This is a genomic window from Microbacterium luteolum, from assembly GCF_039533965.1.
Taxonomy (GTDB): Bacteria; Actinomycetota; Actinomycetes; order Actinomycetales; family Microbacteriaceae; genus Microbacterium; species Microbacterium luteolum.
In genome coordinates this window covers 55980-285592 of the sequence record NZ_BAAAUN010000001.1, presented here as the reverse complement: position 1 = coordinate 285592, position 229613 = coordinate 55980, and the positions used below count along the sequence as shown (strand labels likewise).

Genomic DNA, 229613 nt, shown 5'->3' with positions numbered 1-229613 from the left:
AACTTCTCGGTCGTCCGCCCCGCTGACGCGAACGAGACGTCCGTCACGTGGCTCGAGATCCTCCGCCGTCAGGCCGGCCCGACCGGCATCGCCCTGACCCGCCAGAACATCCCGGTGTTCGAGCGCGGCGACGGCGCAGCATCCGGTGACGAGTTCGCCGCCGCCTCCGGCGCGGTCAAGGGCGCGTACGTGCTCGCCGAGGCGCCGAACGGCACGCCGGACGTCATCATCATCGCCACCGGGTCCGAGGTGCAGCTGGCCGTGAACGCCCGCGAGGCACTCGCCGCCGAGGGCGTGAACGTGCGCGTCGTCTCCGCTCCGTCGCTGGAGTGGTTCGACGAGCAGGACGAGGCGTACCGCGAGAGCGTGCTCCCGGCGGCCGTCACCGCCCGTGTCTCCGTCGAGGCGGGCTCCGTGCTCAGCTGGCGCGGGATCGTCGGCGACCGCGGTCGCTCGATCGGCATCGACCACTTCGGCGCCTCCGCCGATTACAAGACCCTCTTCGAGAAGTTCGGCATCACCACCGAGGCCGTCATCGCGGCCGCACGCGAGACCATCGCCGCAAACAGCACCAAGGAGAACGCATGAGCACCCCCACCGCAGAGCTCGCCGCCGCAGGTGTCAGCATCTGGCTCGACGACCTGTCGCGCACCCGCATCTCCTCCGGCAACCTCGCCGAGCTGATCGAGTCCCGCAACGTCGTGGGCGTCACGACGAACCCGACGATCTTCGCGAACGCGATCACCGACAAGAGCAACACCTCGTACGACGCTCAGGTCACCGAGCTCGCCGCGTCCGGAGCCACGGCCGAGGAGGCCGTCTTCGCCGCCACGACGCAGGATGTCGCCGCCGCGCTCGACGTGTTCCGTCCCGTCTGGGAGAAGTCCGGCCACGTCGACGGTCGCGTGTCGATCGAGGTCTCCCCCGATCTCGCTCACGACACCGCGGGCACCGTGGCTCAGGCCAAGGAGCTGTGGGCCAAGATCGACCGGCCGAACCTGCTGGTCAAGATCCCCGCCACGAAGGCCGGGCTGCCCGCGATCGCCGAGGCCATCGGCGCCGGCATCAGCGTCAACGTCACGCTGATCTTCAGCCTGGAGCGCTACGCGGCGGTCATCGACGCCTACCTCACCGGGCTCGAGACGGCCAAGGCCGCCGGGATCGACCTCTCGACGATCCACTCGGTCGCGTCGTTCTTCGTCTCGCGCGTCGACACCGAGACCGACAAGCGTCTCTCCGCGATCGGAACGGATGCCGCTGAGGCGCTGAAGAGCAAGGCAGGACTCGCCAACGCGCGCCTGGCCTACGAGCTGTTCGAGCAGACCTTCGCGGGCGACCGCGCCAAGGCTCTCCTCGACGCCGGCGCGAACCCGCAGCGCCCGCTGTGGGCGTCGACCGGTGTCAAGGACCCCGCTCTCCCCGACACGCTGTACGTCACCGAGCTGGTCGCCCAGGGCGTCGTCAACACGATGCCCGAGAAGACGCTCGAGGCGACGTTCGACCACGGCGTCGTCACCGGCGACACGATCACCGGCGGCTACGACGAGGCCCGCGCGGTCTTCGCCGGGCTCGCCGAGGTCGGCATCGACTTCGACGACGTCACCCAGGTGCTCGAGGATGAGGGCGTCGCGAAGTTCATCGACTCCTGGCACGACCTGCTCAGCCAGGTCGCCGAGGGCCTGGAGGCCCAGCGATGACCTTCTCCATCCACACGTCGGGCGCTCCTCGCGCCGCGATCGACGAGACGGTTCCCGGCCTCGTCCACGACCTCGTGGCCTCGCGCATCACGAACGGCGATCCGACGCTCTGGGGCGCCGCTGCCGAGGCCGAGGCGGCCGTCCGGCTCGGCTGGGTCGAGGCCGTCTCGATCTCCCGCCCGTTGGTCGCCGAGATCACGGCTCTCCGATCCGAGCTGCACGCCAAGGGCGTCACGCGCGTCGTTCTCGCCGGCATGGGCGGTTCCTCGCTCGCGCCCGAGGTCATCGCGCAGACGGCCGGCGTGCCGCTGACGATCCTCGACTCGACCGCACCCGGCCAGGTGCTCGCGGCCCTCGACGAGGGACTCGCCGACACCGCGCTGGTCGTGTCGTCCAAGTCCGGCTCCACGGTCGAGACGGACTCGCAGCGTCGCACCTTCGAGGCGGCGTTCCGCGATCTGGGCATCGACCCCACCGAGCGCATCGTCGTCGTGACCGACCCGGGCTCTCCGCTCGACGTCTCGGCACGCGAAGCCGGCTACCGCGTCTTCAACGCCGACCCCAACGTCGGCGGACGCTACTCGGCTCTCACGGCCTTCGGCCTCGTTCCGTCGGGCCTGGCCGGCGTGGACATCGACGAACTGCTGAACGAGGCCGAGGCCTCGCTGCTCGAGGTCGCCGTGGACTCTGCCGAGAACCCGGCGCTCCGCCTCGGGGCGGCGATCGCCGCGACCACTCCGCGCCGCGACAAGCTCGGCCTGATCACCGACGGGACCCACATCAACGGGCTCCCCGACTGGATCGAGCAGCTCATCGCGGAGTCCACCGGCAAGGACGGCACCGGCATCCTCCCGGTCGTCCTGCTCCCGGTCTCCCCCGAGCTCGACTCGAAGCCCGCCGACCTGCAGATCGTCCGTCTGGTCGACGACGCCAACGAGTTCCACCTGCACGAGCGTCACCCGGGCGAGATCCTCGTGAGCGGCACGCTCGGCGCACAGCTCATCGTCTGGGAGTACGCCACGGCGATCGCGGGGCACCTGCTCCGCATCAACCCGTTCGACCAGCCCGACGTGGAGTCGGCCAAGATCGCCGCACGCGGCCTGCTCGATGCGCGTCCGGAGCCCACCGCCCCGGCGTTCACCGAGAACGGCGTCGAGGTGCGGGTGTCCGACCCGGCTCTCGCCGCATCCGGCACGGTCGAGGGCGTGCTCGACGCACTCTGGGCGCAGCTCCCGGCCGACGGATACGTGTCCATCCAGGCGTACGTCAACCGTCTCGAGGTCCCGCAGCTCCAGGGTCTGCGCGAGCTCGTGGCCGCCGACTCCGGCCGGCCGACGACGTTCGGATGGGGACCGCGGTTCCTGCACTCGACCGGCCAGTACCACAAGGGCGGACCGGCCCAGGGCGTGTTCCTGCAGATCCTCGAGCGCACCGATGTCGATCTCGAGATTCCGGACCGTCCGTTCACGTTCGGTCAGCTCATCCAGGCGCAGGCCGCCGGCGACGCGGGCGTGCTCGCGGAGCACGGGCGCCCCGTCGTCTCGCTGACGATCACCGAGTCCTCCGACGACGTGCTCGCCCTCTTCGAAGCCGCACAGAAGTAGACAGCAGGAGAATCCCCCACCGATGTCTGTTCCCATCTCGCGCGGGCACAACCCGCTGCGTGACCCCGATGATCGTCGCCTCAACCGGATCGCGGGGCCCAGCGCCCTCGTGATCTTCGGGGTCACCGGCGATCTGTCACGCAAGAAGCTCATGCCCGCCGTCTACGACCTGGCCAACCGCGGCCTCCTGCCGCCCGGGTTCGCCCTCGTGGGCTTCGCCCGACGCGACTGGGAGGACCAGGACTTCGCCCAGGTCGTCTACGACGCCGTCAAGCAGCATGCGCGCACGCCGTTCCGCGAGGAGACCTGGACGCAGCTGCTGCAGGGCATCCGGTTCGTCTCGGGAGAGTTCGACAATCCCGACTCGTTCCGCAAGCTCCGCGAGACGGTAGAGAAGCTCGACGTGGAACGCGGCACGATGGGCAACCACGCCTACTACCTGTCGATCCCGCCGAAGGACTTCCCCCTCGTCGCGAAGCAGCTGAAGGAGTCCGGACTCGTCGGGGAGGACGCCGACGACGACGAGAACTGGCGCCGCGTCGTCATCGAGAAGCCGTTCGGACACGACCTCGAGTCCGCGCGCGCCCTCAATGCCGCACTCGAGGTGGCGTTCCCCGCCGACTCGATCTTCCGCATCGACCACTACCTCGGCAAGGAGACGGTGCAGAACATCCTGGCGCTGCGCTTCGCCAACGAGCTGTACGAGCCGATCTGGAACCGCAACTACGTCGACCACGTGCAGATCACGATGGCCGAGGACATCGGCGTCGGCGGACGCGCCGGCTACTACGACGGCATCGGCGCGGCCCGAGACGTGATCCAGAACCACCTGCTGCAGCTCCTGGCGCTCACCGCGATGGAAGAGCCGATCAGCCTCTCGGCCGAGCACCTGCGGGCCGAGAAGGAGAAGGTGCTCGCTGCCGTCCACGTGCCGGAGGATCTCTCCCAGGCGACCGCGCGCGGCCAGTACGCGGGCGGATGGCAGGGTGGCGAGCAGGTCACCGGCTTCCTCGACGAGGACGGGATGAACCCGGAGTCGACGACCGAGACCTACGCGGCGATCAAGCTCGAGATCGACACGCGGCGCTGGTCCGGAGTGCCGTTCTACCTGCGCACCGGCAAGCGACTCGGCCGCCGGGTCACCGAGATCGCCGTGGTGTTCAACCGCGCACCGCAGCACCTCTTCGGGCGGGGCAATGCCTCCGAGCTCGGACAGAACGCCCTGGTCATCCGTGTGCAGCCCGATGAGGGCGTCACGATCCGCTTCGGCTCGAAGGTGCCGGGCAGCGGATCGAACGTGCGCGACGTCACGATGGACTTCGGATACGGCCATGCCTTCACCGAAGCCAGCCCCGAGGCCTATGAGCGCCTGATCCTCGACGTCCTGCTGGGCGATCCGCCGCTGTTCCCGCGGCACGAGGAGGTCGAGCTCTCCTGGAAGATCCTCGACCCGGTGGAGAAGTACTGGGCAGCCGTCGGCGGCCCGGTCGAGCAGTACGCGCCAGGCTCGTGGGGACCGGCATCCGCCGACGACCTGCTGGCCCGCGACGGACGAGTCTGGAGACGCCCGTGATCATCGACCTTCCCGACACGACCGTCAGCCAGGTCGCGAAGCAGCTCGTCAAGGTGCGTGAAGACGGCGGCGCCGTCGCCCTCGGGCGCGTGCTCACGCTGGTCATCTCGGCGCGCAACGGCGTCGCAGAGGCAGCGATCGACGCGGCCAACGATGCCTCCCGCGAGCACCCGATGCGCGTGATCGTGCTCACCACCGGCGAGGGAGAGTCCCGTCTCGACGCGCAGATCCGCGTCGGCGGCGACGCCGGAGCCAGTGAGGTCGTGGTGCTCCGCGCCTTCGGAGACGCCGCCAGCAACGAGGAGAGCCTGCTCACGGGCCTTCTGCTGCCGGACGCCCCCGTGGTCGCCTGGTGGCCCGAGGAGGCGCCGGAGTCCCCCGCGACGTCGCCGCTCGGGCGCATCGCGCAGCGCCGGATCACCGACGCCGCGACCGCTCCGGATGTGCGCGATCGGCTCGCGCTGCTCGGCCGCACGCACGCTCCGGGCGACACCGACCTCGCGTGGACCCGCCTGACGCACTGGCGCGAACAGCTCGCTGCCGTGCTCGACCAGCCCCCGTACGAATCGATCACGGATGTCGAGGTCCGCGGAGCGGCAGCCTCGCCGTCCACGGCGCTGCTCGCGGCCTGGTTGCAGATGGCGCTGGAGGTGCCGGTGCGCTGGTCCTACGAGGAACCCGATCACTGGCAGGAGGGGATCAAGTCGGTGCGCCTCACACGCGAATCCGGCGACATCCTGCTCGAGCGTCCGATACCGGGCGTCGCGGTCCTGACGCAGCCCGATCAGCCGAACCACGATCTGCACCTGCCGCGTCGCACGCTGCGGGAGTGCCTCGCGGAGGAGCTGCGACGGCTCGACCCGGATGTCCTGTACGGTCGAGTGATCACCGAGGGCTGGGAGAAGCTGGGTCCGCCTGAGACGGGAGAGTGAAGTCGATGCAGGTTTCGTCCGCAGAGAAGCGGGTCGTGGTCGAGGCCACGCCTGCCGCCGTCGCCTCCCGGGTCGCCGACCGTTTCCTCGCACGCGTCCGTGCGCGCACGCGGAACGGTCGGATCGCTCACATCGCCCTGACCGGCGGTTCGATGGGCGGAGCGGTGCTGCGCACGGCTGCGGAGGATCCTCGCGTGTCGGAGATCGACTGGTCGCTGGTCCACTTCTGGTGGGGCGACGAGCGCTTCGTTCCCCGTGACGACCCCGACCGCAACTCCCTGCAGTCGCGTCGCGCGCTGCTCGACCACATCCCGGTGCCCTCGGAGAACGTGCACGAGGTCGCGGGCCCCGACAGCGGGCTCACCCTCGACGAGTCCGCCGCGGCATATGCGGCCGATCTCGCGCGGTACAGCACGGACGAGCATCCCTGGCCGTCGTTCGCCGTCTGCTTCCTGGGCGTCGGACCCGACGGACACATCGCCTCCCTGTTCCCGGATCGCGACGAGGTCACGGTGACGGACGCCGCGGCTCTGCCCGTGCGCAACTCGCCGAAGCCTCCGCCCGAGCGGGTGACGCTCACGCGACCCGTCCTGAACTCGTCCAAGCGCGTCTGGCTCGTCCTGACCGGAGCCGACAAGGCGTCCGCCCTCGGACTGGCGCTGGCCGGCGCGAGCTACACGAGCGTCCCGGCTGCCGGGGCGAAGGGCCGCAAGCGCACGGTGTTCTTCGTCGACGAGGCGGCGGCCGCAGAGGTCTCCCCCGACCTCATCGACCAGGCCTACTGAGGCCCCTCCACCGCGACGGTTTCGCGGCGTCGACGCGCTCGGCTAGGGAGCGTCGGGCCGGGTCTGATCCGTCTGCGGCCAGGCATCCGACCGGCTCGACGGCTCCGTCGTGCCGGGATCTGAGGCGGGCTGCGACGGATCGCTGCCCCGCACGATCGGCAGTTCCTGGCTCTCGCTCAGCACCTGCGGGTGGTATCGGGCGAGATTGACGACGCCCCAGACCGCGATGGCCCCGGCGACGCCGAAGATGATGAACACCCACCACGGCGCGGCCGCGGCCTCGCCGAGCACGATCATGCCGATCAGGACAGCGATGAGCGGGTCCACGACCGTGAGGCCGGCGATGACGAGGTCCGGCGGCCCCGAGCTGTAGGCGGTCTGCACGAAGTACGCGCCGACCGACGCTGCCGCGAGGAGCGCGACCACGCAGATGGCGGTGATCCATTCGAACTGGCCCGCTTCGATGCGCTTGATGACGACCTTCGCGAGAGTGGCGACGAAGCCGTAGAGGATGCCGGCGCCGATCACATAGAACAGCGCGCGCATACGGTGACGGAGGACGAGCCAGCACGCCCCCAGCACGATGATCACGACGAGGAGGAGGGCGAGGATCACGAACAGTTCGCGCTCGGTGACCTCCTTCTCGGTGGCGTAGATGGCCGCGAAGAAGACGAAGAGGAAGATGCCGCCGACGCAGAAGATGATCGCCGTGAGCGACTTCCGGGTCGGCGAATGGCCGGAGATGCGCGCGTTCAGGAGGGTCGTGATCACGAGCGCGATCGCACCGAGCGGCTGCACCACGATGAGCGGAGCCTTGACGAGCGCCGCGAGCTGACACACGATCGCGAGTCCGAGCATGAGCGTGCCGAGGATCCACGACGGGCGGGTCAGGAGCGCCTTGATCTGGCCGCCGGTGAGTCCGGTGGTGCCGTCGGAGCCGCTCAGACGCTCGACCTTCTCGACGCCGCGATGCTGGTACTGCGCACCGAGGGACATGAACACCGCACCGGCGAGGGCCAGCGGGATTCCGAGCAGAAGTCCGGGGTTCTGGAAGGCGCCGACGAGCTGTTCGCCGACCTCTTCGGCCGTATTCGTCCACACCCCAGCGCTCACACTACGACCCTACCTGGCACTTCCCGCCCAGTAGGGTTGTGACGTGGCTGTACTTCCGATTCGCATCATGGGCGACCCCGTGCTTCACTCCCCCGCATCCGCCGTCGAGGAGATCACGGACGAGATCCGCACACTCGTCGCCGACATGTTCGAGACGATGGATACCGCGCCCGGAGTCGGACTCGCCGCACCGCAGGTCGGCGTTCCGTTGCGCATCTACACCTACGCGTATGTGGACGATGACGATCAGCCCTGGCGCGGCGTGCTCATCAACCCCGTGCTCTGGATCGCACCGATCGAGCCGGGCGACCCCGACCCCGATCTGGAGTCGGAGGGATGCCTCTCCTTCCCCGGGGAGCGATTCCCCCTCCGTCGTTCCGAGCGTGTGCACCTGACAGCGACCGATCTGGACGGGCAGCCCGTCACGATCGACGTCGACGGCTGGCGTGCACGGATCATGCAGCACGAGTTCGACCATCTCGACGGCATCCTCTACGTCGACCGTCTCTCCGACGGAGACTGGAAGACCGTTCAGAAGATCGCGCGCAAGCGCGGCTGGGGGCGCCCAGGAGCCAGCTGGATGCCGGGCGTCGACGACCTCGAGGGCTGAGCCCGCTCCCAGCCGGATCACAGGGTCTGTGGAGTTGCGTCATAGACTCCGCGGCGGCTAGCGTGAGTTCGCGCGACCGAAATTTCGGCATGCCCGCGCATCAAGAGGCTCTGTGGAGGGGACACAATCATGATGAAACTGCGCAATCGACGCGCTCTGATGCTCGCAGGAACCGCGGTGGCGCTCTCCATCGCCCTGAGCGGCTGCAGCGCCATCAACAGCATTCTCGGGAGCGGCTCCGGCGACGCCGACCGCGACGAGGAGACCGGACAGGTCACCGAGAGCTCGAACATCGACGTCTTCGCTCTGAAGGTCGGGGACTGCAAGATGTCCAGCGCGACGGGTCTCATCGAGGCCGTCGACGTCGTGCCGTGCGGAGAGCCGCATGATGAAGAGGTCTACCACGAGTTCTCGATGGAGGACGGCGAGTTCTCCGAAGAGGCCGTCGACGCGGCGACCGAAGGCTGCATCGGCGATGCCTTCACCACGTTCGTCGGCGTCATCTGGGACGAGTCGACCCTCGACGTCTACCCGATCACCCCGACCAAGGAGACCTGGGACCAGCTCAACGACCGCGTGATCCAGTGCGTGATCTCCGACCCGGCGGGCCCGGTCACCGGCAGCCTCGCAGGCGCCGCACGCTGATCTGAAAGCAGTCGGCTGTCCGAGCGACATCCGGAGAGGGCCTCGCCGTTCGGCGGGGCCCTCTCTGCGTCAGGAGGCGGCCGGGCGTGCGCGCAGGTGGATGCGCTTGCCGTCTTTGCTGAAGATGGACACGATCTCGGCCGGACCCGGACCCGCGGCCGACAGCCAATGCGGAACCCGGGTGTCGAACTCCGCCGCCTCGCCAGGCCCGAGCGTCACGTCCTGATCGCCCAGCACCAGTCGCAGACGGCCCGAGATCACGTAGAGCCATTCCTGACCGTCGTGCACTTTCGGCTGCGGCACGGCGGTGATGCCGACGGGGCGGGCGGGGAAGGTGACCTTGTAGGTCTGCACAGGGCTCGACGCCGGCGAGAGCGATTCGTAGCGGATGCCCTCGACCTCCCTGGTCGTCCGCGACACCCGGGGGTCGGGAACGGCGCGCGGCACGATGTCGTCGAGGCCGAGGCCGAGTGCACGCGCGATCGGCACGAGCAGCTCGAGGTTCGGCGCCCGCTTGCCTGCCTCCAGGCGCGACAGAGTGCTCGGAGAGATGTCCGTCAGCGCGGAGAGGTCCGCAAGAGTCATGCTGCGCTTCTCCCGCCAGCTCTTGAGGCGAGGGCCGATGAGGGACAGGGAATCGTCGGGCACGTCGTCTCCCTTTGCTGATTCGGCACGGATAGTTGCCGAAAGCGTATCAGGCTCGGATGCTGAGAACATGACCGACGCCACTACTCCCCCCACCGTCCCCGCCCATCCCTCCGAGTCCTCGACGGCTCCCATCTCGGACGAGCGCTGGGACGTCATCATCATCGGCGGAGGTGCAGCCGGCCTGAGTGCCGCGCTCGTCCTCGCTCGAGCCCGGCGCCGAGTGCTGGTGCTCGACGCTCAGGAGCCGCGCAACCGGTTCGCGCCTCACATGCACGGCGTGCTGAGCCGGGACGGCTACTCTCCGCTCGACCTGGTCGCCGACGGCTACCGCGAGGTGCGCGCCGTCGACGGCGTGATCGTCGACGCCCGCGTCGCCACGACCCGCACGATCGCCGACGGGTTCGAGGTCGTCACCGAGGCCGGTGCACGTGCGACCGCCCGGCGCCTCATCGTCGCGACCGGAGCGCGCGACCTGCTGCCCGAGATCCCCGGACTGGCCGACCAGTGGGGTCGGGGCGTCGTCGCCTGCCCGTACTGCGACGGATACGAAGCCCGAGAGCGTGCGATCGGCGTGCTGGCGACCTCGGTGGCCGGCCTGCACAAGGCGCACATGCTGCGGTCCTACTCGGAGGACATCACGGTGTTCACCGGGCTCATCGACGGCCTCCCCGACGAGGAGCGGCTCGTCCTCGAAGCGCGCGGGATGCGTGTGGAGACCCGTGCCGTCACCCGTGTGGTCGCCTCCTCCGGCGAGCTCACCGCCCTCGGCCTGGATGACGGCTCGACGATCCCCGTCGACGTCGTGTTCGCCGAACCGGCTCTGGTCGCGCTCGATGAGCCGCTGCGCCAGCTCGGAGCCGAGCGCGTCGACACGCCGATGGGGCCGTGGACCGACGTCGACGCGCTCGGACGAACGAGTGTCGACGGCGTCTGGGCCGTGGGCAATGCAGCGAATCCGGGCGCACTCGTTCCGATCGCCGCCGGTTCCGGCGCCGCCGCGGCCCTCGCACTGAACGGGGAGTTCGTGGCGCTGGACGTCGCCGCTGCCGCCGAGCGGGTCGCGCGGGTCGCATCATGAGTGACGCCGGGCACTCCGTCGATCCGGTGACGGACCCTGCGGAGTTCTGGGAAGCGCGCTATCGAAGCACCCGCGGCGAGCACGGGAGAGTGTGGAGCGGTCAGGTGAACGCGGCCGTGGAACGCGAGGTCGCGGGTCTCACTCCCGGCACGGCTCTCGACCTGGGCTGCGGCGAAGGGGGCGACGCGCTGTGGCTCGCTGCGAACGGATGGACCGTGACGGCGATCGACATCTCCGCAGCCGCGCTCGACGTCGGCAGGGCGGAGGCGCAGCGTGCGGGGCTCGCCGACCGGATCCACTGGGTCCGCGGCGATCTCTCGACGTGGGAGCCGACCTCCGCGTTCGATCTCGTGACCTCGGCGTTCCTGCACTCCCCGGTCGAGCTGCCGCGCGACGAGGTGCTGCGGCGCGCGGCATCCGCTGTGGCGCCCGGCGGGCGGCTCCTCGTCGTGGGACACGGAGCAGCCCCACCAGGTTCGAAGCTCAGCCACCACGACCACGACGGGCCGCCGCTGCCGACCACCGACGAGGTGCTCGAGTCGCTCGCCCTGACCGACGAGTGGATCACGGAGACCCGGGCGATGGTGGAGAGGACCGCGATCTGGCGCGACGGCTCGACGGTGACGCTCGTCGATGCCGTGCTGCGCGTGAGGCGGTCCGGCCCACGCGCATAGGGTGCGCGTCATCGCTGCATGGTCGCCGCCTCGACTATGGAACGAGGATTCCGCGCAGGCCGATGCCTGCGCGGAGCTCCTCGAAGGCGATCTCCGCCTCGGCGAGCGGGCGCGTCGTACCCACGAGATCGCCGAGCGGCAGGCGGCCGTCGAGGAACAGACGCGCGAGGCGCGGGATGTCGACAGCACCGACGCTCGAACCGTAGTTGCATCCCAGCAGACTCTTGCCCTGGTCGGCGAGGTCGAAGGCGTCGATCCCCACCTTGGCATCGATCGGCGGCATGCCGACCACCACGGCGGCACCGCCCGAACGCACCATCGCCGGGAGCTGCTCGATGAGAGCGGGGCGGCCGACGGCCTCGAAGGCGTAGTCCGCGCCACCGAGGTGCTCCTGACACCACGCCGGGACATCGACCGTCGCACCGTCGAGTGTCGCGGTCGCTCCGAAATGCGCGGCCGCCGCGCGACGCTCCGCTGACAGGTCGACGGCGATGATCGCTCCCGCCCCCGCGAGACGCAGGCCCATGATGATCGCGAGCCCGACTCCCCCGCAACCGACCACCACGGCCGTGTCACCGGGCCGGACGCCGGCCGTGTTCACCGCGGCACCGACCCCGGTCGTGACCGCGCAGCCGAGCAGCGCGCCGACGTCGAACGGCAGTTCCTGCGGCACCTTGATCGCCGCTGTCCGTGGCACGACCACGTTCTTCGTGAACGCGCCCAAGCCCAGGAACGGCCACACCGGCTCACCATCCTCCTCGAAAGCCGTGCCGCCGTCCGGCAGCACGTTCTCCACCGCACGAGTGCCGGTGCACAGCCATGCTCTGCCGGCGGCGCAGCGCTCGCAGCGACCGCACGGGGCGAACCAGGAGAGGACGACGTGGTCGCCCCGCTCCAGGTCCACGCCGGCGCCGACGGCGGTCACGACGCCGGCAGCCTCGTGTCCGAGCACGAGCGGGCGATCCTCCGGCCAGTCGCCGTTCAGGATATGGAGATCGGAGTGGCAGACGCCGGCGGCACGGATCTCGACGGCGACCTCGCCCGCGCGCGGAGCCCGGACGGCGACCTCTCGGACGCGCATGCCGGATCCCGGCTCGAACACGACGGCGGGGTTCGTGACGGTCATCGTCCGGTCCCCTTCTCCGTCCGGTCGCCTCGCTGGGCTGCGGCCGCCGCGACCTGGACCTCGAGGTGCGGCTTGCGCACCACGAGATACCCGATGCCGATCAGGATGAGCGCACTGAACACGACGATCACCGCCCATACCTGCACCCACGTGCCGGATGCCGGGGCGAGCTCCGCCCTGGGCCACGCGACGTTGACGACCTCGAACGCGAGCCACGCCACCGCGAGGATGTTGATGATCAAGCCGAAGCGTCCCGGAGCGAACGAGCCACGGCTCGGATCCCAGCGTCCGTTCAGGCGTGCCCACAGCGCGACCACGGCGACGATCAGGAAGACGATGTAGAAGCCACCAGAGCCGAACGAGATCAGCGTGGCTGCCGCATTGCCGTTCAGGCCCAGCAGCAGGCCGAGTCCCGCGAGCACCGCTGTGGTGATGAGCGCGACGTGCGGGATCTCCTTTTTGCCGATCCGCGAAAGCGGCGTGGAGAACGGGATCTGGCGGTCGCGGGCGAAGCTGTACACCATGCGGCCGATGTAGGTCTGGATCGAGACCGCGCAGGCGAAGAAGGCGATGAGGACGACGACGATGAACGGCTTCTCCGTCCAGGCGCCGAAGGCCTCGGTGACGGAGGCCAGCACGGGGTCGCCGACCTCGCCGGTCACGGCACGAGCCGGGTCCCGCAGCGAGAGGGTGACCGCCGTACCGCTCAACAGCACCGTGATGCCGACGAAGAGGAAGGAGAGCAGCATCGCCCGAGGCACCGTACGACGCGGTTCATGCGCTTCCTCGGCGACCTGCGTCGTCGCGTCAAAGCCGAGGAACGCCCAGCCGGCCACCGCGAGACAGGTGAGCAACCCCGCGAGCGTCGATCCGCCGGAGTTCTCCTCCGCTCCCAGGGTCTGCACGAGCATCCCGATGTCGTTGTGGAGGAAGAAGACGAGCAGCAGCACGCTGACCACGATCGAGGCGACGCCCTCGGCGATGATCCCGGCGCTCAGGAAGTGCTTGACCGGGTTCACGCCGAGCAGGTTGATACCGAGAGCGACCACGAGGAAGACCGCGCCGTAGAGCACGAGGCCTCCGGCGCTCTCCGAGGCGTCGCCGACGAGCGCCTTCATCCAGATCCCGCCCAGGTAGGCGACCGTCGAGAGCGATGCGATGGCCGCCGCGAGGTAGATCCACCCGGTCATCCAGCCGAGCTTCGGACCGGCGAGGCGCCGCACCCACTGGTAGACGCCTCCCGTCATCGGGAACTGGGACGAGAGCTGCGCATAGACGGTCGCCACCAGCAGTTGGCCGATGAACGCGATCAGCACGGCCCAGATCCAGACGGGACCCGAGAACACGAATCCGAGCTGGATGACGGCGTAGATCCCGACGACCGGTGAGATCGTCGCGAAGCCGAGGGCGAAGACCGCCCAGGGCGAGAGAGCGCGCTTGAGCTCTTGCTTGTAGCCGTAGTCTGCGAGCTCGTTCTCATCGTGGCCGAGCTCTGCGGTTCGCCCGGATGATCGAGAGGAGGGGGTGGACATATCGGGGTGCCTTTCGCCATTGAGAGATCGGTCGGATCGTCATCGATCAGTCGATCGGGACCCGGAGGTCCTCGTCGTGCCGAACAGTCAGTCGTCTTCTTCCGGCTGTCGACCTGCTCGCTCAAGGACGACAGTAGGGCGGGTTCAGCGGGAACTGAAGCGAAAACCGAGCCGGATCTCACTGACTGTGCGTATTCGCCGCAATTCAATGCAGAATGAGAGACTCAACGTGCACCGAGGAGCCTGATCCTCGCGATGTGTACGCCCGTGCTTGACGAATCTGGAGGCCGAGATGGAGCATCGGGACCCGCTGACCACGCAGGTGCTCGCCGCGCTGCGCGAGGATGGACGGGCGAGCTACACCCGCATCGCGCAGTCGCTCGGCGTGACTCGGCGACGCATCACCCAGATCGTGGAACGCGCCGTCGAACGCCATGAGGTCGTGTTCACGGTATCCGTGAGCCCGGATCTGCTGGCGCTGCAGCGGTTCGCCTACACGCAGCTCCGGCTCGACGGGCCGGTCGCTCCGGTGCGCGAGGCCCTCATCGCGATGCCCGAGACCACGTTCGTCGCCGACATCAGCGGCGAGGCACCGATCGACGCGGAGATCCGAGTGGGTGCCGATCCGCATCTGAGGCGCACTCTCGATCGCATCCGCTGTCTCCCGGGAGTGCGCGACATGCAGACACACCTCTACGAGAGCATCGAGATCAACCTCTACTCCCCGCTCCGCACCGGTCGCACGGCGTTCCGCCTCGACGCCGTCGACCGGGCGATCGTGCGTCGGCTGCAGATCGACGGCCGCGCATCGTTCCTCGAGCTCGCAGAAGCAGCGGGCATCTCCCCCAGCGGCGCGCGGCTCCGGCTGAACCGCCTCGTGCGTCACGACGCCGTGAAGGTCGTCGGGATCCCGGTGCGACATGACAGCCCCGATCTCCTCACCCTCGGCGTCGGCATCCGAGTCCGCGGAGAGCTGGCCGCCGCGCTGGAAGAGGTGCGCCGTCTCTCGCCGGAGTTCCTCGCGATCACGATCGGCGAATACGAGCTCATCGCCACCCTCTCCGCCCAGTCGGTCGACGGACTCCTCGAACTCGCCGACCAGCTGCGTGCCAGCTCGCAGATCACGGGGATGCGTACCTGGACCAACCTGCGGACCGTCAAGGAGGAGTACGGCCGGGGCGACCGTCTCGCCGACGACTGAGGCCACGCGACGAGAAGCGCCGCTCCCCTGCGCTATTCTCGCTGAGCATGTATGACGAGCAGAGGAGCCCCTCCGTGTTCACCGGCCTGAGCGCCTTCCCTCTCACTCCCCTGCGCGACGATGCCTTCGACGAAGCCGCGTACGCGCGCCTCGTCGAGCGGCTCGTCAGCGCCGGCGTCGACTCGATCACAGCGCTCGGCTCGACCGGCTCCTACCTCTACCTCGACCGCGAGGAGCGCCGGCGCGTCGCCCGCGCTACCGTGACGCTCGCGGGAGACGTTCCGGTGATGGTCGGCATCGGCGCGCTGCGCACCTCTCAGGCGCAGCGGCTCGCCGATGATGCGCAGGATGCCGGCGCGAGTGCCGTGCTGCTCGCGCCGGTCACGTACCAGGCACTGAGCCCCGACGAGGTGTTCACTCTGTTCGAGGACGTCACGGCCGGGCTCTCGGTGCCGCTCGTCGTCTACGACAACCCGCGCACGACGCACGTCGCGCTCACCGATGAGCTCCACGCGCAGATCGCTGCCCTGCCGAATGTGGCATCCATCAAGATCCCCGGCGTCCCATCGGATCCCCGGGATGCAGCCGCGCGAGTGCAGGCGCTGCGCGAGCGCATCCCCGGCACGGTGTCGATCGGCGTGTCGGGCGATTGGCTCGCGGCAACGGGCATGAACGCCGGGTGCGACGCCTGGTACTCGGTCATCGGCGGCACGCTCCCCGACCCGGCACTCACCATCACCCGAGCCGCCCAGGCCGGCGACCACGCCGCGGCTACCGCGGAATCAGCCCGCCTCCAGCCGTTGTGGGATCTGTTCCTGGAACACGGCGGCTACCGCGTCACCGCCGCCATCGCCGAGCACCTGCAGCTCGTCGCCCCGGACTGCCTTCCGCGCCCGGTGCTCGGGCTGGGTGCGGCAGCGCGCGGACGAGTCGCAGAGGTCGTCGACCAGCTGGGACTGCGGGGCTGAGGGCTCCGAGCCGGACGAGTCCTCAGCGGCCGTCGGCGAGGCATTCCGCGAAGGCTCGCCGCACGATCTCTCGTGCCTCCTCGGGTACGAGCGGCTCGTCTGCGAGCTCGGCTATCGGGACCCATCCGGGCCGATACCGGTTGTCCTCGCTCTCCGCGAGGGCTTCCGGCCCACCCAGAACCGGCTCTCCGGGCACTGCCGCCATGAGCAGGTAATGCGCCCTTCGGTCGTCGTGATCGACAGTGGCGAGCTTGCCGGTCACGGTCGCGACGAGCCCGGTCTCCTCGGCCAGTTCGCGTACTGCTGCCTGGTCGGGGGTTTCGCCGGGCTCGATGCCGCCGCCCGGGAGCACGGTGTACTGCCGGCCGCCGTGGAGTCTCCTCATCAGCAGCACGCGGGAGCCGTCGAAGCACACGCAGACAGCGCGTTCCTTGGGGTTCATGGCATCCTCCCTCGCGCGCGGGTCCGTTTCTCCCACGCTACGGTAGGCCGCCTCTCGCAACCGGCCATCGGGTTGCATGGCTCGAGACGCGTGACGCCGGAAACGGCGAAACCCCGCCCGGAGGGGCGGGGTTTCAGGGGATTGCTCCCCGGCTTGGACTCGAACCAAGAACCTGCCGGTTAACAGCCGGCTGCTCTGCCAATTGAGCTACCGAGGAATGTGCTCCGCTGAGCGGGCAACTCGACAAGCTTAGCAAACTCCGGGCCCCACTCGTGACACCGGGGCGGGGTCGACGCAGCTCGGGCGTGTCGTGTTCAGTGCCGCGAATCGGACTCGGCGTTCGGGACCCAGAGCAGGTCCTTGCCGACGCCGCGAGCGACCACGTGACCGCCCCGGAGCATGAGCGTCTCGGCGTTCAGCTCGCGGATGAACGCGGCGTCATTGGTCACGAGGAGCGCCGCCATCGACTCTTCCTTCCGGCGACGGGTGATCGCGTCGAACACCACCGGTCGCACCTCCAGATCGAGGTTCGCGAGCACCTCGTCGGCGATGAGCACCTTCGGCTCCAGGATGAACGACCGGGCGATCGCCACGCGCTGACGCATACCGGCGCTCAGCTCGTACGGGAACTTGGCTGCGGTGCCGAGCGGAAGGTGCAACTCGTCGAGCAGCGTCGCGACACGGATAGACAGCGCCTTCGTGTTGACCCGGCGCTCTCGGATCAGGATCGGCTCGGCGATCACCTCGTTGACGGTCAGACGAGGCGGGAGGTCGGCACCCGCGCCCTGCGGGACGAAGCCGGTGCGGTACGTGAGGATGCGGTGCTTCCGTCCGGGCCGGCGCACGTCGACACCGCAGACGGTGGCGCTGCCGCCCACGACGCGCACTGACGGGTCGGTGGACCCCGCGAGGGCGGCGACCAGGGTGGATTTTCCCGACCCCGTCGGACCCGCGACACAGATGAGCTCGCCTGGAGCGAGAGAGAACGTCACGCCATCGACGGCGCGGGTGGGCGTGCCGTGCCCGATCCGGTCGATCACCAGATCCGAGCAATCGATCGCGTTCTGGGATTCGGGCCTGCGGGACATGACTCCATCCTGCCCTCTGCGGACCTGCTGGCCGCGTTACGACTCGGCGAACCTCTGACGCTCTGCGTCGATGTCGCGCAGACGCATACGCAGGGCGCGACCGCCGTCGGACTCCGCGGGGACCCGCTGCACCGCGCCGAGCAGCTCCTGCTTGTCGCGCTCCAACTGACGGAGGATGAGACGACGGGCGAGATCGGTCGTCGAGGCGACGGCGCCCTCCTCGTTCCTGGCGGGGAACGGCGTCATCAGCAGCTCGCCGGCCAGCGACCGGTACGGCTCCCGCACGCCGTTGACGGCGTCCGTCACCCAGCCCGCCCTCGTGCGGTCGGGAGCGGATGCCACTGCCTCGCGCACGGCATCGAGCCCGGGTGTCCGGAACGGCGCGCCGAGGGCGCGGTTCAGGAGGGTCTGGTCGACCTGGTGTCCGTACTGCAGGGCCCCCATCAGAGCATCGCGCTCGACCGCGACGTCGGCCGTCCGGGGCAGGCTCGCGAGAGTGACGGGGGCGACGGCGGCGATACCGGTCGCCGGATCGGCCTGCGTCGTCTCGCGCCGTGCCGCGGGCTGCTGCGAGGCCCCACGCGCGGCGCGTTCCACCTCGCTGTGCACCTCGGTGGGATCCATCCCGAGACGCCGGGCCAGCACGCGCTCGTACCCGGGGCGCAGCAGCCGGTCCCTGATCTCGGCGACGATGGGCGAGGCCGCACGAAGTGCACCCACACGCCCCTCGACCGTGGAGAGGTCGAAGCCGCCGAGCTTCCGGTCCATCGCGAACTCGAACATCGGCACCTTGGCGTCCATGAGCGCGCGCACCGCGGCATCCCCGCGCTGCAGACGCAGATCGCACGGATCGAGGCTGTCCGGCGCGACCGCTACGAAGGTCTGCGCGTTGAACCGGTCGTCCTCGGTGAACGCACGCAGCGCCGCCTTCTGTCCGGCTTCATCGCCGTCGAACGTGAAGACGACCTCGCCCGAGGCGTTGTCGTCTCCCATCACCCGGCGCAGCACCTTGATGTGCTCGGTGCCGAACGCGGTGCCGCAGGTCGCGATCGCCGTCGTCAGCCCCGCGAGATGGCAGGCCATGACGTCGGTGTACCCCTCGACCACGACGACTCGGCGAGGGTCTCCGCGGGAGATGTCGCGCTTGGCGAGGTCGAGCCCGTAAAGCACCTGCGCCTTCTTGTAGATCGGCGTCTCCGGCGTGTTGAGGTACTTCGGGCCCTGGTCGTCGTCGAAGAGCTTGCGCGCGCCGAAGCCGATCGTCTGCCCCGAGACATCGCGGATCGGCCACACCAGGCGTCCGCGGAACCGGTCGTAGACGCCGCGCTGTCCGGTCGAGACCAGGCCGGCGGTGGCGAGCTCCTCACGGGTGAAGCCCTGCGCGGTGAGCGCCTTGAGCATCCCGTCCCAGCCGCGCGGAGCGAAGCCGACACCGAAATGCGCGGCGGCCCCGGAATCGAATCCGCGCTCGCCCAGGAACCGCCGCCCGGCCTCGGCGTCGGGAGAGAGCAGCTGTGCGCGGAAGAACTCCGCCGCGGCCGTGTTCGCCGCGTAGAGGCGGCTGCGTCCGCTGGTCTCGGGCGCCGCTCCCCCGTCTTCGTAGTGCAGCGTGTAGCCGATGCGACCGGCGAGACGCTCGACCGCCTCCGAGAAGCTGACGTGGTCCATCTCGCGGAGGAACGAGTACACGTCCCCCGACTCGCCGCAGCCGAAGCAGTGGTAGTAGCCCACCTGCTGCCGCACGTGGAAGCTCGGGCTCTTCTCGTCGTGGAACGGGCACAGCCCCTTGAGGGATCCGACTCCGGCCGACTTCAGCGCCACGCGCTCGCCGACGATGTCGGCGATGTTCGTGCGCGCCTTGACCTCGTCGACGTCGGCCTGCCGGATGCGGGGCATCAGCCCACCCCTTCGGCGACGGGCCGCCTCTCGGCGTGCGCGCCTGCCCTCGCACGGGCGTGCCGCGGCGTCCAGATGCCGACCTCGGCGGGGTCGATCTCGCCCACCAGACGGTTGTGCCAGTCGATCGCGCTCTGATCGGTGAGGCTCGCGATCTGGTCGACCACGACCCGTGCGCGCTCGGCATCGTCGACCGCGGCGACGAAGTCCGCCGCGAACGCGGGCTCGAGCACGTCGGCCCCCGCCGACCAGAGTGCATCGGTCGACCACAGCGAGTCGGCGAGCCTCTTCAGCACACGCCGCTGCTCCTTGTAGACGCCCTTGCGCGCATCGATCGTGACGATCGCCTGTCCCATGATGCCCTTGAGCACCGCGATCTCCGCCTCCACGACACGGGGCACGACGACGTGGGCGTTGTAACGCACGAGATTGCTGCCGCCATACGCGTCGCGGGTGGCCGAGACGGAGGCACGCGCGAAGCGCCCGATCAGATCGCTGGTCAGGTTCTTCAGACGGGCGAGGGCCTGACGCGACCGGTCGAAGGACGGGAGCCACATCGACTGCGACGCCAGCCGGTAGAGGGCGTCGGCGAGCTCGTCACGGGTGAAGTCGTAGCCGACCCACTGCTGGATGCGGCCGACGAGGGCATCGTGACCGCGCGGATCCGCGAGCTGGGCGACGTCGACGTAGCCGTTGACGATCGCGTCCTCGAAGTCATGCACGGAGTACGCGATGTCGTCGGAGAGATCCATGATCTCGGCCTCGATGCAGCGGAGGCGCCCGGGGGCGCCTTCGCGCATCCACCGGAACACGGCCTCGTCCTCGGGGTAGACGCCGAACTTGAGTCGACCGCCCGGATCGGGGACCGGGCTGTCGACGGTCCAGGGGTACTTGCACGTCGCGTCGAGACTCGCCCGCGTGAGGTTGAGTCCGACCGAGTGGTCGTCGTCGTCGAGGACCTTGGCTTCGAGCCGCGTCAGGATGCGCAACGACTGGGCGTTGCCCTCGAACCCGCCGATGTTCTCGGCCCACTCGTTGAGCGCGCGCTCGCCGTTGTGGCCGAACGGCGGATGGCCGAGGTCGTGGCTCAGGCAGGCCGTGTCGACGACGTCGGCCGAGACGCCGAGGGCCGTGGCGAGCTCGCGACCGACCTGCGCGACCTCGAGCGAGTGCGTCAGGCGGTTGCGCGCGAAGTCGGCTGTGCTCGCGGGGCTCAGGACCTGCGTCTTCGCGGCGAGGCGGCGCAGCGCCGCCGAGTGCAGCACACGGGCGCGGTCGCGGGCGAAATCGTCGCGCTCGGAGCGGTGCGTCTCCGCGAAGAAGCGCTCGGCGTCACGGGAGTCGTAACCGTCGGTCCGCGCACCGGCCTGAGTGTCAGCCACCACTGTTCTCGATCTCCGCTCCACGCATCATCTCGGAGGCCGACGACTCGATCTCCCGCGACTCCAGCCACTTGTCCGGCAGGGCCGTCCGCTTCGGATGGCCGGAGCGTCCGCGCTGGCCCTCCGCATCGGCACCCGGGTACGGTGCGGTGTGATCGAGCCGGCCGAGCAGGTCGTCGATCTCCGCGAGGCTGGATGCGGTGGCGAGTCCGGTGCGGATGTCTCCGCCGACCGGATAGCCCTTGAAGTACCAGGAGACGTGCTTGCGGATGTCACGGCATCCGCGGTCCTCCTCGTCGAAGAACTCGACGAGGAGCTGAGCGTGCCGGCGGAAGGCGTTCGCGACGAAGCCGAGCGTTGCATCGACCGGGTGCGATTCTGCGCCGAAGGCGGCGGCCAGTTCGCCGAAGAGCCAGGGGCGGCCGAGGCAGCCGCGGCCGACGACGACGCCATCGCAGTCCGTCTGCTCCATCATGCGCACCGCGTCGTCGGCCGACCAGATGTCGCCGTTCCCGAGCACCGGAATGCTCGTGACCGCCTGCTTGAGTTCGCCGATCGCGTTCCAGTCGGCGTGCCCCGAGTAGAACTCGCTCGCCGTGCGGGCATGGAGCGCGACGGCTGCGGCGCCGGCGTCTTCGGCGGCGCGTCCGGCCTCGAGGAAGGTCAGGTGGTCGCGGTCGATGCCCTTGCGCATCTTCACCGTCAACGGGATGGAACCGGCGGCCTTGACGGCCTGGTCGACGATGTCGGCGAACAGCTTCGACTTCCATGGGAGCGCCGCTCCCCCGCCGCGGCGCGTGACCTTCGGCACCGGGCATCCGAAATTCAGGTCGATGTGGTCGGCGTGATCCTCGGCGACGATGATCCGCACGGCCTCGGCGATGGTCCCGGGATCGACGCCGTAGAGCTGGATCGATCGCGGGGTCTCGGACTCGTGGTGCCGGATCAGGCGCATCGTGGTCTCGTTGCGCTCGACGAGCGCCCTCGACGTGATCATCTCGCTGACGTAGAGCCCCGCACCGTACTCGCGGCACAGACGACGGAATGCGGTGTTGGTGATGCCCGCCATGGGCGCGAGGACGACCGGCACGTCGAGGTCGATCGGACCGATGCGAAGCGGGCGGGCGGGGGCGGTGGCGAGAGTCATGTCCCCTCCATTCTCCCAGACGCGGAGCCGGTGCGGATGCGGCGACCTAAGCTGTGAATATGACCGATTCTGCGCTCCGTTCGATCCCGTTCACCGACGCCCAGGGCAACGAGAAGACGCTCGACGACCTCGGTGCCGACGTGGTGCTCGTGGTGAACGTCGCCTCCAAGTGCGGCCTCACCCCGCAGTACGAGCAGCTCGAGGAGCTGCAGCGCCTCTACGGTGACCGCGGCTTCAGCGTCGTGGGCTTCCCGTGCAACCAGTTCTTCGGTCAGGAGCCGGGTTCCGTCGACGAGATCCTCGAGTTCTGCTCGACGACCTATGGTGTCTCGTTCCCGGTGAACGACAAGGTGAAAGTGAACGGCAAGAACGCCTCCGAGCTCTACAAGGCTCTCAAGGAGGCCCCGGATGCCGGCGGCAAGGCGGGCCGCGTCGAGTGGAACTTCGAGAAGTTCCTCGTGCTGCCGGACGGCGAGGTTCTGCGCTTCCGCCCGAAGCAGAAGCCGGACGCCCCCGAGATCGTCAGCGCGATCGAAGCGGCCCTGACCCGCTAGACCGCCGCGGGCTCGGTCTCGTCCTCGGTCTCTCCGCGCTTCGCCCAGAGATCGCGGAGGACGTTCTCGAACGCCTCGGGAGGCTGAGCGCCGGAGATGCCGTACTGGCCGTCGATGACGAAGAACGGCACGCCCTGGATGCCGTAGGCCTGCGCCTGCGCCTGGTCCTGACGGACGGCGGGGAGGTAGGTCTCGCTCTCGAGAGCCTGCCGCGCGCCATCGGCGTCGAGACCGACCTCGACCGCGAGAGCGACGAGGTCGTCGATGCGGCCGACGTGCTTGCCCTCGGTGAAGTACGCCGACATCAGGCGCTCCTCCATCGCGTGCTGAAGGCCCTCGGCCTTCGCGAAGTGGAGCAGCTCGTGCGCCTTGACGGTGTTGGTGTGCTGCAGGAGGTCGAAGCGGTACTCGAGGCCCGCGTTCGCCGCGACGCCGGTGACGTTCGACAGCATCTGCTCGACCTGTGCCCGCGGCATCCCCTTGTGGCCGGCCAGGAAGTCGATCTCATCGCCGTCGAAGTCGACGGGGGTGTCGGGCGAGAGCTCGAAGGAGTGGAAGGTGACGGTGACCTCCGGGGCGTCCTCGTCGGCGGAGACGGCTTCGAGGCCCTTCTCCAGATTGCGCTTGCCGATGTAGCACCATGGGCAGGCGATGTCGGACCAGATGTCGATCGAGATGGGTTCGCTCACACCTTCATCCAACCGCATGGTTCTGTGAGCTATTCCGGGACATGCTCAGGTCCAGGGCGACGAATCCCCGCGATCGATAGGATTTCCGGATGCTCTCCGCCGACGATCCGCTACCGCTCAGACCGGAGCGAGTACTGATCGCCGGAGTATCCGGGTCGGGAAAGACGACGCTCGCCGGCCGCATCGGTGACGCATGGGGACTGCAGCACGTCGAGATCGACGCGCTGTTCCATGGGCCGAACTGGACACCGCGACCGGAGTTCCTCGACGACGTGCGCGCGTTCGCGGCCGAGGACCGCTGGGTGACGGAGTGGCAGTACACGAGCAAGGGCACCGACGAGATCCTGACGCCCCGTGCCCAGCTGGCGGTCTGGCTCGACTATCCCTACCGCGTGGTGCGTGCGCGGCTGATCCGTCGGACTCTCGCCCGCGGCATCCTGCGGCGAGAACTGTGGAACGGCAACCGCGAGAAGGGGCCGTGGAACCTGCTCAATCGCGATCCCGAGCAGAACATCCTCCGGTGGCAGACGAAGACGCTTCGCACGTGGGAGGAGCGGATGCCGACGATCTCGGAGCGTTTCCCGCACCTCACGATCGTGCGCCTGCGGCATCCTCGCGAGACCGAGAAGTGGCTCCGCGCTCAGGCCGACGCGTCGGGCGCGTCGACGGCTCCCCCGAAGCGACGGTCGCGCGACAGGTAGATGCCGATCGCCCGCCACAGCTCCTCGCGGGAGAAGTCGGGCCACAGCGTGTCGAGGAACACCATCTCGGCATACGCCGATTCCCACAGCAGGAAGTTCGAGGTGCGCTGCTCCCCCGAACTCCGCACGAAGAGGTCGACGTCGGGCATGTCGGGCACATAGAGGTGGCGGCGGATCATCTTCTCGCTGATCGCGTTCGGCTTCACCCTCCCCGCGGCGACATCAGCGGCGATCGAGCGCATCGCGTCGACGAGCTCGATCCGTCCGCCGTAATTGACGCACATGGTGAGCGTGAGCACGTCGTTGTCGCGCGTGAGCTGCTCGGCGTACTGCAGCTCCTTGATGACGCTGCCCCACAGCCGCGGCTTCCGTCCGGCCCAGCGCACCCGCACGCCCCACTCGTTCAGCTGGTCGCGTCGGCGGTGCAGCACATCGCGGTTGTATCCCATCAGGAAGCGCACCTCCTCGGGAGAGCGCGCCCAGTTCTCGGTGGAGAACGCGTACACGGACAGGTGCTTCACTCCAGCCTGGATCGCACCGGCGACGACGTCGAGGAGCACCTCCTCGCCGGCCTTGTGTCCTTCGACGCGGTTCAGGCCGCGGCGGTTCGCCCAGCGGCCGTTGCCGTCCATGACGATCGCGACGTGCTCGGGCACCGCAGGGAACGCTGGCGGGTGCACACCCGTCCAGTCGAGAGGGCGATAAGCCACGGCATCCTTGTGCGTGTAGGGCTTGGGAGTCACCGTGCTCCTTCTCCTCGGATGTCGGAAACGTGCGAGAGCGAGCGGATGCCGCGCTCCAGGTGCCACTGGGCGTAGGCGCCGACCAGTCCGGCCGCGGCAGCCGACTCGGCAGGAGACGCCGCGTCGATGAACTCCCAGTCGCCTCGGATCAGCGCGCGGAGCAGTTCGAGCGTGCGTTCGGCGATGCGGGGGCTCCCGGCCGGCGCATCGTTCACGCACACGAGTCCGCCCAGCTGAGCGACGAAGGTGCTGTGCGGTCCGGGCGCCGCGCATCGGGCGCAGTCGTCGAGCGAGGGCGCCCATCCCGACAGGGACATGACGCGTAGAAGGTAGGAGTCCAGGATGCTGCGCGGCACGTGCTCGCCCCGCGAGAGCGCGCGCAGGCCGCCGACGAGGAGCAGATACTGCTCGGGCGTCGCCTCGGAATCACTCAGCCGGTCGGCGGTCTCGACCATCGCGTTGGCCGAGGTGAAGCGGTCGTAGTGCGCGGCGATGTCGGTGCCGTACGAGCCCAGCGACTCCGCCTGCTGCACGATGTCGAGCGAGCGACCCTGGTAGAGCTGCACGTCGGCGACCATGAAGGGCTCCAGCCGCGAGCCGAACTTCGACGAGGTGCGGCGCACGCCCTTCGCCACCGCCCGCACCTTGCCGTGCCGACGCGACAGCATGGTGACGATGCGATCCGCCTCGCCCAGCTTGTGGGTGCGCAGGATCACCACTTCGTCTCGGTAGGTGGGCACCCTTCGATTATCCTCCGTGCGCGAGAATGGGAGCGTGACCGAACCGCTCTTCACCATTCCGCTGTGGGCGGACCTCCTCGGTGTCGGCCTCGGCGGGGTGCAGGGCGCACTTTTCGCCTCCGGGTTCCAGGGGCAGCGGCGCCTCGACTGGCTGGGCGTGGCGATCATCGGCATCATGATCGGCATGGGCGGCGGTCTGATCCGCGACATCCTGCTCGGTCAGACGCCGGCGACTCTGCAGAATCAGTGGTATCTCGTCACGGCCACCGGAGCAGCGCTCTTCGGGATGCTCCTCGCGGGGCTCTTCAGCCGCCTGAACACCGTGATCGTCGTGCTCGATGCGGTCGTCATCGGAATGTTCGGCGCTTTCGGGACGAGCAAGGCTCTGGCCTTCGGGATTCCGGAGGTTCCCGCCGTCTTCATCGGCGTCTGCGCCGCGGTCGGCGGCAGCGTGCTGCGCGACATGCTGATGGGTCTTCCGACCGCGATCATGCACGTGGGTTCGCTGTACGCCGTCGCCGCCGGCGCCGGGTGCGCGTTCATCGTGATCGCGAACGGCTTCGGCATGTCGATCACACTCGCCGCGATCATCGGCATCGTGGTGACCGCCGTGATCCGTGTGCTCGCGGTGAGCTTCGACGTCTCGCTCCCGGAGCAGCGACGCATCTATCGCCGCAAGGTCGCCGCCGAGACCGGCGCCATCCCGATCGTGAAGCCGCGCGACTGAGCGGAGGCCCGGCGAGCCGCCCACCCCTCCCCGCGGGATTGACACACCTCACGTCGGAATCGCCTCGGCCTTCCGACATCACGTGCCAACCTCGCGGTGGGACGGGACTCGCAGTTGGCACCTCTCGACGGAATCGGAGGTGCATTCCGGCAAGAGGTGCCAACCACGGGCACCCGTGGGCGACGGGGTCAGACGGCGGCCAGCTCCTGCTGACGCGTGCGGATCGAGCGGTTCACGCCCGACACGATCGCCTTGAGCGATGCGGTCGAGATGTCGCCGTCGATTCCGACGCCCCACAGCCGCTGGTCCCCGACCTGCAGTTCGACGTAGGCCGCAGCCTGCGCGTCGCCGCCCGCACTGAGAGCGTGCTCGACGTAGTCGTAGACCGTGATGTCGAAGCCCTGCGCACGCAGCACCTCGACGAACGCGGCCACGGGTCCGTTGCCGGAACCCGCGACGGCCAACTGCTGCTCGTCGTCGCGCAGCACGACGTCGAGCACGACCTCGCCCGACATGTCGCTGCGGGTCTGCGTCGCGAGCAGCTCGAAGCGGCCCCACTTGGCGGCGGAGTCGTCGGCAGGCAGGTACTCGTCGTTGAAGATCGACCAGATCTGGTCGGACGTGACCTCGCCGCCTTCGGCATCCGTCTTGGCCTGAACCACGCCGGAGAACTCGATCTGCAGCTTGCGCGGCAGGTCGATCGCGTGATCCGACTTCAGCAGGTACGCGACGCCGCCCTTGCCGGACTGCGAGTTGACGCGGATGACGGCCTCGTACGAGCGGCCCAGGTCCTTCGGATCGACGGGCAGGTACGGCACGGCCCATTCGATGTCGTCGACCGTGACGCCCTCGGCCGCGGCGCGGACCTCCATGGCCTCGAAGCCCTTCTTGATCGCGTCCTGGTGCGAGCCGCTGAAGGCGGTGAAGACCAGGTCTCCGGCCCACGGGCTGCGCTCGGGCACCGGCAGCTGGTTGCAGTACTCGACCGTGCGCTTGACCTGGTCGATGTCGCTGAAGTCGATCTGCGGGTCGATGCCCTGCGTGAAGAGGTTGATGCCCAGCGCGACGATGTCGACGTTGCCGGTGCGCTCGCCGTTGCCGAAGAGGCAGCCTTCGATGCGGTCAGCCCCGGCCATGTAGCCGAGCTCGGCCGCCGCGATGGCCGTGCCACGGTCGTTGTGCGGGTGCAACGACAGGATGATGTTCTCGCGGTGGGCGAGGTGGCGGCTCATCCACTCGATCGAGTCGGCGTACACGTTCGGCGAGGCCATCTCGACGGTCGCGGGCAGGTTGATGATCACCTTGCGGTCGGGAGTCGGCTCGAAGACCTCGATGACCTGGTTGCAGATGTCGAGGGCGAACTCGAGCTCGGTGCCGGTGTAGCTCTCGGGCGAGTACTCGTAGTAGACCTTCGTGTCGGGGATGGTCTTCTCGAACTTCCGGCACAGGCGTGCGCCTTCCAGCGCGATGTCGATGATGCCCTGCTTGTCGGTGCGGAAGACGACCTCGCGCTGCAGCACGCTGGTCGAGTTGTACAGGTGCACGATGGCCTGCTTCGCACCGGCGATCGACTCGTAGGTGCGCTCGATCAGGTGCTCGCGCGCCTGCGTCAGCACCTGGATCGTCACGTCGTCCGGGATCAGGTTCTCTTCGATGAGCTGGCGGACGAAGTCGAAGTCGGTCTGGCTCGCCGACGGGAAACCGACCTCGATCTCCTTGTAGCCCATGCTGACGAGCAGCTCGAACATGACCCGCTTGCGCTCGGGCGACATCGGGTCGATCAGGGCCTGGTTGCCGTCACGGAGGTCGACCGCGCACCAGCGGGGCGCCTCGGTGATGCGAGCGTCGGGCCAGGTGCGGTCCGGCAGGTGGACGTTGATCTGCTCGTGGAACGGCCGGTACTTGTGGATCGGCATCGCTGAGGAGCGCTGAGTGTTCTGCATGATGGGCTTCTTCTCTTCGTCAAGATGTACGGGCCAACACAAGCGCCGCGACGAGGAAGGCCCTAGCTCTTAGGACTCGTCGCGGCAGCTAAGAAGAAGCAGACCGCCGAAAGGCATGCGGCAATGGTAGCAGGGAAGCTCCTGTCCCGTTCGACGGTCGTGAGACGATCGATGCGCAAGCGACACTGAGGAGTATGAGCACATCGCACCGTCGCCTCGCTCTCGCCGCGGCATCCGTCCTCGGGGTGTTCGCCCTCAGCGCCTGCGCAGGCGGGGCCGGCGACTCCCCCGCGCCGACGAACACCGCGATCCCGTCGGACAAGCGCCTCGAGAACGCCACGCCCGGCCTGCCGGAGGGCCGCGTGATCGGCGTCGGCACCGTCCTGGATGTCGCGGGCGACATGCAGCTGTGCCTGGGCGCGATCATGGAATCGTACCCGCCGCAGTGCACCGGCGTCCCGCTCGATGACTGGACGTGGGACGGCGTGGACGGCAGCGAGACCAGCGGTGAGACGACCTGGGGTGCCTATGCGGTCTACGGCACCTATGACGGGGAGCGTCTGACGAACACCGATCCGCCGATCATGCTGGCCCTGTTCGACCCGGTGGCTCCGGAGGATCCGACCGGCGGTGTGGAGGGCGCGACCGACGATGCCGAGCTCACCCGGATCCAAGACGACATCTCCGCACGCCTCGGACAGGACGCCCTCACCGTGGGCCCCGACCGCGGATACGTCTGGCTGCAGGTCGTGTGGGACGACGGCACGATCCAGGATGCTGCCGATGCCGAGTTCGGCGACGACGTGGTGATCGTGACCTCGTCGCTCCGCGAGATCGACTGACCGGTAAACCCGAATAGAGGCCTCAGGCGTCTGGGATCAACGCGAGCTTGCCGCCGGGGTGGCCGGTCGCGAGGAGGCGATGCGCCTCGGGTGCCTGGTCCAGCGCGAATGTTCGCGCCACGGGCACGACCAGGTCGCCGTTCTGCGCCAGAGCGATCAGTTCCGCGCGGACCTCGTCGCGGAACCGCGTACTGGCCGGCATCGACCCGGCGATGGCCAGGATGCCGTCGGCCCCGGCGCGGCCGAACGCGGCGATCGTGACGATGCGCCGGCGATCCGCGACGAGATCGAGCGAGACGTCCACGGCCTCATCCGTGCCGACGGCATCGAGCGCCGCAGCGATCGGCCCGCCGGCTGCGTCGCGCACCCGATCGGCGAGGCCGTCGCCGTAGCGCACGGGCACCCCTCCGAATCTGTGCACCTCGTCGAAGCGGTTCTCCCCCGCCGTCCCGATCACTCGGATACCGCGCAGCCGCGCCTGCTGCAGCACGCTCACACCGACAGCCCCCGAAGCGCCGTGCAGCAGGATCGTCTCTCCCGGCGCTGCGCCGGTGACCGCGAGCATCTCGGCCGCGGTCGTGCCGACGAGAAGGAGGTTGGAGGCCTCGGCGTGGGTGAGTGTCGTCGGCTTCGCGAACACCTTCTCGGCGGGCACCGTGAGTTGAGTCGAGTATCCGCCGCGCACGCGGAAGGCGACGACCTCGTCGCCCACGGATGCGGCGCCCGATCCGATCGCGGTGTTCGGGCCGATCGCGGTGAGTTCCCCGGATACCTCGTATCCGATCGCCGCCGGGAACTCGACCCCTGCCCGCGGGCCTGCGACATGCTTCGCATCGGCCGGATTCACGCCGGCGGCCCGCACGCGGATCGTGACCTCACCCTCGGCCGGCGCAGGCGGCTCGTACTCGACGAAGTCCCAGGTCTCCGGTGCGCCCGGGGTCCGTGCGATCCACTGCAGTGCCATGGTCACACGCTTCATTCGATGGTTCCTTCCGGGACATCCCACATCTCGTAGGAGATGATCGCTCCCGCGTCGAAGATCTCGTCCGCGATCAGCACGGTGCGTTCGACACCGACGATCCGGCCCGTCTCGCGCGAGATCAGGATGAGGTCGCTCGCTGCCCCGTCCGGGGACTGCACGCGGATGCCCGCCACCGGCCGACCGAGACGATCCGTGGAGGTGCCGAGTGCGACACCGTCGCCGGCCTCCTCCAGGAGCGAGAGAAGCTCGGCGTGCTGCGCGTTCGTCAGAGTCCACTGCTGGAGAACCGACGTGAACGCGCTCTCGACATCGAACGCTGTGGGATCGTCCGGCATGCCGAAAGCGCGGAGCATCGCGACCATGTCCTCACCGTCGTCGGCCGGCACGGTCGTCCAGGGCGTCGTGAAGTCGCCGGGTTCCATGATGAGGTCCGTGATGACCTCGCCGCTGCTCGTGACCTCGGCGGCACTGTTGGCCACGGCATCCGCGGGATCGTAGGGGACGCCTGCGATGATCGTCATCCGCCCGGAGCCGTCGGGCTCCCACGTCAGCGTCGAGAGCTTCGGCACGACCTTCGACTCCTTCTTGCCGACGTCGACCGCGAAACCCCATGACGCTGTCCGAACCGTTCGCTCCGCCGCGGAAGGACCGGCCGACGCGGCGAGAGCGGTATGCGCCTGCTCGACGACGTCGGCCACCGTGGCCTCGCCCTCGAAGTCCAGGGGCGCCGGCGTGCCCGCGACAGCGGCGACCTGGGGCGTGACCAGCGCGAAGGCGACGACCGCGGCGGTCGCGACCGCGACGAGCCCGGTCGCCCAGCCCAGAACGCGCACACGACGACGTTTCTTCGGGGCCGCCGTCGATCGGAGGATCCGATCGCGGGTCGCGATGGCGTTCGCGTCGGGAACGGCGTCGCGCGGGGTGCGTCCGGGATCCGCGTCACTCAAGGCCCTGTCGAGAACCGTGTCGTCAATCATCACCGGATGTCCCCCCCCTCCAGGCCGAGCTCCGTGCGCAGACGATCCTGCGCACGGCGAAGCGTTCTCCGCACCCTGGACTCAGAAGCGCGCAACAGCTCCGCGATCTCCCCCTCCGCGAGTCCGTCCCAGTACGTGAGCATGATGATACGCCGTTCCCTGGCGGTGAGGACCCCCACCGCCCGCACGACCTCGGCCTGCCCCACTCGTCCGGGAGGCGCGGGATCGCCGGTGACTCCCGCGTGCACCGCATCGAGCGCGGTGAGCAGCGTCAACGCACGCCCGGAACGCGCGCGCAGGCGACGCTCCGCCGCACGCAGCAGCCAGACCCGACCCATCGGTCGAGCAGGCTTCAGCCGTGACCAGGCGAGGAGGAACACCTCCGAGACGATCTCGGTCACCTCGGCGTCGTCATCGACGACGCACTCGATGTGGTGACGCACCGCCGCCCAATGATCGTCGAAGACGCGGGTGAAGACCTCGTTCCGCAGCGCTTCCGGGTCCGGGCTGCGGCCGTTCATGCCTGCGGGGTCGGCGGTCTGCCCGCCGCCCTCGACGTGGTGCCGGAACACATCTCAGAATCCGAGCCGGCCGAGCTGCTTCGGGTCGCGCTGCCACTCCTTGGCGACCTTGACGTGCAGACCCAGGAAGACCCGCGTGCCGAGGAGCTCCTCGATGCCCTTGCGCGCACGAGCTCCCACATCACTGAGCCGTTTGCCCTTGTGCCCGATGATGATGGCCTTCTGGCTGTCCCGCTCGACGACGATCGACGCGTGGACGTCGGTGAGGTCGGTGCCTTCCCGGGGCGCGATGTCGTCGATCACGACCGCGATCGAGTGCGGGAGCTCGTCCCGCACGCCGTCGAGGGCCGCCTCGCGGATCATCTCGGCGATGCGGTCCTCCTGCGACTCGTCCGTGGTCATGCCCTCGGGATACAGGGCCGGGCCCTTCGGCATGAGGCTCAGCACCTCGTCGGCCAGCACCTCGAGCTGGTCCCGCGTCAGCGCGGAGAGCGGGATGACGGCAGCCCAATCCTCGCGGAGGGCATCGACTTCCAAGAGCCTCTCGGTGATCTCGTCTCGGCCGGCGGCATCCGTCTTCGTGACGATGGCGATCTTCTTCGCCCGCGCATAGCCGTCGAGGGAGGCCGCGATGCGCCGATCGCCCGGGCCCACCTTCTCCGTCGCCGGCACGCAGAACCCGATCACGTCGACGTCGCCGAGCACCTGGTCGACGAGGTCGTTGAGGCGCTCGCCGAGCAGGGTGCGCGGCTTGTGGATCCCGGGGGTGTCCACGATGACGAGCTGACCCTCCGGGCGATTCACGATGCCGCGGATGGCACGGCGGGTGGTCTGCGGCTTCTCGCTGGTGATGGCGATCTTCTCGCCGACGAGCGCGTTCGTGAGCGTGGACTTGCCCACGTTCGGCCGGCCGACGAAGGTCACGAACCCGCTTCGGGTGTTCTCAGTCATCGTGTCGTTCTCCCTCGTCCTGCGAAGCGTCGGGCTCCGTTGCCGTGCGTTCCACGAAGACCGTGGCGATTCCTCGACCGCGGCCGCGCGATGCTCCGCCGGTCAGCGCGAGCCCCGAGACCGTCGCGGTCGCGCCGGGCTGCGGCACCTGGCCCAGGGCCTTTCCGAGCAGACCGCCGATCGAGTCGACGTCCTCGTCCTCGAGTTCGAGGCCGAAGAGATCGCCCACGTCCTCGAGCGAGAGCCGAGCGCTCACGCGGTACCGGCCATCACCGAGATCGACGAACTCCGCGGATACCTGATCGTACTCGTCGGAGATCTCTCCGACGAGCTCCTCGATGAGGTCCTCGAGTGTCACGAGCCCGGAGATGCCGCCGTGCTCGTCGATCACCAGGCACACGTGCACCGCGTCGCGCTTCATCTGCTGCAGGAGCGTCTCGGCGCGCATCGACTCGGGCACGAACGTGGCAGGGCGGGCGATGGGGCGGATGGATGCCGCGCGCCAGGCGCTGTCGTCGCGGTAGGCGAACTGCACCAGATCCTTCAGGTAGAGCACCCCGACGACGTCGTCGGCGTCGTCGTCCACCACCGGCATGCGCGACACGCCGCGGTTCAAGAACAGGGACATGGCCTCGTCAGTGGTCGCGGTGGCGTCGACGGTCACCATCTCGGTGCGCGGAACCATCACCGCACGGACGAACTGGTCGGTGAAGTCGAACACCGAGTGGATGAGGTCCCGGTCGTCCTCTTCGATGAGGTCGTTCGAGGCCGCCTCGTCGACCATGCTGAGCAGCTGGTCCTCGCTCGTGAAGGAGCTGCGCCCGGTGCCCGGGGTGACCCTGTTGCCGAGCACGACGAGCGCCTGAGCGAGAGGGCCGAGGAAGATGCGCAGCCCGCGCACGATCGACGCGGTACCGCGGATCATGCCCTCAGCGTGCTGGCGGCCGAACGACCGCGGGCTGGCGCCGACGAGGACGAACGTGATCGCAGTCATCAGCAGCGCGGCGGCGAGCATCGCCCACCAGTTGTTCTCGATCAGGATCGTGAATGCCACGGTCACGAGCACCGCAGCCGTGACCTCCGCCAGGACGCGGATGAACGCGACCGCGTTGACGTGCGCATCGAGGTCGGCGGCGATGCGGCCGAGGGCCTTCGCCCGCCGTCCTTCGGTCGCCATGTCGGCGAGGTTCGCGCGCGAGGCGACACCGTAGGCGGCATCGATCGCGGCCATCAGACCACCGAAAGCCACCAGGAGCACGGCGGCGATGAGCAGGAGGGTCGCTGTCATCGGCGGCGTTCGGCCGCGGCGAAGCCTTGGATGAGCTCCTTCTGCAGTCCGAACATCTCACGCTCCTCGTCGGGCTCGGCGTGGTCGAAGCCCAGGAGGTGGAGCAGGCCGTGGGTGGTGAGCAGGATGAGCTCGTCCATCAGTGTGTGACCGGCCGCCTGCGCCTGGGTCTCCGCGACCTGCGGGCACAGCACGATGTCGCCGAGCAGCCCCGGAGCGGTCGGACGATCTTCGGTCCCTGGACGCAGCTCGTCCATCGGGAAGCTCAGCACGTCGGTCGGACCCGGCTCGTCCATCCACTGCACATGGAGCGCCTCCATGGCACCCTCGTCGACGAGCACGATGGCCACCTCGGCGTCGGGGCTGACATGCAGCTGTGCGAGGTTGAAGTCGGTCAGCCGCTGGAGCACGGTCTCGTCGACGTCGATCGCCGACTCGTTGTTGATCTCGATCATGACTGTGCTCGTTTCATCAGGAGAGGCCTCGTTTCGGCATCCGGTCACGGGGTCCTGGGCGCTGCGCCCCTCGGCGCTCGGCGCGATTGGCGAACTCCGCCGCCTGCTCGCGTTCGAATCGCTGCGCCGTGCGCTTCTCGTCGTATTCGCTGTAAGCGTCGACGATGCGACCGACGAGGGAGTGACGCACCACGTCGGCGCTCGTGAGCCGCGAGAAGTGGATGTCGTCGATGCCGTCGAGCACGCGCGTGACGAGTCGGAGTCCCGAGGAGCCCTGCGGGAGGTCGACCTGGGTGATGTCGCCGGTGACGACCATCCGCGTGCCGAAGCCCAGGCGGGTGAGGAACATCTTCATCTGCTCCGGCGTGGTGTTCTGCGCCTCGTCGAGCACCACGAACGAGTCGTTCAGGGTGCGACCGCGCATGTATGCCAGCGGCGCGACCTCGATGGTTCCGGTGGCCATCAGCCGCGGCACGATCTCGGGGTCCATCATCTCGTTGAGCGCGTCGTACAGCGGTCGCAGGTACGGATCGATCTTGTCCGTGAGCGTGCCGGGGAGGAACCCGAGCCGCTCCCCCGCCTCAACTGCAGGACGGGTCAGGATGATGCGGGTGACCTCCTTGCGCTGCAGCGCCTGGACGGCCTTCGCCATCGCGAGATAGGTCTTGCCCGTTCCGGCGGGACCGATGCCGAACACGATCGTGTTCTCCTCGATCGCGTCGACGTACTCCTTCTGCCCGAGCGTCTTCGGCCGGATGACCTTGCCCCGCGTCGTGAGGATCGCCTCGCCGAGCACCTCGCTGGGACGCGGACCGCCCTCCTGCCTCAGCATCCGAGCCGAGTTCGAGACATCGCTCGGAGCCAGGTCGTGACCCGCCCTGGTCATCGCGAGCAGCTCGTCGACCAGGCTCTTGGCTCCGGCGACGGCCTCCCGCGAGCCGCTCAGGGTGATCTCGTTGCCTCGCACGAGGACCTGCACATCACGGTGCTCCTTCTCGAGCATGCGCAGTAACCGGTCCTGCGGACCGAGCAGCTGCACCATCGCGACGCCGTCGGCGTAGATCTTCTCGACCGACTCGGGCGGGACGCCGCCGAGGCTGCGTTCCTGCGGTTCGTGGTTGTCAGGCACCGACACTCTTCTCCGTCAGTCCGCCGGCCAGCACATGTGCGTGGACGTGGAAAACCGTCTGACCGGCGTTCGCGCCGGTGTTGAAGACGAGGCGGAAATCGCCGTCGTCCGTGTGCGTCGCCGCGAGTTCCTTCGCGAAGGCGATCATCTCGGCGAGCAGAGCCGGATCTCCGGCCGCGAGCTCGGCGACGTCGCGGTACTCCGCCGACTTCGGCACCACGAGAAGATGCACGGGCGCCTGGGGCGCGATGTCGCGCAGCGCGAAGACGCGATCGGTCTCACCGAGGATCTCCGCAGGGATCTCCCCGTTCAGAATGCGCGTGAAGATCGAGGGTTCCGTCATGGTGTCAAGTCTACTGACCGTCACGGACCGCGGTCCGTGGGTCCCGGCTCACCAGCGCCCGAGCGCGACCGACAGGAGGGCGATCGCCGCAGGACCCGCCGTCGAGGTGCGCAGCACCGTGTCGCCGAGGAGCACGCGCTCTGCACCGGCATCCGTCAGCAGGGCGAGCTCCTCGTCGGAGATCCCGCCCTCGGGACCGACCACCAGTACCAGGTCGCGCCCGTCCGGTTGAATCGCCGAGAGCCGGACCGATGCCGTCGGATCGAGCAGCAGCACGCGGTCGGTGCTCGCCCGCGCGGCGAGCTGCTTCGTGGTCACCGGTGCGGCGACCTCGGGGACCCAGGCGCGGTGCGCCTGTTTCGCCGCTTCCCGCACGATGGTCGCCCAGCGCTCCCGCCCCTTCGCGGCCTTGGGGCCTTCCCAGCGCGACACGCTGCGGCCGGCCTGCCACGGCAGGACCTCGTCGACGCCGAGCTCGCAGGCGGCCTGCACGGCGAGCTCGTCGCGATCGCCCTTCGCGAGGGCCTGCACGAGGACGATCCGCGGCGAGGGTGCCGGATGCTCGATCCTCTCCTCGATGCGCACGTCGACGAGCGACGGCGACACCTCTTCCGCGACACCGGCGAGCCACACACCGGCACCGTCGCCGACCGTGACGGCCTCGCCGACGCGGAGCCGGCGCACCACGGCCGCGTGCTTCGCCTCGGCGCCGGTCAGCGACACGACGTCTCCGACACGGGCGTCGGTCGACGACTCGACGAGGAAGTGCAGCGCCACGATCAGTGCCCGCGGAACCGGTCGCGGAGCTTGGAGAAGAGTCCCTGCTGGAACTGGGCGAGCTGCGGGCCGGGGGCCTTGGCCTTCTTCGCGAAGTCCTCGATCAGGGCGCGCTGCGCGGAGTCGAGCTTGGTCGGCGTCACGACCTGCACGCCGACACGGAGGTCTCCGCGCTGCGAACCGCGGAGCGGGGTGATGCCCCGACCCTTGATCGTCAGCACGTCACCGGACTGCACGCCGGGACGGATCTCGAGGTCGACCTCGCCGTCCAGTCCCTGGATCGAGGTCTCCGTGCCGAGGATCGCATCCGACATCGACACCTCGAGGGTCGCGAGCAGGTCATCGCCCTCGCGGCTGAAGGCCTGGTGCGCGTTCACGGACACCTCGACGTACAGGTCTCCGTTGGGGCCGCCGGCCTTGCCGACCTCGCCCGAGCCGGGGAGCTGCAGACGGAGTCCGGTCTCCACACCCGCCGGGATGTCCAGCGACACGGTGCGGCGCGAGCGCACGCGCCCCTGGCCGCCGCAGGTGCCGCACGGGAACGGGATCGTGGTGCCGTAGCCCTCGCAGGTACCGCACGGCTGAGAGGTGACGACGTTGCCGAGAAGGCTGCGCACCTGACGCTGCACGTGTCCCGAACCGCCGCAGATGTCGCAGGTCACGGGCGAGGTGCCCTCCTGGCAGCACGACCCCTGACAGGTCTCGCACAGCACTGCCGTGTCGACCTCGATGTCGCGGTGCGCACCGAAGACGACGTCGCCGAGGTCGAGCGTCACGCGCACGAGGGCGTCCTGACCCCGTTCGCGACGAGAACGCGGTCGTCCGCCGCGGCCGGCACCCTGTGCCGCGCCGAAGAACGTCTCGAAGATGTCCCCGAAACCGCCGAAGCCGCCGAAGTTGCCGGCTGCGCCGTCGCCCCCGCCCATGTCGTAGCGACGGCGCGAGTCGTCGTCGCTGAGCACGTCGTACGCGTGCGTGACGAGCTTGAACTTCTCTGCGGCCTCGTCGCCCGGGTTCACATCCGGGTGCAGCTGCCGCGCCAGGCGCCGATACGCCTTCTTGATCTCGTCGGTGGAAGCGTCTCGGGACACCCCGAGAACCTCATAGTGGTCCGCCACGATCGCCTTTCTGCGTGTGTCTCTCGTGACCGTCGCCTCAGCGACCGGCCTCGTCCTCGTCGAGCATCCGCGACAGGTAGCGGGCGACCGCCCGCGCCGCCGCGAGATTGCTCGGATAGTCCATGCGCGTCGGCCCCATCACACCGACCCTCGCCGTCCCGCTGGGGGCGGCGTAGTTGCTGGCGACGATCGACGCCTCGCCGAGACCGAACGGCTCGTTCTCGGTGCCGATGCTCGCGCCGAGCCCCTGCTCGTCGGTCACCATCTCGCCCATCAGCCGCAGCAGCGTGACCTGCTCCTCGATCGCCTCGAGGATCGGATGGATGCTGCCGCGGAAGTCCTGCTCCCGCCGCGCGAGCGTCGCGGCTCCCGCCATGACCAGACGCTCCTGACGGAACTCCCCCAGCTCCTCGATGACGACGGCGGCGAGCGTGCGCAGCGCGACGTCCTTCGTCTGGTCCTCGGCGGCGACGAGGTTCTGCAGCCGCTCGGCCGCATCGCTCACCGCCTGCCCCGTGATCAGGGCCGAGAGCCGCGCGCGCAGGACGGCGGTGTCGGCCTCGTCCACGTCGACGGGCAACGGCGTCAACCGCTGCGAGACGCCCCCCGCGTCGGTGACGAGGACGATCAGCACGCGATTCGGCGCGAGGGCCACGAGCTCGAGGTGCGTGATGTGCGCGCGAGCGAAGGACGGGTACTGCGCGAGCGCGACCTGCCCGGTCAGCTGCGTGAGCACCCGGACCGTGCGGATCATCAGATCGTCGAGGTCGGTGGGGCCCGTCAGGAACGACTCGATGGCGGTGCGCTGGGCGACGCTGAGCGGTCGCAGCTGCGCGAGATGGTCGACGAAGACGCGGTACCCCTTGTCGGTGGGCACCCGCCCCGAGGAGGTGTGCGGAGCGGTGATCAGCTCTTCGTCCTCGAGCAGCGCCATGTCGTTGCGGATGGTCGCCGCGGAGACGCCGAACGAGTAGCGATCGACGATGGAGCGGCTTCCGACGGGTTCGTGGGTCTCGACGTAGTCCTGCACGATCGCACGGAGAACCTGGAGTCCTCGCTCTGAGACCATCACCTTCCCCTTCCGCCGGCACTCGGACACTCGCTGGCACTCTGATGTTCCGAGTGCCAATCCTACCCCGCGCAGCCGAGTAAGCCCCGAAAGGCCACCCCTAAGATGGCGCTCATGACGACGACGCCGCCGACCGCGACCCTCTCCGGCGGCACCGTCCGCGGAACTCTCGAGACCGGCATCCGCCGCTTCCTCGGCATCCCCTACGCCGCCGCACCGTTCGGTGCGAACCGTTTCCGCGCCCCGCAGCCCGCGACGTCGTGGGACGGGGTGCGAGACGCCACCGAGTTCGGCCCCACCGCACCGCAGCTGCCGTACCCCGGTCCGATCGGCGAACTCCTCGGCAGCGTCCGCATCGAGGGCGACGACATCCTCACCGCGAACGTGTGGGCGCCGCAGGATGCCGCCGCCGCGCCGGTACTGCTGTGGATCCACGGCGGCGCGCTCGAACGCGGCACGGCGGCGCTCGGGCTGTACGACGGCATGCCCTTCGCACGCGCCGGGATCGTGTTCGTGTCGATCAACTACCGGTTGGGGTCCGAGGGCTTCTCGGTGCTCGACGGCGCTCCCCGCAACCTCGGTCTGGAGGATGCCGCGGCCGCCCTCGCCTGGGTCCACCGCGAGGTCGAGGCGTTCGGCGGCGACCCGGGGCAGATCACGGTGATGGGCGAATCGGCGGGAGGGGCGATCGTCGCGGGGCTCCTGGCGAAGGAGCAGTCCCGGACGCTCATCGCGCGCGCGATCATCGAATCCGGACCGCTCGAGGCGCAGGCGGCGCACAAGGCCGGCCGCATCTCCGTGCAGCTCGCGAAGCGACTCGGTGTCCGCCCGGAACGCGGGGCCTTCGCCGAGATCTCGCCCGACCGCCTGCTCGAGGCCAGGCGACAGCACGCCGCAGGATCCTCCCCGCTGGGCGGAGCACCCGGCTTCCAGTTCGCGATCGACGCGGAGAGCCTCCCGCGTTCCCCGCATGAGGTGCTGCCCGACGTCGACATCCCTCTGCTCATCGGCAGCAACACCGACGAGTACCGGCTGTGGTTCCCGCCGGCGGCCCTCGACGGCATCAGCGCGCTCAAGCTCCTCGCGGCCCGTCTCGCCCTGCGGATCCCGCGCGCCGCCGTGCAGGCGTACCGCGCGGAGTTCCCCGACGCGTCGACCGGCGAGATCTTCGGGCAGCTCGCGACCGACGTTCTCCTGCGCGCTCCGCTGACGCGTCTCGCTCGGAAGCGGACCGCGCCGACGTACGTGTATGAGTTCGCTTGGAACAGCCCGGTGCGCGACCTCCGAGCGGCGCACGCGCTCGAGCTCGGATTCGTGTTCGACCGGCTCGACGACCCCGAGGCGCAGCGCCTCGCCGGCCCGGACGCGCCACGTGAGCTCGCGGCGGAGATGCATGCGGCGTGGGTCGCGTTCGTGAAAACCGGCGACCCCGGGTGGCCGGTGCTCGGCACGGAGCGCCGGACCCGTGTGTTCGACACGACCAGCGCGACGGTTCCGCAACGGCGCACGACCGGATTGGACCTGCTGCCGACCTGAGTCAGTCGGTCAGCTCGCGCACCACCGCGTCGGCCATGAGCCGACCTCGGAGCGTCAGCTGGACGCGGCCCTTCACGGCCGCGACCGGATCGACCAGCCCGTCGGCGATGAGCCCGGCCACCCGCGTACGGTTCGCCGGGCTCACCTCGTCGATCGCGATCCCCTCCCGGATGCGGCTGAGCAGCAGGATCCGCTCCAGCAGGCGGGAATCCGCGTCGGGTCGCTCGGTGCCGGCGGCGGGAGATTCGGATGCTGCGAGCCGCTGAGCGTAGGCGGCGGGGTGCTTCACGTTCCACCAGCGGAGACCCGCGACATGGCTGTGCGCACCGGGCCCGAAGCCCCACCAGTCGCTCCCCCGCCAGTAGGCGAGGTTGTGCCGAGACCGATTCTGCTCTGCAGTCCGGCCGTGGGCGGCACACGCCCAGTTGCTCACCTCGTACCAGTCGAAGCCGGCGGCGGCGAGGCGCGCATCGGCGAGCTCGTACATGTCGGCCTGCAGGTCGTCGTCGGGCGTCGGAACCTCTCCCCGCCGGATCTGCCTGGCGAGCTTCGTGCCGTCCTCGATGATGAGGGCGTAGGCGGAGATGTGGTCCGAGTCGAGTTCGAGCGCGGCATCGATCGACGCCTCCCAGTCGGCGAGCGACTCGCCGGGCGCGCCGTAGATGAGGTCGACGCTGACCGCGAGGCCCGCGTCCTTCGCGGCGGCGACCGCCGTGCGCACGTTCTCCGGACGATGAGTGCGGTCGAGCGCGGCGAGCACGTGCGGCACCGCGGACTGCATGCCGATCGAGAGGCGGGTGACGCCGGAGGCCGCGAGAGTGCGCGCGACGTCCGGAGTCACCGTGTCGGGATTGGCCTCGACCGTGACCTCGGCACCTTCGACCAGACCGAAGGCGGATGCCGCGGCGTCCAGCATCCGCGCCAGATCACCCGCCGGGAGCAGCGTCGGCGTGCCGCCGCCGAAGAACACCGTGTCCATCGGTCGCAGGGCACCTGCTTGGCTCAGCACCTGATGGGCGAGGTCGATCTCTCCGATCAGCGTGGACGCGTAGTCCTCCTGCTTGGCACCTCGCAGCTCGCTCGACGTGTACGTGTTGAAGTCGCAGTATCCGCAGCGCACGCGGCAGAAGGGGACGTGCAGGTAGGCCGAGAACGGCACACCGAGGTCGATCGGAAGATCGTCGGGCAGCCTGCCGTCGGAGGGCGCAGGATCTCCGAGCGGGAGCGGTCCCGCCATCAGTGGTGTCTCGGCATCAGACGGGCGTCGCGTAGAGCGGCGAGATCGCGCGGAGGTAGCGGGCGAACAGCTCGCGCCGACGCCGCTTCACCAGGGCGGGGACGGTGCGGTAGAGCAGGGAGTTCGGTGCGTCGAAGGCCCGCACGGTGAACCACACCTCATCGTTGTCCTCGCGCCATTCCACGTCGAACGACTCCTCGCCGCTGACGACGGATCCGCCGACGGTGCCGAGCACGAACCCGATACGCCGGGTCTCCTCGGTGACCGAGATCACGCGGAGTTCGGAATCGGCGCGCATTCCGCCGATGCGCCCCTTCAGGTGGAGGGTCATGCCCGCGCCGACGAACGGCGTGCCCTCGGCGTCATAGCGAGGCTCGACGTCGTGCTTGCTGGGAGCGATCGGATTGCCCTCGGCGTCGAAGCTCACGCCGGCGTACGCCGGTCCCGGTGCAGGCCGGAGGTCGTCGACGGAGAGACCCGCGGCGCGCTGCGCCGTCCAGGAGAGAAGGGCTTCGCCGGCGGTCTGGAAGCGTTCGGCACCACTGCCGATCCGCCAGGAATCCTCTGCCGGGATGCTGCGCTCCGGCGGATACTGCATCAGATCGGGCGCGTGGGTCGCACCCACGGCCGCATAGTCCACCGTGTCGTCTCGGAAAGTCCCGCGCCGCATGAGTTCCAGCCTACTTCGGGTTCCCTGAGTGATCACCCCCCACGCGCCGCATACGGTCACATCCCTGTCCCCGTGACGCGCTCCCCCGGGCGCCTGAGCCTGTCGAAGGACCCATACCCCTGGGTCCCTGAGCCTGTCGAAGGGCCACGCGTTATCCACAACGCCGTCCGGGCACCCGGGCTGCGCGGCACGATGAGTCATGCCCCGGAAATACATTCTGAAATGCAATGACGGCACCTTCTACACGGGAAGCACGAACGGCGAACTCGAGTCGCGCGTCTGGCAGCACAACCATGACGATCAGTACGCTGCGAACTTCACGCGCAGACGCCGTCCGGTCGTCCTGGCTTATGCCGAGCAGTTCGACACCGTCGACGCGGCATCCCGCCGCGAGAAGCAGATCCAGGGCTGGAGCCGGGCGAAGAAGATCGCTCTGATCGAGCTGAGAGGTCACGACCTTCCTGCGCTGTCCCGGTCGCGAGGCAGCGACGCTTCGACAAGCTCAGCGCCCCAGGACGCGAACCCACGAGACGGCGACGCTTCGACAAGCTCAGCGCCCCAGGACGCGAACCCACGAGACGGCGACGCTTCGACAAGCTCAGCGACCCAGGACGCGAAGCGCCGAGGACAACCTCAGCCGGACGTGGGTCCCTGAGCCTGTCGAAGGGCCCGAAGCGCCGCATCAGCGGCGGCCTGCACGATGCGAACGTACTTCGCGTGCGTGCGGCGCTGCAGGAGCCGCACCGCCGGCGCCATCAGCATCCAGAGGAGAGTGGCCGGACGGGAGACGGACCGCGCGGTGAACACGCCGTGCTCGTCGATCAGGAAGGACTCCTCGCCGTAGATCGGATGCCCCGGCCTCGTCTCATAGCCGAACCCGCGGGCATCGGCCCACACCACCCTGATCGGCTCGACGAAGCGGATGCCGAGGAGGCGCTTCGCGAGCACCCCCTCCGCGCCGGGAACGGGTTCGCCGACCGGAACCTCGAACCCCGCACGCCGCTTGAACTCCCAGGACCGGACCAGCGCGGACACGGCTTCGACGGACTCCGGCGGTACGACCGTGGAGTGCTCCACGCCGCGCATCCCGCTCGGCACAGTGTCGAGCGGCCGACGTGTGAGGCCGCGCTCGTATGCCGGGAGCGGCATCCCTACTTCTTGTCCTTGCCGTCGACGTCACCCGAGAGTGCGGCGATGAACGCCTCCTGGGGGACCTCGACGCGACCGACCATCTTCATGCGCTTCTTGCCCTCCTTCTGCTTCTCGAGGAGCTTGCGCTTGCGGCTGATGTCACCGCCGTAGCACTTGGCGAGGACGTCCTTGCGGAGTGCACGGATGGTCTCACGCGCGATGACCCTGGCGCCGATGGCAGCCTGGATCGGCACCTCAAAGTTCTGACGAGGGATTAGTTTGCGCAGCCGCTCCGTCATGAGCGTGCCGTACGCGTACGCCTTCTCGCGGTGCACGATCGAGCTGAAGGCGTCGACCTTCTCACCCTGGAGCAGGATGTCGACCTTCACGAGGTCGGCCTCCTGCTGTCCGGAGGGCTCGTAGTCGAGGGAGGCGTAGCCCTGCGTCTTCGACTTGAGCTGATCGAAGAAGTCGAAGACGATCTCGCCGAGCGGCATGTTGTAGCGGAGCTCGACGCGTTCCTCGGAGAAGTACTCCATGCCGAGCAGCGTTCCGCGGCGCCCCTGGCACAGTTCCATGACCGTGCCGACGTAGTCCTTCGGCAGCAGGATCGCCGCCTTCACCATCGGCTCGGAGACGGATCCGATGCGTCCGTCCGGGTACTCGCTCGGGTTGGTGACCGTGACCGTCTCGCCGGTGTCGGAGGTGAGCACCTCGTAGATCACGCTGGGCGCGGTGGTGATGAGGTCGAGACCGAACTCGCGTTCGAGGCGCTCCGTGATGATCTCGAGGTGGAGAAGACCGAGGAATCCGCAGCGGAAGCCGAAGCCGAGCGCGACCGAGGTCTCGGGCTCGTACGCGAGCGAGGCGTCGGAGAGCTTGAGCTTGTCGAGCGCCTCGCGGAGCTCGGCGTAGTCGCTGCCGTCGATCGGGTAGACACCCGAGAAGACCATGGGCTTCGGATCGGTGTAGCCGGGAAGCGGCTTGTCCGACGGCCGACGCGCCGTGGTGACGGTGTCGCCGACCTTCGACAGACGCACGTCCTTCACACCGGTGATGAGGTACCCGACCTCGCCGACGCCCAGACCCTTGGTCGGTGTCGGTTCCGGGCTCGAGACGCCGACCTCCAGCGCCTCGTGGTTCGCGCCGGTCGACATCATCTGGAGGCGCTCGCGCGGCGCGAAGCTGCCGTCGATCATGCGCACGTAGGTGATGACTCCCCGGTACGCGTCGTACACCGAGTCGAAGATCATCGCGCGGGCAGGAGCATCGGCGTCGCCGACCGGTGCCGGGATCTCCTTCACGAGCCGGTCGAGCAGCTCCTCGACACCGACGCCGGTCTTGCCGGAGACGCGCAGGACGTCCTCGGGCTTGCCGCCGATGAGGGATGCCAGCTCCTTCGCGTACTTCTCCGGGTCGGCCGCGGGGAGGTCGATCTTGTTGAGGACAGGGATGATGTGAAGGTCGTTCTCCAGTGCCAGGTAAAGGTTCGCGAGCGTCTGGGCCTCGATGCCCTGCGCCGCGTCGACGAGGAGGATGGCACCCTCGCATGCCGCGAGCGATCGGGACACCTCGTAGGTGAAGTCGACGTGGCCAGGGGTGTCGATCATGTTGAGCGCGAAGGTCTCGCCCTCGATCTCCCACGGCATCCGCACCGCCTGGCTCTTGATCGTGATGCCGCGCTCGCGCTCGATGTCCATCCGGTCCAGGTACTGCGCGCGCATGTCACGGTCGGAGACCACCCCGGTGATCTGGAGCATGCGGTCGGCGAGAGTCGACTTGCCGTGATCGATGTGGGCGATGATGCAGAAATTGCGGATCTGCGCGGGCGGCGTCGCGGCAGGCTGAAGAGGAGTGAGGGCGCGTGGTGACATGTCCCGTCGATTCTACGGTCAGGGCAGGCCAATGCTCGATTCGCCCCAGGTGCTGATATTCTGCCGAGGTTGCCCGGGAGCAATCCGTGACACCGGATCCCGAGAGCGATAGGACTCCGTCACAGACCTCGTGCAGGGCGTCGCGTCGCGCAAAGAGGTGGATGGTGATTGAATGTCTACCCGGCTCAGCGTTGCGTCGGCGATCCCGCGCATCTCTGTAAAAGAGAAAGAATCATCACCTTGATCAAGTATCTCGTGCGCCGTGCACTCGGCTGGCTGCTCATGATCGTGGTCGCGACGAACATCACGTACTTCCTGGCGTGGGGGTTCCTCGACCCGCGCAGCAACTACGTGGGGCGTCGTCCGCCGCTGACCGAAGAGCAGATCGTCAATACGCTCGCTCCGCGCAACCTCAGCGACACCGTTCCGCTCATCGAACGGTGGTGGACCTGGCTCACCGGCATCCTCCTCCGCTGGGACTGGGGCGTCAGCCCCACGGGAGGCTCGGTCAACGAGCAGGTCGCGTACCGGATGTGGGTCAGCGCCGAGCTCGTCCTGGGTGCGACGATCCTCACGACCGTCCTCGGAATCGCGCTGGGCGTCTACACCGCCTCGCGTCAGTACAAGCTCGCCGACCGGATCGGTCAGGCGACCAGCATCATCACGATGAACATCCCGATCGTGGTCGCGGCATTCGCGATCGTGCTCCTCGCGATCGGTCTGAACGACGCCACCGGCGTCCGCATCTTCTACGTGACGGGCAACGCGAGCCGAGGTGTCGAAGGCTTCTTCCCCGTCCTCATAGACGTCCTCCAACATCTGACCTTGCCGACGATAGCTCTCGTGGTGATCGGCTACGCCGGCATCCACTTCCTGCAGCGGTCGCTCCTCCTCGACAACATCGGCGCCGACTACGTGCGCACGGCACGAGCCAAGGGGCTGACGAAGCAGCAGGCGATCCGCAAGCACGCCCTGCGCACCTCGCTGATCCCCGTCGCCACGCAGGTCGCCTTCACGATCCCCGCCATCTTCACCGGGGCGGTCCTCACCGAGACGATCTTCGCCTGGAACGGCATGGGCAAGTACTTCATCGAGACCATCACCAAGAACGACATCCACGGCACGGTCGCGGTCGCGGCCTTCGGTGCCGTGCTCACCGCGATCGGCGCCATCCTCGCCGATGTCGCCGTGGTGGTGCTCGATCCTCGAGTGAGAGTGAGCTGACATGACCTCGGAAATGATCGATCCCACCGTCGAAGCCTCGACGGCAGCTCCCGGCCCCGAGACGACGCGGGTCGCGACCCGGCGACTGTCCAAGTGGACCCTGTACTCCCGGCGTTACGCCCGCAACAAGGGTGCGGTCGCCGGCCTCATCATCTTCGCCCTGCTCGTCCTCTTCGCCATCATCGGACCGCTCATCGCGCGCTACGACCACGTCGAACTCGACTTCCTCGCTCTCAGCACCGGGCCCACGGCAGAGCACTGGTTCGGCACGAACAACGCCGGCAACGATCTGTTCGCCCAGGTGGCGGTCGGTCTGCAGCGCTCGCTGATGATCGCGGTGAGCGTGTCGGTCGGCGTGACGATCGTCTCGGCTCTCGTCGGAACCGCGGCCGCCTACTTCGGCGGGTGGACCGAGCGCATCACCCTGCTCGTCATCCACTTCATGATGGTGATCCCCTCGTTCCTCATCCTGGCGATGATCTCGAACAAGTCCGGCGGCGACTGGCGCGTCATCGCGCTCATCATGATCTTCGTGATCGGCTGGTACTTCCCCGCTCGCGTGATCTGGACGCTCGCTCTGTCTCTGCGCGAGCGCGAGTACGTGAGCGCCGCCCGCTACATGGGCGTTCGCGGCTTCCGCATCGTGCTGCGCCACCTGCTGCCGAACATCGGCTCGCTCCTCGTGATCAACTTCACCCTGGGCGTCGTCAACGCGGTCGTGGCCGAGACCGGCCTGTCGTTCCTCGGGTTCGGCGTCAAGATCCCCGACGTCTCCCTCGGCGCGCTGATCGGCGCCGGCTCGAGCTCGCTGATCACCTCGCCCTGGTTGTTCTACTTCCCCGCCGCCGCGCTCACCCTTCTCACCGTGTCGATGGCGCTCGTCGCCGACGGCCTGCGCGATGCCCTCGATCCCACGTCTGCGGCTGGAGGCCGAGCATGAGCAACGTACTCTCCGTCCGCGATCTCGCGGTCAGCTTCGCGTCAGAGGCGGGCCGCGTCGATGCGGTGCGCGGTGTGTCCTTCGATCTCGAGGCCGGCAGGACCCTCGGCATCGTCGGCGAGTCCGGGTCCGGCAAGTCGGTCACGTCCCTCGCGATCATGGGGCTCCTCGACGAGAACGCCAAGGTCACCGGGTCGATCATGTACGAGGGCAAGGAGCTTCTCGGCATGACCGACAAGCAGCTCTCCGTGATCCGCGGCAACGGCATGTCGATGGTCTTCCAGGATCCGCTGACATCCCTCACGCCGGTGTTCACCATCGGTGATCAGCTCATCGAGGCGCTGACCGTGCACCGGAGCCTGTCGAAGAAGGATGCCTGGAACCGCTCGGTCGAGCTGCTGAAGCTCGTCGGGATCACCGAGCCGGAGCGACGGATGAAGTCGTTCCCGCACGAGTTCTCCGGCGGCATGCGCCAGCGCGTCGTGATCGCCATCGCGATGGCGAACGATCCGAAGCTCATCATCTGCGACGAGCCCACGACCGCCCTCGACGTGACGATCCAGGCACAGATCCTCGACCTCATCGAGAAGGCCCAGCAGGAGACCGGCGCCGCGGTCATCATGATCACCCATGACATGGGTGTCGTCGCCCGCACCGCGGACGACGTCATGGTGATGTACGCCGGGAAGCCCGTCGAGCAGGCTCCCGTGCACGAGCTGTTCCACAAGACCCGGATGCCGTACTCGATCGGTCTGCTCGGAGCGATCCCGCGCGTCGACAAGGCGGAGAAGGAACCTCTCACACCGATCAAGGGCAACCCGCCGCTGCTCATCAACCTGCCCGATGCGTGCCCCTTCGCCGACCGCTGCCCCATCGTGATGGACGCGTGCCGCACGAGGGAGCCGGAACTCCTGCCGGTCGCGACCGGTTCCAGCGACCTCCACCGCGCCGCCTGCATCCGCGCCCACGAGATCGAGGACGGCGGCCTCCTCGGCGGCATCCCCGTGTACCCCGTCCGCGAGGTACCGGAGAGCCCGCTGGCGAAGCTTCCCCGCGAGGAGCGGCCCATCACGCTCGAGGTCAAGAACCTCACCAAGACGTTCCCTCTTCTCAAGGGCGCGTTCCTGAAGCGCAAGGTCGGCGAGGTGCACGCGATCAAGGGCGTCAGCTTCGATGTGCGCGAGGGCGAGACGATGGCGATCGTCGGCGAGTCCGGGAGCGGCAAGACGACGACGCTCCTGCAGATCATGGACATGGTCAAGCAGACCGACGGCGACATCGTCATCGCCGGCACGAGCGTGAACGACATCCACAGCCACAAAGTCGAGCGTCAGCTGCGCCGCGACATCCAGATCGTCTTCCAGGACCCGATGGGAGCGCTCGACCCGCGCATGACGGTCGCCGACATCATCTCGGAGCCGCTCTTCGCGATCGGGACCCCCAAGGAGGAGGCGCACCGCCGGGTCGACGAGCTGATGGACCTCGTCGGGCTGAATCCCGCGCACAGCGACCGCTTCCCGCAGGCGTTCTCCGGAGGACAGCGACAGCGCATCGGCATCGCCCGTGCCCTGTCGACCAACCCGAAGATCGTCGTCCTGGATGAGCCGGTGTCGGCACTCGACGTCTCGATCCAGGCGGGCGTGATCAACCTCCTCGACGAGCTGAAGGCGAAGCTGGGGCTGTCGTACCTGTTCGTCGCGCACGACCTGTCCGTCGTGCGGCACATCGCGGACCGCGTGGCGGTCATGTATCTCGGTGACTTCGTGGAGCACGGCGACGTCGACGACGTCTTCGAGAACCCGCAGCATCCGTACACGAAGGCGCTGCTCTCGGCCATCCCCGTTCCCGATCCCGACATCGAACGCACGCGCCAGCGCGTGGTTTTCGATGCCGAGACCATGAGCACCCGCGCCGTGACGGCCTGAGACACGACCACGAAAATCCGCGGAACGATGCTGTGGTCACCGTCCGATAACGGTTAGGCGGTATTCACTGTCGCCCGCTGTGGTTCGGAACAAGGCGAACTATTCTTCCCTTTATGAATCGCCGAAAGGCGGAAGGAGCACCATGAAGAACAAGAAGTTGTTGGGGGCCATCGCGATCAGCGGCGCCCTCGCACTCGCCCTCGCGGGTTGCGCGAGCGGCTCCGGGAACACCGGCGGCGGGGACAACGGCGGCGGCGAGACCGTCGAGACCAAGGCAGCGGACTACAACCCGCAGCCCCGCGAGAACCTGAAGGAGGGCGGCGAGGTCAACTTCGAGATCAACGAGGTCCCGGAGCAGCTCAACGCCTTCAACAGCGACGCCAGCGCCGACACGGCGCGCCTGTGGTACTACTACATGCCGCAGCTCCTCCTCGTCAGCCCGGAGGGTGAGGTCACGAAGAACGACGCGTACCTCGACGCCTACGAGATCGGCGAGGACGGTGGCAACACGACGCTGACCTTCACGTTCACGGACGAGGCCCACTTCAACGACGGCACCGACATGGACTGGACCGCCATCGACGCGACGTGGAAGGCGAACCGCTCGACCGAGGAGGGCTACAACCCGAACGCGACCGACGGCTACAAGCAGATCACGTCGGTCGAGGAGGGCGACTCCGTGAAGACCGCGGTCGTCACCTTCGACGGCATCTACGCATGGCCGTCCATGGCGTTCCTCACGGGTGGTGTCCTCAACCCGAAGCACGCTGATGTCGAGACCTTCAACAACGCCTACATCGGCAACCTCAACGCCGAGTGGGGTGCGGGTCCGTACACCGTCGACGAGTTCGACGCGAACGCGGGCTTCGTCTCGTTCAAGCCGAACCCCGAGTGGTGGGGCAACGCGCCGCTGCTCGACAAGGTGACCTTCACGGCGCTGGAAGACGACGCCGCGATCAACGCCTTCAAGAACGGCGAGATCGACCAGGTCGAGGCCGGCAGCCAGGAGCGCCTGGCCCAGGTCGAGGACGTCGACGGCGCTGTCGTCCGTCGCGCTCAGCAGACCGCCAAGACGGTCCTCATGGTCGACGGCGACAAGCCGCAGTTCGCAGACCTCGAGGTGCGCAAGGCGTTCTTCATGGGAATCAACATCGACCAGCAGAAGCAGATCGCCTGGAACGGCCTCGGCTACGAGGAAGAGGCGGCCGGCTCGCTGAACATGTACTCCTTCCAGGACGGGTGGTCCGACGCGTTCGGCGAAGCCGGTCTGAAGTACGACGTCGACGGCGCCAAGAAGCTCCTCGACGACGCAGGCTGGGTCGAGGGCGATGACGGCATCCGCGAGAAGGACGGCGTCAAGTTCACGGTCGTCTACCCGATCTTCAGCAACAGCCCCGTGCAGGAGGCGCTCGCGAAGTCGCTGCAGGCTCAGCAGAAGGAGATCGGCATCGATGTGCAGATCGAGGTCCGCGCGTCGGCTGACTTCTCCGACGACTTCACGTCGAAGAACTGGGACATCTTCGGTCTCCGCTTCACCGACTCCGACCCGTTCGGACCGGCGTGGATGTGCCAGATCTACTGCTCCGACAGCGGTCTGAACCTGTCCGCCACCGGCAACGCCGAGATGGACAAGGAGATCGCTGACGAGGTCGAGTCGCAGAAGGACGCCAAGAGCTGGACCGAGGCTGCCATGAAGCTCGAGCCGAAGCTGATCGAGAAGACCTGGGGCGTCATCCCGCTCTACAACGGTCCGTCGGTCTACGTGGCCCAGAAGGGTCTGGCGAACCTCACGCCGGAGCCGTACGTCGGACTGGACCTCTTCGGAGTCACTCCCGTCGAGAACCTCGGCTGGGAGAAGTAATTCCCCGGGGACACTGAGCTCGTCGAAGTGCCCCGGAGCGGGGTCGGTGGTTCATCCACCGGCCCCGCTTTCCTTATGCTGAACGCGTGAACGTCCAGATCGTCTTCGTGCACGGCATCCGCACCTCTGCGACCATGTGGCGCTCCCAGGTCGCGTATCTCGACGAGCATGGGTATTCGTCCACCGCCGTCGACCTCCCCGGTCACGGCTCGCGCATGCACGAGGACTTCACCCTCCACGAGGCACTGCACACGATCGATGCCGCGGTGCGCGCAGCGGCCGAGAAGGGTCCGGTGCTGCTCGTCGGGCATTCGATGGGCGGGCTGTTGTCCCTCACCTACGCGGGTGGCGCGCAGACGCCTCCGGTCGCCGGCCTGGTCGCGGCCGCCTGCACGTCGCTCCCCCGCGGCGCCGGGCTCTCCGCCTACCGTCTGCTCTTCCGCGCCGTCGATTCGCTCCCGGATCGCGGAATGTGGATCACCCGCCGCATGCTGGCCGCAACCATCCCCGCCGAGAACCGCGCCGACTTCGCCGCCGGCGGCTACGCCCTGGACACGCAGGATGCCGCGCTGCGCAGCCTCTCCACCCTCGACGTCGCGACGGCCGTCGAGCGGATCAGGATCCCGCTGTGGTTCGTGAACGGCCAGTACGACCAGCTGCGGGCGAACGAGCGCCTGTTCCAGCGCCTCGCCCCGCAGGCGGAGCTCATCGTCGTACCGCGGACGACGCATCTCGTGACGGCGATGCGGCCGCGCGTGTTCAACGCCGTGCTGGAGCTGGCTATCGCGACGATCGCCCAGGCCGACGCATCATGACCGCGCAGGCTGCCGTGCGAACGCGGTGAGGACACCGCCGACGAGCGACAGCACAGCGGCAGCCACGAACACGAGCCAGAACCCGCCGACGAGCGCGACGAGTCCGGCGCCCAGCACCGGACCGATCAGCTGACCCAGTGCCGCCGTGACGTTGACGATGCCGAGATCTCGTGCGTGGTCCTGCTCGTCGGGGAGCAGGTCGGCGGCGAACGCGAGCCCCACAGTCGAGAACGCGCCGTACCCGAGCCCCATCAGCGCGGCCGCGACCATCGTCATCTCGAAGGTGGGCACGAGTGCGATCGCGACGCCGGATGCCGCCTGGACGACGGTCGCAGCGACCGTGAGCGCACGACGGTTGCCGGTGCGGTCGGAGACGATGCCGGTGAGCACCGACGCGATCACCACGAACACCGTGTAGACGAGGATGAGCAGCAGCAGGTTGTCCTGCGCGGCCGCACTCGGCTGCCCGAGTCCGTGCAGCAGGAAGAACAGGAAGAGCGCCGTGCCGAGCGCGTTGCCGATGTTGGTCACCAGCCGGCCGGAAAGCATCCAGGCGAAGTCGCGATCACGGAGCGACGCGAGTGTCTTGCGCCCTGCGCCCTTCGGACGCATCTCTGCCGTCCCCGGAGGGTCGGGCAGCAGCAGAGCGGATGCCGTGCCGATCACCGCGATGATGCCGGCCAGCAGCAGGTATCCGGCGACGATGTCGAGGCCGAGGAGCACGACCAGGCCCACGCCCAGCACGATGCCGACGGCCTGACTCGAGCCGACCGCGGCGGCAGCCGCTCCGCGCTGCGTGGTCGGCAGCTGGTCCGCGATCAGCGCGGTGAAAGCCGCGGACGAGACGGCGACGCCGATCGAGACGCCCACCCATCCGGCACCGACCGCCCAGGGACCGCTCGCGAAGCTGGTGAGCACGAGGCATACCGCGGTGAGCCAGACTCCCCCGAGCGCCCAGGGCCGCCGGCGGTGTCGTCCGGCGGCGGCGCGATCGGAGAGCGCCCCTGCCAGGGGACCCGCCACGATGCCGGCGAGCCCGCCGATCCCGAGCACGAGCCCGGAGGAGACCACCCCGCGGATCCAGTCATCCTCGGGGGTATCGAGCTGGAGGGGCAGGAGAAGCTGCACCGGCGTCAGCTGCACGGTCCAGATGGCGAGCCACGCGAGCGTGAACAGGGACATCCATCGCGCGCCAGCCCTGGTCGCACCGCTCATCGTGTCTCCTCCTGGCGTGCTGCTGCGGAACGTGCGCTCGCGATGAGGTCGCGATACCAGTCGTACGATGCCTTCGGGGTGCGCTCCCCCGTCTCGAAATCGACGTGGACGAGGCCGAAGCGCTGCGTGTAGCCGTCCGCCCACTCCCAGTTGTCGAGGAGAGACCACACCGTGAACTCCTCGACGGGAACGCCGGCCGCGATCGCCTCTCCCACCGCGGCGATATGACCTGCGAGGTAGCCGATCCGGTCCGCATCCTCGACGCGTGCGGCGCGATCGGGCTCGGGGAACGAGGCGCCGTTCTCGCCGATGATGACGGGAGGGAGGTGCGGATGCCGCGTGTGCAGGTCGATCAGGAGATCGCGCAGCGCCTCCGGCATGATCGGCCACTCGGGTCCGAATCCGGTGACGGCGACGCCCGGTGTCGGCACGATGTCGAACGGGATGGGGCTCGACGCATCTGCGGCGGTGACGGTGGTCGGGTTGTAGAAGTTGATGCCGTAGAAGTCGATCGACGCCCGGATCGCTTCGAGATCGCCGTCCTGCACCGGCATGGCAGGAAGCCCCCAGGCCGCAAGGTCGGGATACCTGCCGGCCAGGAGCGGCTCGCTGAACACCCGGTTGTGGATCATGTCGTAGAGAGCTGCCGCACGACGGTCCTCTGCCGTGTCGTTCAGAGGAAGCACCCAGGTGTGGTTGTTCACCAGGCCGACCTGGGCGGAGCCGTGGGATCGGATGGCCTCGGCGGCGCGCGCGTGCGCGAGGAGCTGGTGGTGAACGGTCGGCAGGGCGTCGAACAGCAGCTGCTTCCCGGGGGCGAGCGCACCGACCGCATAGCCCTGCAGCGTGGTCATCGCCGGCTCGTTCAGCGTGTACCACTGGGCGATGCGATCGCCCAGTCGGTCGACCACGATCGCGGCGTAGTCGGCGAAGCGGTCGACCGTGTCACGACGGAGCCATCCGCCCTCGGCCTCGACGGCGCTGGGCATCTCCCAGTGATACAGAGTCGGAAAGGGATCGACACCGGCTTCCAGCAGGAGATCCACGAAGCGCGAGTAGTGGTCGAGGGCCGCGGTGTTCGCCGCTCCCCTGCCATCGGGCTGCACACGCGCCCACGGGATCGAGAAGCGGTAGCGATCGAGGCCGAGGCCGGCGGCGAGAGACACGTCCGCCTCCGGATGCCGATAGCTGTCGCACGCGGGATCGGCCGTGGAGCCGTCCTTGATCGCGCCGGGAGCCTCGAGGTAGTCGTCCCAGATCGATCGACCGCTGCCTTCAGCACCACGGACCCCTTCGATCTGGAAGGCGGATGTCGCAGCGGACCAGCGGAATCCCGCGGGCAGAGACGAGCGGGTGGGGACGGCGGTCATGTGGCTCCTCGACATCGGTGTCCGGATAAGGTTGATTCTGCACCCGGTACCAGCGTTTCCGCGACTCAGTACCGCTTCTTGCAGCCGTTTCGCGTGATCGAGTCCTCTGCTGATAGACTCGACTCTTGGCTTGCGTGTGGGTTCTTCCCATACGACCGCTGTGCAGCAGCCCTCTTCTGCTGCCAGCATTTCCCATCACTCCTGTACAGAAGGTTCCACACGTGGCAAACATCAAGTCGCAGATCAAGCGCAACAAGACCAACATCAAGGCGAACGAGCGCAACAAGGCCGTGAAGAGCGAGCTCAAGACGCTCATCCGCTCGACCAAGACCGCCGTCGCCGCCGGCGACAAGACCGCTGCCGAGGCCACCCTCAAGAAGGCCGCCGTCAAGCTCGACAAGGCCGTCAGCAAGGGCGTTCTGCACAAGAACCAGGCCGCGAACCGCAAGTCGGCTCTCGCCAAGCAGGTCTCCGCTCTCTGAGCGAACGCTTCTGCTCACTGAGCATCAGCTTCTGAATCAGCCCGCCTCACCGAGGCGGGCTTTTTCGTGCCCGCCCTATGCCCCGAAGGGCTCACGGGTGGCGATGACGGTCACCATGCGCTCGAGGGCGAAGATCGGATCGCGCGCGGCGCCCTTGACCTCGGCGTCGGCGCGCGCGGTCGCCTGGATCGCCATGCCGAGCGAGCGTTCGTTCCAGCCGGCCAGGTCGCGCCGTGCGCGATCGACCTGCCAGTCCTTCATGCCGAGGCGCTGAGCCAGCTGCCTGCTGGGTTCTCGATTGCCCGCCACCCGCGCCATGCCGCGGAGCTTCATGGCGAATGCCGCCACCATCGGCACGGGGTCGGCACCGGAGGACAGCGCATGACGCAGCGCGATCAGCGCCTCGCCGTAACGACCGGCGATCGCCGTGTCTGCGACGACGAACGCCGAGACCTCGACCCGACCGCCGTAGTACCGGGTGACGGTGTCTTCCGTGATGTCGCCCTCGACGTCGCCGATCAGCTGCTGGCACGCCGCGGCGAGTTCGGTGAGATCGTCGGCGAAGGCCGAGACGAGCGCTCGCAGTGCGGGCGGCGCGATGCGCTTCTTCGCCGAGCGGAACTCGCCCGCGGCGAAGTCGACCCTGTCGCTGTCGCGCTTGATCGCCGGAACCGCGATCTCGATACCGCCCCCGGTGCCGGAACGGAGCGCGTCGAGGAGCTTCTTGCCGCGGACGCTCGCCCCCGTGTGCCGCAACACGACCGTCGCACCCTCCTGAGGGTGGTCGAGGTACGACACCGCTTCCTGGATGAACGCGTCGGTGCACTTCTCGACGCCCGAGACGCGAACGAGCCGCGGCTCACCGAACAGGGACGGCGAGGTGAGCGACAGCAGGGTGCCGGGTTCGTAGTCGTCGGCCCGCACGTCGCTGACCTCGAGTGATGGATCCTCAGCACGCAGGTAGTCGCGCACGCCCGCGATCGCGCGCTCGGCGCAGATCTCCTCCGGACCGGAAACGAGGACCAGCGGTGCCGGATGCGGCTCGCGCCACGACACCTGCGGGATCTTCCCCGCTTTGGCGCCGCCACGGGAAGGAGGACGCGAAGCTGCCATGGATCCAGACTACCGGTGGCCACGGACGCGGCGACGGCGCGGTCCCGGCGCCCCGGTGCTCCGCCCTCGACTATTCGAAGCGGATGGTGTTGCGGAGCTCGCCGATGCCGTCGACCGCGGTCGTCACGACGTCGCCGTCACGAAGCCAGCGCGGATCATCCATGCCGAGGGCGACGCCGCCGGGCGTGCCGGTGAGCACGATGTCGCCGGGACGCAGGACGGTGATCTGAGAGACGTAGGCGACCAGATCCGCCGCATCGAAGACGAGCTCCGCGGTGTCACCGTCCTGCATGATCACGCCGTTGACCGCGCAGGTGATGCGCAGACCGTCCTTCGGCTCGATCTCGTCGGCCGTCACCAGCCACGGACCCAGCGGATTCGTCGCGTCGAACGCCTTGCCCTGCAGCCACTGCAGCGTGCGCTGCTGCCAGTCGCGCATCGACACGTCGTTCGCGACCGCGTAGCCGAGGATCGCCGCACTGGCCTGTTCCCGGTCGGCGCGGTGCACCTCCGCCCCGATGACGACCGCGAGCTCGGCCTCCCAGTCGACGCGGTCGGTGTCGTGCACGATGATCTCGTCGAACGGGCCGGTGAGAGTGTCGGCGAACTTGGCGAAGAGTGTCGGGAACTCCGGGACAGGGCGCCCGGTCTCGACGATGTGGTCGCGGTAGTTGAGTCCGCAGCAGAAGATCTTCGCCGGACGCGGCACCGGGGTGGCGAAGGCACCCTCTTCGACGGCCGATCTGGCGGGATCCCGCAGCGCCTCATCGGCGCGCTCTCGCCAGTCCGGCGCAGAGAACAGCCGCTGAGCGTCCGTCTCCTCGAGCAGGACCCAGCCCGCGTCGTCGCCGACGGCGGCGCGCGTGCCGTCGCCGTGGCGCACGGTGGCAAGCCTCATCCGTTCGCCTCGTCGCCGATGTGCGCGACCCCCTGGATCTCGATCAGTGCCTCCGCCTGCCAGAGCCTGGTCACGCCGATGCCGGCCATAGCCGGATACTCGGTGCCGGCCAGCTGGCGCCAGACCCGTCCGATCTCACGGCCGTTGCGCTGGTAGTCCTCGACATCGGTGAGGTAGATAGTGACATCGACGAGGTCGCTGGGACGCCCGCCGGCGGCATCCAGCGTGGTCAGGACGTTCGAGAACGCCTGCGCGAACTGCTCGACGATCCCGCCGGGCACGATCGCGCCGGTGGCATCCATGGCCGTCTGGCCGCCGAGGTAGACGAACTCCCCGGCGCGCACGCCGTGGGCGAAGCCGCTCGGCTTGATCAGGGCGGGCGGGTTGATGATCTGTCTGGTCATGTCGGTTCTCTCCTGGGTCCGTCGTCGTGTCGTGTCGCGCCTCAGCGCGCGAGGGTCTCGGTTCGCGCCGGCGTCCAGCGCCGGTGTGCGGTCGCCTCAACCCCGCCCTGCGCGTCCCGCACCAGCGAGAGCCGTGGTCGCACCGCATCGGTGCGGGCGCTCGGCGGCTTGCGCGATCCCGCGCGGAACGGATCGACCCAGTCTGCTCCCGCACCGCGGTAGCCCTGGTCGGCCGCAGCGTGAAGGGTCCATTGGGGATCCCACAGGTGCGTACGGCCCAGCGCCACCATGTCGGCGCGTCCGGCGAGCAGGATCGAGTTCACATCGTCGTAGCTCGACACCGCGCCCACCGCGATCACCGTGACGCCGGCCGCCGCGGCGACCCGGTTCCTGATCGCGTCCGCGAAGGGCGTCTGGTAGCTGCGGCCGAACTGCGGCCGCTCGTCCTTCGAGATCTGGCCGGAGGAGACGTCGATGCCATCGGCTCCGTGCTCGATGAATGCTCGGGCGATCTCCACGGCCTCGTCGATCGTGTTGCCGCCTTCGATCCAATCGACCGCCGACAGACGCACGGTGAGCGGGCGCTCCACCGGCCACGCGGCGCGCATGGCATCGAACACCTCGAGGGGATAGCGGAGCCGGTTCTCGAGGCTGCCGCCGTACTCATCCGTGCGCTGGTTCGAGACGGGCGAGAGGAAAGACGAGATCAGGTAGCCATGCGCGGCGTGCAGCTCCGCGAGGTCGAAACCCGCTTCCGCCGCACGCCGGGTCGCGGCGACGAACTCGTCGCGCACCCGTTCCATCGTGGCGCGGTCGATCTGCCGAGGTACCTGGTTGACCGGTCCGTAGGCGAGGGCCGACGGTGCGATGACCTCCCAGTTGTCCGCATCGAGCTGCCGGTCCATGCCCTCCCACATCCGCTTGGTGGATCCCTTGCGGCCGGAGTGCCCGATCTGCACGCCGACCTTCGCCGTGGACTGCTCGTGCGCGTAGGAGACGATCCGCCGCCACGCCTCCGTCTGCTCGTCGGTGTAGAGCCCGGCGCAGCCGGGTGTGATCCGGCCCTCGGCCGAGACGCAGACCATCTCCGTCATCACCAGGCCCGCTCCACCCATGGCCTTCGAGCCGAGATGCACGAGGTGGAAGTCTCCCGGCACCCCGTCGACGGACGAGTACATGTCCATCGGCGACACGACGATGCGGTTCTTCAGCTCCAGACGTCCGATCCGATGGGGACGGAACATCGCCGGCTCATCCGGCTCCCTGGCAGGAAGTGCCGCGCCCTGCACGATGTCCGCGGCGAACGCCGGATCGCGCACGGCGAGGTTCTCGAGCGTGATGCGGCGGCTGCGGGTGAGCAGGTTGAACGAGAACTGCAGCGGATCCTGATCCGCGTACTGGCCGATCTGCTCGAACCACTCCAGCGATGCCTGCGCGGCGCGCTGGGTCGATGCGACGACGGGCCGCCGCTCCGTCTCGTATGCGGCGAGCGAGTCGCTCAACGAGGTGTGCTCGTGGAGGCAGGCGGCCAGCGCCAGGGCATCCTCCATCGCGAGCTTCGTGCCGGAACCGATCGAGAAGTGCGCGGTGTGCGCAGCGTCCCCGAGGATCACGAGGTTCTGGTGATGCCAGTGCTCGTTGCGGACGGTGGTGAAGTTCAGCCACTTCGAGTTGTTCGTGAGGACCTCGTGCCCGTCGAGCACGTCGGCGAAGAACTCGCGGATCTTCTCGACCGAGTACATGTCGCTGACCCCAGGGGGGAAGATCTCGCCCTCGGTCGCGTCGAAGCCCGCCGCGCGCCAGACGTCCTCGTGCATCTCGATCAGGAACGTGCTGCCCTGATCGGAGTACGGGTACCCATGGAGCTGCATGACGCCGTGCGGGGTCCGCAGCACGGCGAAGGTGAAGGCCTCGAACACACGATCGGTGCCCAGCCACATGTACTTCGACACCCGCCGATCCAGATCCGGACCGAGCTCGTGGGCGAACTGCCCTCGCACCCGCGAGTTCACGCCGTCGGCTGCCAGCACGAGGTCGTGGGTGCCCATCAACTCCGCCGCATCCGGCGCCTCCGTGCGGAACCGGATGTCGACGCCGAGTTCGAGGCACCGCTGCTGCAGGAGCTGCAGCAGCTCCTTGCGGCCCATCGCGGCGAAGCCCTGGCCGCCGATGGTGTGGGTGCGACCTCCGAAAAGGATGTCGATGTCGGTCCATCGCGCGAACTGCTCGCCCATCCGCTGCGCGATCACGGGATCGGCGTTCTCGATGCCGCCGAGGGTCTCGTCGCTGAACACGACGCCGAAGCCGAACGTGTCATCCGGAGCGTTGCGCTCCCAGACGGTGATGTCATGATCGGGGTTCAGCTGCTTCATGAGTGCGGAGAAGTAGAGGCCTCCTGGCCCTCCTCCGATGACGGCGACACGCATGTCAGGCTCCTTGGCTGATCAGGGCGGCGGCAGCGGCTTCGGCCGCTGCGCGCTCGCGAAGGATGAAGTGCTGGATCTTCCCGCTGGGATTCCGCGGCAGCTCGTCGACGTAGTCGATGCGGCGCGGGCATTTGTAGATCGCCAGCCGCTCCTTGACCACACCGAGGATCGCCGTGGTGAGGTCATCGCTCGGGTCGACGCCGGCACGAGGGACGACGAAGGCGTTGACGACGCTCCCCCGTTCGGGGTCCGGTCGTCCGACGACCGCGCACTCGAGCACGTCGGGGTGCGCCGCGACGGCCTCCTCGACCTCGGGTGCACCGACGTTGTAGCCGGCGGTGATGATCATCGAGTCGTTCCGCGCATGGAAGGTGAAGTAGCCCTCCTCGTCCATCACGAAGGTGTCGCCGGTGATGTTCCAGCCGTTCTGGACGTAGTTGGTCTGCCGCTCGTCCTGCAGGTACCGGCATCCGGTCGGTCCGATCACCGCGAGGCGGCCGGCCACACCGAGACCGAGCGGCTGTCCCTCCTCATCGAGGACGGCGGCGCGGTAGCCGGGGACCGCGCGCCCCGTGGCACCGGGGCGGATGTCGTCGCCCGCAGCCGAGATGAACACGTGCAGCATCTCGGTGGAGCCGATCCCGTCCACCAGACGCAGCCCGCTCGCAGCCTCCACCGCCTCGAAGGTCTCGCGCGACAGGTGCTCCCCGGCGGAGACGCCGACGCGCAGCCTGCGCAGCTGGTCGGCCAGCCCCTCGTTGAGCACCGCTCGATATCCGGTCGGCGCGGTGTACAGCACCGTGATGCCGAGCGGCTCGATCAGCTTCGCGAGCTCGATCGGCGTCGCCCGTTCGAGGATGACGGCCGCTCCCCCGCTGCGAAGCGGGAAGACGACGGCGCCGCCGAGCCCGAAGGTGAAGGCGAGCGGTGCCGTCGTGGCGCTCACGTCGTCCTCTGTGAGGCGCAGAACGTGCTCGGCGAACGTGTCGGCATTGGCGAGGATGTCGCGGTGGAAGTGCATCGTGATCTTCGGTGCGCCCGTCGTGCCGCTGGTGGCACCGAGGAGTGCGACATCGTCGGCCGCCGTGTCGATCGCCGTGAACACGCCGTCCTTGGTGTCGCAGGCGGCAGCCAGGGCGTCGACCGCTCCCCCGGCCACGATCAGACCGCCGGCCGGCACCAGCTCGTCGAGCGCATCGGCGACGTCGTCGAGGCAGCGGCCGTCCACCACCGCGACGCGCGGGCTCACCCGGCCGAAGATGTTCCGCACCTCGTTCGACTTCCAGGCGATCATCGTGGTGACGACGACGGCTCCGGCCTTGAGCGCACCCAGCCAGCACGCGACCGCCCACGGCCCGTTGTGCAGTCGCAGCGCGACGCGATTGCCCGGCAGGACGCCGTAGTCCTCGGTCAGCACCTGCGCGAACTGGTTCGCGCGGCGCTGCAGCTCGCCGTAGCTCCACCGGTCGCCGTCACCGACGATGATGGCGTCGCGATCGGGACCGAAACGCTCGACGGCGCGGTCGACGAGCTCGACAGCGGCGTTCAGCCGCTCGGGGTACTGCACGCCGGACAGAGTGAACTCGAGGGTCGGCCACAGATCGGACGGTGGCAGCGAGTCGCGCGTGAACGTGTCGATGTGGGCAGAGGGGGAGAGCTTCATTGCCGGTCCCTTCGGATGGTGGTTCGAGTGTTCGAGAGTTTCAGTGCGGTCGGCCGGGACGGATCATGCCCTCCTGAGCCACCGTGGCGATGAGGCGGCCTCCGCGATCGAAGAACCGGCCGATCCCGAGGCCACGGCCGTCGGAGATCCCCGCGCTCTCCTGCGCGTAGAGAAGCCAATCGTCCGCTCGGGCAGGCGCGTGGAACCACATGGCGTGGTCGAGGCTCGCGGTCACCAGTCCGTCGGAGCGCCACGGCAGTCCGAGGACCCGCAGGACGGGCTCGAGGATCGTGTAGTCGCAGACGTAGGCGATCGCGACCTGATGGATGACAGGGTCGTCTTCCAGACGCTCGAACGCACGGACCCAGACGGCCTGATGGGCGATGCGCTCGCCCTCGATGTGCACGTAGACCGGACCGGGCACGTGTCTCATATCGAAGCTGCGTCCGTGCGACCAGTACTCGACGTCGGGTCCTTCGAGGTCTGCCAGCGCGTCGGCCGCGCTCGGCAGGCTCTCCGGGTCGGCGACCTCCGGCATCACCGGGCCGTGCTCCGGGAAGGGCTCCGGCACGTGGAAGGATGCCGTCGCGAGATAGACGAGCGTGCCGTGCTGGTGAGCACGGACGTGCCGGGTGGAGAAGCTCCGGCCGTCGCGAAGCGTCTCGACCTCGTACGTCACCGGCTCCGAGGTGTCGACGCCGCGGAGGAACGTGCTGTGCACGGAGTGCAGCATCCGATCGCCGTCGACCGTGCGGATGGCTGCGAGGGCACCCTGCGCCACGGAGTCGCCGCCGTAGGCCTTCGGCCAAGGCACCGGCTGCGCCTGTGCGGTGAACGCCCGATCGGCGTGCTGGGGTGCGCACTCGGTCAGCGCGATCGCGCGGTGGAAGGCGGCGGAGGAGCTCATGCGCGCCGGAAGCCCTCGAGGACGGAGTCGTCGACCTCGTCGAGGTTCACCACGATGTTGTCCGGCGTGCGGGTCGTCAGCCAGACCAGCTCCTCGGTCGTCGACATGTTCGCCTCGACATGCGGCATGAACGGCGGCACGAAGACCCAATCCCCCGCCGTCATGTCCAGGTACTCCTGGTAGTCCGCGCCGAAGTAGATGCGGGCCGTTCCGCGGAGCACGAAGCCGCCCGTCTCGGCTTCTCCGTGGTGGTGAGGGAGCGATCGGTATCCGGGCTCGTTGGAGACCTGACCGAACCAGATCTTCGTGGCCTCGGTGTGCTGCGGACCGACGCCGGATACGCGGACGCATCCACCCGATGACATCGTCTGGGTGTCCTCCTGGCCGCTGCGGGTCACCTGCGGAACCTTGTCCCAGCGCAGTTCGTTCTCGGTCATGGAAGAGCTCCTTCGCTCGTGTCTGAGGGCGCGGCATCGTCGCGTGTCGAGCACATCCTGATCCCGACCCAAGAAGTGTCACATACGTGACTATCGTCACGCAAGTGCAATATGGGAACATCTGCGCGCACGCCGAGAACCCCGGAGCGGCGGCCGCATCCAGGGTCGGCGAGGGCCGGGATCAGTTCATGACGGAAGCTACGAAGCGCTCGGCAGCCGGCTCCAGCCTCCGATGCAGAGCGCCGAACAGCTGCTCCGCTTCGAGTCCGATCCAGCGCTCGGGAAGCAGCGCCAGGGGAATCCCCGGGTCGAGATAGGCGAGCCGGCGCCACTGGGTGATCGCGCCGACGTGCGCCGCGAAAGCATCGCGATCCGCTCTCTCTCCCGTCAGCGCAGGGCGGAACGCCTGGAGGAAGCCGCCGTACATCGGCTCCAGGGCGGGCAGATCCCACCACCGCCGCACCGCCTGCGTGAGGTCTTCCTCCGAGACGCGCGAGCCGACGAAGAGCTCGACGTAGCCATGGAGGCCGGCGCGTGCCAGCGCGATGCGGGTCTCGTCCGCGATCGCCCCGGGAGCGATCCACAGGCCACCGCTGACCTGCCCGAAGCCGAGCCGCTGCAGGAGCTTGCGCAGTTGATGGCGGAGGGGGCGCTCCCGCTCCGGCACGCTGAACGATGCGAGCAGCCACGGGTCCGACGGCTGCGCGCGGCGCTCCTCGAAGATCCGGTGGTCGCCGGCCGCGAACACCGCCTCGAGCGATTCGGCGACCCGGTAGGCGGCTCCACCGCCGGAGCGGATGCTGACCAGCACCCCCCGTTGCTTGAGACGCGACACAGCGGAGCGCACGGCGGAGGCGTCCACTCCGAGCGCCGCCATCATCTCGATGAGATCGGCGATCTGGATCACCCCGCCGTGCGCGCGCACGTAGCGGCCGAAGACGGTCACGATCAGGTGCTGAGGTCGCACCGTCGTCCCGGAACCGATCCCGACCGTGTCGTCGAGATCGGCGGTGGGGACGTCTGCGCTCATGACGTAGGAGCCTAGCGCGACTCGCCGCGACGCTCTCGCCCGGCCCCCGCAACGTCACCGGTCAAGCGCCGTCACGACGTGAAGGACCACATCCGTCCCCTTCCGCAGATCGTCGAAATCGGACCATTCCTCCGGCACATGGCTTCGCCCGGCGCGGCTGGGGACGAACACCATTCCGACGTCGGTGATCTGGGCGATGAACATCGAGTCGTGCCCGGCCCCGCTCGTGATGTCGCGATGGGTGAAGCCGAGTTCGGACGCCGCGTCGCGCACGCGATCCACGACCACCGGAGACAGACCGACAGGGCTGAGCGCGAAGAACCCGTTCACCGCGGCCTCGACTCCGGCCGCGGCGGCGACTTCTGCCACCATCGCCTCGATCCTGTCGACCAGGAGCCGGATCGACTCCTCGTGGGGCGATCGCAGATCGAGCGTGAACTCGACGCCTCCGGGAACCTGGTTGAGCCCACCAGGGGTCACCGTGAGGTGGCCGACGGTCGCCACCGTGCCGTCCGCGATCTCGTTGACGAACCGATTGATCTCTCGCACCATGAGCGCCGCCGGCACCAGCGCGTCCTGCCGCAGGTGCATGGGGGTCGTCCCGGCGTGGTCGCTCCTGCCCTCCACCGTGATCCGGAAGGCGCGGACACCGACGATCCCCGTCACGACGCCGATCTCCACCTTCTCCTGCTCGAGGATCGGCCCCTGCTCGATGTGCAACTCGATGAAGGCGCGAAGGTCATCCCTCGTACGGGCCGCCGTCCGCAGCTCACCCGGTTCCAGCCCGAAGGCCGTGGCCGCCTCGCGCACCGTCACGCCGTCTTCGTCCACCAGGGTGTCCAGATCGGCGTCGGACACGAGCCCCGCGATCGCGCGACCGCCCAGCATGCCGCTGCTGAAGCGGGTGCCCTCCTCTTCGACGATCGCGATGACCTCGAGAGGATGACGGTTCACATATCCGCTCTCCTGCAGCACCCTCGCAGCCTCGAGCGCGCACACCACGCCCGCGGTGCCGTCGAACATCCCGCCGTTGCGGACCGAGTCGAAGTGCGAGCCGAAGGCGATCGCCGGCAGAGCGGGGTCGCTCCCCTCACGCCGACCGATGATGTTGCCGAGAGCGTCCTCTTGGACGCTCAGCCCCGTCCGCTGCATGGCGGCTACGATCACCTCTCGCGCGGCAGCGTGCTCCGGAGTGTACGTGAGACGTGTCACGCCGGGCCCTTCGACCGAGAAGCGGGAGAGAGTCCAGAGCTCCTCCTCGATGCGATCGGCCCGCGCCTGCTGCAGCGTCACGACGACACCTCGCTGTCGCGCCGGGTCACGAACTGCCCGAACCCCTGGTCGACGAGGATCTCTCCGTCCTGGGCGACGACTGTTCCACGGATCATCGTGAGGACGGGCGCGCCGGTGACCGGCCGTCCATCGAACGGACTGTAGTGCAGGAGCGAGCGGAACTGCGAAGCATCCACCTTCCTGTCCTCGATCTCGAGATCGAGGATGAGGAGATCGGCGTCCGAGCCGACCTGGAGCGTGCCCTTCTGCGGATAGATCCCGAAGAGCTTCGCCGGGTTCTCGCACATCACCTCGACCAGTCGCTCCAGCGAGACGCGGCCCTTGTTGACGCCGTTGGTCAGCATCATCGGCAGCGACGTCTCCAGTCCCAGCGCACCGTTGCTGGCCGTCCAGATGTCGTCCCAGCCGCCCTCCTTGTTCTCGACGGGGTGCCCACCGTGATCCGATCCGAGCGTGTCGATGTACCCCTTCTCGAGCTGCTCCCAGAGGACGGCGTTCAGCTCGGCCGAACGGACCGGCGGGGCGATCTTCATGTACGGGCCGACCTTCTCGGCGTCATCCATTGTGAGGTTGAGGTACTGAGGGCCTGACTCGCAGTGCACGTCCTGACCCTCCGACTGCGCCTTGTGGATCAACTCCACGCCGCCGGGGTTGCTCACGTGAACGACGATGAGTCGGCAGCCCGCCTCCTTCTGCAGGAGCAGCGCGCGCTGGATCGCCTCGTTCTCCTGGAAGACCGGCTGGGACGCCTCATACGCCGCCAGGTCCTTGCGCCCGGCCGCCTTGAGCTGCTTCTGCAGCGTCTGGATGAGCATCTCGTTCTCGGCGTGCACCACGATCACCGAGCCGCAGGCCGCGATCTCCTGGAAGATCTCGAACAGCTGTCCGTCGTCGACGGCGTCGAACATCCCGGGAACGGAGGCCGCCATCATCGACTTGAAGCCCACGGCGCCGGCATCATGCATCTTCCGGATCTCGCTCAGGTTTCCGGGCACTCCGCCGCCGTACAGCGCGAAGTCGACCTTGAGTCGCTGCTCTCCCTGCTTCTTCTTCTCGAGGAAGGCCTCCAGGGTGGTCGTGGGCGGGAACGTGATCGGCATCTCGATGATGGTGGTCACACCGCCGACGGCCGCCGACTCGGAATCGAGTTCGAACCGCCCGTAGACCTCCTTCAGATCCATGTCGATGATGTGCACGTGTTCATCGACCACACCGGGCATCACGAACCTGCCTGCGGCATCGATGGTCCGGGCCGCTTCGGCCTCGAGGGGCTCCTCGCTGATGGCGGCGATCCGGCCGTCCTTCACGAGGATGTCGGCTTCGATGATGCCCTGACTGGAAACCACTCGACAGTTCTTCACAATGACGTCGAACATGACATCGCTCCTTCTCGTTAGAGGTACTGCTTCTCGGTGGGTGCTTGATAGGTGTTGGCCTTGCTGGTGCGGTACCCCAGGGCGACGAGGCTCTCCGCGACGCGGCAGGCTGCCTCGACCGCGTCGATCACGGGGACGCCGAGCTCTTCGCTCAGCTGTCTGGCGAATCCGGCCATGCCCGCGCAGCCGAGCACGATCGACTCCGCGCCGTCCTCGCGCACCGCCTCACCTGCCACGCGCCGGAGGGTCTCGAACGCCGCTGCCTCGTCTTCGTGGAATGCGAGCACTCCGAGATCCGGAAGCTTGAGTGAGGCGAGTCGATCCGTTGCCCCCGCCCGGTGCACCAGCTCGTGCAGATGCTTGCGCACGCGCGGGAGGATGCTCACGATGGAGAAGCTCGCGGCGACGAAGCTCGTCATCTGGATCGCCGCCTCGGCGATTCCGACCACGGGCCTGTCGGTGAGCTCCCTGACGGCGTCGAGACCTGGATCGCCGAAACAGGCGATGACGTAGGCGTCCGGTCGGTCTTCGCGCTCCGCGCGGCGGACCTCTTCGACGAGGTGATACGTGGCCAGCACCTCGTCGTAACTGCCCTCGATGACCGTGGGGCCCTTCGACGGATTGACCGCGGTGATGGTGGTTCCCGGTGACACCACACTTCGCGCCGCCTCGGCCACCGCATCGGTGAGATCCACCGAGCTGTTGGGATTGATGACATGGATTCTCATCGCTGGTTCTGCTCCTTCGTGTTCGCAGTCGCTGATTCGTCCGCCGGCGCCACAGGGCCGATCGGTCGCAGGTAGTCCTCGTTCTGGTTCTCGAATTCGGAGAACAGCGGGAAGGTCTTCGCCACCCATCGCATCGCCGGGATGTGCAGCAGAAGGGCGGCGATCAGGCCGGTCACGAACATCAGGTCAGGAGTGAGGAACGACACCGCCAGCGCGGCCGCGTAGACCGCGAGTGCGACCCAGTTGACCCCTCGCCAGTACGTGTAGATGCCCTTGGTCTGATACAGGTCATGCAGGCTGATGCGGCGACGGCGCACGAGGAAGTAGTCGCTGATCATGATCCCCGCGAGCGGGCCGAGAGCACTCGAGAGCAGGTTCAGGAAGGTGTTGAGCACGCCGGCGAACTGCCACGGCATCATCAGCAGGCCGACGACCGCCGAGACGATCACACCGGTCTTGAACGTGAACACCCGCGGGAACGTGCTGCACAGCGTGTACGCCGGCGAGAGGAGGTTCGCTGCGGGGTTGGTCGACCAGGTGGCGAGCAGCACGAAGACCTGGAAGAGGATCGCCATCGGGATCGACACGCCGCCGACCACCTCGGTGATGGCGATGACCGGGTTCCACTCCCCCACCAGCACCATCGAGGCGGCGCCGATGAATCCGAAGATGATGGATGCCGGCACCATGCCGAGCCACTGCGCCGTGGCGTATCGCGCGTCGGCCTTCGTCTGACCTTCTCGCGACGCGTTCGGGTCGACCTTGCACTCCTTCACGATGTCGTGGATGCTCACCACGACGGCGATCCAGCCGCCGACGAAGATCATGATCGCGGTCGAGAACGGCATGCCAGGGTTCTCGCCGCCCATCGACATGACCTCGCCGAGGCTCACGTCGGCGCCGTCGAGCATCAGGTACACCATGTACACGCCCATCGCGAGGAGCACCGGCGAGGCGAAGACGTTCATCCAGCGGATGAAGGTGATCCCGTAGAAAGTCGTCACGACCTGGATCGCGCCGAAGATGACGATCCACAGCGGCAGGTTCGTGAATCCGGTGAGGAGACGAGTGATCTCATCGAGTGCCAGCGCGCCCAGCCACGTCTGGAAACCGAACCAGAACAGCGAGAGCAGGGCCTTGAGCGTGATCGGGATCAGCGATCCACGGATGCCGAAAGGCATCCGCGCGGCGACCGTGAAGTTGATGCCCCAGCGGATCGCCGCGCTCTGGGTGAAGAAGAGCAGGATCACTGCGATCGTGCATCCTGCGGCGATGGCGACGATCACCTGCCAGACCTGGAAGCTGCTCGTCATCTGTCCCGCGGCGATGAAGATCGCCACCTGGATCGCCATGGCGAACCAGATGGCCGCGAGGGAGAACGGTCCGACGGAGCGCTCGGCGTATCGAGTGGGTGCATTGGATGGGTTCAGGAGGCTGCGAGCCTCTTCGATGGGTGTCGTCGACATTGACGTTTCTCCTCGCACAAGGGATGAGTGGGCCGTGAGACTCACCGGCGTTCCGCCACTCCACCACCCGTGCCCACCTCGCCGCGACGTACACAGCAGCCAACCTGCGCCGAATTCTTGTACACGGCGGATATGTGCGGACGAGCACCTACCGCCATATCGTTCCGGGAATGGGATGGCGCAGAGACGCGACCGCCCCGTCCCCCGAAGGACAATCCGATGAAGGACTTCTCATGCGTGTAATGGTTGATCAGGTCAAATGCACAGGCCACGGGATCTGCGAGGAGCTCGCCCCCGATGTCTTCGAGATCGATGACGACGGCATCGCCCAGGTCATGATCGCCGAGGTGCACGGCGCCTCTCTGGAAGATGTGAAGGCCGCGTGCGTCCGGTGCCCGACGCAGGCGATCACCCTCCTGGAGATCGGCTCGCCGTCGTCTGCTGAGAAGGCGTAGGCGCGGCGATGAACGCCAGCGCGAGTGCCGTCGAAGTCCAGGGCGCGAGCTTCATCCCCGACGAGCAGCGATCCGGTCGGCCGCGGGACCTCTTCTTCATGTTCCTCTCGGCCAACGTCACCCAGCTCTACGTGGTCATCGGCGCGACGATCATGCTCTTCGGGCTCGAAGTGTGGCAGGCCGTCGTCGTCATCCTCCTGTCGAACACCCTGATGTTCCTGATGGGGTGGTTCGCCACACTCGGCGCTGCCGGTGGAGTGCCGACCTCGATCATCACCCGGGCCATCTTCGGTCTACGCGGGAATCGGATCTTCGGCGCCGGCGTCGTCGTCGTCCTGTCCGCCATGGTGACGACCGTGAATCTGGTCATCGGCACCCAGGGCGGCCTGGTGATCGCCGAGCGACTCGGCATCGCGCAGGGTCCCGCGACGACGGCCGTCGTGTGCGGGCTGATCGTGCTCACATCCGTGGGACTGGCCATCTACGGCTACAACATGATGGTCCGCACCAGTGGTGTCCTGACCATCATCATCGCCGCAGCCTTCGTCCTGCTGGCCTTCTTCGTCGTGCAGAAGGTCGATCTCGCGGCCTTTGTACCGGTCCCGACGGATCAGCCGGTGATCGGCTTCATCATCGCCCTGACGCTGTGCATCGCGATGCCGCTCTCCTGGGGCAGCGCCGCCGACTTCGCGCGGCAGATCCCGAGCACGGCACGACGCACCCCGATCGTCCTCGCGGTCGGTCTCGGCGGCATGATCCCCCTGGTCGGCCTCGAGCTGATCGGCGTGCTCGCCGCGACCGCGACCGATATGACCGACCCGATCGCCGGTCTCGTGGGACTCGTTCCGGACTGGTTCGGAACCGTCCTCGTCGTGGTCATCGTGATCGGCTCGATCATGAACACGGTCATGACGATCTACGGCGGGAGCTTCGGCATCCAGGCCGCGGGTGTTCCGGTGAACAGGGTGACCGCGGTGATCGCACTCGGCCTCACGGCCGCCGCCGCCACGGTCTACGTGCTCTTCCTCGCCGACGACTTCCTGGGCATCCTCCAGCTCGGACTGACCTGCCTCGGCTCGATCGCCGCACCCCTGACGGCGATCCTCCTCATCGACAGCATCCGCCGTCGCGGTCGCTACGACGGCCGAGCCCTGTCTGTCACCTCCCCGGACAGCCCGTTCTGGTACCGCGGGGGCTTCCGGATCTCCGGCATCGTCGCTCTGCTCGTCGGATCGGTCATCGCCCTCCTCTCCCTGAACGGGGCGTCCTACCAGGGCCCCATCTCGCGGTGGCTCGGCGGCGTCGACATGTCCATCCTCTTCGGAGGGCTCGTGACCGCCGTCCTGTTCGTGATCCTGTCCCGTGTCCTCGATCGTCCTGCTCTCACGTCCGCCGACCTCCCGATCCTCTCCACTGAAAGGACCATGCCATGAGCACGACGCTCGACTTCGCAGATCCCGCCCTCTACGAGAACCCGGTCCCGGTGTTCAACGCGATGCGGGAAGAGAACCCGGTCCACTGGTCGGATGCCGCCGGCAGCTGGATCATCAGTCGCCACGCCGACGTCGTGAGCGTGCTCAACAACCTCGAAGAGGCCCACGCGAGCCTCTACAAGATCAACGACTACGCGCAGCAGTGCCCGTTCGGCAAAGGCACTGCGATCGCTCGAGGCATCGAGGGCGCGCTCGTGACGACGGACCTGCCTGACCATCCCCGCCTGCGACGCCACACGGCACCGCTCCTGACGCCCCGCGCGGTCGAGCGCGACTATGCCGACATCGTGGAGAAGACGGTCATCAGCCTCCTGGACGACCTCGAAGCCGACACCGAGTTCGACGTCCTCGACTCGATCTCCGTGCCGCTGCCGCTCGCGGTGGTCACGAAGCTGATCGGGTACGAGCCCGAGGACGCGCTGCAGCTTAACCACTGGGCCATCGACCTGACCCGTTCACTCGAGCCGCATCTCGAGAGCATCGACCTGGAGCTCAGCGACGCCGCCGCCCAGAACCTGGAGGACCACCTCCGCGACGCTCTGCGAACGTTCGGACCGACCGCCGAGCCCGGCACGGTCCTGTACAAGCTGCATCGGGGCCTGGAGGAGGGAACGCTGCTGTCCGAGCAGGAGGCCGTGATCCGCCTCGAAGAGCTCGTCTCCGCCGGCACGGAGACGACCACCACCATCATTCCGGCGGCGTTCGAGGCGATGACGCAGTTCCCGCACGTCTGGGAAGAGCTGAAGGCAGACCCCGAGCTCATTCCGGGCGCTGCCGAGGAGTTCCTCCGTTTCGCATCGCCCTCGCCGTTCACCGCACGAGTCGCGATCAGCGATATCGTGCTGGGCGATCAGGCCATCAAGGCCGGCGAGTCCATCCAGCTCGCCATCCTCGCTGCGAACCGCGATCCTCGCGTCTTCACCGATCCTGACGTGCTCGACATCCATCGGTCGCCGAATCCGCACATCACATTCGGCGGCGGGATCCACGCGTGCCTCGGACAGCATCTCGCCCGTCTCGAGATGCGCACCCTGCTGAAGCACGCCGTCAGCCGCTGGGACTCCTTCGAGGTCGCGACCGATCGCGTCGTCCGCCGTGACCGCATCGGCGTCTGGGGATATTCCGCGTTCCCCATGACCGTGCGAGATCGAGTCGGCTGATGGAGACGCCGATCGTTGCTCCCGAGTCTGTCGAAGAACCTGCTCCGCCGCTGATCATCATCGGCGCCGGCCTGGCCGGTCTCCGTGCGGCAGAAGGCGCGAGGCAGGCAGGCTACTCCGGAGCGCTGATGATGATCGGCGACGAGGAACATCCGCCCTACGACCGTCCGCCTCTGTCGAAGGACTTCATCACGGAGTCGGCACCGCCGGAGGTGCTGCTGCGCGATGTGGACGAGCTCACGCGCGAACTCGACATCGACCTGCGGCTCGGCCGATCCGCCGAGGAGCTCGACGTCGCGGGCAGGCGCGTCCGTGTGGGCGGGGAATGGCTGAGTTACTCCTCGATCATTCTGGCCGTCGGCCACCGATCCCGGAGCTTCCGCACGGAGCGGCAGGAGCAGAGCCTGTACCCGCTGCGCACGATGGCCGACGCGCTGCGGCTGCGGGAGCGCCTCGATGCGGGAGCAGGACGCCTGGCGATCCTCGGGGCCGGATTCATCGGATCCGAGCTCGCCAGTTCGGCACGGAGCCGCGGCGTGGATGTGACCCTTCTCAGCGCGACGCCGAGACCGCTGGAGGGTGCGCTCGGCACGCAGGCTGCCGATGCCCTCGTCCGCATGCATCGCGCGCACGGTGTCGATGTTCGGCTCGGATGCACCATCACCGAGGTCGGCGCATCATCCATCGTGCTCTCCGACGGGTCGGAGGTCGCCGCCGACGTCGTCGCCTACGGCATCGGCGGTGAGCCGGCGACCGAATGGCTGGCAGGCTCCGGGGTCGAGCTCGATCCGGGCGGAATCGTGTGCGACGAGTTCCTCCGCGCGGCGCCGCACGTGTACGCGGCCGGGGACATCGTCTCCTGGCCCAGCGAGCTCTTCGAACGCCGGCTGAGAAGTCCGCACTGGACCCCGGCTGCCGAGCAGGGCGCGTGTGCCGGCCGCAACGCCGTCACCGACGCGCAGGAACCGTTCGACACGGTTCCGTATTACTGGTCGGATGTCTACGGCAAGCGGCTGCAGTTCGTCGGTGTGGCATCCGGCGAGGAGATGGTCGTCGTGCACGACGACCTCCCGGACGGCGGGTTCCTGGCACTCGCCCGCTCGGGCGACCGGATCTCCGCCGCGTGCGGAATCGCCATGCGTCGGGCCATCGTCGCCGCTCGACGGCACATCCGGCAGGGGACTTCCTGGAGCGACGCCGTCGAGGAGCTGGTGTCGGATCCACGCTCCGCGCTCGTCGCGACCAGGTAGAACGGCTGATGCGCCTCGCCCCCCGGCGAGGCGCATCAGTCTGTGAGCAGTTCGCTCAGGAATCCATCGGCCTGGCGTTCGGGAGCCGGTGCACGCCCTTCGCGGTCAGGGCGAGCCAGAGCTCGACCCGTGTATCGAGCTGGTCGAGCGGCTGGCCGATGAGCTGTTCGACTTTGCGGAGTCGAGCGCGCACCGTGTGCCGGTGGACGCGCAGGCGCTCCGCCGCAGGATCGATCTGACAGTTGGCGGTCAGCCAGGCCTCGACCGTCGCCACCAGCGCGCCGCTCGGGTCGGCCTGGGTGAGCGGCGCGAGCACCGCATCGCTGAACGTCTGCGCCATCTCGAGGTCGGTCGCGTTCGTGAGCCAGTCCTGCGTGAATCCGCGTCGGTAGGCGACCGGACGCCCGAGCGTGCGACTGGTGACCAGCGCCGCCATCGCCTGCGCCCGCGAGGAGGCGAGCGTCCCGGGCGTCATCAATGATCCGATCCCCGCGGCCGATGCGGGGGCGAAACGGCGGATGTCCTCCTCGATGTCGGCGTCGCTCGCGACGATGGCCTCCACGGGCCCGCCCTCCGTGTGCCGGATGAGCCCGCCCCGGATGGTCAGTGAGAGATCTGCGACCAGGTCCGTGGGAGATCCGTCGCCGGGATCGACGGCGATGCATCGGAACTCCGCGCCGGTCAGCCCTGCGGCGCGGAGCAGCGCCTCGGCCTCGCTCTCCGACTCGGCGATGAGGATTCGCTGGAAGTCCCGCGCTCGCTGCTGTCTGTCCGGTTCGCTCGTCAGCCATCGTCGCTCCAGCTCGAGCGCGAGGATCGAGATCAGCGCGGTGGTCGCCACCGGGATGAGCGGACCCGCGTTGCCGATGAGCATCGCGAACGCACGCAGCCTGGTCGTTCCGACCGGCTGCACCTCGACGGGTTGGCCGTCGATCGTCGTCTTCAGCGCCCCGCGCACGCCTTTCGGAGCCAGCACGGCCGCGAGTTCGCGCAGCGTCTCCTCCTCGGGATGGGTTCCCTCCGAGGGATCACTGGCCACGATCTGCACACCGAGGGGGTCGGTGACGACGACGCCGACGCCGGTCGCCGCGGTCCAGGTCGCGACGATCCCCTCCAGTCCGCCTCCGGATGCCGCACTGAACGTCAGCGACTTGTGCAGTTCGACGAGGCGCTCCAGAGCGTGCCGCTCGTCGAGGACGATCGCCGCGTACACCGCGTTCGTGATCGAGATGAAGGGCACTTCCTCGGGGATGCCGAGCAGAGGAAGGTCCTCTGCCAACGCCGCCTCGATGAGGAGCGGCGGCACCGACCGGTGCGGGAGCCGGTGCCCGAGACCGAGCGCGAGAACGACCGCACCGCCCGCTTTGACGTCGCGGACGTAGGCGGCGCAGTCGTCCGGCGTGATCGGAAGCTGCACACCGACGGTCATCAGGATCTCGCCGCCTGCCAGCCATTCGCCGGGACGAAGCAGTTCTGACACGTGCGCACCCGTGACCACCGGATCCGCGTCGCGGTTCCAGTACTCGACACGGATGTCCAGCTCCGGGTCCGCGATGAGCTCGCCGAGGGTGAGAGGCATGGCAGCAGAATACCTCCCTGGCGTACAGGGGAACGCCCCGATGTATATTCACGAGCGCGTGAGGACGGTCACGGGTCCCGTTCCGTCCAGACCTGCAGCCGGCCATCGCGGATACCGAGCAGGATGCGCCCCTGGGTATCGGTACGAAGGAGATGTGCGCCGGTTGCGCCGAGAAGGTCGAGCGTCTCCTCCCGCGGGTGGCCGTAGTCGTTGTCGGCTCCGGCGCTGAAGATCGCCGCCGTCGCCTGCGCCGCGTCGTACAGTCCGGCATCCTGATCCGCGCTGCCGTGATGCGCGACCTTCACCACGGTGTATGCGCCGAGCCGCACCGAGCGCATCAGCATGCGTTGCGGCTCAGCCGAGAGGTCTCCGAGGAACAGGGAGCGGGGCACCTCTCCGCCGGCGAAGTCGATCACCACGCTCGCGTCGTTGCCGGGCGGGAAGGCCGCAGAGTCCCGCAGCGGCCACAGCACTCGCCAGGCCGCTGACCCCAGGACGCCCCGCAGGCCCGCCGACGCCGGTGCGAGGCGCGCCCCGGCGGCTGCCAGGTCGTCGATGAGCCGCTGATCGGCAGGTTCTGCCGTGGGGCCGTGCAGCACGGTGCCGACCTTCCCTTCGACGGCAGCCGTGCCGCCGACGTGGTCGAGGTCGAAGTGCGACAGCACGAGCAGGTCGATGCGCTGGACGCCGAGCGACGCCAGGCACTCGGAAAGCGGTCCCGGCTCCGGACCCGTGTCGATCAGCGCCACCTGGCCGGCGGATCGCACGAGGAGCGCATCGCCCTGCCCCACGTCGCACGCGGCGATCGACCAGCCGTCGGGTGCCGTGGATGTGGCGAGCGGGCCGGACAGGACGAGATGCGCTCCGGCGAGGGAGAGCACCACGATGAGGACGCCCGCTGCACCCTGTCGAGCCAGCACGATCGCCCGCGCGATCCGCGGAGAAGAGGTGCCGCGCCGACCGATCAGCACGGCAGCCAGCGAGGCGCTGACCAGAAGCACCAGCAGCGCGCTGGCGATCCCCGCCGGGAGCAGGAGCTGAGCGATCGGCAGCTGCGCCGTGGTCGACGCCGTCGTCGCGATCCACGCTGCCGGCAGCCAGGCAGACGCCGTCAAGAGGTCCGCGAGGGGTGGAATCGGTGCGGCGAGGCACGCGAGCAGTCCGATCACCGTCGCGACGGGGGCGGCCGGCGCCGCGAGAAGGTTGGCGGCGATCCCGATGAGCGACTGCTGCTCGGCGAACAGGGCGATGATGGGTCCGCAGGCGAGCTGGGCAGCGAGCGGCACCGCGATCGCCAGCGCCACGGGGCCGGGCATCCATCGCGTCATCCCCCGGCTCAGTGGCGGTGCCAGCAGGATCAGCGCGCCGGAGGCCACGACCGACAGCGCGAAACCGGGAGTCGCTGCCAGCCACGGGTCGGCGAGCAGGATCACGACGGCGCAGAGCGAGAGCATGCCGGCGCCCGCGCTCGGTCGGCCGAGCAGCACGGTCAGCATCGCGACACCGGCCATCACGGCAGCGCGGATGACGCTCGGCTCCGGCGTGACGAGCACCACGAACCCCGCCAATGCCGTCGCGGCCAGCACGACGCGCAGCATCCGTCCTCCGCCGCACAGGGCGGTCAGCCAGAACACGGCACCGACCACGATCGCGCAGTTCGCGCCGCTGACGGCCGTGAGGTGGCTGAGCCCGCTCGTACGCATGTCGTCGGTCAACGCGTCGGTCACGGCACGGGTGTCGCCCACGGCGAGTCCGGGAAGGAGCCCTGCGCCCGGGTCGGGCAGGCGGAGTGAGCGTTCGATGAAGGCCAGCCGCAGCGCCGCCGCCGCACCGAACACGCCCGATGCTGGCGCGATCACTTCGGCGTCGCCGCCGAAGAGGACCAGGGCCGAGCGCTCCCCCGCATCGGTCGCGGCCGCCTCGCCGGTGACGCGTATGCGCGCTCCGAGATCGAACCCGTCGGCCGGGTCGATGCCGATTCGCACGGGCGCCGACAGCGGCGCCGTCTTCCCCGGTGGCCCGACGCCGACCGACACGGCCTCGAACCAGAGTCGTCCGTCCTGACCGACCGACGCCGAGGACGTCACGTCGGCGAGCACCTCCACCACACGGCCGTCCCACTCTGCGATGCGGTCGCGCGCGGGTGACGCGAACCCCGCAGACATCGCGACCGCGGCACCGGCGGCCAGAGCCACCACGAGCAGTCCGCCACCGTCGATGCGCCGGCCATGACCACGTCGGCGCCAGACGAGCACGCAGAGAAAAGAGACGGCTGCGACACCGCCGATCGCCGCACTCCCCCATGCGACCCCCGGGACGAGCACGCAGAAGAGAGCCACGCACCACACCGCCGCCGCGAGCGGCAGCAGACGCAGATCGCGGGACCTCATACGCGCACGGCCTCGCGGATGCCGGCCAGCAGCTTCTCGCCGATCCCGGGCACCGCGAGCAGGTCGTCCACCGACGCGAAGCGCCCGTTCTCGTCGCGCCACGTGATGATCCGCTCCGCGAGTGCCGGGCCGATGCGCGGAAGCGTCTCCAGCGCCGCCTGGTCGGCCGTGTTCAGATCGATGCGGTCGTCGCCCGGCGCAGTGGCGCCCGATGCGTCCGCGGTCGCGCCCACCGTGGGCACGATGATCTGCTCGCCGTCCGCGAGGACGCGAGCGAGATTCACCGCCGTCAGGTCGGCATCATCGGTCGTTCCCCCCGCTGCCGCGACGGCGTCCACGAGCCGCGCATCGAGGTCGAGCACGTAGAGTCCCGGACGCGCGACGGCTCCCAGCACGTGCACGTAGAGCTCGCCGGTCGGGCCCGGCGTGGCGCCGGCTTCTGACAGCGGCAGGGAATCCACCGGCGCCGCCTGGCCACGCAGGATGCCGAACCCGACCGCTGCCGAGAGCACGACGAGCGCGAGAACCACACCGGCGCCGATGCTCAGCCGCAGACGACGTCGCGGCGCAGGCGGGGGCGGCTCTGGAGGCATCCCGCCACGCTAGGCCGACGCGGACACCCGACAGAGCCCGGAAACCACGCACCGGGGACAACCCCTCAGGATCGCCCCCGGTGGAGGAACGGCTCTAGCCCTTGACGACGAAGCTGACGATCTTCGGCGCGCGCACGACGACCTTCACGATCTCGCGGTCGCCGATCGACCGGATCACACGCTCGTCGGCCCGCGCGAGCGACTCGAGCTCGGCCTCGCCGATCCGCGCCGACACCTCGAGCTGCGCGCGCACCTTCCCGCCCACCTGCACGACGGCCGTGATCGTGTCCTCCACGAGCAGTGCAGGATCGGCCGAACGCCACGTCACCAGGCCGACAGACGGCTCATGGCCGAGCATCTCCCACATCTCCTCCGCGGTGTGCGGGGCGATGAGGTCGAGCATCACGGCGATGGTCTCCGCGGCCTCGCGCACGGCGGGGTCGGTGGCACCGGCGACGCCGTCGATCGTCTTGCGCGTGATGTTGACGAGCTCCATCAGGCGTGCCACGAGCACGTTGAACTTCGTCTGCTCGACCAGCGCCGGCGCCTCGGCCAGCAGCTTGTGGGTGGCACGACGCAGGGCGGCATCGCCACCGGCGAACACCACGTCCACCGGGCTGTCGACCTCGCCCGCGATCCGCAGAGCACGCGCCAGGAACTTCTGCGCACCGGTCGTCGAGACGTCGGCCCAGTCCTTGTCGTCCTCCACCGGCCCGGCGAACGCGAGTCCGACGCGGAGCGCGTCCGCTCCGTAGGCGTCGAGCTCCTCCTCGAAGAGCACGAGGTTGCCCTTGCTCTTCGACATCTTGGCGCCGTCGAGCAGCACCATGCCCTGGTTGATGAGGTTCGAGAACGGCTCGGTGAAGTCGATCAGCCCCATGTCGAACAGCACCTTGGTGATGAAGCGCGCGTACAGCAGGTGCAGGATCGCGTGCTCGACACCGCCGATGTACGAGTCGACCGGTGCCCAGCGCGCCGCCTGAGCAGGGTCGAACGCGACGGTGCCGCTGTTCGGCGACAGGAAGCGCAGGAAGTACCAGGAGCTGTCGACGAAGGTGTCCATGGTGTCGGGGTCGCGCAGCACCGGGTCACCGGTCTCGGGGTCGACCGTCTGCACCCAGCTCTCGGCCGCACCGAGCGGCGACGAGCCCTTGGGCTTCAGGTCGAGGCCTTCGACGCTCGGCAGCTTCACCGGCAGCTGGTCCTCGGAGACCGGGATGATCCGGCCGTCCTCGGCATGCAGCATCGGGATCGGGGTGCCCCAGAAGCGCTGGCGCGAGATCAGCCAGTCGCGCAGACGGTAGTTCTTGGCCGCACGCCCGGTGCCCGATGCCTCCAGCTGCTCGATCGCGCGGGCGATCGCGTTGCGCTTGGACAGACCGTTCAGCGCGCCTGAGTTGATCATGCGCCCCTCGCCGGTCAGGGCGATGCCGGTGGACGCGGGGTTCTGCTCGTCGAGTGCGGCGCCGGTGTCGATCGGCACGCCCTCCTCATCGACCTCGATGACCGGCATCGCCCCGGTGACAGGCGCCGTGGTGTCGACGACGACCTTGACAGGCAGGTCGAACGCGCGGGCGAAGTCCAGGTCGCGCTGATCGTGCGCCGGCACGGCCATGACCGCGCCGTGACCGTAGTCGGCCAGCACGTAGTCGGCCGCCCAGACCGGCAGCTTCTCGCCGTTGACCGGGTTGATCGCGTAGCGCTCCAGGAACACACCGGTCTTCGGGCGGTCCGTGGACTGCCGATCGATGTCGGTCTCCTTCTGCACCTGCTCCAGATAGGTGCGGAACCGCTCCTGCACCTCGACGGGGGCACCGACGGCGAGCTCGGACGCCAGATCCGAGTCGGGCGCCACGACGAAGAACGTCGCACCGTGCAGCGTGTCGGGGCGCGTCGAGAAGACCGTGACGGGCTCGTCGCGTCCTTCGATGCGGAAGTCGACGTCGGCTCCGATCGAGCGGCCGATCCAGTTGCGCTGCATCTGCAGCACCTTGTGCGGCCAGAACCCCTCGAGCTGATTCAGGTCATCGAGCAGGCGGTCGGCGTAGTCGGTGATCTTGAAGTACCACTGGGTCAGCTTCTTCTTCACGACCTCGTACCCGCAGCGCTCGCAGCGGCCGTCGACGACCTGCTCGTTCGCCAACACGGTCTGGTCGTTGGGGCACCAGTTGACGGCGCTCTTCTTGCGATAGGCCAGTCCGCGCTCGTGCAGCTTCAGGAACAGCCACTGGTTCCAGCGGTAGTACTCCGGGTCGGAGGTGTGCAGCACGCGCGACCAGTCGAACGAGACGCCGTACGACTGGAAGGCCGCCTTCTGCTGGGCGATGTTCGTGTACGTCCACTCGCGAGGGTCGGCCCCCTGGCGGATCGCGGCGTTCTCGGCGGGCAGACCGAACGAGTCCCAGCCGATCGGGTTGAGCACGTTGTGCCCGCGGTGGCGCCAGAAGCGCGCGACGATGTCGGAGTAGAGGTAGTTCTCTGCGTGCCCCATGTGCAGGTCGCCCGAGGGGTACGGGAACATCGCCAGCACGTACCGCCGCGGGCGCTTGTCGTCATCGCCGCCCGTGAGGAAGGTCTCGTTCTCCGCCCAGTACTTCTGCCATTTGCTCTGGATGGCGTGCGCCGACGGGGTCCCCTCGTCGGCGGGACCGAAGGACAGGTTCTCAGACAACGAACGCACGACCAATCTGCAGGGAAAAACGGGATCAGTTCAGGATATCGGAACCCCAGAGGGCGGGCATTTCCGCGCCGAGCGCGGCCAGGGGGGCACGCGCCTTGGTCGCGACCTCGGCGACCTCCGCCGCGGCGACCGACCCCCAGGTGATTCCGCCCCCGGCGCCGATCACGGCCTCGTCCGCGTCGATCACGATGCTCCGGATGACCATCGCGAGGTCGACAGCGCCGTCGACGCCGACATACCCGAAGCATCCGGCGTACACGCCCCTCGGGCCGCCCTCCAACTCGTGCAGCCGTGTCATGGCCGAGAGCTTCGGCGCTCCCGTCATGCTCCCGGCCGGGAATGTCGCCTCGAGCAGCGCGCCGACGGTGGTGCCCTCCGCCGCCGTGCCGCTCACGGTGCTCACGAGCTGGTGCACCGCGGGATAGCTCTCCACGGTCCACAGGCCGTCGACCCGGATCGTTCCCGGAACGCACACCCGAGAGAGGTCGTTGCGCATCAGGTCAACGATCATCACGTTCTCGGCGCGCTCCTTGACGTTCACCGCGAGCTCGGCAGCGAGCGCGGCATCCGTCTGCGGGTCTGCGCTGCGCGGACGCGTCCCCTTGATGGGACGGGAGCGGATGACGCCTCCCCCGGCGTGCAGGAACTGCTCGGGACTCGCACTCAGCAGTGCGCGCCCTCCGATGCGGACGAACCCGCCGTGATGCGCGGGCGTGGCCGCGCGCAACCGTTCGTAGACCGCGACGGCGTCATGCGCCCCCGGTACGGTGAAGCGCGTCGTGAGGCACAGCTGATAGGCGATGCCCGCACGGATGAGTCCGCGGCAGCGTTCGATCAGGGCGGCGTACTCCTGGGGATCGTGTCGCGCCTCGGCGACCCGGGGAGCGCTGTCCGCCTCGCCGCCGGGTTCTCCGGCCGGACGAGCGGATGCCGCCGCGACGGCGACCGCCCACGTCTCGGCATCCGCCTCCGCGCTGAGCGTCCAGGTGCGGCCGGCCGCGTGATCGAAGGCGACGACGCGCGTGGCGCGCAACCAGGAGGATGCCGACTCGTCCGCACTGTCGGACACCGGCGCTCCCGCTGCCCTCGCCCCGCTCTCGTAATCACGCCAGCCGACCCATCCACCGGCGAACGGCGGACGCCCGTCATCCGCAGGCACCACGTCGAGGCGCACGTCGTCGGGGAGTGACGACGGCTCCCCCGTGCCGACGAAGCTCCAGCCCTCGGTCGCTGCCGCACCGGCATCGAGCCAGAACACGTCGGCTGCCTGCGCCTCCAGCATCCGGAACACGCGCGCCGGGTCCACCCACCCGGGCAGCTCTCGGGGACTCAGGCGTTCGCGCACCTGTCCAGCCTAGGACCGGCCTGCTCCCGTATCCTCATGAGGTGGACGACCTCCTGCTCTGGCTCCTCGACACCGTGCAGTCGATCGATCCGGTCACGCGCACCCTCGTCGCCGGGCTCGCCGTCATGCTGGAGACGAGCATCCTGATCGGACTCATCGTCCCGGGCGACACGATCGTGATCATCGCGTCGATCGGCGTCGCCAGCCCTCTGGAAGGCATCGCGATGGGCGTCGCGGTCGTCATCGGCGCCCTCATCGGCGAGAGCATCGGCTTCTTCCTGGGCCGCTGGCTCGGGCCGCACATCCGCTCGTCGTGGCTGGGACGGCGGATCGGCGAGAAGAACTGGGTGCGCGCCGAGAACTACCTGGCGCGCCGCGGCGGCATTGCCATCTTCCTGTCCCGGTTCCTGCCGGTGCTGCACTCGCTCGTCCCGCTCACCGTCGGCATGAGCGAGTACCCGTACCGCCGCTTCCTCGCCTGGACGGCACCCGCGTGCGTCATCTGGGCCACCGCGTACGTCAGCGTCTCGTCCTTGGCGGCCGGGAGCTTCCGGGAACTCGTCGACCGCGTGCACTTCGCCGGGTACATCTTCGTCGGCATCATCGCGCTGTTCCTCGTGCTCGCCTTCCTGGGGAAGAAGCTGCTGCAGCGTCTGGAATCCCGTCACCTGAACTCGGAGGACGCGGAGACCGACGCCGACGTGAAAGACTGAGGCAATGGCTTCCGCACCCCCGGCGCCCCGGATCCACTGGTTCGCGCGACTCGAACACCGCCTCCACGTCTGGCGTGAGGGCCGCGCGCGACGCCGTGGACGGGTCGCGACGATCCTGCCGTTCCCCGGTTACGGCGGACCGGGTTGGGTGCGCGTCGTCGGCCGTGTGCTGATCGTTCCTCCGCAGCGCCGCACACGCGACGGCGAACCCGCGAGTGTGCGCGGATGGCGCAGCTTCGTCGGAATCCCGGTGAGCTTCGCTGCGGTCACCGTCGATGTCGGCGGCTCGACGCACCAGGTGGTCGCCGACCGCGGAGGCGTCGTCGACACCGTCATCCACGCGGATCTCGAGCCAGGGTGGCAGACCTTCACGATCTCGGTCGAGGGACAGGAGCCCGTCGAGGCCCGCGCCTTCATCGTCGCCGCGAGCACCACTTTCGGGGTGCTGTCCGATGTCGACGACACCGTGATGGTGACTGCCCTCCCGCGCCCGTTCATCGCCTTCTGGAACTCCTTCGTCCTCGACGAGCATGCGCGCCTCCCCGTCCCCGGCATGGCCGTGCTCCTCGACCAGCTGCTGCGTCAGCACCCCGGCGCCCCGATGGTCTACCTGTCGACCGGCGCGTGGAACGTCGCCCCCACTCTGTGGCGCTTCCTCAGTCGCCACCTGTTCCCGGCCGGATCCATGCTCCTCACCGACTGGGGCCCCACGCACGACCGCTGGTTCCGCAGCGGACGCGAGCACAAGCTCACCAACCTCCGTCGGCTCGCCTCCGAGTTCCCTCATGTGAAGTGGCTGTTGATCGGCGACGACGGTCAGCACGACGAGTCCATCTACACGCAGTTCATGGAGGAGCATCCCGAGTCCGTGGCGGGCGTCGCTATCCGTCGCCTGCTCCCCGCCGAAGCCGTTCTCGCCGGTGGTCGTGCCGAGTCGGAGCCGCACGCCGCGGATTCCGCTCCCTGGGTCAGTGCCGAAGACGGCGCAGGGCTCCGCGATCAGCTCGGCGAGGCCGGCATCCTGCACTGACATGGCGGTGGCACGCGAGGAGTGGCTGGTGCGCGAGAGCGCCCACCAGGAGCGGGCCGACGCCCTGACGGCCGCGCATCGCGACCGCGCCGCGCGCGGCGAGAAGCATCCGGTGTGGGACTTCCTCTTCACCTATTACGCCTATAAGCCCGCACAGCTGCGGCGATGGCACCCGGGGGCCGGCATCGAGCTGGCGGATGCCCCCGAGCGCGCCTCCTGGCGCTGGTACTCCCCCGGCTCGACGATGGACTCCGTGGTGCCAGACGCCCAGGCCTTCGCTGCCGAGAAGCAGGAGCTCGCCGACCTCATCGAGCGGATGCTGCGCCGCACGGCCTCGCGCCCCGGCCAGTTCGGATGCTTCGGCCTGCATGAGTGGGCGATGGTGTACCGTGCCGACGAGCACCGGCATCCGGTGCCGCTGCGGCTCGGACAGGCAGGCACCGACGCGGTCGTCGAGAATCATGACCTGCGCTGCACGCACTTCGACGCCTTCCGCTTCTTCACGCCCGACGCCGTGCCGCGCAATCGCACCTCTCTGTCGCGCGATGAGCAGCCGCTGTTCGAGCAGCCGGGCTGCCTGCACGCCGGGATGGACCTGTACAAGTGGGCGATGAAGCTCGGACCGCTGATCCCGGGTGAGCTGCTGCTCGACACGTTCGAGCTCGCGCGCGACATCCGCCTGCTCGACATGGAGGCCGCGCCGTACGACCTCTCGGCCTGGGGCATCGTGCCCGTGCCGATCGAGACCGTCGAGGGGAAGAGCGAGTACGTGCGCCGTCAGCGCGAGTTCGCGGACCGCGGCATCGCCCTGCGATCCGCGCTGCTCGCGGCCTGGCTCGGGGAGAGCACGGCCGAAGCGGCCTGAGGCTCAGTCGACCGGCTCGCAGTCCGAGCACACCGACCACTGCGCGGTCGCTGCGGACAGAGCGAGCCGAAGCGTTATCACGCGCGTGGCCGCCTCGGCCAGGCGTTCGGCCGGGAGCGAGCCGGCGTCGACCGCGGCAGCGATACCCGCGGCCATCTGTCCCGCCGTCTGCGCATCGGACCCGGCGATCATCAGCACGAGGTCGTTGCCTGCGGCGACGGCGGCCACCCCGTTGGCCACCGGATCCGCGTACGCGGGATCCCCGGACGACAGCAGCATGCCGAGATCATCAGTCACCGCGACCCCCTCGAATCCGAGCTCATCTCGCGCGATCTCGTGCCACGTCGCCGACAGCGAGGCGGGCGCCGGATCGACGGACGTGTAGGACAGGTGGCCGAACATGAGCAGCGACGCGCCCGCGTCGATGCCGGCGGCGAAGGGCAGAGCCTCCGTCGCACGCCATTCCTCCAGCCCCATCGGAGTGCTCGGGATCGCACTGTGCGAATCCCCCGGCGCAGCCCCGTGGCCCGGGAAGTGCTTGAGCGTCGAGCCGACGAACTGCTCCTGGGCCGTCGTGGCCGCGGCGACCCGATCGGCTGCCGTCGTCGCATCGGTGCCGAGCGAGCGCCCGTAGCTGAAGGATGCTGTGTCGGCCGTGAAGTCCGCGACCGTTCCGAAGTTCACCGTGATGCCGGCACGGGCGACGAGCGAGCCGCGGGCGGCGAAGGCGGCAGCGGCCTCGTCGACCGGACGATCCTTCAGTGTCGTCGAGGCGGCGAAGTCGTCGCCGTTCAGCCGCGAGACGAGGCCGCCCTCCTGGTCGACGGCGATCAACGGCGGAAGGGCCGGATCGACGGTGAGCGCAGCCGTGAGGCTCTGGAGCTCGGCCTCGGTCCCCGGGATGTTGGCACCCATCAGGATGAAGCCCCCGAGTCCGGACTCCATGTAGGAGTGGAGGGCACCGGCATCCGTCTCCGGCACGTGTCCCATGACGATGCTCGCGGCCTGCTCCGCCACCGTCATCCGGGCGACGAGCTCTTCGGCGCGATCGCTCGGTCCGGATGGCACCGCGGCGGCTGCCGGCTCAGGGGCGCCCGTCGTGGATGTCGCCGACGCAGCCGATCCGACGCACAGCGTCGCGACGGCGATCCCCACGAGGGCGGTGGTCGCCCAACCGCGGCGTCGACGCATCCCGGTGCCCTTCCCGCTGTCTCTTCCCTGCGGCGTGATCAGCAGGCGAGCGCCTCGGCGATGGGAAGCGCGGTCTGCTCGCCGCCGTTGCCGAAACGCAGGGTGCGCCCGATCGTGCAGGGTTCGACGAGCGAGGCGGCGATCACGGCCGCGACGTCGGCGCGGGACACCTCTCCGCGACCCTCGGGGTCGATCAGGATGCGCCCCGTGGGGTCATCGAGGGTGAGCGTTCCGGGAGCGAGGATCGTGCCTTCCAGCCCGGTGCCGCGCAGGTGCTCGTCGGCTGCCCACTTGGCATCGGCGTAGGCGAAGAACGAGTCTCCCTCGGGAACGCCGTGATCGGCCGTCGAACCGATCCAGGACACCATGACGTAGCGGCGCACCCCTGCGAGCTCCGCCGCATCCATCGATCGTTCCGCGGCATCCCGGTCGACGGCGTAGGTGCGCTGCGGGTCTCCCCCGCCTGCACCGGCCGACCAGACGACGGCGTCGTGACCGCGGATGATCTCGGCGAGAGCCTCGACGTCCATGGTCTCGATGTCGGCCACCAGCGCGCTGGCGCCGCCCGCCTCGACATCGCCGGCGTGGTCGGGGTTGCGGATGACTCCGGTGACTTCGTCACCTCGCTCGACGAGGAGGGGCGCGAGGAGCAGGGCGATGCGGCCGTGGCCGCCGAACACGATGATGCGCGACATGCTCCTCACCCTACGCTCCGGGTGCGACCTCGGGGCCGGGGTCAGCGCGGAGTCTGCGTGCTGTCGATCACGAACGCCTGCGGGTGCGATGCCAGATACCGCACCGCCACGGGCGAACCGCTCGGCAGGTAGCTGTCACGGTCCGGGTAGACCGCCGGGGTGAAGAAGTTGCTCTCGAGCGTGTACTCGACGCCCTCGGCCGTGGTGAAGGTCACCCAGTCGCCGTCCATCGTCGCCGTGGTCGGGCGGCCGTTGTCGTGGATGTACGCGCGCGTCACCGGAACACCCGTGAGGCTCAGGATGCCGATCACCAGGGATCCCAGCATGACGAACGCCAGGATGCGGAAGAAGACGCGAAGGATGCGTCCGCCGACCTGTCCGCGTGCCTGCTCCTCCGGACGAAGAAGGCCCTCGCGCGCGCGGATGGCGCGGAGCTCGCCGCCGGGCGAGGCGGCGCGCACCGACATCGCGAACAGGCCGAGGATCGAGAAGCCCGCGACGAAGACCATCGCGTAGCCGTGCGCCGCCGGGAAGTTCAGCAGCCACATCAGCGTGTCCAGGGGGTTCATCGCCCGACCTCCTTCTCGATCGTGATCGCGACCGTCTGCGGATCCTCCCGACGGTAGAACGCCCAGATCGGCGCGCCGACCTGCAGGTGGGAGATCGCCTGCGGGTAGACGAAGACGGTGGTGTCGGCCTCCCATGTCGCCGCGCCGTCCGGAGCCATCAGCACCCTCAGGGCGAGCTCGCTCTGCCCCTCGCGGCGGCGGCCCGTCGGACGGACCTCGAGGACGGATGCCGGGACCGAGATGCCGGTGGTCCGCGCCCGCACCTGACTCGGATCGATCAGCCCGCGGTCGATGCGCCACTGCAGGAGTGCGTCCCGGACGGCCGGCTCGGAGGGATCGGCGAGCTCGACGGTGTCCTGATCCGTCAGGCTGTAGCGCACGGAAAGCGGCTGGCCGACCTGCAGAGCAGCGGCATCGGTGGCCTCCACCAGCATCCGCAGCTGCCCGATGAAGTCGTCTCCGGCGGACGGCGTCACCCGGACGAAGACGTCGTACTGCGGCACGTCGTTGATGGTCAGCCCGGTGCGGGAGACCTCCACGATCGAGCCCACGCCGATCTGCTGCTCGCCTCGCGGGCTCTTGCGACCGCTGAAGCCGAGGAACACCCCGCCGAAGGTCAGCAGCAGCCCCCAGGCGACGCCGATGAAGATCGGCCCGCCCAGCGTGTCCTCGCCGGAGAACGGGAGGATCGAATGGCGCTGGTCGACGCCGAAGAGGCCCTCGCCCACCCAGATGAGGAGCCAGACCGAGAGCAGCAGCCAGACGACCAGGAACACGATGCGAAGCATGCCCTCAGCGTAGCGACGGGGTGCGCTGCCTACCGAACACAGGTTTCGCATCGATGGCGCGCCGTCAGCCGGCGGGCACAGGAGTCTCTGCGAGGCGCAGCATCCGCTGCACGCCCTTCGCCGCCGAGCGTCCTGCACGGTTCGCACCGATCGTGCTCGCGGACGGACCGTATCCGACCATCTGGATCCGACGATCGGCGACCGCGGTCGTCCCCCGGCCGTTCCGATCGAGCTGGATGCCACCTGCGGCGCTGCGGAGGTGGAGGGGGGCGAGATGCGCGGTCGCCGGACGGAAACCGGTCGCCCACAGGATCACGTCGACGCGTTCGAACGAGCCATCCGCCCAGCGCACGCCGTCGGCCTCGATCCGCTCGAACATCGGGCGGCGGTCGGCGTAGGCGCCGAGCCGCTCCGCCTCGCGCTCCTGCGGACGGAGCATGAGACCGGTGACGCTGACGACGCTCTGCGGAGGGAGCCCGGCCGCGACGCGCTGCTCGACGAGCGCGACCGCCGCAGCACCAGCCTCCGGGGAGAAGTCGTCCGTGCGCCAGACGGGTTCGCGGCGGGTGACCCACAGCGTCTCGGTGAGAGGGGCGAGGGCGCCGAGGAACTGCACGGCAGACGCTCCTCCCCCGACCACCAGCACGCGCTTGCCGAGGAAGTGCGCGGGACCGGGGTAGTCGACCGTATGCAGCTGCTCCCCGACGAAGGTCTCCATGCCGGGGACGTGCGGGAGGAACGGATGCGTCCACGTGCCCGTCGCGTTCACGAGGGTGCGGGTGGTCCACTCCCTCTCCCCGGCGCGCACGACGAGAAGACCGTCGCGATCCTGGACGCGATCGACCTTCACCGGCCGGATCACCGGCAGCGCATGCTTCTGCTCGTAGGCGTCGAAGTACGCCGGCACCGCGACGTTCGCGCGCTCGTCGTCACGCGGGGGAGCGACGTCGTCGGGGAGCTCCGCGACTCCGTGCACGTCGCGCATGGTCAGCGCGTCCCAGCGGTGCTGCCACGCTCCCCCGGGGCGGTCGCCCGAGTCCAGGAGGACGTGCGAGATCCCGAGGCGGGACAGGTGGAACGACGACGAGAGGCCGGCCTGCCCTGCACCGATCACGAGGCTGTCGAGGATGCTCACGATGAATCGAACGTCCTCGAGCACGCTGTTGTTCCGCACCCGGGACGACGCGCCCGGGACCCCCGCTCCGATTGGTGCTCGCGCGGATTCGTGTAGTACTCTTTTCAAGTTGCTCCGGGAACTTCGGAGCGGCGTTCTGGGCCTGTGGCGCAGCTGGTAGCGCACCTGCATGGCATGCAGGGGGTCGGGGGTTCGAGTCCCCCCAGGTCCACAACGAAAGCCCCCGAGGTTCATCCTCGGGGGCTTTTCCCGTCCTAGCGCGCGGTTCCGCCGCGGTCAACCCGCTCCGTCGCGCGACCGCGCGGGTCGTACTGTGTCCGCATCCAGATCTACCACGCGAAAGGATGCGATCATGTCCAACCCGATCCCGCCCGTCGTCCCCTTCCCGGATGACGACAGCCCCGACGGCGTTCCGACGAAGGAGGTCGACGGCGAGCAGGTGCCCGACACCGACATCGACGATGCGCTGGTCGACAGCGCCGAGGCCGACCGCGTTGCGGCCGGCGTCGACGAAGAGGCTGACGACGACGCGACCTAGGCCTCGACCTCGGTCCCGCCCGCCGAGGCGACCTGCGCGCGCCACCAGGGCGTCTCGATGAAGCCGCGCTTCATGAAGACGAGCTCCATCGAGGCGTTCCAGCCGCGCACGCCCTTCAGGTGCGCGATCGTCCCGGTGAGGAAGTCGTGCAGCGTCTCGGTGCTCGGGAGGATGATCTCGCAGTAGAGGGAGTTCTCCTCGAGGGCTGCCGCGAGGAAGCGGACGGATACGTGCTGCGCGAGGGTCTGCGCGACCGATGCGATCCTCGACGGCTCCACGCGCAGGATCAGTAGCGTCTCGGCGCTCATCCCCAGAGCGGATGCCGGGACCATCGTGACAGTCGTGAGGCAGCCGCCGTTGCGCATGCGCTCGTAGCGACGGCGCACGCTGCTCTCGTTCATGTCGAGCTTCGCACCGATCGACAGGAACGATGCGCGGCCGTTGTGCCGGAGCTCCTCGACGATCGCGCGGTCCGCATCATCGAAATGCGTCGGATCGCAGGTGTTCGGCGCCGGCATGTAGGACTTCGGGTCGCTCGTGGCCTCGGCGTGCGCGTCGTACAGCTGACGCCCCCAGTCGAAGCTCACCTTGTAGGTGTGCACCACCAGATCGCTGCGCCATCGCTCGACCCCGGGGATCCCCTGGAGATCGGTGAGCACGTGGGCGTACGTCGCCGAGTCACCGGGGATCACGACCTCGGCGAACACGTCGAACTTGCCCGTCACGAGGGTGACGAATCGCACGTACGGCGATCCGATCAGCTTCTGCGCGACGGCGAGCTGCGACCCGGGCGTGCAGTTGATCCGCACGAAGAACGTCTCCACGTGCCCCTCGCTGCCGAGCGTCGGAACGATCCCGACCTGCACCACGCCCTCGGACAGCAGCTGCTGACCGCGTCGGGTGACGGTGGAGACGGATGCTCCGGCGAACTCGGCGATCGACGTCCAGCTCGCTCGCCCGTCCTGCTGCAGGGCGACGACGATGCGACGGTCGAGATCGCTGAACTCGCGGCCGATGTGAATACTGCTCATCGTGTCAGCGGCGGGTACACCCGGTGCAGGAACGTGCGCACGGTCTCGGTCCACGCCTCTGCCTCCTCGATCTGCGGGGAGTGACCCGACTTCTCGAACACGACCATCTCGGAGTCCGGGATGAGGTCGGCGATCACCTGGCTACACGATACTGGCGTGATCCAGTCGGTCCGGCCCACGGTGATGAGTGTCGGCACCGCGATCTCGGGAAGACGCGGCTTCAGGTCGTAGTTCGGGAGGTTCACCGAGAATGCGTAGTTGTGGGCGCGGTACCGGTACGGCGTCGCCTGGACCTTCCGCTCGACGGCATCCGGGTCGTACACGAAGTCGTACAGGGGCAGGATCTCGCGCCAGCAGTCCTTCAGGTCCTCATCGTCGCGGACCTGGCCAACGTCGATGCGATCGAACTTCTCCATGTCGATCGCCACGCGGTCGGAGGCCAGGGCGTTCTCGCGGGCGAGGTGCGCGTTGGAGTTGTCGGCCGACGTGTCCCGCAGCACGATCGCCGCGACGCGGTCCGGGTAGCGCAGCGCGTACTCCATCGTCATGAATCCGCCGTACGATCCGCCGGCCATGACGATCTTCTCGGCTCCGATCCACTCACGCAGACCGTCGATGTCGGCGGCCCACTGCTCGTGGCTGTACGTTCCCTCCCCCTCGCTCTGCCCGCTCCCCCTGGCGTCGAAGACCACGACGCGGTACTCGTCGGCGAGACGGCCGAAGCTCGCGCGCGGCTCTGCCCGAGATCCGAGTCCGGGGGCGCCGTGATGCGTGATGATGACCGGAGCACCCTCAGGACCGAGCACCTCGACCGCCAGATGGTTGCCGTTGATCTCGACCCATTCGTAGGCGCTCGTCGCGGCGGCGAACTCCGGGGAAACCGGCGGGGTGGATGTCATGTCGTCCTCTTTCTCGAGATCGGATGCGTCAGAGCGCGATGGTGCAGTCGTCGAGACCGCGGGGGAAGGTCGTGAGCGCCTCAGCGCCGTCGTCTGTCACGAGCATGCTGTCGCTGATGCGGTAGCCCGCGTGGCCCGGCACGTAGATGCCGGGTTCGTTCGACACGACCATGCCCGCCTCGAGCACGGTGGCGTCGCCGTCCTCCAGCCACGGCGCCTCATGCATGCCGAGGCCGATGCCGTGCCCCTGACGGTGGCGGATGAACTCGCCGAGTCCCGCCTCGCGGATCACATCGAGGCAGAGGCGGTTGGCCTCGCGGCATTCGAGCCCCGCCCGGATCGTCTCGCGGCCGAGCTGCTGGGCGGCACGGATCGTGTCGTGATAGCGGCGCTGGTCGGGGGTCGGCTCCCCCAGCACGAACGTGCGCTCGCCCTCGATGAAGCGTCCGCCGACCGCGCAACCGAGCGAGAGCATGAAGGTGTCTCCCGCTTTCAGCCGGTTGACGGAGGGCAGACCGTGGGGGAAAGCGGAGTTCGCCCCGGAGTAGACCAGTCCGCCCGCGAGCAGCGAGGCGACGACCACGTTGCGGTGCTCCGCGTACATCAGGGCGGTGCCCGTCGACGTCACGTGACGCTCGAGCTCGGCCTCGGTGGGCAGGTCGCCGCCGGCGGCGACCGCGTCGGAGACGAGCTGCACGCCCGCGTCCAGCATCCGATCGGTGATGCGCGCCGCCTCGCGGTGCAGGGCGACCTCCTCGGGGAACTTCACGTAGCGGGCTCGGGTGAGAAGGTCGGACCCGACGAGCTCCGCACCGCTCATCGCGGCCCGCGCGGCAGCGAGGCGCTCGTAGGGCATGGTCGAGGCGAAGCCGACCCGGCCCCTCGGCGCCACTGCTGTCGCGAGCACCGCGAACGGCGACACGATACCGGGGAACTCGAAGAACGCCACCAGTTCGGCGCGCGCCGACTGCGACTGTGCGTACTCCCGCTCGAGCTCCGGCAGGAGCATCACGACCCGCCCGCCGGCCTCGATCCAGATCGCCACCGGCCGCTCCGACGGGTGGTGGAAGAACCCGGTGAGATAGGCGATGTCCTCCGGGTGGTCGGTCAGGAAGGCGTCGAAGCCCTCCTCCGCCATACGATCGCGCACACGGGCCTGCACCCGGTCGAAGAACGCGGGGTCGAGACGCTGGTCGAACACGGTCATGTCGGCCTCCTAGCGGGCGAGATGGCGCGGGTTGCGCGCGTCGTTGTACGCGATCGACAGGAGCGTCGCCGAGAGCACGAGGACCAGGATCGCGATGGACGGGAAGAGCGTCAACCACCACGCGCTCACCATCGCACCCGCCTGCTGCGCCTCGTAGAGGATGCGCCCCCACGACCACGTGGTCGGATCCCCCAGACCGAGGAAGGCGAGGCCCGCGGCGGAGAGCACGGCGCGCGACGCCGTCACCACGACCGAAACGACCACCACCGGGGTGACCGCAGGGAGGACGTGCCGCGAGATGATCCACAGCGGCGATGTCGTCATGAGCCGCGACGCGTCGACGTACGGCAGACCGACCACCGTGAGCGCCTGAGAGCGCACGAGGCGCGTGACCTCGGGCCAGGAGAACGCCGCGACGACGAAGATGATCGTCGAGGTGCTGGGACCCACGAGCGCGGCGATCAGGATCATGAGCGGCAGCACGGGCAGCGAGAGCGTCATGTCGACGATCACGCTGATGATGCTGTCGAGCTTGCGGAAATAGGCGCCGATCACCGCTATGATCGTGCCGAACACGATCGCGATCACCGATGCTGCGACCGCGACGAGCACGCTCTGCTGTGTGCCCCAGATGACCTCGGCGAACACGTCGCGACCGAGCGCGTCGGTCCCGAACCAGTGGTCGCCGCTCGGTGGCCGCAGCACGTCGGGTCCGTAACTGGCCGGATACGGTGCGATCAGCGGCGCCGCGAGCGCGACGATCACGAGCAGGATCAGCAGCCCGAGCGAGATCATTCCGAGCGGGTCGCGACGGAACGCCCGCCAGGTGTGCGCACCGGCGCGCTCGCTGCCGACAGCGGCTGGCTCGCTGGGAGCGAGGGGAACGGAGGAAGGGAGCGGCGCGGTCATGAGGTCTTCACTCTCGGGTCCAGGTAGCCGTAGATGATGTCGGTGGCGGTGTTCGCGACCACGACCGTGGTGGCGAGCATCAGGAAGGCACCCTGCAGCACCGGGAAGTCGAGTTGCGTGACCGCTTCGTAGATGCCACGGCCGATGCCCGGGTAGGCGAACACCGTCTCGGTGAGCACCGCCCCGCCGACGAGGAAGCCGAGCTGCAGGCCGATCAGGGTGGTCGTCGGCAGCAGGGCGTTGCGGAGCGCGTGCTTCCAGAGGATGCGCCGGCCGCGCAGCCCGTTGGCCTTGGCGAGGAGGATGTAGTCCTCGCCGAGCGTCTCGATGAGCGTCGAGCGCATGGTGAGCACGTAGGAGCCGACCTGGATCAGCATGAGCGAGACGGCCGGGAGCACGAGGTGCTGGGCGACGCTGAGGTACCACTCGAGACCGTAGGTGTTGTTCGTGTACGCGCCGCCGATCGGGAACCAGCCGAGGTTCAGCCCGAAGACGAACAGGAGCAGGATCGCCACGCTCGGAACGAACAGGGACTGTCCCGTGACCCCGACGATCTGCACCGCCCGGTCGATGAATCGTCCCTTGTGCGAGGCGGCCGCGACTCCGAGCGGGATGCCGATGATGATCGTCAGCGCCAGAGCCGTGAGCGTCAGCAGCAGCGTCCAGGGCAGCCGCTGCAGGAGCACGTCGAGCACAGGGATCGACTGCGTGAACGAGATCCCGAGGTTCCCCTGGACCAGCTGCCACATGTAGAGGCCGTACTGCACGATCAGGGGCTGGTCGAGCCCGTACTGCTCGAGGATGGTCGCCCGGATGTCGTCCGTCATGTTCGGGCTCGCCAGCGCGAGCGCCGGGTCACCGGGAAGCAGCCGCAGGAGCAGGAACGTCACGGTCACGGCGAACCAGATCGTGAGCAGACCTCGACCTGCGCGACGGAGAATGAACGATGCTCGGGACACCCGGGCGACCTTCCTCGAGATTTCAGTGGTTATTCGACCGGGTGCGCGCTCGCGAGCGAGAGCGGGTTCACGATCGAGAGCAGCTCGCTCGGCTTCGAGATGAAGCCGGCCCATTCATCGCTGGCGGCGAAGAACAGGTTCTGCGTGTACATGATGTTGTCGTAGACCTGCTCGTGCACGATCTTGTTCGCGTCGCGCATGATCGAGATCTTCTCGTCCTCGTCGAAGGTGACCATGCCCTCCTCGATCAGGGCGTTCAGCTCGGGGTCGTCGACGTGCGTGTAGTTGATCGCTCCACCCGGCAGGTACGACAGGGCGAAGTTCGTCACCGGGTCGTCCATGATGGCGAAGTTGCCCGCATAGATGTCGTAATCCCCTTCGCTGGTCATCGAGAGGTACGTGTTCCGCTCGGTGCCCTGGAGCTCGATCGTGATGCCCGCCTCGGCCGCGGAGTCCTTCACCATCTGCGCCCACTGGCTGGTGACGCTGTCCTGCAGCGAGTAGATCAGGCGGAACGAGACCGGGAAGTTGCCGCCGGCATCCGCCGTGTATCCGGCGTCCTCCATGAGAGAGCGCGCCTTCTCGGGATCGAACTCGTATTCCTTCACCGAGTCGTCGTAGTACTTCGCGAGCACCGGCATCAGCGCACTGGACCCGGTCGAGACGGCCTGATCCTGCAGCACCACCGTCCGGATCGCGTCGTAGTCCACCGCATGCGCCAGGGCCTGACGCACTTCGGTCTTCGCGAGGTCCGGCTTCTCCATGTTGTACACGAGGTGCGCGTAGCCGAGTCCGGCCGCTTCGATGACCTGCAGCCCGTCGGTGCTGCTGAGCTGTTCGACCTGCGCCGGCGGAAGGGCGTTCGCGATCACGTCGATCTCGCCGCTCTGCAGCGCGAGGATCTCGGTGTTGACGTCGGGGTACACGCGGTAGACGACCTCGGCGGGGCCGGGCACGCCGCCCTCGACGAGGGGGTAGTCCTCGACACGCTCGAGCGTGTAGTGCTGGCCGACCTGGAAGTCGCTCAGGACGAACGGGCCCATGCCGACCCAGCCGCCGTCGCTGCCGTCGTTCGCGAACTCGGCGATCGAGCCCTTCGGGTCGAAGACGTGCTTCGGGACGACGACGCCCCAGAATCCGATCTCCTCGATGATCGACGAGTCCGGCTGCGTGAGTGTGAGCTCGACGCGGGTGTCCGAGACCGCGGTCGCGGTGTCGAGGTTGCCCAGCTGCCCGAAGAACGTCCCGGGCGCCTGATCGCGCTTGACCGCGTTCAGGGTCCAGGCGACGTCCTCGGCGGTGAGCGGCTCGCCGTCGCTCCACGTGAGGTCGTCGCGGATCTCGTAGAACCCGGTCGTGTCGTCCACGTAGCCCCAGTCGGTGGCCACGTGGGCCTCCTTGGTGCCGTCCTCGCTGATGCTCAGCAGGTGCGGATACATCAGGTTCGTGATCCAGGAGTCGGTCCGGCTGTTTCCGAGCACCGGGTTGAAGTTCACGACGTCGGTCGTCGTGCCGATGCTGAGCGTCTCATCGCTCGGACCGGTGCTTCCGGATGTCTCGCCCGGCTCCGGAGCCGTAGGGGCGCACGCGGCGAGACCGACGGCGAGAGCCGCGGCGGCGCCGAGTGCGAGGTACTTGCTGTGCTTCATCAGACCCAAACCTCCTCGAGTACGCGCATGGTGTTCCCACCGACGACGGCGCGGATCTCGTCGTCGGAGTAGTCGTGCTTCACAAGCCAGCCGATGATGTTGTAGAACGCCTCGGCCGGATTCTCGATGCCGTCGACGTACGGCTGCTTCTCGTACTCGACGTTGGCGTGCGCCTGGCCGAGAGACAGGTTCGACGAGAAGGCGTCGTGCAATCCGACGTGGTCGCCGAAGAGCGTGTCCGGACCGAAGCTCACGTGCTCGAGACCGACCAGGTCGACGCAGTACTGGAAGTGGTCCATCACGGATTCCAGCGAGTGCTTCGGATGCTGCGGCGAGATCGTCGTGTGCGGCGCCGCCTCGATGCCGATCACGCCGCCGCGCTTCGCGCACTCGATGATGGTCTCGTCGGTCTTCATGCGGTTCGTCGGCCACAGGCCGCGCGCACCGGCGTGCGTGATGAACACCGGCTTCTGGGAGTGCGCGATCACGTCGAGGCACGTCTGGTCGCCCGAGTGGGAGATGTCGATCGCGATGCCGAGCTTGTTCATGCGCTCGACCGCGCGCTCGCCGAAGTACGTCAGGCCGCCGTCGCCGCGCTCCTTGAGGCCGCCGCCCAGCATGTTCGCCTCCGAGTAGGCGATGCCCATCTGGCGCACGCCGAAACCGTACAGCACGTCCAGGCGATCGACCTCGTTCTCGATCATCGTCGACGCTTCGAGTGCGAAGACGTGGGCAACTCGACCGGTCTCCGCCGCATAACGGATGTCCTTGATCGACTCGGCCTTGATGACGAAGTCCTGGTGCGCGAGGTCGGCCATGCGCACGCCGAGGTCGAAGAGCACGTCCTGATACTTCCAGCCGGCGTCGCTGGAGATGCAGCAGGTGCCGTCCATGCCGTTGTCGAAGACGGCGGTGAGACCAGAGCGCGCCAGCCCCTGGTAGCCGGTGGGTTCGCGGCCCTGGCGGATGTGGTCGCGGAGCTCGCCCATGTCCTCGGGGAACACCTGCACATGCTCGTGCAGGGAGATGACGGTCTCCTCGCGCAACAGGCGCTCGGTGCGCTCCTTCTGGGTGTCGCTGAGCTCGAGTCCCTCGTATGCCGGCACGCGGCCGATCTGCTTCGCGTAGCGGAACTCGCGGTAGTCCTTGCCTGCTTCGAGGTAGTCGTAGGCGGTGTAGCCGCTGTAGCGGTCTGCTTCTTCGAGCACGAATGCGCTCCTTCGGTTCGGTGATGCGGATGCCTCTCCCGATCGACGCGTGGGAGATTTCTCGAATCTCGATGATTTCGGCGCAAATGTCAACCTTGTTGAACAAATTCGGCTGAGATGTTTCCTGTTCGAAACAATTCAGAGGTACGCTCCTGGCATGATGGCAAGCATGGAGAACACGTCACCGCCGGAGAACGGCGTCGTCCTCGACGTCCGCGGGCTCACAGTCACGCTGTCCACGGACGGGCGTCCGAACCGTGTCGTCGACGACATCGACATCACGGTGCGCAAAGGCGAGGTCTTCGCCCTGCTCGGCGAGTCCGGGTCCGGCAAGTCCATGACGGCCCGCGCGATCATGGGCCTGATCGACAACGGTGACGTCGAGGCGACGAGCATGACGCTCGGCTCCACCGACCTGCTCGCCCTCTCCCCCGAGCAGCACCGCCGTCTGCGTGGCGTCAAAGTCAGTCTCGTGATGCAGGATGCACTCTCCGCCCTGAATCCGGTGGTCAGCATCGGCGATCAGATCGTCGACCTCATCCGCGCCCACCGGCCAGACAGCCGGCGCGCAGCTCTGGCGCGCGCCGTCGAGCTCCTGACGCTCGTCGGGATCCCCACCCCGGAGAAGCGCGTGCATGATTACGCGCATCAGTTCTCGGGCGGCCAGCGTCAGCGCATCCTCATCGCGATGGCGATCGCACTCGAACCCGACCTCATCATCGCCGACGAGCCGACGACGGCGCTCGACGTCACTGTCCAGGCGCAGATCCTCGACCTGCTGCTCTCGCTGCGCGATCGACTCGGCATGGGCATGTTGCTCATCACCCACGACCTCGGCGTCGTGATGGAGGTCGCTGATCATGTCGCCGTCATGCGCACGGGGCGCATCGTCGAAGCAGGCAGAGCCGACGATGTCCTCACCCGACCCCAGCATCCGTACACCCTGCAGCTGCTGAACGCCGTGCCGCAGGACGTGAGTGCTGCTGTCGAGGACGACGGCTCCACCCCGATCCTCGACGGCCGCGGCCTCGAGCGCACCTTCCGCTCCGGCAGCGGGCGTCGCGCGCACCGCGTGGCTGCCGTGGCCGGCGTCGACCTCCAGTTGCGCAGCGGCGAGATCCTCGCGATCGTCGGAGAGTCCGGGAGCGGCAAGTCGACCCTGGCGCGCATGCTGGTCGGCCTGGACTCCCCCGACGCCGGCACCCTGCGCTACCGCGACGAGGACGTGACGCGAGGACGGCTGCGCGATCGCAGGATCCTCCGTCGCGGCGTGCAGATGGTCTTCCAAGACCCGTACATGTCGCTGAATCCGAGGATGACCGTCCAGCAGATCATCGCCGAGCCTCTCGCCGCCACACGGACCGGGAGTCCGTCCAGCCGGCGCGACCGCGTCGCAGAGCTGCTCGAACTCGTGGGACTCACCCCGGAGATGGCCTCGCGCTTCCCCCATCAGTTCTCCGGCGGTCAGCGCCAGCGCATCGGCATCGCCCGTGCTCTCGCCCTCGACCCCGACGTGCTGGTGTGCGACGAGCCGGTCTCCGCGCTCGATGTGTCGATCCGCGCGCAGATCATCGACCTGCTCTGCGATCTGCGGGAGCGCCTCGGGATGTCCATCGTCTTCATCGCGCACGATCTCTCGCTCGTGCGGCACATCGCCGACCGCGTCGCCGTGATGTATCTGGGCCACATGGTCGAGATCGGCGCCACGGAAGAGGTCTACCGGAATCCCACGCATCCGTACACGCGGTCGCTGCTTTCGGCGATCCCTCCGCAGACGCGCGCAGAGCGCGGGATGCTGTCGCGGAGGACGCGCCTGACGGCGTGACCCGGCTCAGACGCCGGGGCGCACCGTCAGATCCGTGATCTGCGCATCACGCGGCAGATCGAGCGCCGTGAGGATGGTCGTCGCGACGGCATCCGCGCTGATGAAACGCTCGGGCACGTAATCGCTGCCCTCCTGCTGATGCACGCGTTCCTGCATCGGCGTGGCCGTGCGTCCGGGGAAGATCGAGGTGACGCGCACACCGTGCTCGGCTTCTTCCGCCCGCAGGGCGTCGGCCAGCGCCTTGAGCCCGTGCTTCGAGGCGGCGTAGGCCGACCACCCGGCGTGTGCATGCAGACCGGCGCCCGAGTTGACGAACACCACCTGTCCGCGTGACACGCGCAGCACCGGGAGGAGGAGCCGCGTGAGCTCGGCAGGTGCGACGAGGTTCACTGCCAGCTGCTGCTCCCACAGCGCCGGCGGAAGGTCGGCCACCGTGCCGAGGTCGACGACACCCGCCACGTGCAGGACAGAGTCGATGCGCTCCGGCAGGTTCTGCTTCGAGAGCGCCCAGGAGATGCGGCCAGGATTCGCGAGGTCCGCCACCAGCGTCGAGACACCGGGAAGCTCTGCCACGATCTCACGGGCGCGACCGAGGTCTCTCGCGACCGCGACGACCTGGTCTCCGCGATCGAGCAGCCGGCGGGCGAGGACAGCGCCGATGCCGGAGCCCGCACCGGTGATCAGGTGCGTCTGCACGTCAGGGACGATCCGCAGCCGGCTCGGCGACGTCGATCGGGACGACGGGGCAGTCCTTCCAGAGGCGCTCGAGGCCGTAGTAGACCCGCTCCTCCTGGTGGAAGACGTGAACGATCAGGTCGCCGAAGTCGAGGAGAACCCAGCGTGCCTCCGCACGACCCTCTCGGCGGACGCGCTTATGGCCCGATTCGATCAGCCGGTCCTCGATCTCATCGGCGATCGCGGCGACGTTGCGCTCGCTGTTCCCGGTGACGAGAAGGAAGATGTCGACGAGCGGCAGCGGCTCCGACACGTTGAGCGCGACGAGGTCCTCACCACCCTTGTCGATGGCGGCTTGTGCGGCGAGACTCAGCATCTCTTCGGCGGTTTCAGGTGATTGCATCAGAACACATTCGTTGAGAAGGCGACGATGACGGCGGTTCCCACCGCGAGGGCGAGACCTCCGGCGACGATGGCCAGGATGAGCAAGAGTCGGTTGCCCTTTTCGGGAGCCGGCGGGCGGATGACCTCGCCGGCGGGCTTGATGGTGCTGACCGCGGAGCTCGCGGCGATCGGAGTCGGAGATGATGCCGGCGGCAGCTCGCCGTCGATGAGCACTGCGTCGACGTCCTTGCCGTCGGTGGTCCCGTGCGCGTGGCCCTGCGAGCCGAGGCCCTTCGGGAGCTCGTATGACCCGGTCACCAGGATCTCACCCGTCGAGGCGACGGGACCGGAGAGCGATCCCTCCCCCGGCGACGGGGTGAAGATCAGCGCGTTCGGTGCGGAGTGCTGCGAACCGGTGGAGTCGCCCACCGTGAGCAGCTCGTCGAACGAGGGGCGGAACGGTGCATGCACGTCGGGAGCATCCGCCAGCACGCCCTCGCCGAAAGCGGGGTTGACGGTCGGGCGAGGATCCGCGGCGACGTCATCGTCATCGGCGTCCTCGACATCGGCGAGCACATCGTCGGTCGTGGGGTCGCTGCTGTCCGCTGAGAGGCCGAGGACGGCGGCCACGTCGTCCTGCCGGTCGGCGTCCGCCGGTTCCTCGATGACCTCGAGCGGTACGGCCCCCACGGAATCGGACGCCTCGGAGGCCCGGACCGGCTCGACGACGATCTCGTCGTCGATGTCATCGTCGTCGCCCGCCGTGTCGGCCGGGGCGGGAGCGGAGAAGTCGGGGACGCCGGAGACGATGCCCGACGACGCCGGCGCCGGGGTCGGCATGGCGAATTCTGGGGCCTGCGGCTCGACCGTCTCAGGAGCGCTGACTTCCGGCTCGACGACCTCAGCTTCGACAGCTTCAGGCTCGACGACCTCAGGCTCGATGACCTCGGGCGTCGCGGGCGCCTGATCCTGGACAGGGGCATGCTCTTCGCCCACGGGAACAGCACCGGTCTTGATCCGCTCCTGCTCGCGGACCTGGCGACGCGTCAGCGGGACGCCCGCATCATCGACAGCGTCGGGGGCGGGAGGGATCTCCACCGGCTCCGAGGCGCGGGGCAGGGGCGGCGCGGGCGGGGCCGTCTCGGCCGCTGCCGCCGCCTCTTCCGGGGTGATCACGGGCGTGGAACCCGTCAGGCGGATCTCCCGCAGCTGCTTGCGCGTCAGCGGACCGTGATCCTGCTGATCCGAAGTACTCATGCCTTGCTCCGATACAGATGATGCTTCGCGATGTACTGAACGACTCCGTCGGGGACCAGGTACCAGACCGGCTGATCGTCGCGAACGCGTTCACGGCAGACCGTCGATGAGATCGACAGTGCCGGTACCTCCAGTTGGCTGACGTTGTCGCTCGGGAGGCCGTCGGTGCTCAGGACGTGTCCTGGGCGAGAGACCGCGACGAAGTGGGCCAACTCCCACAACTCATCATGGTCCCTCCAACTGAGAATTTGCGCTACGGCATCCGCTCCGGTGATGAAGAACAGCTCCGCATCGGGCCGATCGCGCTTCAGATCGCGGAGCGTGTCGATCGTGTAGGTCGGTCCCTCACGATTGATGTCGACCCTGCTGACCGTGAACTGCGGGTTGGATGCCGTGGCGATCACCGTCATCAGATAGCGGTGCTCGCTGGGGGTGACGTCGGACTTCTGCCACGGATGGCCGGTCGGGACGAACACCACCTCGTCGAGATCGAAGGAGTGCGCGACCTCGCTCGCGGCGACCAGGTGGCCATGATGGATGGGGTCGAACGTTCCGCCCATCACGCCGATGCGCGGGGTGCGCGTGGTCGCAGCAGCATTCATGAAGGGCCTAGTGGCCGTGTCCTGCCTCGTGTCCGTCCTTGCCGTGCTTCGCGGCCCAGGCCTCAGCCTTCGCGGAATGACGGTTGGCGACGTTCTTGTACGACAGGGTCACCAGAGCCAGGAAGGCGAAGACGATGATGGCGATGACCCCGAAGATCAGCGTCTCGAGCTGGACGTTGCCGTGATGCTCTGTTTCGGCGGCGGCCATCGCGATCTGTGCGACGAGGTTCATCGTGACTCCGTTTCGTGGCGTGCTCTTCGGGATCCTGAGCGGGACAGCGTCCCCCAGTCTAGCCCTCAGCCGCGGGTCTGACCCGATCCACGCGCGAGCCACTTCGTGCTGGTCAGCTCGGAGAGCCCCATCGGGCCGCGAGCGTGCAGCTTCTGCGTCGAGATGCCGACCTCCGCACCGAATCCGAACTCGCCTCCGTCGGTGAAACGGGTCGAGGCGTTGGCCATCACCACGGCGGAGTCGACCTCCGCGAGGAACCGCTCCGCGTTACGCGCATCCGTCGTGACGATCGACTCGGTGTGGCCCGTGCTGTAGCGGCGGATGTGATCGAGGGCCTCATCGAGCGAATCGACGACCTTCATCGCGATGTCGAGGCTCAGGTACTCCGTCGCCCAGTCCTCCTCGGTGGCGGGGATCACATTCGAGACGAGACCGGCGACGATATCGTCGCCGTGGATCGCGACGCCTTCGCTCTGCAGCGCGCTGGCGACCAGCGGGATGAGCCGCGGGGCCGCCTGCCGGTGCACGAGGACCGTCTCCACCGCGTTGCACACGCTCGGACGCTGCACCTTGGCGTTCACGACGATGTCGCGCGCCCAGTCGTCGGGCGCGGTCTCGTCGAGCAGGATGTGGACGTTGCCCGCTCCGGTCTCGATCACCGGGACCGTCGACTCGGTGACCACGGTCTCGATCAGCCCGGCGCTTCCGCGCGGGACGAGGACATCGATGTAGCCACGGCCGTTCATGAGCGCCTTCGCGCCGTCGCGACCGAAGTCGTCGACGGTCTGGATCGCCTCGGCGGTGACTCCCGCGCCCTCGAGTGCGTCGCGCATGACCTCGACCAGCACCGTGTTGGACTCGCGCGCGGCGCTCCCGCCGCGCAGCACGACCGCGTTGCCCGACCGCAGCGCCAGAGCCGCGATGTCGACCGTCACGTTGGGACGGGCCTCGTAGATCGCTCCGACCACGCCGAACGGCACGCGCACCTGCTCCAGAGCCACACCGTTCGGCATGCGGTGCCCGCCCACGACACGGCCGACCGGATCCGGAAGGGAGGACACCTGACGCACCGCAGCGGCGAGAGCCGCGACGCGCTTCTCATCGAGCCGCAGACGGTCGATGAGCGACTCGCCGATGCCGTCCTCGCGCCCGCGTGCGATGTCGCGTGCGTTCGCCTCGATGATGCGGGCACTGTTCTGCTCGAGAGCCACGGCGATCGCCTCGAGAGCGCGCACCTTGTCGTCGCTGGTGAGGGCTGCGGTGGCGCGAGACGCCTCTTTGGCGCGCTCCAGGCGCACCTGCGGGGTCTGGTCGGTCATCCGCCCAGTTTAGGAGATGGCCGGTTCGAACCAGGTCCCTATTTCAGCGCCGGCGAGGGCCTTGTCGACGAGGTCGGCGCTGGTCACCAGGACGCCGATGCCGGATGCCGCGGCAAGGCGTGCGGCGGAGACCTTGGTCGCCGCTCCCCCGGTCCCGACGCTGTTCACGACCGTCGCGCCGAACTCGAGCCCGGTGAGGTCGGCATCCGGTGCGACGATGTCGATCGGCTCCGCTCCGGGATCGGACGGGGGCTTCGTGTAGAGCGACTCGATGTCGCTCAGCAGGATGAGGGCGTCCGCCTCGATCAGCTGGGCGACGAGGGCACCGAGCCGATCGTTGTCACCGAAGCGGATCTCCTGCGTCGCCACGGTGTCGTTCTCGTTGACGATCGGCAGGATGCGCAGGCCGAGCAGACGCTCCATCGCGCGGCGGGCGTTCGAGCGCGACGTCGGGTTCTCCAGGTCGCCCGTGGTGAGCAGCACCTGTCCCGCGACGATGTCGAAGGGACGCAGCGACTCCTGGTACCGGTACACGAGGATGTTCTGCCCGACCGCGGCCGCGGCCTGCTGCGTCGCCAGATCCGTCGGACGAGCATCGAGGCGCAGGAAGGGGATGCCGGTGGCGATCGCACCCGACGAGACCAGCACGACCTCCGCGCCGCGAGCGTGTGCGGCGGCGAGGGCCTCGACCAGCACGGGGATCCGCCAGGAGGACTCGCCGCTGACCGACGAGGATCCCACCTTCACGACGATGCGAGACGCCGTCGCGAGGTCGGCGCGGGTGCGTGCGGTCACTCGCCGTCCTCGCGGTAAGCCGCGAGGCGCTGAGCCTCCACCTCCGCACGAGCAGCGGCCTTGGCATCCATGCGCTCGTAGTACGTGGCGCGACGTTCCGTCGTCGTGCGACGCTCGTTCGGCGCGAGACGCGGGTCGGTTCCTCGGGGCGCGGCCATCAGCTCGGCGGCGGAGTTCATCGTCGGCTCCCAGTCGAACACGATGCTGTCGCCCTCGCCGATCACGACGGTCGATCCCTGCACGGCGCCGACGCGGAAGAGCTCAAGCTCGACGCCCAGCTTGTCGAGGCGATCGGCCAGGTATCCGACGGCCTCTTCGTTCTGGAAGTCGGTCTGCTGCACCCAGCGCACCGGCTTGTCGCCGAGGACGCGGTAGATGTTGCCGTACGTGCCGCCCTCGACCCGGATCGAGAAGTCCTTCTTCGACCCGCGCGGGCGGATGACGACCCGCTCCTTCGGAGTCGCGATGACAGCCTCGGCCTTGTGCTTCTCGACCAGCTCGCCGAGAGCCAGGGTGAGCGGGCGGAGTCCTTCGTGCGAGACCGTGGAGATCTCGAACACGCGGAATCCGCGTGCCTCGAGGTCGGGGCGGACCATCTCGGCGAGGTCGCGCGCCTCGGGCACGTCGATCTTGTTCAGGGCGATGATCTGCGGACGCTCGAGCAGAGGCGTCTGTCCCTCGGGCACCTCGTACGCGGCGAGCTCGGCGAGGATGATGTCGAGGTCGGAGATCGGGTCGCGGCCGGGCTCGAGCGTGGCGCAGTCGAGCACGTGCAGCAGCGCGGTGCAGCGCTCGACGTGGCGCAGGAACTCCAGACCCAGTCCGCGTCCCTCGCTCGCGCCTTCGATGAGGCCGGGGACGTCGGCGACCGTGTAGCGGAAGTTCTCCGACTGCACGACGCCGAGGTTCGGGTGCAACGTGGTGAACGGGTAGTCGGCGATCTTGGGCCGGGCGGCCGAGATGGCACCGATCAGGCTCGACTTGCCGGCGGACGGGTAGCCCACCAGAGCGATGTCGGCGACGGTCTTCAACTCGAGGACGACATCGCCCTCGTACCCGGGAGTGCCGAGGAGCGCGAACCCGGGCGCCTTGCGCTTCGTCGTAGCGAGGGCCGCGTTCCCGAGACCGCCCTGACCGCCGGCGGCGACGACGAAGCGCTCCCCCGGCTCGACCATGTCGATCAGGACCTCGCCGGCGGTGTTCTTCACGACGGTGCCGACGGGGACCGGGAGCTCGAGCGTCTCGCCCAGGAATCCGGAGCGGTGATCGCCCATGCCGGGTCCGCCGTTGCCCGAGCTGCGATGGGGCGAGTGGTGGTACGACAGCAGGGTGCCGGTCTGCGGGTCGGCGACCAGCACGACGTCGCCGCCGTCACCGCCGTTCCCGCCGTCCGGACCTCCGAGAGGCTTGAACTTCTCGCGGTGCACCGAGACACAGCCGTTGCCGCCCTTGCCCGCACGCAGGTGCAGTGTCACGGTGTCGACGAACGTGACCATGTCTCGATCTCCTCCTGTTTGGTTCTGTGCCGCCCGCCGAAGTCCCGGCGGGCAGATACACGGACGGGGCGAGCCGAAGCCCGCCCCGTCCGGATGACTAGTGTCGCGCTGTGATCACTCAGCAGCGGCGACGATGTTGACGACCTTGCGGCCGCCCTTCGCGCCGAACTGGACCGCACCGGCGGCCAGAGCGAACAGCGTGTCGTCGCCACCACGGCCGACGTTGACGCCGGGGTGGAAGTGCGTGCCGCGCTGGCGGACGATGATCTCGCCGGCGAGGACCTGCTGACCGCCGAAGCGCTTCACGCCGAGGCGCTGAGCGTTGGAGTCACGACCGTTACGGGTGGAGCTTGCGCCCTTTTTATGTGCCATGTCCTAGTCCCCTCTGGCTTACTTGATGCCGGTGATCTTGACGCGCGTGAGCTCCTGGCGGTGGCCCTGACGCTTCTTGTAACCGGTCTTGTTCTTGTACTTCTGGATGATGATCTTCGGGCCGCGGAGGTTGCCGATGACCTCGGCGGTGACCTTGACCTTCGCCAGCTTGTCAGCGTCGGTGGTCACCGTGGCGCCGTCGACGAGCAGCACAGCGGCAAGCTCGATCTTCTCGCCCTGGGCAGCCTTGACACGGTCGAGCTGAACGATCGTGCCGACCTCGACCTTCTCCTGCCGCCCACCGGCGCGCACTACTGCGTAAACCACTTCATACCTGTTTCGTTGGGGAGCACGCGGCTCCGAGAATCTCACGGGAAGACTGTTGCTTGCATGCGTCGCAGGACGACGAGTGCGAAAGCAAGGCTCTCCGCTCCGACCGACGAGGACGGGACGGCATACGCACCAAGGGACTACTTTACCGGATGCGGGACGGTGTCGCAAAGCGAGCCGGGTGGCGTGTCCGAGTCATAGGCTTGCGGGATGACCGTACTCGTCGACGACCCGCTCTGGCCTGCGCACGGACGCCTGTGGGCGCACCTGGTCAGCGATGCGGATCTCGACGAGCTGCACGCCTTCGCGAAGGCGCACGACGTGCCCGCACGCGCGTTCGACCTGGACCATTACGACGTTCCCGCCGACCTGGTCCCCCGGCTCATCGCCGGGGGTGCCGAGCACGTCGAGGGAAAAGAGCTGGTGCGACGACTGATCGCCTCAGGACTCCGAGTCCGCGGCCGCGACCGGCGCCGCTGACGAGTCGTTGTTGACCGACACCGGGGTACCGGTGAGCGCGGCGGTGCTGACGCGACGACGTCCTCGGCCCTGACCGGGAGCCTTGGGCTCCGGCAGCGCGTCGAGAACCGAGTCGAGCAGCGCTTCCGCTGGCGACTTGGGCGCCTTGCGGTCGGAGCCGCGCTTCTTCCTGGGCTTCTTGGCGCGCTCGGGAGCAGCGCCCTGCGCAGCCTCGGCGGACCCGGCATCCGCGGCGATCTCGACCGGCTCGAGGCTCGGTGCGAGGGTCGACGCGGCGATCTGCGCGAGCGCGGACTTGGCCCCCTCGGGGATGCTGTGCGTGACGTTCGGCGCCGGCGGAGCGCTCTGGCTCTGGCTGTTGCCCCCACCGCGCTGGCGACGGTTGCCCTGGCTGTTGCCGTTCCCGTTCCCGTTGCTGCGGTCGTTGCCGTTGGAGCGGTGCTTGACCACGGGGTCGTGGTGCACGATGACACCGCGGCCCGCGCAGACCTCGCATGCCTCGCTGAACGTCTCCAGCAGGCCGAGCCCGAGCTTCTTACGGGTCATCTGCACGAGTCCGAGCGAGGTGACCTCGGCGACCTGGTGCTTCGTCCGGTCGCGGCTGAGGCACTCGATCAGGCGGCGCAGCACGAGGTCGCGGTTGGACTCGAGGACCATGTCGATGAAGTCGACGACGATGATGCCGCCGATGTCGCGCAGACGCAGCTGGCGGACGATCTCCTCGGCGGCCTCGAGGTTGTTCTTGGTGACCGTCTCCTCGAGGTTTCCTCCCGAGCCGACGAACTTGCCGGTGTTGACGTCGACGACGGTCATGGCCTCGGTGCGGTCGATCACGAGCGAGCCGCCGGAGGGCAGCCAGACCTTGCGGTCCAGCGCCTTCTCGATCTGCTCCGTGATGCGGAACGCGTCGAAGGGGTCGGTCTCATCCTCGTAGGCCTCGACCCGCTCGAGCAGGTCGGGGGCGACGCTCTCGAGGTAGGCGCGGATGGTCTGCTGCGACTCGTCGCCCTGGATGAGCATCTTCGTGAAGTCCTCGTTGAAGACGTCGCGGACGATCTTGACGAGCAGGTCGGGCTCGGCGTGCAGGAGGGCGGGCGCCTGCTGGTTCTCGACCTGCTTGCGGATGTGCTCCCACTGCGCGGTGAGACGCTGCACGTCGCGCGTGAGCTGGTCCTCGGTGGCCCCCTCGGCCGCGGTGCGGACGATCACGCCGGAGGACTCCGGCAGCACCTCCTTGAGGATGCGCTTGAGACGGGCGCGCTCGTTGTCGGGCAGCTTGCGGCTGATGCCGTTCATCGACCCGCCCGGCACGTACACGAGGTAGCGCCCGGGAAGCGAGATCTGGCTGGTGAGGCGAGCACCCTTGTGGCCGATCGGGTCCTTGGTGACCTGCACCAGCACGCGATCGCCCGGCTTGAGGGCGAGCTCGATGCGACGCGGCTGGTTGCCGGTCTCGACGCCGTCCCAGTCGACCTCGCCGGAGTACAGCACCGCGTTGCGGCCACGGCCGATGTCGACGAACGCGGCTTCCATGCTGGGAAGAACGTTCTGCACGCGGCCGAGGTACACGTTGCCGATCAGCGACGCATCCTGGTTGCGGGCGACGTAGTGCTCGACGAGGACGCCGTCCTCGAGGACGCCGATCTGCGTGCGCCCGTTCTTGGCGCGGACGACCATCTTGCGATCGACCGACTCGCGCCGGGCGAGGAACTCGGCCTCGGTCACCACCGGGCGACGACGACCGGCGTCGCGCCCGTCGCGACGGCGCTGCTTCTTCGCCTCGAGGCGGGTGGAGCCCTTGATGGCCTTCGGCTCGGTGATGTACTCGACGACGCGCTGACGCTGACGAGGCTCGTCCCGCTGCTCGCGCTGGTCGTCTCCGTCGGACCCGCCACGGCGACGACGGCCGCGACGTGCGGATGCCGGCTCGTCCTGGTCGCGGTCGGCGATGCGGTCGAAGATGCGCTCGCTGCGCTCGGGCCGCTCGTTGCGGGCCGGGAGCGGAATGACCTCGGGTGCGTAGAAGTGCAACTGGGTGGAGACCTGGGAGACGAACACCTCGGGCAGCAGGCCCAGCGACACCGCGGTGACAGGAGCAGGAGCCTCGGGCTCCTTCGTCGCGGACTCGTCCGTCTGCTCGGACTCGTCGGTCGACTCCGGCTCGGCCGACGGCGCCGCGTCATCCGCAGGCGTCACGTCGGACTCGATCTCGAGGCTGGAGGCGACCAGCGCCTCGGCGATGACCTCGGCGTCGCCTTCCGGCGCCTCGACGGCATCCGCTTCGTCGGTGACCGGCGTCGCGTCGGCGACCGACGTCTCCTCGACGCCCGGAGCGGATGCTCCCGCGTCGCCCGCGTCCGCGGCGATCTCTGCCTCCGCGAGCGCGACGGCGACCGCTTCGGAATCGATGATCGGGGCGTCGGCGTCAGGCGCCGTCGGCTCCGTCAGCGACTCCGCGGCGTCAGCCGAGGTGTCGAGGGTAGGGACGTTGTTGTCATTGTTCTCATCGGCCATCTCTGGCTTGCTCCCTGCGCGGTGCACCAGGTGCTCCGCGAAATCTCATGCGGCACCCGCGGGTGCCGCGAACTCAATCGGTGTGCGACCGGCTCATGGCTCTGATCGCGTGGGGCATGGGGCCCCGAAGTCTGCGGCGATGCGCGTAACGGCGGCGCCGTCCATCACATCACAGGCCATTATCGCACCAAGTCGCACGGAATACGGCATCCCGCGTCCGAGTCCCCTGTTTTCACCGGCCTGTTCTCCCCGCATCCATAGGCGTCGCTGGGATAATCCCGATATGAGCGAGCAGCGCACCCGCCCCGTGGTCTATGCCGTCTGGCTGATCATCGCCGGCATCGTCGGGTGGTTCGCCGCCTTCCAGTTGACGATCGAGAAGTTCGCCCTGCTGGAGAATCCCGAGGCGGCGCTGGCGTGCGATGTGAGCCCGTTCATCCAGTGCAGCAAGAACCTGGAGTCCTGGCAGGGCGAGGTCTTCGGCTTCCCGAACCCGCTGCTGGGCCTCACCGGCTGGATGGCACCCATCGTCATCGGTGTCGCTCTCCTCGCCGGAGCGCGCTTCCCGCGCTGGTTCTGGGCGGCCTTCGGCGCAGGGATCACCTTCGCCTTCGGGTTCGTGTGCTGGCTGATCGGCCAGAGCCTCTACGACCTCTTCGTCCTCTGCCCGTGGTGCATGGTGACCTGGGCCGTGACGATCCCGACTTTTTTCGCGACGATGCTGCACCTCACGCGAAACGGCACGTTCACCCGCAGCGAGAAGGTGCGCGCGCGTGCGGAGAAGCTCCTGCCCTGGGTTCCGCTGGCCACGATCCTCGCGTACGCGCTGATCATCCTCCTCGCCCAGCTCCAGGGCCTCGACTTCCTCGGCGAGATGGCGAAGCTGCTGTTCTGAGCCTGAGCCCTCGCACGAAGAAGCCCGTCCACCTCACGGTGGACGGGCTTCTCGGTGTCTGGGCTCAGTCGAACCAGATGTCGAGTTCGCGCGCGGCCGACTCGGGGCTGTCGGAGCCGTGCACGAGGTTCTGCTGCACCTTGAGGCCCCAATCGCGGCCGAAGTCGCCCCGGATCGTGCCGGGTGCAGCCGTGGTCGGGTCGGTGGTGCCGGCGAGCGAGCGGAAGCCCTCGATCACGCGGTTGCCCGCGAGACGGATGGCGACCGACGGGCCCGAGAGCATGAACTCGAGCAGCGGCTCGTAGAACGGCTTGCCCTCGTGCTCGGCGTAGTGCGCGGCGAGGAGGTCGCGATCAGGCTCCACGAGGCGGATGTCGACGAGCGCGTAGCCCTTCGCCTCGATGCGAGCCAGGATCGCTCCGGTGAGGCCGCGGGCGACGCCGTCGGGCTTGACGAGGACGAGTGTTTCTTCGGTGGCCATGTCATTCACTCTCTGTCTGAGTCTCGGTCGAGGGCTCGGCGGGACGTCGTGCGTCCAAGCGGGCCCCCATGATCGTCGCATACGCCCACATGCCGCCGAAAATCAGGACGACGAGCAGGATGGCCGGTTCGAGGAACGCCGCCAGGGCGATGACGAGTTGGATGACCCAGCCGGCCGCGACCGCCCACGGCTTCGTGATCATGCCGGCGACCGCGATGCAGGCGAGACCGACGACCGCGCCGGCGACGATCGCCCACCACGGCTCGATGCCGGCCGGCAGCGCCTTCAGGCCGAAGATCGTGAGCCCGGCGAGGAACACCACGATCGCCTCGAACCCCAGCACGATCGGCGCGAGCTTCTGCACGAGGGTGCGGGGCGGGCGAGGCCTGCGAGCCGGTGTCGCCTCCGCGCTCACGCGCGCCACCCCGACTTCCAGTCCTCCTCCTCGGCGAGGGCGATCGCCTCGCCGGCCAGCACGACGGAGCCGGCGATGACCACCGCGCGGCGGTCGGACGAGGCCGCCCATTCGCGCGCGGCATCGGCGGCGTCGGCCAGGGAGTGGTGCACGGTGGCGCGGTGACCCGCCTGCTCGACAAGGTCGGCGATGGTGTCCGCGTCGCTCGCCCGGTCGGAATCCGGCGCCGTGGCAAACACGTGCGCCGCCGCGGGAGCGAGCTGGGCGATGATCCCGGCGGCATCCTTGTCCGAGAGCACGCCGAGCACGACGCCCCACTCGTCGAAGTCGAAGCTGTCGTCTAGCGCCTGCGCGAGCGCCTTCGCGCCATGCGGGTTGTGCGCGGCATCGACCACGACGGTCGGAGCGATGCCGAGCAGCTGCAGGCGTCCGGGGGAAGTGGCGCCCTGCAGGCCGTCGGTGACGATCTCGCCCGCGATGCGCTGCGAGCCGCCGCCGATGAGCGACTCGACCGCCGCGACGGCGAGAGCGGCATTGTGGCCCTGATGCGCGCCGTACAGCGGCAGGTACTCCTCGACGTACTCCCCCGCCAGACCGCGGATCGAGAGCAGCTGCCCTCCGACGGCGAGCTTCTGGTCGACGAGGCCGAACTCCTCGCCCTCGAACGCGATCGTCGCGTGACGCTCGGCGGCGACGCGGCGCAGCACCTCGGCGGCTTCCGGCGGCTGCTGCGCCGACACCACGGCGGCGCCCTCCTTGATGATGCCGGCCTTGACCTGGGCGATCTCGGCGATCGTGCTGCCGAGCCGGTCCGCGTGGTCGATGTCGATCGGAGCGAAGACCGCGACGTCACCGTCGGCGGTGTTCGTCGAGTCCCACTCGCCGCCCATGCCCACTTCGAGCACGAGCACGTCGATGGGGGCATCCGCCGCAGCCACGAAGGCCAGCACCGTGAGCAGCTCGAAGAACGTCAGCGGGGCGTCGCCCGCGGTCTCGAGCTCTGCGTCGACGATGTCGACGAAAGGCTCGATCTCGTCCCAGGCATCCGCGACGGCGCCGTCATCGATCGGCTCGCCGTCGATCATGATCCGCTCGGTGAAGCGCTCCAGATGCGGACTCGTGAAGAGTCCGGTGCGCAGGTCGTGCGCCCGCAGAAGGCTCTCGATCATGCGGGCGGTCGAGGTCTTGCCGTTCGTGCCGGTGATGTGCACGACCCGGTAGGTGCGCTGCGGGTCGTCGAGGAACGCGAGGATCCGCGCGGTGCGCTCCTTGCGCGGCTGCACCCAGCGCTCCCCCGCACGGCTCAGCAACGCCTCGTAGACCGCGTCGGCCCGTTCCCGATCGCTCATGATGCCGCCTTTCCGCTGACGACCGCCGTGGCGTCGATCGTCACGATGATCGGTGCCTTCGTGGCGCCCAGAGCGCGGGCACCGGAGCGGAAGACCCCGTCGCCCGGGTTGGTCACGTCATCGACCAGCGAGTCCATCTCGTCGGTCGGCTGCACCGCGAACGCCACCGCGAGCGTCTCGGCGGCGATCAGCTGTGCGTGCTCCTCGAGCGCCGCCGCATGCTCCGGCGCGGCGTTGAGCGCGAGAACGATGCGGTCGCTCACATCGAGCCCGGCATTCTTGCGCGCCTCCTGCACGACGCGGATCGCGTCTCTGGCGAGGCCCTCGGCCTCGAGCTGCGGCGTGGTCTGCGTGTCGAGCAGCACGAAGCCGCCCGACGGCACGATCGCGAGCGCTTCGCCCTCCGGTCGTCCGGTGGTCTCCAGGGCGAGGTCGTACTCGGCGGGCTCGAGCGCGAGTCCGCCGGCCGTCACGACGCCGTCGACCTGCGCCCAGTCGCCGGCCTTCGCCGCCTTGATCACCGTCTGCACGTTCTTGCCCAGACGGGGGCCGGCGGCGCGGGCGTTCACGCTGAGACGATGCGTGATGCCGTAGTCGGCGGCGGTGCTCTCCGCGAGCGCGACGAGCTCGACCGACTTCACGTTGAGCTCATCGCGGAGGATGTCCTCGAACTGGCCCAGCGACGCGGCCTGCGGCGACACGACCGTGAGGCGGGCGAGCGGCAGGCGCACGCGCAGCTTCTCCTTCTTGCGCAGCGCGTTGCCCACGCTGGAGAGCTCGCGGACGGCATCCATGGCGTCGCGGATATCGTCCGCGGCCGGGAAGGCGGCAGCATCCGGCCAGTCCTGCAGGTGCACGCTGCGACCGCCGGTGAGGCCCTGCCAGACGCGCTCGCTGACCAGCGGCACGAGCGGCGCCGCCACACGCGTGAGCGTCTCCAGCACCGTGTAGAGCGTGTCGAAGGCCTCGCGGCTCTTCGGGTCGTCGGTCACGCCGACCCAGAAACGATCACGCGAACGCCGGATGTACCAGTTCGTCAGGACCTCGGCGAAGTCGCGCAGACGAGCGGATGCCGTCGTCGAGTCGAGTCCTTCGAGATCGGCGCGGACTTCCCGGACCAGGTCGCCCAGGCGGGCCAGGATGTAGCGGTCGAGCACATCCGTGGAATCCGTGCGCCACGAGGCCTCATACCCGTCCGGGCCCGAAGCGTTGGCGTACGTCGCGAAGAAGTACCAGGAGTTCCACAGGGGCAGCAGGAACTCCCGGACGCCGGCGCGGATGCCCTCCTCCGTCACGGCGAGGTTGCCGCCGCGCAGCACCGAGCTCGACATCAGGAACCAGCGCATCGCGTCGGAGCCGTCGCGGTCGAGCACCTCGGACACGTCGGGATAGTTCCGCAGCGACTTCGACATCTTGTAGCCGTCGCTGCCCAGCACGATGCCGTGGCAGCTCACACCGGTGAACGCGGGACGGTCGAAGAGCGCCGTGGACAGCACATGCATGACGTAGAACCAGCCGCGGGTCTGCCCGATGTACTCGACGATGAAGTCGGCAGGCGAGTGCGAGTCGAACCACTCCTGGTTCTCGAACGGGTAGTGCACCTGCGCGTACGGCATCGATCCGGAGTCGAACCACACGTCGAAGACGTCCTCGATGCGGCGCATCGTGCTCTTCCCCGTGGGGTCGTCCGGGTTCGGGCGGGTGAGGTCGTCGATGTAGGGGCGGTGCAGATCGATCTCGCCCTCGGGGTTGCGAGGCAGCGTGCCGAAGTCGCGCTCCAGGTCCTCCAGCGATCCGTAGGCGTCGACGCGCGGGTACTCGGGATCGTCGCTCTTCCAGATCGGGATCGGCGAACCCCAGTAGCGGTTGCGACTGATCGACCAGTCGCGCGCACCCTCGAGCCACTTGCCGAACTGGCCGTGCTTCACGTTCTCCGGCACCCAGGTGATCTGCTCGTTGTTCGCGAGCATGTCGTCCTTGATGTCCGTGACGCGGATGAACCAGCTCGACACGGCCTTGTAGATCAGGGGGTTCCGGCAGCGCCAGCAGTGCGGGTACGAGTGCTCGTAGCTCTGCAGCCGGATGAGGCGTCCGTTGTCGCGGATGATCCGGACGAGCGGCGTGTTCGCCTCCATCCAGAGCTCACCGGCGACGTCGGTCACGTTCGGGAGGAAGCGTCCGCCGTCGTCGAGCGAGAGGATCGTGGGGATGCCTGCGGCCCCGGCCACCCGGAGGTCGTCCTCACCGAAGGCCGGAGCCTGGTGCACGATGCCGGTGCCGTCGGTGGTGGTGACGTAGTCGTCGACGAGGATGCGCCAGGCGTGCTCGGTGCCGTACGTCTCGGCATCCGCGTAGTAGTCGAACAGGCGGTCGTAGGTGACGTCCTGCAGCTCCGCGCCGCGCACGGTCGCGTCGACGGCGGCGAGCGCCTCCTCGGCGCTCTCATAGCCGAGGTCCTTCGCGTAGCCGCCGAGCAGATCGCGCGCGAGCAGGTAGCGGTGGGCGGACGCCTCGATCGCGGCATCCGTCGTTCCCGGCGTCTGATGCACGTCGGCCGCACCGGCCGGGCCCGCGGGGAGCACGACGTAGTCGATGTCGGGACCCACGGCGAGCGCGAGGTTCGTCGGGAGGGTCCAGGGCGTGGTCGTCCACGCCAGGGCGCGCACGCCGGTGAGGCCGAGAGACTCCGCCTTCGCGCCGGTCAGCGGTAACGTGACCGTGACGGACGGGTCCTGACGCATCTGGTACACGTCGTCGTCCATGCGGAGCTCATGGGCGGAGAGCGGCGTCTCGTCGCGCCAGCAGTACGGCAGCACACGGTAGCCCTCGTAGGCGAGGCCCTTGTCGTACAGGGTCTTGAAGGCCCAGAGCACGCTCTCCATGTAGCCGAGGTCGAGCGTCTTGTAACCGCGGTCGAAGTCGACCCAGCGCGCCTGACGGGTGACGTAGTCCTGCCACTCGTGCGTGTAGGCGAGCACCGAGCTCTTCGCCTTCGCGTTGAAGACGTCGATGCCCATGGCCTCGATCTCGCTCTTCTCGGTGATGCCGAGCTGCTTCATCGCCTCGAGCTCGGCGGGAAGCCCGTGGGTGTCCCAGCCGAAGACGCGGTCGACCTTGTGGCCGGTCATGGTCTGGAAGCGCGGGAACACGTCCTTCGCGTACCCGGTGAGCAGGTGACCGTAGTGCGGCAGGCCGTTGGCGAACGGCGGGCCGTCGTAGAACACCCACTCCGGCGAGCCTTCGCGCTGCTCGATCGAGGCACGGAAGGTGTCGTCGGTCTTCCAGAAGTCGAGCACCTCCTCCTCGATCTGCGGGAAGCGAGGGCTCGGCGCGACAGAGGCAGCCTGGTCGGCGGCGGGTCCGAAGGAGGAACGGGGGTAGGTCATCGTGTCTCGCAGTGATCGTCGTGGCGGATGCTCCTGCGAGGACGATCCTCACGGACCGCGGTACCACCTCGCGTGCCTCTGCGACCCTTCGACGAGCTCAGGGACCCAGAAACCACTCTCACTGCGGCTGTGACGGGCCTGCCCCGCTCGGTTCTACTGGGCCCGTCCTCTCGCGAGGTCGGGCTGTTCTTCCGAGAGCTCCCCGGTGATGCCGGATCGATGCTCGTGCGTCCATTGTACGCGCGGACGCGGAGTCCTGCGCCGCGCGAGCGCCCCGCGCGGAGATGTGCGCTTCAGAAGGACGAATGCGGCGAATGCCGCCCTGGGAAGTGCACATGACCTCGCGAGGTGCGCGCCTCATCGCGCGAGATGGTGGCCCTGAGCGACCGCGCGCATGATCAGATCCTGCACCGAGGCCCAGTCGAACATGACCTGGGGGTAGGAGACTCGAATGACCCGGTACCCCATCAGCATCAGCTCCGCATCGTGCCGGATGTCCTCGGACCGCTGGGATCCCGTGTGGTGTGCTCCGTCGATCTGCAGGATGAGACGATCTCCGATGAGCGTGTCGACGCGGTGGCCGGCGATCCAGATCTGCACCCGGATGGGGAGCTTCAGCCAGCGGAGCCGTTCGCGCACGTAGGTCTCGAGCCCGGCATCCGCGAAAGGCGTCGCCCGGAGCAGAATCCGCCGCGCGACGGGTTTCCACGTGAGACCGCGCAGCGACTCCACCGTCACCAACCCGCTGTGGAGCGCCGACTCCCAGGTCGCGAGCGCCTGCTCGAACGGCTCGCACACCGCGATGTGCGCCAGGACGTTCTCCACCGGATCGGCGAGTGCGTCCGGATGCCGCGGCAGAGGAGGCCGTCCCCAGTGGAGCTTCGCATCCACGGGCAGCTTCCGGGCGCTGTGAGGCGGAACCGCGAAATGCGGCCGACCACGGTGATCGTGCAGCCACAATCCGAGGCGGCTCGCCTGGGTGCGGCAGGTCAGCACCACCCCGAACCGTGCGGCGGCCACCAGCTGCCTGTCGGCATCCTTCGACGCGATCCATCCGCGGCGTGGCCGCGTGATGACACCACCGGCGACGCCCGACTCCACCGTGCGACGCGCGAACCCCTGTTCCACGACGACCGTGAAGGAGGCGATCCCGCCCCGCGCCGCGAGGAAGGTCAACAGGTCGTCGAGGCGCGTCATCCGGACAGCCTGGCTCTCCGGCATCCGGCATCCTGTCGCTCGGCCCGCGGATCACCACCGGGTGTGGAGAAGTCGGCGCGTCGTCTCTTCGCGCAGGGGAGGTCACACACCCCCTTCGGGCCGGCGTTCACTCGGCGGTCCTCGCGTTCGCCACAGCAGGAGATGCGCGTGTCGCAAGGTCTCCCTGCCGCGAAACGTCCTTGCCGATTGCACACGTCCTCGGCAACTGCACGGGCGGCCCCGGCCGAACGCGGCTGTCGGCCCCACCGCCTACCCTCGAACCATGGCCCGCACGACCGAATCCCCTGTCGCCCCTCGCGTCTCTCCCCCTGATCTGCCCGACCGTCTCGACCCGGCGGAGCCTCGTCGCAGCGCTGACCTCCTGGCCGCAAGCCTCGACCTCACCGCGAGCGCCGATCTGGCCTACGCCTCACTCGAGCAGTGCACGGTGCGTGCTGACGCCGACGATGTCGACCTGACCGGCGCCACGATCCTCGACGTCGCGATGGACGGCGTCCGCATCGCATCGCTGAAGCTGCGCGATGCGGGAATCCGTCGGCTGCGGATCAGCGGAGGCCGGATCGGGACACTCGACCTCAGCGGCGCACGCATCGACGAGCTCGAGCTGCGCGACCTGCGCATCGACTACCTCAATCTCGGCGCCGCACGCGCCACCGACGTCGAGATCTCCGACTGCCGCATCCGCACCATCGACATCCCGCAGGCCGAGCTCACCCGCGTGCGCTTCGCCGTGACCTCGACCGATGAGATCGATCCTCGTGGCATGCGGGCGAAAGACGTCGACCTGCGTGGTCTCGATGCCGCGTCCTACCTCGACGCCAACAGCCTGCGCGGGACTACCCTCACCGGGTTCCAGGTGCAGCAGCTCGCTCCCGTGATCGCCGTCGGCCTGGGCATCCAGATCAAGGACTGACGGCGCCGCTCGCGTCGAGCAACTCCCTCGTGAACGGATGCTGCGGCGCGGCGAACACCACCCCGGTCGCTCCCTGTTCGACGATGCGCCCCTCCTGCATCACGAGGATCTCGTCGGCGACCGCACCGACCACGTCGAGGTCATGCGAGACGAGGATCATCGTGAGCCCCCGCTCCTGCTGCAACCGCGCCAGCAGACGCAGGATGCGCTCGCGCACCGAGGGGTCGAGCGCGGAGACCGGTTCGTCCAGGACGAGCACCTCGGGATCGGCGGCGAGCGCGCGGGCGATCGCCGCCCGCTGACGCTGTCCGCCGGACAGAGCAGCCGGACGTCGGCCGGCGAGCGCGGGATCGAGATCGACCTCCGCGAGGAGGGCGGCGACCCGCGCCGCTCGCTGAGCACGTGGCACCCCGCCCGCCTCCAGCGCCTCCCGCAGTGATCGACCGACCGTCCACCGCGGATCGAACGCCCCGAGAGGATTCTGGTGCACCAGCTGCACCCTCCTGTCGCCGATCCAGCGCAGAGCGCCCGCGTCAGGCTGCTCGACGCCGACGATCATCCGCGCCAGAGTCGTCTTGCCGGAACCCGACTCCCCGACGATCCCCAGAGTTCGCCCTTCGGCGACCGAGAACGAGGCGTCGACCACCGCAGGAACATCGCCGAAGCTCTTCGACGCCTCGACGACCGTCAGGACCGGCGAGGACGCGACCGCAGAGGAGACGCGCGGCTCGTGCATCGTCGCCGCGATGAGCTGCCGCGTGTACTCGTGCTGCGGGCGCTCCAAGACCTCTGCCACCGGTCCGCTCTCGACGACCTCGCCGTGACGCATCACCAGCACCCGGTCGGCGAGCCGCCGGACCGCCGCGAAGTCGTGGCTGATGAAAAGCACCGCTGTACCGGTGTCGGCGATCTCGCGCAGCAGCCCGAGGATCCGCGCCTGCACCGTGGCGTCGAGCGCCGTGGTGGGCTCGTCCGCCACGAGGACAGCCGGATCCGCGGCGATGGCCGAGGCGATCAGCGCGCGCTGCCGCAGTCCGCCCGACAACTCATGCGGGTACTGGCGCGCACGCCGCTCGCCGTCCGGCATCCACACCCGCGTCAGCAGCTCTCGCACCCGTGCAGCGAGCGCAGCACGACCGTGGACGATGCCGTGCAGGCGCAGCGGCTCGGCGATCTCGGCGCCGATCCGGCGCAGCGGGTCGAGCGAGACGAGAGCGTCCTGCGAGACGAGGCCAATGCGCGCACCGCGCAGCCGCCGCCACTCGCGCTCGCCGAACGCCGCGGCATCCGTCCCGTCGATCACGAGCGTGCCGACGGTGACCTCCGCATCACCCGGCGTCAGCCCGAGGAGCGCGCGTGCGGTGAGCGACTTCCCGGCGCCGGACTCTCCCACGATCGCGACGCACTCGCCCGGCGCAACCGTCAGCGAGACGCCGTCCACGACCGCCGTTCCGTCGAACGCGATGCGCAGTCCTTCCAGTTCGAGCGCGGCGCTCATGACGTCCTGCCCTCCCCCCGTGCCCGCAGGATCCTGCCGACGACGGTCGCCGAGACGACCGTGAGCGTGATCGCGATGCCGGGGAAGACCGAGATCCACCACGCCTGGCCGAGCACATTGCGACCACCCGCGAGCATCAGGCCCCATTCGGGCGTCGGCTCGGAGGGACCGAGGCCGAGGAAGCTCAGGCCCGCCGCGGCGAGGATGCTCGACCCGATGCCGATCGTCGCGAGCACGCTCAGCGAACCGAGCACTCCGGGCGCGACGTGCCGCACGAACGCCCGGACCGGAGCCACCCCGAGGATCCGCGCCGCCTCGACATGCTCCGCGACGCGCAGCGTGCGCGTCTGCACGCGGGCGAGACGGATGTAGACCGGGCCGGCGGCGAGCGTCACGGCGATCGCGATGTTCACGGGTCCCGGTCCGAGGACCGCGACGACGACGAGTGCCACCAGAAACTCGGGGAACGCCATCAGGACGTCGTTGATCCGCATCATCGCCGCATCGATGCCGCGCGGGGCGACGCCGGCGAGCGCTCCGAGGAGGAGACCGCCGACGAGCGCGATACCGGTGGCGAGCAGCCCGATGCCCAGCGAGCGGCCCGCGCCGTGGATGACCCGCGAGTACACGTCGCGCCCGCTCTGATCGGTGCCGAAGAGGTGCTCGGCGCCGGGCGGCAGGAGCGCAGACTGCACGTCGGTCTGCAGCGGGTCGTGGGTGGCGAGGACACCGGGCCAGAGCGCGGCGAACGCGATCGCGAGAAGGACCGCGATCGCGACCCCGAGCAGGCATCGCTGAGCGCGCCTCATCGGGCACCGCCGGCGCGCGAGGCCCTTACGCGCGGATCGATCAGCGGATGCAGGAGCTCGACCACGAGGTTGACCGCCACGAAGACGACCGCACTCAGCAGGATGATCCCGGTGATGACGGGGAGGTCGCGGTCGCTGATGGCGGCGAGGGTGACGCGTCCGAGACCGGGACGAGCGAACACCGTCTCCACGAGCACTGCCCCGCCCAGCACCGAGCCGGTCAGGTAGGCGGCGAGCGTGACGGCATTGGCGGCGCCGTGCCGCAGGCCGTGGCGCATCGTGAACCAGGTGGGCCCGGCACCGCGCGCGCGGACCGTCTCGGCGAACGGCATCCGCTCCGCCTGCACCAGCCCGTCGCGGAGCACCTGGCTGAGGAGCGCCGCGACCGGCAGCGCCAGCGTGATCGCCGGCAGCACGATCGTGGCCGGGTTCCGCGCCCCCGACACCGGGAACCAGCCGAGTCCGAACGCGAAGACGCTGAGCAGGATGAGCCCGATCCAGAACACCGGCGACGACAGCACCACCAGCTCGATCCCCGCCGCGACGGCACGACCCGCCTGCCCGCGGACGAACAGCGCCACGGCGAGCGCGAGCACGACGGCGATCAGAAGCGCGAGCACCGAGAGCTGCAGCGTCGCCCCGAGCTGCCGGCCGATCACCTCGCTCACCGGCATCCGCAGCTGATAGGACTCGCCGAGGTCTCCTCGTGCCAGCTGCCCGATGTACGCCAGGTACTGCTCGATCGGTGGCCGGTCGAGCCCGAGGTCGCTGCGGATGCCGTCCTTGACCGCTTCACTCACCTGAGCCTGGGGTCCGAGCATCACCGACACGGGATCGCCGGGGATCACCCGGAAGGCGAGGAAGGCGACCGTCGCGGCGCCCCACAGGACGATGACGACGGATGCCGCGAGGCCGAGGACACGGAGCAGCGCAGCCTTCATCCCTCTCCTCCGGCGCAGACCCGCACTGAGCGAGCGAATGCGAGTCGAAGTGTCGATCAACGACCGATGGAGATCAGCCGACGCTCACATCGTAGAACAGCGGCCGGCCGTACAGGTCGTAGTCGAGTCCCTTAACGCGCTCGCCCACCGCGGTGATCGCGGACGGGCTGTACAGGGGCACGATCGCCGTGTGCTCGGCGTTCCACTCCTGCAGCTGCGTGTAGAGCGTGTTGCGCTCGTCCTGGTCGCTGGACGCGACGGCCTGCTCGAGCAGCGCATCGACCGCGGGGTCGGACACCTGCGACGCGTTCTGGAAGCCGTCCGTGTGCAGGTGGCTGCGCAGGAAGTCGGGATCGACGCCGGAGAACCCCCAGTCGGTGAGGTCGAACGTCTTCGGGCCGTACTGCTCGTTGTAGGCACCCGGCTCCAGCACCTCGCGGACGACGTCGAAGCCGATCTCCTTGAGGTCGGACTGGATCGCGTTCGCGAGAGCGGCACGGTCGTCGGGCACGGGCGTCCAGGCGATCCAGCGCACGGAGAGCGGCTGACCGCCCTTGGTACGGATGCCGTCGGCGTTGCGCTCGGTCCATCCGGCTTCGTCCAGAAGCGCGTTGGCGGCGTCCTGGTCGAACTCCCACGTTCCTTCGAGCGCGGCGTCGTACCCGGGGGTCGTCGATCCCAGCACGCTCCAGGCGCGCGGGAACTGGCCGAAGAAGATCTCCTTCACGGCCGGGTCGATGTCGATGCCGCGGGCGAACGCCTGGCGCACCTTCTCGTCGGCGAAGACGCCGTACTTCTCGTTGAGGTACAGCGAGTACGGCAGACCGGGGTACTCGACCGAGTCGACCGTGAGGCTGTCACCGAGATCCTTCGCGAGGTTCGGCGGGATGTTGCTGGCGAGGTCGGCTTCGCCGCTCTCCACGACGCCGGCGCGGACCGAGGCCTCGGGCTGGATCTCGACGCGGAGCGTCTCGACCTTCGGAGCCTTCTCGTCGTGCGGGCCCCAGGCGTAGTCGTCGTTGCGCGTATAGACGATCTCCTGGTCGGGCGTGTACTCGGTCAGCTCGAAGGGACCGGTGCCCACCGTGATGCCGGGACCGCCCGCCTTGAGCTGATCAGCCGACTCCGCCAGCACGGCCGGCGAGTAGAAGCCCAGCTGCGGCGTGCTCGCCGCCTGGAGGAACGGCGCGTACGGCTGGGTGAAGGTGACCTTCACCGTGTGGTCGTCGATGACCTCGGTGCCGGCGTAGAAGTCTGCGCCGAGCATGCTGGCGGCCTGAGCCGACGCGGTCTCCGGGTCGACGATGCGGTCGAAGTTCGCCTTCACCGCGGCGGCGTCGAAAGCCTCGCCGTCGGTGAACGTCACGTCGTCACGCAGCGTGAAGGTGTACTCGGTGCTGTCGTCCGACACCTCCCACTCCTTCGCCAGCCACGGCGTGAACGAGCCGTCCTCCTCCTGGAAGACCAGGGAGTCGAGCACCGCGCGCTGCACCATGCCGGAGACGTCGAGCTGACTCACCTGCGGGTCCATGTGCCCGGCCGACAGATTCGCTCCCTCGATCGACCAGACGAGCTCGCTGTCGCTCTCGCCGGAGGGCCCGGCGCAGGCGGTCAGCACGAGTGCGGTGGCGGCAGCGAGTGCGGCGAAGGGCAGAACACGGCGCGCGGGATGTGCGGGCATGACGATTCCTCAGGACGAACGGGTCGGGATGGAGCAAGTCTATGGCCGAATTGTTGGACGGGGTCGATCTGTGACGCTCCGACCGGCTCGATCCCCGACGGCGAGAGCACATCCGCGGCTCGGTAGACTGGTCGGACAACCCACACTCAGGCACGCTCACACAGTGCCGCATACATCGCGCAAGGAGACCGTCATGTCTATTCCCGACAAGCCCGTACTCGAAGGTCTCGAAGCGAAGTGGGATTCCGCCTGGGCGGAGCAGGGAACCTACCTGTTCGACCGCCTCCGTGCGGCTGAGGCCGGACGCGAGGGCGTCTACTCGATCGACACCCCGCCGCCCACGGCATCCGGAAGCCTGCACATCGGCCACGTGTTCTCGTACACGCACACCGACGTCAAGGCGCGCTACGAGCGCATGCGCGGCAAGACCGTGTTCTACCCGATGGGCTGGGACGACAACGGCCTCCCCACCGAGCGACGCGTGCAGAACTACTACGGCGTGCGCTGCGACCCGTCGCTCCCCTACGACGCGGGCTTCACTCCCCCGTTCGAGGGCGGCGACAACAAGTCGAGCCGCGCGGCCGATCAGCAGCCGATCAGCCGCCGCAACTTCATCGAGCTGTGCGAACGCCTCACCATCGAGGACGAGAAGCAGTTCGAGGCCCTCTTCCGCCAGCTCGGACTGAGCGTGGACTGGACCCAGACCTACCGCACCATCTCGGACGACACCATCCGCCAGAGCCAGCTCGCGTTCCTGCGCAACATCGAGCGCGGCGAGGCGTACCAGGCGCTGGCCCCGACGCTCTGGGACGTCGACTTCCGCTCGGCCATCGCGCAGGCCGAGCTCGAGGACCGCGACCAGCAGGCCGCGTACCACACGATCGAGTTCCCCTTCGCGGACGGCTCCGGCTCCATCGCCGTCGACACGACCCGTCCCGAGCTGCTCCCTGCCTGCATCGCGATCGTGACGCACCCCGAGGGTCCCCACAAGCACCTCATCGGCACCAAGGTGCGGACGCCCTTCTTCGACGCCGAGATCGAGATCCACGGCCACCACCTCGCGCAGCCCGACAAGGGCACGGGCGCGGCGATGGTCTGCACCTTCGGCGACGTGACCGACATCATCTGGTGGCGCGAGCTCCGCACCACGACGGGCGACTCCCTTCCGAACATGACCACGATCGGCCTGGACGGGCGCTTCCTTCCCGAGGCGCCGGCATCCGTCGGCGAGGCCGAGGCGTCCGCCTGGTACGCCGAGAACATGGGCGGCAAGACCGTGTTCAGCGCGCGCAAGGCGCTCGTGGAGAAGCTGCAGGAGACCGGCGACATGACCGCCGTCGGCAAGCCGTTCAACCACGCCGTGAAGTTCTTCGAGAAGGGCGACCGTCCGCTCGAGATCGTGTCGACGCGCCAGTGGTACATCCGCAACGGCGCCCGCGACGGCGAGCTGCGCGACCAGCTCATCGCCCACGGCACCGAGCTCGCCTGGCACCCCGAGTTCATGCGCGTGCGCTACGAGAACTGGGTGGGCGGCCTGACCGGCGACTGGCTGGTGTCGCGTCAGCGCTTCTTCGGCGTGCCGATCCCGCTCTGGTACGGCCTCGACGAGAACGGGGAGCGCGACTACGACCGCGTGCTCACGCCCGACGTGGCATCCCTCCCGATCGACCCGACGACCGACGTCCCCGCCGGATACACCGCGGACCAGCGCGGGGTGGCCGGTGGATTCGACGCCGAGGCCGACATCCTCGACACCTGGGCGACGTCGTCGCTCACGCCGCAGCTCGCCGGTGGCTGGCAGCGCGACGAGGAGCTGTGGCAGCTCACGGCGCCGTTCGACCTGCGCCCGCAGGGCCAGGACATCATCCGCACGTGGCTGTTCTCGACGATGCTCCGCTCCACCCTCGAGGACGGCAGGACGCCGTGGCGCAACGCCGCGATCTCCGGCTTCATCGTCGACCCCGACCGCAAGAAGATGTCGAAGTCGAAGGGCAACGTCGTCACGCCCGCCGATGTGCTGGAGAACCACGGATCGGATGCTGTGCGCTACTGGGCGGCATCGAGCCGACTGGGGATGGACGCGGCGTTCGACCCGCAGAACCCCACGCAGGTGAAGATCGGCCGACGCCTGGCGATCAAGGTGCTCAACGCCGCGAAGTTCGTGCTGTCCTTCCCCGTGCCCGAGGGCGCTCAGGTCACGCACGCACTCGACGCGTCGATGCTCGCCGCCCTCGACGGCGTGGTCGCCGAGGCCACGAAGGCCTTCGACCGCTACGACGCGGCCCGGGCGCTCGAGATCACCGAGGCGTTCTTCTGGACTTTCTGCGACGACTACCTCGAGCTCGTGAAGGAGCGCGCGTACAACCAGACCGACGTGGGCCAGGCATCGGCCGCCCTCTCGCTGCGGTCGGCACTCTCGACGCTGCTGCGCCTGCTCGCGCCGGTGCTGTCGTTCGCCACCGAAGAGGCCTGGTCCTGGTTCGAGGAGGGTTCCGTGCACACGGCCGCGTGGCCGGTGGCCGGGTCCCTGAGCTCGGCGGAGGGCGACCCCGCCGTGCTGTCCGTGGCGAGCGAGGCCCTGATCGGCATCCGTCGGGCGAAGACCGAGGCCAAGGCCTCGCAGAAGACCCCGGTCGCCCGCGCCGTGATCGCCGCTCCCGCCGCCAAGCTCGCCGCGCTCCGCGCCGCGGCCGACGACCTCCGCGCCGTCGGCCGCATCGCAGAGCTCGAGTTCGTCGAGGCCGAGGAGTTCGCGGTCACCGCGATCGAGCTCGCCCCCGTCGAGGAGGCCTGATGCAGCTGGGCACGCGCTGGGCAGCGGGATCGGAGCCGCCGGCTTCGGTACCCGCCGCCCTGCGCCCGGCGATCGCCGAGGTCGAGGCGAAGACGGCTGGGCCCCTGAGCCTGTCGAAGGGCCACTGGACCCTCACCTGGCTGGAGGGCCGGGCGATCGCCGAGCTCGATGCCGGCTGGGAGGTCTTCCAGACCGCCTCAGGCGACGTCGTGGCTCGCCCCTTCCAGGACTGACCTCTCACCCGCGGCAGGGTCAGCGCAGCGGGAGTCCCAGCTGCGCGAGGGCGAGATCGACGGCACGCGGGTCCTGCTTGCGGGCCTGCTGCTCGCGGAGCAGGTCGAGGGCGATCTCGCGGCGCTCGGCGCGCGCGGCGATGCGCCGGTCGACGTGCCGGGCGAGCCAGAGCGCGGTGCGCTGAAGAAGTCGTTCGAAGGGCGTCGGGGACGCGAGGCGGAGCGTTGCGGTGGTCATGATCCCTCCTCAGGGCTGTGGCGGCGGCTGTTCGCCTTCGGCAGGTCGAAGATGTCGGCACGGAGGGACACCCGCCGCACGTCAGGCCCTGTCTGTCCGCGGAAGCGCTCGATCGCGCTGTCGACGAGGGCCTCGAGCTCTTCCCTGAGCTCCATGACCTGAGCGGCGGTCATGTCGAGGTGTGTCGTCATGGTCAGGGCGACATCGCGCCATTCCTCCGGCACATCGGAGTCGGGGCGGTTGAGATGAGCCATCAGCGACTCCTGACGCAGTCGGAAGAACTCCGACGTCACGATCTGCGCGGCGGCGCGATTCGCCGGCGACATCGCCTCATCAGGACCGGGCATGTCGATCCGCCCCTTGGGCCGCTCCCACCACCGCTCCCGGGCGGTGCCGCGACCCTCGACCTCGCGGATGAGGTCGTGCGCGGCGAGGGCACGCAGGTGATAGCTCGTGGATCCCGAGGTCTCACCGACCAGCGCGGCGAGCGAGCTGGATGTCTGCGGTCCCTGCGAGGCGAGCAGATCGAAGATCCGCACGCGCAGCGGGTGCGCGAGAGCCTTGAGCGCCCCCGAGTCCAGGGTCCTGATCTGCGTGTTCTCCGTCATGCATGCAAAGATACCCTTGCAAAGAGTTCTTTGCAAGCGTTTCTTTGCAACAGGTTCTTTGCAGTTGGCGGGATCAGCCGATCGACGCCCTCGCCGTGACGAAGGCTGCGACGCAGCGCTCGATCTGCTCGGCGGTGTGGGCCGCCGAGAGCTGCACGCGGATGCGGGCGAGACCGCGCGGAACGACCGGGAAGCTGAACGCGGTCACGTAGACCCCCTGCGCCTGCATCTCCGTCGCGATGCGCGCTGTCTTGGCGGCGTCGCCGAACATGACCGGCACGATGGGGTGCTCCCCCGGCAGCAGGTCGAAGCCCTCCGCCGTCATCCGTTCGCGGAAGTGCGCAGCGTTCTCGCGCAGCCGGGCGCGCAGGTCGGCGGATCCCTCCACCAGGTCGAGCGCCGTCAGGGTGCCGGCGACGATCGCCGGCGCGAGCGTGTTCGAGAACAGGTATGGCCGTGACCGCTGACGCAGCAGGGCGACGATGTCGGCGTGCGAGGCGACGTATCCTCCGGATGCTCCGCCGAGGGCCTTCCCGAAGGTCCCGGTGTAGATGTCGACGCGATCGGCGACGCCGCAGAGCTCCGGCGTGCCCCGACCGTTCTCGCCGACGAAGCCCACGGCGTGCGAGTCATCGACGAACACGAGCGCGTCATAGCGCTCGGCGAGGTCGCAGATCTCGGCGAGCGGGGCGATGTATCCGTCCATCGAGAACACGCCGTCCGTCACGACCACGCGGAACCGCGCATCGGATGCCGCGCGCAGCTGCTCCTCGAGATCTGCCATGTCGCGGTTGCGGTAGCGCAGCCGCCGCGCCTTCGACAGACGGATGCCGTCGATGATCGACGCATGGTTGAGCTCGTCCGAGATGATCGCGTCCTCGGCGCCGAACAGCGTCTCGAACACACCCCCGTTGGCGTCGAAGCACGATGAGTAGAGGATCGCGGCCTCCGTGCCGAGGAAGCCCGCCAGGCGTCGCTCCAGCTCCAGATGCTGCTCCTGCGTGCCGCAGATGAAGCGCACGCTGGCGAGACCGTAGCCCCACTCCTGCAGCGCCGTCGTCGCCGCATCGAGGATCCGGGGATCGTCCGCGAGGCCCAGGTAGTTGTTCGCGCAGAAGTTCAGCACCTCCGCACCGTCCGCCGTGATCTCGGCGCTCTGCGCGCCACGGATGCCGCGCTCGTGCTTCGTGAGCCCCGCCTCCTCGATCCCCGCCAGCTCCGACTCCACATGCTTCTGGAAAGTCCCGAACATCACAGCTCCGTCCAATCGAGGATGATCTTGCCCGTGCCCGCGGACTCCGCCGCGGCGAAACCCGACTCCCAGTCGCGGGCCGGGATGACGTCGGCGATGACGCGGCCGATCGATTCCCGGAGCGTCGCGCTGGTCTGCAGCATCGCCCCCATCGCGTTCCAGGTCTCGAACATCTCGCGCCCGTAGATGCCCTTGATGGTGAGCATGTGGGTGACGAGCTTGCCCCAGTCGATCTCGAAGCCTGCGCTCGGCAGGCCGAGCATCGCGATGCGCCCACCGTGGTTCATGTTGTCGATCATGGCGGGAAGAGCGGATGCCGAGCCGCTCATCTCGAATCCGATGTCGAAGCCCTCGCGCAGGCCGAGCACGCGCTGCGCGTCGCGGATGTCGCGTTTCGAGACGTCGACGACCTCGTCGGCGCCCATCCGTCGCGCCATCTCCAGGCGAGGGGCGCTGACGTCGGTCGCCGTGATGAACCGCGCTCCGGCATGCCGCGCGACCGCGATCGCCATGAGGCCGATCGGACCGCAGCCCGTGACCAGCACGTCCTCGCCGATGAGCGGGAAGGTGAGCGCGGTGTGCACGGCGTTGCCGAGGGGATCGAAGATCGCGCCCAGCTCGGGGCTCACCTCGGCGTGATGCACCCAGACATTCGCAGCGGGGAGCGACAGGTACTCGGCGAAGGCGCCGTCGCGCTGAAGTCCGAGGCCGACGGTCCGGATGCACATCTGACGTCGCCCCGCGCGGCAGTTGCGGCAGGTGCCGCACACGATGTGCCCCTCTCCGGAGACGCGATCCCCCACGGCGATGTCGTGCACGAGGGGTCCGACCTCGACGACCTCGCCGTAGAACTCGTGCCCGGGGATGAGCGGCGCGGCGATCGCGGAGGCGGCCCAGTCATCCCAGCGGCGGATGTGCAGGTCGGTTCCGCAGATCCCGGTGCGGAGCACTCGGATGATCACCTCGTCGGCGGCGGCCACCGGATCGGGTCGGTCGACGAGTTCCAGACCAGGACCGCGTGCGCCTTTGAACAGTGCCTTCATGGTCTCGATCACACCGCATCCGACCCTGTAGAGCAATCCTCATCGTCTGCACCATCGTTGTAGTCGGAGCTAAACTTTGAGGATGGAACTCCACCAGCTGCAGATCCTGCGTGAGCTGCACGCCCTGGGCAGCGTCACAGCTGTGGCCGAGGCGCTGCGAGTGACGCCATCGGCCGTCTCGCAGCATCTCGCGGCCCTGCAGCGCGGCTTCCGCAGCCCGCTCACCCGCAGAGAGGGCAGGACGCTCGTGCTCACCCGCGCCGGTGAGGTGCTCGCGGCCGCCGGTGCGGACGCGATCGACGCCATGGCGGCGGCGCGGAACGCCCTCGACGACTTCGAGGGCACGGCGACCGGCGTCGTGAGCGTCAGCGGATTCCACAGCGTGGGCCAGGCGCTGTTCGGGCCGCTGCTGCGCGAGCTCTCCGGCATCCCCGACGCCCCCACCGTCCAGCTCACCGACGAAGACGTCGCGCAGAGCGAGTTCCCCGGGCTCACGGCGCGCCACGACCTCGTGCTGGCGCACCGCATGGAGCACTCCGATCCATGGCCGGCCCAGGGCGTGCGCAGTCTGACGCTGATCCGCGAGCCTCTGGACGTGGCCGTTCCGGCATCCCACCCGCTGGCCTCTCGCGCCAGCGTCACGCCGCAGGACGTCGTCGGCGAGCGGTGGGTGACGAGCCGGGTCGGATACTCCCCCGACGACGTGCTCCGCGCGGTGTCCGCTGTCGCGAAGCAGCCGATCGAGGTGCAGCATCGCATCAACGATTACGGCGCGGTATCGGCGGTCGTCGCTGCGGGCGGCGTGCTGGGAATGCTGCCGCGCTTCACCTCGCGAGGCGTCGACGATCACGACATCGTGCGCGTGCCGCTGCGGGGCGTGAGCACCCATCGCATGATCGATCTGCTCGCTCGACCCGAGAACCTGCGGCGCCGCTCCGTGCGACTCACCGTCGACGCGCTGCAGCGCGTGATGACCAGGCTGAGCGACGACGCCTCCTGATCGCGGCCCCCACCGATGGCTAGGCTCGGAGGATGACCGACGCCTCGAACCCGCTGCTCCAGCCGTCTGCACTCCCCTACGGGCTTCCCGACTACCGCGCGATCCGCCCCGAGCACTACCTCCCCGCATTCCGCGCGGCCTTCGATGAGCACCTTCGCGAGGTCTCCCGCATCACCATGGTGCGCTCGATGCCGACCTTCGAGAACACCATCGAGGCGCTCGAACGATCGGGCGAACTGCTGGATCGCGTGTCGCACGCGTTCTACACCGTGAGCTCGGCCGATGCGACGCCGGCGATCCAGGCGGTCGACGAGCAGCTCGCTCCGCTCATGGCCGCCCACCAGGATGCGGTCGCGCTCGACAGCGCGCTGTACTGGCGCGTGCAGCAGGTGGATGACCAGCTCGAGCATCTCGAACTCGACGCAGAGCAGCGCTATCTGGTCGAGCGGCACCACCGGGAGATGACGCACGCGGGCGCCGGACTCGACGACGAGGCGAAGGCCCGGCTGACCCTGCTCAATCAGCAGCTGTCGACCCTGAGCAACACGTTCGAACGGAACCTCCTCAACGACACGAACGACCTCGCCGTGGTCTTCGACTCCGCCGAGGAGCTCGACGGGCTGAGCGCGGGAGAGCTCTCCGCGGCGGCCCGCGCCGCACAGGAGCGCGACCTGGACGGCGGCTTCCTGATCGCCCTCCCCCTCTTCACCGGCCACCCGTACCTCGCGCAACTGCGCGACAGGGAGTCGCGCCGCCGCATCATGGCCGCGTCGCGGGAACGCGCCTCGCGCGACAATGCGAACGACAACCGTCCGATCCTCACCGAGATCGTCCGCCTGCGCGCCGAGCGCGCCCACCTCCTCGGGTACGAGTCGCACGCGGCCTACGTCACCGCGGACGAGACCGCCGGCACCCCGGAGGCGGTCGAGCGGATGCTGCGCCGACTCGCCGCCCCTTCGGCGCGGAACGCCGCCGCCGAGCGCGAGGCCCTGCAGGCGATCGTCGACGAGACCGAAGCGGCGCCCTTCCCCGTGGAGGCGCACGACTGGGCGTTCTACACCGAGAAGGTGCGCACCGCCCGCTACGACATCGACTCCGGGGCGCTGCGACCCTGGTTCGAGGCCGAGCGGGTCCTGCAGGACGGCGTCTTCTTCGCCGCGGAGCGCCTGTTCGGCGTCACGTTCGCAGAGCGCCGCGATCTCGTGGCCTACCACCCCGGTGCGCGCGTGTTCGAGGTGAGCAACGCCGATGGGAGCGCCCTCGGGCTCTACATCCTCGATCTCTACACCCGTGACGCCAAACGCGGTGGCGCGTGGATGAATCCGATCGTCAGCCAGTCGCGGCTGCGTGGCACGGCGCCGGTGGTCGTGAACAACCTGAACGTTCCGCTGCCCGGCGACGGCGAGCCCACGCTGCTGACGCTCGACGAGGTCACGACGCTGTTCCACGAGTTCGGGCATGCGCTGCACGGCCTGTTCGCGACCGTCACCTACCCGCACTTCGCCGGGACGAACGTGTTCCGCGACTTCGTCGAGTTCCCGAGTCAGGTGAACGAGATGTGGATCCTCTGGCCCGAGGTCCTCGACAACTACGCGCGGCACCACGAGACCGGGGAGCCGCTGGATCCCGCGATCGTCGAGCGTCTCCTGGCCACCGAGACGTTCGACCAGGGACACGCGACCAGTGAGTACCTGGCCGCCGCATGGCTCGATCAGGCGTGGCACCGGATCGGGACCGCGACCGAGATCGACGACGTCGCGGCCTTCGAAGCGGCGGCGCTCGCCGACATCGGTCTCGACGACCCGGTGGTTCCCACCCGCTACTCGTCCACGTACTTCGCGCACGTCTTCTCGGGCGGATACAGCGCGGGGTACTACTCGTACATCTGGAGCGAGGTGCTCGACGCCGACGCCGTCGAGTGGTTCCGCGAGAACGGCGGCCTGACCCGCGAGAACGGTGACCGCTTCCGCGACCGGCTCCTGGGTGTGGGAGGTTCGAAGGACCCCCTCGAGGCATACCGTGACTTCCGCGGCCGCGACGCCGAGATCGGGCCGCTGCTGACGCGTCGCGGCCTCGAGGCCTGAGACGCGCATGCAGGACCCGCTGCGCCTGATCAGCGACGCCTTCGACGCGCGTGCCTCCCGCTACGACGAGAGCGCGATGCATCGCTCGGTCGCCGCGGCGACGGCCGAGTTCCTCGACCTGTCCGAGGCGGACGTCGTTCTGGATGTCGCCACCGGCACCGGTCTCGTGCTCCGGGAGATCGCGTCGAGGGCCGCCGATCCGCACCTCATCGGCGTCGACATCTCCGCCGGGATGCTGGACGTCGCACGGTCGCACCTACCGAAAGCCCGGTGGATCGAGGCGGAAGCCTCCGCGATCCCGCTCCCCTCGGGATCCGTCGACCTGATCACCTGCGTGACAGCGCTGCACATCATTCCCGAGGTCGCCGGAGCGGCCGCGGAGTGGCGCCGGCTTCTGCGGCCCGGCGGGCGTCTCGTCACCGCGACCTTCCGCAAGATCGACACGTCCGGACACGGCGCTCCCGAGGCCTCCACGGCCGACAGGCCCTATGACCGCGACCACGAGCCCTACTCGAGCACCACGCGCCTCGCCGAGACCTTCGGGAGCTACGGCTTCACGATGCGGCGCCACCGGGATTGGAGCGACGGAACCGACGAGCTGCTCATCGCGGAACTCGTCGCGGATGCTGCCCTGAGCTGATCCGCGCCTCCTGACATCACACCGCGAGTAGCCCGAGCCCGCGCGCGAAGGCGCGCATCCGCTCCGCCATCGCCTGCGGGACTTCGGCGACAGCGAAGTGCCCTCCCTCCGGCATCCGATCGAAGGAGCGCAGGTCGCGATAGTACGCGCGGGCGACGCTCTCCGGGTAGTCGTGTTCGTGCGTCTGGATCGCGACAGCCGCCGGCACCTCGACCGGGGGGATCCGCTCGTCGCCACCGCCGTCGAAGTAGGGGCGAAAGGACGTTGCGATGCTCTGTGTCGCCCAGTAGATCGTCGCCTCGGTGAGAATCCGGTCGCGCGAGATCCGTCGCTCGACCAGCTCCGGCTGCGCAGTGGGCGTGTCGCTCCACTCGACGAGCTTCTCGGTGAGCCATGCGAGCAGGCCGGCGGGAGAATCGTTGAGCCCGACGGCGAGCGTGTCGGGGCGCGTCGCCTGGATGTGCCCGTAGGCACCATGCGGCCCGCCACGGGCGGCGAGTGCGTCGAAGAACGCTCGCGCCTCCGGTTCCTCCAGAGCGTCGCGTTCCTCCGAGGTGCCGAAGTGCGCGTGGGTCGCGAGTATCCCCTGCACCGCCTCCGGGTGGCTCGCGGCGATGAGGTCGCTCACGTTGGCGGTGACGTCTTCGCCGTAGGTGAGGTAGTGCTGATACCCGAGCACGTCCGTCATGAGCGTGTGCATGAGTTCTGCCATCACGCGCTCGGTCAGCGTGCCGTCGAACGGCGCGGAGAAGCCGAACCCCGGGAGGCTCGGAACCACGACGTGGAAGTCCGGCAGCAACCGCGCGAACTCGAGCTGGAGAGCGAACGTGTGGGGCCACCCGTGCATGACGAGCAGTACGGGCGCTTCGGGCCGATCGGACGGAAGGTGGACGAAGTGGATGTCGGTGCCGTCGACGTCGGCGAGGTACTGCGGATTCTCGTTCAGCGATCGCTCGCGAGCCCGCCAGTCGAAGTCCGCCCAGCTGTCGACGAGCGCACGGAGGTACTCGGCGGACAGGCCCGCCTCTGGGCGACGAGGCGAGTCCGGCAGCAGCCGAGTTCGCGCGAGCCGCGCACGAAGGTCGTCGATGACGTCGTCCGGGATCGCTATCTGGAAGCTGCGCATGGCGTGACGCTACGCGTGGCCACCGACATCCCGGACGGCTGGACGCTCCCGCGGCTCGTCGCCGCGGGCCGGACTCACGCGCTCTTGCGCTTGCGCTCCATCACGATGGTGGGCGGTGCACCCTCGTCGACGGCGGCGCGGGTCACGATGACCTTCGCGACGTCTTCGGCAGAAGGGATCTCGAACATGATCGGACCGAGCACGTCTTCCAGGATGGCGCGGAGGCCGCGGGCGCCGGTCTTGCGATCGACGGCGAGGTCGGCGATCGATCGCAGCGCCTCTTCGTCGAACTCGAGCTGGACGCCGTCGAGCTCGAACATGCGCTGGTACTGCTTGACCAGGGCGTTGCGGGGACCCGTGAGGATCTCCATCAGCGCGTCCTGATCCAACGGCGAGACGTTCGTCACGACGGGCAGTCGACCGATGAACTCCGGGATGAGTCCGAACTTGTGCAGGTCCTCGGGCAGCACCTCGCTGAACAGGTCGAGGTCCTTGGTCTTGTCGTGCAGAGGAGCACCGAAGCCGATGCCGTGCTTTCCGACGCGCGCCGAGACGATGTCCTCGAGACCGGCGAACGCACCGGCGACGATGAACAGGACGTTCGTCGTGTCGATCTGCAGGAACTCCTGGTGCGGGTGCTTGCGACCGCCCTGCGGCGGAACCGAGGCGACCGTGCCCTCGATGATCTTGAGCAGCGCCTGCTGCACGCCCTCGCCCGACACGTCGCGTGTGATCGACGGGTTCTCGGCCTTGCGGGCGATCTTGTCGACCTCATCGATGTAGATGATGCCCTGCTCGGCGCGCTTGACGTCATAGTCCGCGGCCTGGATGAGCTTGAGGAGGATGTTCTCGACGTCTTCGCCGACGTAACCCGCCTCGGTCAGCGCGGTCGCGTCGGCGACCGCGAACGGCACGTTGAGACGCTTGGCGAGGGTCTGCGCGAGGTAGGTCTTGCCGCAGCCGGTCGGTCCGATCAGGAGGATGTTGCTCTTCGCGATCTCGACCTCTTCGGCCTTCTGCTCCGCCGTCTGGAGGGTGCCGTGCGCGCGGACGCGCTTGTAGTGGTTGTACACGGCGACGGCCAGTGCGCGCTTCGCGGGTTCCTGCCCGACCACGTACTCCTCGAGGAACGAGAAGATCTCCCGCGGCTTCGGCAGATCGAACTCCGCGACGCCCTCGGCGGACGACTCGGCCATCCGCTCCTCGATGATCTCGTTGCACAGCTCGACGCACTCGTCGCAGATGTACACACCGGGGCCAGCGATGAGCTGCTGCACCTGCTTCTGACTCTTTCCGCAGAATGAGCACTTGAACAGGTCAGCGCTTTCACCGATACGGGCCATGCGCGTCCTCCTATGGGGGATCCAGAGATCGTTCTTCGAGCCTAACCTCTGCGTACGACACAGGGCCGCATTGGCGCGTACCGGTCTGGCAACGACCCGAGACGACGAGAGGCCGGGTGCGCAGTCACTGCGCACCCCCCCTCCGGTCGTCTCGGATCAGACCATGCTCTTCGTGTGCCAGACGGTCTTGACCTCGGTGAAGGCGCCGATGCGCTCGGGCGAGGCGACGACCTCTCCCGGCGCGAGGACGCGCTTCAGCGTCTCGGCCGCGGCGATCTGCATGTCGACCCAGTCCAAATCGCCCGCTCCGGCAAGATCGAGCGCGTTCACGTCCTGGTGCGAGGCGAGCCACGGCGCGATCTCAGCCGGCGAGCCGGTGAGGACGTTGACGACTCCCCCGGGCACATCGCTGGTAGCAAGCACTTCGGCGAGGCTGATGGCGGAGAGCGGATGCTGCTCGCTCGCGATCACCACGACGGCGTTGCCTGCGACGAGCGCAGGTGCGACGACCGAGACCAGGCCCAGCAGCGCCGAGTCCTGCGGCGCGACGATCGCGACGACGCCGGTCGGCTCCGGCACCGAGATGTTGAAGTACGGACCCGAGACGGGGTTCGCGTTTCCGGCGACCTGCGCGTACTTGTCGCACCAGCCGGCGTACCAGACCCAGAGGTCGATCGCCTCGTCGACCTGCGCGGCAGCGGCCGACGAGGATCCGCCCTCCTGGGCGACGATCTCGTCGATGAACTGCGCACGGCGCCCCTCGAGCACCTCGGCGACCCGGTACAGCACCTGTCCGCGGTTGTAGGCGGTCGCACCCGACCAGCCCTTGACGGCGGCGCGCGCGGCGACCACGGCGTCGCGGGCATCCTTGCGGGATCCCTGCGCGGCGTTGGCCAGGAACGCGCCCTTCGGCGACAGCACCTCGTAGGTCCGGCCCGACTCGCTCCGCGGGAACGCCCCGCCGATCGCGAGCTTGTACGTCTTCGGCACGGTCAGACGCTTGCTCATGCTGCGGCTCCCTTGAGGTAGGCGGTGAGGCCCTGACGTCCGCCTTCGCGGCCGTATCCGGACTCCTTGTAGCCGCCGAACGGGCTCGACGGATCGAAACGGTTGAACGTGTTCGCCCAGATCACTCCGGCGCGCAGACGATCGGCGACCGCGAGGATGCGCGACCCCTTGTCCGACCAGATGCCGGCGGAGAGCCCGTACGGCGTGTTGTTCGCCTTGGCGATCGCCTCGGCCGGGGTGCGGAAGGTCAGCACCGAGAGCACCGGCCCGAACACCTCGTCCCTGGCGATGCGATGCGATGCCTCGACGCCGGTGAAGATCGTCGGCGCGAACCAGAACCCCTTCTCCGGGATGACGCAGTCCGCGGTCCAGCGCTCCGCACCCTCGGCCTCGCCGATATCGCTGAGCTCCCGGATGCGGGCGAGCTGAGCCGCCGAGTTGATCGCACCGATGTCGGTGTTCTTGTCGAGCGGATCACCGAGGCGCAGCGTCGACAAGCGGTTCTTGAGCCGGTCGATGACCTCGTCGTGGATCGACTCCTGCACCAGCAGCCTGCTGCCTGCGCAGCAGACGTGACCCTGGTTGAAGAAGATGCCGTTCACGATGCCCTCGACCGCCTGGTCGATGGGCGCGTCGTCGAAGACGATGTTGGCGGCCTTGCCGCCGAGCTCGAGCGTCAGCTTCTTCTTCGTGCCGGCGACGGCCTTGGCGATGTCGCGGCCGACGCCGGTGGAACCGGTGAAGGCCACCTTGTCGACGTCGGGGTGGCGCACGAGGGTCGCGCCGGTCGCGCCGGCGCCCGTCACGATGTTCACGACACCGGCAGGAAGGTCGGCCTGCTGCAGGATCTCCGCGAAGATCAGGGCGGTCAGCGGCGTGGTCTCGGCCGGCTTCAGCACGACCGTGTTGCCGGCGGCCAGGGCCGGGGCGAGCTTCCACGCGAGCATCAGCAGCGGGAAGTTCCACGGGATCACCTGCGCGGCGACGCCCAGCGCACGGGGATTCGCGCCGAGCCCCGCGTGGTCGAGCTTGTCCGCCCACCCCGCGTAGTAGAAGAACCAGGAGGCGACGAGCGGAACGTCGACGTCGCGGCTCTCCTTGATGGGCTTGCCGTTGTCGAGGCTCTCGGCGACGGCGAGCTCGCGGGCCCGCTCCTGCACGAGGCGGGCGATGCGGAAGAGGTACTTGCCGCGGTCGCGCCCGCTCATCCTCGACCAGGTCTTCTCGTAGGCGCGGCGAGCCGCGGCGACGGCGCGGTCGACGTCGCCGTCATCCGCCGTGGCGATCTCGGCGATGCGCGTCTCATCCGAGGGCGAGATGGTGCTGAAGCTCGTGCCTGAGCCATCGACGAACTCGCCGTCGATGAACAGTCCGTAGCTGTCCTTGAGGTTCAGGATCGCCTTCGACTCCGGTGCCGGAGCGTATTCCAGAAATGACATGGGGATTCCTAGTCGATCGTGACGTAGTCGGGGCCGGAGTAGTGGCCGGAGCTGAGCTTCTGACGCTGCAGGAGCACATCGTTGAGCAGGCTCGACGCGCCGAAGCGGAACAGGTGCGGCTGGAGCCACTCCTCCCCCACCGTCTCGGCGACCGTGACGAGGTACTTCACGGCGTCCTTCGATGCGCGGATGCCGCCGGCGGGCTTCACGCCGATCTTCTCGCCCGTGCCGCGGTACCAGTCGCGCACGGTCTCGAGCATGAGCAGCGTGGTGGGCAGCGTGGCCGCGGGCTGGACCTTGCCGGTCGAGGTCTTGATGAAGTCGCCGCCCGCCAGGATGCCGAGCCACGACGCGCGCTTGATGTTGTCGTAGGTGTTGAGCTCGCCGGTCTCGAGGATCACCTTGAGCGAGGCGTACGAGCCGTCCTCGCGGCGGCAGGCCTCCTTCACCTGGGCGATCTGGTCGAAGACAAGACCGTAGCGCCCGGAGAGGAATGCCCCGCGGTCGATGACCATGTCGATCTCGTCGGCTCCGGCGGCGACCGCTTCGGCCGTGTCGGCGAGCTTGATCGCCAGCGACGAGCGTCCGCTGGGGAACGCGGTGGCCACGGCGGCGACCGAGATCAGCCCGTCGTCGGGGTCTCCGTGGAGACTGCCGAGCGCGGTGACCGCGTCGCCGACCATGTCGCCATAAACGCAGACGGCCGCGACCCGGGGAGTCGACGCATCCGCGGCATCCGGGCTCTTCGCCTTCGCGACGAGCGAGCGCACCTTGCCGGGAGTGTCTGCACCCTCGAGCGTGGTGAGGTCGATCAGCTTGATGATCGTGTCGAGCGCCCACGCCTTCGACGTGGTCTTGATCGATCGCGTGCCGAGTCCGGCGGCCCGCTGCTCCAGGCCGACGGCGTCGACGCCCGGAAGCCCGTGCAGGAAGCGTCGGAGGGTGGCGTCGTCCGGCTCACCGCCGAGGACGTCCACCGCCGCTCTGCGGCTGAGTTCTTTGGTCGTCACTGTTCCTCCAACAATGCTCGTGCTGTGGTCTCATCGGTCACCAGAACGCCGCACAGGCCGCTGGTCACGACTGTACGCGCGATGTCGTGCTTGGCGGGGCCCGCGGTGACGAAGATCGCGCGCTTCGCCCCGCGCAGACGGTCGAGCGAGACGCCGACGGTGCGGGCGTCGAGCTGCGAGTCGACGATGTTGCCCTCGGCATCGACGTAGCGTCCGAGGACGTCGCCGACCGCACCCCTTCGTGCGAGCTCTTCGACGTCCTCCGCGGTGAGGTAGCCGTTCTCGACGTGGGCGGATGTCGCGTCACAGGGTCCGGCGGTGAAGAGGAACGCCTGTGCGTCTGCGGCCTCCTCGAGGATCGCCGCGACCGTGCGGTCGGACTCGATCGCCTGCTTGGTCTCGACGCGCTCGAGGATCGCGGGGCTCGGCAGCAGTGACACCTGTCCGGATGCGCGCTGCGCGATCGTCACGGCGAGGCCCGCGGCGCCGCCGGATCGCCTGTTCAGGCTGACTCCGCCGTTGAGCTGCACGACGGTGACGCCGTTGGCCCAGCCGTCGGGGAGCGCCTCGGCGACCGCCCGGAGCGTGCGGCCCCAGCTCACGCCCAGCGTGCGCGGTGCCGGCCGGAGGGCGGAGAGGAAGTCGGCGGCCGCTTGGGCGACGCGCTCCAGCGTGCCGTCGTCGCCGTCGGGAGCGGGCACGACGACCGCGTCGGCCAGCCCGAAGCGCTCGACGAGCAGACGCTCGAGGCCGAGGCGCCGTGCGCGAGGGTGCACGATCTCGATGCGGACGATGCCGCGTTCGCGCGCCTGCGTCAGGAGCCGGCCGACCTTCCACCGGGAGACCTTGAGGAGTCCGCCGATCTCGTCCTGTGTCTTGTCCTCGTCGTAGTACAGCTCAGCGACGCGGACCATGAGCAGATCGTCTTCCACGGCATCCTCCTTCCTCTTCCAGAGTAGGCCCTGATCCGCGTTCGCGCACGGTGTTGCTCATATGAGCAATCGCTCCACCAGTGGTTGCACATCCGGAGGGAACGACGAAGGGGCGCCCGTCGTGATGACGGACGCCCCTGCGGAGTCGAGCTGCTCAGGCGCGCTTGCGCGTGGTGAGCACCTGGTCGACGATGCCGTACTCGAGCGCCTGCGCGGCCGAGAGGATGTTGTCGCGGTCGATGTCGCGGTTGACCTGCTCGACGGGCTTGCCCGTGTGAGCGGCCATCGTCTCCTCGAGCCAGGTGCGCATGCGGAGGATCTCCGCCGCCTGGATCTCGATGTCGGATGCCTGGCCCTGGCCGGCCTCGCCCATCGCGGGCTGGTGGATCAGCACCCGGGCGTTCGGGAGCGCGAGACGCTTGCCCGGCGCACCGGCCGCCAGCAGCACGGCCGCGGCCGAAGCCGCCTGTCCGAGCACGACGGTCTGGATCTGCGGCGCGACGTACTGCATCGTGTCGTAGATCGCCGTCATGGCCGTGAACGAGCCACCGGGCGAGTTGATGTACATCGTGATGTCGCGCTCGGCGTCCTGGCTCTCCAGGACGAGGAGCTGCGCCATCACGTCGTCGGCGGACGCGTCGTCGACCTGCACGCCCAGGAAGATCACGCGATCTTCGAAGAGCTTGTTGTACGGGTCCTGGCGCTTGAAGCCGTAGGCCGTGCGCTCCTCGAACTGCGGGAGCACGTAGCGGCTGGACGGCAGGTTGCCTGCGGATTGGAAAGTGGGGGTGTACATGGTGTCCTCTCGAATCCGGATTACTCTGCGTCGTCCGCGGTGCCGCCGCCGCCGGTCACATCGCTGGCGTGCTCGCGGATGTGGTCGACGAAGCCGTACTCGAGGGCCTCCTCGGCGGTGAACCAGCGGTCGCGGTCACCGTCGGCGTTGATCTGCTCGACCGACTTGCCGGTCTGACCCGCCGTGATCTCCGCGAGGCGCTTCTTCATCGAGAGGATGAGCTGCGCCTGCGTCTGGATGTCGCTCGACGTGCCGCCGAACCCGCCGTGCGGCTGGTGCAGCAGGACGCGCGCGTTCGGGGTGATGTAGCGCTTGCCCTTGGTGCCGCTCGTCAGCAGGAGCTGACCCATCGACGCGGCCATGCCGATGCCGACGGTGACGATGTCATTCGGCACGAACTGCATGGTGTCGTAGATCGCCATGCCCGCGGTGATCGAGCCACCGGGCGAGTTGATGTAGAGGTAGATGTCTTTCTCTGAGTCTTCCGCGGCGAGAAGAAGGATCTTCGCGCAGATCTCGTTGGCGTTCTGGTCACGCACCTCTGAACCAAGCCAGATGATGCGATCCTTCAGCAGCCTGTCGAAGACGCTCGTCGCGACAAGGGGTTCTGCAGCCATTTCAGCTCCTGTTTCCGTGTTCGTGCTTCGAATCTACCGGCGTCGGCGCGGCACCCAGGCCGTGTTCGCCGTCGGCATATCAGGTGTCGGAGTCCGCGATCTCGTGCGCGTAGGCGGTCATCGAGCGGTGGTAGCGCGGGAGGTGCGGCACCAGCGCGAGAAGCGCGACCGAGAGGCCCTGCGCGGGCCGGCCGGCACTGGCGAGGATGAGGGCATGCACGGCCGCGACCGCATCGCGGTACGGACCGTCGGCCGACAGCCCCTCCTCCGCACGGATCACCGCGAGGGCGTCGTCGAACTCACCCAGGTTCCGCAGCGAGCTCGCCAGCTGGATCACGCACTGCGGGCGGTGCGCCTCATCCAGCCCGAGTGCCAGGGCGCGTCGGTACAGGACGACGGCCTCGGCCGGGAGGCCCGCCGAGTCCCGCGCACCCGCCCGCTCGAACTCGGCTCTGCCGTCATCCGCTCCGCGTTCGGCCGCGAGGGCGTCGATGCGTGCGATCGTGTCGTCGCCGACCTCTTCGCCACTGGCATCCGCCCAGACGTCGTCGATCCGCTCGTCCCAGGTCTTCATGATCGCCTCCCGTTGATTCGAAAAGAGGGCGGATGCCGCAGCATCCGCCCTCTTCACTGGATCGTGTCCGATCACTCGGCCTTGTCGGCCGCCTTCTTGGCCGGAGCCTTCTTGGCGGCGGGCTTCTTGGCAGCGGGCTTCTCCGCAGCCTCGGCGTCGTCGACCTTCTTCGCGGGAGCCTTCTTGGCAGCAGGCTTCTTCGCAGGAGCCTTCTTCGCGGGCTTCTCCTCCGCCGGAGCCTCGTCAGCCGCCTCAGCCTCGTCGTCCGTGACGATGAAGTCCGACAGGTCGACGGGCTTGCCGTTGCTGTCGACGACCTTCACCTTGCCGAGCGCGATCGCGAGGGCCTTGTTGCGGGCGACCTCGCCGACGAGCGCGGGCAGCTGGTTGGACGACTGCAGCGCCTCGACGAACTCCTGCGGAGCCATGCCGTACTGCGATGCGGACTGGATGAGGTACTGGCTGAGCTCCTCCTGCGAGACCTGCACGTCGGCCTGCTCGGCGATCGTGTCGAGCAGCACCTGCGTGCGGAACTGCTTCTCGCTCGCCTCGGTGACCTCGGCGCGGTGCACGTCGTCCTCGAGGCGGCCTTCGCCCTCGAGGTGGTTGTGCACCTCGTCCTCGATGAGCTGCGGCGGGACGGGGATCTCGATCTGCTCGAGCAGCGCCTCGACGAGCTTGTCGCGAGCGGCGGAACCCTGCGTGAAGACGCCCTGCTGGGCGACGCGCTCGGCGAGGCTCGCGCGGAGCTCGGCGATGGTGTCGAACTCGCTGGCGATCTGCGCGAAGTCGTCGTCGGCCTCGGGGAGCTCGCGCTCCTTGACCGCCTTGACGGTCACCGAGACCTCGGCCTCGGAACCGGCGTGGTCGCCGCCCACGAGAGCCGAGCGGAACGTGGTGTCCTCACCCGCGGTGAGCGACTCGATGGCGTCGTCGATGCCCTCGAGCAGCTCGCCGGAGCCGAGCTCGTACGACACGCCCTCGGCGCGGTCGATCTCGGCGCCGTCGATCGTGGCGACGAGGTCGAGGTCGACGAAGTCGCCCTTCGCGGCGGGACGGTCGACCGGGACGAGCGTGCCGAAGCGGGCGCGCATGTTCTCGAGCTCGGCGTCGAGCGCGGCCTCATCGGCCTCGACGGCGTCGACGGTCACGGTGATGCCGTCGTAGGACGGGATCTCGATGTCGGGGCGCACGTCCACCTCGACGTCGACGAGCAGGTCGCCCGAGAAGTCCTTCTCGTTTGGCCACTGCGTGATGTCGGCCGCGGGGCGCCCGACGACGCGCAGCTTGTGCTCTGCACTCGCCTCGCGGAAGAACTTGTCGAGGCCCTCGTTGACGGCGTGCTCGATGACCGCGCCGCGACCGATGCGCTGGTCGATGATCGGGGCCGGGACCTTGCCCTTGCGGAAGCCGGGGATCTGGACGTCCTGAGCGATGTGCTCGTAGGCGTGAGCGATGCTCGGCTTGAGGTCGTCCGGGGTGACCGTGATGCTGAGCTTGACCCGGGTCGGGGTCAGCTTCTCGACGGTGCTGTTCGCCATGCTGGTGTGTTCTCCTTGTTGTCTCCGCGAGTGAACGCGGCTGTCAGGCTGAAGATGCCGTGTCGGGGCGACAGGAGTTGAACCTGCGACCTCCCGCTCCCAAAGCGGGCGCTCTACCAAGCTGAGCTACGCCCCGGGGAATCCGCGCGCAGATTCAGCCCCATCGAGTCTAACGGACGGGAGCACCCCTCACGGTCCGGTATGATCGATCACGCCGGAGTTCCGATTCCGGTCCGATCCCCGGGTCACTGATCCTGTAGAAGTGCACCGGGATTCGGGGCTGTAGCTTAGTGGTAAAGCCTTAGTCTTCCAAACTAATGATGCGGGTTCGATTCCCGTCAGCCCCTCGCTTCCAGAAGGCCCTCACCGCACGGTGGGGGCCTTCTCGCATACCCTGGCAGTGCCGATGCATGCAGTTTCGAACGTGAGGCCGATCGAATGAGGACGACGTGACCGCTCTCCCCCCGCACGGCGCTGACGCGCCGGCCCCCGTCCTCCTCGGCGGACACCGGCTCTCGACGTCGTTCGGCAGTGCAGGACCGGCGACCGCTCCCCCGCGCACGCCCCGGAAGAAGCGCACGGGTCTCGTCCTCGGCCTGGTCGGCGGCGCCGCCGTCATCGCCGCACTCGCGATCACCCAGGTCTCCGCCAGCCTCGGCTACGACGCTGCGGCAGACGACCATGCGGATGCCGTCGCCGCTGCGAGCAGCGAGAAGAGCCAGCTCCGTGCGGAGAATGCCGATCTTCAGAGCGTCGCGGATGCCGCGGGCCTGATCATCGCCGGCGAGAACGAGGCCATCGTCGCGCCGCCGGAGACGGAACAGGCCCTCGCCGGCGCCGTCACCGAGGCCGAGAAGGCCGTGGCGGAGGCTGACGCACTGATCGCGACGGAGGTCTCACCGGCCGGAGCGAAGCCCACCTGGTTCTGGGAGCTGTTCGGTGCGACCACTCGACTCGACGAGAAGCGCGACGAGGCCGTGGACCTCGCCGACGACCTCCTGGCCGAAGCGGCAGACGTCCTCACCTCCTCCGACGCGGTCACGGAGAGCGGAGTCGCGCTCCTGACCGCTGCGGGCGAGGCGGCCGTCGCCTTCGAGGCGGCCCACATCTCCGCACGCAATGACGCGGTGATCGATCTGCGCGACGCGGCTGCCGCGGCGATCGCCACGACCACGATCGACGATGCCGCGGTGAGCACGTACACGAGTCTCCAGAGTGCGGCCGCGCAGGTCGTCGCCACAGAGAACGAGGAGCTGGCCGAGAAGTCCGGCCCCCTGATGAACGCCCGGCTCGAGATCGAGGCGTTCGCACGAGCCCTCGCCCCGGGGGTGCTGCTGGAGTTCGACTGGGCCCCTGTCGTCAACGGCGCCGGGTTCAACGGCAGCATGGGCGGGTACACCACATGGTGGTGGGACGAGCCCGGCCGCTCCGTCATCCAGCTGTCCGACTCGGTGGCCGAGCAGTGGCCGGCCGATCGCAGCAGGGCACTCGTCGCGCACGAAGTGGGACACGCGATCAGCGTGAAGTGCGAGGACATGTACGACTCGTCGACGCAGGACAGCATCGAGAAGTGGGCGACCGCATGGGCCATCAGCATGGGGTACACCGACGACGCCAACGGGGTGTGGGCGTACGGCTACCCGCCGCAGAGCTACATCGACGCCGCAGCGGGATGCCGCTGAGCGGCTGCCGCTGAGACGGAAGAAGCCGCCGCGATCTCTCGCGGCGGCTTCTTCGATGTCAGTTCAGGAGCTCACTGGCCCCGACGCTCGCGCAGCTGCGTGAGCGCGTCCTCGAGGAGCTGGACGGCTTCCTCGTCGGTGCGACGCTCCTTCACGTAGGCGAGGTGCGTCTTGTAGGGCTCGGCCTTCGCGAGGGCAGGAGGATTCTCCTTGTCGCGACCGGCCGGCAGTCCCGACTGCGGGTGGTCGATGGTCTCCGGGATCTCCTCTTCGGGGAGACCCGCGGCGAAGTAGCGGACCGTCTCGTTGCCGAGACCGTCCCAGTACGACACCGCGATGCGGTCGGCATGGTAGCCGTGGTCCTGCTCCCCCATGGGGCCGGAACCGACACGGGTTCCGCGAATGGCGTTACCACCGGTAGCCATCAGATCACCTCGAACTTCGTGATGAGTCCGAGCGCGACGATGGCGACGAACCAGGTCAGCGCAAGGACGACGGTGAAGCGGTTCAGGTTCCGCTCCGCGAGACCGGAAGAGCCGACCGCCGAGGTCATCCCTCCGCCGAACATGTCGGAGAGGCCGCCACCGCGACCCTTGTGCAAGAGGATGAGGAGGGTCAGCAGGACGCTGGTGATACCCAGCACGACCTGCAGGACGAACTCGAGAATTGCCACGAGAAAGAGCCTTTCGCTGGGGCACGTGCGCCCCCGTAACGGTCAAGTATACGGTGCAGCGGGGCCGGAGCCCCGCCGCACTCACACGCCGACGTGCTTCTCGAAGCGGATGATCGCGGCGAACTCGTCGACGACGAGGCTCGCGCCGCCGACCAGGGCACCGTCCACATCGGGCTCCCGCATGAAGCTGGCGATGTTCGCCGACTTCACCGAGCCGCCGTAGAGGATTCGGGTGCGCGCGGCCGCGTCATCCCCGAGGACCTTCGCGATGACGGTGCGGAGCGCCGCGCAGACGTCCTGCGCCTGCTGCGGCGTCGCGGCCTGTCCGGAGCCGATGGCCCAGACGGGCTCGTACGCCACCACGATGTCGGCCTTCGGCGACACGCCCTGGAGCGCTGCCTCGAGCTGACCGGCGGGGACCGCGCTGGCACCGAACTTCTCCAGGTCCTCCGCGGTCTCGCCGACACAGATGACCGGGACGAGCCCGTGCTTGAGCGACGCCTGCACCTTGGCGGCGACGACCTCGTCCGACTCGGCGTGGTACTCGCGACGCTCGGAGTGTCCGATGATGACGTACTTCGCGTCGAGCTTCGCCAGGAACGCGCCGGAGATCTCACCCGTGTACGCGCCGGAATCGTGCGCCGAAACATCCTGCGCGCCGAGGGCGAACGGGATCTTGTCCGCGTCGATCAGCGTCTGCACGCTGCGGATGTCGGTGAACGGCGGGAACACCGCCACCTCGACGGATCCGTCCTCGTGCTTGGCGTCCTTGAGCGTCCAGTGCAGCTTCTGCACGAACGCGACCGCCTGCAGGTGGTCCAGGTTCATCTTCCAGTTGCCCGCGATCAGCGGGGTACGGGTCGCTATGCCCATCCGAGCACCTCCAGGCCGGGTAGTTTCTTTCCCTCGAGGAACTCGAGGCTTGCGCCGCCACCGGTCGAGATGTGACCGAACTGGTCGTCGGTGAAGCCGAGCTGGCGCACGGCAGCCGCGGAATCGCCGCCACCGACGACGCTGAGGCCGTCGACCTCGGTGAGCGCCTGCGCGACCGTCTTGGTTCCGGCCGCGAACGCCGGGAACTCGAACACGCCCATCGGGCCGTTCCAGAACACCGTCTTCGACCCGCGGATGACCTCGGCGAACCGGGCAGCCGTCTCCGGACCGATGTCGAGTCCGATGCCGGACGCACCGAAGGCCGTCGACTCGATCGCGTCGGCGGAGACGGTCTCGTGCGCGGCATCCGCGCTGAACGCAGCAGCGACCACGACGTCGGTCGGGAGCACGAACTCCACGCCGCGCTCGGCAGCCTCCGCGATGTAACCGCGGACCGTCTCGAGCTGGTCCTCCTCCAGAAGGCTGGAGGCCACGTCGTGACCCTGCGCCTTGAGGAAGGTGAACAGCATTCCGCCGCCGACGAGGATCCGGTCGACGCGCGGCAGCAGGTGCGAGATCACGCCGAGCTTGTCGCTGACCTTCGAGCCGCCGAGGACGACCGCGTACGGACGCTCCGGCTTCTCGGTGAGGCGGTCGAGCACGTCGAGCTCGGTCTCGATCAGCAGACCGGCGGCCGAGGGCAGCAGCTCGGCGAGCTCGTAAACGCTCGCCTGCTTGCGGTGCACGACGCCGAAGCCGTCGGAGACGAGCACGTCGCCCAGCGATGCGAGTTCGGCGGCGAAAGCGGCGCGCGTGGCGTCGTCCTTCGCGGTCTCCCCCGCGTTGAACCGCAGGTTCTCGATGACGACGACCCCGCCGTCCTCGAGCGAGGCCACGGCGTCCTGTGCCGACTCGCCGACCGTGTCGCGTGCGAACGCGACCGGAGCGCCGAGCAGCTCGGACAGCCGCTGAGCCACCGGCTCGAGGCTGTACTGGGGGTCGGGCGCGCCGTCGGGGCGGCCGAGGTGGGAGCACACGACGACGCGGGCGCCCGCGTTGATGAGTGCGTTGAGAGTCGGCAGCGAGGCGCGTACACGGCCATCGTCCGTTATGACCCCGTCCCGCAGGGGGACGTTCAGATCACAACGGACGATGACGCGCTTGCCCTCGAGCGAACCCAGTGTGTCCAGGGTGCGCAGAGTCATGTGTCAGAGCTCAGAGACGCTCGGCGACGTACTCGGTCAGGTCGACCAGACGGTTGGAGTAGCCCCACTCGTTGTCGTACCAGCTCGAGACCTTGACCAGGTTGCCGCTCACGTTGGTGAGGGTCGAGTCGAAGATCGACGAGTGCGGGTTGTGCACGATGTCGCTCGAGACGATCTGGTCGGCGTTGTACTGGAGGTAGCCGGCAAGACGGCCGTCAGCCGCCGCCTTCTTGTACGCCTCGTTGACCTCGTCGACCGTCAGGTCCGTGCGGTCGGTGATCAGCGTGAGGTCGACGATCGAGCCGGTGGGAACCGGAACGCGGTACGACGAGCCGCTGAGCTTGCCCTGCAGCTCGGGGAGGACCTCGCCGATGGCCTTGGCCGCACCGGTCGACGCCGGGGTGATGTTGATCGCGGCGGCGCGAGCACGACGGAGGTCGCTGTGCGGGCCGTCCTGCAGGTTCTGGTCGGCCGTGTACGCGTGAGCCGTCATCATGAAGCCGCGGTCGATGCCGAACGCGTCGTTGAAGACCTGCGCGAGCGGCGCGAGGCAGTTCGTGGTGCACGAGGCGTTGGAGATGATGTGATCCGTCTCCGGGTTGTACGTGTCCTCGTTCACGCCCATCACGAACGTGCCGTCGACACCCGTGCCGGGAGCCGAGATGAGGACCTTCTTCGCGCCGGCGTCGATGTGCTTCTTGGCGGCCTCGGCCTTGGTGAAGAAGCCGGTCGACTCGATGACGATGTCGACACCCAGCTCGCCCCACGGGAGGTTGGCGGGGTCGCGCTCGGCGAACGCCTTGATGGCCTTGCCGTTGACGGTGATGCTGTCGTCGTCGTAGCTGATCTCGGCGTCGAGGACGCCGCCGACCGAGTCGTACTTCAGCAGGTGCGCGAGGGTCTTGTTGTCGGTGAGGTCGTTGACCGCGACGATCTCGAGGTCTGCTCCCTGCGCGAGAGCCGCGCGGAAGTAGTTGCGTCCGATGCGGCCGAAGCCGTTGATACCGATCTTGACAGACACTAAGGTCTCCTGATTTCTCGTGCGCATACGCGCGGTTTCAACTAGACAAGCATGGACAACGGCGTCCCGACGGGCCAGATGTCCGTCGGGACGCCCGTCTTGATTACGACAGTACCAGCAGGCCGTTCGTCTGCTTGCGGGCGACCTCGAGGCGCTGGGCGACGTTCTCCCAGTTGGCGATGTTCCACGCCGCCTTGACGTAATCCGCCTTGACGTTGAGGTAGTCCAGGTAGAAGGCGTGCTCCCACATGTCCAGCTGGAACAGCGGGATCGTGCCCTGTGCCGTGTTCGACTGCTGGTCGAAGAGCTGCTGGATGATCAGGCGCGAGCCGATCGAGTCCCAGCTGAGCACGGCCCAGCCGGAGCCCTGGATGCCGGTGGCCGCTGCCGTGAAGTGCGCCTGGAACTTCTCGAACGAGCCGAAGTACTCGTCGATGGCGGCCTTCAGCTCACCCTCGGGCTGTCCTCCGCCGTTCGGCGACAGGTTCGTCCAGAAGATCGAGTGGTTGACGTGACCGCCCAGGTTGAAGGCGAGGTCCTTCTCGAGCTTGTTGACGTTCGCGAGGTTGCCGCTCTCACGGGCTTCGGCGAGCTGCTCCAGAGCCGTGTTGGCTCCGGCGACGTAGGTCGCGTGGTGCTTGTCATGGTGGAGTTCCATGATCTTGCCGCTGATGTGCGGCTCGAGCGCTGCGAAGTCGTAGGGAAGGTCGGGGAGCGTGTAAATCGCCATATCGCATTCATCCAATCCGCGCCGCGCCGCGGCGCTTGCCGATCCTCCGCGCCACCGATGTGCGGCGTAGAGCGGACGTAACTCATCCTACTGACGACAACGCGGGGCCGGACCAGAACCTTCCGCCATATGACGAAAGACCCGCCTCCGGGAGCACCGGCGGCGGGTCTTTCGTGAATCGGGGTCAGCCGTCGAGGCCGACCGGCACGGCAGCCTCGGTGCCGGGAATGCCCTCCTGCTGCGCGCGCTTGTCGGCCATCGCCAGCAGGCGGCGGATGCGACCGGCGACGGCATCCTTCGTCAGGGGCGGATCCGCGTGGTGACCGAGCTCGTCGAGGCTCGCGTCGCGATGCGCGAGGCGCAGCTCTCCGGCGACCTTCAGGTGATCGGGGACCTCGTCCGCGAGGATCTCGAGGGCCCGTTCCACGCGCGCGCACGCGGCGACGGCGGCCTGGGCCGAGCGGCGCAGGTTCGCGTCGTCGAAGTTCACCAGGCGGTTGACGCCGGCACGCACCTCGCGGCGCTGACGCAGCTCCTCCCACGTGATCGCGGTCTTCTGCGCGCCCATCTCGTTGAGGATCGTCCGGATGGCTTCGCCTTCGCGCACCACCACGCGAGGCATGCCACGCACTTCCCGGGCCTTGGCGGCCACACCGAGACGGTGGGCGGCGCCGACGAGTGCCATCGCCGCTTCACTCGAGGGGCACACCACCTCGAGCATCGCCGAGCGGCCCGGCTCGCTGAGCGTTCCCGCCGCGAGGAAGGCGCCGCGCCACAGGCCGGCGACCTCGGCACGAGAGCCGGTGGTCAGACGGTTGGGAAGCCCGCGTACGGGACGACGGCGCTGGTCGAGCAGCCCGGTCTGGCGGGCGAGGGTCTCGCCCTGCGTGATCACGCGCACAGCCCAACGGGCGCCGTCGTTCGCCGTGCTCGACTGCACCTGGGCGATCTCGGGGCGCACGCCGTAGATCTCGGCGAGGTCCCTGGCGACGCGACGCGCGAGCGTCTCGGCGTCGACTTCTGCTTCCACAGCCACACGGCCGGCGATCGAATGCAGGCCACCGGCGAACCGGAGGATCGCGGTCACCTCGGCGACGCGCACCGTGGGAGGTGCGTTGCGGATGCTGACCAGCTCAGCCTTGACGTCGGTGGTTAGTGCCACGACACTCCTTCACGTTCACGCGCCGGATCGCGACGCAAACGTCCAGCCTACTCGGCCGGGCGACCGACTACTCTCTGCCGAGGTCCCGATGACGGACATTGACGGCCACGCCGGGAATCGCGGCGAGCCTGCGCGCGAGCTCCTCCGACATCGCGACGGAGCGGTGCTTGCCGCCGGTGCAGCCGATCGCGATCGTGGAGTGGCTCTTGTTCTCGCGTTGATAGCCCTCCAGAACGGGGACCAGCGCCGTGGAGTAGGCGTCGAGGAACTCCATCGCGCCGTCTCGCGAGAGGACGTAGTCGCGGACCGTCTCGTCCTGGCCGGTCAGACCGCGCAGCTCCTCGTTCCAGAACGGGTTGGGGAGGAACCGCATGTCGGCGACGATGTCGACGTCGGTCGGGAGCCCGTACTTGAACCCGAAGCTGAGGAGGGTGACGCGGTGCCGGGCCTCGCCCTCTTCGGAGAAGATGTCCGACACCTGGGTCGCGAGCTGGTGGATGTTGAGCGTGGAGGTGTCGATGACGAGGTCAGCGGCCTCGCGGATCGGCGCCAGCCGTGTGCGCTCGATGCGGATGCCGTCGAGCAGCGTGCCATCGCCCTGGAGCGGATGCGGTCGCCGCACGGACTCGAATCGCCGCACCAGTACGTCGTCCGAGGCATCGAGGAAGAGAACGCGCACCGAACCGCGGGAGCGGAGAGCGCGCGCGACGCCGGGGAAGTCGTCGAAGAGGTTGCGTCCGCGGACGTCGACCACCGCTGCCACCTTGGGCAGCGCGTTGCCGCCCATGTCGGTGAGGTCGAGCAGCGGGCGAAGGATCTGCGGAGGGAGGTTGTCGACGACATACCAGCCGAGATCCTCGAGGGCGTTCGCCACCGTGGTCCTGCCGGCGCCCGACATCCCCGTGACGATGAGAAACTCGCCCTTGTCCCCAGTCATTGCTCTGCTCTCCCTCTCCCCCTCGCCTTCCAGCCTAGCGAGTGGAGAGGTGCGTGTGGATGTTCTGCGCGAGCACGGGACCGATTCCCTGGACTTCGAGGATCTCGTCGGGTTGCGCAGCGCGCAGCGCCGTGACGGAGCCGAAGTGCTTGAGGAGCACCTTGATCCGCGAGGCGCCGAGTCCCGGCACCTCGGCGAGCACCGTCGTGATGTCGCCTCGACGCTTCTTGCGCTGGTGCGTGATCGCGAATCGATGCGCTTCGTCGCGCAGCCACTGCAGGAGGTAGAGAGCCTCACTGGTGCGGGGCAGGATCACCGGGAAGTCATCGCCGGGGAGCCACACCTCCTCCAGGCGCTTGGCGATGCCGCAGACGGCGATCTCGGTGTGTCCGGCGTCGCGGAGCGCGCGCGCAGCCGCCTCGACCTGCGGCTGGCCACCGTCCACGAGCAGAAGCTGCGGCGGGTAGGCGAACCGCGGCTTCCGCCGCACAACGCCCTCCTCGCCGGGCTCCTCCACCGGCTCCTCCGGACGGTCGAGATAGGCGAGGCGCCGACGCAGCACCTGGTACATCGAGTCGGTGTCGTCGGTGGTCTCGGGGATCCCGAACGACCGGTACTGGTCCTTGCGAGGGAGCCCGTCCTCGAAGACCACCATCGACGCGACGACGTTCGTGCCACCGAGGTGCGAGATGTCGAAGCACTCGATGCGCAGCGGCGCCTCACTCATGCCCAGTGCGCTCTGCAGGTCGGTCAGGGCCTGGGTGCGCGCGACGTAGTCGCTGGTGCGCCGTGTCTTGTAGCGGATGAGGGCCTGCTGCGCGTTGAGCGTCGCGGTGCGCATCAGGTCGGCGCGCTGCCCGCGCTGCGCCACGGCGATCTCGGTCTTCTTGCCCCGGCGCTCGCGCAGCCACACCTCGAGCTCCGCGGCGTCATCCGGAAGGGTCGGCACGAGGATGCGACGCGGCACATCCTGCGCATCGCCGTAGGCACGCTGCAGCACCTGGTCCACGAGTTCCGCGGTCGTGATGTCGATCTCCTTCTCGATCGTCATCGCGCGCACTCCGCGGACGCGACCACCGCGGATCACGAAGTGCTGCACCGCGGCCGCCAGCTCGTCCTCGGCGATGCCGAACAGGTCGGCGTCCTCGTCGGGCTGGAGCACCAGCGCGCTCTTGCCGAGCACCGCCTCGATGGCACCGAGCTTGTCGCGGTACTTCGCCGCCGCCTCGTAGTCCATCGCGGCGGAGGCCGCCAGCATCCGCTTGGTGAGCTCACGGGTGAACCGCTCGTCTCCGCCGGCCATGAAGGCGACGAAGTCGTCGACCATGGCGCGGTGCTCCTCGATCGTCACCGTCATCGAACACGGACCGCCGCACTTGCCGATCTGCCCCGGGAAGCAGGGCCTCCCGGTCTGCATCGCGCGCTTGTAGCTCGCGTCGCTGCACGTGCGGATCGGGAACGCCTTGATCATCAGGTCGATGGTCTCGTGCACCGCCCAGACCTTGGGGAACGGGCCGAAGTAGCGCGCGCCGGGGATCTTGCGGTTGCGCGTGACGATCACTCGCGGTGCCTCGTCGGCGAGCGTCACCGCCATGAACGGATACGACTTGTCGTCCTTGTAGCGCACGTTGAAGGGCGGATCGAACTCCTTGATCCACATGTACTCGAGCTGGAGCGAGTCGACATCGGTCGGCACGACCGTCCACTCGACCGAAGAGGCCGTGGTGACCATGCGGCGGGTGCGCTCGTGCAGCGTGCGCAGCGGAGCGAAGTAGTTCGACAGCCGCTGCCGCAGATTCTTCGCCTTGCCCACGTAGAGCACGCGTCCGTCGGCGTCGCGGAACCGGTACACGCCCGGATCGGTCGGGATCTCCCCCGTCCGCGGCTTGTACGGCAGGACGTCTGCCATCAGCTGGCCTTCCGCGCTGCGCGCCCCTCACCCAGGATCTCGCCGAGGAACAGCCCGGTGTGGCTCTCCTCGACGCGTGCGATCTGCTCCGGGGTGCCGGTGGCGATGATCTGCCCACCGCCCGATCCGCCCTCTGGTCCCAGGTCGATCACCCAGTCGGCCGACTTGATCACATCGAGGTTGTGCTCGATGACGATCACCGTGTTGCCCTTGTCGACGAGGCCGTTGAGCACTTCGAGCAGCTTGCGGACGTCTTCGAAGTGGAGTCCCGTCGTCGGCTCGTCGAGCACGTAGATGCTGCGTCCGTTGCTGCGGCGCTGGAGCTCGGTCGCGAGCTTGACGCGCTGCGCCTCACCGCCGGAGAGCGTCGTCGCCGACTGGCCGAGCCGGACGTAGCCCAGCCCCACGTCGACGAGCGTCTTCATGTAGCGGTGGATGGCCTGGATCGGCTCGAAGAAGTCAGCAGCCTCCTCGATCGGCATCTCGAGCACCTCGGCGATGTTATTGCCCTTGTAGTGCACGGAGAGCGTGTCGCGGTTGTACCGCTTGCCGTGGCACACCTCGCAGTCGACGTACACATCGGGCAGGAAGTTCATCTCGATCTTGATCGTGCCGTCACCCGAGCACGCCTCGCAGCGCCCGCCCTTGACGTTGAAGCTGAAACGTCCGGGAAGATACCCGCGGACCTTCGCCTCCGGCGTCTCGCTGAAGAGCGTTCGGATGCGGTCGAACACACCGGTGTAGGTCGCCGGGTTCGACCGCGGCGTGCGGCCGATCGGCGCCTGGTCGACGTGCACGACCTTGTCGAGGTTGTCGAGCCCCGTCACACGCGTGTGCTTGCCGGGAACCGTGCGCGCACCGTTCAGGCGCGAGGCCAGCACCTGGTACAGGATGTCGTTGACGAGCGACGACTTGCCCGAGCCGCTGACCCCGGTGACGGCGGTCAGCACGCCGAGCGGGAAGTCGGCCGTGACGTTCTGCAGGTTGTTGGCACGGGCGCCGACGACGCTGAGCATGCGCTTCTTGTCGATCTTCCGGCGCTTCTTCGGCATCGGGATCTCGCGACGTCCCGAAAGGTACTGCCCCGTCATCGACTCGCTGTCGTTGAGCAGGGCGGAGTACGGCCCCGAGTGCACGACGGCGCCGCCGTTGACGCCGGCGCCGGGACCGATGTCGACGACCCAGTCGGCCGCCTCGATGGTCTCCTCGTCGTGCTCGACCACGATGAGCGTGTTGCCGAGGTCGCGGAGCTTGATGAGCGTGTTGATGAGACGGCGGTTGTCGCGCTGGTGCAGGCCGATGGAGGGCTCGTCGAGGACGTAGAGGACGCCGGTGAGCCCGGAGCCGATCTGCGTCGCGAGACGGATGCGCTGCGCCTCGCCTCCGGAGAGCGAACCTGCCGACCGGCTGAGGTTGAGGTACGAGAGCCCGACCTGGAGAAGGAAGTCGAGGCGGAGACGGATCTCGCGGAGGACCTGCGCGGCGATCTGCGCCTCACGGTCGGTCAGCGTGAGCGTCTCCATGAACGACCGGGCATCGGAGAGGCTCAGGTGCGAGACCTCGGCGATCGAGTGGCCGTGCACCTGCACGGCCAGCACCTCGGGCTTGAGGCGGTTGCCGTCGCAGACGGGGCACGGCACCTCGCGGAGGTACTCGCCCCAGCGGCTGCGCTGCGTGTCGGATTCGGCCTGCAGGTACTGCCGCTCGATGTACGGGACGACGCCCTCGAAGCCGGACGCGTAGCGCATCTCGCGCCCGTACCGGTTCTTCCACTTCACGGTCACCTTGTAGTTCTCGCCGCGGAGGACCGCGTCCTGCACATCGGAGTGGAGCTTGTGCCAGGGCGTGTCGAGGGAGAAGTCGAGGTCGCGGGAGAGCCCTTCGAGCAGGCGCTCGTAGTACTGGAACAGGCCCTTGCCCTGCGTGGTCCACGGGATGATGACACCTTCGCGGATCGAGAGGTCGGTGTCGCCGAGCATCAGGTCGCTGTCGACCGACATGCGCGTGCCGAGCCCGGAGCAGGCCGGGCAGGCGCCGAACGGCGCGTTGAACGAGAAGGTGCGCGGCTCGATCTCGGTGAGCGTGAGGGCGTGCCCGTTCGGGCAGGCCAGCTTCTCGGAGAACGTCTGCCAGGCGTCGTCGCCCTCGCCGTCGACGAAGTTGACCTGGACGACGCCGCCGGCGAGGCCCAGCGCGGTCTCGACCGAGTCGGTGACGCGGCTGAGGATGTCGTCGGACGCCACGAGTCGGTCGACGACCACGGCGATGTCGTGCTTGTAGCTCTTCTTCAGCGTCGGCGGCTCGGCGAGCTGGATGAGGTCTCCGTCGACGATCGCGCGAGAGTAGCCCTTCGCCCCGAGTTCGCGGAACAGGTCGACGAACTCGCCCTTCTTCTGGGAGACGATCGGCGCGACGATCTGGTAGCGCGTCCGCTCGGGCAGCTCCATGAGCTGGTCGGCGATCTGCTGCACGGTCTGGCGCTGGATCTTCTCGCCGCATTCCGGACAGTGCGGGATGCCGATGCGCGCCCACAGCAGGCGCATATAGTCGTAGATCTCTGTGATCGTGCCGACGGTCGACCGCGGATTGCGGTTCGTGGACTTCTGATCGATCGACACCGCCGGGCTCAGGCCCTCGATGAAATCGACGTCGGGACGATCGACCTGACCGAGGAACTGGCGCGCGTAGGCGCTCAGCGATTCGACGTAGCGACGCTGCCCCTCGGCGAAGATCGTGTCGAACGCGAGGCTGGACTTCCCGGAACCGGACAGGCCGGTGAACACGACGAGCGAGTCGCGCGGAATGTCGATGTCGACGTTTTTGAGATTGTGGACTCGGGCACCGCGAACGCTGAGTTTTCCTGGGGTGGCAACGGGGACAATAGGCACCGGTCAAGTCTACGAGGGGCCACGGACATCGGCTCCGCGCACCCTGTGAGTACGCTCAGCCGAGGTCGGGACGGCGCCCGGCGAAGGGGCCGAGACCGTCGCGCAGAGCGGAGACCTCGGTGACGTCCATCCCCACGGCAGCCATGACCTGACGGGGCACGTCGATCGCCCGATCACGCAGTGCTGTGCCGGCGGCGGTCAGGGTGATCTCGAGGCGCCGTTCGTCTTCGGTGCTCCGCTGCCGCACGACGAGCCCTTCCGCCTCCAGACGCTTCACGAGGGGCGACGCCGTCGCCGGCTCCAGCGCGAGATCGACCGCGAGATCGTTGAGCGTGCGCGGTGACCGCTCCCAGAGTGCGAGCATCACGAGATACTGCGGATGAGTGAGCCCGAGCGGTTCGAGGATGGGCCGGTAGATCGCGACCACGTTGCGTGCCGCGGTGACCAGGGCGAAGCACAGCTGGTTCTCGAGCCGGAGCAGATCATCGGATGCCGTCACACGGCGACTATACATCGACACTAATGGTTAGTACACTAATAAACATGGCACACGACCCCGACCGCGCTCCTCTTCGCACTCGCATCCGCGAAGCCGGTGGGCTCTACTCCTGGGTGAACACCAACCTCATCCGGTTCGCCGGCCCTGCCTCCGTCGGCCCCTACGAGAAGACTCCCCCGCCCAGCGCGGCGGAACGCGCCGAGCGCGCCTGCCCGTTGTGCGGCGCACCGATGACGGAGCACGAGATCGACCGCAGCGGCCCGAAGACCCTGGTGCACTGCCCGTAGCCTCACGCGTCGCCACATGGCGCTCGGGTCACTCGCGCCTCGAGGCTCCGTTCGCCTCGCGTGCGGCGTCGAGCCAGAACATGAGGTCGTCATCGTCGGCCAGCACACCCGGTGACACGTCGAGCCAGCTGTTGCCCATGGTCTTCGCTCCCATCACGGCGACGGCGACGCCGGGCCGGGTGAGGAGCGCGGCTCCGCTCTCCTCGTCGACCCGCACCAGAAGGACGCCGTTCTTCCGCGCGCCCACGAGGATGCGCCCGTCGAGCAGGAAAGCCCGAGTGCCGAACATCCGCTTCTCCTCGACGTCGCCTCCGACGTGAAGCAGCGCTCTGACCCGGTCGGCGAGCTCTTCCCCTGCAGCGTCCATCCATCAGCCTCCGGTCACGCGTGCCCGGCTCGCTCCATCGCTCGGAGCTCTTTCTTGAGATCCTGCACCTCGTCGCGCAAGCGGCCGGCGAGCTCGAACTTGAGCTCCGCGGCGGCGGCGAGCATCTGGTTCGACAGATCCTGGATCGTCGCCTCGAGCTGCTGCGCCCCCTCGGCCGCGATGCCGGTGCGCCGGAGGTTCGGCGTCGGAGACTTGCCCTTCCCCGACTGACGCCCGCGTCCCGAGAGCATGTCGGCCGTGTCGGCGCCCTCGCGCGCCAGCACCTCGGTGATGTCGGCGATGCGCTTGCGCAGCGGTGTCGGATCGATGCCGTGCTCGAGGTTGTAGGCGACCTGCTTCTCGCGACGCCGATCGGTCTCCTCGATCGCCTTGGCCATCGAATCGGTGATCTTGTCGGCGTACATGTGAACTTCGCCGGACACGTTACGTGCCGCTCGTCCGATCGTCTGGATCAGGGAGGTTCCCGATCGCAGGAACCCCTCCTTGTCGGCGTCGAGGATCGCGACGAGGGAGACCTCGGGGAGGTCGAGTCCCTCTCTCAGTAGGTTGATGCCGACCAGCACGTCGTAAACGCCGGCCCGCAGCTCGCTGAGCAGCTCCACACGGCGCAGGGTGTCGACGTCGGAGTGCAGGTACCGCACCCGGACGCCGTGCTCGCCGAGGAAGTCGGTGAGCTCTTCGGACATTTTCTTGGTGAGCGTCGTGACCAGCACGCGTTCGTCGCGTTCGACACGCAGGCGGATCTCCTCGAGCAGATCGTCGATCTGGCCCTTCGACGGCTTCACGACGATGTGCGGGTCGACCAGACCGGTCGGTCGGATGATCTGCTCGACGATGCCGTCGGCGATACCCATCTCGTACTTGCCCGGGGTCGCCGAGAGGTAGACGGTCTGACCGATGCGGTTCTTGAACTCATCCCAGCGCAGCGGACGGTTGTCCATCGCGCTCGGCAGACGGAACCCGTGGTCGACGAGCGTGCGCTTGCGCGAGGCGTCGCCCTCGTACATCGCACCGATCTGGGGCACGGTCACGTGCGACTCGTCGATCACCAGGAGGAAGTCGTCGGGGAAGAAGTCGAGCAGCGTGTGCGGCGGCTCCCCGGGCATGCGGCCGTCCATGTGCCGCGAGTAGTTCTCGATGCCTGAGCAGAAGCCGAGCTGCTGCATCATCTCGAGGTCGAACGAGGTGCGCATCCGCAGCCGCTGAGCTTCGAGCAGCTTGCCCTGGCGCTCGAACTCCGCGAGTCGCTCCTCGAGCTCGTGCTCGATCGTGCCGATGGAGCGCTGGATCACGTCGGTGCCGGCGACGTAGTGCGAGGCCGGGAAGATCGGCACGGAGTCGAGCTTCTCGATCACCTCTCCGGTCAGCGGATGCAGCGAGTACAGTCCCTCGATCTCGTCGCCGAAGAGCTCGATGCGGATCGCATGCTCTTCGTAGACCGGGATGATCTCGATCGTGTCGCCGCGCACGCGGAAGTTTCCGCGCGAGAAGTCCACGTCGTTGCGGTTGTACTGCATCGCGATGAACTGACGGATGAGCGCGTCGCGGTCGTATCGCTCGCCGACCTGCAGGGCGACCATCGCGCGGAGATATTCCTCCGGCGCGCCGAGGCCGTAGATGCACGACACGGTCGACACGACGATGACGTCTCGCCTGCTGAGCAGAGACTGCGTCGTCGAGTGCCGCAACCTCTCGACCTCGGCGTTGATCGACGAGTCCTTCTCGATGAAGGTGTCGGTCTGCGGCACGTAGGCCTCAGGCTGGTAGTAGTCGTAGTACGAGACGAAGTACTCGACCGCGTTGTTCGGCATGAGCTCGCGGAACTCGTTCGCGAGCTGCGCCGCGAGGGTCTTGTTGTGCGCGAGCACGAGCGTGGGGCGCTGCACTTGCTCGACCAGCCAGGCCGTCGTCGCGGACTTTCCCGTACCGGTCGCGCCGAGCAGCACCACGTCGGTCTCGCCTGCGTTGATGCGTCCAGCGAGGTCGGCGATGGCCTGCGGCTGGTCACCGGCGGGCGCATACTCGCTGATGACCTCGAAGGGGCGGACGCTACGCGTGGTTTGCATGTCTCCAGCGTATGCCGCCCCTCCGACATCGAGGCCGTCAGGAGATGAGCGTGGCCGTCTCCGCCGACGATTCCTGCGCCCACGTCGTCGTTCCGCCGTTGAGGAGGCTCATCGTCGCCGTCGACGTGAGCGGTCCTGGCACGGATCCGACCACGTTGAACGTGAGCGCTCCGCCGAACCCGGAAGGCGTGGCGACGAACGTGAACGAGCTCGCGGTGCTTCCGAGACCCGGCGTGGCGGACCAGCCGCCGATCGACGAACCCGCGTCGATCGTGACCGGCGAATCGAAGACGACCACGACGACGAGCGACGCGCCAGCCGGCGGGTTCACCCAGGGGGTGGCGCGATAACTGATCTGCGTGCTGAAGGTCGCCCGCAGCCCGTCCTGCGCCGCGACCAGGGTCGTGAACGCGCCCTGCGCCTCGGCATCCCAGTAGTAGTTAGCCTCGCTGTTGACCGTGCCGCCGGTGCTCGCCGCCGCGAGCGGGACCGCAGTGGCGACAGCGATCACCGGCAGCGACCAGGCCGCACCCCTGACCATCGTGCGACGAGAGATCCCGGGCTTGTCGTCAGTCATGTTCTGCTTCCCGGCGCAGAAAATCCATCCCCAGCAGACGCTCCCCTGGGCGTCCCCACGCCTCATATCAGAATATCAACGCCACCCTCCGAGCTGGATGGGAGCGGGGTCTCCGGCCCTAGAGTGGGGCGCGTGATCGAGTTCATCATCGGCTCCAGCCTCGCCGCCGCTGCGGGCCTGAACGCGTGGATGCCGCTGTTCCTGCTCGGCCTCGCGGACCGGCTGCTCCCTGCGATGGCACTCCCGGCCGGCTGGTCCTGGCTGTCCAGCGACGTGGCGCTCTGGGTGATCGGCGCGCTCCTCGTGTTCGAGATCGTGGCCGACAAGATCCCGGCTCTGGATTCGATCAACGACGTCATCCAGAGCATCATCCGTCCGGCGGCAGGCGGAATCGCGTTCGGGGCGGGCGCGGGCGCTCAGACGATCGCCGTCGACGATCCGGCATCGTTCTTCGCGGACAACACCTGGGTTCCCGTCGCAGCCGGCATCGTGATCGCGCTCGCCGTGCACGTGCTCAAGGCGACGGCTCGCCTCGCCGCGAACGCCACGACCGGAGGACTCGCGGCCCCTGTGCTGAGCACGGTCGAGGACGGCACATCCTTCGCCCTCGCGGCCGCGGCGATCATCGTGCCGGTGATCGCCGGCATCCTTCTCGTCGGACTGATCGTCACGGCGATCGTGGTGCTGCGGCGAGCGGCACGACGGCGCAGGCAGAAGGGCTCGGGTCAGTCCGAGGGCCGCGTCCAGACGTAGGGAGTCGTCGTCGAGACCTTCACGAGCCCCGACCGCTCGAGGATCGGACGGGAGAACTCGGTCGAGTCCGACTGCAGGTAACGGAACCCACGATCCAGAGCCGACCGTGCCCGCGCCGCCGTGAGCGCTCGGTAGATGCTCCGGCCGCGCCATTCGGGCCGCGTGGCACCACCCCAGAGGCCGGCGAAGGCCGTTCCGGCGACGGGCTCCAGCCGACCGGCGCTCACCACCGCGCCCTCCGACACCGCGATCCACAGTTCGACCGCGTCGTCCGCCCGCAGACGGGCGATGAGCGCCTCCGCACGCGCACGCCAATCCGCGTCGGCGAACACCTGCCCCTGCATCTCGCCGGCGGCGAGCACGTCCGCGTCGGTCCGTGCGCGCCGGATCTCCACGCTCGCGGGGATCTCGACGGCCTGCGCGAGCAGACGAGCCTCGCCGATCATGATCGATTCCGGATCCTCTGGCACGAAGCCCCGGCCGACGAGGTTGTCGTGCAACCCGGGAGCACGGTCGTGCCCACGCGTCTTCCACTCGACCGCGGCGATACCGCCCAGCCCGAGGAAGTGCGTGACGGACGCGTCCACCAGGGCGGCGATGCCGTCGGCATCCGCTCCCCCGAGATCCGCGTAGGTGATGAACCCCTGACCGCCGGGCAGGGTCGCGAGATGCAGGGGACCGTGCTGAGTCACCTGGAGGGCGTTCGTGATCTCCGCGCCGGTGCGCAGCTCGCTGTCGTAGGCCTCGAGATATTCCTGCTGCATGGGACGATCCTCCCAGAGCCTGAACGTCATCCTCGACCGGTCGGGACTCCTCGCAGGGCCGACCAGGCGGCGAGGGCGGCAGCGGCGCACATCGCCACGACGGCCGCCACGAACCAGCTCCAGCTCGCCGCACCGAAGACGAGGCCGAGCAGCCAGCCGAAGAGGCTGGAACCCGCGTAGTACGCGAAGTAGTAGAGCGACGAGGCCTGCGCCCTGCTCGCCGGATCCGCAGCGACCGGCGTCCATCCCGAGGCCACGGCGTGTGCGCCGAAGAAGCCGGCAGTGAACAGCAGGAGTCCCCCGAGCACCACGGCCGCGACGGGGACGAGCAGCAGACCCGCGCCTGCCGCCATGACGCCGATCGATACGAGCAGCACCGGGAAGCGACCGACCCGGGATGCGAGGGCGCCCGCCCACGGCGACGACACGGTGCCGGAGAGATACGCGAGGAAGAGCAGGGTCACCAGCCACGAGGGAAGGTCGAACGGCTCCGCCGAGAGATGGAACCCCAGATAGTTGTAGACCGCGACGAAGGCGCCCATCAGCAGGAAGCCCTGTGCGTACAGCGCCCACTGCAGGGTGGAGCGCAGCGGCGCGCGCAGCCGCTCCCGGATGCCGGGGCCGCGGACGTCTCGCAGGCGCCCCGGCACGAATCCCCTTGCGCGGGGTGTGAGCCAGAGGAAGAGCACAGCGGCCGCCGCGCACAGCACTGCGACGCTCAGGACGCCGGCCTGCCACCCGCCGAACTCTCCCACGATGCCGGACACGATGCGCCCGAGCAGACCGCCGACGGTCGTGCCGGCGATATAGCTCCCCGCCGCCGTGGCGGCGTGGCGCCCCTCGACCTCCTCGCTGAGGTAGGCGAGGGCGACAGCCGGGACCGCCCCGAGCGCGACGCCCTCCGCGAACCGCAACGCGAGGAGCACGGTGATCTCGCCGCTCAGCGGGGCCACGAGACCGAACAGGGTCGCGGTGAGCACACCCGTCGCCATGGCCGGCACCCGCCCGATGCGATCGGCGACCGTCGACCACGGGATGACGGCCAGGGCCAGACCGAGCGTCGCGGCCGACACGCTGAGCGCCGCCGTCGCGGGACTGACAGCGAGGTCCGCCGAGATCTGCGGAAGCACGGCCTGCGCCGAGTACAACTGCGCGAAGGTCGCGATCCCGGCGAAGAACAGGCCGATGATGAGGCGCCGGTACTCGCGGGATCCTGGCGCGTGGCCGGAGAAGGTCACTGCCCCCGGATCCGCTCCCAGAGGGCGTCGGTCTGCGCGTGCGTCTCCGCGATATCGCCCGCCGTGTCGATCACGACATCGGCGATCGCCAGGCGCTTCTCATCGGAGACCTGCGCGTCGATCCGCTCCTGGGCAGCCTTCTCGTCCATACCTCGCAGCTCGACCAGTCGATCCCGTCGTACGGATGCCGGCGCATGGGCGACGACGATCAGGTCCCACGGATCATCGACCCTGGCCTCGACGAGCAGCGGGACGTCGTACACGACCACGGCCTGCGCGTCGTCGGCGAAGGCCTCCTCGAACCGCCGCTGCGACTCCTCCCGCACCGCGGGGTGGACGATGGCGTTCAGCTGCTTCAGGAGCTCGGGGTCGCCGAACGCCCTGGCGCCGAGCGCTGCCCGATCGAGGGCGCCCTCCGAGGTGATGACCTCGGGGCCGAAGGCCTCCGCGATGCGTGCCAGCACCGGCGAACCGGGAGACTGCACGTCGCGCACGATCTGATCGGCGTCGACGATGATCGCTCCGCGCTCCGCCAGGCGTCGCGCGATGGTCGACTTCCCGGACGCGATGCCGCCGGTGAGTGCGATGAGAGGCATGCGGCCAGTCTAGAGTTCGGAGGCTTCCGACCTCACCGCGACAGGAGCTGGCGACGGGAGCTGATCACTCCGGTGTCGAAGCCCGCCAGGTGGAGCCCGCCGTGGAATCGCGCATGCTCGATCTTGATGCAGCGATCCATGACGACCGAGAGCCCTGCCTCTTCCGCACGGGCGGCGGCCTCCTCATTCCACGAGCCGAGCTGCAGCCAGAGCGCCTTCGCGCCGACGTCGATCGCCTCCTGCGCGACGCCCGGGAGATCGTCGTGGCGACGGAACACGTCGACGACGTCGGGCACGACGGGGAGGTCGGCGAGGGAGGCGTACACGGGCTGACCGAGGATCTCGGTCTCGCGCGGGTTCACGAGGTACACGTCGTAGGCGGTGCTCGACAGCAGGTACGTCGCGACGAAGAACGACGCGCGCGCCGGGTTGTTCGACGCGCCGACGATCGCCACGGACTTCGCCCGGCGGAGCAGTGCGAACCGCTCCTGCTGATTCGGTCCGACCCACGTCCGCCCCGCCACGGCAGGCGTGACACCGGGCAGCGCGCACGCGGCGGCATCCGTCACGGCCGGAACGACGCAGGCATCCGCCGGAGTGTTCGTCGCGCTCATCGGTTCTGTCCCGTCGCCGTCGTGAGGGCCTGATCGAGGTCCCAGATGATGTCGTCCGCGTCCTCGAGTCCCACCGAGATGCGGATGAGGTCGGGCCGCACGCCTGCAGCCACGAGCTGCTCCTCGGTGAGCTGGCGGTGGGTCGTGGATGCGGGGTGGATCACGAGCGTACGCGCATCCCCGATGTTCGCGAGGTGCGAGGCGAGCTGCAGGTTCTCGATCAGCGTCTCCCCCGCCGCACGGCCGTCCTCCGCGGCGACGCCGAACGCGAAGACCGAGCCGGGCCCGAGCGGGAGGTACTTCGCGGCGCGCTCGTGGTGCGGATGTCCCTCGAGTCCGGCCCACGTGACATACGCGACCCGCGGGTCGGACGCGAGCCAGTCAGCCACGACGCGCGCGTTCGCGAGGTGCGCGTCGATCCGCTGCGGCAGCGTCTCGACGCCCTGGAGCAGGTTGAACGCGGACTGCGGGCTCAGCGCCGGGCCGATGTCGCGCAGCTGCTCGGAGCGCAGCTTGGTCAGGAAGCCGTACTCGCCGAAGTTGTCCCACCACTTGATGCCGCCGTAGGACTCGACGGGCTCGGTCATCTGCGGGAACTTGCCGTTGCCCCAGTCGAACGTGCCCTTCTCGATCACCACGCCGCCGAGGGTCGTGCCGTGACCGCCGAGGAACTTCGTCACCGAATGGATCACGATGTCGGCACCGTGCTCGAGTGGACGAGCCAGGTACGGCGTCGCCAGCGTCGCATCCACGACGAGAGGCACTCCCGCCTCATGCGCGACGGCGGCCAGTCCTTCGATGTCGGCGATCTCCCCCGAGGGGTTGCCGATCATCTCGACGTACACGACCTTGGTCTCCGGCCGGATCGCGGCGGCGTAGTCGGCGGGATCGGTCGAAGCGACGAAGGTGGTCTCGACGCCGAAGCGCCGAAGAGTCACGTCGAGCTGCGTCACCGTGCCGCCGTAGAGCTGCGCGGCAGCGACCACGTGGTCCCCTGCGCCGACGAGTGCGGCGAAGGTGATGAACTCCGCGCTCATCCCGGATGCCGTCGCGACCGCGCCGATGCCGCCCTCGAGCGAGGCCAGGCGCTCCTCCAGGGCAGCGACCGTCGGGTTGCCGATGCGCGAGTAGATGTTGCCGTACTTCTGCAGGGCGAACAGGTTCCCGGCATCCGCGGCGTCGTCGAAGACGAACGAGGTCGTCTGGTAGATCGGCACGGCGCGGGCGCCGGTCGACGCGTCGGGGGTCCCGCCCGCGTGGAGGGCCCTGGTTCGGAATCCGAAGCGGTGTTCTTCCGTCATGCTGTCCTCAGTTCGGGGTGGTCAGTGAGACCGTGGGGTGAGTTCGGCGGCAGCGAGCACGTCGGCGATGTCGTCGACGGCCCAGGGGTTCTGCAGCGAAGTGGTGTCGCCGAGCGCCTGCGGTTCGCGGCCGGCGCGGCGATCCTGCTCGGCCTCCCACAACTGTGCCAGCAGTCGGCGCATGATCTTGCCCGAACGCGTCTTGGGGAGGTCGGGGACCACTACGACGTGCTTCGGCTTGGCGACGGGTCCGATGGCCTGCGCGACCTGGGCGCGGAGATCGGACGGCGTCACCTCGGCGCGACCCGACGGCGTCACGAACGCGACGACGGCCTGGCCGGTGACCGGATCGGCGACTCCGGCGGAGCCCGCCTCGCCGACCGTGTCGTGGGCGACGAGCGCGGATTCGATCTCGATGGTCGAGAGCCGGTGCCCCGAGACGTTGACCACGTCGTCGAGGCGTCCGAGGATCCAGATGTATCCGTCGACGTCGCGGGTGGCTCCATCGCCGGCGACGTAGTAACCGCCGAACTCGCCGTGTCCGGCGTACGCCGACCAGTAGGCGTCACGGTACCGCTGCGGATTCCCCCACACCGTGCGCGCCATCCCCGGCCAGGGCCGCCGCACGACCAGCGTGCCCGACCGCCCAGGAGCGACCTCGCGTCCCTGCTCGTCGACCACGGCGACGTCGATGCCCGGCAGCGGAACGGTCGCCGAGCCCGGCTTGAGGCTCGTGACCCCCGGCAGCGGAGCGATCATCGCCGCACCCGTCTCGGACTGCCACCACGTGTCGACGATCGGCAGCTCGTCGCGGCCGAAGTTCCGGCGGAACCACACCCACGCCTCGGGGTTGATGGCCTCGCCGACGGTTCCCAGCAGGCGCAACGTGGAGAGGTCGTGCCCGGTCGGCAGGTCGGCGCCGAACCAGGTCATGAAGGTGCGGATCAGCGTCGGCGCGGTGTAGTAGACGGTGACGCCGTAGCGCTCGATGATCTCGAGGTGGCGCTCCCGGTGCGGCGCATCGGGCGTTCCCTCGTAGATGACCTGGGTGAGGCCGTTCGAGAGCGGACCGTAGATCTCGTAGGTGTGCGCGGTCACCCACGCGAGGTCGGCCGTGCACCAGTGCACGTCGTCGGGCTTCGCGTCGAAGTGCGCCCAGTGCGCCCAGCTCGCGTGCGTCAGGTAGCCGCCCGAGGTGTGGACGAGTCCCTTCGGCTTCCCGGTCGTCCCGGAGGTGTAGATGATGAAGAGCGGATGCTCGGCGGCGAACGGCTGCGCCTGGTGCTCGGTGGAGGCCGTGTCGACGACGTCGTGCCACCAGACGTCCCGCCCCTCGGTCCAGGGGACGTCCTGGCCGGTCCGGCGCAGCACGAGGACGTGCTCGAGGTCGGGCAGGTCGGCCGCGGCGATGTCGGCGGTCGACTTCACCTCGGTGGCCGTGCCCCGGCGGAACTGTCCGTCGCTCGTGACGAGCAGCTTGGCCCCGGTGTCCTCCAGCCGGAAGCGCACGGCCTCGGCCGAGAACCCGCCGAAGACAAGCGAGTGCACGGCGCCGATGCGCGCGCAGGCGAGCGTGACCACCACGGTCTCGACGAGCACCGGGAGGTAGATGACCACGCGATCGCCGGGGCGGATGCCGAGTGCGAGGAGCGCGTTCGCCGCCTGGGACACGCGGCGCTGCAGATCCGCGTAGGTGACCGAGGCGCGATCGCCGGGCTCGCCCTCGAAGTGGAGGGCGACCTTGTCTCCGCGGCCCGCGGCGACGTGCCGGTCGACGCAGTTGTACGCGACGTTGAGCGTGCCGCCGAGGAACCAGCGCGCCGCGGGGATCGCTCCATCGGTCGGCGGCTCCCACTCGTGCGCGGTGTGCCACGGCTCGAACCAATCGAGCCGTCGCGCGGCATCCTCCCAGAACGCGATCGGGTCGGCGGTGGCGCGCTCGTACGCCTCGACGCCGATGTTCGCCTGCTCGTCGAAGCCGGCAGGAGGCGCATAGACACGCGACTCCTGGAGTCGGGCTTCTGTCACGGTCACGTCCATCTTCTGAGCAGGTACTTCTCCAGCAGCGCGAGGATGCCGTTCGTGATGGTTCCGAGCAGAGCCAGCAGCACGATGGAGAGCAGGATGCGGTCGACACGGCCGGTGCTCTGCGAGTCGGTCAGCAGGAAGCCGAGCCCCATCGACGAGGCGATCAGCTCCGCCGCGACGAGGAAGAGCCAGGCCTGGGCGAGCGCGAGGCGCAGGCCGGAGACGACCGAGGGCACGACGGCGGGCAGCTGCACGGTCCGGAACAGCGACCAGCCGTGCAGGCTGAACGATCGTCCGGCCTCGACGAGGTGCGGGTCGACGTGGCGCAGCGCCGAGGCGACGGTCGTGTACACCGGGAAGAAGGCTCCGATAGCGATGAGCGTGACCTTGGATTCCTCACCGATCTGCATCCACAGGATGAGAAGAGGCACCCAGGCGAGAGACGGTACGGCTCGCAGTGCAGCGAGCGTCGGGCTGAGGAGCACGTCGCCCAGCCGTGACAGTCCGACCAGACCTGCGACGGCGAGGCCGATCACGGACCCGATCGCGAAGCCGAGTAGAACACGCTGCACCGAGATCGCGATGTGTGTCCAGAGCTGGCCGGTCTCAGCCAGCTCGACGCCCGCGAGGAAGACCGACGCCGGCGCAGGGAGGCGGTACGGCTCGATGAGCCCGGATGTCGTGACGACCTGCCAGGCGACCAGGATGATGGCGGGCAGCACGAGTCCGGCGAGGATGCGCACGGCCGAGCGGTCCCAGGAGCGGCGCGCACCGGCATCCGGGCGCCGTCGCACCCCCTTCGCGACGTCGAGAGCCTCTCTCGAATCCGCAGGGACGATGACCCGCTGGTCGGGAGCGGTCACTCGCCGCCGACCGCCTTCTCGGCGAACGTCGAGTTCACGATCGATGAGAGCGCCTTGTCGACGGAGTCCTTGCCGCCCTGCACATCGCCCGATTCGACGAGGACCGGAGCGATCTTCTCGAGAACCTTGATCTGGTCGTCACCGGGGACGCCGCTGACGTCGAGGTTCGAACGCTCCTCGATGACCGTGGTCGCCACGTCGATGTCGATGCCGGCGACCTCGGCGAGCAGCGCCGCCGTCTCCTCGGGGTTCTCGAGCGCCCACTCGCGCGCCTTCTCGTAGGCGTCGACGACGGCCTGCGCCAGGTCGGGGTGGTTCGTGATGAAGTCCTCGGTGGCGTTCAGGAAGCCGTACGTGTTGAAGTCGACGTTGCGGTAGATGAGCTTGTCGCCCGATTCCGCCTCCGCTGCGGCCATGATCGGGTCGAGCCCTGCCCAGGCGGCGACAGATCCGCCGTCGAGGGCGGCGCGACCGTCGGCGTGCTGCAGGTTCTGCACTTCGACGTCGGAGAGCGAGAGGCCGCCCTCCTCGAGCGCCTGGAGGAGGAAGAAGTAGGGGTCGGTGCCCTTGGTCGCGGCGACCGACTTGCCCTTGAGGTCCTCCACGGAGGTGATGTCGCTGTCAGGGCCGACGACGATCGCCGACCACTCGGGCTGCGAGAAGATGTCGATGACCTGGATCGGCGAGCCGTTGGCACGGGCGAGGAGCGCGGCGGAACCCGCGGTGGAGCCGACGTCGACCGAACCCGAGCGCAGCAGCTCGTTGGCCTTGTTGGAGCCGGCGGACTGGATCCACTCGACCTCGACGTCGTCGCCGAGGATGTCCTCAAGGATGCCCTGGTCCTTGATGACGAGGCTGAGTGGGTTGTATGTGGCGAAGTCGATGGACAGCGTGTCGGCCGACCACTCCGTTGCTTCCGCGGTGCTGTCCTTCTCAGGCGCATCGGCCTTGGCGTTCTCGCCGGCGACGCAGCCGGTCGCGACGAGCATCATCGTCCCGGCGATGGCGATCGCGGGGATGATTCGGCGGGTGATGGTGCTCATCGGGTCTCCTCGGTGATGCGGTGGTGGGTGTCGACGCCGAGTCCTTCGAGGAGCTCGGCGCGCAGGTCGGCGAGGCCGCGATCGGCGCGGTCTCGGGGGCGGATGCCGGGCACGGCGACCGTTCGGGCGATCGAGGGCGCGGCATCGCCGGTGTCTCCGGTCAGCGTGCGCAGCAGCAGCACGCGATCGGCGAGATAGAGGGCCTCTTCGACATCGTGGGTGACGAGGAGGATCGTGGTGGGCTCGGCGGCGTGGATCTTCAGCAGCAGGTCGTGCATGCGAAGACGAGTGAGCGCGTCGAGGGCGCCGAACGGCTCGTCGAGGAGGAGCACCCCGGGGTTGCGCGCCAGGGCCCTGGCGAGCGAGGCGCGCTGCGCCATACCGCCGGAGACCTCGCGAGGACGCTGATCCGCCGCGTGCTCGAGACCGACGAGATGCAGCAGCTCACGCACGCGCTCGCGCCCCGGTCGGCGAGCGGTGCCGCGAGGGAGACCGAGTTCGACGTTCTGCGCCAGGGTGCGCCAGGGCAGCAGTCGCGGCTCCTGGAAGGCGATCGCGGTGCGCTCATCGACGTCGGCGACGCCGGTGCCGTCGAGGCGGATGCTGCCGCTGGTCGGGGTGTCCAGTCCGCCGACAAGACGGAGGAGGGTCGACTTGCCGCATCCGGACGGACCGACGACGGCGACGATCTCACCAGCGGCGACATCGAGGTCGACGCTGCGGAGGACCTCGCGGCGTCCCTGCGGCAGCGGGAACGCCCGCTCGATGCCCTCGAGTCGCACGGCCTGTGCCAGGCCCGCCGATCTCGGGGCGTCGGCAGCGCGCGACGCAGGCAGGAGGGCAGTCATGGTCCCCATGCTGGCCGAGCGGGGCAATTGTTACGAATGCCGCCGTAATGTTCCGTCACGCAGGGAATCACGCGTGTTCCGGACACGCGAAACGGGCCGCCACGCCCACCCGAGGGTGAGGTGACGGCCCGTTTCAGAGCGTGATGCTTACGCGTTGCCGCCCGACAGCTTCTCGCGGAGAGCCGCGAGTGCCTCGTCGTCGGCCAGGGTGCCTGCACCGGTGGCTTCGCTCGAGAAGACCTGGCCGCCGAAGTCGGCGCCGGCCTCTGCCTCGGCCTCTGCGGCCTTGGTGACCTGAGCCTTGTGGGCCTCCCAGCGAGCCTGGGCTGCAGCGTACTCCTGCTCCCATGCCTCGCGCTGGGTGTCGAAGCCTTCCTTCCAGGCGCCGGTCTCGGCGTCGAAGCCCTCCGGGTACTTGTACTCGCCGTTCTCGTCGTACTCGGCGAGCATGCCGTACAGGGCCGGGTCGAACTCGGTGCCGTTGGGGTCGACCGACTCGTTGGCCTGCTTCAGCGACAGCGAGATGCGGCGACGCTCGAGGTCGATGTCGATGACCTTGACGAAGACCTCTTCGCCGACCGACACGACCTGCTCGGCCAGCTCGACGTGCTTGCTGGAGAGCTCGGAGATGTGGACGAGGCCCTCGATGCCGTCTGCGACGCGCACGAACGCACCGAACGGGACGAGCTTGGTGACCTTACCCGGCGTGACCTGTCCGATCGCGTGGGTACGGGCGAAGACCTGCCACGGGTCCTCCTGCGTCGCCTTCAGCGACAGGGAGACGCGCTCGCGGTCGAGGTCGACCTCGAGGATCTCGACGGTGACCTCCTGGCCAACCTCGACGACCTCGGAGGCGTGCTCGATGTGCTTCCAGGACAGCTCGGAGACGTGCACGAGGCCGTCCACGCCACCCAGGTCGACGAACGCACCGAAGTTGACGATCGACGAGACGACACCCTTGCGGACCTGACCCTTGTGCAGGTTGTTCAGGAACGTGGTGCGCGACTCCGACTGCGTCTGCTCGAGCAGCGCACGGCGGCTGAGGACGACGTTGTTGCGGTTCTTGTCGAGCTCGAGGATCTTGGCCTCGATCTCCTGGCCGAGGTACGGCGTGAGGTCGCGGACGCGGCGCAGCTCGATGAGCGAGGCCGGCAGGAAGCCGCGGAGGCCGATGTCGACGATGAGTCCACCCTTGACGACCTCGATGACCGTACCGGTGACGACGCCGTCGTTCTCCTTGATCTTCTCGACGTCTCCCCAGGCACGCTCGTACTGAGCACGCTTCTTGGAGAGGATCAGACGGCCTTCCTTGTCCTCCTTCTGGAGAACAAGAGCCTCGACCTCGTCGCCGACCTTGACGACCTCGTTGGGGTCGACGTCGTGCTTGATGGAGAGCTCGCGCGAGGGGATGACACCCTCGGTCTTGTATCCGACGTCGAGCAGAACCTCATCGCGGTCGATCTTGACGATCGTGCCTTCGATGATGTCGCCGTCGTTGAAGAACTTCAGGGTCTTCTCGACCGCGGCCAGGAAGTCCTCAGCAGATCCGATGTCGTTGATGGCGACCTGCTTGGTGGCCGGGGCGGTCGTTGCGGTAGTCATGTAGTGGGTTGTCCTTGTTGGATGGAGACTCAGGCTGGGTGACAAAGGCCGCGCACGGCCGACTGCATGCTTCCCAGCGGTTGGATTTTGGTGTGCTGACACGAGGGCATGCGTAGGCACGCCACGAGTGACAACTCAGGTTATCAGAAGTCCGGATGCCGGTGGGATTCGGTTTCGCCCATTCGGCCTGTGGATAACTCGAACGGCCAGCGGCGCCAACGGGCTACCGTGTCCCGGTGATCCACCACCGACATGCTCCGACCTCGATCATCGCGCTCGCGCTGACCTCGGCACTGGTCGTGGGGTGCTCCCCCGCCCCCGAGCCGACACCGACCCCGACCGCGGCCTTCGCCTCGGAGGAAGAGGCGTTCGCCGCGGCGGAGGAGACGTACCGGGCGTTCACGTCGCGACTCAATGAAGTTGACACGAGCGATTCAACGACGTTCGAACCGCTGTTTGCTTTGTCGAGCGGCGAGTTCGAAAAGGCAGATCGAGAGGCGTACTCGACCATGCACGCAGAAGGACTTATCGTCGACGGCGACACCAGGATTCTTTCGTTTCAGGGTTCGGAGGCCGTCTCGCCCTTCACCGTAGTTGTAGCCGACGTCTGCCTTGATGTTCGAGCCGTGACGGTTGTCGACGCCGACGGTGCTTCGCACGTCGATCCGGATCGCCCCGATGTATATGCCCTCAGCGTGACCTTTATCTACGACGAAACACAGCTACTCATCGATTCCGCGATAGTGAACCAGGACTTTGCATGCGACGAGCTCTGATTTCTCTGGCGTCCGCCTGGCTCGCTGTCACAGCGATGGGCATCGTTCCGGTCAGCATGGACGATGACGAGCCTCCACTCGGAAGCGCGGCAATCTCCGTCGGGAACGCAGATCTTTCCGTGGCCGCGGAGCAGACGACTCCCGGCACTGACGGCGGTACCTCCCCTATCTACGACGACGACCAGGGCCCCCGGTACACACCCAAGCCGTTCGACTTCAACTCGTGCATCACTGACTGGGACACCTACAACCGCTGCTTCCGCGCACGTCAGGATGCCGCGGTCGTCGAAGAGGAGCCCGCGATCCCTGCGATCACGATCACGGACCTCGCGCAGTTCGCCCCGGATCCCGTCGCGACCACGGGCGAACCCGACAACCTCGGCGTCGCCGGGATGCCGACGAACTTCGTGGCCGCGGCATCCGCCCATACCCGAACCAGTGCCCTCTTCGGGATTCCGCTCACAGTGCGCTTCACGCCGGTCGGCTACGACTTCCGCTACGGCGACGGCGACACGGCATCCACGACCACCGGCGGTCAGCCCTGGGCGTCTCTCGGCCAGGCGTCATTCACTCCGACCGCCACGAGCCATATCTACGGCGAGCGGGGCACTTACGACGCCGGCGTCACGGTCCGGTACACGGCCGAGGTCGACCTGGGCATCGGCTGGTTCCCTGTCGCGGGGCAACTCTCCATCGCCGGCCCGACACAGCAGATCCGCATCTTCGAGGCCCACACCGCCCTCGTCGCTCGCACCTGCGCCGAGCAACCCGCAGCACCCGGGTGCTGAACGTCGACGGTCGTCGTTACTCTGAGTCCATGCCTCGCGCCGACCGCCTCATGCTGCTCGACACCGCCAGCCTCTACTTCCGCGCCTTCTACGGCGTTCCCGACAAGGTGAAGGCGCCGGACGGCTCCCCCATCAACGCGGCGCGCGGTCTGCTCGACATCGTCGCCAAGCTCGTCACCCTGTACGAGCCCACGCATGTGATCGCCTGCTGGGACGACGACTGGCGCCCGCAGTGGCGCGTCGACCTCATCCCCAGTTACAAGGCGCACCGCGTGGTCGAGGTCGTCCCGGCCGGGCCCGACGTCGAAGAGGTCCCCGACCCGCTCGAGGCGCAGATCCCGCTGATCCGCGAGACGCTCGGCGCCATCGGCATCCCCATCATCGGCGTCGCCGAGCACGAGGCAGACGACGTCATCGGGACGCTCGCCACGAACTCCGCGATTCCTGTCGACATCGTGACGGGCGACCGCGACCTGTTCCAGCTGGTCGACGACGCGCGCGACGTGCGCGTCGTCTATACGGCCAAGGGCATGAGCAATCTCGAGATCGTCACCGATGCGACCGTCGTCGCCAAGTACGGCGTGCTCCCCTCTCAGTACGCGGACTTCGCCACGATGCGCGGCGATGCCTCCGACGGCCTCCCCGGCGTCGCCGGGGTCGGCGACAAGACCGCGGCGACCCTGCTGCAGGCTCACGCCGACCTGGAAGGCATCCGCGCCGCGGCCGAAGCCGGAGAGGGCATGAGCGCCGGCGTGCGGGCGAAGATCCTCGCGTCGACCGCGTACCTCGACGTCGCGCCGACCGTCGTCGCCGTCGCGAAGTCCCTGCCCATCACCGATCCGGGCATCCCGCTGCACGTGCTCGATCCGGCCGAGGCCGACGCCGCGACCGCCCTCGCCGACAAGTGGAATCTCGGCGGTTCGATGACGCGCGCCGTCGCAGCGGTCTCGAACGCGGCTCTCGCCTCCGGCTGACCTCAGCCGCGACTCACTCCGCCCAGGAGAGCAGGCGCTCGAGTCCCCAGGTCGTGACGATGCGCGACGCGGGAACTCCGGCGCGCTCGGCTCTCTCGGCACCGTGATCGAGCAGCGACAGCTGCCCAGGAGCGTGAGCGTCCGAGTCGATCGAGAACAGGCATCCGGCTTCCAGAGCGATCGCGATCAGCTCGTCCGGCGGATCCTGCCGCTCCGGCCGGGAGTTGATCTCCACCGCGACGCCGTTCTCCGCGCAGGCGGCGAACACCGCGGCCGCGTCGAACTCCGACTGCGGGCGAGTCCCCCGGTCACCTTGCACGAGGCGGCCGGTGCAATGCCCGAGCACGTTGACCCTCGGGTGCGACACGGCCTTGATCATCCGCGCCGTCATCGGCCGCCGGTCCATGCGCAGTTTGGAATGCACCGAGGCGACCACGATGTCGAGCTCCGCGAGGAGCGCGTCCTCCTGGTCCAGTGCACCGTCCTCGAGGATGTCGACCTCGATCCCGGCGAGCAGCGTGAACCCTTCACCGGATTCGGCACGAACGAGCGGCATCTGCTCGCGCAAGCGCTCGGCCGACAGACCTCGCGCCACGCGCAGACGCGGGGAATGATCGGTGATCGCCTGGTACTCGTGGCCCTGTGCCCGCGCCGCCACCGCCATCACCGGAATGGACGTCGTTCCGTCCGACCAGTCGGTGTGCGCATGCAGATCGCCCCGGAGCTTCGCCCGCAGCGCGGACTTCCGCTCCGGCTCGACATCGCCGCGCAACTCGACGAGGTAGTCCGGCACCTGGCCGGACTGCGCCTGGCGGATGACCGCGAAGGTCGATTCGCCGATGCCCTTGGCCGCACGCAGCCGCGTCGGATCCGTCTGGACGTCGTCCGGCAGATCCTGCAGAGTCTGCGCCGCCTGCCGGAACGCCTTCGCCCGGTACCGCGACGCCCGCTCGCGCTCCAGCAGGGAAGCGATCTCGAGCAGCGCGTCGACGGGATCCACGGTCAGACCCCGGCGGCTGCCAGTTCGCGGCTCACGCCGATCCACTGGTCGAGCTTGGCGAGGGCCCGGCCGTCGTCCACAGCCGCAGTGGCGCGTTCGTAGCCTTCGCGGAGCCGCTCGAGGATCGGGCGCTGCACCTGGGTCGCGTCCTGCGAGAGCTCGAACGCCACGATTCCGGCCGCCGCGTTCAGCAGCACGATGTCGCGCACCGCGCCGGTCTCCCCCGCGAGCGTGCGCCGGAGCACCTCGGCGTTGTGCTGCGGCGACCCGCCGATCAGGTCCGCGAGCTCCGCGATCGGGATGCCGAGATCGCGGGGATCGAGGTCGTGCTCGTGGATGTCACCGCGCGTGACCTCCCAGATGCGGCTGTGCCCGGTCGTGGTGAGCTCGTCGAGCCCGTCATCGCCACGGAACACGAGCGCGGTCGCACCGCGCGTCCGGAAGACGCCCGTGATCAGCGGCACGCGTTCGATCTGCGCGACGCCGACCGCATTCGCCTCGGCGCGCGCCGGGTTGCACAGCGGGCCGAGCATGTTGAACACGGTGGGCACGCCGAGCTCGGCGCGTACCGGTCCTGCGTGCTTGAAGCCGGGGTGGAACGCTCCGGCCCACGCGAACGTGATCCCGGTGCGATCGAGGATGGATGCCACGGCTGCGGGGTCGAGCGACAGCTCCAGTCCCAACGCCCCGAGGACGTCGGAGGAGCCGGATGCCGAGCTCGCGGCACGGTTGCCGTGCTTGACGACGGGGATGCCGGTCGCGCCGATGACGACCGCCGCCGTCGTCGAGACATTCACGGTCCCGACGCGGTCACCGCCCGTTCCGACGATGTCGAGCACGTTCGGCGAGACGGGGAGCGGAACCGCCGCCTCGAGGATCGCGTCGCGGAAGCCGACGATCTCGTCGATCGTCTCGCCCTTCGCGCGGAGCGCGATGAGGAAACCCGCGAGCTGCGCCTCGGTGACGCTCCCCTGCATGATCTGACGCATCGCCCACGTGGACTCCCAGACCGTCAGATCGCGGCGCTCCAGCAGAGAGGTGAGCACGTCGGACCAGGTCAGGGAATCAGCCATGTGTGCGATCCTATCGGCGCCGAGAAAACGTGCAGACGGTTCCAGCAGCGCGCCCGTCGCGCGAGCATCCGCCGTTTCCCGCGTATTCACCGGGTATTCGCAGTGTTTTCTTAGGGTCCCCTAAGTCGGAGAAGGGCAAAACGAGGCCCCCTGGTGCGAGAATCACCCCCGAGGATCGGCCATAATGGAAGGGTGACGACCTCAGCGACGTATGCCCCGGCGGCGAGAACGATCAAGCGGCCCAACCCGGTAGCTGTCGGCACCATTGTGTGGCTCGGCAGCGAGGTGATGTTCTTCGCGGGACTCTTCGCGATCTACTTCACGCTCCGCAGCACCTCACCCGAGCTCTGGGCCGACCGTACCGAGCTGCTGAACGTCCCCTTCGCCGCAGTGAACACCGCGATCCTCGTGCTCTCCTCGTTCACCTGCCAGATGGGTGTGTTCGCGGCCGAGGACCTGCAGCCCTACAAGCTCGGCAAGGGCCAGAAGAACGGCGCCGGTCGTCGTCGGCTGTTCGGCTGGGGCATGGTCGAGTGGTTCTTCCTCACCTTCGCCCTCGGCGCGATCTTCGTCTCGGGTCAGGTGTGGGAGTACGCGCAGCTGGTCGCTGAGGGCATGCCGATCAACGCCGACTCGTATGCATCCGCGTTCTACCTGACCACAGGCTTCCACGCCCTGCACGTCACCGGCGGGCTCGTCGCCTTCCTGCTCGTGATCGGCCGTGCGTACGCCGTCAAGAATTTCCGGCACAAAGAGGCGACCTCCTCGATCGTGGTGTCCTACTACTGGCACTTCGTCGACGTCGTCTGGATCGTGCTGTTCCTCGTTATCTACTTCCTGAAATAAGAGCGGAGCTGATCCCCGAGATGGCACGAGAGAAGAAGCGCCGTTCTGGCGGTCGTCGCAGCCCTTTGGCGGCGGCCGCGCTCATCGGAGCAGGCCTCATGATCACCGGCGCTGTGTACGCCGGTGCGTCCGCCGCGTTCGCGGCGACCGAGACGCCGACCGCGTCGACCCAGCTGACCGTCGAGGACGGCGAGAAGCTGTTCACGGCGAACTGCGCCACCTGCCACGGTCTCGACCTGCAGGGCACCGCGAACGGACCGAGCCTCTACGGCGTCGGCGAACTCGCGGCAGAGTTCCAGCTCTCCACCGGTCGCATGCCGCTGCAGATGCAGGGACCGCAGGCACCCCAGAAGGAGCCGCAGTTCACCGAGGACCAGATCCTCGCGATGGCGTCGTACATCCAGTCGGTCGCCCCCGGCCCGACGTACCCCGGCGAGCACACGCTCGACGGCAAGGGCGACGTCGCCAACGGCGCCGAGCTCTTCCGCGTCAACTGCGCGATGTGCCACAACGTCTCCGCCGCGGGTGGTGCTCTCACCGAGGGCAAGTACGCTCCGGCGCTCACCGAGACCAGCGCGCTGCACATGTACGCAGCCATGGTCACCGGCCCCCAGAACATGCCCGTGTTCGGCGACATGAACCTGTCCGACGAGGACAAGCGCGACATCATCTCGGCCCTGCTCTTCCAGCAGCAGGCCGTGCCGGTCGGCGGCTTCTCCCTCGGCAACCTCGGGCCGGTCTCCGAGGGACTGTTCGTCTGGATCTTCGGTATCGGCGCGCTCGTCGCCATCACCGTGTGGATCACGGCGAAGTCCAACTGACGCTTATTCATCGAAGAGGAACGTACGAGGAGCACCATGGCACACGACGACGACTCGCAGGCTCTTGACAGGGCCTACCAGCCCTCTCCGGGGCTGGGTGTCGCAGTCAGCGATCCCGTGCAGAACCCGGGACTGCCGCCGCACCGCGAGCGGATGACCGACAAGGACCCCCGCGCCGAGAAGAACGCGGCACGCACGGTCTACACGCTGTTCTACCTCTCGCTCGCCGGCAGCATCTGGGCGGTCGCCGCCTACATGCTGTTCCCGATCGAGAGCGGCGCTCTCATCGACATCCGTCAGAACAACCTCTTCATCGGTCTCGGCATCGCGCTCGCGCTGCTGGCCCTCGGCATCGGTGCGATCCACTGGTCCAAGGCTCTGATGTCCGACAAGGAGCACATCGAGTACCGCCACCCCACCCGTGGCAAGGACTCGACGCGCGAAGCCGCCATCAAGGCGTTCTCGGACGCGAACGAGGAGTCCGGATTCGGACGCCGCTCCATGATCCGCAACTCGCTGTTCGCCGCGGTCGTCGCCTCGATCATCCCCGGCGTCACGCTCTTCCGCGGACTGGCTCCCCACTCCACGCCGGACGACCCCACCGCGGGTGACCCGGTGGCGCTGCTCAAGCACACGATGTGGGAAGAGGGCTCGCGCCTCGTCCGCGACCCCGACGGCACGCCGATCCGCGCTGCGGATGTGACCCTCGGCTCCGCGTTCCACGTGATCCCCGAGGAACTCGCCGAGCTCAGCCACCACGACGGCTACCTCGAGGAGAAGGCCAAGGCGATCGTCCTGATGATGCGCCTGCGCCCCGAGCAGCTCACCGAGGCCGAGGACCGCAAGGACTGGTCCTATGACGGCATCGTCGCCTATTCCAAGGTCTGCACGCACGTCGGCTGCCCCGTGGCGCTGTACGAGCAGCAGACGCACCACCTGCTGTGCCCGTGCCACCAGTCGCAGTTCGACGTCACGGACCACGCCAAGGTCATCTTCGGCCCGGCGGCTCGCCCGCTGCCGCAGCTGCCCATCACCGTCGATGACGAGGGCTACCTGGTCGCACGCAGCGACTTCACGGAACCCGTCGGCCCGAGCTTCTGGGAGCGCCATTGAGCACCGCAACGCTGTCCAAGGACGACAAGGACACGAAGGCGCCCCTCGGCGGCCGCTTCGTGGGAGCCGCGTCGAACTACATCGATGAGCGCACCAGCCTCTCCGGTTTCGTCAAGGAGCTCGGTCGCAAGATCTTCCCCGACCACTGGTCGTTCATGCTCGGCGAGATCGCGCTGTGGAGCTTCGTGGTCGTGTTCCTCTCCGGAACCTTCCTGACGTTCTTCTTCCAGGCCTCGATGGTCGAGACCCACTACACGGGTGCGTACGCCCCGATGCGTGGCATCGAGATGTCTGCGGCGCTCGAGTCGTCGCTGCACATCTCGTTCGATCTGCGCGGTGGCCTCCTGGTCCGCCAGATCCACCACTGGGCTGCGCTCGTGTTCATCGCCGGCATCGGCGTGCACATGCTCCGCATCTTCTTCACGGGCGCGTTCCGCAAGCCGCGTGAGCTCAACTGGGTCATCGGCTTCGTGCTGTTCATCCTGGCGCTGGCCGAGGGCTTCACGGGCTACTCGCTCCCCGACGACCTGCTGTCGGGCAACGGCCTCCGCATCATCGACGGAATGGTCAAGGGCATCCCGCTGATCGGCACCTGGACGTCGTTCATCGTGTTCGGCGGCGAGTTCCCCGGCACCGACATCGTCGGCCGCCTCTACACGCTGCACATCCTGCTGCTGCCGCTGCTCGTGATCGGGCTGATCGTGGTGCACCTGATGCTCATGATCGTCAACAAGCACACGCAGTTCGCCGGCCCCGGCCGCACGAATGAGAACGTCGTCGGCTACCCGATGATGCCGGTGTACATGTCGAAGATGGGCGGTTACCTGTTCATCGTGTTCGGCACAATCGTGCTGATCGCGACGTTCTTCCAGATCAACCCGATCTGGGCATACGGACCGTACGACCCGTCCCCCGTCTCCGCCGGCACGCAGCCGGACTGGTACATCGGGTTCGCCGACGGTGCACTCCGCCTCGCTCCGTCGAACCTCGACCTCGTGCTCTTCGACCGGACCTGGTCGTTCGGCATCCTGCTCCCGGTCGCAGTGCTCGGTCTGTTCATCGTCGTCGTCGCCATCTACCCGTTCCTCGAGGCATGGCTCACCGGCGACAAGCGCGAGCACCACATCGCACAGCGCCCGCGCAACGCGGCGACCCGCACCGCCATCGGCGCGGCCGGTGTCATCTTCTACGCGGTCCTGTGGGCGGCGGCATCGTCCGACCTCATCGCGACGCACTTCATGCTCACCATGGAAGGCGTGATCCACACCCTCCAGGCGCTGCTGTTCGTCGGCCCGATCCTCGGCTACTTCGTCACCAAGCGCATCTGCATCGCGCTGCAGAAGAAGGATCGCGAGATCGTGCTGCACGGTTACGAGTCCGGACGCATCGTCCGCCTCCCCGGCGGCGAGTTCATCGAGGTGCACCAGCCGGTCGACCAGTACGACCGCTGGAAGCTCATCGACGTCGACGGCTACGAGCCGCTGGTGGTCCGTCCGAACGCCAAGGGCCGCATCTCGTGGACCGAGAACCTCCGTTCCTCGATCTCGCGCTGGTTCTTCGAAGACCGCCTCGCCCCGCTCACGCAGGCAGAGGTCGACGAAGCGGACTCGCACCAGCACCACGTCACGGCTCACAACGAAGAGACCGAGGCAGCCGAGATCCAGGGCGCTCACGAGCGTGCAGGTGCACCGGATGCACCGCTCGTCGCCAGCGAGACGCACGTCGACGAGACGGCGAACACGCCGAGCACCGTGATCGCCACGGAGCCCGCGAAGAAGCCTCGCAAGAAGAAGTCGGAGGAGGGCGAGTAGTCGCCACTCCCCCATCGATGAAGGCCTCGTCCGATCCGGACGGGGCCTTCGTCGTTGCGGTCGCTGTGAAAGGATCGAAGAGTGACCTCCGTCGTACAGCTCATCCGTTCCGCCTCTCTCGCCGACGCCCCCTACGCGTATGCCGCCACCGCACCCGCCGGCTCTCGCCTCATCTTCCTCGCCGGATCCTGCCCTCTGAACGAGGACGGCACGACGGCCTCCCCCGGTGACTATGCCGCCCAGGCCGCGCAGTGCATGAAGACCCTCACCGAGGCGCTCGAGGCCGCTGGTGCATGCCTCACCGATGTCATCAGCACACGCGTTCTCGTGGCGTCATCCGACCAGGCCGATCTCGTCGATGCCTGGGATGTCGTGCATGCCGCTTTCGGGGCGCACGATGTGCCGAGCACACTCCTGGGCGTGACCGTTCTCGGCTACAGCGACCAGCTCGTCGAGATCGAAGCCGTCGCCGCTGTCCGAGGCGAACAGCAGTGACGACGTCCGTGCGTGCCGCACGCACCGAAGACGCCGCAGCGCTCGAAGCGATCGAGGTCGCCGCCGACACGCTGCTCATCGGTCGGTTCTCCGCTTCCGACTGGCCTCCCCCGACGGATGCCGAGGAGCGCGCCTCCCTTCCCGGATTCGTGCTGGTCGCGGAGTCGGCGGAAGCCGGCGAGGTGCCGACTCTGGTCGGCTTCGTGCACGTGCTCGAGATCGACGGGCACGCTCACCTCGAACAGCTCTCCGTGCTCCCCTCCTTCGGACGGCGCGGGATCGGTCGCCGCCTCGTCGACACCGCTCTCGCCGAGGCCCGGCATCGAGGCCATGCGCTCATCACCCTCCGGACATACGCGGACGTGCCCTGGAACGCGCCGTTCTATGCCTCCTGCGGCTTCATCGAGAGCGAGCCGGACTCGGACTTCCACCGGCGTCTGGTCGCCACGGAGGACGCCCTGGAGCTCGCGATCCACGGACGACGCCTGCAGATGACTGCTGTCCTCTGACGGGGTGGATGCTGTCGCGAATCCGGCGACGAGCGACAGGAATGCGTTGAGGCGGCGAGACCTCCCCGAATAGGCTGAGAACATGATCGATCGTGCCGACTTCTTCGCCGCCAAGCTCGCCTACGAGACCGATGCCAGTGACGTCCACGCGGCTCGGAAGGCCGGCGACGACCTGGTCGTGATCGACGTGCGGTCCGATGAGGCCTGGGCGCAGGGACGCGTCGCGGGCGCCGTGCACATGCACTACAGCGAGATCGCCACCCGAGCTCCTCGAGAGATCGCCGCCGATGCAGAGGTCGTCGTGTACTGCTGGAGTCCCGGCTGCAACGCCGGCGCCAAAGGCGCACTCGAGTTCGCGAAGCTCGGCTACCGCGTCCGCGAGATGATCGGCGGCTTCGAGTACTGGGTCCGCGAGGGCTATCCCGTGGAAGATGCCGACGGCATCCATCACCGCCCGGTCGACCCGCTCACCGGTGTGGCTCGCATCCGCACCCGCGCCTGATCAGGCCTCACGGCCCGAGATACGAAGAAGGCCCCCGGATCGCTCCGGGGGCCTTCTTGCTTGCTGATCGTCAGCGTGCGAAATGACCGCGGTAGTACTCGTACACCCAGCCGACGATCGCGACCACGAAGATCGCGAGCCCGATCGGAAGCAGGAAGTGTCCGACGGCGAGTCCGACGACGAAGATGCCGGCGGAAGCCGCGAGCACGATCGGCCACCACGACCACGGGCTGAATTCACCGAGCTCGGGATCGCCGTCGTCGATGTCGGCCGTGAGGATGTCCTCCGGCAGCTCACCGCCCTGGGCGCCGTGCGTGCGGTCGAGGTAGAACGCGATCATCGCGCCCATGAAGGCGGCGAAGAACAGCGCGACCGTTCCGACCCACTCGATCCGCAGCGCGAAGTTCTCGTTCGGCGTGGCCAGGATGTGCCAGCCGGTGTAGACGACGCCGACGAGAGCGAAGAAGGCGGTCAGGATCCACCAGAGAATGACATTGTCGCGCATGACTTAGTGGGCCTCTCGCTCGCCGGGCGCGGTGGTCGCGAACTCGGCAGCCTCGGGGTGGTTCAGGTCGAATGCCGGGCGCTCGCTGCGGATGCGCGGGATCGACGTGAAGTTGTGACGCGGCGGCGGGCAGGACGTCGCCCACTCGAGCGAGGCGCCGTATCCCCACGGGTCGTTGACCGTGACCTTCGGAGCCTTGCGCGCCGTGATCCAGACGTTCAGGAAGAACGGGAGCATCGAGGCGCCGAGGATGATCGCACCGATCGTCGAGACCTGGTTCTGCCAGGTCCAGCCGTCGGCCGCCGAGTAGTCCGCGTAGCGACGCACCATGCCGTCGACACCCAGCCAGTGCTGAATGAGGAACGTCATGTGGAAACCGATGAACAGCATCCAGAAGTGCACGTAGCCGAGGCGCTCGTTGAGCATGCGGCCCGTCCACTTCGGCCACCAGAAGTAGAAGCCGGCGAACATGGCGAACACCACGGTGCCGAACACGACGTAGTGGAAGTGCGCGACGACGAAGTACGAGTCGGAGAGCGCGAAGTCCAGCGGCGGGGCCGCGAGGATGACACCGGTCAGGCCGCCGAAGACGAACGAGACCAGGAAGCCGAGTGCGAAGACCATCGGCGTCTCGAAGGTCACGGACCCTCGCCAGAGCGTGCCGATCCAGTTGAAGATCTTCACACCCGTCGGCACCGCGATGAGCATCGTCATCAGGGCGAAGAACGGCAGGAGCACCGATCCCGTGACGTACATGTGGTGCGCCCACACGGCGACGGAGAGCGCCGCGATGGCGATGGTCGCGTAGACGAGCGTCTTGTATCCGAAGATCGGCTTGCGGCTGAACACCGGGAAGATCTCCGAGACGATGCCGAAGAACGGCAGCGCGATGATGTACACCTCGGGGTGACCGAAGAACCAGAACAGGTGCTGCCAGAGCAGGACGCCGCCGTTGGCCGGGTCGTAGATGTGCGCACCCAGGATGCGGTCGGCGGCGGCGGCGAAGATCGCTGCCGCGAGCACGGGGAAGGCCATCAGCACGAGGAGGCTCGTGATGAGCGTGTTCCACGAGAAGATCGGCATGCGCCACATCGTCATTCCCGGAGCACGCATCGTGATGATCGTGGTGATGAAGTTCACGGCACCGAGGATCGCTCCGAAACCGGAGATTCCGAGTCCGACCATCCAGAGGTTGCCGCCGGCACCCGGCGTGAACGAGGCCCCGGCGAGCGGCTGATAGGCGAACCAGCCGAACGAGGCCGCACCCTGCGGGGTGAGGAAGCCGGCGACGGCGATCGTGGAGCCGAAGAGGAACAGCCAGAACGCGAAGGCGTTCAGACGCGGGAACGCGACGTCGGGAGCACCGAGCTGGAGCGGCAGGATCGCGTTCGCGAAGCCGGCGAACAGCGGGGTCGCGAACATGAGCAGCATGATCGTGCCGTGCATCGTGAAGAGCTGGTTGTACTGCTCCTTCGTCGGGATGATCTGCATCCCCGGCGCGAACAGCTCGGCGCGGATGACGAGGGCCATCACACCGCCGAGGAGGAAGAACAGCACGGACGCGATCAGGTACATGTACCCGATGGTCTTGTGGTCGGTGGAGGTGATCCACTTGACGACGATGTTGCCCTTCTGCTCGACGCGCGAGGAGCTCATCAGAGCGGCCTGGCGGGCGGGCAGAGTCGTGGGTCGGGAGCGAGGAGCCTCATCGGTGCGGGGGGCTTCAGTGGTCGACATGGCTTACTCCTCTCCTTCCTCGGAGTCGTTCTTCGGCGTGTTTCCGGGGAAGTTCGAGAGACGGTCGTACTCGTCCGTGATGTCTCCCGTGTTGCCCTCTTCCTTGAGCGACTCGAGGTAGGCGTCGTACTCGTCCTGCTCGACGACCTTCACGTTGAAGAGCATCATCGAGTGGTACTCGCCGCAGAGCTCGGCGCACTTGCCCTTGTACTCGCCGACACGGGTCGGGATGAAGGACCAGGAGTTGTCCGCCCCGATGAACATGTCCTTCTTGTACAGGAAGTCGATGATCCAGAACGAGTGGATGACGTCGCGCGACCGCAGGTCGATCGTGACCTTCTTGTCGACCGGCAGGACCAGCGTCGGAAGCTGCGCCTGGTCGATGTTGCCTTCGGCGTCGGGCTGGGCCTGGATGCCCATCGTCCAGACGGTGTCGTCATCGGACTCGGCGTCGTACTGGAAGTCCCACGCCCACTGCTTGGCGATCGCGGTGATCTCGACGTCGGGGTCATCCCACTTCGCCTCGATCTCCGTCTGATCGCGAGCCGTGAAGAAGAACATTCCCAGCACCAGGATGAGCGGCACGATCGTGTAGAAGATCTCGATCGGCATGTTGTAGCGCATCTGCACCGGCAGGCCGGTCTGGCCCTTGCGACGGCGGTACGCGATCGCGGCCCAGGCCATCAGGCCCCAGGTGATGATGCCGACGGCGAGCAGGACGATCCAGGAGTTCACCCAGAGAGACGAGACCCGCTCGGTCTGGTTGGTGGCCGCAGGCTCACCCTCGATGAAGCCGGGAAGGTAGCCGTTCAACTCGGTGGTGGTACATCCCGCCAGGACCACGGCTGCCGCCACTCCCAAGGGGAGAGCGACCCAACGAAGGCGGTGTTTCGAGGGCACGATGCACCTTTCAGATTGCGGACAGGGCACACCCCAAGTCTAGGGCAACCTCACACCTGATTCATGCCAACCACGCAGGTTGGCGGGGGTCGTCCGGATCAGTGGAAGCTGTCACCACACGCGCAGCTGCCGGCCGCGTTGGGGTTGTCGATCGTGAAGCCCTGCTCCGAGATCGTGTCCTTGAAATCGATGGATGCACCGTCGAGATACGGGACGCTCATGTTGTCGACGATGACCTCGACGCCGTCGAAGTCGACCGTCTCGTCGCCCTCGAGGTAGCGCTCGTCGAAGTAGAGCTGGTAGATCAGTCCGGAGCATCCGCCCGGCTGCACGGCGACGCGCAGACGCAGGTCGTCGCGACCCTCCTGCTCGAGGAGGTTCTTGACCTTGACGGCAGCGGCGTCGGTCAGGCTGATGCCGTGCGCGTGGGTGGTCGTCTCGGCGGAAGTCAGTGTGGTGTCGCTCATGTCGCTCCTTGTCACGGGGCCGCAGGGGCACGGCGTTCCCGGTAATTCTACCGCCGGTCGGACCGGAAGGCTCAGACGTCGCGCGCGTTCATCCGCGCGAGCAGCAGGGCCTCGGTCGCGACGGCGTGGCGGAACGTGTCGAGGTGAAGGGACTCGTTGGGGCTGTGGGCCCGCGAGTGCGGGTCCTCGACGCCGGTGACCAGGATCTGCGCGTCGGGGAACTCGCGGACGAGGTCGGCGATGAACGGGATCGATCCGCCGACCCCGAGGTCGACCGGCGGCACGCCGTAGCCGTCGCGCATCGCGTCGCGGGTGAGGGCGACAGCCCATCCGCTGGTGTCCACCAGGAAGCCGTTGCCGAGATCGACGTCCGAGAATTCGAGCTCGGCCCCGAAGGGCGCGTTGGCGCGCAGGTGCTGCTCGAGCGCCGCGTAGGCGTCCTCCCCTGTCTGGCCGGGGGCCACGCGCGCGCTGATCACGACCGTGACCTCGGGGAGCAGGGTGTTGGATGCCGCGGCCACGCTCGTGGCGTCGATGCCGATGACCGTGATCGACGGCTTGTTCCAGATGCGGCTGAGGATCGTGCCGTTCCCGATCGGCGTCGTGCCGGGGAGCAGGCCCGCCTCATCGCGCAGCGTCGCCTCGCTGTACTCGGGTGTCGGCGCATCGCGCTCGGTCAGTCCCTCGACGGCGACGGAGCCGTCGGCGTTCCAGAGCGTCGACAGCATCCCGATGGTCGTCATCATCGCGTCGGGCGCCGCACCACCGAACATGCCGGAGTGCGATGCGTGGTCGAGCGTGCGCACGCGCACCGTGAAGCGGGCGTTCCCGCGCAGCGACACCGTGAGGCCCGGCGTGACGGAGTCCCAGTTCCCGGAGTCGGCGACGACGATGGCATCGGCTCGCAGCGCCTCCTTGTTGTCGGAGAGGAACTGCGCGAAGGAGCGGGAGCCGTACTCCTCCTCCCCCTCGATGAACATCGCGATGCCCAGGTCGAGATCGTCGCCGAGCACCTCGCTGACCGCGCGGATCGACGCGATGTGCGCCATGATCCCCGCCTTGTCGTCGGCGGCACCGCGTCCGTAGAGACGACCGTCGCGCACCGTCGGCTCGAACGGCGGCGTCTCCCACAGCGCGTCGTCTCCCGGAGGCTGCACGTCGTGGTGGGCGTAGAGCAGGATCGTGGGCTTGCCGTTGCGCGCGGCGCGTGTGGCCAGCACCGCGGGCTGTCCGTGCTCGTCGGTGCCGGGGATCGCCGCGCGCAGCACGCGCACCTCGTCGAAGACGCCAGTGCCCTGGGCCAGCGAGGCCACGGCATCCGCACTGCGTTCCAGCTGCGTCTGATCGAACGCCGGCCACGCCATCCCAGGGATCCGGACGAGATGTCCCAGGTCCGACAGCGCCGACGGGATGCCCGTCGCCACCGCTTCGAGCACGGCCGCCTCGGATTCGGTGGACGGTGTCGACGGAGCGGGGTGAGCAGAAGAGGTCATGCGAGTAATCTTAAGGTGATCTCTTTTCAGCGAACCGAGGACTCTCGTGGCCACTACCCCTGTCTCCCCTTCGACGAACGACGACGCTTCCGAGACGCCAGCCGTCGGCAAGGGTCGCGCGACGCCGACCCGCGCGGAGCAGGAGGCGGCCCGTCGCCGTCCCCTCGTCGCCAACACCAAGGAGGCGAAGGCCGCGGCCCGCGCCGAGCTCAACGAGCGGCGTGCACGCGCGCAGGCCGGCATGGCCGCAGGTGACGAGAAGTTCCTTCCGGCGCGCGACAAGGGTCCGCAGCGCCGCTGGGTGCGCGACTACGTGGATGCCGGCTGGCACCCCGCCGAGTTCGTGATGGCGGTCATGGTGCTCGTGATCCTCGCCTCGCTGATCCCCGCGAACCTCGCGATCTCCTTCTACGCCTACATCGTGATGATGGGCTACCTGGTGATCGCAATCGGCGGCATGATCCTGCTCGGCTTCCGGGTCAAGCGCAAGGTCGCGGCGAAGTTCGGCGCCGAGCGCATGGAGAAGGGCCTCGGCTGGTACGCCGGCATGCGCGCGCTGCAGATGCGGTTCATGCGTCTGCCCAAGCCGCAGGTCAAGCGCGGACAGTACCCCGACTGACCAGTCCCCTGTTGAGCTCGCGGCCCCAGAACGGGCCGCGGTAGAGGAACGCCGTGTATCCCTGCACCAGGGTCGCGCCGGCATCCAGTCGCTCCTGCACGTCGGAGGGCGTCTCGACGCCGCCGACGGCGATGACGCAGAACTCGGCGGGCACGGAGCCGCGCACGACGCGGAGCACCTCGAGCGACCGCTGCTTGAGCGGAGCGCCCGAGAGACCACCCGCACCCGCCGCCTCGACGACCGCGTCATCCGTGAGCAGCCCGTCGCGGCTGATCGTGGTGTTGTGGGCGATGATGCCGGCGAGCCCCTCCTCGACGGCCATCCGCGAGATCGCGGCGATCTCCTCGTCGGGAAGGTCGGGAGCGATCTTGACGAGCAGCGGCGTCGATCCGGAGGCCTCACGCACGGCACGCAGCAGGGGTGCGAGGGTCTCGACGGCCTGCAGGCCCCGCAGGCCCGGCGTGTTGGGCGAGGAGACGTTGACGGCCAGATAGTCGGCCAGCGGGGCGAGCCTCGTGGCGGACGCCACATAGTCGGCCGTGGCGTCCTCGACCTCGACGACCCGGCTCTTGCCGATGTTGACGCCGATCACGGTGTCGGGTGCTCCTCTGCGCAGCTTCGCGAGACGGCGTGCCACGGCATCCGCCCCCTGGTTGTTGAACCCCATGCGGTTGATCACGGCGCGATCCGCGATGAGGCGGAAGAGACGCGGTTTGGGGTTCCCCTCCTGAGGGATCGCCGTCACGGTGCCCACCTCGATGTGGCCGAAGCCGAGCGCCGCGAGGCCGCGCACGCCGACGGCGTTCTTGTCGAAGCCTGCCGCGATGCCGAAGGGCGACGGGAAGGTCAGGCCGAGGGCCTCGACGCGGAGCGACGGATCGGGGCGGGTCAGCGCACGGGTCACCGATGAGAACGGCGGCGTCCCGAGGACACGGATCACCACCATGCCGGCGTGATGGGCGAACTCGGGATCGAAGCGCGAGAGGACAGCGCGGAAGAGCAGCGGATACATCCCTGCCAGATTACCGGTCCGCCGGCTCCTGCCCTGCGTGGTCGGCACGCAGATCGGTGATCGCGGATTCGAAGTCCTCGAGGGAGTCGAACGCCTGGTAGACGCTGGCGAAGCGCAGGAAGGCGACCTCGTCGAGCTCGCGCAGAGGTCCGAGGATCGCGAGGCCGATCTCATTCGTGTCGAGCTGCGAGACACCGGTCTGCCGGACCGCCTCCTCCACCCGCTGCGCGAGGATCGCGAGGTCCGCCTCGGTCACGGGGCGCCCCTGGCAGGCCTTGCGCACACCCGAGATGACCTTCTCGCGGCTGAAGGGCTCCATGACGCCGGACCGCTTGATGACGTTGAGGCTCGCGGTCTCGGTCGTCGTGAAACGACCTCCGCACTCCGGGCACTGACGGCGCCGCCGGATGGAGAGCCCGTCGTCGCTGGTGCGCGAATCGATGACGCGCGAGTCGGAGTGACGGCAGAAGGGGCAGTGCATCTGACCGATCCTACGCCGTGAAGCGCGCCTCGATCGCCTCGCCGTGGGCGGGCAACACCTCGGCGTTCGCCAACGCGACGACCCCCTCGCGCACCGAGGCGAGCGCCTCGCGGTCGTAGGAGATGACCTGCTGCGGCCGAAGGAACGTGTAGGCGCCGAGTCCGGGCGCGTAGCGCGCCTGTCCCCCGGTCGGCAGCACGTGATTGCTGCCGGCCATGTAGTCGCCGAGGCTGACCGGAGTCTGATCCCCGACGAAGACCGCGCCCGCGCTGGTGAAGGCGGATGCCGCCTCTTCGGCGTCGACGAGGTGGAGCTCGAGGTGCTCGGGCGCGTAGGCATTGCTGAACGCCGTCGCCATGGCCCGGTCGTCGACCAGCACGATCGCCGACTGCGGCCCGTCGAGCGCCACACGCACGCGCTCGCTGTGCCGGGTCGCCGCGGCCTGCCGGTCGACCTCGACCGCGACCTGCTCCGCGAGCTCCACCGCGTCGGTGACCAGCACGGCGGATGCCTGCTCGTCGTGCTCGGCCTGGCTGATCAGGTCGGCGGCGACGAGTCGCGGGTCGGCGCTCGCATCCGCGACGATGAGGATCTCGGTGGCACCGGCCTCCGAATCCGTGCCGACGACGCCGGCGACCGCACGCTTGGCCGAGGCCACGAAGTTGTTGCCCGGGCCGGAGACGACATCGACCGGGTCGAGGCCGATCGTCGGGACTCCCCACGCGAGCGCACCGATCGCTCCGGCGCCGCCCATCGCGTAGACCTCGCTGATCCCGAGCAGAGCGGCTGCGGCGAGGATCGTCGGGTGGATGCGACCGTCGTGGTCGGCCTGCGGCGGTGAGGCGAGGGCGATGTGCTGCACACCGGCGACCTGCGCGGGGACGACGTTCATCACGACGCTGGAGGCGAGCGGAGCCTTGCCGCCCGGGATGTAGACGCCGGCTCGGGCGACCGGCTGCCAGCGCTGCAGGATCCGGGCACCGGGACCGATCTCGGTGATCTGCGGGGCAGGCACCTGAGCCTCGGAGCCCTGGCGCACCCGGACGATCGCCTCCTCGAGCGCGGCGCGCACGGTCGGATCGACGGACGCGAGCGCCTCGGTGAGGTGCTCGGCCGGAACCCGCACGGCGTGGTCGGTCACGCGGTCGAACCGCTCCGCCTGCTCGCGCAGCGCGGCTTCCCCGCGGTCGCGCACGTCGTCGACGATGCGCGTGGCGGTCTCGAGCGCTTCTGCGCGCGCCTGCGTGGCGCGCGGGACGGCGGCGAGCATGCCAGCCGGCGAGAGCTCGCGCCCTCGCAGATCGATCGTTCGCATGTCAGCCCTTCGTGATGTCGGAGATCTCGTGGAGGTAGCCGATGCGGCCGTCGTCATGGCGGATGACGTACGCGCCTCCCCGATCCTCGATCACCAGAGCCCAGGCGCTCGGCCCGATGCGGAACAGCGGTTCGCCGCGCTCGTCGTGCACATCGCGCTCCGACGGCGCGAGGATCCAGAACGGCTGCGCGACGGGCGCGGCCTCACGCGGGTTGGTCGCGTCGAGATCGGCCGCATCCGTGTCGTCCTCGAGGTACGGCTGCTCCTCGGCGATCTCGCCCGGCTCCACGCGTGCGGCCGTCTCGAGCAGCGACTCGATGCTGCCGGTGTCCGAGACGATCTCCTGTTCCTGGCCACGGGACCGTCGGGAGTAGGTGGGCACGTATTCCTCGTCGGCCGTCACCTGTTCGGTGCCGGTGTCGCCGCCGGAGGCGTGCGCCACGAGCGGGACCTGCGCCGCGAGATCCAGCCGCGCGACCTCGTCTGTCGCCTGCTGCCCGGTGAGTTCCTGATCGAACCCGGGAGGGAACGCGGTGGTCTCCGTGAAGTCGGCGGTGTTCCCGGGTGCCGGAGCATCCGATGCCTGCGCGGCGGAGTCCTGCACAAAGTCGGCCTCGGGAGCCGGGGCAGCCTCAGGAGCGGGAGCGGGAGCGGGCTCGGGCCGCGGACGCGCGATGACCGGGCGGACCGGGTTCGCGTTGCGGTGGGCCAAGGTCACCAGGCGACCGTGGAAGTCCTCCTTCAGCCCCGGGATGATCGGGGCGAAGACGGTGAGCACGACCAGGGCGAGCGACGTCAGCAGCAGGAGCACGCCGTTCCAGGGGAGACTCCAGAATCCTCCCTCGATCAGCGTGGAGACGGCGAGCCACAGTGTCCCGATCCAGACGGTCGCGGACACCGAGAAGGCGACCGAGGCGAACTGATCGATCCCCAGCGACCCGACGCGACGGATGCCGTCCGGCGAGAAGCGCCGGAGCACCAGGAGGAACACGGCTGCGGTCGGCACGCCGATCGGCAGGATCCACTGGATGCCGACCCCCCACAGCGAGAGGCCACCCCCCAGAGGGAAGAACGAGACGACGAAAGACACCAGCCACACGCCCACGATGAGGAGCTCGCGCAGCGTGAAGCCGAGGATGCCGAACTCCGGCGTGACGTCCTCGTCGTAGAGGACGCCGTCGTCGTCGCTGAAGGTCTCGTCCTCGATGTCCGACTGTTCGGGCAGATCCGTGCTCATGGTCGTCCTTTCGTCACGGTGCTCGACCGGGGCGTGCATCTTGCCCCCGACGGCTCACGATCCTACCCGCTCACCCCAGACAGGCGGGGCCGAGCAGTGACTTGAGGTCACCGAACAGGTCGGCGGAGACCTTGACCGGCATCGGCACCTCGAAGACCTTCGCGCTTCCGCCGCGGTGCACCCGCAGCAGGACCTCGGTCTCGCCGTTGTGCCGGCGGAGGATCTCGGCGAGCTCGTTCATGACGCGTTCGGTCGCGCGCTGTTCGGCGAGGACGAGCGACAGCGGACCGGCCGCGTCGAACGAGCCGACGTCCGGCGCGAAAGCCGATTGGGCATGGAGGTTCAGCCCGTCGTCGCGCCGCGAGACGCGTCCACGCACGGCCAGGATCGAGTCCTGCTGCAGGATGTGCTGGAACTCGATGTAGGTCTTGCCCATGAACATCACGGTGACCTCGCCGTTGAAGTCCTCGACCGTGATCATGCCGTACGGGTTGCCGCTGGCTTTCGCGACGCGGTGCTGCACGCTGGTCACCAGACCCGCGACGGTCACCTGGTCGCCGTCCTGCATGTCCTCGGAGTTGTTCAGGTCGTGGATGGAGATCGACGCATGCTTGGCGAGCGGAACCTCGAGGCCGGCGAGCGGGTGATCGGACACGTAGAGACCGAGCATCTCGCGCTCGAAGGCGAGCTTGTCCTTCTTGATCCACTCCGGACGGACGGGCACCTTGGCCGGGGCGACTTCTTCGGTGCCGTCGTAGAGGCTGTCGAAGTCGAACCCGATCGCTCCCTGCGCCTCGTTCCGCTTGCGGTCGACGGCGGCCTCGACGGCGTCTTCGTGCACCTCCATGAGGGCGCGGCGCGAGTCTCCCATCGTGTCGAAGGCGCCGGCCTTGATCAGGGATTCGACGGTGCGCTTGTTCGAGACGTGCAGCGGGACCTTGTCGAGGAAGTGGTGGAAGGAATCGAAGCGCGCGTCCTTTCGCGCCTTCACGATGCCCTCGACGACGTTGCTTCCGACGTTGCGGACGGCCCCGAGACCGAAGCGGATGTCGTCTCCGATGGCCGCGAAGTAGTTGATCGACTCGGAGACGTCGGGCGGGAGCACCTTGATCCCCATGCGGCGGCACTCGTTCAGGTACAGCGCCATCTTGTCCTTGGAGTCCCCGACACTGGTGAGGAGCGCGGCCATGTACTCGGCGGGGTAGTGCGCCTTGAGGTACGCGGTCCAGTACGAGACCACGCCGTAGGCAGCCGAGTGCGCTTTGTTGAACGCGTAGTCGGAGAACGGCAGCAGGATCTCCCAGAGCGCGTTGACGGCGCCGTCGGAGTAGCCGTTCGCGTGCATGCCGGCCTGGAAGCCCTCGAACTGCTTGTCCAGCTCGGACTTCTTCTTCTTGCCCATCGCGCGGCGGAGGATGTCGGCCTGACCGAGCGAGAACCCGGCCACGCGCTGCGCGATGGCCATGACCTGCTCCTGGTAGATGATCAGACCGTAGGACTCCTCGAGGATGTCGGCGAGCGACTCGGTGAACTCGGGGTGGATCGGCGTGATCGGCTGCGCGCCGTTCTTGCGGAGCGCGTAGTTCGTGTGCGAGTTCGCGCCCATGGGGCCCGGACGGTACAGCGCGATGAGGGCCGAGATGTCACCGAAGTTGTCGGGCTTCATGAGGCGCATCAGCGAGCGCATCGGGCCACCGTCGAGCTGGAACACGCCGAGCGACTCGCCGCGACCCAGGAGGTCGTAGGCGCCGCGATCGTCGAGCGGAAGGTGCTCGAGGTCGAGCTCCTCGCCGCGGTTCATGCGGATGTTGTCGAGGGCGTCCGAGATGATCGTGAGGTTGCGCAGCCCCAGGAAGTCCATCTTGATCAGACCGAGCGACTCGCACGACGGGTAGTCGAACTGGGTGACGATCTGGCCGTCCTGCTCGCGGCGCATGATCGGGATGATGTCGAGCAGAGGCTCGGACGACATGATCACGCCGGCCGCGTGGACACCCCACTGGCGCTTCAGGCCCTCGAGCCCGAGGGCGCGATCGAAGACCGTCTTCGCCTCGGGATCGGTCTCGATGAGAGCGCGGAACTCGCTCGCCTCCTTGTACCGCTGATGCGAGGAGTCGAACATGCCGTCGAGGGGCATGTCCTTGCCCATCACGGGCGGCGGCATCGCCTTGGTCAGCCGCTCCCCCATGCTGAACGGGAAGCCCAGCACGCGTCCGGCATCCTTCAGGGCCTGCTTGGACTTGATGGTGCCGTAGGTGACGATCTGCGCGACGCGCTCGGAGCCGTACTTCTGGGTCACGTACTCGATGACCTCGCCACGGCGACGGTCATCGAAGTCGACGTCGAAGTCGGGCATCGAGACGCGGTCGGGGTTGAGGAAGCGCTCGAAGATGAGGCCGTGCTCGAGCGGGTCGAGGTCGGTGATCCGCATAGCGTAGGCGACCATCGAACCGGCACCGGACCCACGACCCGGACCGACGCGGATGCCGTTGTCCTTGGCCCAGTTGATGAAGTCGGCGACGACGAGGAAGTAGCCGGGGAACCCCATCTGCAGGATGATGCCGGTCTCGTACTCGGCCTGCTTGCGGACCTTGTCGGGGATGCCGTTCGGGTAGCGGTACTGGAGGCCGACCTCGACCTCCTTGATGAGCCAGCTGTCCTCGGTCTCGCCGTCGGGAACGGGGAACCGCGGCATGTAGTTCGCGGCGGTGTTGAACTCGACCTCGCAGCGCTCGGCGATCAGCAGTGTGTTGTCGCAGGCCTCGGGGTTGTCGCGGAAGAGCTGGCGCATCTCGGCGGCGGTCTTGATGTAGTAGCCGTCGCCGTCGAACTTGAAGCGGTTGGGGTCGTCGAGCGTCGAACCGGACTGCACGCAGAGCAGCGCCTCGTGCGCATCCGCCTCGTGCTGGTGCGTGTAGTGCGAGTCGTTGGTGCCGACCAGCGGGATGTTCAGATCCTTCGCGAGTCGCAGCAGATCGGTCATCACACGGCGCTCGATGGAGAGCCCGTGGTCCATGATCTCGGCGAAGTAGTTCTCCTTGCCGAACAGGTCCTGGAACTCCGCGGCGGCCGCCCGCGCGGCGTCGTACTGCCCGAGACGAAGGCGGGTCTGGATCTCACCGGAGGGGCACCCGGTCGTCGCGATCAGCCCCTTGGAGTACGTCTGGAGCAGCTCGCGGTCCATGCGCGGCTTGAAGTAGTAGCCCTCCATGCTCGATCGGGAGCTGAGCCGGAAGAGGTTGTGCATGCCCTCGGTCGTCTCGCTCCACATCGTCATGTGGGTGTAGGCGCCGGAACCGGAGACGTCGTCGCTCTTCTGGTCGGGTGAGCCCCACTGCACGCGCGACTTGTCGCTGCGGTGCGTTCCCGGGGTGACGTACGCCTCGAGCCCGATGATCGGTTTGACCCCCGCGGCGTTCGCCGCCTTGTAGAACTCGAAGGCCGCGAAGGTGTTGCCGTGATCGGTCACCGCGATGGCCGGCATCCCGTAATCGGCGGCCGCCTGCGTCATCGCCGCGATCTTCGCTGCACCGTCGAGCATCGAGTATTCGCTGTGCACATGGAGGTGGGCGAAGGAGTCGGATGCCATGCCTTCGAGTCTACTTTCGACGTCCGACGTCGGGCACCGAAGAGCCCCGACACCGAGGATCGGTGTCGGGGCTCTTCGCCCCCTCCGGGCTACGGGCCGGAGTTGACGATGGCGACCGCGTAGGTGGTCCGGACGTCCGGGACGTTCCCCGGGACCATGTCCCCCTCGGCTCCGTCGGTACGGTCGTATCGCAAGGTGTATTCGGTCACCCATCCCGTCGCCGGGTCGACCACGATCGTCTCGGTAAGAGCGACGTAGAGCGACCGGTGCACCCGATATCTCGTCTTTCCGTCATTCGTCACAGCTACCTGCGCGAGCCCGCTCAGGTCGAGCGCTCCGAGGTAGGCCGCTCGCTCATCGGCGGGGGCGGTGTTGGACTGAAGCTTGTAGATGAGATCCCCGGCGACCACTTCGTCGATCTCTTCGGGTGACTGCGCATACGCCGCGACCTGGGCGCGCAGATAGTCGAGCAGCGCTTGCGGATCGCGAGGGTAGGCGTTCGGATCGGGCAGCGGCTCACCGTCGCCCGACTGGCCGCCCGGGTACCAGTTCCCCCTGACCTCAGTGTTCACCGGGTACTGGTTGTCCCACGCGAGCTCGCCGGCCGGCCCTTGATCCTCCGGGAAGAACTGCACCCGTTCGGCGTTCGGACCATACTCGATGTACCAGTCGCCCGATCGATCTGCGGGGACGTAGGTCTGAGCGTACTCGCGGACCAGAAGTCCCGAGATCGGCGGGAAGTCACCGTGTGCCGGCCAGACGAAGATGCGTCCGTCCCGGTACAGCAGACGCTCCGTCGTGCTCGCCACGTGGAGATACTGCCCCGCCTGGGGCGTCGTGCCGGGGAAGGGCTCCGTGATCGTCGTGCCGGAGGTCGGCTCCGGTTTCGGAACGGTCTGGCCGGGCTCACGAGGTCCCGCGGTGGGTGCGGGAATCGCCTCCACCTGCGGAGAGGGTGCCGTGAGCTGGCTGACCACGACGACGCCTGCCGTCACCGCGGCTGCTCCGGCCACCGCGCCGGCGATCAGGAACATCGGCCGCTTCAGGAGGCGCTTGCGCTCCGCGCTCCGGCTGTCGTCGATCCCGTGGAGAAGCCGGAGACGGGCCGCGATGATCCGGTCCTCCGTGAGGCTCACTCCTGCATTCACTTCACGCGCTCGCTCGAAAACGTCCATCGACCGCTCCTTCCTTCTCGTTCACGACTCGTTCTCTGGTGATCGCCCTTGCCGGGTCCAACCGCGTTCGTATGCGGTTCATCCGGGACCGGACGGTCCCGACGGGGACGCCCAGGGCGACGGCGACCTCTTCGTAGGTCAGGTCTCCCCAGGCGTAGAGCAGGAGGGTCTCCCGATCCTTGGCCGAGAGGGCCGCGATCCGCGGCGCCAGCTCGCGGGTGGAGATCTCCGCATCGAGACGCGCGATCGTCGTCTCGAGGTCTCCGTGGGAGATGTGCTCCTCCCGCTGCGCCGACTCCACGCTCGACCGGAAGTGCTTGGCCTCCCGGGCCCGATGCTTCCGGATCAGTCGGGACGCTATCCCGTACAACCACGGAAGCGCCGAGTCCCAGGAAGTGTCGAACGACTTCCGTCGTGCGAACGCGACCAGGAACGTCTCACTGAGGATGTCCTCGCCCGCATCGGGGCCGAGACGGCGGGCGGCGTAGCCGCCCACCGTCCTGGAGTGCCGATCGAACAGTTCGGCGAACGCTCGGGGCTGCCCGAGCGACCGCTGAATGATCTCGCTGTCTGTGCTCACACTATGTATTGCCCCGGAGAGCGCAGACGGTTCGAAATTCGTCACGGAGCGGTGGGGACGATCGACACCGAGTACGACCGTCGCGAGTCGGGCACGGCATCGGGGACGAGCGCAGAGCCGGATCCGCTCGTGATGGTTGTCTCGTTGACGATACCGGTGCTCATGTCGATCCTGGCCGTCCGGCGCACCGTGCTCGGGTTGCCTGACAGATCGTCGATGGGTGTCACCAGCGCGACCGTGAACTCGTTGCCTGCGACGCTGACGAGCTCGAAACCGTCGAGCATGCTCAACGCGGCGTACATCGTGGAACGCGCTCCGGCCGACCCGACGTTCTCGGCAAGAAGCTCGAGGAGCAGCCAGCCGACCTTCGCATTCTGCGACTCCGGCGGTGTGTCCTGCTGGTCGTCGATCCACGTGATGAGCTCTGCCGGATCTGTCGGCATCGATTCCAGGAAGTCCACGAGCAGAATGCTCCCGTCCGGAGTCGGCCACGGTGCAGACGGACCACCGAGCTGTCCTGTCGCGGGCGACGGCCCGGAGCCCAGTCCGAGTTCCTGCAGATACTGTTCCATCCGCTGCTGCGCTTCCGGCCCGTAGAGGTTGCCGGTCTGACTCGATGTGCCCAGGTATCGCCATTCTCCGTGCTGATCCGCCGGCACGTAGATCTCGGACGTCCCCAGCATCTCCCAGGCGTTCGTGGCATTCGACCTGTCCGCGACGTTCTCCCCCCATCCGAAGACCGGCTCGGAGAACACCACGTCGTGCATGTCCACCTGGATTCGGAGATACTGCCCCGGTGCGACCGTCAATCCGGCGAACGTGCTCGCGGCTGCTCCTGCCGCGCTGAACGCTCCGGAGGCCGTCAACGGCTCCACCGTCGGCTCCGGGGTCGGCTCCACCGACGGCTTGGGCACGACGGTCGGAATGGCCTCGACGCCACCGGTCGTCGGTGTCGTGAGGTTGCCGACCACGAGCACGCCGACGGTCACGGCGGCCGCAGCGCCGACGAGGCCCGCCGTGATGATCCACGGGCGTCGTGCTGCGCGCGATCGCGCAGGCCGCTTCTCAGCGTGGATCTCGGTCAGGAGTCGCCCACGCGCCGCCGAGATGTTCTCCTCGGCCCCGTCGATCTCCGGTCGGGCCTCCTGCACCTTCTCGAAAACGTTCATCGGATGCTCCCTGCTGCTCGGTCTGTCTGTGCCTGTGTCTGTGCCTTTGCCTGCGCCTGCGCCCTGCGAACGGGATCCAACCGTTTCCGCACGCGGTTCAACCGCGAACGGACCGTCCCGACCGGGACCCCGAGCGCGGTAGCCACCTCGTCGTACGACAACCCCTGCCAGGCGTACAAGAGGAGGGTTTCGCGATCTCTCGGCGCGAGGGCGGCGATGCGTGCTCTGAGCCCCGAGACCTCGCGCTCCGCGTCGATCCGCGTCAACGCACCGTCGAGACCGCCCTCGGACGAGTGCTCCTCACCCGACACCGCGGCCGCGAACGAACGCCAGTGCTTCGCCTCCACTGCCCGGTGACGGCGGATCAGACGCGATGCTATGCCGAGAAGCCACGGCACCGCCGACTCGACGCCGGCGTCGTAGTCCGCGCGACGTCGGAACGCCACGAGGAACGTCTCGCTCAAGACGTCCTCCGCCGCGTGCCGCCCGATCCGGTACGTCGCGAAGGCGTTGACCACGCGCGCATGTCGATCGAACAGCTCAGCGAAGGCTGATGGTTGGTCCAGAGACCGTCGGATGATCTCGCTGTCTGTGCTCACGCTGGGTATTGTCCGTGCGCCCTCGATGGGTTCACGTTTTCTTCGACGACTTCTTCGACTTCCCCAGATCGAGTCTCATCAGCACCCGGGGAAAGCCGTCGAGAACCGAGTCCGTGTCGGCCGCTTTCGTGAAGCCCGCGTCTTCGAACAGCCTCCTCGTGCCGACGTACGCCATCGTGAGGTTCACCTTCTCGCCGCGGTTGTCGACGGGATACCCCTCGATCGCCGGCGCACCGCGTTTCTTCGCGTAGGCGACGGAGCCCTCGATCAGGGCGTGCGAGATGCCCTGCTTGCGGTGCCCTGGCCGCACCCTGAGACACCACAGCGACCAGACGTCGAGGTCGTCGATGTGCGGGATGAGCCGATTGCGCGCGAAGCTCGTATCCCTCCGCGGATGCACCGCCGCCCAGCCGACCGGCTCGTCGTCCAGGTAGGCGATCACACCCGGCGGCGGATCCTGATGGCACAGCTCCCTCACCCGATCGGCGCGCGCCGTGCCTTTCAGCGCGACGTTCTCTTTGCTGCCGATGCGATAGCTCAGGCAGAAGCAGACATTCGACGTCGGCTTCTTCGGACCGAGCAGTGTCGCGACGTCGTCGAACACGGTCGCTGGACGCACCTCGATGCTCATGCGCCCAGTGTGTCGCACGCCGACGACATCACCGCGGAGAAGCGCGGACTACTCTCCGCGCAGGACGTCGAGAGCGTGCTGGAAGTCCGCAGGATACGGCGACGAGAACTGCACCCACTCCCCCGTCGCCGGGTGTGTGAAGGCCAGCTGGTGCGCGTGCAGCCACTGCCGCGTCAGGCCGAGCCGGGCGGACAGCGTCGGATCGGCGCCGTAGAGCGGGTCGCCGACGCACGGATGCCGATGCGCGGCCATGTGCACGCGGATCTGGTGGGTGCGTCCGGTCTCGAGATGGATCTCGAGCAGCGAAGCAGCGGGAAACGCCTCGAGGGTCTCGTAGTGCGTCACGGAGGGCTTGCCGTCCGGCACGACCGCGAACTTCCAGGAGTGGTTCGGGTGGCGGCCGATCGGAGCTTCGATCGTTCCCGCGAGCGGATCCGGATGCCCCTGCACGACAGCGTGGTAGATCTTCTCGACCGTGCGTTCCTTGAAGGCGTGCTTGAGCGCCGTGTACGCGGCCTCGGTCTTCGCGACGACCATCAGTCCGCTCGTGCCGACGTCGAGACGGTGGACGACACCCTGACGCTCGGCCGCACCGCTGGTCGCGATCCGGAATCCCGCGGCGGCGAGGGCGCCGATGACGGTCGGCCCCTCCCATCCGACGGACGGATGAGCGGCGACACCGGAGGGCTTGTCGACCACGACGATGTCGTCATCGTCGTAGACGATACCGAGCTCGGGCACGGCGATCGGGATGATCCGCGGCGCCTCCTTGGGCTGCCACTCCACCTCGAGCCATGCACCGCTGCGCAGGCGGTCCGACTTGTCCAGCACGACGCCGTCGAGCTGCACTCCGCCTGCAGAGGCGACATCGGCGGCGAAGGTGCGCGAGAAGCCGAGCATGCGCGCGAGCGCGGCGTCGACGCGCTCGCCATCCATGCCGTCGGGGACGGGAAGGGACCGCGATTCCACTGTCAGCGACCGTCCGACGGTGACGAGGGATCCTCGGCGGCGACGGCGGCGGCGGCTTCAGCCTCCTCGTCGGTCTCGACCGGCGCATGATCCCGCTCCCGGGTCCCGTCGAAGCGAAGGCCGAGCACGACGAGCAGTGCGACCGAGATCATCCCGGTCACGATGAAGATGTCAGCCACGTTGAAGATCGCCGGCATCATCCAGGGCATCGAGATCATGTCGACGACGTGACCGTTGCCGAAACCCGGCTCGCGGAACAGACGGTCGGTGAGGTTGCCGAGCACGCCGCCGAGAAGCGCGCCGAGGACGACCGCCCACCACCGCGACCGGACGTTGAAGGCCTTCCAGATGATCACGGCGGCGACGACGCTCAGGGCGATGGTGAAGATCCAGGTCACGCCGCTGCCGAGCGAGAAGGCCGCGCCCGAGTTGCGGATGTAATACAGCTGAAGGAACTCTCCGAGTACGGGCACGACCTCATGCAGAGGAAGGTTCTCGATCGTGAGGTGCTTCACAAACTGATCGGCGGCCAGCACCACCGCTGCGAGAATCGCAACGATCGCACCGGCCGCCGACCGACGAAGGGGACGACGTCCTGACAAGAGGGCGCCTTACAGGCCGATCGCGGAGACCGGCGTGGAGTCCGTGGAAGCCGACTTCTCGTCGAGGTCGCGAAGCTGACCCTCGATGTAGCCGCGCAGCTGCGACCGGTAGTCGCGCTCGAAGTTGCGGAGCTCGGTGATCCGGGCCTCGAGCGTGTTGCGCTCGCGCTCCAGACGTGCGGCCTCTTCGCGCTGCTTGGCCTCGGCCTCGCTGCGGATGCGGCCGACCTCGGCCTCGGCGTCGGCGATCAGCTGGTTGCGCTTCGCCTCGCCTTCGGCGACGTGCTCGTCGTGCAGGCGCTGAGCCAGCTCGATGATGCCGGCGGTCGCGGTGGCGGAACCCGACGGAGCAGGCTCGGCCGGAACCTCGGCGACGGGAGCCGCAGGCGCCTCGGCGACGACGGGCGCCGCAGGAGCGGCAGCGGCCTCGGGAGCCGCACCGGACTCGTAGGCGGCCAGCTTGGCCTTCAGCTCGACGTTCTCCTCGAGAGCCTTGCGCCACTCGATGACGATCTCGTCGAGGAAGTCGTCCACCTCGTCCGGGTCGAAGCCGTCCTTGAAGCGGACGTGCTGGAACTGCTTGGTGACGACGTCATCCGGGGTAAGTGCCATGATGGCTCCTCTTTCGATGAGTTCGGTTGCCAGTATCGAATATGGCGCGGTCTTTATGTGGCGCGAACCCGGGGCGCGCACCTGGGTGCCAGCATAGTCCCGATGCCTTGGCGTCGCGATGTCACGACACCCAGGGCGCGAGAACACGCCGGTCGGTCAGATGAACAATCCCACGATGTTCATGAGCACCAGGACGATCAGCATCGTCAACGCGAACCCGAAGTCCAACGACAGCGAGCCGATCCGCAACGGAGGGATGATCCGCCGGAAGAACCGGATCGGCGGATCGGTGACCGTGTAGACGGCCTCTGCGACGACGAGACCGAATCCCTTCGGACGCCATTCCCGATTGAACATCGGGATGTAGTCCAGGATCAGACGCGCGAAGAGCACGAAGACGTACAGCAGCAGCACCAGATGGATGATGCTGGCGACGACGGAGACCAGCTCCACGGGTTACGACTGGTCGAAGCCCGCGGACTCAGCGTCCGCGTGCGCGATTCCCCCTTGGCCCGACACCGCGATGTTCTCCGGCGAGAGCAGGAAGACCTTCGAGGTCACACGCTCGATGCGGCCGTAGAGCCCGAGCGAGAGGCCGCTGGCGAAATCGATCAGACGACGCGCGTCGGCGTCGCTCATCTGGGAGAGGTTGATGATGACCGGAACGCCCTCGCGGAAGCTCTCCGCGATCAGCTGAGCGTCGCGGTACTGCTTCGGGTGCACCGTGAGGATCTCGTTCACCGTGCCGGCAGCGGGCTGGCGGACGGCGACCGGGCGACGCAGCGGCGTCACGGGAGCCGGAGCCGACTCCTCGCGGTCACGATCACGATCGCGGTCACGTTCGCGGTGGGCGCGGGCGGGAGCCTGCGTCTCCTCCTCGTAGACCTCTTCCTCGTCGGCGAGGCCGAGATACACCATGGTCTTCTTCAGCGGGTTACCCATCGTGTCCTCCGGTTCGAACGTTTGGGGTGGTCTGTTCACAGGTTAACCCCGGTCGGGGCGGGGTCCGGTGATTGCGGAGCCGATCCGCAGGTGTGTCGCGCCTGCGGCGACGGCCTCGACGAAGTCGCCCGTCATGCCCGCGGAGATCCAGGTGGCCGAGGGCTCGACCGTGCGGATCTCCTCGGCGATGTCACGAAGGCGGGCGAACGCCGACGCCGGCTCCTCGTCGAGGGGGGCCACCGCCATCACGCCGCGCAGACGAAGGGACGGCAGAGTCAGGACGTGCTCGGCGAGAGCGCGGGCCTCGGCCGGTGCGACACCGCCCCGCCCCGCGTCATCCGTGAGATTGACCTGCACGAGAACGTCGAGCAGGCCGTCGTCCACCGCGGCGCGGTGCAATGCATCGGCGAGTCGGCTGCGGTCTACGGAGTGCACGACGTCGGCGCTCCGCCGTATCGCGGCGGCCTTGTTCGTCTGCCCCTGCCCGATGAAGTGCCAGCGCAGATCCAACGCGGCGAGCTCCGCCTGTTTGGCCGAGAGCTCTTGCTGGCGGTTCTCGCCGACCTCGCGCACGCCCAGGGCCTGCAGCTCCGTCACCAGGGAGGCGGGGTGGAACTTCGTGACGACGATCCGGGTGATCTCGGCGGGGTCGCGGTCAGCCCGTCGCGCGGCGTCGGCGATGCGCTCATCGATCGCCGACAGCCGCGCGGCCAGGCCCGACTGCTGCCGGGCCTCGGCCGCCTCGTCCGTCACTTCAGGAATTCGGGGATGTCGATGTCGTCATCCGCGAACGCCGGCTCGATGCTCGTGGCCGGCACGCGCTGCTGCACGGGCGCGGGCTCCACGGTCTCGGTCTTCGCCGGCTCCTCGGCCTCCGTCAGGGCGACCTCGGGAAGCGTCGTGGCGGCGGGACGGGAGACGACCATCGGGTCGAGCCGCAGCGACGGCTCTCCGCCGTCGAAGCCGGCCGCGATCACGGTCACGCGCACCTCGTCGCCGAGCGTGTCGTCGATGACCGTACCGAAGATGATGTTCGCCTCCGGGTGCGCGGCCTCCTTGACGAGGTCCGCAGCGTCATGGATCTCGAAGATGCCGAGGTTGGACCCGCCCTGGATCGAGAGGAGCACTCCGTGCGCACCCTCGATGCTCGCCTCGAGCAGCGGCGACTCGACCGCCAGCTCGGCGGCCTTGATCGCCCGGTCGGCTCCGCGCGCAGAGCCGATGCCCATCAGCGCGGAGCCCGCACCCTGCATGACCGACTTGACGTCGGCGAAGTCGAGGTTGATGAGTCCGGGGGTCGTGATCAGGTCCGTGATGCCCTGCACACCGGCGAGGAGCACCTGGTCGGCGGTCGCGAACGCCTCGATCATCGAGATGCCGCGGTCGCTGATCTCGAGAAGCCGGTCGTTCGGCACCACGATGAGGGTGTCGACCTCTTCCTTGAGCTTCGCGACGCCTGCCTCGGCCTGGCTCTGCCGGCGGCGACCCTCGAAGGAGAACGGCTTGGTCACGACACCGATCGTGAGGGCGCCGATCGACTTCGCGATGCGCGCGACGACCGGAGCGCCACCGGTTCCGGTGCCACCGCCCTCGCCGGCCGTCACGAAGACCATGTCGGCCCCGGTCAGCGCCTGCTCGATCTCCTCGGCGTGGTCCTCGGCGGCGCGTCGTCCCACCTCGGGGTCGGCGCCGGCGCCGAGACCGCGGGTGAGCTCACGGCCCACGTCGAGCTTGACGTCGGCGTCGCTCATCAGCAGCGCCTGCGCGTCGGTGTTCACAGCGATGAACTCGACTCCGCGAAGGCCGAGGTCGATCATGCGGTTCACGGCGTTGACGCCGCCACCGCCGACGCCGACGACCTTGATCACGGCGAGGTAGTTCTGGTTCTGGCTCATGGCCGGCCTCCGATTAGTCGAGCCTTGCGTTCGTTGTCGAGAGAGTGCGGGGGTTGAACCTTAAACCTCAACTAGAGGTGTAAAGTATTTCCCGGTATTGCGTTCCCTGAGATCGAAGGTAAGCGCCGCATGCCCGCGGGAGCGCAGCGACACGGGCGTGTCGCGCCATTCCCGCCGAAAGCCGTCAGCCGACGACGGCGACCTTGGGCGAGGTGACGTCGATCGACGTCGCCCAGAGGTTCGCGTTCATCGCGCTCGCGAGTGTGATCGCTTTGAGACCGGAGTCCTCCGCGCTCCCCCACACGACCGTGAGACCGGTGCTGAGCGTCAGCGTCACGTCATCGACCGTCGAGGCGCTCACGCCGGTGAGCGCGCTCCGGATGCCTGCGGGAAGCGCGCGCACGACGAGCCCCGCGCTCTCGAACGCCTTCGAATCGACGCCGCCCTCGACCTCGATGATCGGCTGCCCCGCCGGCTGATCCGATGTCGTGGCGAGTGCGACACCGGCCGCATCCACCAGGGTGTATCCGGCATCGGATCGGATGACGCCCACCGGTGTGCGCTCGACGATGCGCACGGTGAGATCGTGCGGCGGCTTCGCCTCGAGCGCGTAGGTCTCGATGAGCGGGAAGGCGAGCAGCGCCGCCTTCACCTCACTCGTGTCGACCAGTGCCAGTGGGGTGCCGATCTGGTCGGCGAGGGCGGTCTCGATCACCGCGGGGTCGAGCGTCGTGGTACCGGCCACGGTGATCTTCTCGACGGCGAAGAGCGGGCTGTATGCGGCGGCGACGCTCCCGCCGATGAGCAGGAGGACGGCACCGATGCTGCCGAGCCAGATGATCCTCCGCCGACGCGAGCGCTGGGTGAACCGCCGGATCTCGGCGCGGAGCGCCTTGCGCCGGGCACGGGCGGCGCGCCACACGTCCCCGGTCGAGGTCGGCTGCGGCACCTCGACGCCGGGCTCAACCGACGTCGTTCCGGGCTCAATCTCGAGGACGGCGGATTCCGCCTCCACACGCTCACGGCGGCGCGGGCGGGTCTCCCCTTCCGGCGCGGCGTCCTTCTGCCCCTTGCCCTCCGGGGCGGTCGGAAGCGGTGCGGGCCGGCGCATGGGCTACGCCTCGTCGGTCCGGCGGAGCGACTCCAGCACCTGCGGGATGATCTGGTAGACGTTCCCGCAGCCGAGCGTGATGACGAAATCGCCGTCGCGTGCGACGGTGGCTGTGTAGTCGGCGGCCTGCTGCCAGTCGGCGACGTAGTGCACGTGCCCCTGGTCGCGGAACGCGTCGCTCACGAGCTCCCCGGTGACCCCGGGAACCGGGTCCTCCCGGGCGCCGTACACATCGAGCATGACCGTGTGATCCGCGAACTGCTCGAGGACGTCGGCGAACTCCTGGTACATGTGCTGCGTGCGCGAGTAGGTGTGCGGCTGCTGGATCGCGATGATCCGCCCGGAGCCGGAGATGCTGCGCATGGCCTCGAGCGCAGCACGGACCTCGGTCGGGTGATGCGAGTAGTCGTCGTACACGGTGACCCCGCGCTCGACGCCGTGCTGCTCGAGTCGGCGCACGGTGCCGGCGAACCCCTCGACGGCCCGCACCGCCTCGGCCAGCGGGTGGCCGAGAGCGCGCAGAACCGCGACGGCTCCTGCCGCATTGATCGCGTTGTGCACGCCGGGGACCGCGAGCTGCATGCGTGCGCTCTCGCCCTCGTGCGTCAGGGTCGCGGCGACGGGTCCGGCTGCGACGATGTCGGTGACCCGGAGATCGGCGCTCTCGGCCTGCCCGAAGGTGATGACGTTGGCGTGCGAGAGACCCGCGCTCACCCGCAGCGCCCCCGGGTCGTCGCTCGAGATCACGACCGCCTCGGAGGCGGCATCCGCGAATCGCACGAAGGCATCGTGGAACGCCTCATCCGAGCCGTAGTGATCCAGGTGGTCCGGGTCGACGTTGGTGATCAGCGCCACGGCGGTGTCATAGAGCAGGAACGTGCCGTCGGACTCGTCGGCCTCGATCACGAAGAGGTCGCCGGTGCCGGTCGCGCTCGACGCGCCGAGCTGCTCGATCACGCCGCCGTTCACGAAATGCGGGTCGGCACCGAGCTCGCGGAGAGCCGTGACGATCATCCCGGTGGATGTGGTCTTGCCGTGAGCGCCCGCGACCGAGACGAGGCGGCGGGATCCGATCAGCCAGTGCAGCGCCTGCGAGCGGTGGATGACGTGCAGTCCGCGCTCCTTCGCTGTGACGAACTCGGGGTTCTCGGGCCAGATCGCACCGGTGTGCACGACGGTGTCGGCGTCGCCGAGGTGAGCGGCGTCGTGGCCGACGTGCACCGTGGCGCCGGCGGCCGCGAGGGCCCGCAGATTGTCGCTGTCGGCGCGGTCGGTGCCGGAGACGCGGATGCCGGCGTCGAGGAACATCCTCGCGAGGCCGCTCATGCCGGAGCCGCCGATGCCGATGAAGTGCGCGGAGGTGATCGTCTCGGGGATCGGGAGGGAGAGGTCGGGTCTGATCATGTCGGGTTCAGTCTACTTTTCCTCGGGCGTCTCGACCGTCTCAGGCGGCGCCGAGAGCACGATCGACCAGGGCGATCACGTTCTCGGTCCCGCTGCGGGTGCCGACGTTCTCCGCAGCAGCGGCCATCCGATCGATGCGCTCGCGGTCGCCGAGCAGGGGGACGACGATGCGTCGCACCGCGTCGCCGTCGAAGGTCGCGTCGTCGAGCAGCTGCGCGGCTCCCGCCGCCACGGCCGACGCCGCGTTGAGTCGCTGCTCTCCGTTGCCGACCGAGTAGGGAACGTACAGCGCCGGGATACCGAGCGCACTCACCTCGCTCACGGTCGCCGAGCCCGACCGCGACACGATCAGATCCGCGAGGGCGAACGCGAGATCCATGCGGTCGACATACCGCCGCATGGCGTAGCCGGGCACCTCCGGGTCGACCGTTTCGCTGCGCTCACCGGTGACGTGGAGGAGCTGCCATCCTGCGGCGAGGACGTCGCCCCAGGAGTCGGCCATCGCCTCGTTGAGCCGCTGAGCGCCCAGAGAGCCCCCGAAGACGAGAAGGACCGGACGATCGGCGTCGAGTCCGAAATGCGTGGCCGCCTCATCGCGCGCCGCCGCACGATCGAGCGCGATCACCTCGCGGCGCAGCGGCATCCCGACGACTTCGCTGCCGCGGAGCGGAGTGCCGGCGAAGGCCACTCCGACACCGGCGGCCCGACGGGCTCCGAGGACGTTCGCGAGCCCGGGCTTGGCGTTGGCCTCGTGCACGACGAACGGCACGCCTTCGCGCCGTGCGGCGACGTAGGCGGGTGCCGATGCGTAGCCGCCGAAGCCGACGACGACGTCGACGCCATGCGTGCGGATGTGGGCTCGCACCTGGGCGATGGCACGACGGAAGCGGGAGGGGAACGCGGCCGCCTGGCGGTTCGGCCGCCGCGGGAAGGGGACCTTGTCGACGATGAGCAGCTCGTAGCCGCGCTCCGGGACGAGTCGTGACTCCAGCCCTTCGGCGGTTCCGAGGACGAGGACGGATGCCTCGTCGTCACGCTCTCGCAGCGCATCGGCGACGGCGAGCAGGGGGTTCACATGGCCGGCGGTGCCACCGCCGGCGAGGAGGTACGAAGTCACCTCGTGACCCTACCCGCTGCGGCTGAGGGCTTCTCCTCCGCGGGGAGGGTGCGCGCGAACGCGAGCAGCACGCCGCACGCGATCAGCACCGCGAGCAGGGCAGTGCCGCCCTGGGACATGAACGGGAGCGGGACTCCCATGACCGGGAAGACGCCGATCACGACGCCGATGTTCAGGACGGCCTGACCGACGATCCACACCGTGATGCCGCCCGCGGCGACGCGGATGAACGGGTCGTCGGTCTTGCGGATGATGTGGAAGGCGCCGACCGTGAAGAACGTGAACAGGGCCAGCACCACGATGCATCCGATGAGACCCAGCTCCTCTCCGACGATCGCGAAGATGAAGTCGTTGCCGGCCGCCGGAAGCCACCCGTACTTCTCCTGGGAATTGCCGAGCCCGAGTCCGAAGATCCCGCCGGAAGCCATGCCCCAGATGCCGTGGATGGACTGGTAGCAGTCGGTGTAGTAGAGCGACATGTCGTCGCAGGCGGCCGTCATGCGCCGCATCCGGTCCTCGCTCGAGAACGCGTACGCCAGCACGGCGACCACGCCGATGACGACCGGGATGATGAAGAGCCGCAGCTTCACGCCGGAGAAGAACAGGCATCCCAGCAGGATGAGCACGAGCACCATCGCGGTACCGAGGTCCTTGCCCGCCAGCACGGTTCCGATCGCCAGCGCACCGACCGGGATGACCGGGATGAACACGTGGTGCCAGGTGCCGAGCATCGTGCGCTTGCGCAGCAGGACGGCCGCGATCCACAGCGCGAGAGCGAGCTTGAGGAACTCGGACGGCTGGAGCGTGTAGCCGGCGATCATGATCCAGTTCCGGTTTCCGCCGTCGGCGATGCCGAGAGGCGTGAACACGAGCATCTGGAGTGCGACGGCGCCGAAGAGCGCGGGCCAGGCCATCTTCTTCAGGAACGCGATCGGCAGGCGGCTGATCAGGAACATCAGCGGGATGCCGAGCAGGGCGAACACGCCCTGGCGCAGTGCGCCGTCCATCGGGTTCGCACCATCGGCGACCGCGGTCGCGCTGGTGGCGGACAGCACCATCACGAGACCGAAGAGGGTCAGCAGCAGCGCCGTCGACGCGATGAGCAGGAACTCGGTCGACACCGGCGTGAACCGGCGCCCGAGGGAGACCCGGGCTGCGAGTCCGCCGGACTCAGACCGCGGAGGGCGGGATACCTGCGTCATCCGCGCTCCCCCGGTCGATCCAGTCCCGCACCGCCTCGGCGAAGCGATGGCCGCGATCCGCGTAACTGGAGAACTGGTCGAAGGATGCCGCCGCCGGGGCCAGCAGAACCGTGCCCTCGTCGCCGACGATCCCCGCCGCGATCTCCACGACACGGTTCATGACCTGACCAGTCTCGCCAGCATCGACCTCGAACACCGGGACCACGGGCGCGTGTCGTCGGAATGCCGCGACGACGTCACCTCGTTCGACCCCGATCACCACGGCTGCGCGGGCCGTGGATCCGACGTCGGCGACCAGTTCTGCGATGTCGACGCCCTTGAGATCTCCGCCGACGATCCAGACCGCACCGGGGTAGGCGCGCAGCGAGGATGCCGCCGCATGCGGGTTCGTGGCCTTCGAGTCGTCGACCCAGATCACGCCCGAATGCCTGGCGATGACCTGGATGCGATGCGCGTCGAGCTCGAAGCGCTGCAGCGCCGCGTGGATCGACTCCGGTTCCGTGCCCAGCGATCGCGCGAGAGCGCTCGCGGCGAGGATGTTCTGCACGATGTGCGGGGCGGCGAGGCCGGCACGATCGAGATCGGCGATCGTCGTCAGTTCGAGCGCGCTGCGGGAGCGGTCGTCGAGGAAGGCGCGATCGACGACCAGTCCCTCCACGATTCCCAGGTCGCTCGGGCCGGGGATGCCGAGGTCGAAGCCGATGGCGCGCGCCCCCTCGACCACCTCCGCCTCCTCGACCATGCGGCGGGTGGCGGCATCCGCCTTGTTGTAGACGCAGGCGACGCGGGTGTTGCGGTAGACGACCGCCTTGGCGTCGCGGTAGGCCGCGGCGCTCCCGTGCCAGACCAGATGATCATCGGCGAGGTTGAGGCAGACCGCGGCGTAGGGGTACAGCTCGCCCTCGGGACGCGACTGCCCCAGGTACCAGAGCTGGTGACTGGACAGTTCGACGACGAGCACGTCGAATCCCGCCGGATCCCGCACGGCATCGAGGACGGGAACTCCGATGTTGCCGCAGGGCGCGGCTCGGAGGCCGCCCTCCACGAGCAGAGACGCGGTGAGCTGCGTCGTCGTCGTCTTGCCGTTCGTCCCGGTGATGAGCACCCAGTCGGCCGGAGTGCCGTCGCCACGGAGGACCTTGTCGCGCACGCGCCAGGCGAGTTCGATGTCACCCCAGATCGCGATGCCGGCATCCTGCGCCCACCGGATCACCGGGTGCGACGGCGCGAACCCCGGCGAGGCGATCACGACATCGGGAAGGAACTCCACGAGGGCGGCGGGGACCTCGGCGAGGGAACCCAGTTCGAGTCCCGCGCCGATCACGGGGAGCAGCCGCTCGTACTCCTCCTCGGCGGATTCGCTGAGGACGAGGACTTCGGCGCCGAGCTCGGCGAGCGTGTCCGCCACCGAGAATCCCGTCATGGACAGGCCGAGCACCGCCGCGCGGAGCCCGGTCCATTCGGCGTTCCAGCTCGTGAGGGCGCTCAGCCGGTCAGCCGACACGCGTGAGCCATTCCACGTAGAACAGGCCGACGGCCGACACCGCGAGCAGACCCGCGATGATCCACATGCGCACGACGATCGTGATCTCCGACCAACCGCGCATCTCGAGGTGGTGATGGAACGGACTCATCAGGAACAGCCGCTTGCCGCGAGTGATCTTGAAGTAGGTGCGCTGCAGGATCACCGAACCGGAGGCGAGGACGAACACGCCGGCGATCACGAGGAGCAGCAGTTCCGTGCGGGTCAGGATCGCCATCGCGGTGATCACGCCACCGATCGCCATCGATCCGACGTCGCCCATGAAGACCTTGGCCTTGGGGGCGTTCCACCACAGGAAGCCGATGAGGCCCGCCGCGAACGACGCGGAGATGATCGCGAGGTTGAACGGATCGCGCACCTCGTAGCACCCGCCGAGGGCGTCGGGATCCCCGCCGATGCAGGGCTGCTTGAACTGCCAGAACGCGATCAGGCTGTAGGCGCCGACCACGATCACGCCTGCTCCTGCTGCCAGACCGTCGAGGCCGTCCGTCAGGTTCACACTGTTCGAGGTCGCGACGCCGATGATCGAGATCCAGGCGAGGTATAGGATCCAGCCGAGGATGACCCCGAACGCGAACAGATCGAGCCAGGTGAAGTCGCGGAACAGCGAGATCGCCCCGCTGGCAGGGGTCTGCCCGAACTTGTTCGGGAAGTTCAGCGCCACGATGCCGAAGGGGATGATGACCAGCAGCTGGCCGATGATCTTGCGCCATCCGGACAGGCCGAGGCTGCGCTGACTGCGCACCTTCATGTAGTCGTCGATGAAGCCGACGACGCCGAAGCCGACCATCAGCCAGATCACCAGGAGCGCGGAGAGCGCCGGCACCTCGCCGCTGACGAAGACACCGGTGAAGTAGCCGACGATCGAACCGGCGATGAAGATGACCCCGCCCATCGTCGGAGTGCCGCGCTTCGCCTCGTGGCTCGGGTTCTCGACCTCTTCCGGGGTGCGGATGACCTGCCCCCACCCCCACTTCCGGAAGAGCCGGAGGAACACGGGAGTCAGGAACAGGGTGAAGGCGAGCGAGATCGCCGCCGCCATGATGAGAGACCTCACGAGAACAATTCTCCCAGACGATCGCCGAGATGCCGGAGGCCCACGGAATTGGATGACTTCACGAGCACGCGGTCTCCGTCACGGAGCTCGGTGCGCAGATACTCGAACGCCGCGTCCTGGTCGGGCAGATGCACGGCCTCGCTGTCCCAGGACCCCTCACCGACCGCGGCGAGGTAGAGCCGTCTGGCCTCGGGCCCCACGACGACGATCCGCTGGATGTTCAGGCGCACCGCGAGGAGCCCGATCCGATCGTGCTCCTCCCCCGCGCTCTCGCCGAGTTCGCTCATCGCCCCGAGCACCGCGACGGTGCGCTCGTCGGGACCGGTGATCTGCGCGAGCGTGCGCAATGCGGCAGCCATCGAGTCGGGGCTGGCGTTGTAGGCGTCGTTGATGATGCGCACACGATCGCCGCCCAGGGGCTGCATCCGCCAGCGCTCGGCGATCTCCACGGTCTCGAGGCGCGCGACGGCGTCGGCGAGCGGGACTCCGAGCACACCGGCCGCGGCGATCGCGGCCAGCGCGTTCGTGATGTGATGCGCTCCGAGGACCTGCAGGCGCAGCGGCATCCGCTCGCCGGCCGATTCGATCTCGCAGGTGGTACCGGATGCCGTCACCTGGACGTCGTGCGCACGCACGTCCGCCGCCGTGCCCTGTCCGAATCCGACCACGCGCATGCCGCGCGAGCGCGCGAGCTCCTGCATGGCGGAGACGCGGGAATCGTCGACGTTCAGCACGGCGGTTCCGGAGCTCTTCGCCGCAGCCACCAGCTCGGCCTTCGCGGTCGCGGTCGCCTCGATGCCGCCGAAGCCGCCGGCGTGGGCCATGCCCACCATCAGGACGACGGCCACGTCGGGCGTGACGAGACCCGCGAGGTGCGCGATGCTCCCCGGCGCCGCCGCCCCGAACTCGCTCACCAGGAACCGCGTGCCGTGCGTCACGCGCAGCATCGTGACCGGAGCGCCGACCTCGTTGTTGAACGATCGGACGGGCGCGACGGTCTCGCCCTCGTCCTCCAGGATGCGCGCCAGGAAGTTCTTCGTGGTCGTCTTGCCGTTCGAGCCGGTGATGCCGACGATGCGGAGGCCGCCGCCTGCGCGGACACGGGCCACCACCTCCCTGGCGAGGTCGCCGAGTGAGGCGACCGAGTCGGGGACCACGATCTGCGAAACGGGAACGTCCACGACGTGCTCGACGATCGCGAGGACGGCTCCGGCCTCCACCGCAGCGCCGACGAATCGGTGCCCGTCGGTCTCGGCGCCGGGCTTCGCCACGAAGATCGAACCGGGTTCCATCATGCGCGAGTCGGTGTCGACGATGCCGTCGACGACCGTCTCGGCCGTGTCCTCTCGAGCGACGCGCAGTTCACCACCGACAACGGCGGCGATCTCAGCGAGCGTCAGGGCGATCATGTCATCTCCAGGCGCGGCTCTCGCCGGCTATCCGAATTTGGGAAGCAGCTCGTCCATCGGAACAGTGGACGGCATCACGCGATAGGTCTTCATCACCTGGGTCATCGCCTTCTGGAAGGCGGATGCGGTGGCCGCGGACGATACAACCTTAGTCGGCTCGTCGAGGGTCACCACGACCACGTACTGCGGGTCATCGACCGGCGCGAACCCCACCATGCTGGTGTAGTACACACCCTCCTTGTAGCCGCCGTTGCCGTCGGACACCTGCGCCGTACCGGTCTTGCTGGTCACCCGGTACCCGGGGACCTGGATCCGGTCGGCGTTGCCGCCCTGCACGGCGACGTTCTCGAGCATCCGCGTCAGCTGCGCCGCCGTCTGCTCGGTCACGACCTGCTCGTGCGCCGGCGCATCGGGTGTCACGACGGTGCCGTCCGCCCCGGTGCAGGACTCGATCAGCGAGAGGTCGATCTTCTCGCCGCCGTTCGCGATCGCCTGGTAGGCCCCGGCGAGCTGCGGCGAGGTCACGGAGAAGTACTGGCCGAAGGTGGTCGTGTACAGCGACTGGTTGTCCCACTCGCTGACGGGGTGCAGCAGGCCGGCGACCTCGGAGGGGAAGCCGAGCGTCTTCTCGCCGACGCCGAAGCGCTGCAGGTAGTCGTAGCGGACCTCGGGGCTGACCGTGGTGCCGAACTTCGACAGCGCCACGTTCGAGGAGTCGATGAGGGCGCCCGCCAGCGTGTAGTTGAACTCCGGGTGTGTGAAGGAGTCGTTGATCACCGCACCGTTCGGGAACGTCTCACGGGAGGACGCCGACGCGGTGCTCCACGGCGAGAGGCCGGCGCCCTCGATCGCCGCGGCGGCCGTGATGGCCTTGAAGGTGGAGCCGGGCTCGAAGTCTTTGTGGAAGATCTGGCTGTATCGCGTCTCCGGCGTCGAGGAGTCCAGGTCGTTGGGGTCCATCGCGGGCCATTCGGCCGCGGCGCGGATCTTGCCCGTCTTGACCTCGACGACCGTCACCGTGCCGCCCTTCGCGCCCTGGTCCTGCGCCTCTTCGGCGATCATCTGCTGCAGGTACCAGTTGAGGTCACTGTTGATGGTCAGCTGCACGGTCCCGCCGTTCACCGCTTCCACCAGGCGCTCGCTGCCGGGGATGACGATGCCGTCCTTGCCGGTGCGGTAGGACTCCTCGCCGTCGACAGGGGCGAGGCAGCTCTCCTCCATCTCCTCGATGCCGGCCTGTGCTGTGCCGGTGTTGTCGAGGAAGCCGAGGATGTTCCCCGCCACGGCTCCGTTCGGGTAGACCCGGGTCTCCCTGGCCTCGAAGTGCAGGTACTTGAGCTTCAGGTCGCGGAGTTGGATGTACTGCTCGGTGGTCAGCGACTTCTTGAGCGGTGCGTACTGGCTCTCGGAGTCGAGGGCGAGGGCGTCGGCGACGATCGTGCGGACCTCGTCCCCGGTCTGCCCGGTCACCGCGGCGATCTTCTCGGATGCCTCGGCCCACGGCAGGTCCGGATCCTTGTCTTCGAGGAGCATGATCACCTGGGGGCTGAGCTGCGCGTCGTAGACCATCACGCTGGAGGCCAGCACGGTGCCGCCCGCGTCGACGATCGAGCCCCTCTGACCGGGGATGGTCGAGCCTGCACCGAGGTGCGTGAGCGAGTCGGCGACGTGCTCGTCGGCGCTCACGACCTGGATGTCGACGAGGCGCACGACGAAGGTCGCGAGCACCGTCAGGATGACGGCGAGGGCGACGACCGTGCGTCGCCGCGGTCCGCGCGTGGCTCTGGTCGTCATGCGATCTCTCCGTCGGATCAGGGGCGGTCGGGGGAATCAGTGCGTGGTGGGGCTCGGGAGCCCGTCGGTGATCGAAGGAGGGAGCTCCTGCGTCGTCTGATCGGTGGTCGAGTCCTCCGTGACTGGCGCGTCCACGGGTGGTGACGTGACCAGGACGTTGCCGACGGCGCCGGAACCCTGCGGATCGACGGTCGAATTCCAATCCGCGCCCGTGCCGGTGCCGAAGACGGCCCCGTCGCTCAGGCGGAGATAGGACGGCGATCCGGCGACCACCATCCCGAGGCCGGCTGCACCGGACGCGAGCACCTGCGGGGAGCTCAGACCGGTCAGCTCCTCCTGCAGGGCATGGGTCCGCAGGTTCAGCTCGTTCTGCTGGGAGGACAGCGCGGCCAGGGCGAACGAGTCCTGCGTGATCGCCAGCGACAGCGCGATCTGCGCGGCACCGATGGCCAGCGCGCCGCCGAGGGCGATCAGTGCGTAGGCCAGCTTGGGCTTGCGCCGCACGGCCGGACGGGTGACGGGCTGCAGGCGCCGCTGCGGTGCGCGTGCCGGTTCGATCGGCAGCGCCGACTGGCGGACCGTGGCGTTCAGGCTCATGCGCTCTCCCGCAGCTTCTCGGCGGCGCGGAGTCGCACCGGGATCGCGCGCGGATTGCGCGCGCGCTCGTCGTCGTCCGCGAGTTCGGCACCCTTGGTGAGGATGCGGAACCGCGGGGCGTGTTCGGGGAGCTCCACCGGAAGTCCGGCGGGTGCGGTCGAGGCGGAGGCGGCCGCGAACGCCTGCTTCACGAGGCGGTCCTCCAGCGACTGATACGACATCACGACGATGCGCCCTCCGACGCTCAGGGCGTCCATGGCCGAGGGAATCGCGTCGGCGAGCACGTTCAGCTCGGTGTTGACCTCGATGCGCAGCGCCTGGAAGACGCGCTTCGCCGGGTGTCCGGCGCGCTGAGCGGCCGCCGGGGTCGCGGCCTGGAGGATCTCGACCAGCTCACCCGAACGGGTGATCGGCTGCTTCTGGCGGGCCTCGATGATGAAGCGCGCGTAGCGGCCGGCGAGCTTCTCCTCGCCGTAGCGCTCGAAGATGCGGCGGAGGTTGCCCTCGCTGTACGTCGCGATGACGTCGGCGGCGGTGATCCCGTTGGTCTGATCCATCCGCATGTCGAGCGGGGCGTCCTTGGAGTAGGCGAAGCCTCGCTCCGCCTCGTCGAGCTGGAGCGAGGAGACGCCGAGATCGAAGAGGATGCCGGCCGCGCCCTGAGCGTGGAGCCCGATCTCGTCGTACACGGTGTGCACGAGGGTGACGCGATCGCGGAAGCGGGCGAGCCGCTCCCCCGCGATGCGCAGCGCATCCGTGTCGCGGTCGAGGCCGATGAGGCGGATGCGGGGGAAGCGCTCGAGCAGTGCTTCGGAGTGGCCGCCCATGCCGAGCGTGGCGTCGACGAGCACCGCTCCGTCCGCCTGGAGGGCGGGGGCGAGCAGCTCGACGCAGCGGTCGAGCAGGACGGGGGTGTGTATGTCGCGGAGGTTCATGATCTTTCTCGGGGTGACCTTCGGCTCTGATCCCCCTCCGCTTCGCGACCCGGCACCGGGGAAGTGTGTCGGGGCGGGAGCGGCGGGGCATCACAGCCGTGGTCAGAAGAGTCCCGGAATCACCTCCTGCTCGAGATCGGAGTAGGTCTCCTCACCGGCGGCGAGGTAGGCGTTCCAGCTCTCGGCATCCCAGATCTCGGCGTGGGCGCCGACTCCGGTGACGATGAGTTCCTTCTGCAGTCCTGCGTACTGGCGCAGGTGGACGGGGATGGTGATGCGGTTCTGGCTGTCGGGCATCTCCGCACTCGCACCGGAGAGGAACAGACGCATGAAGTCACGCGCCTGCTTGTTGGCGAGCGGCGCCTGGCGGATCCGCTCGTGCATCGCCTCGAACTCGGCCGTGCTGAAGACGTAGAGGCAGCGTTCCTGGCCACGCGTGACGACGATGCCGCCGCCGAGGTCCTCGCGGAACTTCGCAGGAAGGATGACCCGTCCTTTGTCGTCCAGTTTCGGAGAATGCGTTCCCAGCAACATCGGCCATCACCCCCTCTGCGTCCGGCCAACTTGAGGTGCGCCCCACTTTACTCCACTTTCCTCCACAAACCTACGATGGATCCCCCAGTATTCCGCGTGGCCATCGACACGCGTGCCTGAGATCCCCGGAATTCCGCGGTGGAGCGCGGTGGAGGGCACGTGGAGGAACGGTGGAGGACCGGTGGAGCGGAATCACGCCTCGCGGCATCGCGCACACGTCCGCAGACGCAGAAAAGCCCGGATGCTCAGCATCCGGGCTTCAGAGTGGGTGGGGCGGGATCAGCGTCCGTCTTGGCGGCGATCCCAGCGATCGTTCATGCGATCCATGAAGGAGGCCGAACTCGGCTGCTTCGTGGCGGATCGCTCACGGGGTGCGGCCGGGGTCGTGCGGCGCACCGGGGTCACGGCGACCATGACTCCGGCGAGCATCGCTGCGAAGCCGATGACACCGACGACGATTCCCCAGACGTCACCGATGATGACGCCGGCGACGAGGCCGCCCACACCGGCGAGGAGCAGGAGAGCACCGTAGACGAGGTTGCGATAGCTCAATGTGCGGTCGCCTGACGGCGCGCTCACGACATCGGCGTCGTTGTGGAGGAGATGGCGTTCCATCTCGTCGAGCAGACGCTGCTCCTGTTCGGAGAGTGGCATTTCGTCCCCCTCGGGTATTGTGCCTTCCATTCTACGCGCGAGGAGGCGTCCGAGGCTAGCCGATCGCCCCCTCCTTGCTTTACGTATGCTGGGAGTCGTGCCGTCCCCCTCCTCCGTACCCGACGCCGTCGCCGCTCGCCTGGACCGCTTCCTCGCGCTGATGCGCACCGAAGCCCTCGAGTACGGCCCGGAGGCGGCGGGGTTCCTCGATGCCGCCGCCCGGACCCTCGTCGGCGGGAAGCGGCTTCGTGCCCGTTTCTGCCACGCCGGTTGGCGAGCCGTCGCCCGATTCCGGGACCGCGACGCCGCGGAGGCCGACGCCCTCTGGGACACGTGCGCCGCCCTGGAGATCTTCCAGTCAGCCGCGCTCGTCCACGACGATCTGATCGACAACTCCGACACGCGTCGCGGTCGGCCCGCTGCCCACAGGGCGCTGGAGGCTTCGCACCGCGAAGCCGGGTGGGCGGGTGACGCCGAGCCCTTCGGCCGCGCCTCCGCCGTGCTGCTCGGGGACCTCCTCGTCGCCTGGAGCGACGACCTGCTCGAATCCGCCTTGGAGGGACACCCCCACGCCCGGACCGTGCGGAGGGAGTATGCCCGGATGCGTCGCGATGTCACGACGGGGCAGTACCTCGACATCGCGGAGGAATCGGCCTGGAGCGTGAACGACGGAGGACTGCACGCCGAGCGCGCGCTGCGCGTGGTCTCGCTCAAGTCGGCCCGCTACAGCATCGAGCAGCCCCTCGCGCTCGGCGGAGCACTCGCCGGCGCCGAGCAGGATCAGATGGCGGCGCTGCGGAGCTTCGGACACCCCGTCGGCATGGCCTTCCAGCTGCGCGACGACATCCTCGGCGTCTACGGCGATTCCTCCGTCACCGGCAAGCCCGCGGGCGACGACCTGCGGGAGGGGAAGCGGACCGTCCTCGTCGCGCTCACCAGGGAGGCCCTGGATTCCTCGGCGCGGAACCTCCTCGACGAGATGCTCGGCGACCCGGAGCTCTCCGCGCAGCAGGTGTCGTTCCTGCAGGCGACGATCGCGGATTCCGGAGCGCTGGAGCGCGTCGAGACGATGATCTCCGACTACGCCCGTGAAGCCGATCGCGCACTCTCGGGTGCACGCCTGGACAACGCGGCGGTCGGCGAACTGCGCGATCTCGCTCGCGCGGCCACCGTGCGGTCGGCCTGAGGCTGCCCGCCCCTCAGGCCAGCGTGCGAGCGAGTCGGCGGACCGCGCTCTTGTGCCCGGCGAGGAGGGCGGCGATCGGCGACCGGCCGAGGCTCTCCTCTTCCTCCAGGAGCCAGTCGATCAGCTCGTCGTCGGTGAAGCCCGCGTCCTGCAGCACGATGATGGTCCCGCGCAGGGAGCTCAGCGGATTCCCGTCGACGATGAAGATCGAGGGAACCGCGAACACGCCGCTGCGTCGCGAGCCGACGAGGTAGTGGTCGTCGATCAGGCGACGGACACGGCCGAGCGGCTCGTCCAGCACCTCGACGAGGTCGGGCATGGTCAGCCACTCGACGGCAGGGGTTTCCACAACGTTCTCAGACACGTTGCCCACTATCTCACCTCCCATCCGTTGCCGCATGTCGGCACTCCAGTCACATCCTTCACTTGTCTCACTTCTGTTGACTTCTGTTTACATCCGTGTCAGCGTGAAGTGCTCGAAAAGGGGGACCCTTGAGACAGAACACCGCCACGCGTCGCACGCGATATCTTCAGCTCGGCTTGCCCGCCGCCGTGATCGGCGCACTGGCAGGAACCCTGGTCGCCGCGCCGGCGGAAGCCGCCTCAGCGCCCAGCACCGTGGAGCGCCAGCGCTTCACTCCGCTCGGGCTCGTTCCCGCCGAAGCGCCACCCGCCGCGTACGTGGTACAGCCCGGCGACACGGTCGCGGCGATCGCCGAACGGTTCGGGCTCCCGACGGTCGACGTGCTGACCTGGAACGGCCTCTCCTGGCGTTCGGTCATCTACCCCGGGCAGACGCTGATCCTGCAGGCTCCGGCCGTTGCCGCCGCCGCCCCCGCCGCTGTGGAAGCCGTGGCGCCCGCGGCGACGATCCACACCGTCGTCGCCGGCGACACCGTGTACGCGATCGCGGCGCAGTACGGCACCACGGTCGACGCGGTCCTCGCCGCGAACGGACTGACGCGCGACTCCGTCATCTATCCGGGCCAGGCTCTCGCCGTCTCCGGCGGTGCCGCTCCTGCCGCTGCGGCACCGGCCGCTGTCCCGGTGACGACGACGGCGACCGCGACGCACGTCGTGGTCGCCGGTGACACCGTCTTCGGGATCGCTCAGGCCTACGGCACGACGACGCAGGCGCTGTTCGCGCTGAACGGCCTCGACGCGTCCTCGATCATCTACCCGGGACAGACGATCGCGGTGCAGGGAGCACCCGCACCCGCACCCGCCGCCGCGGTCGCTGCTCCGGAGACGACCGCCCTCACGGATGAGCAGGCAGCGAACGCCGCTCTGATCATCCGCATCGGACGAGAGCTCGGCGTCTCGGACCGGGCCGTCGCCATCGCCCTCGCGACCGGCATGGTCGAATCGGGGCTGCGCAATCTCGACTGGGGCGACCGCGACTCGCTCGGAATCTTCCAGCAGCGCCCGAGCACCGGTTGGGGCTCCCCCGAGCAGATCATGGACGCGGACCGCAGCACCCGGGTGTTCTACGGAGGGTCGAACGACCCCAACGGCCTCACGACGCGCGGCCTCCTCGACATCCCCGGATGGGAGAGCATGACGTTCACGGATGCCGCCCAGGCCGTGCAGATCTCGGCGTATCCGGACAAGTACGGCCAGTGGGAAGCGCAGGCCTACGCCTGGCTCGCCCTGCATGGTTGAGCCGCGTTCGGAAAACCCACAGCCCCCAGGGGTGAGCCGTTCCCCTGTCTTTCAGGCAGTTCTCCATAGAATTCTGACGTGACGACCAATCATCAGGCCGACCCCCTCATCGGGCGGCTTGTCGACGGCCGCTACCGCGTACGGGCGCGCATCGCCCGCGGCGGGATGGCCACGGTCTACGTCGCGACGGACCTCCGCCTCGAACGACGCATCGCTCTCAAGGTGATGCACGCGCACCTCAGCGACGACTCCGCCTTCCAGAGCCGCTTCATCCAGGAGGCGCGGGCCGCCGCCCGACTCGCCGATCCGCACGTGGTGAACGTGTTCGACCAGGGTCAGGACGGCGAACTCGCCTACCTCGTGATGGAGTACCTGCCGGGCATCACTCTCCGTGAGCTGCTGCGCGAGCAGAAGCGCCTGACGATCCCGCAGACGATCACGATCATGGACGCGATCCTCGCCGGGCTCTCCGCCGCGCACCGCGCCGGGATCGTGCACCGCGATGTGAAGCCGGAGAACGTGCTCCTCGCGGAGGACGGGCGGATCAAGATCGGGGACTTCGGCCTCGCCAGGGCGACGACGGCGAACACCGCGACCGGGCAGCAGCTGCTCGGCACGATCGCCTACCTGGCCCCGGAGCTCGTGACCCGCGGCACCGCCGACGCCCGGAGCGACATCTATGCGCTCGGCATCATGCTCTACGAGATGCTGGTCGGCGAGCAGCCGTACAAGGGCGAGCAGCCGATGCAGATCGCCTTCCAGCACGCCACCGAGTCGGTCCCTCGTCCGAGCGTGCGCAATCCTGCCGTTCCCGAGCCGCTCGACGAGCTCGTCCTCTGGGCGACCGAGAAGTCGCCGGACGAGCGTCCCGACGACGCGCAGCAGATGCTCGACCGCCTGCGCGAGATCGAGCGCGAGCTCGGTATCGCTCCGGCCGTCGCAGCCGCGACGATGTCGCAGCGCAGCCAGGGCGACTCGGGCGACCTGACCAAGGTGATGCCCGGAACGATGGTCATCGCCGACCCGACGGCGCCGGTGCCCGCGCCCATCGACAATGCGACGGTCCTGCGTCGTCGTGCATCGCGTCGACGAGCGCGCGGCGCGTTCCTGCTGACCCTCGTGCTGCTCCTCGCGGTCCTCGCGGGCGGAGTCGGCTGGTGGTTCGGCTCGGGTCCGGGGTCGCTGATCGCCGTGCCCGACGTCGCGGGGTCGACGTACGACCAGGCCGCCGAGGCGCTCACCGCCGAGGGACTCACGCCCGTGCGCGGGGAGGAGTACTCGGTCGACGTCGCGAAGGATCTGGCGATCCGCACCGACCCGCAGGCGGGTGACCGGCTGGAGAAGAACGGCGAGGTGACCGTGCTGATCTCGCTCGGTCCCCAGCCCCACACGATCGAGACGCTCAACGGCAAGACCGAGGACGACGCACGCGCCTATCTGGACGGACTGAACGTCACGGTCCCCGATGAGACGCTGGAGCTGTTCTCGGATGCCGACGAGGGCATCGTCATCAACGCATACGTGACGCCGCGCGGCGGAGGAGACACCTACGACTGCGGCGAGGGGTGCGATCTCTTCGAGGCGGACTCCGTCGAGCTCTACGTGTCGCTCGGGTCTCTGCCCGACGTCGCGGACACGTCGGTCCAGCAGGCGACCCAGGCATTGACCGACAAGGGCCTGAACGTCCTCGACGAACGCGTCGACCAGTACAGCGACACGATCGCCGAGGGCCGGGTCATCGGCTACGCGGAGCGCACCGAGTCCGGAAACTGGCGCCCCGGCGACGATGTGCGACTGATCGTCTCCCTGGGGCCCGAGCCCATCGAGATCCCTGACGTGTCCGGCATCTCGATCCGCGATGCCGTGAAGCAGCTGCAGGACGCCGGGTTCAAGCCGGTCACCGCAGCACCGGAACTCGTCTGGGACATCTTCACCGCGACGCGCACGGATCCGAAGGCCGGAGAGTCCCGCGTGCGCGGGAGCGAGGTGCGCGTGTTCGCCGCCGGTTGACCGGCGACGCGAAGGACGCACGCCTGACGCAGAGAACCCGCCCTCCCGATCATCGGGGGGCGGGTTCTCTCGTTCGAGGGATCAGCGCGTGCTCAGCGCTTCTCGAGCTCCTCGGCGACGAGGAACGCGAGCTCGAGCGACTGCATGTGGTTCAGACGCGGGTCGCACAGGCTCTCGTAACGCGTGGCGAGTGCCGCCTCGTCGATCTGCTCGGAACCTCCGAGGCATTCGGTGACATCGTCTCCGGTGAGCTCCACGTGGATGCCGCCGGGGAACGTGCCGACAGCGCGGTGCGCCTCGAAGAAGCCGCGCACCTCGTCGACCACGTCGTCGAAGCGACGCGTCTTGTAGCCGGTCGGCGTCGTGATGCCGTTGCCGTGCATCGGGTCGGTCACCCACAGCGGTTGCGCGCCGGAGTCGCGAACGGCCTCCAGCAGCGGCGGAAGCGCGTCGCGGATCTTGCCCGCGCCCATCCGCGTGATGAACGTCAGGCGGCCGGGCTCGCGCTCGGGGTCGAGCTTGTCGATCAGCGCAAGGGCGGTGTCCGGCGAGGTCGTCGGGCCGAGCTTCACACCGATGGGATTGCGGATCTTCGAGAAGTAGTCGACGTGCGCGCCGTCGAGATCGCGCGTGCGCTCACCGATCCACAGGAAGTGCGCCGAGGTGTTGTACGGCGTGTCCGTGCGGGAGTCGATGCGCGTCATCGGCCGCTCGTAGTCCATCAGCAGGCCCTCGTGGCCGGTGAAGAACTCGACGCGCTTCAGTTCGTCGAAGTCGGCGCCGGCCGCCTCCATGAACTTGATGGCGCGGTCGATCTCGGCGGCCATGCGCTCGTAGCGCTGGTTGGCAGGGTTCTGCGCGAAGCCCTTGTTCCACGAGTGCACCTCGCGGAGGTCGGCGAAACCACCCTGCGTGAAGGCGCGGATGAGGTTCAGCGTGGAGACCGCCGTGTGGTATCCCTGCAGCAGCCGACCGGGATCGGCCAGGCGGGAGCCCTCGGTGAAGTCGTAGCCGTTGACGATGTCGCCGCGGTACGCGGGAAGAGTGACGTCGCCACGGGTCTCGGAGTCGCTGGAGCGCGGCTTGGCGAACTGCCCCGCCATGCGCCCCATCTTGACGATGGGCATCGAGGCGCCGTACGTGAGCACGACGGCCATCTGCAGCACCGTCTTGATGCGGTTGCGGATCTGCTCGGCGGTCGCGCCGGCGAAGGTCTCGGCGCAGTCGCCACCCTGGAGCAGGAACGCCTTCCCGGATGCTGCGCGCGCGAGGCGATCGCGGAGGTTGTCGACCTCACCCGCGAAGACCAGCGGCGGGAGAGCCGCGATCTGTCGGGAGACGTCGGCGACGCGGTCCGCGTCGGGCCACTGCGGCTGCTGCTTGATGGGAAGCGAGCGCCATGCATCAAGGGCGTCGATGTGGTGCGGGAGCATGCCTCAAGCCTAGTGGTCGGCGTGCACCCGAGACGCTCTACGAGCCCTCTGTGACGCGGGAGGGAAGCCGGTCCTTCACGGTCGACGCGTAGACGTCCTCGTACTCCTGCTGGCCGAGGCGGTGCAGGGCCACCATGATCTCGTCGGTGACGGAGCGCAGGATGTACCGGTCGTTCTCCATTCCGGCGTAGCGGGAGAAGTCGAGCGGTTCGCCGATGACGATGCCGACGCGCATGATGCGGGGCAGCCGCTGCCCGATCGGCATGGCCGTGTCGGTGTCGACCATGATGACCGGGACGACGGGGACCTTGGCCTCGAGCGCCATCCTGGCGATGCCGGTGCGCCCGCGGTAGAGCTTTCCGTCGGGGCTGCGCGTTCCCTCGGGGTAGATGCCGAGCAGGTCTCCGCCGCCGAGCACCTGCAGCCCGGTGTTCAGAGAGGCCTCAGAAGCCTTGCCCCCTGACCGGTCGATCGGAATCTGACCCGTGGCCTTCATGAAGAACTTCGTCGCGAAGCCCTTCAGGCCGCGACCGGTGAAGTAGTCGCTCTTCGCGAGGAACGACATCGGACGATCGATGACCAGCGGCAGGAAGATGGAATCCGCGAAGGAGAGGTGGTTGCTGGCGAGGATCGCCGCGCCGTTCGCGGGCACGTTCTTGCGACCCACGATCCAGGGGCGGAATATCGCCTTGACCACGGGGCCGATCACGACGTACTTCATCAGCCAGTAGAACATCGAGGTGAAGTCTAGCGCCGCGTCCGGCATCCGCTTCGGTGTTCTTCGGTCGGGTGCCGCGATCGCGACTCAGTTCCACGAGACGTGCGACGGGGTGTCATGCCCTAGACTCAAGACCACACACGTGCCCGACCGGTACCGAAGGAGCTGCCGTGGTCCAGTTTGAAGTCCCCGCGATCGTCCCCGCCGACCCCGACGCAAACGTCTCGGACCTCTTGTTCAAGCGCGTCCAGGCCACACCCGACCGTGCGCTGTTCTCGGTGCCCGAGGGCGAAGGCTGGCGCGACATCTCCGCCGCCGACTTCCAGACGGCCGTGATCGCCCTGGCGAAGGGATTCGCCGCGACCGGAATCCAGCCGGGCGAGAAGGTCGGGTTCCTCGCACGTACGACGTACGAGTGGACGCTCGTCGACTTCGCGCTCTTCTACGCCGGCGCCGTGATGGTACCGATCTACGAGACCAGCTCCCCCTCCCAGATCCAGTGGATCCTCGAGGACTCCGGAGCGATCGCCCTCGTCGTCGAGTCGCCCGAGCACTTCGCCCGCGTCGACGAGGTCCGCGGGGACCTTCCGCTGATCCGCGAGGTCTGGCAGCTGCACCTCGGCGCGATCGACACACTGACCGCCCAGGGCTCGTCGATCACGGATGACGAGATCGAGCGTCGCCGCAACCTGGCCGTCGGGTCCGACATCGCCACCCTCATCTACACCTCGGGCTCGACCGGACGCCCGAAGGGCTGCGTGCTCACGCACAGCAACTTCGTCGAGCTCACACGCAACTCCGCGAAGGCACTCGACGCGGTCGTGCAGACGCCGGGCGCCTCGACCCTCCTGTTCATCACGACGGCCCACGTCTTCGCGCGGTTCATCTCGATCCTCGACATTCACGCCGGCGTGCGCACGGGCCACCAGCCCGACACCCGCCAACTGCTCCCGGCGCTCGGCTCGTTCAAGCCGACCTTCCTCCTCGCCGTCCCGCGCGTGTTCGAGAAGGTCTACAACTCCGCCGAGCAGAAGGCCGAGGCCGGCGGCAAGGGCAAGATCTTCCGCGCAGCCGCCGACGTCGCCATCGAGCACTCGAAGCTGCTCGAGGAGGGCAAGAAGATCCCCTTCGGGATGAAGCTCAAGTTCGCGCTGTTCAACAAGCTCGTGTACAGCAAGCTGCGCACGGCGATGGGCGGGAACGTGGTCTACGCCGTGTCGGGTTCCGCTCCCCTGGGCCCGCGCCTCGGCCACTTCTTCCACAGCTTCGGCGTCGTGATCCTCGAGGGCTACGGCCTGACAGAGACGACCGCACCCGCCACCGTCAACCTGGCCGACAAGTCGAAGATCGGCACGGTCGGCCCGGCCCTCCCTGGCGTCGGCGTACGTCTCGGCGAGGACGGCGAGATCGAGGTCCGCGGCATCAACGTATTCAAGGAGTACTGGAACAACCCCGAGGCCACGGCCGAGGCGTTCAGCGAGGGCGGCTGGTTCCGTACCGGCGACATCGGCAGCTTCGACTCCGAGGGCTTCCTCACGATCACCGGTCGCAAGAAGGAGATCATCGTCACGGCCGGAGGCAAGAACGTCGCTCCTGCCGCGCTCGAGGACCCGATCCGCGCGAATCCGATCATCGGCCAGGTCGTCGTCGTCGGCGACCAGCGTCCGTTCATCTCGGCATTGGTCACCCTCGACCCAGAGATGCTGCCGACGTGGCTGGCGAACAACGGACTCGACGCCAAGATGTCGCTCGTGGACGCCTCCCGGAACGATGCGGTCCGCGCCGAGGTTCAGCGCGCCGTCGACGGTGCGAACGCGCGCGTGTCGCGCGCCGAGTCGATCCGCAAGTTCACGATCCTCGATTCGGAATGGACCGAGGCCTCGGGCCACCTGACGCCGAAGCTCTCGATCAAGCGCAACGTCATCATGAGCGATTTCGCCGACGAGATCTCCGCGATCTACGACGAGCCGGTCTCGACGACCAACGTGGCGATCGGCGGCTGACGCCGCGGGTCGAGCCACCCCCTTCGATACGAACGGCCCCCTTGCGCACGTGCGCAAGGGGGCCGTTCGATCAGAAAGGGGCCGCTCGGCGAGCCCCCGAATGCGAGCGTCAGAACCAGGCGCTCTCGCGCACCTCGCGCATCGCCTGCTTGCGGGTCTCCGGGTCGAGCCGCGACAGGAACAGCTTGCCGTCGAGGTGATCCGTCTCGTGCTGGAGCGCCTGTGCGAGGAGGCCGTCGCCCTCGAGCACCACGGGGTTCCCGTCGAGGTCGGTCCCCTCGACGCGCGCCCACGGGTGCCGCTGCGCATCGTGCCAGAGCCCGGGGACCGAGAGGCAGCCCTCGCCGGTCGGTGCGGGCTCGCCACGCACCTCGGTGAGCACAGGGTTGAGCACGTACCCGATGTCGCCGTCGATGTTGTAGCTGAAGGCGCGCAGCGCCACGCCGATCTGCGGAGCGGCCACACCCGCTCGTCCGGGCAGCTCGACCGTCTCGACGAGGTCGGCCACCAGTGCGCGCACGCCCTCGTCGATGTCCTCGATCGGGGCGCACACGGTGCGGAGGACGGGGTCGCCGAAGATGCGGATGTCGCGGACGGCCATCAGGCGCCCTTCGCCCGCAGGTCCTCGACCAGGAGCGCGGCGAGTCGGCGCGCGGCGACCCGTGTCTCAGGCAGGAGGTTGGCGAACACGATGGTCCCTCCCCCGGCGATCTGCGGGTCGTACGGCATCCGGACCACGCTCTTGGCACGGGTGGCGAAGTGGCTGTGCAGCTCGTTCAACCGCACGAGGGGCGCGCCAGGCGTCGACTGGTTCAGCACCACGATCGCCTCGCGCGCCTGCTCCGCGTAGCCGTTCGTCTCGAGCCAGGTGAGGGTCTCCGAGGCGAGCCGTGCCTCATCGACGCTCAGCCCCGACACGATGACGATCTGATCGGCGAGATCGAGGGTCGCCGACATCACGGAGTGCACGATGCCCGTCCCGGTGTCGGTCAGCACCAGCGAGTAGTAGTGCGCCGCCACGCCGGCGACATCCCGGTAGTCGCTGTCGCTGAAAGCCTCGGCGATGCGCGGGTCGGAGTCGGAGGCGAGCACGTCGAGGCGCGTGGCATCGCGCGCCACGATGGCAGAGATGTCGTGGTACCCCCGGACGTCTTCGTGGATCCGGACGAGGTCGCGCACCGACTTGTTGTGGGCCGGCCGGACGATGCGCTCGGCCAGAGTCCCGCGATCGGGATTGGCATCGACGGCGATCACTCGGTCGTCGCGCGCGTCGGCCAACGCCATGCCGAGAAGGGCGGTGATCGTCGTCTTGCCGACGCCGCCCTTGCGGGACAGCACCGGAACGAACCGCGCGCCCCCGGTGAGAGGTGCGGCGATACGAGCGCTGAGCGCCTTCCGCTCGCGGGCCCTCCGGCCGTCGCCGATGTTGATGCGACGTCCGGACACGGTGTAGAGGAAGTGGCTCCACGCCCCCTCGGGCTCGGGCTTGGTGATGCGATGCGGGTCGAGCAGGCGATCGGCTGTGAGCAGATCAGCGGACTCTCTCGAGGAATCACCCAGGTCGTCCAGGCGCTTCGAGGTCAGCGTCACGTCCGCTCGGGCGGCCGCGCGCGTGGGCTGCGGAACGACGGACTTCTCGTCGGGACTGGACACGGCTGCGCTCTCCTTCACGGCGGGGATTCCCGCGGCGGCGGCTGCGACCGGAGCCGCATCGGAATCGGCGGTCGCCCTCGCCAGGAATCGGGCGGCGACGGCAGCCTCTTCGGCGTGCGTCGGGGCGGGATCCGGCACGTCCGCGACGGGGGCCGGCTCGGGTTCGGGCTCGGGCTCGGGTTCGGGCTCGGGCTCGGGCTCGGGCTCAGGCTCCGGCTCCGGCTCCGGCTCCGGCTCCGGCTCAGGCTCAGGCTCAGGCTCAGGCTCAGGCTCAGGCTCAGGCTCAGGCTCAGGCTCAGGCTCAGGCTCAGGCTCAGGCTCAGGCTCAGACTCAGACTCATCGTTGATCGTCGCCGATTCGGGCTCGTCGTCGATCGGCTCGTCGTCGATCGGCTCCAGCTCGGCTTCGTGGACGATCTCCTCGGGCGAGACCGTCTCCCCCGCAGGCGCGACGGCCACGGGCTCGTCGATGACGATGGGTCCGATGAAGATGCCGGGAACGTCCTTCGGTGACGGGTCCGCCTTAGCGGGCTCGTCGACCGCCGGAGACGGAGACTTCAGCACGGCCGGTGTCACGGGTGCGGAGACGGCCTTCGGTGCAGGTGCGAGCTGGGGGGCCG

Annotated in this window: 217 protein-coding genes and 4 tRNA genes (2 of these 221 cut by a window edge); 61 read left to right on the top strand and 160 right to left on the bottom strand. The window is 68.5% G+C overall.

Features of this window, described 5'->3' with window-relative positions; translation table 11 throughout:
• The 6 genes in view from tkt to pgl are tightly spaced (at most 22 nt apart) and all read left to right on the top strand, a layout consistent with a single transcriptional unit that may run on beyond the window.
• A protein-coding gene (tkt, locus tag ABD648_RS01395; RefSeq protein ID WP_282217474.1) for a transketolase crosses the window boundary here: on the top strand, positions 1-588 show its 3' portion. Its footprint begins 1524 nt before the window's first position; the window shows 588 of its 2112 coding nt (coding positions 1525-2112); the start codon falls outside the window, past its left edge; it ends in the stop codon at positions 586-588.
• On the top strand, positions 585-1697 hold the full coding sequence (gene tal, locus ABD648_RS01390) for a transaldolase (protein ID WP_282216954.1): 1113 nt from the start codon (positions 585-587) through the stop codon (positions 1695-1697). The genes tkt and tal overlap by 4 nt, the downstream gene beginning before the upstream one ends.
• Positions 1694-3301: a glucose-6-phosphate isomerase gene (locus tag ABD648_RS01385; RefSeq protein WP_282216953.1), complete on the top strand. Its 1608-nt coding sequence runs from the start codon at positions 1694-1696 to the stop codon at positions 3299-3301. The genes tal and ABD648_RS01385 overlap by 4 nt, the downstream gene beginning before the upstream one ends.
• A gap of 22 nt (positions 3302-3323) precedes the next feature.
• A complete protein-coding gene (gene zwf, locus ABD648_RS01380) occupies positions 3324-4874 on the top strand; it encodes a glucose-6-phosphate dehydrogenase (protein WP_116637050.1) in 1551 nt (516 codons plus the stop codon).
• Positions 4871-5806 carry a glucose-6-phosphate dehydrogenase assembly protein OpcA gene (locus ABD648_RS01375; protein WP_282216952.1) on the top strand — a complete coding sequence of 312 codons (936 nt, stop codon included), beginning with the start codon at positions 4871-4873 and terminating at the stop codon, positions 5804-5806. The genes zwf and ABD648_RS01375 overlap by 4 nt, the downstream gene beginning before the upstream one ends.
• A 5-nt stretch (positions 5807-5811) precedes the next feature.
• Positions 5812-6591 carry a 6-phosphogluconolactonase gene (gene pgl, locus ABD648_RS01370; RefSeq protein ID WP_282216951.1) on the top strand — a complete coding sequence of 260 codons (780 nt, stop codon included), beginning with the start codon at positions 5812-5814 and terminating at the stop codon, positions 6589-6591.
• 42 nt (positions 6592-6633) lie between these two features.
• Here the strand turns inward: pgl and ABD648_RS01365 are convergent, their stop codons facing one another.
• Complete coding sequence (locus ABD648_RS01365) at positions 6634-7704, bottom strand: DMT family transporter (RefSeq protein ID WP_282216950.1); 1071 nt, start codon at positions 7702-7704, stop codon at positions 6634-6636.
• Between the two features lie 43 nt (positions 7705-7747).
• Between ABD648_RS01365 and def (ABD648_RS01360) the strand changes: the two genes are divergently transcribed.
• On the top strand, positions 7748-8314 hold the full coding sequence (gene def / locus ABD648_RS01360; RefSeq protein WP_282216949.1) for a peptide deformylase: 567 nt from the start codon (positions 7748-7750) through the stop codon (positions 8312-8314).
• Positions 8315-8443: 129 nt separating this feature from the next.
• The gene (locus ABD648_RS01355; protein WP_282216948.1) at positions 8444-8959 is read left to right on the top strand and encodes a hypothetical protein; all 516 of its coding nucleotides are present in this window, start codon (positions 8444-8446) and stop codon (positions 8957-8959) included.
• 69 nt (positions 8960-9028) lie between these two features.
• Here ABD648_RS01355 and ABD648_RS01350 read toward each other — a convergent pair whose 3' ends face one another.
• Positions 9029-9607 (bottom strand): helix-turn-helix domain-containing protein, encoded by a 579-nt coding sequence (locus ABD648_RS01350; RefSeq protein ID WP_282216947.1) that lies wholly within the window; start codon positions 9605-9607, stop codon positions 9029-9031.
• Positions 9608-9674: 67 nt separating this feature from the next.
• Here ABD648_RS01350 and ABD648_RS01345 point away from each other — a divergent pair, with 67 nt between their 5' ends.
• Together ABD648_RS01345 and ABD648_RS01340 are read left to right on the top strand one after the other, a co-directional pair.
• Positions 9675-10685, top strand: a complete 1011-nt coding sequence (locus ABD648_RS01345; protein ID WP_282216946.1) for an NAD(P)/FAD-dependent oxidoreductase — start codon at positions 9675-9677, stop codon at positions 10683-10685.
• Positions 10682-11359: an SAM-dependent methyltransferase gene (locus tag ABD648_RS01340; protein WP_282216945.1), complete on the top strand. Its 678-nt coding sequence runs from the start codon at positions 10682-10684 to the stop codon at positions 11357-11359. Before ABD648_RS01345 ends, ABD648_RS01340 begins: the two co-directional genes overlap by 4 nt.
• Positions 11360-11393: 34 nt before the next feature.
• On the opposite strand, the gene ABD648_RS01335 is transcribed toward ABD648_RS01340, so the two are convergent.
• Both ABD648_RS01335 and ABD648_RS01330 read right to left on the bottom strand, forming a co-directional pair.
• Entirely contained in the window at positions 11394-12485 is a 1092-nt protein-coding gene (locus tag ABD648_RS01335) for an alcohol dehydrogenase catalytic domain-containing protein (RefSeq protein WP_282216944.1), read from the bottom strand.
• Positions 12482-14017: an APC family permease gene (locus ABD648_RS01330; protein ID WP_282216943.1), complete on the bottom strand. Its 1536-nt coding sequence runs from the start codon at positions 14015-14017 to the stop codon at positions 12482-12484. The genes ABD648_RS01335 and ABD648_RS01330 overlap by 4 nt, the downstream gene beginning before the upstream one ends.
• A gap of 271 nt (positions 14018-14288) precedes the next feature.
• Here ABD648_RS01330 and ABD648_RS01325 point away from each other — a divergent pair, with 271 nt between their 5' ends.
• Positions 14289-15218 carry an Lrp/AsnC family transcriptional regulator gene (locus ABD648_RS01325; RefSeq protein WP_344708099.1) on the top strand — a complete coding sequence of 310 codons (930 nt, stop codon included), beginning with the start codon at positions 14289-14291 and terminating at the stop codon, positions 15216-15218.
• A gap of 47 nt (positions 15219-15265) precedes the next feature.
• Positions 15266-16186, top strand: a complete 921-nt coding sequence (locus ABD648_RS01320) for a dihydrodipicolinate synthase family protein (protein WP_282216941.1) — start codon at positions 15266-15268, stop codon at positions 16184-16186.
• A 22-nt stretch (positions 16187-16208) separates the two neighbouring features.
• On the opposite strand, the gene ABD648_RS01315 is transcribed toward ABD648_RS01320, so the two are convergent.
• The 6 genes from ABD648_RS01315 to dusB form a co-directional block, all read right to left on the bottom strand.
• A complete protein-coding gene (locus ABD648_RS01315) occupies positions 16209-16628 on the bottom strand; it encodes an NUDIX domain-containing protein (RefSeq protein ID WP_282216940.1) in 420 nt (139 codons plus the stop codon).
• A gap of 144 nt (positions 16629-16772) precedes the next feature.
• A tRNA-Asn gene (locus tag ABD648_RS01310) sits at positions 16773-16845 on the bottom strand.
• Between the two features lie 97 nt (positions 16846-16942).
• The gene (locus ABD648_RS01305; RefSeq protein WP_282216939.1) at positions 16943-17716 is read right to left on the bottom strand and encodes an ATP-binding cassette domain-containing protein; all 774 of its coding nucleotides are present in this window, start codon (positions 17714-17716) and stop codon (positions 16943-16945) included.
• A 36-nt stretch (positions 17717-17752) separates the two neighbouring features.
• Positions 17753-19612 (bottom strand): DNA primase, encoded by a 1860-nt coding sequence (gene dnaG / locus ABD648_RS01300; RefSeq protein WP_282216938.1) that lies wholly within the window; start codon positions 19610-19612, stop codon positions 17753-17755.
• Positions 19612-20997: a deoxyguanosinetriphosphate triphosphohydrolase gene (locus tag ABD648_RS01295; RefSeq protein WP_282216937.1), complete on the bottom strand. Its 1386-nt coding sequence runs from the start codon at positions 20995-20997 to the stop codon at positions 19612-19614. The genes dnaG and ABD648_RS01295 overlap by 1 nt, the downstream gene beginning before the upstream one ends.
• Positions 20987-22141 carry a tRNA dihydrouridine synthase DusB gene (gene dusB / locus ABD648_RS01290; protein WP_282216936.1) on the bottom strand — a complete coding sequence of 385 codons (1155 nt, stop codon included), beginning with the start codon at positions 22139-22141 and terminating at the stop codon, positions 20987-20989. The genes ABD648_RS01295 and dusB overlap by 11 nt, the downstream gene beginning before the upstream one ends.
• 59 nt (positions 22142-22200) lie before the next feature.
• On the opposite strand from dusB, the gene ABD648_RS01285 reads away from it, so the two are divergent.
• The gene (locus ABD648_RS01285; RefSeq protein WP_116636646.1) at positions 22201-22695 is read left to right on the top strand and encodes a glutathione peroxidase; all 495 of its coding nucleotides are present in this window, start codon (positions 22201-22203) and stop codon (positions 22693-22695) included.
• Here ABD648_RS01285 and ABD648_RS01280 read toward each other — a convergent pair.
• Complete coding sequence (locus ABD648_RS01280) at positions 22692-23384, bottom strand: DsbA family oxidoreductase (protein WP_282216935.1); 693 nt, start codon at positions 23382-23384, stop codon at positions 22692-22694. The two genes, ABD648_RS01285 and ABD648_RS01280, sit on opposite strands and share 4 nt — an antisense overlap.
• Before the next feature lie 89 nt (positions 23385-23473).
• Between ABD648_RS01280 and ABD648_RS01275 the strand changes: the two genes are divergently transcribed.
• On the top strand, positions 23474-24085 hold the full coding sequence (locus tag ABD648_RS01275; protein WP_282216934.1) for a P-loop NTPase family protein: 612 nt from the start codon (positions 23474-23476) through the stop codon (positions 24083-24085).
• On the opposite strand, the gene ABD648_RS01270 is transcribed toward ABD648_RS01275, so the two are convergent.
• Together ABD648_RS01270 and recO are read right to left on the bottom strand one after the other, a co-directional pair.
• Positions 24025-24828, bottom strand: coding sequence for an isoprenyl transferase (locus ABD648_RS01270; protein WP_282216933.1), 804 nt, complete (start codon positions 24826-24828; stop codon positions 24025-24027). The genes ABD648_RS01275 and ABD648_RS01270 overlap by 61 nt on opposite strands.
• Positions 24825-25568, bottom strand: a complete 744-nt coding sequence (recO, locus tag ABD648_RS01265; protein WP_282216932.1) for a DNA repair protein RecO — start codon at positions 25566-25568, stop codon at positions 24825-24827. The genes ABD648_RS01270 and recO overlap by 4 nt, the downstream gene beginning before the upstream one ends.
• 34 nt (positions 25569-25602) lie before the next feature.
• Here recO and ABD648_RS01260 point away from each other — a divergent pair, with 34 nt between their 5' ends.
• Positions 25603-26295: a trimeric intracellular cation channel family protein gene (locus ABD648_RS01260; RefSeq protein WP_282216931.1), complete on the top strand. Its 693-nt coding sequence runs from the start codon at positions 25603-25605 to the stop codon at positions 26293-26295.
• Positions 26296-26483: 188 nt separating this feature from the next.
• Here the strand turns inward: ABD648_RS01260 and leuA are convergent, their stop codons facing one another.
• Positions 26484-28238, bottom strand: a complete 1755-nt coding sequence (leuA, locus tag ABD648_RS01255; RefSeq protein WP_282216930.1) for a 2-isopropylmalate synthase — start codon at positions 28236-28238, stop codon at positions 26484-26486.
• Positions 28239-28432: 194 nt separating this feature from the next.
• Between leuA and ABD648_RS01250 the strand changes: the two genes are divergently transcribed.
• Positions 28433-29080, top strand: coding sequence for a hypothetical protein (locus tag ABD648_RS01250; protein WP_282216929.1), 648 nt, complete (start codon positions 28433-28435; stop codon positions 29078-29080).
• 22 nt (positions 29081-29102) lie between these two features.
• Here ABD648_RS01250 and ABD648_RS01245 read toward each other — a convergent pair whose 3' ends face one another.
• The 11 genes from ABD648_RS01245 to hrcA all read right to left on the bottom strand — a co-directional run bounded on the left by ABD648_RS01245 (position 29103) and on the right by hrcA (position 38690).
• Positions 29103-30044 (bottom strand): quinone oxidoreductase family protein, encoded by a 942-nt coding sequence (locus tag ABD648_RS01245; protein ID WP_282216928.1) that lies wholly within the window; start codon positions 30042-30044, stop codon positions 29103-29105.
• A gap of 11 nt (positions 30045-30055) precedes the next feature.
• Positions 30056-31039 carry a hypothetical protein gene (locus tag ABD648_RS01240; RefSeq protein WP_282216927.1) on the bottom strand — a complete coding sequence of 328 codons (984 nt, stop codon included), beginning with the start codon at positions 31037-31039 and terminating at the stop codon, positions 30056-30058.
• Positions 31039-31611, bottom strand: coding sequence for a sigma-70 family RNA polymerase sigma factor (locus tag ABD648_RS01235; RefSeq protein ID WP_282216926.1), 573 nt, complete (start codon positions 31609-31611; stop codon positions 31039-31041). The genes ABD648_RS01240 and ABD648_RS01235 overlap by 1 nt, the downstream gene beginning before the upstream one ends.
• A 3-nt stretch (positions 31612-31614) precedes the next feature.
• Complete coding sequence (gene era, locus ABD648_RS01230) at positions 31615-32511, bottom strand: GTPase Era (RefSeq protein WP_282216925.1); 897 nt, start codon at positions 32509-32511, stop codon at positions 31615-31617.
• Positions 32504-33799 (bottom strand): hemolysin family protein, encoded by a 1296-nt coding sequence (locus tag ABD648_RS01225; protein WP_282216924.1) that lies wholly within the window; start codon positions 33797-33799, stop codon positions 32504-32506. Before ABD648_RS01225 ends, era begins: the two co-directional genes overlap by 8 nt.
• On the bottom strand, positions 33796-34254 hold the full coding sequence (gene ybeY, locus ABD648_RS01220; protein ID WP_017202321.1) for an rRNA maturation RNase YbeY: 459 nt from the start codon (positions 34252-34254) through the stop codon (positions 33796-33798). Before ybeY ends, ABD648_RS01225 begins: the two co-directional genes overlap by 4 nt.
• A 16-nt stretch (positions 34255-34270) precedes the next feature.
• Entirely contained in the window at positions 34271-35296 is a 1026-nt protein-coding gene (locus ABD648_RS01215; protein WP_282217473.1) for a PhoH family protein, read from the bottom strand.
• A 79-nt stretch (positions 35297-35375) separates the two neighbouring features.
• Complete coding sequence (locus ABD648_RS01210) at positions 35376-35726, bottom strand: histidine triad nucleotide-binding protein (protein WP_282216923.1); 351 nt, start codon at positions 35724-35726, stop codon at positions 35376-35378.
• Between the two features lie 48 nt (positions 35727-35774).
• Positions 35775-36503 (bottom strand): 16S rRNA (uracil(1498)-N(3))-methyltransferase, encoded by a 729-nt coding sequence (locus ABD648_RS01205; protein ID WP_282216922.1) that lies wholly within the window; start codon positions 36501-36503, stop codon positions 35775-35777.
• 2 nt (positions 36504-36505) lie between these two features.
• Complete coding sequence (dnaJ, locus tag ABD648_RS01200) at positions 36506-37621, bottom strand: molecular chaperone DnaJ (RefSeq protein WP_282216921.1); 1116 nt, start codon at positions 37619-37621, stop codon at positions 36506-36508.
• 37 nt (positions 37622-37658) lie between these two features.
• Entirely contained in the window at positions 37659-38690 is a 1032-nt protein-coding gene (gene hrcA, locus ABD648_RS01195; protein WP_282216920.1) for a heat-inducible transcriptional repressor HrcA, read from the bottom strand.
• A 114-nt stretch (positions 38691-38804) separates the two neighbouring features.
• Between hrcA and ABD648_RS01190 the strand changes: the two genes are divergently transcribed.
• Positions 38805-40226 (top strand): carboxylesterase/lipase family protein, encoded by a 1422-nt coding sequence (locus tag ABD648_RS01190; RefSeq protein ID WP_282216919.1) that lies wholly within the window; start codon positions 38805-38807, stop codon positions 40224-40226.
• Position 40227: 1 nt separating this feature from the next.
• Here ABD648_RS01190 and hemW read toward each other — a convergent pair whose 3' ends face one another.
• Positions 40228-41463, bottom strand: coding sequence for a radical SAM family heme chaperone HemW (hemW, locus tag ABD648_RS01185; protein WP_282216918.1), 1236 nt, complete (start codon positions 41461-41463; stop codon positions 40228-40230).
• A gap of 16 nt (positions 41464-41479) precedes the next feature.
• The gene (locus ABD648_RS01180; protein WP_282216917.1) at positions 41480-42133 is read right to left on the bottom strand and encodes a DUF1990 domain-containing protein; all 654 of its coding nucleotides are present in this window, start codon (positions 42131-42133) and stop codon (positions 41480-41482) included.
• 199 nt (positions 42134-42332) lie between these two features.
• Here ABD648_RS01180 and ABD648_RS01175 point away from each other — a divergent pair, with 199 nt between their 5' ends.
• The gene (locus ABD648_RS01175; protein WP_282216916.1) at positions 42333-42788 is read left to right on the top strand and encodes a GIY-YIG nuclease family protein; all 456 of its coding nucleotides are present in this window, start codon (positions 42333-42335) and stop codon (positions 42786-42788) included.
• Here ABD648_RS01175 and ABD648_RS01170 read toward each other — a convergent pair.
• Together ABD648_RS01170 and lepA are read right to left on the bottom strand one after the other, a co-directional pair.
• A complete protein-coding gene (locus tag ABD648_RS01170; RefSeq protein WP_282216915.1) occupies positions 42767-43282 on the bottom strand; it encodes a DUF1990 family protein in 516 nt (171 codons plus the stop codon). The genes ABD648_RS01175 and ABD648_RS01170 overlap by 22 nt on opposite strands.
• 2 nt (positions 43283-43284) lie before the next feature.
• Complete coding sequence (gene lepA / locus ABD648_RS01165; protein WP_282216914.1) at positions 43285-45138, bottom strand: translation elongation factor 4; 1854 nt, start codon at positions 45136-45138, stop codon at positions 43285-43287.
• Between the two features lie 240 nt (positions 45139-45378).
• Between lepA and ABD648_RS01160 the strand changes: the two genes are divergently transcribed.
• The 5 genes from ABD648_RS01160 to ABD648_RS01140 all read left to right on the top strand — a co-directional run bounded on the left by ABD648_RS01160 (position 45379) and on the right by ABD648_RS01140 (position 51903).
• Positions 45379-46362, top strand: a complete 984-nt coding sequence (locus tag ABD648_RS01160) for an ABC transporter permease (RefSeq protein ID WP_282216913.1) — start codon at positions 45379-45381, stop codon at positions 46360-46362.
• Position 46363: 1 nt separating this feature from the next.
• The gene (locus ABD648_RS01155; RefSeq protein WP_282216912.1) at positions 46364-47302 is read left to right on the top strand and encodes an ABC transporter permease; all 939 of its coding nucleotides are present in this window, start codon (positions 46364-46366) and stop codon (positions 47300-47302) included.
• Complete coding sequence (locus ABD648_RS01150) at positions 47299-49227, top strand: ABC transporter ATP-binding protein (protein WP_282216911.1); 1929 nt, start codon at positions 47299-47301, stop codon at positions 49225-49227. The genes ABD648_RS01155 and ABD648_RS01150 overlap by 4 nt, the downstream gene beginning before the upstream one ends.
• A 142-nt stretch (positions 49228-49369) precedes the next feature.
• Complete coding sequence (locus ABD648_RS01145) at positions 49370-51088, top strand: ABC transporter family substrate-binding protein (RefSeq protein WP_282216910.1); 1719 nt, start codon at positions 49370-49372, stop codon at positions 51086-51088.
• 86 nt (positions 51089-51174) lie between these two features.
• The gene (locus ABD648_RS01140; protein ID WP_282216909.1) at positions 51175-51903 is read left to right on the top strand and encodes an alpha/beta fold hydrolase; all 729 of its coding nucleotides are present in this window, start codon (positions 51175-51177) and stop codon (positions 51901-51903) included.
• Here ABD648_RS01140 and ABD648_RS01135 read toward each other — a convergent pair.
• Positions 51898-53118 carry an MFS transporter gene (locus tag ABD648_RS01135; RefSeq protein WP_282216908.1) on the bottom strand — a complete coding sequence of 407 codons (1221 nt, stop codon included), beginning with the start codon at positions 53116-53118 and terminating at the stop codon, positions 51898-51900. The genes ABD648_RS01140 and ABD648_RS01135 overlap by 6 nt on opposite strands.
• Positions 53115-54488 carry a GH1 family beta-glucosidase gene (locus ABD648_RS01130; protein WP_282216907.1) on the bottom strand — a complete coding sequence of 458 codons (1374 nt, stop codon included), beginning with the start codon at positions 54486-54488 and terminating at the stop codon, positions 53115-53117. The genes ABD648_RS01135 and ABD648_RS01130 overlap by 4 nt, the downstream gene beginning before the upstream one ends.
• A gap of 221 nt (positions 54489-54709) precedes the next feature.
• Here ABD648_RS01130 and rpsT point away from each other — a divergent pair, with 221 nt between their 5' ends.
• A complete protein-coding gene (gene rpsT, locus ABD648_RS01125) occupies positions 54710-54970 on the top strand; it encodes a 30S ribosomal protein S20 (protein WP_282216906.1) in 261 nt (86 codons plus the stop codon).
• A gap of 75 nt (positions 54971-55045) precedes the next feature.
• Here rpsT and holA read toward each other — a convergent pair whose 3' ends face one another.
• From holA to ABD648_RS01065, 12 genes are all read right to left on the bottom strand, one after another.
• Entirely contained in the window at positions 55046-56083 is a 1038-nt protein-coding gene (gene holA, locus ABD648_RS01120; RefSeq protein ID WP_282216905.1) for a DNA polymerase III subunit delta, read from the bottom strand.
• Positions 56084-56153: 70 nt separating this feature from the next.
• On the bottom strand, positions 56154-56981 hold the full coding sequence (locus tag ABD648_RS01115) for a fumarylacetoacetate hydrolase family protein (RefSeq protein WP_282216904.1): 828 nt from the start codon (positions 56979-56981) through the stop codon (positions 56154-56156).
• Positions 56978-57385 (bottom strand): RidA family protein, encoded by a 408-nt coding sequence (locus ABD648_RS01110; RefSeq protein ID WP_282216903.1) that lies wholly within the window; start codon positions 57383-57385, stop codon positions 56978-56980. The genes ABD648_RS01115 and ABD648_RS01110 overlap by 4 nt, the downstream gene beginning before the upstream one ends.
• Positions 57386-57426: 41 nt before the next feature.
• Positions 57427-59811 carry a bifunctional salicylyl-CoA 5-hydroxylase/oxidoreductase gene (locus ABD648_RS01105; protein WP_282216902.1) on the bottom strand — a complete coding sequence of 795 codons (2385 nt, stop codon included), beginning with the start codon at positions 59809-59811 and terminating at the stop codon, positions 57427-57429.
• A gap of 1 nt (position 59812) precedes the next feature.
• Positions 59813-61474 carry an AMP-binding protein gene (locus ABD648_RS01100; protein WP_282216901.1) on the bottom strand — a complete coding sequence of 554 codons (1662 nt, stop codon included), beginning with the start codon at positions 61472-61474 and terminating at the stop codon, positions 59813-59815.
• 40 nt (positions 61475-61514) lie between these two features.
• Positions 61515-62381: an acyl-CoA thioesterase gene (locus ABD648_RS01095; RefSeq protein ID WP_282216900.1), complete on the bottom strand. Its 867-nt coding sequence runs from the start codon at positions 62379-62381 to the stop codon at positions 61515-61517.
• A complete protein-coding gene (locus tag ABD648_RS01090) occupies positions 62378-62818 on the bottom strand; it encodes a cupin domain-containing protein (RefSeq protein WP_282216899.1) in 441 nt (146 codons plus the stop codon). The genes ABD648_RS01095 and ABD648_RS01090 overlap by 4 nt, the downstream gene beginning before the upstream one ends.
• Positions 62819-62999: 181 nt before the next feature.
• Positions 63000-63848: a PaaX family transcriptional regulator gene (locus ABD648_RS01085; RefSeq protein ID WP_282216898.1), complete on the bottom strand. Its 849-nt coding sequence runs from the start codon at positions 63846-63848 to the stop codon at positions 63000-63002.
• A gap of 54 nt (positions 63849-63902) precedes the next feature.
• The gene (locus ABD648_RS01080) at positions 63903-65141 is read right to left on the bottom strand and encodes a M20 family metallo-hydrolase (protein ID WP_282216897.1); all 1239 of its coding nucleotides are present in this window, start codon (positions 65139-65141) and stop codon (positions 63903-63905) included.
• The gene (gene allB / locus ABD648_RS01075; RefSeq protein ID WP_282217472.1) at positions 65138-66625 is read right to left on the bottom strand and encodes an allantoinase AllB; all 1488 of its coding nucleotides are present in this window, start codon (positions 66623-66625) and stop codon (positions 65138-65140) included. Before allB ends, ABD648_RS01080 begins: the two co-directional genes overlap by 4 nt.
• On the bottom strand, positions 66535-67245 hold the full coding sequence (locus ABD648_RS01070) for an aspartate/glutamate racemase family protein (protein ID WP_282216896.1): 711 nt from the start codon (positions 67243-67245) through the stop codon (positions 66535-66537). The genes allB and ABD648_RS01070 overlap by 91 nt, the downstream gene beginning before the upstream one ends.
• A complete protein-coding gene (locus tag ABD648_RS01065) occupies positions 67242-68711 on the bottom strand; it encodes a cytosine permease (protein WP_282216895.1) in 1470 nt (489 codons plus the stop codon). The genes ABD648_RS01070 and ABD648_RS01065 overlap by 4 nt, the downstream gene beginning before the upstream one ends.
• A 242-nt stretch (positions 68712-68953) precedes the next feature.
• Between ABD648_RS01065 and ABD648_RS01060 the strand changes: the two genes are divergently transcribed.
• Genes ABD648_RS01060 through ABD648_RS01045 form a run of 4 tightly spaced genes read left to right on the top strand, consistent with a single transcriptional unit; the run spans position 68954 to position 73069 of the window.
• A complete protein-coding gene (locus ABD648_RS01060) occupies positions 68954-69166 on the top strand; it encodes a ferredoxin (protein WP_344708097.1) in 213 nt (70 codons plus the stop codon).
• An 8-nt stretch (positions 69167-69174) separates the two neighbouring features.
• Complete coding sequence (locus ABD648_RS01055) at positions 69175-70599, top strand: purine-cytosine permease family protein (RefSeq protein ID WP_282216893.1); 1425 nt, start codon at positions 69175-69177, stop codon at positions 70597-70599.
• A complete protein-coding gene (locus ABD648_RS01050) occupies positions 70596-71819 on the top strand; it encodes a cytochrome P450 (protein WP_282216892.1) in 1224 nt (407 codons plus the stop codon). The genes ABD648_RS01055 and ABD648_RS01050 overlap by 4 nt, the downstream gene beginning before the upstream one ends.
• Complete coding sequence (locus ABD648_RS01045) at positions 71819-73069, top strand: NAD(P)/FAD-dependent oxidoreductase (RefSeq protein WP_282216891.1); 1251 nt, start codon at positions 71819-71821, stop codon at positions 73067-73069. The genes ABD648_RS01050 and ABD648_RS01045 overlap by 1 nt, the downstream gene beginning before the upstream one ends.
• A gap of 55 nt (positions 73070-73124) precedes the next feature.
• Here the strand turns inward: ABD648_RS01045 and ABD648_RS01040 are convergent, their stop codons facing one another.
• The 5 genes from ABD648_RS01040 to ABD648_RS01020 form a co-directional block, all read right to left on the bottom strand.
• A complete protein-coding gene (locus tag ABD648_RS01040) occupies positions 73125-74648 on the bottom strand; it encodes a PucR family transcriptional regulator (RefSeq protein ID WP_282216890.1) in 1524 nt (507 codons plus the stop codon).
• Positions 74649-74716: 68 nt separating this feature from the next.
• A complete protein-coding gene (locus ABD648_RS01035; RefSeq protein WP_282216889.1) occupies positions 74717-77038 on the bottom strand; it encodes a ComEC/Rec2 family competence protein in 2322 nt (773 codons plus the stop codon).
• Positions 77035-77631, bottom strand: a complete 597-nt coding sequence (locus ABD648_RS01030; RefSeq protein ID WP_282216888.1) for a ComEA family DNA-binding protein — start codon at positions 77629-77631, stop codon at positions 77035-77037. The genes ABD648_RS01035 and ABD648_RS01030 overlap by 4 nt, the downstream gene beginning before the upstream one ends.
• A 94-nt stretch (positions 77632-77725) precedes the next feature.
• Complete coding sequence (gene leuS, locus ABD648_RS01025) at positions 77726-80302, bottom strand: leucine--tRNA ligase (RefSeq protein WP_282216887.1); 2577 nt, start codon at positions 80300-80302, stop codon at positions 77726-77728.
• 34 nt (positions 80303-80336) lie between these two features.
• Positions 80337-81656, bottom strand: a complete 1320-nt coding sequence (locus tag ABD648_RS01020) for an anthranilate synthase component I family protein (RefSeq protein ID WP_282216886.1) — start codon at positions 81654-81656, stop codon at positions 80337-80339.
• A gap of 41 nt (positions 81657-81697) precedes the next feature.
• On the opposite strand from ABD648_RS01020, the gene ABD648_RS01015 reads away from it, so the two are divergent.
• From ABD648_RS01015 to ABD648_RS01005, 3 genes are read left to right on the top strand one after another with little or no spacing between them, the layout of a single operon-like run.
• Positions 81698-82369, top strand: coding sequence for a DedA family protein (locus ABD648_RS01015; RefSeq protein WP_282216885.1), 672 nt, complete (start codon positions 81698-81700; stop codon positions 82367-82369).
• 4 nt (positions 82370-82373) lie between these two features.
• Positions 82374-83399: an App1 family protein phosphatidate phosphatase gene (locus tag ABD648_RS01010; protein ID WP_282216884.1), complete on the top strand. Its 1026-nt coding sequence runs from the start codon at positions 82374-82376 to the stop codon at positions 83397-83399.
• A gap of 1 nt (position 83400) precedes the next feature.
• Positions 83401-84264, top strand: a complete 864-nt coding sequence (locus tag ABD648_RS01005) for a 3-methyladenine DNA glycosylase (RefSeq protein WP_282216883.1) — start codon at positions 83401-83403, stop codon at positions 84262-84264.
• A gap of 3 nt (positions 84265-84267) precedes the next feature.
• Here the strand turns inward: ABD648_RS01005 and ABD648_RS01000 are convergent, their stop codons facing one another.
• The 5 genes from ABD648_RS01000 to ABD648_RS00980 all read right to left on the bottom strand — a co-directional run bounded on the left by ABD648_RS01000 (position 84268) and on the right by ABD648_RS00980 (position 88666).
• Entirely contained in the window at positions 84268-85455 is a 1188-nt protein-coding gene (locus ABD648_RS01000; RefSeq protein WP_282216882.1) for a glycoside hydrolase family 3 N-terminal domain-containing protein, read from the bottom strand.
• 38 nt (positions 85456-85493) lie between these two features.
• A complete protein-coding gene (locus ABD648_RS00995; RefSeq protein WP_282216881.1) occupies positions 85494-86150 on the bottom strand; it encodes an SDR family oxidoreductase in 657 nt (218 codons plus the stop codon).
• A 41-nt stretch (positions 86151-86191) separates the two neighbouring features.
• Positions 86192-86719, bottom strand: coding sequence for a hypothetical protein (locus ABD648_RS00990; RefSeq protein ID WP_282216880.1), 528 nt, complete (start codon positions 86717-86719; stop codon positions 86192-86194).
• Positions 86716-87507 carry a hypothetical protein gene (locus ABD648_RS00985; RefSeq protein WP_282216879.1) on the bottom strand — a complete coding sequence of 264 codons (792 nt, stop codon included), beginning with the start codon at positions 87505-87507 and terminating at the stop codon, positions 86716-86718. Before ABD648_RS00985 ends, ABD648_RS00990 begins: the two co-directional genes overlap by 4 nt.
• 64 nt (positions 87508-87571) lie before the next feature.
• A complete protein-coding gene (locus ABD648_RS00980) occupies positions 87572-88666 on the bottom strand; it encodes an NAD(P)-binding domain-containing protein (protein WP_282216878.1) in 1095 nt (364 codons plus the stop codon).
• Between the two features lie 114 nt (positions 88667-88780).
• Here ABD648_RS00980 and ABD648_RS00975 point away from each other — a divergent pair.
• Positions 88781-88853, top strand: a tRNA-Ala gene (locus tag ABD648_RS00975).
• 141 nt (positions 88854-88994) lie between these two features.
• Positions 88995-89180, top strand: a complete 186-nt coding sequence (locus ABD648_RS00970) for a hypothetical protein (RefSeq protein WP_282216877.1) — start codon at positions 88995-88997, stop codon at positions 89178-89180.
• On the opposite strand, the gene ABD648_RS00965 is transcribed toward ABD648_RS00970, so the two are convergent.
• From ABD648_RS00965 to ABD648_RS00935, 7 genes are read right to left on the bottom strand one after another with little or no spacing between them, the layout of a single operon-like run.
• Entirely contained in the window at positions 89177-90211 is a 1035-nt protein-coding gene (locus tag ABD648_RS00965) for an Lrp/AsnC family transcriptional regulator (protein ID WP_282216876.1), read from the bottom strand. The two genes, ABD648_RS00970 and ABD648_RS00965, sit on opposite strands and share 4 nt — an antisense overlap.
• Entirely contained in the window at positions 90208-91110 is a 903-nt protein-coding gene (locus ABD648_RS00960; protein WP_282216875.1) for an alpha/beta fold hydrolase, read from the bottom strand. Before ABD648_RS00960 ends, ABD648_RS00965 begins: the two co-directional genes overlap by 4 nt.
• A gap of 28 nt (positions 91111-91138) precedes the next feature.
• Complete coding sequence (locus ABD648_RS00955) at positions 91139-92317, bottom strand: M24 family metallopeptidase (RefSeq protein ID WP_282216874.1); 1179 nt, start codon at positions 92315-92317, stop codon at positions 91139-91141.
• 9 nt (positions 92318-92326) lie between these two features.
• On the bottom strand, positions 92327-93226 hold the full coding sequence (locus ABD648_RS00950) for an ABC transporter permease (protein ID WP_282216873.1): 900 nt from the start codon (positions 93224-93226) through the stop codon (positions 92327-92329).
• Complete coding sequence (locus ABD648_RS00945; protein ID WP_282216872.1) at positions 93223-94185, bottom strand: ABC transporter permease; 963 nt, start codon at positions 94183-94185, stop codon at positions 93223-93225. Before ABD648_RS00945 ends, ABD648_RS00950 begins: the two co-directional genes overlap by 4 nt.
• 29 nt (positions 94186-94214) lie before the next feature.
• A complete protein-coding gene (locus tag ABD648_RS00940; protein ID WP_282216871.1) occupies positions 94215-95834 on the bottom strand; it encodes an ABC transporter substrate-binding protein in 1620 nt (539 codons plus the stop codon).
• On the bottom strand, positions 95834-97042 hold the full coding sequence (locus tag ABD648_RS00935; protein WP_282216870.1) for a dipeptidase: 1209 nt from the start codon (positions 97040-97042) through the stop codon (positions 95834-95836). The genes ABD648_RS00940 and ABD648_RS00935 overlap by 1 nt, the downstream gene beginning before the upstream one ends.
• Before the next feature lie 157 nt (positions 97043-97199).
• On the opposite strand from ABD648_RS00935, the gene ABD648_RS00930 reads away from it, so the two are divergent.
• Positions 97200-98867: a dipeptide ABC transporter ATP-binding protein gene (locus tag ABD648_RS00930; protein WP_282216869.1), complete on the top strand. Its 1668-nt coding sequence runs from the start codon at positions 97200-97202 to the stop codon at positions 98865-98867.
• Positions 98868-98873: 6 nt separating this feature from the next.
• On the opposite strand, the gene ABD648_RS00925 is transcribed toward ABD648_RS00930, so the two are convergent.
• The 10 genes from ABD648_RS00925 to rplU form a co-directional block, all read right to left on the bottom strand.
• Complete coding sequence (locus tag ABD648_RS00925; protein WP_282216868.1) at positions 98874-99563, bottom strand: SDR family oxidoreductase; 690 nt, start codon at positions 99561-99563, stop codon at positions 98874-98876.
• A 1-nt stretch (position 99564) separates the two neighbouring features.
• Complete coding sequence (gene rsfS, locus ABD648_RS00920; protein ID WP_282216867.1) at positions 99565-99945, bottom strand: ribosome silencing factor; 381 nt, start codon at positions 99943-99945, stop codon at positions 99565-99567.
• Entirely contained in the window at positions 99945-101183 is a 1239-nt protein-coding gene (locus ABD648_RS00915; RefSeq protein ID WP_282216866.1) for a hypothetical protein, read from the bottom strand. Before ABD648_RS00915 ends, rsfS begins: the two co-directional genes overlap by 1 nt.
• Positions 101180-101785 carry a nicotinate-nucleotide adenylyltransferase gene (gene nadD, locus ABD648_RS00910; protein ID WP_282216865.1) on the bottom strand — a complete coding sequence of 202 codons (606 nt, stop codon included), beginning with the start codon at positions 101783-101785 and terminating at the stop codon, positions 101180-101182. Before nadD ends, ABD648_RS00915 begins: the two co-directional genes overlap by 4 nt.
• A 7-nt stretch (positions 101786-101792) precedes the next feature.
• Positions 101793-102017: a hypothetical protein gene (locus ABD648_RS00905; RefSeq protein ID WP_136056449.1), complete on the bottom strand. Its 225-nt coding sequence runs from the start codon at positions 102015-102017 to the stop codon at positions 101793-101795.
• A gap of 65 nt (positions 102018-102082) precedes the next feature.
• Positions 102083-103336, bottom strand: a complete 1254-nt coding sequence (locus tag ABD648_RS00900) for a glutamate-5-semialdehyde dehydrogenase (protein WP_282216864.1) — start codon at positions 103334-103336, stop codon at positions 102083-102085.
• Between the two features lie 9 nt (positions 103337-103345).
• Positions 103346-104131, bottom strand: a complete 786-nt coding sequence (proB, locus tag ABD648_RS00895; protein WP_282216863.1) for a glutamate 5-kinase — start codon at positions 104129-104131, stop codon at positions 103346-103348.
• Positions 104128-105627 carry a GTPase ObgE gene (obgE, locus tag ABD648_RS00890; protein WP_282216862.1) on the bottom strand — a complete coding sequence of 500 codons (1500 nt, stop codon included), beginning with the start codon at positions 105625-105627 and terminating at the stop codon, positions 104128-104130. Before obgE ends, proB begins: the two co-directional genes overlap by 4 nt.
• Positions 105628-105741: 114 nt before the next feature.
• A complete protein-coding gene (gene rpmA / locus ABD648_RS00885; RefSeq protein ID WP_028501603.1) occupies positions 105742-105999 on the bottom strand; it encodes a 50S ribosomal protein L27 in 258 nt (85 codons plus the stop codon).
• Between the two features lie 18 nt (positions 106000-106017).
• Positions 106018-106326, bottom strand: a complete 309-nt coding sequence (gene rplU / locus ABD648_RS00880) for a 50S ribosomal protein L21 (protein ID WP_046012653.1) — start codon at positions 106324-106326, stop codon at positions 106018-106020.
• 213 nt (positions 106327-106539) lie between these two features.
• Between rplU and ABD648_RS00875 the strand changes: the two genes are divergently transcribed.
• The gene (locus ABD648_RS00875) at positions 106540-106809 is read left to right on the top strand and encodes a DUF4031 domain-containing protein (protein ID WP_282216861.1); all 270 of its coding nucleotides are present in this window, start codon (positions 106540-106542) and stop codon (positions 106807-106809) included.
• On the opposite strand, the gene ABD648_RS00870 is transcribed toward ABD648_RS00875, so the two are convergent.
• A complete protein-coding gene (locus ABD648_RS00870; protein WP_282216860.1) occupies positions 106771-109323 on the bottom strand; it encodes an Rne/Rng family ribonuclease in 2553 nt (850 codons plus the stop codon). The genes ABD648_RS00875 and ABD648_RS00870 overlap by 39 nt on opposite strands.
• A gap of 283 nt (positions 109324-109606) precedes the next feature.
• Between ABD648_RS00870 and ABD648_RS00865 the strand changes: the two genes are divergently transcribed.
• Entirely contained in the window at positions 109607-110218 is a 612-nt protein-coding gene (locus ABD648_RS00865) for a vitamin K epoxide reductase family protein (protein ID WP_282216859.1), read from the top strand.
• Positions 110219-110282: 64 nt separating this feature from the next.
• Here the strand turns inward: ABD648_RS00865 and ndk are convergent, their stop codons facing one another.
• From ndk to ABD648_RS00840, 5 genes are all read right to left on the bottom strand, one after another.
• Positions 110283-110699, bottom strand: a complete 417-nt coding sequence (gene ndk / locus ABD648_RS00860; RefSeq protein ID WP_096715593.1) for a nucleoside-diphosphate kinase — start codon at positions 110697-110699, stop codon at positions 110283-110285.
• 1 nt (position 110700) lies between these two features.
• On the bottom strand, positions 110701-111114 hold the full coding sequence (locus ABD648_RS00855) for a DUF4233 domain-containing protein (protein WP_282216858.1): 414 nt from the start codon (positions 111112-111114) through the stop codon (positions 110701-110703).
• On the bottom strand, positions 111111-112463 hold the full coding sequence (locus ABD648_RS00850) for a bifunctional folylpolyglutamate synthase/dihydrofolate synthase (RefSeq protein ID WP_282216857.1): 1353 nt from the start codon (positions 112461-112463) through the stop codon (positions 111111-111113). Before ABD648_RS00850 ends, ABD648_RS00855 begins: the two co-directional genes overlap by 4 nt.
• Positions 112460-115849, bottom strand: coding sequence for an isoleucine--tRNA ligase (ileS, locus tag ABD648_RS00845; RefSeq protein ID WP_282216856.1), 3390 nt, complete (start codon positions 115847-115849; stop codon positions 112460-112462). Before ileS ends, ABD648_RS00850 begins: the two co-directional genes overlap by 4 nt.
• Before the next feature lie 357 nt (positions 115850-116206).
• Positions 116207-117046: an endonuclease domain-containing protein gene (locus ABD648_RS00840; protein WP_282216855.1), complete on the bottom strand. Its 840-nt coding sequence runs from the start codon at positions 117044-117046 to the stop codon at positions 116207-116209.
• 283 nt (positions 117047-117329) lie between these two features.
• Here ABD648_RS00840 and ABD648_RS00835 point away from each other — a divergent pair, with 283 nt between their 5' ends.
• Positions 117330-117980 carry a pentapeptide repeat-containing protein gene (locus ABD648_RS00835; protein WP_282216854.1) on the top strand — a complete coding sequence of 217 codons (651 nt, stop codon included), beginning with the start codon at positions 117330-117332 and terminating at the stop codon, positions 117978-117980.
• On the opposite strand, the gene ABD648_RS00830 is transcribed toward ABD648_RS00835, so the two are convergent.
• The 4 genes from ABD648_RS00830 to ABD648_RS00815 all read right to left on the bottom strand — a co-directional run bounded on the left by ABD648_RS00830 (position 117970) and on the right by ABD648_RS00815 (position 122909).
• Positions 117970-119478 carry an ATP-binding cassette domain-containing protein gene (locus ABD648_RS00830; protein WP_282216853.1) on the bottom strand — a complete coding sequence of 503 codons (1509 nt, stop codon included), beginning with the start codon at positions 119476-119478 and terminating at the stop codon, positions 117970-117972. The two genes, ABD648_RS00835 and ABD648_RS00830, sit on opposite strands and share 11 nt — an antisense overlap.
• Complete coding sequence (locus ABD648_RS00825) at positions 119475-120287, bottom strand: ABC transporter permease (RefSeq protein ID WP_282216852.1); 813 nt, start codon at positions 120285-120287, stop codon at positions 119475-119477. The genes ABD648_RS00830 and ABD648_RS00825 overlap by 4 nt, the downstream gene beginning before the upstream one ends.
• The gene (locus tag ABD648_RS00820; RefSeq protein ID WP_282216851.1) at positions 120284-121228 is read right to left on the bottom strand and encodes an ABC transporter permease; all 945 of its coding nucleotides are present in this window, start codon (positions 121226-121228) and stop codon (positions 120284-120286) included. Before ABD648_RS00820 ends, ABD648_RS00825 begins: the two co-directional genes overlap by 4 nt.
• A 73-nt stretch (positions 121229-121301) precedes the next feature.
• Positions 121302-122909, bottom strand: coding sequence for an ABC transporter substrate-binding protein (locus ABD648_RS00815; RefSeq protein WP_282216850.1), 1608 nt, complete (start codon positions 122907-122909; stop codon positions 121302-121304).
• A gap of 193 nt (positions 122910-123102) precedes the next feature.
• Here ABD648_RS00815 and valS point away from each other — a divergent pair, with 193 nt between their 5' ends.
• Entirely contained in the window at positions 123103-125703 is a 2601-nt protein-coding gene (valS, locus tag ABD648_RS00810; protein WP_282216849.1) for a valine--tRNA ligase, read from the top strand.
• A complete protein-coding gene (locus tag ABD648_RS00805) occupies positions 125703-125936 on the top strand; it encodes a hypothetical protein (RefSeq protein WP_282216848.1) in 234 nt (77 codons plus the stop codon). Before valS ends, ABD648_RS00805 begins: the two co-directional genes overlap by 1 nt.
• A gap of 19 nt (positions 125937-125955) precedes the next feature.
• On the opposite strand, the gene ABD648_RS00800 is transcribed toward ABD648_RS00805, so the two are convergent.
• From ABD648_RS00800 to tdh, 4 genes are all read right to left on the bottom strand, one after another.
• Positions 125956-126174, bottom strand: a complete 219-nt coding sequence (locus tag ABD648_RS00800; RefSeq protein ID WP_282216847.1) for a hypothetical protein — start codon at positions 126172-126174, stop codon at positions 125956-125958.
• Positions 126171-126782, bottom strand: coding sequence for an ArsR/SmtB family transcription factor (locus tag ABD648_RS00795; RefSeq protein WP_282216846.1), 612 nt, complete (start codon positions 126780-126782; stop codon positions 126171-126173). Before ABD648_RS00795 ends, ABD648_RS00800 begins: the two co-directional genes overlap by 4 nt.
• 73 nt (positions 126783-126855) lie before the next feature.
• Entirely contained in the window at positions 126856-128034 is a 1179-nt protein-coding gene (locus ABD648_RS00790; protein ID WP_282217471.1) for a glycine C-acetyltransferase, read from the bottom strand.
• Positions 128034-129077 carry an L-threonine 3-dehydrogenase gene (tdh, locus tag ABD648_RS00785; RefSeq protein ID WP_282217470.1) on the bottom strand — a complete coding sequence of 348 codons (1044 nt, stop codon included), beginning with the start codon at positions 129075-129077 and terminating at the stop codon, positions 128034-128036. Before tdh ends, ABD648_RS00790 begins: the two co-directional genes overlap by 1 nt.
• Positions 129078-129159: 82 nt before the next feature.
• Between tdh and ABD648_RS00780 the strand changes: the two genes are divergently transcribed.
• The 3 genes from ABD648_RS00780 to ABD648_RS00770 are packed head-to-tail and all read left to right on the top strand — an operon-like array spanning position 129160 to position 132801.
• Entirely contained in the window at positions 129160-130077 is a 918-nt protein-coding gene (locus tag ABD648_RS00780; RefSeq protein ID WP_282216845.1) for a LysR family transcriptional regulator, read from the top strand.
• Between the two features lie 32 nt (positions 130078-130109).
• On the top strand, positions 130110-132161 hold the full coding sequence (locus ABD648_RS00775; protein ID WP_282216844.1) for a M3 family metallopeptidase: 2052 nt from the start codon (positions 130110-130112) through the stop codon (positions 132159-132161).
• A gap of 7 nt (positions 132162-132168) precedes the next feature.
• Positions 132169-132801, top strand: a complete 633-nt coding sequence (locus ABD648_RS00770; protein ID WP_282216843.1) for a class I SAM-dependent methyltransferase — start codon at positions 132169-132171, stop codon at positions 132799-132801.
• A 16-nt stretch (positions 132802-132817) separates the two neighbouring features.
• Here ABD648_RS00770 and ABD648_RS00765 read toward each other — a convergent pair whose 3' ends face one another.
• The 11 genes from ABD648_RS00765 to ABD648_RS00715 form a co-directional block, all read right to left on the bottom strand.
• A complete protein-coding gene (locus ABD648_RS00765) occupies positions 132818-133927 on the bottom strand; it encodes an epoxide hydrolase family protein (RefSeq protein ID WP_282216842.1) in 1110 nt (369 codons plus the stop codon).
• A 74-nt stretch (positions 133928-134001) separates the two neighbouring features.
• Positions 134002-135270 (bottom strand): ATP-dependent Clp protease ATP-binding subunit ClpX, encoded by a 1269-nt coding sequence (clpX, locus tag ABD648_RS00760; RefSeq protein ID WP_223627985.1) that lies wholly within the window; start codon positions 135268-135270, stop codon positions 134002-134004.
• Positions 135271-135426: 156 nt separating this feature from the next.
• Positions 135427-136278 carry an aldehyde dehydrogenase family protein gene (locus ABD648_RS00755; protein WP_282216841.1) on the bottom strand — a complete coding sequence of 284 codons (852 nt, stop codon included), beginning with the start codon at positions 136276-136278 and terminating at the stop codon, positions 135427-135429.
• A complete protein-coding gene (locus ABD648_RS00750; RefSeq protein ID WP_282216840.1) occupies positions 136275-137717 on the bottom strand; it encodes an aldehyde dehydrogenase family protein in 1443 nt (480 codons plus the stop codon). Before ABD648_RS00750 ends, ABD648_RS00755 begins: the two co-directional genes overlap by 4 nt.
• 8 nt (positions 137718-137725) lie before the next feature.
• Entirely contained in the window at positions 137726-138694 is a 969-nt protein-coding gene (deoC, locus tag ABD648_RS00745; RefSeq protein ID WP_425561717.1) for a deoxyribose-phosphate aldolase, read from the bottom strand.
• A 29-nt stretch (positions 138695-138723) separates the two neighbouring features.
• Positions 138724-139659 carry a sugar-binding transcriptional regulator gene (locus ABD648_RS00740; protein WP_282216838.1) on the bottom strand — a complete coding sequence of 312 codons (936 nt, stop codon included), beginning with the start codon at positions 139657-139659 and terminating at the stop codon, positions 138724-138726.
• Between the two features lie 154 nt (positions 139660-139813).
• The gene (locus tag ABD648_RS00735) at positions 139814-140455 is read right to left on the bottom strand and encodes an ATP-dependent Clp protease proteolytic subunit (RefSeq protein WP_282216837.1); all 642 of its coding nucleotides are present in this window, start codon (positions 140453-140455) and stop codon (positions 139814-139816) included.
• Positions 140456-140475: 20 nt separating this feature from the next.
• Positions 140476-141072: an ATP-dependent Clp protease proteolytic subunit gene (locus tag ABD648_RS00730; protein ID WP_116636734.1), complete on the bottom strand. Its 597-nt coding sequence runs from the start codon at positions 141070-141072 to the stop codon at positions 140476-140478.
• 79 nt (positions 141073-141151) lie between these two features.
• Positions 141152-141646: a tetratricopeptide repeat protein gene (locus ABD648_RS00725; protein ID WP_282216836.1), complete on the bottom strand. Its 495-nt coding sequence runs from the start codon at positions 141644-141646 to the stop codon at positions 141152-141154.
• 71 nt (positions 141647-141717) lie between these two features.
• The gene (gene tig / locus ABD648_RS00720) at positions 141718-143187 is read right to left on the bottom strand and encodes a trigger factor (RefSeq protein WP_282216835.1); all 1470 of its coding nucleotides are present in this window, start codon (positions 143185-143187) and stop codon (positions 141718-141720) included.
• A 62-nt stretch (positions 143188-143249) separates the two neighbouring features.
• Positions 143250-143323 (bottom strand) — tRNA-Pro (locus ABD648_RS00715).
• 140 nt (positions 143324-143463) lie between these two features.
• Here ABD648_RS00715 and ABD648_RS00710 point away from each other — a divergent pair.
• Positions 143464-143534 (top strand) — tRNA-Gly (locus tag ABD648_RS00710).
• A gap of 102 nt (positions 143535-143636) precedes the next feature.
• Positions 143637-144869 (top strand): hypothetical protein, encoded by a 1233-nt coding sequence (locus ABD648_RS00705; protein ID WP_282216834.1) that lies wholly within the window; start codon positions 143637-143639, stop codon positions 144867-144869.
• 71 nt (positions 144870-144940) lie between these two features.
• Here ABD648_RS00705 and ABD648_RS00700 read toward each other — a convergent pair whose 3' ends face one another.
• The 11 genes from ABD648_RS00700 to ABD648_RS00650 form a co-directional block, all read right to left on the bottom strand.
• Positions 144941-145294, bottom strand: coding sequence for an RNA polymerase-binding protein RbpA (locus ABD648_RS00700; RefSeq protein WP_116636738.1), 354 nt, complete (start codon positions 145292-145294; stop codon positions 144941-144943).
• Entirely contained in the window at positions 145294-145542 is a 249-nt protein-coding gene (gene secG / locus ABD648_RS00695; protein WP_029261623.1) for a preprotein translocase subunit SecG, read from the bottom strand. Before secG ends, ABD648_RS00700 begins: the two co-directional genes overlap by 1 nt.
• 81 nt (positions 145543-145623) lie before the next feature.
• Positions 145624-146415: a triose-phosphate isomerase gene (tpiA, locus tag ABD648_RS00690; protein ID WP_282216833.1), complete on the bottom strand. Its 792-nt coding sequence runs from the start codon at positions 146413-146415 to the stop codon at positions 145624-145626.
• Entirely contained in the window at positions 146406-147620 is a 1215-nt protein-coding gene (locus ABD648_RS00685) for a phosphoglycerate kinase (RefSeq protein ID WP_282216832.1), read from the bottom strand. The genes tpiA and ABD648_RS00685 overlap by 10 nt, the downstream gene beginning before the upstream one ends.
• 10 nt (positions 147621-147630) lie before the next feature.
• Positions 147631-148641 carry a type I glyceraldehyde-3-phosphate dehydrogenase gene (gene gap / locus ABD648_RS00680; RefSeq protein ID WP_282216831.1) on the bottom strand — a complete coding sequence of 337 codons (1011 nt, stop codon included), beginning with the start codon at positions 148639-148641 and terminating at the stop codon, positions 147631-147633.
• Between the two features lie 103 nt (positions 148642-148744).
• A complete protein-coding gene (locus ABD648_RS00675) occupies positions 148745-149371 on the bottom strand; it encodes a superoxide dismutase (protein ID WP_116636742.1) in 627 nt (208 codons plus the stop codon).
• A gap of 184 nt (positions 149372-149555) precedes the next feature.
• Entirely contained in the window at positions 149556-150533 is a 978-nt protein-coding gene (whiA, locus tag ABD648_RS00670; protein ID WP_282216830.1) for a DNA-binding protein WhiA, read from the bottom strand.
• Positions 150534-150600: 67 nt separating this feature from the next.
• The gene (rapZ, locus tag ABD648_RS00665; RefSeq protein ID WP_282216829.1) at positions 150601-151470 is read right to left on the bottom strand and encodes an RNase adapter RapZ; all 870 of its coding nucleotides are present in this window, start codon (positions 151468-151470) and stop codon (positions 150601-150603) included.
• Positions 151471-151504: 34 nt separating this feature from the next.
• Positions 151505-153379 (bottom strand): excinuclease ABC subunit UvrC, encoded by a 1875-nt coding sequence (gene uvrC / locus ABD648_RS00660; RefSeq protein WP_282216828.1) that lies wholly within the window; start codon positions 153377-153379, stop codon positions 151505-151507.
• Positions 153379-156267 carry an excinuclease ABC subunit UvrA gene (uvrA, locus tag ABD648_RS00655; RefSeq protein WP_282216827.1) on the bottom strand — a complete coding sequence of 963 codons (2889 nt, stop codon included), beginning with the start codon at positions 156265-156267 and terminating at the stop codon, positions 153379-153381. The genes uvrC and uvrA overlap by 1 nt, the downstream gene beginning before the upstream one ends.
• A gap of 55 nt (positions 156268-156322) precedes the next feature.
• Positions 156323-156766: a MarR family winged helix-turn-helix transcriptional regulator gene (locus tag ABD648_RS00650; RefSeq protein WP_282216826.1), complete on the bottom strand. Its 444-nt coding sequence runs from the start codon at positions 156764-156766 to the stop codon at positions 156323-156325.
• A 44-nt stretch (positions 156767-156810) separates the two neighbouring features.
• On the opposite strand from ABD648_RS00650, the gene ABD648_RS00645 reads away from it, so the two are divergent.
• On the top strand, positions 156811-157053 hold the full coding sequence (locus ABD648_RS00645) for a hypothetical protein (RefSeq protein ID WP_282216825.1): 243 nt from the start codon (positions 156811-156813) through the stop codon (positions 157051-157053).
• Between the two features lie 28 nt (positions 157054-157081).
• Here ABD648_RS00645 and ABD648_RS00640 read toward each other — a convergent pair whose 3' ends face one another.
• Genes ABD648_RS00640 through ABD648_RS00630 form a run of 3 tightly spaced genes read right to left on the bottom strand, consistent with a single transcriptional unit; the run spans position 157082 to position 160084 of the window.
• Positions 157082-157420 (bottom strand): TfoX/Sxy family protein, encoded by a 339-nt coding sequence (locus ABD648_RS00640; protein ID WP_282216824.1) that lies wholly within the window; start codon positions 157418-157420, stop codon positions 157082-157084.
• A gap of 14 nt (positions 157421-157434) precedes the next feature.
• Positions 157435-159507, bottom strand: coding sequence for an excinuclease ABC subunit UvrB (gene uvrB, locus ABD648_RS00635; RefSeq protein WP_282216823.1), 2073 nt, complete (start codon positions 159505-159507; stop codon positions 157435-157437).
• A gap of 37 nt (positions 159508-159544) precedes the next feature.
• Positions 159545-160084 carry a hypothetical protein gene (locus ABD648_RS00630; RefSeq protein WP_282216822.1) on the bottom strand — a complete coding sequence of 180 codons (540 nt, stop codon included), beginning with the start codon at positions 160082-160084 and terminating at the stop codon, positions 159545-159547.
• Positions 160085-160216: 132 nt separating this feature from the next.
• Between ABD648_RS00630 and ABD648_RS00625 the strand changes: the two genes are divergently transcribed.
• Complete coding sequence (locus tag ABD648_RS00625; RefSeq protein WP_282216821.1) at positions 160217-160837, top strand: DUF4126 domain-containing protein; 621 nt, start codon at positions 160217-160219, stop codon at positions 160835-160837.
• Here ABD648_RS00625 and ABD648_RS00620 read toward each other — a convergent pair.
• The 10 genes from ABD648_RS00620 to rpsA all read right to left on the bottom strand — a co-directional run bounded on the left by ABD648_RS00620 (position 160810) and on the right by rpsA (position 171734).
• Positions 160810-161601, bottom strand: a complete 792-nt coding sequence (locus ABD648_RS00620; RefSeq protein ID WP_282216820.1) for a GNAT family N-acetyltransferase — start codon at positions 161599-161601, stop codon at positions 160810-160812. The two genes, ABD648_RS00625 and ABD648_RS00620, sit on opposite strands and share 28 nt — an antisense overlap.
• A gap of 26 nt (positions 161602-161627) precedes the next feature.
• Complete coding sequence (locus ABD648_RS00615) at positions 161628-162839, bottom strand: MFS transporter (RefSeq protein ID WP_282216819.1); 1212 nt, start codon at positions 162837-162839, stop codon at positions 161628-161630.
• Complete coding sequence (gene coaE, locus ABD648_RS00610; protein ID WP_282216818.1) at positions 162836-163435, bottom strand: dephospho-CoA kinase; 600 nt, start codon at positions 163433-163435, stop codon at positions 162836-162838. Before coaE ends, ABD648_RS00615 begins: the two co-directional genes overlap by 4 nt.
• Positions 163436-163467: 32 nt before the next feature.
• Entirely contained in the window at positions 163468-164049 is a 582-nt protein-coding gene (locus ABD648_RS00605) for a CoA-binding protein (protein WP_282216817.1), read from the bottom strand.
• On the bottom strand, positions 164046-165350 hold the full coding sequence (locus ABD648_RS00600) for an O-acetylhomoserine aminocarboxypropyltransferase/cysteine synthase family protein (RefSeq protein ID WP_282216816.1): 1305 nt from the start codon (positions 165348-165350) through the stop codon (positions 164046-164048). Before ABD648_RS00600 ends, ABD648_RS00605 begins: the two co-directional genes overlap by 4 nt.
• A gap of 21 nt (positions 165351-165371) precedes the next feature.
• Positions 165372-167390 (bottom strand): acetate--CoA ligase, encoded by a 2019-nt coding sequence (acs, locus tag ABD648_RS00595; protein WP_282216815.1) that lies wholly within the window; start codon positions 167388-167390, stop codon positions 165372-165374.
• Complete coding sequence (locus ABD648_RS00590; RefSeq protein WP_425561689.1) at positions 167381-168241, bottom strand: ABC transporter permease; 861 nt, start codon at positions 168239-168241, stop codon at positions 167381-167383. The genes acs and ABD648_RS00590 overlap by 10 nt, the downstream gene beginning before the upstream one ends.
• Complete coding sequence (locus ABD648_RS00585; RefSeq protein WP_282216814.1) at positions 168238-169284, bottom strand: aliphatic sulfonate ABC transporter substrate-binding protein; 1047 nt, start codon at positions 169282-169284, stop codon at positions 168238-168240. The genes ABD648_RS00590 and ABD648_RS00585 overlap by 4 nt, the downstream gene beginning before the upstream one ends.
• Entirely contained in the window at positions 169281-170132 is an 852-nt protein-coding gene (locus ABD648_RS00580; RefSeq protein ID WP_282216813.1) for an ABC transporter ATP-binding protein, read from the bottom strand. Before ABD648_RS00580 ends, ABD648_RS00585 begins: the two co-directional genes overlap by 4 nt.
• Before the next feature lie 147 nt (positions 170133-170279).
• Entirely contained in the window at positions 170280-171734 is a 1455-nt protein-coding gene (gene rpsA, locus ABD648_RS00575; protein WP_116636854.1) for a 30S ribosomal protein S1, read from the bottom strand.
• 236 nt (positions 171735-171970) lie between these two features.
• On the opposite strand from rpsA, the gene ABD648_RS00570 reads away from it, so the two are divergent.
• The 3 genes from ABD648_RS00570 to ABD648_RS00560 all read left to right on the top strand — a co-directional run bounded on the left by ABD648_RS00570 (position 171971) and on the right by ABD648_RS00560 (position 174272).
• Complete coding sequence (locus ABD648_RS00570) at positions 171971-172510, top strand: hypothetical protein (RefSeq protein WP_282216812.1); 540 nt, start codon at positions 171971-171973, stop codon at positions 172508-172510.
• 119 nt (positions 172511-172629) lie between these two features.
• On the top strand, positions 172630-173298 hold the full coding sequence (locus tag ABD648_RS00565) for a hypothetical protein (RefSeq protein ID WP_282216811.1): 669 nt from the start codon (positions 172630-172632) through the stop codon (positions 173296-173298).
• A 29-nt stretch (positions 173299-173327) separates the two neighbouring features.
• Entirely contained in the window at positions 173328-174272 is a 945-nt protein-coding gene (locus ABD648_RS00560) for a 5'-3' exonuclease (protein ID WP_282216810.1), read from the top strand.
• Positions 174273-174285: 13 nt separating this feature from the next.
• On the opposite strand, the gene ABD648_RS00555 is transcribed toward ABD648_RS00560, so the two are convergent.
• Positions 174286-175272 (bottom strand): PHP domain-containing protein, encoded by a 987-nt coding sequence (locus tag ABD648_RS00555; protein WP_282216809.1) that lies wholly within the window; start codon positions 175270-175272, stop codon positions 174286-174288.
• Between the two features lie 2 nt (positions 175273-175274).
• Positions 175275-176345 carry an anthranilate phosphoribosyltransferase gene (gene trpD / locus ABD648_RS00550; protein ID WP_282216808.1) on the bottom strand — a complete coding sequence of 357 codons (1071 nt, stop codon included), beginning with the start codon at positions 176343-176345 and terminating at the stop codon, positions 175275-175277.
• 192 nt (positions 176346-176537) lie between these two features.
• On the opposite strand from trpD, the gene ctaE reads away from it, so the two are divergent.
• The 7 genes from ctaE (at position 176538) to ABD648_RS00515 (ending at position 182442) form a co-directional block, all read left to right on the top strand.
• A complete protein-coding gene (gene ctaE / locus ABD648_RS00545; RefSeq protein WP_486348110.1) occupies positions 176538-177191 on the top strand; it encodes an aa3-type cytochrome oxidase subunit III in 654 nt (217 codons plus the stop codon).
• Positions 177192-177211: 20 nt separating this feature from the next.
• Entirely contained in the window at positions 177212-178012 is an 801-nt protein-coding gene (gene qcrC / locus ABD648_RS00540) for a cytochrome bc1 complex diheme cytochrome c subunit (RefSeq protein ID WP_282216807.1), read from the top strand.
• 36 nt (positions 178013-178048) lie between these two features.
• Positions 178049-179125: a cytochrome bc1 complex Rieske iron-sulfur subunit gene (qcrA, locus tag ABD648_RS00535; RefSeq protein ID WP_282216806.1), complete on the top strand. Its 1077-nt coding sequence runs from the start codon at positions 178049-178051 to the stop codon at positions 179123-179125.
• Entirely contained in the window at positions 179122-180936 is a 1815-nt protein-coding gene (gene qcrB / locus ABD648_RS00530) for a cytochrome bc1 complex cytochrome b subunit (protein ID WP_282216805.1), read from the top strand. Before qcrA ends, qcrB begins: the two co-directional genes overlap by 4 nt.
• An 81-nt stretch (positions 180937-181017) precedes the next feature.
• Positions 181018-181431, top strand: coding sequence for a RidA family protein (locus ABD648_RS00525; protein WP_282216804.1), 414 nt, complete (start codon positions 181018-181020; stop codon positions 181429-181431).
• The gene (locus ABD648_RS00520) at positions 181428-181940 is read left to right on the top strand and encodes a GNAT family N-acetyltransferase (protein WP_282216803.1); all 513 of its coding nucleotides are present in this window, start codon (positions 181428-181430) and stop codon (positions 181938-181940) included. The genes ABD648_RS00525 and ABD648_RS00520 overlap by 4 nt, the downstream gene beginning before the upstream one ends.
• 82 nt (positions 181941-182022) lie before the next feature.
• Entirely contained in the window at positions 182023-182442 is a 420-nt protein-coding gene (locus ABD648_RS00515) for a rhodanese-like domain-containing protein (protein WP_282216802.1), read from the top strand.
• 70 nt (positions 182443-182512) lie between these two features.
• Here the strand turns inward: ABD648_RS00515 and ABD648_RS00510 are convergent, their stop codons facing one another.
• From ABD648_RS00510 to ABD648_RS00490, 5 genes are all read right to left on the bottom strand, one after another.
• A complete protein-coding gene (locus ABD648_RS00510; RefSeq protein ID WP_282216801.1) occupies positions 182513-182947 on the bottom strand; it encodes a cytochrome c oxidase subunit 4 in 435 nt (144 codons plus the stop codon).
• A 3-nt stretch (positions 182948-182950) separates the two neighbouring features.
• Positions 182951-184684, bottom strand: coding sequence for an aa3-type cytochrome oxidase subunit I (gene ctaD / locus ABD648_RS00505; protein ID WP_282216800.1), 1734 nt, complete (start codon positions 184682-184684; stop codon positions 182951-182953).
• A gap of 3 nt (positions 184685-184687) precedes the next feature.
• Positions 184688-185584, bottom strand: a complete 897-nt coding sequence (gene ctaC, locus ABD648_RS00500; protein WP_282216799.1) for an aa3-type cytochrome oxidase subunit II — start codon at positions 185582-185584, stop codon at positions 184688-184690.
• A gap of 98 nt (positions 185585-185682) precedes the next feature.
• Positions 185683-186051 (bottom strand): iron-sulfur cluster insertion protein ErpA, encoded by a 369-nt coding sequence (gene erpA, locus ABD648_RS00495; RefSeq protein WP_282216798.1) that lies wholly within the window; start codon positions 186049-186051, stop codon positions 185683-185685.
• Positions 186052-186122: 71 nt separating this feature from the next.
• On the bottom strand, positions 186123-187544 hold the full coding sequence (locus ABD648_RS00490) for a dipeptidase (RefSeq protein WP_282216797.1): 1422 nt from the start codon (positions 187542-187544) through the stop codon (positions 186123-186125).
• Between the two features lie 46 nt (positions 187545-187590).
• On the opposite strand from ABD648_RS00490, the gene ABD648_RS00485 reads away from it, so the two are divergent.
• On the top strand, positions 187591-188163 hold the full coding sequence (locus tag ABD648_RS00485; protein WP_282216796.1) for a DUF3043 domain-containing protein: 573 nt from the start codon (positions 187591-187593) through the stop codon (positions 188161-188163).
• On the opposite strand, the gene ABD648_RS00480 is transcribed toward ABD648_RS00485, so the two are convergent.
• The 29 genes from ABD648_RS00480 to ABD648_RS00340 form a co-directional block, all read right to left on the bottom strand.
• Positions 188138-189175 (bottom strand): quinone-dependent dihydroorotate dehydrogenase, encoded by a 1038-nt coding sequence (locus tag ABD648_RS00480; protein WP_282216795.1) that lies wholly within the window; start codon positions 189173-189175, stop codon positions 188138-188140. The two genes, ABD648_RS00485 and ABD648_RS00480, sit on opposite strands and share 26 nt — an antisense overlap.
• A 10-nt stretch (positions 189176-189185) precedes the next feature.
• Positions 189186-189656, bottom strand: coding sequence for a transcriptional regulator NrdR (nrdR, locus tag ABD648_RS00475; protein ID WP_282216794.1), 471 nt, complete (start codon positions 189654-189656; stop codon positions 189186-189188).
• A gap of 10 nt (positions 189657-189666) precedes the next feature.
• Positions 189667-190971: a histidinol dehydrogenase gene (hisD, locus tag ABD648_RS00470; RefSeq protein ID WP_282216793.1), complete on the bottom strand. Its 1305-nt coding sequence runs from the start codon at positions 190969-190971 to the stop codon at positions 189667-189669.
• A gap of 1 nt (position 190972) precedes the next feature.
• Positions 190973-192208, bottom strand: coding sequence for a hypothetical protein (locus tag ABD648_RS00465; protein ID WP_282216792.1), 1236 nt, complete (start codon positions 192206-192208; stop codon positions 190973-190975).
• Between the two features lie 70 nt (positions 192209-192278).
• Positions 192279-195797 carry a DNA polymerase III subunit alpha gene (gene dnaE / locus ABD648_RS00460; protein ID WP_282216791.1) on the bottom strand — a complete coding sequence of 1173 codons (3519 nt, stop codon included), beginning with the start codon at positions 195795-195797 and terminating at the stop codon, positions 192279-192281.
• Between the two features lie 89 nt (positions 195798-195886).
• Positions 195887-196933, bottom strand: a complete 1047-nt coding sequence (locus ABD648_RS00455) for a hypothetical protein (RefSeq protein WP_282216790.1) — start codon at positions 196931-196933, stop codon at positions 195887-195889.
• A 13-nt stretch (positions 196934-196946) separates the two neighbouring features.
• Positions 196947-197552, bottom strand: a complete 606-nt coding sequence (locus ABD648_RS00450; RefSeq protein ID WP_282216789.1) for an RNA polymerase sigma factor — start codon at positions 197550-197552, stop codon at positions 196947-196949.
• Between the two features lie 41 nt (positions 197553-197593).
• The gene (locus ABD648_RS00445; RefSeq protein WP_282216788.1) at positions 197594-198721 is read right to left on the bottom strand and encodes a hypothetical protein; all 1128 of its coding nucleotides are present in this window, start codon (positions 198719-198721) and stop codon (positions 197594-197596) included.
• Positions 198718-199320 (bottom strand): RNA polymerase sigma factor, encoded by a 603-nt coding sequence (locus tag ABD648_RS00440; RefSeq protein ID WP_282216787.1) that lies wholly within the window; start codon positions 199318-199320, stop codon positions 198718-198720. Before ABD648_RS00440 ends, ABD648_RS00445 begins: the two co-directional genes overlap by 4 nt.
• A gap of 31 nt (positions 199321-199351) precedes the next feature.
• The gene (locus tag ABD648_RS00435) at positions 199352-199951 is read right to left on the bottom strand and encodes a GNAT family N-acetyltransferase (protein ID WP_282216786.1); all 600 of its coding nucleotides are present in this window, start codon (positions 199949-199951) and stop codon (positions 199352-199354) included.
• A 48-nt stretch (positions 199952-199999) separates the two neighbouring features.
• A complete protein-coding gene (locus tag ABD648_RS00430; RefSeq protein WP_282216785.1) occupies positions 200000-200920 on the bottom strand; it encodes an RluA family pseudouridine synthase in 921 nt (306 codons plus the stop codon).
• A 2-nt stretch (positions 200921-200922) separates the two neighbouring features.
• On the bottom strand, positions 200923-201459 hold the full coding sequence (gene lspA / locus ABD648_RS00425; RefSeq protein WP_282216784.1) for a signal peptidase II: 537 nt from the start codon (positions 201457-201459) through the stop codon (positions 200923-200925).
• A 72-nt stretch (positions 201460-201531) separates the two neighbouring features.
• Entirely contained in the window at positions 201532-202134 is a 603-nt protein-coding gene (locus ABD648_RS00420) for a DivIVA domain-containing protein (protein ID WP_282216783.1), read from the bottom strand.
• Between the two features lie 156 nt (positions 202135-202290).
• Positions 202291-202587: a YggT family protein gene (locus ABD648_RS00415; RefSeq protein WP_282216782.1), complete on the bottom strand. Its 297-nt coding sequence runs from the start codon at positions 202585-202587 to the stop codon at positions 202291-202293.
• A 3-nt stretch (positions 202588-202590) separates the two neighbouring features.
• Complete coding sequence (locus ABD648_RS00410) at positions 202591-203076, bottom strand: cell division protein SepF (protein WP_282216781.1); 486 nt, start codon at positions 203074-203076, stop codon at positions 202591-202593.
• Positions 203077-203118: 42 nt separating this feature from the next.
• The gene (locus ABD648_RS00405) at positions 203119-203829 is read right to left on the bottom strand and encodes a YggS family pyridoxal phosphate-dependent enzyme (RefSeq protein WP_282216780.1); all 711 of its coding nucleotides are present in this window, start codon (positions 203827-203829) and stop codon (positions 203119-203121) included.
• Complete coding sequence (ftsZ, locus tag ABD648_RS00400) at positions 203826-204971, bottom strand: cell division protein FtsZ (protein WP_282216779.1); 1146 nt, start codon at positions 204969-204971, stop codon at positions 203826-203828. Before ftsZ ends, ABD648_RS00405 begins: the two co-directional genes overlap by 4 nt.
• 184 nt (positions 204972-205155) lie before the next feature.
• On the bottom strand, positions 205156-206082 hold the full coding sequence (locus tag ABD648_RS00395) for a cell division protein FtsQ/DivIB (RefSeq protein WP_282216778.1): 927 nt from the start codon (positions 206080-206082) through the stop codon (positions 205156-205158).
• Between the two features lie 3 nt (positions 206083-206085).
• Positions 206086-207486, bottom strand: coding sequence for a UDP-N-acetylmuramate--L-alanine ligase (gene murC / locus ABD648_RS00390; protein WP_282216777.1), 1401 nt, complete (start codon positions 207484-207486; stop codon positions 206086-206088).
• A 40-nt stretch (positions 207487-207526) separates the two neighbouring features.
• Positions 207527-208603, bottom strand: a complete 1077-nt coding sequence (locus ABD648_RS00385; RefSeq protein WP_282216776.1) for a UDP-N-acetylglucosamine--N-acetylmuramyl-(pentapeptide) pyrophosphoryl-undecaprenol N-acetylglucosamine transferase — start codon at positions 208601-208603, stop codon at positions 207527-207529.
• Entirely contained in the window at positions 208600-209805 is a 1206-nt protein-coding gene (ftsW, locus tag ABD648_RS00380; RefSeq protein WP_282216775.1) for a putative lipid II flippase FtsW, read from the bottom strand. Before ftsW ends, ABD648_RS00385 begins: the two co-directional genes overlap by 4 nt.
• Entirely contained in the window at positions 209774-211309 is a 1536-nt protein-coding gene (murD, locus tag ABD648_RS00375; protein WP_282216774.1) for a UDP-N-acetylmuramoyl-L-alanine--D-glutamate ligase, read from the bottom strand. Before murD ends, ftsW begins: the two co-directional genes overlap by 32 nt.
• A complete protein-coding gene (gene mraY, locus ABD648_RS00370; RefSeq protein WP_282216773.1) occupies positions 211299-212405 on the bottom strand; it encodes a phospho-N-acetylmuramoyl-pentapeptide-transferase in 1107 nt (368 codons plus the stop codon). Before mraY ends, murD begins: the two co-directional genes overlap by 11 nt.
• Positions 212402-213814: a UDP-N-acetylmuramoyl-tripeptide--D-alanyl-D-alanine ligase gene (locus ABD648_RS00365; RefSeq protein ID WP_282216772.1), complete on the bottom strand. Its 1413-nt coding sequence runs from the start codon at positions 213812-213814 to the stop codon at positions 212402-212404. The genes mraY and ABD648_RS00365 overlap by 4 nt, the downstream gene beginning before the upstream one ends.
• A 27-nt stretch (positions 213815-213841) precedes the next feature.
• Positions 213842-215608 carry a peptidoglycan D,D-transpeptidase FtsI family protein gene (locus ABD648_RS00360; RefSeq protein WP_282216771.1) on the bottom strand — a complete coding sequence of 589 codons (1767 nt, stop codon included), beginning with the start codon at positions 215606-215608 and terminating at the stop codon, positions 213842-213844.
• A gap of 36 nt (positions 215609-215644) precedes the next feature.
• A complete protein-coding gene (gene ftsL / locus ABD648_RS00355) occupies positions 215645-216205 on the bottom strand; it encodes a cell division protein FtsL (RefSeq protein ID WP_282216770.1) in 561 nt (186 codons plus the stop codon).
• Complete coding sequence (gene rsmH / locus ABD648_RS00350) at positions 216202-217140, bottom strand: 16S rRNA (cytosine(1402)-N(4))-methyltransferase RsmH (protein ID WP_282216769.1); 939 nt, start codon at positions 217138-217140, stop codon at positions 216202-216204. Before rsmH ends, ftsL begins: the two co-directional genes overlap by 4 nt.
• A 102-nt stretch (positions 217141-217242) precedes the next feature.
• Positions 217243-217674 carry a division/cell wall cluster transcriptional repressor MraZ gene (gene mraZ / locus ABD648_RS00345; protein ID WP_028501511.1) on the bottom strand — a complete coding sequence of 144 codons (432 nt, stop codon included), beginning with the start codon at positions 217672-217674 and terminating at the stop codon, positions 217243-217245.
• A gap of 279 nt (positions 217675-217953) precedes the next feature.
• Complete coding sequence (locus tag ABD648_RS00340) at positions 217954-218328, bottom strand: DUF3040 domain-containing protein (protein ID WP_282216768.1); 375 nt, start codon at positions 218326-218328, stop codon at positions 217954-217956.
• A gap of 85 nt (positions 218329-218413) precedes the next feature.
• On the opposite strand from ABD648_RS00340, the gene ABD648_RS00335 reads away from it, so the two are divergent.
• A complete protein-coding gene (locus ABD648_RS00335; RefSeq protein ID WP_282216767.1) occupies positions 218414-219514 on the top strand; it encodes a polyprenyl synthetase family protein in 1101 nt (366 codons plus the stop codon).
• A 13-nt stretch (positions 219515-219527) separates the two neighbouring features.
• Here the strand turns inward: ABD648_RS00335 and ABD648_RS00330 are convergent, their stop codons facing one another.
• Entirely contained in the window at positions 219528-219902 is a 375-nt protein-coding gene (locus tag ABD648_RS00330) for an Rv2175c family DNA-binding protein (protein WP_282216766.1), read from the bottom strand.
• A gap of 104 nt (positions 219903-220006) precedes the next feature.
• Here ABD648_RS00330 and ABD648_RS00325 point away from each other — a divergent pair, with 104 nt between their 5' ends.
• Together ABD648_RS00325 and pknB are read left to right on the top strand one after the other, a co-directional pair.
• Complete coding sequence (locus ABD648_RS00325; protein WP_282216765.1) at positions 220007-221176, top strand: LysM peptidoglycan-binding domain-containing protein; 1170 nt, start codon at positions 220007-220009, stop codon at positions 221174-221176.
• 78 nt (positions 221177-221254) lie between these two features.
• Positions 221255-223186 carry a Stk1 family PASTA domain-containing Ser/Thr kinase gene (gene pknB, locus ABD648_RS00320; RefSeq protein WP_282216764.1) on the top strand — a complete coding sequence of 644 codons (1932 nt, stop codon included), beginning with the start codon at positions 221255-221257 and terminating at the stop codon, positions 223184-223186.
• Positions 223187-223278: 92 nt separating this feature from the next.
• Here the strand turns inward: pknB and ABD648_RS00315 are convergent, their stop codons facing one another.
• Together ABD648_RS00315 and ABD648_RS00310 are read right to left on the bottom strand one after the other, a co-directional pair.
• Entirely contained in the window at positions 223279-224619 is a 1341-nt protein-coding gene (locus ABD648_RS00315) for a class II 3-deoxy-7-phosphoheptulonate synthase (RefSeq protein WP_282216763.1), read from the bottom strand.
• 37 nt (positions 224620-224656) lie between these two features.
• Positions 224657-225355 (bottom strand): lysophospholipid acyltransferase family protein, encoded by a 699-nt coding sequence (locus ABD648_RS00310; RefSeq protein WP_282216762.1) that lies wholly within the window; start codon positions 225353-225355, stop codon positions 224657-224659.
• A gap of 152 nt (positions 225356-225507) precedes the next feature.
• Here ABD648_RS00310 and ABD648_RS00305 point away from each other — a divergent pair, with 152 nt between their 5' ends.
• Positions 225508-227340, top strand: a complete 1833-nt coding sequence (locus ABD648_RS00305) for an AMP-dependent synthetase/ligase (RefSeq protein WP_282216761.1) — start codon at positions 225508-225510, stop codon at positions 227338-227340.
• 109 nt (positions 227341-227449) lie between these two features.
• Here the strand turns inward: ABD648_RS00305 and def (ABD648_RS00300) are convergent, their stop codons facing one another.
• Both def (ABD648_RS00300) and ABD648_RS00295 read right to left on the bottom strand, forming a co-directional pair.
• On the bottom strand, positions 227450-227941 hold the full coding sequence (def, locus tag ABD648_RS00300) for a peptide deformylase (RefSeq protein ID WP_282216760.1): 492 nt from the start codon (positions 227939-227941) through the stop codon (positions 227450-227452).
• Positions 227941-229613, bottom strand: the 3' portion of a protein-coding gene (locus tag ABD648_RS00295; RefSeq protein WP_282216759.1) for a MinD/ParA family ATP-binding protein. 214 nt of this gene lie beyond the right edge of the window; the window shows 1673 of its 1887 coding nt (coding positions 215-1887); the start codon falls outside the window, past its right edge — the gene reads right to left on this strand; the stop codon is at positions 227941-227943. The genes def (ABD648_RS00300) and ABD648_RS00295 overlap by 1 nt, the downstream gene beginning before the upstream one ends.

Coding starts and splice junctions, on each gene's coding strand:
- tal (WP_282216954.1), top strand. CDS start 585: ATGAGCACCCCCACCGCAGAGCTCGCCGCCGCAGGTGTCAGCATCTGG.
- ABD648_RS01385 (WP_282216953.1), top strand. CDS start 1,694: ATGACCTTCTCCATCCACACGTCGGGCGCTCCTCGCGCCGCGATCGAC.
- zwf (WP_116637050.1), top strand. CDS start 3,324: ATGTCTGTTCCCATCTCGCGCGGGCACAACCCGCTGCGTGACCCCGAT.
- pgl (WP_282216951.1), top strand. CDS start 5,812: ATGCAGGTTTCGTCCGCAGAGAAGCGGGTCGTGGTCGAGGCCACGCCT.
- ABD648_RS01355 (WP_282216948.1), top strand. CDS start 8,444: ATGATGAAACTGCGCAATCGACGCGCTCTGATGCTCGCAGGAACCGCG.
- ABD648_RS01345 (WP_282216946.1), top strand. CDS start 9,675: ATGACCGACGCCACTACTCCCCCCACCGTCCCCGCCCATCCCTCCGAG.
- ABD648_RS01340 (WP_282216945.1), top strand. CDS start 10,682: ATGAGTGACGCCGGGCACTCCGTCGATCCGGTGACGGACCCTGCGGAG.
- ABD648_RS01335 (WP_282216944.1), bottom strand. CDS start 12,485: ATGACCGTCACGAACCCCGCCGTCGTGTTCGAGCCGGGATCCGGCATG.
- ABD648_RS01330 (WP_282216943.1), bottom strand. CDS start 14,017: ATGTCCACCCCCTCCTCTCGATCATCCGGGCGAACCGCAGAGCTCGGC.
- ABD648_RS01320 (WP_282216941.1), top strand. CDS start 15,266: ATGTATGACGAGCAGAGGAGCCCCTCCGTGTTCACCGGCCTGAGCGCC.
- ABD648_RS01315 (WP_282216940.1), bottom strand. CDS start 16,628: ATGAACCCCAAGGAACGCGCTGTCTGCGTGTGCTTCGACGGCTCCCGC.
- ABD648_RS01305 (WP_282216939.1), bottom strand. CDS start 17,716: ATGTCCCGCAGGCCCGAATCCCAGAACGCGATCGATTGCTCGGATCTG.
- dnaG (WP_282216938.1), bottom strand. CDS start 19,612: ATGCCCCGCATCCGGCAGGCCGACGTCGACGAGGTCAAGGCGCGCACG.
- dusB (WP_282216936.1), bottom strand. CDS start 22,141: ATGACTCTCGCCACCGCCCCCGCCCGCCCGCTTCGCATCGGTCCGATC.
- ABD648_RS01285 (WP_116636646.1), top strand. CDS start 22,201: ATGACCGATTCTGCGCTCCGTTCGATCCCGTTCACCGACGCCCAGGGC.
- ABD648_RS01275 (WP_282216934.1), top strand. CDS start 23,474: ATGCTCTCCGCCGACGATCCGCTACCGCTCAGACCGGAGCGAGTACTG.
- leuA (WP_282216930.1), bottom strand. CDS start 28,238: ATGCAGAACACTCAGCGCTCCTCAGCGATGCCGATCCACAAGTACCGG.
- ABD648_RS01250 (WP_282216929.1), top strand. CDS start 28,433: ATGAGCACATCGCACCGTCGCCTCGCTCTCGCCGCGGCATCCGTCCTC.
- ABD648_RS01245 (WP_282216928.1), bottom strand. CDS start 30,044: ATGGCACTGCAGTGGATCGCACGGACCCCGGGCGCACCGGAGACCTGG.
- ABD648_RS01240 (WP_282216927.1), bottom strand. CDS start 31,039: ATGATTGACGACACGGTTCTCGACAGGGCCTTGAGTGACGCGGATCCC.
- era (WP_282216925.1), bottom strand. CDS start 32,511: ATGACTGAGAACACCCGAAGCGGGTTCGTGACCTTCGTCGGCCGGCCG.
- ABD648_RS01225 (WP_282216924.1), bottom strand. CDS start 33,799: ATGACAGCGACCCTCCTGCTCATCGCCGCCGTGCTCCTGGTGGCTTTC.
- ybeY (WP_017202321.1), bottom strand. CDS start 34,254: ATGATCGAGATCAACAACGAGTCGGCGATCGACGTCGACGAGACCGTG.
- ABD648_RS01215 (WP_282217473.1), bottom strand. CDS start 35,296: ATGGTGCAGCTGCTCGGTCCGCAGGACCGGTTACTGCGCATGCTCGAG.
- ABD648_RS01210 (WP_282216923.1), bottom strand. CDS start 35,726: ATGACGGAACCCTCGATCTTCACGCGCATTCTGAACGGGGAGATCCCT.
- hrcA (WP_282216920.1), bottom strand. CDS start 38,690: ATGGTCTCAGAGCGAGGACTCCAGGTTCTCCGTGCGATCGTGCAGGAC.
- ABD648_RS01190 (WP_282216919.1), top strand. CDS start 38,805: ATGACGACGACGCCGCCGACCGCGACCCTCTCCGGCGGCACCGTCCGC.
- hemW (WP_282216918.1), bottom strand. CDS start 41,463: ATGGCGGGACCGCTCCCGCTCGGAGATCCTGCGCCCTCCGACGGCAGG.
- ABD648_RS01180 (WP_282216917.1), bottom strand. CDS start 42,133: ATGCGGCGCGGGACTTTCCGAGACGACACGGTGGACTATGCGGCCGTG.
- ABD648_RS01175 (WP_282216916.1), top strand. CDS start 42,333: ATGCCCCGGAAATACATTCTGAAATGCAATGACGGCACCTTCTACACG.
- ABD648_RS01170 (WP_282216915.1), bottom strand. CDS start 43,282: ATGCCGCTCCCGGCATACGAGCGCGGCCTCACACGTCGGCCGCTCGAC.
- lepA (WP_282216914.1), bottom strand. CDS start 45,138: ATGTCACCACGCGCCCTCACTCCTCTTCAGCCTGCCGCGACGCCGCCC.
- ABD648_RS01155 (WP_282216912.1), top strand. CDS start 46,364: ATGACCTCGGAAATGATCGATCCCACCGTCGAAGCCTCGACGGCAGCT.
- ABD648_RS01150 (WP_282216911.1), top strand. CDS start 47,299: ATGAGCAACGTACTCTCCGTCCGCGATCTCGCGGTCAGCTTCGCGTCA.
- ABD648_RS01145 (WP_282216910.1), top strand. CDS start 49,370: ATGAAGAACAAGAAGTTGTTGGGGGCCATCGCGATCAGCGGCGCCCTC.
- ABD648_RS01135 (WP_282216908.1), bottom strand. CDS start 53,118: ATGAGCGGTGCGACCAGGGCTGGCGCGCGATGGATGTCCCTGTTCACG.
- ABD648_RS01130 (WP_282216907.1), bottom strand. CDS start 54,488: ATGACCGCCGTCCCCACCCGCTCGTCTCTGCCCGCGGGATTCCGCTGG.
- holA (WP_282216905.1), bottom strand. CDS start 56,083: ATGGCAGCTTCGCGTCCTCCTTCCCGTGGCGGCGCCAAAGCGGGGAAG.
- ABD648_RS01115 (WP_282216904.1), bottom strand. CDS start 56,981: ATGAGGCTTGCCACCGTGCGCCACGGCGACGGCACGCGCGCCGCCGTC.
- ABD648_RS01110 (WP_282216903.1), bottom strand. CDS start 57,385: ATGACCAGACAGATCATCAACCCGCCCGCCCTGATCAAGCCGAGCGGC.
- ABD648_RS01105 (WP_282216902.1), bottom strand. CDS start 59,811: ATGCGTGTCGCCGTCATCGGAGGAGGGCCAGGAGGCCTCTACTTCTCC.
- ABD648_RS01100 (WP_282216901.1), bottom strand. CDS start 61,474: ATGAAGCTCTCCCCCTCTGCCCACATCGACACGTTCACGCGCGACTCG.
- ABD648_RS01095 (WP_282216900.1), bottom strand. CDS start 62,381: ATGAGCTCCTCCGCCGCCTTCCACCGCGCGATCGCGCTGACCGAGTGC.
- ABD648_RS01090 (WP_282216899.1), bottom strand. CDS start 62,818: ATGACCGAGAACGAACTGCGCTGGGACAAGGTTCCGCAGGTGACCCGC.
- ABD648_RS01085 (WP_282216898.1), bottom strand. CDS start 63,848: ATGAGCGCAGACGTCCCCACCGCCGATCTCGACGACACGGTCGGGATC.
- ABD648_RS01070 (WP_282216896.1), bottom strand. CDS start 67,245: ATGAGAATCCATGTCATCAATCCCAACAGCTCGGTGGATCTCACCGAT.
- ABD648_RS01065 (WP_282216895.1), bottom strand. CDS start 68,711: ATGTCGACGACACCCATCGAAGAGGCTCGCAGCCTCCTGAACCCATCC.
- ABD648_RS01060 (WP_344708097.1), top strand. CDS start 68,954: ATGGTTGATCAGGTCAAATGCACAGGCCACGGGATCTGCGAGGAGCTC.
- ABD648_RS01055 (WP_282216893.1), top strand. CDS start 69,175: ATGAACGCCAGCGCGAGTGCCGTCGAAGTCCAGGGCGCGAGCTTCATC.
- ABD648_RS01050 (WP_282216892.1), top strand. CDS start 70,596: ATGAGCACGACGCTCGACTTCGCAGATCCCGCCCTCTACGAGAACCCG.
- ABD648_RS01045 (WP_282216891.1), top strand. CDS start 71,819: ATGGAGACGCCGATCGTTGCTCCCGAGTCTGTCGAAGAACCTGCTCCG.
- ABD648_RS01040 (WP_282216890.1), bottom strand. CDS start 74,648: ATGCCTCTCACCCTCGGCGAGCTCATCGCGGACCCGGAGCTGGACATC.
- ABD648_RS01035 (WP_282216889.1), bottom strand. CDS start 77,038: ATGAGGTCCCGCGATCTGCGTCTGCTGCCGCTCGCGGCGGCGGTGTGG.
- ABD648_RS01030 (WP_282216888.1), bottom strand. CDS start 77,631: ATGCCTCCAGAGCCGCCCCCGCCTGCGCCGCGACGTCGTCTGCGGCTG.
- ABD648_RS01010 (WP_282216884.1), top strand. CDS start 82,374: ATGGCTTCCGCACCCCCGGCGCCCCGGATCCACTGGTTCGCGCGACTC.
- ABD648_RS01005 (WP_282216883.1), top strand. CDS start 83,401: ATGGCGGTGGCACGCGAGGAGTGGCTGGTGCGCGAGAGCGCCCACCAG.
- ABD648_RS01000 (WP_282216882.1), bottom strand. CDS start 85,455: ATGCGTCGACGCCGCGGTTGGGCGACCACCGCCCTCGTGGGGATCGCC.
- ABD648_RS00995 (WP_282216881.1), bottom strand. CDS start 86,150: ATGTCGCGCATCATCGTGTTCGGCGGCCACGGCCGCATCGCCCTGCTC.
- ABD648_RS00990 (WP_282216880.1), bottom strand. CDS start 86,719: ATGAACCCCCTGGACACGCTGATGTGGCTGCTGAACTTCCCGGCGGCG.
- ABD648_RS00985 (WP_282216879.1), bottom strand. CDS start 87,507: ATGCTTCGCATCGTGTTCCTGGTCGTCTGGCTGCTGCTCTCGGTCTGG.
- ABD648_RS00970 (WP_282216877.1), top strand. CDS start 88,995: ATGTCCAACCCGATCCCGCCCGTCGTCCCCTTCCCGGATGACGACAGC.
- ABD648_RS00965 (WP_282216876.1), bottom strand. CDS start 90,211: ATGAGCAGTATTCACATCGGCCGCGAGTTCAGCGATCTCGACCGTCGC.
- ABD648_RS00960 (WP_282216875.1), bottom strand. CDS start 91,110: ATGACATCCACCCCGCCGGTTTCCCCGGAGTTCGCCGCCGCGACGAGC.
- ABD648_RS00955 (WP_282216874.1), bottom strand. CDS start 92,317: ATGACCGTGTTCGACCAGCGTCTCGACCCCGCGTTCTTCGACCGGGTG.
- ABD648_RS00950 (WP_282216873.1), bottom strand. CDS start 93,226: ATGACCGCGCCGCTCCCTTCCTCCGTTCCCCTCGCTCCCAGCGAGCCA.
- ABD648_RS00940 (WP_282216871.1), bottom strand. CDS start 95,834: ATGAAGCACAGCAAGTACCTCGCACTCGGCGCCGCCGCGGCTCTCGCC.
- ABD648_RS00930 (WP_282216869.1), top strand. CDS start 97,200: ATGATGGCAAGCATGGAGAACACGTCACCGCCGGAGAACGGCGTCGTC.
- rsfS (WP_282216867.1), bottom strand. CDS start 99,945: ATGCAATCACCTGAAACCGCCGAAGAGATGCTGAGTCTCGCCGCACAA.
- ABD648_RS00915 (WP_282216866.1), bottom strand. CDS start 101,183: ATGAGTACTTCGGATCAGCAGGATCACGGTCCGCTGACGCGCAAGCAG.
- nadD (WP_282216865.1), bottom strand. CDS start 101,785: ATGAATGCTGCTGCGACCACGCGCACCCCGCGCATCGGCGTGATGGGC.
- ABD648_RS00905 (WP_136056449.1), bottom strand. CDS start 102,017: ATGAACCTCGTCGCACAGATCGCGATGGCCGCCGCCGAAACAGAGCAT.
- ABD648_RS00900 (WP_282216864.1), bottom strand. CDS start 103,336: ATGACCGACCAGACCCCGCAGGTGCGCCTGGAGCGCGCCAAAGAGGCG.
- obgE (WP_282216862.1), bottom strand. CDS start 105,627: ATGGTCACGTTCGTCGACACCGTGACACTGCACCTGCGTGCGGGCAAG.
- rpmA (WP_028501603.1), bottom strand. CDS start 105,999: ATGGCACATAAAAAGGGCGCAAGCTCCACCCGTAACGGTCGTGACTCC.
- ABD648_RS00875 (WP_282216861.1), top strand. CDS start 106,540: ATGACCGTACTCGTCGACGACCCGCTCTGGCCTGCGCACGGACGCCTG.
- ABD648_RS00870 (WP_282216860.1), bottom strand. CDS start 109,323: ATGGCCGATGAGAACAATGACAACAACGTCCCTACCCTCGACACCTCG.
- ABD648_RS00865 (WP_282216859.1), top strand. CDS start 109,607: ATGAGCGAGCAGCGCACCCGCCCCGTGGTCTATGCCGTCTGGCTGATC.
- ndk (WP_096715593.1), bottom strand. CDS start 110,699: ATGGCCACCGAAGAAACACTCGTCCTCGTCAAGCCCGACGGCGTCGCC.
- ABD648_RS00850 (WP_282216857.1), bottom strand. CDS start 112,463: ATGAGCGATCGGGAACGGGCCGACGCGGTCTACGAGGCGTTGCTGAGC.
- ileS (WP_282216856.1), bottom strand. CDS start 115,849: ATGACCTACCCCCGTTCCTCCTTCGGACCCGCCGCCGACCAGGCTGCC.
- ABD648_RS00840 (WP_282216855.1), bottom strand. CDS start 117,046: ATGACGCGCCTCGACGACCTGTTGACCTTCCTCGCGGCGCGGGGCGGG.
- ABD648_RS00835 (WP_282216854.1), top strand. CDS start 117,330: ATGGCCCGCACGACCGAATCCCCTGTCGCCCCTCGCGTCTCTCCCCCT.
- ABD648_RS00830 (WP_282216853.1), bottom strand. CDS start 119,478: ATGAGCGCCGCGCTCGAACTGGAAGGACTGCGCATCGCGTTCGACGGA.
- ABD648_RS00825 (WP_282216852.1), bottom strand. CDS start 120,287: ATGAGGCGCGCTCAGCGATGCCTGCTCGGGGTCGCGATCGCGGTCCTT.
- ABD648_RS00820 (WP_282216851.1), bottom strand. CDS start 121,228: ATGAAGGCTGCGCTGCTCCGTGTCCTCGGCCTCGCGGCATCCGTCGTC.
- ABD648_RS00815 (WP_282216850.1), bottom strand. CDS start 122,909: ATGCCCGCACATCCCGCGCGCCGTGTTCTGCCCTTCGCCGCACTCGCT.
- valS (WP_282216849.1), top strand. CDS start 123,103: ATGTCTATTCCCGACAAGCCCGTACTCGAAGGTCTCGAAGCGAAGTGG.
- ABD648_RS00805 (WP_282216848.1), top strand. CDS start 125,703: ATGCAGCTGGGCACGCGCTGGGCAGCGGGATCGGAGCCGCCGGCTTCG.
- ABD648_RS00800 (WP_282216847.1), bottom strand. CDS start 126,174: ATGACCACCGCAACGCTCCGCCTCGCGTCCCCGACGCCCTTCGAACGA.
- ABD648_RS00795 (WP_282216846.1), bottom strand. CDS start 126,782: ATGACGGAGAACACGCAGATCAGGACCCTGGACTCGGGGGCGCTCAAG.
- ABD648_RS00790 (WP_282217471.1), bottom strand. CDS start 128,034: ATGTTCGGGACTTTCCAGAAGCATGTGGAGTCGGAGCTGGCGGGGATC.
- tdh (WP_282217470.1), bottom strand. CDS start 129,077: ATGAAGGCACTGTTCAAAGGCGCACGCGGTCCTGGTCTGGAACTCGTC.
- ABD648_RS00780 (WP_282216845.1), top strand. CDS start 129,160: ATGGAACTCCACCAGCTGCAGATCCTGCGTGAGCTGCACGCCCTGGGC.
- ABD648_RS00775 (WP_282216844.1), top strand. CDS start 130,110: ATGACCGACGCCTCGAACCCGCTGCTCCAGCCGTCTGCACTCCCCTAC.
- ABD648_RS00770 (WP_282216843.1), top strand. CDS start 132,169: ATGCAGGACCCGCTGCGCCTGATCAGCGACGCCTTCGACGCGCGTGCC.
- ABD648_RS00765 (WP_282216842.1), bottom strand. CDS start 133,927: ATGCGCAGCTTCCAGATAGCGATCCCGGACGACGTCATCGACGACCTT.
- clpX (WP_223627985.1), bottom strand. CDS start 135,270: ATGGCCCGTATCGGTGAAAGCGCTGACCTGTTCAAGTGCTCATTCTGC.
- ABD648_RS00755 (WP_282216841.1), bottom strand. CDS start 136,278: ATGAGCAAGCGTCTGACCGTGCCGAAGACGTACAAGCTCGCGATCGGC.
- ABD648_RS00750 (WP_282216840.1), bottom strand. CDS start 137,717: ATGTCATTTCTGGAATACGCTCCGGCACCGGAGTCGAAGGCGATCCTG.
- ABD648_RS00735 (WP_282216837.1), bottom strand. CDS start 140,455: ATGTACACCCCCACTTTCCAATCCGCAGGCAACCTGCCGTCCAGCCGC.
- ABD648_RS00730 (WP_116636734.1), bottom strand. CDS start 141,072: ATGGCTGCAGAACCCCTTGTCGCGACGAGCGTCTTCGACAGGCTGCTG.
- ABD648_RS00725 (WP_282216836.1), bottom strand. CDS start 141,646: ATGAAGACCTGGGACGAGCGGATCGACGACGTCTGGGCGGATGCCAGT.
- tig (WP_282216835.1), bottom strand. CDS start 143,187: ATGGCGAACAGCACCGTCGAGAAGCTGACCCCGACCCGGGTCAAGCTC.
- ABD648_RS00700 (WP_116636738.1), bottom strand. CDS start 145,294: ATGGCTACCGGTGGTAACGCCATTCGCGGAACCCGTGTCGGTTCCGGC.
- tpiA (WP_282216833.1), bottom strand. CDS start 146,415: ATGGGCATAGCGACCCGTACCCCGCTGATCGCGGGCAACTGGAAGATG.
- ABD648_RS00685 (WP_282216832.1), bottom strand. CDS start 147,620: ATGACTCTGCGCACCCTGGACACACTGGGTTCGCTCGAGGGCAAGCGC.
- ABD648_RS00675 (WP_116636742.1), bottom strand. CDS start 149,371: ATGGCGATTTACACGCTCCCCGACCTTCCCTACGACTTCGCAGCGCTC.
- rapZ (WP_282216829.1), bottom strand. CDS start 151,470: ATGACTGGGGACAAGGGCGAGTTTCTCATCGTCACGGGGATGTCGGGC.
- uvrC (WP_282216828.1), bottom strand. CDS start 153,379: ATGGCAGACGTCCTGCCGTACAAGCCGCGGACGGGGGAGATCCCGACC.
- ABD648_RS00645 (WP_282216825.1), top strand. CDS start 156,811: ATGGCACACGACCCCGACCGCGCTCCTCTTCGCACTCGCATCCGCGAA.
- ABD648_RS00640 (WP_282216824.1), bottom strand. CDS start 157,420: ATGGACGCTGCAGGGGAAGAGCTCGCCGACCGGGTCAGAGCGCTGCTT.
- uvrB (WP_282216823.1), bottom strand. CDS start 159,507: ATGCAAACCACGCGTAGCGTCCGCCCCTTCGAGGTCATCAGCGAGTAT.
- ABD648_RS00630 (WP_282216822.1), bottom strand. CDS start 160,084: ATGACTGACGACAAGCCCGGGATCTCTCGTCGCACGATGGTCAGGGGT.
- ABD648_RS00620 (WP_282216820.1), bottom strand. CDS start 161,601: ATGCAGCAGGAATATCTCGAGGCCTACGACAGCGAGCTGCGCACCGGC.
- coaE (WP_282216818.1), bottom strand. CDS start 163,435: ATGCCTCTCATCGCACTCACCGGCGGCATCGCGTCCGGGAAGTCGACC.
- ABD648_RS00605 (WP_282216817.1), bottom strand. CDS start 164,049: ATGAGCGCGACGAACACTCCGGCGGATGCCTGCGTCGTTCCGGCCGTG.
- ABD648_RS00600 (WP_282216816.1), bottom strand. CDS start 165,350: ATGACGGAAGAACACCGCTTCGGATTCCGAACCAGGGCCCTCCACGCG.
- acs (WP_282216815.1), bottom strand. CDS start 167,390: ATGGACGTGACCGTGACAGAAGCCCGACTCCAGGAGTCGCGTGTCTAT.
- ABD648_RS00585 (WP_282216814.1), bottom strand. CDS start 169,284: ATGAGCACCATCACCCGCCGAATCATCCCCGCGATCGCCATCGCCGGG.
- ABD648_RS00580 (WP_282216813.1), bottom strand. CDS start 170,132: ATGACTGCCCTCCTGCCTGCGTCGCGCGCTGCCGACGCCCCGAGATCG.
- rpsA (WP_116636854.1), bottom strand. CDS start 171,734: ATGACTACCGCAACGACCGCCCCGGCCACCAAGCAGGTCGCCATCAAC.
- ABD648_RS00560 (WP_282216810.1), top strand. CDS start 173,328: ATGCCTCGCGCCGACCGCCTCATGCTGCTCGACACCGCCAGCCTCTAC.
- trpD (WP_282216808.1), bottom strand. CDS start 176,345: ATGGCTGATTCCCTGACCTGGTCCGACGTGCTCACCTCTCTGCTGGAG.
- qcrC (WP_282216807.1), top strand. CDS start 177,212: ATGGCACGAGAGAAGAAGCGCCGTTCTGGCGGTCGTCGCAGCCCTTTG.
- qcrA (WP_282216806.1), top strand. CDS start 178,049: ATGGCACACGACGACGACTCGCAGGCTCTTGACAGGGCCTACCAGCCC.
- ABD648_RS00515 (WP_282216802.1), top strand. CDS start 182,023: ATGATCGATCGTGCCGACTTCTTCGCCGCCAAGCTCGCCTACGAGACC.
- ABD648_RS00510 (WP_282216801.1), bottom strand. CDS start 182,947: ATGCGCGACAATGTCATTCTCTGGTGGATCCTGACCGCCTTCTTCGCT.
- ctaD (WP_282216800.1), bottom strand. CDS start 184,684: ATGTCGACCACTGAAGCCCCCCGCACCGATGAGGCTCCTCGCTCCCGA.
- erpA (WP_282216798.1), bottom strand. CDS start 186,051: ATGAGCGACACCACACTGACTTCCGCCGAGACGACCACCCACGCGCAC.
- ABD648_RS00490 (WP_282216797.1), bottom strand. CDS start 187,544: ATGACCTCTTCTGCTCACCCCGCTCCGTCGACACCGTCCACCGAATCC.
- ABD648_RS00480 (WP_282216795.1), bottom strand. CDS start 189,175: ATGTATCCGCTGCTCTTCCGCGCTGTCCTCTCGCGCTTCGATCCCGAG.
- nrdR (WP_282216794.1), bottom strand. CDS start 189,656: ATGCACTGCCCCTTCTGCCGTCACTCCGACTCGCGCGTCATCGATTCG.
- hisD (WP_282216793.1), bottom strand. CDS start 190,971: ATGCGAACGATCGATCTGCGAGGGCGCGAGCTCTCGCCGGCTGGCATG.
- ABD648_RS00465 (WP_282216792.1), bottom strand. CDS start 192,208: ATGAGCACGGATCTGCCCGAACAGTCGGACATCGAGGACGAGACCTTC.
- dnaE (WP_282216791.1), bottom strand. CDS start 195,797: ATGGCATCCGACTCCTTCGCCCACCTCCATGTGCACAGCGAATACTCG.
- ABD648_RS00445 (WP_282216788.1), bottom strand. CDS start 198,721: ATGAACGTTTTCGAGAAGGTGCAGGAGGCCCGACCGGAGATCGACGGG.
- ABD648_RS00435 (WP_282216786.1), bottom strand. CDS start 199,951: ATGAGCATCGAGGTGCGTCCAGCGACCGTGTTCGACGACGTCGCGACA.
- ABD648_RS00420 (WP_282216783.1), bottom strand. CDS start 202,134: ATGGCACTTACCCCGGATGACGTCGTCACCAAGCAGTTCCAGCACGTC.
- ABD648_RS00410 (WP_282216781.1), bottom strand. CDS start 203,076: ATGGGTAACCCGCTGAAGAAGACCATGGTGTATCTCGGCCTCGCCGAC.
- ftsZ (WP_282216779.1), bottom strand. CDS start 204,971: ATGAGCCAGAACCAGAACTACCTCGCCGTGATCAAGGTCGTCGGCGTC.
- ABD648_RS00395 (WP_282216778.1), bottom strand. CDS start 206,082: ATGCGCCGGCCCGCACCGCTTCCGACCGCCCCGGAGGGCAAGGGGCAG.
- murC (WP_282216777.1), bottom strand. CDS start 207,486: ATGATCAGACCCGACCTCTCCCTCCCGATCCCCGAGACGATCACCTCC.
- ftsW (WP_282216775.1), bottom strand. CDS start 209,805: ATGACGCAGGTATCCCGCCCTCCGCGGTCTGAGTCCGGCGGACTCGCA.
- ABD648_RS00365 (WP_282216772.1), bottom strand. CDS start 213,814: ATGATCGCCCTGACGCTCGCTGAGATCGCCGCCGTTGTCGGTGGTGAA.
- ABD648_RS00360 (WP_282216771.1), bottom strand. CDS start 215,608: ATGACGACCAGAGCCACGCGCGGACCGCGGCGACGCACGGTCGTCGCC.
- ftsL (WP_282216770.1), bottom strand. CDS start 216,205: ATGAGCCTGAACGCCACGGTCCGCCAGTCGGCGCTGCCGATCGAACCG.
- rsmH (WP_282216769.1), bottom strand. CDS start 217,140: ATGAACCTCCGCGACATACACACCCCCGTCCTGCTCGACCGCTGCGTC.
- mraZ (WP_028501511.1), bottom strand. CDS start 217,674: ATGTTGCTGGGAACGCATTCTCCGAAACTGGACGACAAAGGACGGGTC.
- ABD648_RS00340 (WP_282216768.1), bottom strand. CDS start 218,328: ATGCCACTCTCCGAACAGGAGCAGCGTCTGCTCGACGAGATGGAACGC.
- ABD648_RS00335 (WP_282216767.1), top strand. CDS start 218,414: ATGCTGGGAGTCGTGCCGTCCCCCTCCTCCGTACCCGACGCCGTCGCC.
- ABD648_RS00330 (WP_282216766.1), bottom strand. CDS start 219,902: ATGGGAGGTGAGATAGTGGGCAACGTGTCTGAGAACGTTGTGGAAACC.
- ABD648_RS00315 (WP_282216763.1), bottom strand. CDS start 224,619: ATGCTCCCGCACCACATCGACGCCCTTGATGCATGGCGCTCGCTTCCC.
- ABD648_RS00310 (WP_282216762.1), bottom strand. CDS start 225,355: ATGTTCTACTGGCTGATGAAGTACGTCGTGATCGGCCCCGTGGTCAAG.
- def (WP_282216760.1), bottom strand. CDS start 227,941: ATGGCCGTCCGCGACATCCGCATCTTCGGCGACCCCGTCCTCCGCACC.